A 230,686-nucleotide genomic window follows, 5' to 3' on the forward strand; every position below is an offset into this window, starting at 1 on the left:
CGATTATCCTTTATAATGTGCAGAAGGGGGATATTCATATTAGGAGGGATGTATATGATGAAAGTCTCATTCCATAAGCTACTCCAAAACGAAGACGGAGCAATCCAACTGTTTCGCAAAAAAGAGAAAAAGGATGCGAACACGGCTCCCATGCAAACATCTTCGCTTCACTTGCCCGATTCGGCCGTTGCCTATTATCGACAGCTTTCCGCATCCAATTATCATCAACAAGTCGTTCTTATTGGATTGACAGCGGAGGATTTTCAGCGTCTCGCCTCCCTGCGCCCGATTTTTGCCAAACATGTTCAAGCCATTGTTGATGCTTTTTATGAGCACCTTGGCCAAATAGCAGATTTGGTCCATATTATTGAAAGCCACTCGACGATTGAGCGCCTCAAGAAAACACTGCAATCGTATTTAATGGACATGGTATCTGGTGAAATAGGTGAACAGTATATTATTAGAAGAAAAGTAATCGGCAATGTTCATCATCGTATCGGCTTGTTTCCAGAGTGGTATTTAGGCGCTTATTCTCTTATCCAAAATGAGGTGCTGAAAATATTGATGGAAGAGCTTCCGCCGAGTGAAGCCGTTCTGGCCTATTCTTCTTTTTCCAAGCTTTGTTCGTTCGACATGCAAATTGCCATTGCGACGTATATTGAATCCTATACGTCATCCATGATGAAGCTAAACGAAATCGAAGAGCTGCAGCACCGTCTCACGGAATCAGCTGCTATTCTTGCTTCTAGCGCTGAGGAAACGAGCGCCTCCATCACAGAAAACGAAAAAAATGTACAGGACATCCTAAACGAAATCTATACGATTCAGCAGCAATCAGCCGAAATCGCAGAGCGGGTCGAAAACGGAAAGCACGATGTTATGGACACATTAACAAAGCTTGATACGATCGCCGAGTTAATTCATGGAACGAAAGCATTAACAGCGGAGCTGACTAACAGTTCTTCTCAAATTGGCGAAATTGTGAACACGATTCGCAACATTTCTAATCAGACGAACATTCTCTCTCTCAACGCCAATATCGAGGCCGCCCGTGCTGGTGAACATGGAAAAGGATTTGCCGTTGTAGCAAATGAAGTGCGAAAGCTCGCTTATCAAACGGCTCAATCACTCGATTACATTCAAAATCATATTGATATCGTGCAACAAACGATTCAGCAATTTGAATCCTCGTTTCAACGCATTGTCGATGAAACAGGAGCTTTTCGCGCAGTAAACGAGAGCGTGATTCATATTTTTGATCAATCCATTTCCGATGTTAGGTCGAACAGTGATAAAATTAGTGCATTCACAGAGTTTATGAAAGACTTCCAGCACACATTTAATGAAATCTCGAAGGCTGCTTATCAAATTGCCGAAATGGCAGAACAGCTGAACTATCTGAATCATGAACTAACAGATAAATTCAAAAAGTAGCTCCTTACAACTTTAGGGAGGAAATACGATGAACCAACCTCAATTTAAATATGAACAGCGCACATTTAAACATTTATTTGAAATGTCAGAAACGCTTCTCCACGAAGCTAACGAACAACTGATCCGCATTGACATTGGACAATTGCCAAACGACGTAGACGCACGAAATTATGTTAAATTTCGTCTGATGCATTTGCAGCGCTCGTTTGGCGAAAGCGTTCCGATCGAGTTTCGCTCCACCTATAATTCCTTATGGAGCCAATTGTATCGTCTCGAGCATCAAGCCGACTATCGTCATCCGTATATCCAACAACTTCTTACTCACATCATGAGCGATGATCAAGATCACAGGAAAAATTACCGAAAATAACTATAGCAAAAATATTGCGGCAATGCTCGAACGATTAAATCAATACATTGTACTGACAGAGATGGAACAATACGCGCTGCAGCTTGTCTTGTGGGAGCTCATTTCCAACGTCATTCGCCATTCTACAATAAAAAAAGCGGATGTTCTTATTCATTTATCGACAGAGGACATCACGATTGAGCTCATCGATCACGGAAATGGTTTTGACTGGCGCAGTCAAATCACAAAAGCTCCTCCTTCCCTGCTTGCGCCACATGAAGGATGCGGATTATTTCTCATTCAACAGCTTGCAACACACGTAACCTTTGACGATGCTGGCAAAAAAGCGCGTGTCATCATTCAGCGCGCAAAAATTGAGGAGGAATTTCGATGATTCAAATAACAACCAACAACGATGTGATGATTGCCGTATTTCAGCAAGATATTAACTTTGAAACAACGCGCATCATGGAAGAAATACTGCGTCATCATACATACAGCAACATTTCGCGGTTGCAAATCGACCTTTCTGCCGTCCGATTCATTGATAGCTCTGGAGTGCGCCTATTTATTAGCTGGCTATATCCTCTAAAAGACCGTATACACATTGAAATTATAGGAGCGTCTGCTCCGATTAAAAACGTATTGTCCATTTGTCAAATTGATCAGTTTGTCGATGTCAAATAAAAAATAGCGCCTAAAAGTTTTTATGACGAATCATCAGCTTAAGCTGCCTTTCCTTGACACTCGAGAAAAAGCGGACGATAAGCGGCTTTTGTATAGTAAGAGATCACAACATATTAGACAATGATGCTACATCGCGTCAACATCGCTTTATGCTCCATTCTTATTTATGAATCACTGCCTTGGCCATCGGCAGCCAAAAGCTAGCCGATGGCGCCAGAAAAACAAAAAGCCAGCTGGCGGATCAACATGCTGTGATCCGAAACACTGGCTTGTTCTGTAAACCGGTTATATACTTTTCACAAAAACCGCTGGCCAAATAAACGTTTCCTCGATTAAGAGCGGCTGTTTTTATCCTATCCCGCCAGAACGACTCCCACCTTCAGGAATATGAAGGGCGTTGCCCGATAAACAAGGGGGAGAGGAATGTCGGTTGGCACTAGCCAAAGTAGAATGGAATTACTAGGACATATGGGCTTTTTTATACTTGTAAGTGGTTCTTAGAAAAACGAAAAGATAGGTCGTTTGTCATGTACAATCTTCAACGTGCCCTTGTCTCTGCACGGCTCGAAGCAGCGAAAAACAAGCCCAGAACAAACTTACAAGATTCGTTGTCATTTCACCGTTGGAACGGCGGGGAGAGCCTGCTAAAAAACCGAAAGATGCTTCTATGCTTGCAGGAATCTTCCATTTCGAAGCGAATGCGGAAGTAGCCTAAAAAATATGCATGCCCACAAATGTCATATCATCATCGCCAAAGCGCTGATGATTCATTTTACCTTCAAGTTGCTGCACAAATTCTTGAAACGATCGACAGTTTGGCAAAATGCGCTCCACATAGCTCTCCCATTCCCCTCCGGTCGCTTCGATCATTCCATCTGTATAAATCGCCAAATAAACCGGCCCGCTGAACTGAAGCTTCTCTTTTTTATAAGAAAATTGGGGCACGATCCCGATCGGTATTCCTCCTTCTTTCAATCTCTTCATCTCTCTTCCTTCTAAAAGCAGCGCAGGCGGATGTCCGGCATTCACATACTCGAGCGTTTTTCGTTTCGTATTGACAACACCATAAAAGGCGGTCAAATAGGACCGATTCTCAAAAAGACGCAAGGTATGCCTGTTTAATTCGTAAACCACGCGCAGCGGATCAGTTACACGCATCATAAGCCCTGGCAGCAATGAACGAATCGACATCGCCACAAGCGCAGCGGCAACGCCATGCCCCATCACATCAATAACAATAAACGCATATTCGTGAGGACTCACTTGATTCCAATAATATAAATCTCCTGACAGCTGAGAAGAAGGAATATATTTTCCGTATACACAAATTTCTTCATTGTAGATCGAAGATGGGAGCATTCCTTCTTGGATACAACGGGCAAGCTGCAAATCCTTTTCCATTTTTCTTTTCAGTTCCAACAGCTGCCTGTCTTTCTCGATATGGACGATCCTCATTCTTTTTGACTCATCCGTCCTTTGTTTTTGACGATACGCCAAGCGAATGCGGGAGATTAGCTCCGTCGTTGTAAATGGTTTACGAATATAATCAAACGCTTCGGCCTCCAAAACGTATTCAATCTCGTCATCACATTCAATCATCGCCACAACTAGAATATCTTTTTGAAAAAAAATGGACGGCTTTCGCTCTGTTTGCGCCGCTAATAGCGCCTGAACGTTGGCTAACACAGCATCAACCTGCTTTTCTTGCAACATATACGCGTGGGCCTTATCCATTTGATCAAACACCTGTATCGATATTCCCTTGATCTTCTTTAACATTTCTTTCATTTTCATGACGGCTGCTTGATTCTCTTCAATTACGACGATGTTCATCGTTTAACACCCTTTTTTCATCCCCTGTCTCTTTTATCCGGGCATCATTATTTTCGATAAGCCTTCCATATCAATTGAGTACAATCTAACAAATGCATGGCGGATCGTCAATATGACTTTCTCCTAATGAACCAAAGAGGCGGCCGCACGGTGTCAATAATCGTGTTGCCTTATTGAATAAATAGCTTCATCATCAACGGTAGCCCATAAGATGATGGCTTGCAATCGATTCCGTATTTTTGAATCTGCGTGGCTACATATGAATCGAATTTGTTATCATCATATTTCAGTCAAAAGGCACCCCGAAGGATGCCTTTAATCAAATGACTATCACATTGTCGTCTCGATTTTTCCAAACACTCCATAAATATACCCGCATAGCACGCAGTATACGATATGAAACCTTGTATCCCCATCTTTGCTTTTTCTGACACTGTTACCTGACACAATATTTTCGATCCCACTTGTACCACAATTAGGACATTGCAGATTGACCATTCCTATCCTCTCCTCTCCCTTTATAATCATTCGATAAAAAAAGACAGATTCCTACATGATTTGATCATTTGTTGTCGACAAAAAATAGCGAGACTTAGGATGAATGGTCTTTGCCATTAGAAAATGATACGACGCTTTTAACTCCCTTTGACTCAGATGGTCCCCTCCATCAAAGGGCTTTTTATTGAATGAAGGATTATGAGAGGCCGCTTCTTCAGCAATTGGCAATCCCTGTCCGCAAAACCTCTTCACCGTATGGAAAGCAGAGAAATCGGTATCATTCCTCCTATTCCCGAAACATCAAGCGTCTTTTCTCTCGAACAAGAAATGTTACTGCTTTCTTCTGGATTGCTCATCTGTCTGTTTCACTGCTTATTCTTCCTTCTTGAGTTCCGGGTTCTATTTTACGATATTCAATACTGGATGGATTCAGCCCATTTCCTAAAGATCCGTAAACGTTCCCTTGGCGCGGTTCGACCAATTCGTTTTGCTGATAGTAAAGTCTCGGTGTCTTCCAGAGTGCCCATAATGCTTTGAGCATTGGCATTTCATGATATCGATCTGGCCACATCCTTTTAATATGTTCTTTTACTAACGGATAGTATTTGGAACTCATGCTTGGAAACAGATGATGCTCTGTATGATAGGAAAAATTAAAATGGAGGAAATCCACCCATTTTGGAACGGTAACGGAAAGACTGTTAGCAAGCGGGTCGTTGACAGGAACTAAAGGATTGAGGCGATGATTGGTTGAAATGTAGCTCATCACAATAAAATTAGCGATCAACAGCGGTAATAAAAAGCTAAAAAACCAATTCGCGAATCCAACAATAAACAGCAAACCAATCCATGATATCCAAGGCAACATAAACTGCAAAAAGACGATAGCGCGATTTTTGGGCTGAAACTGTTTGCGAAAATAACCAAGCATTCTGATCGAATGAAACGTAAACATAATCGTTAACGAACTAAAGGCGAAAAACGCCCGTATCGTAAATGGAATTTTATAGATCCAGCGCAACAGACGGCTTTGTGCCAATTTGCTCATGCTCGGCCATGCATCAGGATCTTTTTCTTCATTTTGTGTATGGACATGGTGTGTGGCATTATGCCATTTTCTCCATAGCTTCGGGCCGGTGCATAACGGCCAAAAGGCAACAGCTCCAAGAAAATCCCGTAGCCATGGTGTCCGCACAACCGTACCATGCAAAATTTCATGTCCTAAAAACCCAAGCGCCGCAAAACTAAAACCTAATACAACAGAAATCAAGGTATTCCATATCACATGAAGATCGAACAAAGAAATAACGAGGATACCACTAAGTACTGTCAATAGATACACCAATCCAAGGAAAAGACGGGATGGGGTAGGTTGAAATGCTTTTTTCGGCAAATACGGGGAGATTTGCGCCGCATACCAACCGAATGAATGAAACTTTTTCATATCATAACTCCTTTCAACTTTAACCTTTTGCCTGTAATCGAATGTAGCAAAAGGGGCCAACCTAACAAAAATTACAATTTTATAAAAAAAATCACATAACTGTTGATACGTTTGATTTATCTTAACATTCCCCTATTTGTCCTGTCAATGGATTTATGACCTAGTATTATTAACAGTTGCTATTCTTTCTATCAGCACGATCCCTAAAGCTGAATATACCAATCGATGGAATTGGGGATAATTTTCCAAATAAAAAAGACATCCTTAAAGATGTCGCTCCCAATCAACGAAATTCTCTATTCTCTTTATCAATGCTTTTCTGCTCACCTTCATTATTTTCAGGCGAGGAGGCTCCCGCTTTAATGAAGAACAGGCGGACACGGGGAAGAGTTGACATGATGGCGATGCAGCAATCCTCCCTTAAAAGAAATCAGCAAAAAACGTCGGTTTTGGCGAAATCATCGCCTCCAGCTGTTTGACTTCGGCTTCTGTTCCCTTCAGCTTGCCCATCTGATATAATGACCAAGGTCGCACATACCCCAGCAGCAGGGCAGCCGCCGTATTCATATCGAGCAAAAGCCCCCGTTTGGGTGGATGCAGACAAGCGGATTCTTCTTTTGTTGTCTTGCGAAATACCTTCACTCCCTTCTCATCCAGTTGGTAAATAGCTGAATTCCACGGCGCCACTTCATCATGCACATGCCAAAACAGCGGATTCTCTTGTTTCACAAAAGGATACGCTTGCAAAAAGCGTTCTAGATCAACGATTCGCGCCATAAAGTACGGATGAATTTCTTGGACGATTCTCGGCTCTTTCAACAAATAAGGAAGCGGATCGTCAACAGTGGTCACAATCGTCACCTGGTCTGCCATGGAATCATGCTGGCAAATAAAGTTCCATAGTCCTCTTTTTGCTTCTTCATGAAGAGCCACCATTTCTTTCACATGCATTTGCCGGTTTTGCATGTCATACAACAAATACCCTGCTGCTTGATGCTCCTTATCTATGTACAATACCGCATGCTCCGCTTTGGCGAACACAAAATGCTCCCACCAAAAATGATCGCGCTTTAATCCGCCGTTATATGAACGAATATAGCCTTCATACACGCTGTTTAACAGATCCACATTCTGAAGGGAGGCCCTCTCCATTCGTCCTGCTGCTTCTGGTAATGGGACGAGCTGCTTATTCTCAATGATTAATTTCTTATAAGAAGCAAAAAGCTCCCAGCCAAATCTTCTGTAAAAATTCACTTGAAACGGATGGAGGAATGATATACTTTTCCCGCTCTCCCTCATTCGTTCCAACGATTTTGTTAACAGCTTGGCCACCTTTCGCTTCCGGCGATGCTCAGGCCATGTCGCTACGCCGGCTACCCCTCCCATTTCCCATTCTTGTTCGTGAATAAAAACCGTAAATGGCAGCAAATGCACTTTTGCAGCAAGTTGGCCATTCTCAAAATCTCCCAAAATCTCTTGTTTATCCATCCATTGTTTGCGAACCATCTTTTGCTGCTCTGTAAGCTTATATTGAAAGGCATATTCTGATAGACGAAAAACCTCTTCATAATCAGCTTCCGTCAATAAACGGACAGATTCCATAATAGCTTCCTCCCTCTTCTCGATATCCTTTTCCCTTATTTCGCTTTTTTTCCTATAAAATCCTTTGTCCAGCAAAAATAAAAACCTTATAACGATAGATGCATTTTCTGGTTTGCTCGTTTTTTGGTCGACTTTCATCTCCTGTTGATGCCAGCTTTCTCATCAGAAGATTCAACTCACAGCAGATTTCCATTTTTTATAATCGAGGGCCAGTAATCGACTGTCGAAATCGGTTATCACCTGTTCATTTGGAGATCACTAGCAAGAAAGCCCTCTTAATCTCAATTGAATAGAGAGCCCAGCCAAACCTAGTTTTTTAATATCATTCACCGAGAAATCTCCCACCTCTAAGCGAAGTGGAGGTGGAGGAGGTTCATCGCGGAGAGCTTCTTAGGACGAAACTGCCCAGCATATAAAGGGAGTGTTACGAAAATCGTCTGATTTATGCTATTCTAATAGTGCGAAAAAATAAACAGAAAAGGTGTTTTTCATGAAATCATACATCGTTGTAGGAGCCGGCATTTTAGGAGCATCAACCGCCTACCATTTAGCAAGAGAGGGAGCAGCCGTCACCATCATCGATCGCGGCGACAAAGGCCAAGCCACCGCCGCAGCCGCCGGCATTGTCTGTCCATGGGTATCCCAGCGCCGCAACCAAGTTTGGTACCGCTTAGCCAGAGGCGGAGCCAAATTTTATCCTTCGTTAATTCAAGAACTTCAATCGCATGGAGAAACAGAAACAGGCTATGAACGAGTAGGGGCCCTTTGTTTGCATACAGATAAAGAAAAACTTGAAAAGATGATGGATCGTACACTGCAGCGCCGCCAAGAAGCGCCGGAAATCGGAGAAGTGACAAAGCTATCCTTTGCACAAGCAAAACAGCTAGTTCCAGCGCTGGCTGAAGGCTACGAGGCTGTTTACGTCAGCGGAGCAGCGCGCGTCAATGGCAAAGCATTGCGCGATGCGTTAGTGAGAGCCGCCCAAAAGCTGGGGGCCATCTATATAAAAGGAGACGCCAAGATTGTTCAGCAACATTCGCATGTGAACGGTGTGGAAGTCGCTGGCACTTATTATCAGGCTGACGCGGTCGTCATCGCAGCCGGCGCATGGGCAAAAGAATTGCTGCTGCCGCTCGGCATCGAATTTTTAGTCACGCCGCAACGGGCGCAAATCATTCATCTCGAAAAGCCAGAACAAGATACCGATCACTGGCCTGTCGTGATGCCGCCTAACAATCAATACTTGCTTACTTTTCCAATGGGGCGGGTCGTTGTCGGAGCGACCCATGAAGACGGTGTCGGTTTCGACTGCCGAGCAACCGCAGGAGGAGTGTATGAAATATTACATAAAGCGTTAGCAATCGCACCCGGATTATCAGATTGCACACATAGCGAAACAAAAGTTGGTTTTCGCCCTTATACCCCTGGGTTTCTTCCTGTCTTTGGAGCGCTTCCCGGCTTTACCGGCATTTATGTGGCCAACGGCTTAGGGGCATCCGGGCTAACAGCAGGGCCTTACTTGGGCGCTGAGCTTGCCAAGCTCATTGTCGGAAAGCCGACCGAGCTGAATCCACTCGACTACCATATCGCCGGCGCGGTAAAATGAGAGAATACACCTAACAAAAAAGAACCCTCGCCATAGCTGATATTCAGTTGAAAAAGCTCCCCAATTCATTTCGGCTACTGGATGCTTATTTCACACGCCAATCATAAGCCAAACCGCAATTATCCGTATGACGGTTTGGCTTAGATACCTGGGAATAAGCGAAAATGTTGTGCCCTTCCCGTTTTTTTTGGATAGAATAATAATATACTTACCGTTCGCAAGAAGGGAGCGAGAGGATGAAAATTACGCAAACGACAGACTACAAAACTATTGCCGCATTGAATAAACACGTTCACGATCTGCATGTTGCGTTATATCCCCGGCATTTCAAAAAATATGATGCGGAAGCCATGAAGCGGTTTTTTCAAAGTGTGATCCACCAGCCGCATTTCATTTTTCTATTATTGGAAGAAAACGAACAAGCATGTGGATATGCTTGGCTGGAGATACGAACACATCCGGAAAATATATTTTTTCAGTCCTATCAATCTATATACGTCCACCAAATTAGCATTAGCGAATCCGTCCGAAACAAAGGCTATGGCACGCAACTGATGGAGTACATTTACCAGCTGGCACAAGACAAAGGCATCTATTTAGTAGAGCTCGATTATTGGAGCAAAAATGAAGTCGCAAAAAATTTCTACGCAAAGCAAGGATTTCAAGTATACCGAGAGCTTGTTTATAAAGAGCTTGCGCCCCGTCATCTATCAGAGGATCATGCTTAAGATCAGATAACGGAATAGTCAAAAAAGCTAGTTTTTAAGTTACGGCGTGCTTTTTCTCCGGTTCGGAATAGAGCAGAGGGTGAGCAGACGAACGAGGCCCGTAACGCAAGATAAAGGCATTTGTCAACATTCTAAGCGGAAGATTTTTTACGCATCTTCCGCCGTTTCTTTTTATCTTGTGATCATTTCCTGTCCCTCTATATATTGTTCCACTTCACGAATGGAAGGAAGACCTTCCCAGTCTCCTTTAAATTGTGTAGCTAGGGCGCCTAATAAATTCGCTCGCTTTAATGCTTTAGGTAAACAAATGTTTAAAACATCCTCATCGAGCGGCTGATCTTCATCTAACAGCACAGACAGCAAGCCCGCGGCAAACGCATCTCCGGCCCCTACCGGATCAACAACCTTATCCATACGAAAAGCGGGGGATTGGACCGCTTCATTTTGATAAAAGCCAATAGATCCCTCTTGTCCAAGCTTCATAACAACCAGCTTGGGGCCCATTTGCAAAAACTGCTTTCCATACTCTGCGACCGGCTGCTCACCAATTAAAAATTTTGCTTCTTCTAATCCAGGTAAAAAAATATCGCACAACGGCATTAATGACAATAAAACGCGCCTGCTCCTCGCTCCATAGCTTTCGGCGTAAGTTCGGGTCAAATGAGACAGTTAATCCTCTTGCTTTCGCTTGCTCCATCACTTTTTTAATAAAATCTTCCGTCCGTTCGCCTAGTGCGGGCGTAATTCCGGTTACATGCAGATGACGGGCGTTGGCCAACCACTCAGGTTGGATATCTGCTTCGGAAAATTTACTTGCTGCTGAATATTTTCTATATTAATATATCATTGGGTCGCCGTAACCTTTAAATTCTTTAAAATAAATGGCGGTCGGCGCCTTCTTATCACGAATAACGCAGGAGACATCGACTCCCTCCCCGGCAAGCGTGCTCACAATCAAATCGCCGAATGGATCGCAGCCAAGCCGGCTGATCCATCTTACTTTTTTGCCGAGCCGCGTAAGCCCGATGGCCACATTGGATTCAGCGCCTGCTATCGATTTGGTAAATAAAGGAGAGTACCTTAAGGAGCCGTCTGTCATTGGTTGAAAGAGAATCATGCTTTCCCCGACTGTCACCACATCAACATCATTATTTTGCTGCATCGCTGCCAACCCCTTTAGCAAGCTCAACAAACATACGCGCCCGCTTTGTGAGTTCATCGTAGTTTTTTTGTTGCACAAGCTGTTTGTCGACTAAATTTCCTCCTAATCCAACGGCAATGGCCCCATTATTTAATATTGTCATCATATTTTTTGTATTGACTCCTCCTGTTGCAATCATTTCAATAAAAGGAAGAGGAGCTTTTACCTCTTTAATATAGTTCGCTCCTAAAGTTCCGACCGGAAACACTTTCACAGCGCTCGCCCCTAGCTGATAGGCCCTGTACATCTCGGAAGGTGTCATCGTACCAGGCCATACGTCGATCCCTTGTTCGACACAATAAGCAATCACTTGTTCATTTAGATGAGGAGAAATAATATATTGCGCTCCCGCCTGTATGGCTTCTTTAGCCATCTCTAGATTTAACACCGTCCCCGCACCAATATAAAGGCGGTTTTCATATGTTTCTCTTAGCTTCGCAATAGCGGCTAAAGCTCCATCGGTATTCATTGTGATTTCCAAAAATTTCATTCCCCCTGACTGTAAAGCCTCGGCAATTGGTTGTATGGAATCTTGTGAAACTCCTCTAATGATCGCGATGATTTTTTCCTCTTTCAATAATGGGAGCAAACGAGACGTCATCAGTATCATGCCTCCATTCTTATCGTTTTATAGTGTAACCCCTGTTTTCCAAATGGCCATTTCGCGAAAATGATGCTTCTCATGATTGACTGCTTTGCCACTTGCTATTTCGATAATATACGATATAAAATCACATAATACCTCTTTCCACGAATTTCCTTCTAGTAAACGTCCAACAATGAACCTCTCCCGCCTCTTAACGGAGTAGAGGTAGGAGAGGTTCATGAATTAGAAAATATTTGCTGCTCATTAAAGTATGCGCCATCCATTATTTTGCAAAAGCCTTCATAAAAGAGGTCCACCCTCCCCCATTACCCCCACCACATATTGGTCGGTTGGTCTTCGATTAAGACTTGTTTTAAGTTGCTGACAGCGCGTTTAAATCCCTCTTCAATCGACATGAGTGGATCTTCGTGTTCGATGCTGACGACGTAATCATATCCGTATGTGCGAAGGGCACTCATCATATCTGACCATTCTTGAAGGCTATGACCGCATCCAACAGACCGGAATGTCCAGGACCTTGTTTGAACATTACCGTATGGCTGCATGTCCGTTAAACCATACATATTGACATTGTCTGGATCAATATAGGTGTCTTTTGCATGAAAATAGTGAATAGCCTTTTCTTTTCCTAAAATTTTAATCGCAGCTACCGGGTCAATCCCTTGCCACCAAAGGTGACTTGGGTCAAGGTTTGCGCCTACAGCTTCACATGTTTCCTCACGAAGCTTTAACATCGTATATGGTGAATGAACTAAAAAGCCACCGTGCAATTCTAGACCAATTTTAACGTTATGATCTTGAGCAAATTTCCCCCACTCTTTCCAATATGGGATAAGCTTTTCTTCCCATTGCCACTTTAAAATATCATTGTATTCATTGGGCCAAGGGGCAACCGGCCAGTTTGGATATTTCGCCTTTTCATGGTCACCACTAACGCCAGAGAAACAGTTCACAACAGGAACCTCCATCATCTCCGCAAGCTGAATGGTTTTAACAAACGTTTCATGGGATTGCTTCGCAAATTTTTGGTCGGGAGAAAGGGGATTTCCATGACAGCTAAATGCACTGATCATGAGCCCACGAGATGCTACTTCCTTAAGGTAGCGCTCGCGCTTTTCTTTGCTTTCTAATAATTCATCAAGGTTGCAGTGAGCAGAACCTGGATAGTTTCCTGTTCCAATTTCGACTGCGTGTAATCCTGCTTCTTTCACGTAATCGAGCATGTCTGTAAACGATTTATTAGAAAAAAGCACTGTAAATACGCCTAGTTTCATGACAAACTTCCTCCCATCTCCATTTGTAATATGCTTTTACTTTTTTCACTGCTTTCATAAATCACATCGATTATATGTGAAACTTGTATCGCTTCTTCTGGTTTCACTAAAGGTTCTTTTAATCCAAGACACTCCTCCACAAATGCTTTTGCCTGTAAAAACCCTTCCTCTTTTTCCTCGGGAATATAGGCAGCCACACTATTAAACAGCATTCCATGTTTCGCATAGTTTAAGGTAAAAGGAAAAACGTCTAAGCCGCCTTTTTCGCCAGAAATGGAAAGAGTATCTTCATCTTTCGAAATGTTAGCAGACCATGATGTTTCAAAAAGGAGGCTTGTTCCATTTTGAAAACGAAGGTAGGCTGTCGCATGATCTTCAACATTGAATGTTTCATGATTAAAGCTGCCCCATTCATTTACTTGATTTAGTATTTTACTAAGTACGTTATAGGTGGCACCTGTGACTTCTTTCACTTTTGGATTTCCCATCAACCAAAGAGCAAGGTCTAATAGATGACATCCGTAATCGATGAGGCACCCTCCACCCTGCAAGTCCTTATTGGTAAAAACGCCCATCCCGGAACCTTTCTTCGCCGTAATGCTTTGACACGGACAACGAGCGGATGACCAATTTCACCTTCATCGATCACTTTTTTTGCTGCTTGTGCTTCTTTCATAAAGCGATAGTGGTAGGCGATCCATAATATTTTCCCGGACTTTTCTTTCGCTTTTATCATTTCCGCACATTCACTCGCATTCATCGCCATTGGCTTTTCACAAAGAACATGAACGCCGGCTTCCAGTGCCGCAATAGTCATTTCCTTATGAAATTTATTCGGGGTACAAATGACAACGGCATCGACATGTGGCAGCATATCTTTATAATTCTCGTAAACTTGTGGAATATGAAATTGGTTTTGTACTTGTTTTGCTTTATCGATGTTTACATCGCAAACAGCCGTGACGGCTGCTTCATTTAATTGCTGAAATGCTGGAATATGGCAAAATGTAGCGATTCCCCCTGCTCCAATCATGCCGACTCTTAATTTTTTCATGGTGACACCTCTTCGCCGTTGGTCTCGTTTCATGAATTTGTTCGGTTAAGCTCGACAACTAAGCAAACAAACCTGTTCTCAAATAAAAAGGACGGCACTCATGTTTTATATGTTGGCGCTTTATTTCTAGGTTCATATCTTTTACGGGCTAGTTTGTATGAGGTTGAAGCGCTGCTATTCGGCTTCGAATTGACATTTTTTGATAATGAAGCTCATTGACTACGGATCTGGACTTTCCTTTCAGCTTTGCGGCTTTGATCGCGGTTTAGTACTAGTTTTCGTGTTTTCAGCACCCTTTTTCACGATTTTCGAATAATGCCTATCCGCCACGTTGAATGCTTTATCACTTTTATTCGAAGGTGAGGTTCTTTTTTCCGCAGCTTCATGCCTTGATCCTGCTGCTCTGCGATTTCCCTCCTGAAATAAGCCCAACACATGGATTTTTCCCGCCCTGAGATTTGATCCCCACATCTTTTATTGTTTGACTCTTTCCAATGTTAGTGGTACGACTTTTTTTGCTTGGGCTGCTTCGAACGCAGCAAGAATGACTAGCAAAGATTTCATTCCTTCCTCTCCCGATATCGGCGGTTCTTGGTCGTTTAGAATGCTTTCAACAAATTGGTCAATGACGTGAGATGTTGTTTGCCCACCTTATTCATTGGATTGAATGGCACTAAGCTTGTAATTGACCACTTCTCCATTTTTGTATTGGACTACTAAAGAATAGTCTGGGTCGTCTTCTAAACGTAAAATTCCTTTTTCACCATAAATGATGGTTGAGTTGTCTTCTTTTCCGTTGTATGACCAGCTAGCAGCTAAGGTTCCGATAATGCCGCTCTCTGTTTTTAAGAGGCAAACGGCGTTGTCATCGACATCTGTTTGTTCCTTTGCTATTGTTTCGACAAATGCGGCTACTTCGATGATTTCTTCACCAAGTAAAAAGCGAATTAAGTCCGCTTTATGGACACCTAAATCGCCCATTGCTCCCATTGCCGCCTGATCCTTTTTAAAGAACCAACTGTCTCTTCCATCAGCGCTCCATCCTTCAGGTCCAGGGTGCCCGAAAGCTGTGCGGAAACTGTAGATTTTTCCGATTTTTCCTTTTTCAATTAACTCTTTGACTTTCACATGGGAGCTTACAAAGCGTTGATTATGGGCAATCATTAATTTCTTTCCAGTTTGTTTGGAAGCTTCAATCATTTCCTCAGCTTCTTCTTTTGTTGTCGCCATTGGCTTTTCACATAGGACGTGTTTCCCTGCTTTTAGGGCAGCAATAGAGATAGGGGCGTGTAAATAGTTGGGCGTACAGACACTAATGGCATCAATTTCTTCATTTGACAAAAGGTCCTCATAATTTGTATAAGGTGTTACATGATATTTTTTAGCTATTTCGACTGCGCGTTCTTTATTACTATCACATACAGCGACAATGTTTACGTGTTCATTTTTTTGAAAATTCTGTCAAATAGCGGTGTTTAGCAATACTTCCACACCCAATTACTCCGACTTTCAATTTTTTCATCACAAATATTCCTCCTTAAAACATCGGTGTTGTTTAGGACCTCTTCCGTTAAGATTGGATTGTGCTTTATAAGAGTATAATCCAGCTCCCCAAGCAGCTGATGAGAGCAAGTGCCGCCAATAGTAGTCATAATGGCATGAATACGCGGATTGGCAAACATATCATGTAAATCTTCTAGACGCTCTTCCACTGTACCTGCCATATATTCATTTTGTTTTTGAGCATGCTTGCCAACGGCAACGTTAAATCCTAGTCTCTCTAATTCGGCGATCCCTCTTTGCAACCGTCTTGGACATAAAGCCGCAACCCCCGATGAAGGGGGAATAATGCCAATGGTATCTCCAGGACGCAATCGGTTAGGACGCAACGCCATTTTTTTCTCCTCCCTATTTGTAAAAATACACATACAAACAGATAAACTCCAATCCATTTTATCCAGCCTCATCTTGAATGATATGGGCAAAACCACTGGCTCTATCGAGATATTCCCCGTCTATGTTAATAGCACATTACCAAATGGCTTTGATTCTTGTTCTATTTCTATCATTTGTAAAAAATAACTAAATTGATAATAACACATAAAGCAGCTGATCTTTGAAGCTATGCCTTTCACAAAGTAAGTTCGGCAAACAAAAACCGAGTGATGTCAGCAAAAAATGGTCACTGTCTTGGTGCCCATAACATGACAGCTACGCCAGCTAAACAAAGAAGCATGCCCATCCGGTCATAGGAATCAGGCACTTTTCGATCCATTCCCCATCCCCAGAGAACAGCAAGTACAACAAAAATGCCCCCATAAGCCGCATAAACTCTACCGAAATTCGGAAATTGCTGTAAAGTTGGAATAATCCCATAAAGAACAAGAAGTAGGCCTCCCAGCATTCCATATATCATTGGCTTGTCTTCACGAAGCCACAGCCAAACTAAATATCCTCCGCCAATTTCCGCTAATCCCGCCAGAACAAATAGAACGATCGCTACAAACATATGTATTCCTTCCTTTTCCATCCCTAAAATTCAAAAAGCACAGCGATATCTTCTCTCGCAAAGACAGCAAGATGTCCTGTTCTCTATTTTCTTTTTATAGACAATGTCTTCATTTCTCATTTATATCATTATAAACGATCAAACGTTTATTTTATATGATCGCTTGATAAAATACAGAGAATCGACGATCGTCGATTTCCTTAACACTTCCACTTTCTTTTGCCGATGATCAATATGGACAATAAAATAAAAAGATGCTAAATCTCAGCATCTTTTTTCAAACAGAGAGCCGGGCACATAGCTTCCATAAAAGCCGGCTTGTTTTATACGGTTTGCCTTCTCATAGCACTTTTTGCTCGTCTTCCCATTCTTCGATGACCACTTGATGATCGGGCTGAAGATGAGAAGCCGGACGCCAATAGGAAAATAGAATCATCGATACGATGCTGGCTACGATGCCATACATAATCGGTTTCGTCGAGCTGAGGCCTTCTAACGCTAAACCAGCAAATACGACAAGTGAGCTAATAACCATCGAATACAGCCCTGCTTTCGCTGTTGCCTTTTTCCAAAAGAAACCAAGAATAACAGGGACGAAAATGGCACCTGATAAAATCGCATAAGCCACGTCAAGAGCAACGAGCACATCTTGAATCCAAATGGCAAAGATTATGGCGATCACACCGACCACAAGGGTAATGATCCGCGATAATCGTACAACATGCTGGTCGCTCATATTTTTTAGCCAATATTGCTTCAAAATATCGTGTGAGATCAGTGTCGAGGAAGCGAGCAGCGTTCCTGAGGCGGTAGACATGAGCGCAGAACACACGCTTGCTAAAATGAGACCTAATAACCCATGTGGAAGAATAGCGAGCGACATGCTGGCAAATACATTTTGCGGATCACTAATGGTTGGAAAGACAATCACTGCACACATGCCAATGATACTTAAAGCTAACGCATACGCAATGCTGTACACCCCGGCATACACCGCTCCGCCTCGAGCGATTTTCGTGGTTCGTGCTGTAAATACTCGCTGCCAAATATCTTGAGAAACGATCATTCCTAATGTATATAATAGAAAGTATTGAAAAATGCTGGACCATCCGATGGAGGTAAAATCAAAATGAGAAGCCGAAAGCTGTTGAGAGAGCGCCTCCCATCCGCCGACGCGAGATAAGCTCATCGGCAGCATAATGAAAAAGATGCCGATGGTCATCACAAGAAACTGAATAATATCTGTCATCGTTACACTCCACATTCCGCCGAGGATCGTATAAAATAGGACGATGCCACCTCCCACAAGCATGGAGGTCGTCATAGGCCAACCGAGCACCGCGTGTATAATGCTACCCATTCCGATCACCTGCGTAACAGAAACCATTAAGGTATAAATCGCCGCCACAATCGCGCTGATTAAACGAGCTTCTTGATTGTAGCGCCTTCCTAGCAATTCACTTATCGTCGTAACGTTCGCTCCGTAAATCTGCCTAATAAAAAACAAGCCTAATAGTGTGATGCCCAGACCAATCATAAAGACAAACCACATGCCTGAAAGCCCAAATTGATACCCCAATTTGGCCGTGCCAATCGTTGAAGCGCCGCCAAGAATGACGGCGGATAAACAACCAAGGTAAATAAACAAACCAAGATTTCTGCCTGCAAGCGCGTAATCTTCCGCCGTTTTCGCTTTTTTCGCTCCTAAAATCCCCACGACGATTAAAAGAAGAAAATAAGCCAAAATAACACCTGTATCAAGGACGCTCATCCCGATTCCCCCATTCTTGTTTTCATCAAGAAACCCGCCGCTATCTGCCTGTCATTTTAGCTTCAAATGAGCGGAAGCCCATTTCGTTTTCATACTCCGTTAACGCCTCGGCCAGCAAGCGCAAGCCATCATCAATCTGCTCCTTCGTCACAGTCAGCGGTGGAATCATGCGAATAACTTCTCCTTGATTTCCGCATAAATAGAAAAGAACCCCTTTTTGCAGACAGCGATTTAAAATATTCATCACCCCCTCTCCATTTGGTTCCCCTGTCATTGGATCAACGATTTCAATGCCAATCATCAATCCGATCGAGCGCACCTCGCCAATCACAGCGTGTTTTTCTTTGAGCTCATCCAACCGTTCACGAGCATATTGTCCAACAATCCGGCAATTTTCCAGCACGTTTTCTTCCTTGAATACTTCTAATGTCGCCAGCGCTGCCTCGCAGGCAATCGGATTGCCGCCAAATGTTGTTCCGTGACTTCCTAGCGGCCATTGCTGCATCAGCTCTTTAGAAGCCACCGTTGCACTTAGCGGAAGACCTGAAGCGATTCCTTTCGCAATAGCCATAATATCTGGAACAACGTCAAATGTTTGTGCGGCAAACCATTCCCCCGTGCGTCCAAATCCTGTTTGCACTTCGTCAAAAATAAGCAAAATTCCATGTCGGTCACAAATTTCTCTTACTTTATGAAGCCATCCTTTTGGGGGAACAATATATCCTCCCTCTCCCAATACCGGTTCTAAAATCATGCACGCTACTTCTTCCGGGGTCACTTGATGAGCAAATAAAGCTGCAGCTTCTTTCTCTAGTTGACGAGCCAAATAAACATCCGGATCTTCACCGTCTGGACACGTTTTCGGATTCGCGTATGGCAGCTGATACGTCAATCCGTTTGGCTGCAAATATTGGCGATATTTGCTTTTGGAGGTGCTGACGCTAAGCGATCCTAAGGAACGCCCGTGGAAACAGCCTGTAAACGATATCACATACGGACGTCTCGTAACATGCTTGGCCAGCTTCATCGCTCCTTCAATCGCTTCCGTTCCGCTATTAGCAAAAAAGAAACAGTTTAATCCTTCAGGCATAATCGGTGTGAGCTCTTTGGCCAAACGAAGAATAGACTCATACATGATGACCCCGCTCGGTCCATGCAGCAGACGGTCTGCCGCATCTTTAATCGCCTGTACTACTTTCGGGTGACGGTGGCCAATGTTTGTTACGGCGATCCCGGAAGTAAAATCAAGATATTTTTTTCCATCCACCCCGTAATAATAGCAGCCTTCCTCCTTTACAACTGGCAAATTCGGATGATCTTTTGCCATCGTTGGCGCAAGCAAATCCGGCATTTGTTGAAATAGATGAATCCAATTGCTTTCTCTCATCTTTTTTCTCCCCTTGTGCGAATGAAATTTGTTTATTCATAACCCGCTATGATGATACCAGTACACAGCGCGGAAGGAATGTTCTCAACCACATTTGCAGGATGCTGATCCATCCTGTTGCTTTCAAGCGAAAGGGCCGATGATCCGCCATCCCTTCAACCGCTCGTTCATGATTGCATCAACTGGGCTTTAGATGCTGGCTGAATACACGCTTTTCCTAGGTTTCAAGTTCATTCTTGCCGACCACTCAAAATCAGGCGCCCCAGCTAAAGGGCCTTTTATCCTTCTGTTCCGCATCCCTTTCATTGTCTAGCAACGCCAGATCGTCTCTCTTGATGCGATCGCCTTTTCTTTAAAGCGATGAGTGTGATCATTTCATAAATAATGGCGGAGGCCAGCACAGCCGTAATTTCGCCCTGATCGTATGAAGGCAATACTTCAACTAGATCAAAACCAACGATGTTTAAACCATCAAGTCCTCTCACATATTCGAGCGCTTCATAACTTGTAGGCCCTCCTACTTCCGGTGTACCGGTTCCAGGAGCAAATGCCGGATCAACAAAATCAATGTCATAAGAAACAAAAACAGGCCGATCTCCCACTCGTTGATGAATGCGATCTATCACTTCAGAAAAGCCTGTTTTTCGAACTTCCTTCATCGGAATCACTTCAAAGCCGAGGCGGCGTGCATCCTCGATATCATCTGCGCTATAGAGCGGTCCGCGCATACCGACTTGAATGGAGTGATCCACATCGAGCAATCCCTCTTCTACAGCCCGGCGAAACGGCGTACCATGCATATACTTCTCTCCATAGTAATGGTCCCATGTATCTCCATGCGAATCAAAATGAACAAGCGCGATCGGCCCAAAACGTTCATAAAATGCCCGCAAATGTCCTAATGTGATGGAATGATCTCCGCCCATCATAATGGGAATAATATTTTTTTGCAAAAGAGGACGCAATTCCTTGACAATCCGACCATATGTCCGCAGCGCATTTCCAGGAACAACATCTATATCACCATAATCGATTCCAGAGCAGTATTGAAAAATATCAATCTCCATATCTGGATTATACGGACGAAGCAGTACTGAGAAATTTCGAATGTGTTGCGGACCGTATCGCTGTCCCGTTCGATTAGAAGCAGCCGTATCAAACGGAACACCAAGCACCGCAAAATCAACGTTATCCGTTGTGCGAACATGCTCTAGCCGCATAAATGTGCGAACGCCACAAAAGCGTGGCGATTGCGATGAATCTTTTGGTTGATACACACAAACCCCTCCCTTTATAAAAATATATAAATGCAGCTTGAAAATAGAACGAACGAGCTGTGGAAAATGGACGGTCGCGGCAAGGCTAATGGAAATATTTTGACTAGCTACCCTCATTTTGTTATCGTTATAGACAAACGTTACAAAATCAAGCGGGGGGATAATCGATGCCGCTTGATATGTAAGCATTTGCATCCATATGGAGCTTGGCCTTTTTCAACGTCCTTTGTCACACCCATGCCCAGTCTTTTTGTTGTAGACACGATTCGTTCCGTCTTGCCATGACGTTTAGATACCATGGGCATTCGATCTAGATTTGTGAATAATATAGCGAAAATCAGCCATACTGGATTTGCGCCGCTAAAATGGAAAGAGCGAAAGATGGCATGAAACGAGCAACAAACAGCAAAAGGCGGCTCGCAAGCAGAAGCTTACGAACCGCCTTTATTGTCTAGGATTCTTCCTCACCCTTCAGCTTTTTCACAACTTTCCTGCTCTTAATGCCCCAAAGCTGCCGACCGGCCTTTATCTTTCGGCAGCCAATAAGTCAACACTCCGAGCAGTGGTAAAAAGCTGCACATCCACATCAACGATTTAAGCGTGTATGTATCGGCAATTTTACCAAGTACGACCGCGCCTAACGCTCCCATTCCAAACGCAAGACCAACAATTAATCCAGAGGCCATTCCGACATTTCCCGGAAGCAGCTCTTGTGCATACACGACAAAAGTTGAGAAGCTAAGTGATAAAATAAAGCCAGCTAAAAAGAGCGCAGGCAGCGCCCATCCGAGCGGAAGATGCGGAAGCAGCAAGGCGAACGGAGCGGTACCGACTGTAGAAAACAGCATTAAATTCTTCTTTCCAAATCGATCGGCAAGCGGGCCGCCAACAAATGTGCCAATCGCTCCAGCGATCATAAAAATAAATAAGTACAGCTGCGCTTCTCGTATCGAAATATGGTAATATTGAGTCAAATAAAACTGATAATAGTTGGAAATACCGGCCGAATACCAAGAGCGAGTAAACACTAAAAAGATTAATAGAATTAAAGCAAAGAGAACGCGTCGCCGCTCTTGCCCTTCCAATTTTACCACTGTTTTTTGGGCACGGTCTTTCTCTCGCTGTTCTAGTTTATGAGAATACCACCGTGATACGCGAGATAATATCATAATGCCCAGCAGTGCCACCATTGTAAACCATCCGGCCCCTTTTTGGCCAAACGGTACAAAAATAAGAGCCGTAAACAATGGAGAAAGAGCATTTCCTGTATTTCCTCCTACCTGATAAATCGATTGGGCAAACCCTCGTCTCTCTCCTGCTGCAAAATAGACCACCCTTGCTCCCTCCGGATGGAACACGGCAGAACCAAGCCCTACTAATAATACCGATAATAAAACAAAGAGAAAGCTAGGCGACAGCGCCAAACCGACCATTCCCAACAGGCTCGCAGCCATTCCAAGCGGCAGAAAGTATGAGGAAGGACGCCGGTCCGTAAATAAGCCAACAACAGGCTGAAGAACCGAAGAGGTCATATTCAAGGTAAACGCAATCCAACCAATTTGCATATACGATAAATTCATCGATGATTCCAAAATCGGAAACAGCGCAGGGACAACGGCCTGCATGGCATCATTAAGCAAATGGCCCATGCTGATGGCAATCAAAATAGGATAGACTGTCATCCGAACAGGAGCAGCCTGCTGAGCACTTGTATACATCTTTTCTCTCCCTTTCTATTAATTTAAGCATTTCCCTAAGAAGTCTCCCTGACCAATGACAGAGAGGCATCAGCTACCATTATACTCCTTTTAACAAATGTTTCAATTATTTAGCATTTCCTTTCCAAATTAACATCTAGGCATGAAGCTTTAGAAACCTTCTATGATGTTCCTCTCGTCATTATCGTGATGATATACATATACAAAAATGCTTATGTATACGAAATGATAGCTGGCACTACTTCTTGAAGAAGCATACCATGCTTAAGTGCCGCCGCTGCACTTAGCTTGTTTGGTGAAGGGATCGCTTTTTTGTCATTCCCTGAGAAATGACAGGCGAAATGGTGTGAACAGCGATCGAACACATGCAACAGCCAGTGTGAGAAAAAGCAAGGATGCTCTAGCTGAGTCTCATGAAGCCCATGTTAACTAAATACATACACAAAAAACGGCTGCTGCACCATGCCTAGTCATGGCGCAGCAGCCGTTTTTTTTTGCGTTCTTTCTGTTCCGAAAAGCAACTATTCACGATTTATTTGCCAAAAAACCCTTTTAACGCAAACGCGACATTTTGTGGTCGTTCCGCTAGGCGGCGCATAAAGTAGCCGAACCAGTCGTTGCCAAACGGAATATATACACGCATTTTATATCCTTCAGCCACAAGCTGTTGCTGCATGTCGGTGCGGAATCCGTACAACATTTGAAATTCAAATTGGTCGCGCGGAATATTGTTCTCTTTAGCAAATTGCTTCACTTTCGCAATAATGTTATGGTCATGTGAAGCAATGGCCGTGTAGCTTCCGCTTAATAAATGCTGTTGAATAATGTTCATGTAATTGGCATCTACTTCCTGTTTATCCTGATAAGCCACCTCAGGTGGTTCTTTGTAAGCACCTTTTACTAAGCGAAGAGAGACTCCTTTTAAATCTTTGACATCTTGCTCCGCGCGATATAAATAGGCCTGAATGACTGTTCCTACATTGTCATACGTTTTGCGCAATTCATGCAAAATATCTAATGTCGCCTGACAATGAGCGGAATCTTCCATGTCAATGCGCACAAAGTTATTGCACCGCTTAGCGGTTTCCATAATTCTTTTCATATTGTCAAGGCAAAAATGCCAATCAATATCAAGCCCCAGTTGTGTCAGTTTAACAGAGAGATTGCTGTTGACCCCCGCTTTATGAATGGCCTCTAGCGTTCTCACATTATATTCTGTCGCCTCAATCGCCTCTTCTCGGCTCGAAACAAACTCGCCTAAATGGTCAAGCGTACAAACAAGCCCTTTTTCATTCAGCTCTTTCACTTTAGCAATAGCGCTTTCAATCGTCTCACCAGCGACAACTTGGGAAGCTCCAAACCGGAGCCCCCATTTTTTAGCTGCTTTATTTAATGCTTTGCTTTGCGAAGCATATAGAAAAATATTTTTTGAGATTTGTGCTAACATCGTCTTTCCTCCTAAAACGCCTCACTTACGGTTTTTGCTTGCATATGAAGAATTAAATAATCAGGGCCCCCTGCTTTTGAATCGGTTCCTGACATATTAAAGCCGCCAAACGGCTGATAACCGACAATCGCACCTGTACAGCCGCGATTAAAGTAAAGATTGCCAACATGGAACTCCTCACGAGCTTTTTCAAGATGGGCACGATTTTTCGAGATGACAGCTCCTGTTAATCCATATTCCGTATGATTTGCTATTTCAAGCGCATGGTCAAAGTCCTTTGCCTTCGTAAAAGCGACAACTGGACCAAAAATTTCTTCCTGCATAATCCGTGCGCTTGGGTGGACATCAGCAAAAATCGTTGGCTGGATAAAAAATCCTGTTGAATCGTCTCCTTCTCCTCCAGCCATCAGTCTGCCTTCTTGCTTGCCAATCTCGATATATCCCATAATTTTGTCAAATGACGCTTGATCGATAACCGGTCCCATAAATATGCTCTGCTCTTCTGGATTCCCCACCTTTAGCTGTTTTGTCAGCTCGACCACGCGGTTTAACACTTGTTCGTACACATCTTCAACGATAATCGCCCGTGAACAGGCTGAACATTTTTGTCCGGAAAAGCCAAAAGCCGATGCAACAATAGACTGTGCCGCTAATTCAAGATCGGCTTCTCGATCCACAATGATCGCATCTTTTCCACCCATCTCGGCAATCACTCGCTTAAGCCATTTCTGTCCAGGCTGAACGATCGCTGCTCGTTCGTAAATGCGGCAACCAACAGCTCGTGAACCAGTAAACGAAATAAAACGCATCTTTGGATGCTCGACTAAATATTCGCCAACCTCCGCTTCGCCGCCTGGCAAATAGTTTAGTACCCCAGCTGGCAGCCCTGCTTCCTCCATCATTTCGACAAATTTCGCAGCCACGACAGGCGCACGGTCCGACGGGCGCAAAATAACCGTATTTCCTGTTACGATAGCCGCTACAGTCGTGCCAGCCATAATCGCCAACGGGAAATTAAATGGAGAGATAATAAGCCCGACCCCTAGCGGAATATAATGAAACGTATTGTGCTCACCAGGACGACTCTCCACAGGGATGCCGCGCTGTAAATTCATCATTTGGCGCGCGTAATACTCCAGAAAATCAATCGCTTCTGCCGTATCAGCATCCGCCTCTTTCCAAGGCTTTCCGACTTCTTTTACTAAAAGCGCGGAAAACTCATGCTTTCTTCTGCGTAAAATAGCCGCTGCTCGAAATAAAATGTGCGCACGTGCTTCAACAGGTTCATTTCGCCATGTTTCAAACGCTTGGAGCGCTGCTTCCATCGCTTTATCCGCCCATTGCTTCGTCGCCTTTGAAACCATGCCGACAATCTCTGCCTTGTTCGCCGGATTGCGCGAAATTATTTTTTCTTCTGTAGTTACGCGTTGCGTCCCAATCACAAGCGGATATTCTTGTCCAAGCTTCGATTGAACATCGGTTAATGCTGCTTGAAATACTTGCCGATTTTGCTCAACAGAAAAATCGGTAAACGGCTCATGCTTATACGGTACAGCCATTCTCATCGTCCCCTTCTTGATCAGCTTATATGATTCATTATAATGGATACATTCAGAAGATTCTTTGTTTCTCCGGTATAATGATCAAGCCTTATATTTGTGTGTCGAACACAATATCATCCTTATATTGGAGAAGGAGGAGATCAATGTATAACATCATTCGTTGTTCAAAATCAGCAAAATCAATGCCAGTAATCGCTTGAATGCGCTTGATTCGATAATGCAATGTGTTAGGATGTATGTATAAGTCCTCTGCTGTTTCTTTAATTTTTCCATCATTTTTAAGATACTGCTTCAATGTTTGGATAAGCGTCGTTTGATTTTCCATATCATATCTTTTCAATTTCTGCAATTGTTCGTTTTGATAGCGCTGCCGCTTATGCTGCGCATATATGGCCGGAAGCAGCCGATAAATCCCTAACTCCTCATAAAAATGGCCAAGCGGTTCATGAAGTCGCGTTTTAATATGTATCACCTCAGTTGCTTCTGTATAGCTTTGTCTCAGATCCTTTAATCTGCGATACTCTTTGCCGATTCCCACAAGGACATCCCGCTGTAAATCACAGTGAAACTCCTTCTCTAATTTTTCAAGCAGCAGCCGAGCTTGGTCCAAAGCTGTATGAGAGGAAACAGAGGGATTTCCAATGATGCAAATCAACTGCTCATGATTTTCGATCAAAAAGGTGGAGCCACTTAACGCATTCATGCTAAAAATAATATAATGGCGAATGATTTCCTTCCTATCGGACCGCAAAACCCGAAACAGAACGACAACAAACTCCTTTGGCAGTTTGATTCCTCTCAGTTCTGCTTCAATCTTTACAGCTTGGTCACTTGGGGCTCCTTCTCGAATGAAGCTCATCAATATCCGTTCCATTTCCTTCTGCCGCTTACGAGTCACACTCATTTGTTGTTCAAACCATTCCGCCGCTTTCTTCGCCGCCTCCACCAAAAAAGACTGATGTTCCTCCGCAAATGCGTCACTGGCTTCCTGAACCCATAAATATCCATAAATTTTTTTCCCGCTTTTGATGCAGGCGACCGTGCGAGGGCCAAGTCCAATTTCTGTCAATGTTGGGATTTTAACGACTCCACTCGCCTCTTCAATGCGCTGAAGCCAACCACTTTCATGCAAATAATGGACAACATGGGCCGCGGCCCGTTTGCTTAAAATGGTATTCATGCGCACCGCATCCGGTTCGTTGTGGTTTCCGCTATAAGCCATCAGTTCCAAATCACGTGATTCAATGGTCACTGGACATTGAACATGGGCGGAGACAAAATCAGCTAATTCATGAAGAGAAGCAAACTCTTTTTCATTCCATTGTGACTCTTGTTTGGATCCATCCATACAGACGATTCTCCCTTCATTAAAACCCCTTTTGATAGTATGTACACTTTCATTGATTTACAATATACACTTGCATGCTTGCGACATTTGTGTTAGCAGTAAAAAACGCCTGTTCTAGTGAAACAGCAGGCGTTTTGGCATTCGTTGGCATCACGAAGACGGCAAAAATGTCTTTGGCATGACGACCGCAATCACTTCTCCTTGCGCGCAAAGAACATCATTTGCATAAACTTCTGTCTGCACTCTCCATTTTTTCGGATGTATTTCCTCCACCGTGCCGATCGCTTTGAGCGGTACCCCCTGTGGAGTGGGCTTCAGAAATTGCACATTTAAAGAAGCGGTTACAAACCGCGGCGGGGCTGTGCCATCTCCGGGCTCATAGCCATTTTTACGATGCAGGGCCAATGCTGCTGAACCGGTTCCGTGGCAATCAATTAAGGACGCGAGCAGCCCGCCATATACAAATCCCGGAATTGCTGTATGCTCTGGACGCGGTGTATAAATAGTCACTGTTTGTTCCCCTTGCCATCCCGTCCGAAAATGATGGCCTTTTTCATTAAGACGACCGCAGCCATAACACCAAGCAAAATCATCCGGATATTCATCTTGAATCGCGTTTACAACCTTTTCTTCCATCTTCTCTCCCCCTTTCCATTAAGTATAGCCGAGCGGCTATAGACAGAGCAATCTCCATTCATCTTTAGACGTACATTTTTCGTTTGTCAGCTGCTCCTATGGGAAGTCATCTTCTTTGTTTCCAAAAATGGGCCCCTTCTGCTCACGTTGAATGAAATCTGCTACACACATTTTTTATCAAAGTTCACAAAGTTGTAAGTCTTGCAGAGCAAACGGCTAATAAAAGGGCTGGCTTACGTTGATACACAACGTAAGCCAGCCCTTTAACCGATTGATATTTTTTACGAAAACCATTTAATCAAATAGCTCAATAAAATACCAACAATACCAAAGTCTGAATCACCAAATGTCGTGTTTTCAAACCCTAGCGACCCAAGAACTGGCAAAAGAAGCGCCGGCAAGAACGAAATGAGAAGTCCGTTGACAAAAGCCCCCAAAATAGCTCCGCGTCTGCCTCCTGTAGCATTTCCAAAGACACCTGCTGCTGCTCCTGTGAAAAAGTGGGGAATCAGTCCAGGCACGATTACCTTTAAACCGACAGCCGGCAAAATAAGCATGGAAATCATTCCAGCAACAAAGCTTGATAAAAAGCCAATAATGACGGCATTTGGTGCATAAGGAAATACAGTCGGACAATCGAGAGCAGGCTTGGCATTGTTTACGACTTTATCGGCAATCCCTTTAAAAGCGGGAACAATCTCGGCAATTAACATCCGCACTCCAGCAAGCACCACATATACGCCAGCAGCAAATGTAATTCCTTGCATTAACGAGAAAACAAGAAAATTGACGCCGCCGCTTAACTGTGTTTCAACGAACTCTTTGCCCGCCAATGGTACAACAATCAGAAATAAGATCGTCATCGTCAGCGACATCGCTACGGACGTATCACGCAAAAAGCTCAACGATCTTGGTACGCGCAAATCCTCAGTAGAGCGCGCTTTATTGCCAAAGCGCTTGCCGATCCATGCAGACGCAAAATATCCGACAGATCCAAAATGCCCTAAAGCAACTTGATCTGTCCCGGTCACTTGACGCATATATGGCTGAAGCAGGGCCGGCATGAATACCATCAAGGCGCCGAGAATAATCGAACCGATCACGACAAGAAGAGTTCCAGCAACACCGCTTGTTGCCAGCACTGCTGAAATTAAGCAAGCCATAAATAACGTATGATGTCCAGTTAAAAAAATGTATTTAAAACGGGTAAACCGAGCAAGAAGCAGGTTGACAATCATCCCAAACAGCATAATGAGCGCCGTTTCTTTGCCAAATGTTTGCTGGGCAATTGCGACAATCGCTTCATTATTCGGAATGACCCCTTGAATCGCAAAAGCTTTTTCAAATAATTTGCCAAACGCATCAAGTGATTGGATCAGAATCGCGGCACCGCCGTTGAGAAGAATAAATCCCATAATGGTTTTTAACGTTCCTGAAATAATGTCAGAAACACGCTTTTTTTGCAGCACAAGCCCCAAAAACGCGAACAACCCCACTAAAATGGCTGGTGATCCCAAAATATCCTTCATTAATAAATCTAACATCCGCCTCTCCCCCTTGTTGTTTATACATACTGCTGTAAGACGGATTTCAACTCTTGCATGTCGAAAATATTGGCTAGTTTAGCGACTGCCCTTGTTCCGTCGTCAAGGACATCCATTAAATCCTTCGCACCGACGTACAGATCCGCTTTTTCGGTTTTGCTTGCAGCTAAATCTGTATGGGACACATCGGCCTCAATTCCCAGATCCTGTAAAGAGTTTTTCGCATTTAACTCGATCATAAAGCTGCTGCCAAGCCTATTGCCGCAGACCACCAAAATTTTTTTTCATCCTTTTCACCTCCTTTCGTCTGCTAAAGACGCAACGGGACTTCGCCTTTTCACATTCGAAACTGAAACTCGATGGTTAGGGTTAAGCGTTTCATTGATCGATTGCTAGAAGCGGCGGTTGTTCAGACCTGGCCGCATAAACGGGCCATAAAGCAAGCTGCAAACTGCTGACCTTCCCAAAATTATTCTTGTATTTTATCTACCATACATTTCAAAAGTCACATACCTAGTGCGCGTGATCCACTGCAAATAAACGGATAAGATCGCCTTTATTTCCTAACAGCGCCGCCTATTATGAAAGCGCTTTTAAATAGAGACGGGAGGTTACTGCTGCTCAAATGATGACCTTACGTACGTGATGTTTTCACCTTGTTAGATCCCCCGGCCGATTGCTTTTTTTGATGATGGTTTGTCATGTAACCGTTATGCAATTACATGCAGCCATATCCATCGTCGCTTTTCAATATGCAACACAATCCATAAAATGAATGTGGGTTAAAGAAAGCGAGTCAGTCAGCAGAGAACGCTCTTCTCCTCTTGCCTAAGAAAACAGAAAGAGGGACATGCCATAAAAATCGGCTTGAGCTATTTTCTTATTTTCATATGTATGACATGATGGTGAAAATATTAATCTTAATAGAAATCCCCTTCGTATCCACAGCATTTTATACCCATACAGAAGTCGAAAACTCAAACAGAAAAAGGGCGTTCCCACAAAATTATGGGCCCCCCTTTTCCTTCAGCGGTTCTATTTTATTCAGTTTCTGGTTTTTCCGCTGTTACTCCTACTTCTTTCCATTTCCAGTTGAATGGATCGATATCAGCCGTAAAGTTTTTCACGCGATTATTCACAGCAAATATTTGTGAACGATATAAGGTTGGAATCACCGGCACTTCTTCATTCATTAATTCTTGCCATTGGTTATAAATACCTTTCCGGTATTGTTTATCGAAGGCTTGTTCAGAATGGCCTTTTTCAAGCAATTCATCATTTTTTTCGTTCACCCACCGAGAATAGTTGAACATAACATTGCGGCCGTATAGCCCGTACGGGTCGACATCGGTCCCTGTTCCCCATGCCGCTGCAAAGATATCCACTTTTGGATCGTCTTTTTCAACCATATCGTAAAATGAATTAAACTCTGCTAAACGGCCATCCACAAGCTGCACATTCAAACCGACTTCCTTCCAGCATTGGATATAAAACTTAGCAAGCGGTTCCGCAATATCTCCTCCACTCATTGAAAGGAAATTGATTGTAAATTTCTTTCCATCTGGATCTTCGCGAAGACCATCCCCATCTTTATCTTTATAGCCCGCTTCATCTAACAGTTTTTTCGCTTTCTCAGGATTATATGAATATCCTTTTGCATTTTCGTCATGATAGCCTGGAAATGATGGCGGAATGAGTGTAGTGGCCGGGAAGCGGAGCCCATGATATAGTTTGTCGGCAACCGCCTGATTGTCAATGGCGTACGCCATTGCTTGGCGCAGCTTTTTATTTTGGAATTTCGGATTATCCATGACATTTTCTTGTTTTTCTGCATCCCAATGCCCCAGCTTAAATCCAATATAATTATAGGCTAACTCAATGTTGCCAACGAATTGAATATTTTTTGTTCCTTTTGCGCTGACATATTGATCAGTTGGAAATTGTGCAACATCGATTTCTCCTTTTTTTAATGCCTGCAACACAACTTTTGGATTGACAACTTTAACGATAACGCCTTTTAAGTTCGGCTTTCCGCCGTAATAATCATCATTGCGTACAAGTTCAACCGACTCACCCGGAACGATCTTTTTCACTTTGAATGGCCCGAAACCGATCGGGTTTTTGCGGATTTTATCGGATTGCGCCATTTGTTTGATTGGAATATCTTTTAAATAATGCTTGGGCAATGGATATGCCCAAATGCCTGTTAAGATGGACGGGTTTGCATGCTTATATGTGATGGATAATGTTTTGTTATCGATCACTTTAATTCCAGAAATATTCGCTGCTTTTCCCGCATGATATTCATCCATGCCAACAATGTCCTGAATGAGTGCGTCTCCGTAGCGGACACCTGTATAATCCTTATGGCCAATGACTAAATAGGCATACTCTAAATCTTCTGCTTTAACAGGTTCTCCATCATGCCAGTTGACATTGTCTTTAATTTTAATCGTGATCGTTTTTTTATCATCAGAAAGCTCATACGTTGCGGCACCGTCATTCGTAATTTCATAATCCCCGTTTACATGGAACAGTGACTCATCAAAAAAATGTAAAATTTCCACATCTGGCTGGCCTTGATAAAATGCATAATTCAGCGTTCCTTCAAAAGGCGTATCGTAAACAAGCCCATACGTCAACACCCCGTCAACAATCTTGCCATCGTTTTTGACCGCCATGGGGAAGTTTCCGATCGTTTCTTTTTGCGTTGTCTGCGTGTTTTTGCTATTCTTTCCATCGCTGCTTGTTGTGCTGTTTGTGCAAGCCGCTAGCAAAATCGAAAAACCGACTAACAAGCTTAAAAGCTTCCCATACCTTTTTTTCAATGTCCATTTCCCCCTTTATCCTAGCCGCTGTCTCGCGTCAGCTGCTCTTTTTAATGCTTGACCAATAAAATTTATGCACAGCATGATCACTAAGATTAGCAATGATGCCGGAAGCCATACCCACCATTTATTTTGTAAAACATCCGGATTTGTCGCATAGCTTACTAGTGTGCCAAGGCTCGGTGTGCTTTCGGGCAGCCCAAATCCTAAGTAGCTCAATCCGGATTCGATGCCAATATTCCCAGCGAGATTTAGCGTTAAATTCACAATGATGATCGAACTTAAATTGGGCAAGATTTCGCGTATCATAATTTTCCAATCCGGAGTGCCGAGTGTTTTTGAAGCACTGACATAATCCAGCTCCCTTTCAGCCAATGTTTTAGCTCTAATCAACCGCGCTTTCCCAGTCCACAAAAAAGCGCTCATGATTAAAATAAATGTAAAGACATTATACTTTGGTACAATCGCTACAAAAACGATGACAAGCATTAAAAAAGGCAAAACCAAAATAAAATCAATGATACGCATAATCACATTGTCAATGATCCCGCCATAGTATCCAGCAATTAACCCTATGGCAAGGCCAATGAAGCCGGTCAAAAGTGTAATGAGCAAACCAATTGTAAAGGAATTTCGGGCGCCAATAATCAATTGACCCAAAATATCTCGTCCTCCATAATCGGTGCCTAACCAATGTTCCGCAGAAGGCGGCGCGTAGATAGACAGTAAATCCACTTTCACAATTTTGTCTTGATCTAAAAAAAGCGCAGATCCATAGACGATAAGAAGAATGCACGAAAGAACAACGAGAGAAATAAGCGCTAGCTTATCTTTTATCATTTCACGCCATAATATGAAGAGGCTTGACGGACTTTGACTAACATCCTTCGCTATTTGCTGAGAATCATTCAAATTTGCCCTCATAATCGTTCCTCCATTTGTACTATTCAATTCTAATGCGCGGATCTACAGCACTTAAAATGATGTCGGATAACAAAGTTCCTATTAATGTCGCCAAACCTGAAATCATGACAAGTGCTGTGACTACGCTATAATCGCGCTGCATAATGGATTGAAGGAACAGCTGTCCTAGCCCCGGATAGCTATAAATAGATTCTAAAAATATGGAACCGCCAATAAGCCCCGTAATTTCATACCCTAAAAAAGCGGCAATCGGTAAAAATGAATTGCGTAAAATATGATGAGAGTAAATTTTCGATTCCGGTATCCCCTTGGCTCGCGCTGTTTTCACAAAATCTTTAACCTTCGTATCGATAATCTCACTTCGCAAATATTGAATAATACCAACCGTGCCAATAAGAGCACCAGACAAAGCCGGCAGAAGGAGATGATAAAATTTATTGATATAATAGTCCAATGTCCCCTTCTCTACTTGAATATCGACACTTCCTCCCGTTGGAAACCACCCTAGCTTAAATCCAAATACAAACAGCATAACTAAGGCAAAAATAAATAATGGTGTAGCAAAACTAACATAGCTATAACCAACAATGAGTTTGTCCGCCCAAGAATCTTGCCAACGCCCGGAAACCAATCCTAATGGTATGGCAATAAGATAGGTAAGCAATAGAACGCACGCGGATAATAAAAGAGTATTGGCCAATCTGCCGGATAGAAGATCTGTTACGGGCTGTTGATGAATATACGAAAGACCAAGATCTCCATGCAAAAGATTTTTCACCCATCTTACGTATTGAATATGAACAGGATCATTTAATCCGAGCTTTTCCCGCATTTCCATTAACGTATTGGCGTCCATCTTTGGAGATTGGGCCAACTGTCCAGTAAGCGCGTCACCCGGCATTGCTTTAGCTAATGCAAAAACGAGAATACTCAAAATCAATAATTGAGGAATCATCATCATGATTCGTCGCAATATAAACTTCAGCATGTTTCGACTTCCTCTCTCACAAAATAGCAACAGAATGTGTGTCTGAGATGCGCTTTAACGGATAAGCCTTCCCTTCCGCATTAAAATAACGCTGCCAAGAAAGCTTATATTCTTTTTCAACGTGCTGGCGAAGCTTTATTTGTTCTTGTTTTTTTCGAGGATCGACATTAGGAATCGCCGAAATCAGCCGTTTGGTGTAAATATGCTGCGGATTGTTGAATATCTCCTGGCTTGCGCCTTCTTCAACAAATTGTCCTCTATACATAATCCCGATACGGTCACACATGTGACGGATAATCCCTAAATCATGACTAATAAACAAATATGTTAGCTGAAATTCTGTTTGAATGTCTTTCATAAAATTTAACACTTGAGCTTGTACAGATACATCTAAAGCTGACACAGGTTCATCTGCAATAATCAGTTTGGGATGAAGCGTTAAAGCGCGCGCAATGCCAATGCGTTGCCGCTGTCCTCCAGAAAACTCATGCGGATATTTATAGATAGAATCCGGATGAAGGCCTACTCTCTCGATTAGATACTGGACTTTTCGTTTTTCTTCTTGAGGAGATAGCTTTTCAAAATTGCGTATCGGTTCGGCAATAATATCAAGAACTCGTTTTTTAGGGTTAAGCGATGAATATGGATCCTGAAAAATCATTTGAATGTCTTTGCGATGATATGACCGTTCACGGCGATTCAGTTTTGCAAGATCCTTGCCCTCTAGTAAAATCTCCCCCGCTGTTGCTTTGATTAAGCCAATTAACGTTCGCCCTGTTGTCGTTTTGCCACATCCCGATTCGCCGACCAATCCGTATGTCTCTCCTCGGTTCAATTGAAAGCTTATATCATCGACCGCTTTTACATGGCCGACTACTCTGCGAAAAAAACCACTACGAATCGGATAATATACTTTTAAATGATTGACTTTAAGAAATTCCATATTTCATGTCCCCTATATGGTCATGTGGAAAGTGAAAGTTTTTATAGCAAATGCAACGTACAAAATGCCCCGGTTCCACTTCTCGCAAAATCGGCTGCTCTTCATGTTCTGATTCATCGATCCATCCAATTCTTGAGCGAAATCGGCATCCCGTTCTTGGCAATTTTTGAAGCGGCGGAACGATGCCTTGGATGACATGAAGCCTTTCTTTTGGATGTTGGGCAGATGGGATGGACTGGAGCAATGAACGTGTATACGGGTGCAAAGGGCGATCAAATAGCGTATAAACATCCGCCATTTCAACAATTTCACCTGCATACATCACCGCTACACGATCCGCCATTTCCGCTACCACTCCTAAATCATGCGTAATTAAAACAATGCCTGTATTCATCTGCTGCTGGAGTTCTCTTAATAGATCCATAATCTGTGACTGAATCGTGACATCTAATGCTGTTGTCGGCTCATCCGCAATGATTAATGAAGGGTGACAAGCAATCGCCATCGCAATGACAATTCTCTGTCTCATTCCCCCCGACAGCTCATGCGGGTACCGATGATATACTTGATTTGGATTAGGAATGCCAACACGTTCTAACAACTCTATCGTACGGCCTCTTTTTTCTAGCGAAGAAAGAGACAGATGAAAATCCATTCCTTCTTCAATTTGTCTTCCTACCGTCATGAGCGGATTGAGAGCGGTAAGCGGATCTTGAAAAATCATCCCTATATCCTTTCCGCGAATTTTATTTAGTTCATGGACAGATAATGATAACAAATCGGTTCCATGAAACAGAATCTTTCCTTCTAATTTCGTTTTTGCAGGCGGATGCAACCCCATAATGGATAGAGCCAAGGCACTTTTGCCGCAGCCTGACTCGCCCACAACAGCAAGCACCTCATTTTTGTGAACATTGAGCGATACCCCATCAACTGCAGCATAATAGGCATCATGAACCCGAAAGGAAACTCGTAAGTTTTCGATTTGTAAAACTGGCTGGTTAGACAAATCATCACCTCCATATCAGAGATTAAAAAGTCTTTTTTTTCTGAATATTTTTATTGATATATTATTACATTAATATAAAAAATCAAATATTTTTTAGTAAATATTCCTTAATTTCTCAATATATCTAAATATAATCTATTTCATTGCACCTAAATCCCTGTTTATTTCTCAACATGTTAAAAGATGACGTCCTCCATAAAAGCGAACTTCGATATAGATACAAGCGGCTCTCCAAGCATCTGTAAATGTTTTTCGTCGTTCTTTCCGTTCATAAGCCGGATGACTAAACCACACCTCTTCACAAAACAAAATCAGAAATAGAGCTGAAAGTGGCGTTGCTCCAACCTTGTTCACGCAGCTGCATCCCCAAAAAAGATCAGTCACTAAGATTCTTCTGAACGTGGAATTCGTTTCATTTTTAATGATGTAAATAAAGCAAAAATCCCCCTTTCGTGATCGAAAGGGGGAACAGGTTATAAATGAAACCGCTCAATGGTTTCAAATAAGTCTTGTGCTTTGCTATTCAGCGACTGGACCGATGAGGAGATTTCCTGCATGGAAGCGAGAAGCTGTTCGGCCGCGGCTGCCACCATTTGTGTTTGCTGTCCGGATTCTTTAGAAATATGCTCCGTCTCTTGAATCGTTTCTGAGAGCTGCTGCAGTGATGACTCCATCATGGAAAGCTTGGCAGACACCCCGTTAATTTGTTCAGTCACAGCATCGGTTGAGGATAAAATCTTTTCAAAAATGGTTCCTGTGCGATTGGCTACTTCTACTCCTTTTTCCGCTTCTCGCAGCACATGTTCCATAGCTTTCATCGATTGGGACGTATCATCCTGAATCTCACTCAGCAGTTCATGAATTTGCTTAGCCGATTGCGAGGACTGTTCAGCGAGCTTGCGAACTTCCTCGGCCACGACAGCAAAGCCTCTTCCCTGCTCTCCAGCACGCGCCGCTTCAATCGCTGCATTGAGGGCCAGCAAATTCGTTTGCTCAGCAATAGCTGTGATCATTTGTGTCATCTGTCCAATATTATTTGAACGCTCATAAAGTGTTTGAATGAACCGCGAAGATTGCGAGACTAGTTCGTTGACGCTGGACATTTGCTGCATCATTTGCCGAACGGATTCACTTCCGCTCTTTGCCTCGTTTGTCATTTCAAATGAAGAAGTTGCTACTTGCTTTGCCCGATCCGCGATAAAGTGCGTATCGCGTAAAAGCTCATGAATCGAGTGCGTATTTTGTTCCGCATATTTCAATTGCTGTTCAGCACCCACAGCAACATTTTCAATCGTTGTCGCCACTTGTCCTGCCGCTTGTGCCGTCTCCTCGGTAATGGCTGTCAATTCTTCTGATGCAGCAGATACCTCTTCCGTCATTTGCTGGTTGACAGAAATGATCGAACGAAATGAATCGACTAATTCATTAAACGAATGGGCGATATGAGAAAACTCATCATTTGTTCGAATATTCATTCGTCCTGTCAAATCTCCAGTAGCCGCCTGTTTAATCGCCATCTCTGTTGCTGAAATATGATAACGAACAGAAAAATAAAAAGCGATAAACAGATAAATCATAATAATCGATGCAGCTAACATGACGGAAATAGTCAGCCATTTATTCATATTTACCGATTGAGAGCGTTCATGAATTCGATCTTCCAAGAGTTTGACGCTGAATGTGGATAACTCATATAGCCGCTCGTTCGCCTTGCTTGTCTTTTCATATATTTCCTTCGGTTGAATAGACACTTGTCCAACCATTAAAAAATCCTTATCCATCATTCCTGACATGCTGATGACTTCGGTCATAGCCATGTCTTTATGTTGGTCAAACTGATTCTGCAACGCTTTATGATTAGCAAACATCAGCGAAGCAGATCGGTTCAGCGCATTTAACGAATTATCAATGGCATTTAAAAAATAAGTCATTTTCGATTGATCGATCTCATATATTTGCGTGCTGAGCGACATTTTCACCCCAAGTGCCTGCGCCGAGCTAATGAGCTCCGTTAAAGTAGGAATTTTTTCAACGATGACATCGGCAAGATAGTTATTATCAATATCATCATCCAACGCTAAATTAGAACGGTCTGTCACATTCATCATCATATCTATAAAATTATTAATCATAATGTTATGGCGTGAAACCGTTTCGTCCATTGTATAGGATGTCCACCCTTTTTTCATTTGTTCCCAGGATTCATAAATTTCCTTCCATTGCTTGTCTACTTTGAATACATCCTCATATGTTTTTTGCATAGCCTGTATTCTCTTAAAAACTTGATCCAGCTTGTTTTCATCGGCTTGAATGCTTTGTTCGCTTGATTGATCCCCAGATAGGTAAAGGGTGGTATGCTCGCGGTGGTCTTGGAGCGCTCTTAGCCCGGTTAAAAAGTCTTTGACATACAACAAGCCCATTTTTTCTTTTTCTATAAAATTCGATTTCGTTTCTAGTTCACGAATGTAAAATATTCCAATCGTTGCAAGCGAAAAAATAAAAACAATAAATAAGAGCATAAATTTTTTTCCAAATTTTAATTGGTTTAACAATTGCGCTCCTGGCTGAAATAGTTGCATCTTCGTCCGTCACTCCTTGCTTGAAAAAATATTATTTAGAAAATTATGATTAATTTTTATTTTATCAAAAAAGCAACAAAATGAAAAAGATTATTTGAACGGAATCTAGGGCTTTTTTCTCACTGACCGCATAGCTTTATCACATTTTTTATTTCCAAATTCATAGATGCCATTTCACCAGTCGAGCGACCGAACAACTCCCATACTAACAAATGAATTTGTCTGTAAGCGTCGATTGTCCCATGCTCTCTCTGCCATCTTTCCATATGTATAGAGGAAAATGATCAGGACGTGCTTAAGGGAGTCTATCGTTCCCTTCGCTCTGTTTTCAAACCGTTATATTTAAGAAATTTGCCAAAGAAGGAAAAGAGGAATCTCATACTTATAAGAATGTTAAGTGTGAGAGACTTCTCGGTAGGTAGGTTAAATAAAAATCACAGGGAACCCTCAAAGGGTTTCCCTGTTTTGTTAAATTAAAAACCGTTAATCATCATATGATTCTACGTTATGGTTGTATCGTTTATTTTGCAAAACCTCTTTGTTTTTGGATATTACTTCAATTTCATACGTTTCATCGTTTTTAAGAAGAGAAGGTAGATTTTGAGAAACAATAACGTTATTCGTTAACTCCATCCAATCTTTTATTTCTTTCTCAGCAAAATCGGACTCAGAATAAGAGGATTTTAGAATGTATGTAATGGATTGGGGATTAAAGCCAATGGCAATGCCTATATATTTGTTACTTTCTCTTTTTAATTTCTTATCAATTTTCGATACGACGGACATCCATTTTCTTTCCCTTTCTGCTTGTTCAACATCGATTATTTTCACTTGAATGGATACATTGTGATCTTCCAACTCATTTTGGATGTAATTTTTTATAGCTTCTTTTGTATGGGACAGATTAGGCTCTTTGTTTGATAATTGTACGATTATTTCTTTATTTTTGGGGCTATACGAAATCACTCCAATATGATAGCCTTTCCTATCTAATTCTTGTGAGAGCTTAGCTAGATCAATATCTTCCTGCTCATTTTGATGTAAGCGAGATAAAAGATAGATTATTCCGACAATAAATAATAGGGATAATGCAGTAAAGCCAAATAATTGCTTTTTATTCATCTTATGTCTCTCCGTTTCTCATCACAAGTGTTGATGATCCATTTTTTACTAAAAATACGGAATGATATCGCTAGGCATCAAGCAATATCCATTAGTTTTTATTGGATTATCAACACACCTGTTTTCTCCTAATAAAAATTCTCGTAGCGCTAGAAAAAATAGATTCACTGATGACCCTCGTAATGAATGGTATCTGTCAAAACTCACGGTTAGAAGCGGATCATTGCTCACATGAAGACCAATATTGGGGGATCGAATTTTCGATCATGATGGCAAGCGCCACCGGTTAAAAATTCCCTCGCCCCATTGCCAAAGCCAATCAATCGTTACCTGCACAACTAATGAGAAGAAGGAAAAGCTGCATGGCTTTATTTACATTTCATTTTCGTTTTTTCTTACAACAAAGATCGCTACAGCCTTGCCCCCATCCAAATCCAAGAAAGCACTGCACAGATTCGTACCGCTTCATATAGGTTTTATTTTAACGATATTTCCATGCATCAACATTGTACCCTAACAGAACTATTCTAACAAGAGAGATTTATAAATTTACACATATATGGAATAAAAATCCTTTTCCATTGTTGTATAGCCGAGCAAAACCACTTTACGAACCATGAAGGGGCTCAATTGCGTTTCGACCGTGAGTTTTTACAGACATCGTTCGTTCCATCTTTATAAACATACTATAATCCCCTCGGCTATTGGGCACGAGAACCGATTTGATCGCCGAGGGGAAGCTAAAAACGTGATATTTATCATTCCATTCTACCAAAAGGTTTGTTTTTCCCAAGTGTTGAAGATTGATGATCTGGCTCATTTTATGAACGAGCCTGTTTTTTTCGGCTAGCAATATCAATCCATACCGCGAGAACAAGAATGCTTCCTTTCACTATATACTGCCAAAATGTTTCCATTCCTAATAACGACATGCCATTATCAAGCGAGGTCATGACCATCGCCCCAATAATTGCTCCAATGATCGTACCTGATCCACCAACAAGCGAGGTTCCACCGATGACACACGCAGCAATGGCGTCAAGCTCATACATTTGCCCTGCTGAAATGGTGGCTGATGAAAGACGAGCAGTGAGTACGATAGCAGCAATGGCTGACAGTAAACCCGTAAAAACAAATAGAATCATCGTATGACGTTGAATATGAATTCCGGATAAACGCGCCGCCTCCGCATTGCCGCCAATCGCGTACACATGGCGGCCAAACGTTGTTTTATTCGCAATAAACGAAAAAATAAGCGCCAAGCCAATAACAAAGATAATCGGAAACGGAATACCTTTATAGCTGTTCATTGTGAATACAAATGCTACAATAAGGGCACTGATCGCCATTACTTTTGCCATTTCAAGAGAGAGGGGAGCTACAGAAAAACCGTAACGCTGCCGCGACCGCCGTTTTTGTATCGTTGAAATCACAAGAGCTGCAATCGCCACCACTGCTAAAACGACTCCAAAGCCATTGGTGAAATAAGCGCTCCCTAACGCAATAAAATTAGCGTCTGAAATAGGAACAGTCGTCGATTTCGTAATTCCCATGAGCACACCACGAAACACCATCATTCCACCCAGTGTTACAATAAAGGCTGGAATCGCTCGGTAGGCAACGAGCCATCCTTGCAGCATTCCAATCAACGCACCGGCTACGAGTGTACCTAAAATGACGACACTTGTGGGCATGCCCATCCAGTTGCTCAAAATAGCGGCAAGTCCTCCTGTTAAACCGACAATGGAACCAACGGAAAGATCAATATGTCCCGCCACAATGACAAATACCATACCAATCGCTAAAATGGCAGTAACAGACATTTGCGTAAATAAGTTAGAAAGATTTCGCGCACTTAAAAACGTATCATTTAAAAAGCCAAAAAAAATCCAAATCACCACTAACGCGCCAATCATCGTATAGGCGCGAATGTCTATTTTCCCCCATATCGGATCCCGTTTCTTTTCCACTGTATGTTCGTTATGGATGACCGTTTTTGCTTCCATACTATTTCCCTCCTGTCGCTGCCATCATAATATTTTCTTGCGTTGCTTCCTCGTGAGTAAACTGCTTAACGATCCGGCCTTCGCGCATAACGAGAATACGATCGCTCATTCCCAGGATTTCCGGGAGCTCTGATGAAATCATGATAATGGCTACACCTTCCTCAGCAAGCTTGTTCATTAAATGATAAATTTCATATTTAGCTCCAACATCAATCCCCCGCGTCGGTTCATCCAAAATCAAGATCTTCGGTTTAGCCATCAGCCATTTCGCCAAAACGACCTTTTGCTGGTTTCCTCCTGACAGCGTTCCGACTGGTGTTTCCAATGAAGCGGTTTTTGTTCTAAGCTCCTGGACATAATTTTGGCTCCACTTTAATTCTTCATTTTGATTAATGACGCCGAATTTACTCATATTTTTTAAGCTTGCAAGAGTTGTATTAGCTTTGACATCCATCCCGAGCACAAGTCCGAGACGTTTTCGATCCTCGGTAACAAGCGCGATCCCTTCACGAATCGCATCCTGCACAGTACGGATGCGCACTTTCTTTCCTTCAATCCATACTTCTCCTTCTACTTTTCCTTCATAAGCGCCAAATAAACTCATTGCCAGTTCTGTACGACCGGCTCCCATCAGCCCTGCAATACCGACAATTTCCCCTTTCCTTACGGATAAATCAATATCGTGATTGACTTTCATTGGCTTGTCTTTATGCCAAACTGAATAATGTTTAACTTCTAATACCACTTCTTGGGGATTCCGTTTCATATATGGATAACGCTCCGTCAATTCACGGCCAACCATTAATGAAACGATTTGATCCTCATTCGTTTTTGTTCTAGATAATGTGGCGATGGATTTGCCATCGCGCAAAACGGTAATCGAATCGGCTAAGCGAAACACTTCCGGCATTTTATGAGAAATATAAATGCAAGCGACCCCTTGACTCCGCAACTGTTCCAAAATGCCTAACAAAATTTCGACTTCGCTTTCTGTAAGCGCCGCTGTCGGCTCATCTAAAATCAAAATTTTCGCTTGCTTGGCCAGCGCTTTGGCAATTTCGACCAACTGTTGCTGGCCAATCCCTAATGACTGCATTTTGGTTTGCGGCGCAATGTCTAAACCTACCTTTTTCAGCCATTTTTCCGCTTCATAATACAGTTCATCCCATTGGACTATGCCAAATTTTTTAGGTTCACGTCCAAGAAACAGATTTTCACCGACGGTCATTTCTTTGACAAGGGCAAGCTCTTGATGGATAATAGCAATTCCTGCGTTCTCAGCATCAACAATATGGCGAAACATAACTTCCTGGCCATCAATGCGGATGGTTCCGGAATATGTTCCAACTGGATAAAGCCCGCTCAATACTTTCATTAAGGTGGATTTACCCGCACCATTTTCACCACAAAGAGCATGAATCTCTCCTTTTTTCACTTTAAAGCTGACACGATCAAGCGCTTTTACGCCGGGAAATTCTTTGGTAATGTCCATCATTTCTAACGCATACATATGCCTCACTCCCGTGCTATCAATCTCCTTTAAAAAGAAGGGGCTGGCCCTATAAGCCAATTCCCCTCCTCTGCGGCTTTATTGCTTCGGCCATTGATCCTTTGGAACATTTTTAAATACATCTTCAAGCTTTTGATATCCATCTTTAATGACCGTCTCCACAATATTATCTTTTGTGACTGCAATTGGATCTAACAGCACAGATGGAACATCAATTTTACCATTAGAAACGGTTTGGTTCGTGTCAATTTTTTCCCCTTTTGCAACCGCTACTGCCATTTCCGCCGCTTTTGTCGCAATTTCTTTAATTGGTTTGTATACCGTCATGGTTTGTGTTCCTTCTACGATACGCTGAAGCGCTGCCAGTTCTGCATCCTGACCGGAAACTGGTACTTTTCCTGCCAGCCCTTGAGCAGCGAGAGCTTGAATCGCACCACCGGCTGTTCCATCGTTCGCCGCAATAACGGCTTGAATATTATTGTTGTTTGCTGTCAACGCATTTTCCATATTTTTGAGAGCTTCTTCAGGCTTCCAATCTTTAGAGAACTGATCGTAGACAATCTTGATATCTCCTTTTTCCGCCAGTGGTTTTAATACATTCATCGCCCCTTCGCGGAATAAATGAGCATTGTTGTCTGTATCTGCACCGCCGATGTATACATAATTTCCTTTTGGCGCTTTTTCCACAATCGCTTTTGCTTGCATTTCGCCAACACGCACATTATCAAAAGAGATATAGTAGTCGACATCCGAATTTTTAATTAACCGGTCATACGAAATCACTTTAATTCCTTCTTTATGCGCTTTTTCTACAATCGCAGCGGATGCTTCTGCGTTATGCGGCACTACCACAAGAACATCGACGCCTTCGGAAATCAGCTGTTCAGCTTGGCTTAGCTGGGCTGCATCGTCGCTGTTGGCCGCAAGCGTTTTTACCTCTGCACCAAGCTCTTTCGCTTTTGCTTCAAACATTTCTTTATCGTGCTGCCACCGTTCTTCTTTCAGTGTATCGAGCGAAAAGCCGATCACAATCTTATCATCTTTTTTCTTTGCATTGTCAGCGGTTTCATTTCCCGATGAAACGACGCCGCATGCCGTGAGCGCGGATGCCAGCACAAACACCGCTGCCCCTTTTGCCGCCTGTTTCCACCATTTCACTCTGTATTCCCCCTTTAAAAGTTTCCCTAATTTTCAAATTAATCATAGCATGATCAAAGAAAGCGTTTTCTTCTAGCATTCTTCATTTCTTTGTCCGATCATCGCACAAATACCATACTTTACTTCCGTGATTTGCGAAATGGATAGCATTTTTTTGTCATGGGACAAAAAAATACAGACAATCTATGATGATCGTCTGTCAATGTGCTCCCGATATTGCTTTGGAGTCATATTCGTTATTTTTTTAAAGACGCGGCTAAAATAGTTTGGATCTTTATAGCCGACATCATAACATATTTCTTTTATATTCAAGCTTGCGTCACGCAAAAGCTGCTTCGCTTTTTCAATCCGCAATCCTGTCACATAGTCGCTAAAGGTTTGGCCGGTTTGTTTTTTAAACAGCTTGCTGAAATAATGCGGAGTCAAATGGACTGATTGTGCCACCTCTTCAAGCGAAAGGTCCCGATCGTAATTTTCCTGCAAAAATTCTTCTACCTGTTCGATTACCGATTGCTGTTTGTCTACTGCCAGCGGCTTCCATTCCTCTGAGCTTGCAGTCAACGGTACATCAGCAATATGCTGAACCCGTCCAAACACCGGCAAATAATAAAGAGCGGCGGCGGCTTCTTGATACGATTGCTTCAAACCTATGATCCCTTTTTGAATGGTGCCAATTCCTATTTTGATTCTTATTTGCAGTATTTTTTCAAGCTGTTTCATGAGTTTTTGCGCAAACGAAACGGTTTTTCCCTCCCAATGATCATCAGATTTGAAAAAAATAGAAAATTGACGGTCTATAAGCGGGCTGCATAAGCAATGCCCCACCCCTTGAACATGGTGTTTCATGGCTTCCAGCGCTTCAGGGCGTTCAGGCATCGATTCTAATTGAACAGCTAAAGCAAAACCAGACTCTATTTCCATTGGAATCATTTGTTTTTCATCAAAATCGGCAATATGCCCCATCAAAAAAAGAGTAAAGGTGGACTCGCTGAGAGCATATAGCTTTGCCAGCTTTTCTTTTGTATCAAGCTCCGCTTCGCGCGCTTTTCTTTCAGCGTCAATTTCCGCTGTCAATTTTTTGAGCACCGAAACAATTTGCTCTTTTTTGACCGGCTTCAGTAAATATTCGCTAACCCCCAGCGAAATTGCTTCTTTTGCGTATGCAAAATAATCATAGGCGGTGACGATCACGATTTTCATCATCGCGTGTGTTTTGCGAATTTCGGCAATGGCCTCCAGTCCATGAATTCCCGGCATTTTAATATCCATAAATACAATATCAGGCTTGTGCTGTTCCACTTGTTGAATGGCACTGCGCCCATGCTCAGCATGAAAAATAACAAATTGATGGGGCAGCAGCCGTTCAATCATTAATTGCAGTCCCTCCCTTTCAAGTGGCTCATCATCAGCGATTAGCAGCTTGTACATCCTTCTCTCCCCCTTCTCGTTTTGGCAACATCAAAATAATGGATGTGCCTTTATTGGGCGCGCTACAAATATCGACAATGTCTTCTGTGCCATAAAATAATCGAAGTCTGCGCAAAACGTTAGCCATTCCAAGCCCCGTCGAATGTCCCTTTTTAGAAAATGAATAAGATGACGATTGCAAAATCGCTTGGCGAACTTCTTCTTCCATCCCGGTTCCATTGTCACTTATGACAACATGGATGCGATCTCGCTTCTGACGAACAGATAAGCGAATCACTGCACCAGCCTCCATTCCTTCAATGCCATGAACAAAGGCATTTTCCAAAAGCGGCTGCAGCGTCAAGCAAGGGATGACTTGTCCAAGACATTCTTCAGCAATGTCGAGCTGAAACATAATTCGGTCGCGAAATCTCGCTTTTTGAATCGCAAAATATTCTTTAGCATGAGCCACCTCGTCTCGCAATGTAACAGGCTCATCAAGCTTGCGCAGATTGTAACGCAATAAATTCGAAGTGGAGATGGTTAGTTCGCTCGTTTGCTCTGCCCCTTCGATATAAGCGAGCTTGGAAATCACATTCAATGTATTGAATAAGAAATGCGGATTAATTTGGCTTTGCAGAGCCTTCAGTTCTAATTCTCGGACCAGCTTTTCTTTTTCTAATATTTCCATATTTTTCGAGATTAACGTACGCAAATTTTCCATCATTTGCTGGAAGGTTTGCCCTAGAAGTCCGATTTCGTCGTTCCCATCCATTTGCGGAATATGCGCATCCAGCTTTCCAGCCGAAATTTGCTTGGCGGCAAAGACGAGCCGATAAATTGGAATCACGATTGTTCGCGATAACCAGATGGCAAAAACGATGCTTAAAAGCGTTGTTAAAACAAATAATATTCTGCCAAGCTCATTCATTTTGCCAATATTGATTAACATCTGCTTATAAACAGGCTGATAGGCGCTTAATTCTAAATCAACAAGCGCCTGGCTATCCTCGCGAATAAACGTTGACACCTTTTCAATTTCATTATAGGGTTCTGCATAATCTGACAGCTGTTTGTTTACCATCATCTGCACAATGGATGCCTCTAACTCGATAAACACTCCTATCATGTGTTTATAGTTTTCTAGAGTTAAAGCATCATTTCCCTGCAGTTTGCGATGGCTAAGCTGCTGATGCAAATCTTCGAGCCGCTGCCGATGCTTCACAAGCAGGCGATAGTTTTTTTCGTCCTGATGAATCATATAACCACTTAAAAAACGCAAATTTTCTTGCATTTCAGACGAAACCTGTTTATATAAAAAAATGCGCTGCATCATAACATCATAGCTTTCCTGCACTTTTTTGCCGCTTTGAAAAATAAAGAAGGCGATCACATTTAAAAGCAGTACAAGCAGAGGGATAAAAATAAACAGTTTCATGCGTATTTTCATTCCGTTCCCTCCTGCTGAACATTTGTTTTGTCCACGATTTTTATCGCTGTAAAATGCTCTTTTTCAATGTGCTGGCCTGATAAATGCTTGACCATTAACTCAACAGCAGAATATCCCATATCATATGGCTGCTGGATAATCGTGGCCACAATTTGTCCTTGGCGGATCGCTTGCAGCGTTTCTGTGACATTATCAAATCCAAAAATCTGAACATCTTTGCGGTTTAAATTTTTCGTCGCCATTAGAATTCCAATAGCATCTAAGGCACTCGTTCCAACCATTACCGAGATATCAGGGTGCGCTCGCAGCATTTTTTCTGTTTGAATCGAGGCTTGGATTCGAGAAATATTGGAGGAAGCGATCGCTGCAATCGACAATAATGGATTTTGGGCAATGACTGAGCGAAAGCCTTCCAGACGAAGGTTCTGATTAGCTGACATATCACTTCCAATAATGACCCCAATTTTCTTTTTACCATTCACTCTAGAAATCACTGCTTGACCAAGCAACTTTCCCGCTTCAAGATTGTTTGTGCCGACATAAGAAAGGCGGCGACTGAGAGGGGCATCTGTATCAATTGTAATAACTGGGATTCCTTGTGCCATCGCTTTGTTAATTAACGGGGTAAACCGCACATCGTTTAAGCTTTGGACAATAATGCCGTCAACGCGGGACGCAATCGCTTTTTCTAACAGTTTCATTTGTTCATCCATGTTGGTCCTCAATGGACCAATATATTCCACATTGACATGATAATGTTTGGCTGCTTCTTTTGCCCCGCGTTCAATCTCTCGCCAATATAAATTATCAAGTTCTTGGGAAATCAAAACGAAATGAGGAAGGGCCGGTGAAGAATGAACCGTTTGCCGCAATTGCTCAACCGTTTTTTCGATTTTTTGCGTCGAAACCACAAATTGAATCAAAACATAGAGAAATAGAAAAAACAAAACGGCTAAGCTAATCGTCCATTTTTTATTTGTCATACTATTCACCCAATTTTACTATAATCCGTTTCGAAAGCGGTTACAAGCAAAAAAATAGGATTTGATTCACTTTTGTTGACATGGATGGAAGTTATAAATTGATTATTTAGAACATAGTTTGATTTGATATTGTTAGTTGTTATATGAGGTTTGTGTTCCTTTCTTTTTCGGAGCTAACTCGTTTCATCTTAAATTTTTATTCATATAACTGAATTTTTTGATTTTAAGCGTTTTCCTTCTTTATTTTTCGACAAAACCGAAAAAAAACATGGTAATATGTAATTAGATGCGATTTGAAATAGGCTAAACGGCATGATGTCTAGCCTTTTTTCCAATCTAGCAAATTGTTTTTTCGGCATTTACGACATGGAATTGGCTCAATTGCTATCGCTCAAAAGCAAAAGGCTCTCCATTCTTCTCGATGAAAACGGTCTGGTCCTCGCTTCTCTGTTCGCTGTTGAAGCATTGACACGTGCAGTATAGCAGAGTCCTTCCTTTCACTTCCGCATACTCATATGCATGGACATATCCTCAAGCCATCATTTGTTCTGCTTGGGGATTGAAGGGATGGAGGCTTATTCATTTTAGTTATCCATTTTCCGAATCGCTGAACGTTTTGCAGACAAAAGAATGAGTCTAAAAGCAGCTTATATGAAGGACTTAATATAAAGGGTATATTGTTTTCCGGCCATTATACAATCGGGGAACGAATCGATTCACAGCCTGTTAATAGGTCTTAAGGCGGTATTGTTCAGCTGCGACCTTTATCTCATTCGCGTACCGAAGGCAAGTCCACACCAACTTGCCCTCAGATCGTCGATTTTCCAGTGACTATTCCATCTTTCAGTTGCATTTCTATCATTTTGTCTTATGTCACGTCATCTCTAGGCTCGCTGAAAAATCGACCTCTCAGGTGTACATAAACTAACGGGGACTGGGGAAACTCTCGTTTTTATCATTCTCTAAATCAACGGCTGCTCAGCTAAGAATCGCTTGCTTTCATCTTTTCGTTATTTACGCAATGACACCATTTCGATTCATTGCTTGGCAGTCTATGAAAACGAAGTGCACAAATACACATACACTTACACAGATTGGGGTTGCTTTGTTTATGGAGATCCACTCATACGATTCGTCCTATATGCGATTCTATTTTTTTATGCCTGCCATGCAATTCATTTTAGATGAAAACGGGGATATCGTAGATGTCAACGAATTTGCTGCGCGCTACTTAGGGTATATGCGCACGGAGTTGATTGGAACATCGCCGTTTGCGCTCGTTCATCCGGAAGACCGGAAAAGGGTAAGGCACCGTTCTAAATGGCTGTTCCTTCATCAGCCAAATAACATTCATTCCCTTGAATTTAGAGCATTAAAAAAGAATGGCGAAATCATATTGATTCAACAAAATATGTCTCAGATGACCAGCGAAGACGGAAAAACGCTTTTTCTTATTTCGTGCCATCACATCCCGTCAGAAAAAAAAGCAAGGCAGCTGCTTACCGGACAAAAGAAGGTGCTGGAATGGATTGCGAAAGAGCTTCCTTTGTCCGATATATTAACTGAAATCTCCCGTACCGTCGAAGAAATCCGTCCCAACATTCTTTGTTCTATCCTATTAATGAATGATGAAACGAAAAAGCTTTATCATGCGGCTGCGCCAAGCCTGCCTGCTGACTATGTTGAAACGATCAATGGAATGGAGGTAAAAATGAACGCCGGTTCTTGCGGCACAGCAGCATACCAGCGCGATCTTGTGATCGTTTCTGATGTTCAAACAAGCCCGCTCTGGCAACGTTATCAAGCGTTAGCTCGATCGCATGGATTGCGAGCTTGCTGGTCCATTCCCATTTTTTCATCAACAAAAAAAGTTCTTGGAACTTTCGCTATGTACCATCGCGAGCCTTGTGAGCCCGATACTGAAGATATGGATCTCATCTATACGTTTTCATCCTTAGCTGGCCTAGCTATTGAACAAGCTCGAATGCGGGAGGAGCTTCAAGAAAGCCGACAGCATTATCAATCATTATTTGAATACAATCAAGATGCTGTATTTTCACTCCATTTAGACGGAACATTTTTTGCGGCTAATGGCGCGGCTGCGCAAATTACCGGATACTCTCGCCATGAATTGCTCAGCATGACATTGCATGATTTAGTCATAGGAGAGGATTGGCCGAAAACCATTGAAGCATTTGCCAACACAGCAGAAGGCTACTCCCGCCATGTCGATTTTCGTATTCAGCATAAAACAGGAACGATTTTATATTTAAACGCCACCTCGATTCCGATTTTTATCAATAAAAAAATTATCGGCGTTTCTGTGATTGCAAAAGATGTGACAGAGCGTGAGGAACGGGAAGAACGCATCCAGCAAATGGCTTATTACGATCCGTTAACTGGTTTGCCCAATCGGCGATTGTTCCCTGAACTCGTTCTCGCTGCCGTTAAGAAAGCCAGGGAAAACGGAAAAATGGCGGCCGTTTTATATATGGATATCGATCGCTTTAAATATGTCAACGACTCTCTTGGCCATAGCTTTGGCGATCAAGTATTGCAAAAAACAGCGGATTTAATTAAAAAATGTGTGGCTAATAGCGGCACAGTAGCAAGAATGGGCGGCGATGAATTTACCGTTATTTTGCCCAACCTCGATCATCAAGAGCAGGCAATCGACATAGCACAGCGTATTTTGCGAATGTTTCAAGATCCTGTCCAAATTGACGATTTAGAATTATTTTTGACGCTTAGCATCGGCATTTCCCTTTATCCGCAACATAGTGAAAACGTAGATGCATTAATTCAATATGCCGATATTGCGATGTATGAAGTAAAACAAAAGGGCAAAAACGATTACTATGTTTTCCAAGATGATCACTTAAAGAAAAAATTGCCGGACCTCATTTTGCTAGGAGATTTGCATAAATCCATTCGAAATCGCGAGTTATTTATTGTGTATCAGCCCATTATTGATGTAAAAACGACAAAAATTCGCGCAATGGAAACACTTGTCCGTTGGTATCATCCCGTTCACGGTACGGTTCCTCCAAGTGAATTTATCCCTTTAGCAGAAGAAACCGGCTTTATTGTCTCCATTGGCGAATGGGTCATTCGCCAGGCGTGTGAACAGCATGAAAAATGGAAAAAGATTGGATTGCCGCCCGTTCGAATTGCCGTCAATATTTCTGTGAAAGAACTGCAAGACCAGCATTTTGCCAAAAGAGTGGAAGCCATTCTCTCACAAAAGCAGATATCGCCAGAATATTTAGAGCTTGAGATTACCGAAAGCCTTATGATTTATAATGAACCGATCATCTTAAATAACTTAATGCGGATGAAAGAGATTGGCGTGCGGCTTTCCATTGATGATTTTGGGACAGGCTACTCATCGCTGGCATACTTAAAGCGGCTGGATGTGGATACGGTTAAAATCGACCAATCTTTTATCGCCGATTGTCCCCGCTCTTACTACGGAAGCGTGATTACAACGACCATTATTTCGCTGGCACACCACCTTGGAATGAACGTGATCGCTGAAGGGGTCGAGCATCTCGATCAATTTCGTTACTTAGAAGAAAAAGGTTGCCAAGAAGCGCAAGGGTACTTGTTCAGCAGACCGCTGCATCCAAAAGAAGCGACTAAGCTATTATTTCAAGGAATTCGCCATCTTTATTAGCAACCGATCAACGGATGATCGCCATTCCTGTATATATTAAACGTTTTCCTGTCTATCTGTCGTTGTTTTCGACGGCTATCTCCCTAAACACCAAACCGATTCTTGGGACTGATGTGTGGATCTTGGAAAAGACAAAGAGTCACCCATTTTATGACCAAGTCAGCCAGAGTCGTTTTGCTCATCATTTTTGACAATGGAGTGTGTGCTGGAGTCAAAAAGACGTTTGCGCACAATGCTGGCTAGATCGTGATTACAAAGGGATGAAGGATGGCAATCCATTTGCCCTATCTCTTACTCTATGCTTCTTTGCATAATTGATAAACCAAAAAACAAAAACCCACACATTCCTCGATCCATTCGAGATGTATGTGTGGGTTTCCGAATTGATATAAGGCAGCAAATCATGTAAGCGTTGTCAACACTTTTATTTTTTCACAATTTGAATGTAATCAAAATCTAATGTATCAATCGCGTCTTCGATGTGCAAACGTGTGATAAAGCGATATGAAACCCCCAGCTGCGAAGGAAGAATATCTTCAGGGATTTGATAGGAAAAAGGCAAAAATTTTTTTTGTTCCTCTTTAATGATAAACTCCCCAGCAATTGGAATGGTCGCAATGACCGTATCTTCTTCCTTTCCATCTCGCAGCATTTTGCAAACAAAATCGACATCAAGCTTCTTAATTTTCTGCTCCACTGTGCCGCCGCGAATATACAGCTGCCCTTCAATCACATCTCCGGGATGAAGTATATTTTTATTTAAAAGCAGATCCACATATGCTGAACCAACACCTAGTTTGGACATCATTTTCCGCAATAGCATCCTCTTGTCACCTCTTACATTATCTTTTATACTCTTTCTTTATTAATGTGAACGATATAACATACGTTTGTCACTCCGATCTTGTTTCATTTTCTTGTCTATATAGCAAAAAAAAGATAAAAGACCCATGCCATTTAAGCAAAGGTCTGAGCGCTTATCGAGAAAATGACAGCGCTTCCATCACTTTCTATTTTCTAATTTATTCCACAAAAACCATTTTGTCAATATAAAATTTATCCGCCAACATGCAATTGGCAGATAGTGAGAATCATCTTCAGAAAATCGACGATCAAAGACAAACCACGGCGTCCCTCTATGAGGTAAATGCATGACAAAACTCCAAACAAATCCCGCTCGTTTCATCCCGTCCATCGGTCTAAGAAACGAGCGGATGGTCGAGCCACGCCGCTTCACAGAACCATTGATGGGGACTGTTCTAGCCTTTATCAAGCCGATTCATAACGAAAAGGCAAGTGGTTGTACTTGCCTTCCGATCGTGTGTTTGATGGATATCGCCCGTTTCATCTTTCCATTACATGATTGATCTAGCGCAAAGGCAACATGGAGCGAGACAAAACCCCGCATCCCCACCCCGTTATGAGCTGAGAGACCTCTCGGTGGATGATGTTAAATAAACATGCTAAACGACAGCCAATATTCACCTTCGTTCACAGCTTTTTCTTCCATTGCTCCCACATATGATGTTCGCCATCCTTTGGCGCGTCCGATTAGAAAGATTGTATACACTTTGGAATTACTCGTAAACATTTTGGTTTTCAATAACATAATCCACCCGAATAACAGGAACATCATGCTGCTCCAGTTCAGCGACGATCATCCCTACATGATCATTGTAAATACAAAACGTCTGCTGTCCTTTTTGAAAAGCTGTTTCGCCATATGAAAGAACGGTATGATAAAGCTTACGCACATCAACATTCTGTGTCTTCACTCGTCTTCCTAAATGGATAATCACTTCTTTTCCAGCGATTTTTCCACGATACATACGCAATATCCCCCTTTGCACTTGTATTCTCAATATATGATAAGTGCTATATATTCATACGCGCTTCTTTTTATGTCTTAATCAAGTAATTCGCCAGTCACACGGCATTCCCCTTTTGGATTAGAATATTACCAAAAAATTTGCAAATTTTTTCTGAATTTCACTCTCTTTTCCTTGACGATGACGTTGCATTAGTGTATAGTAAAAACATCATTTAACAGAATATATTTCAACCCAAGCAGCACGCACGTTCACCTTAGACCGCTGTGGAGTATATTCCGTTATTTGATAAAATTTTTTAATTAGCCATAGGTGCTAAAGGTATTAGGAGGAATTAAGTATTATGCAAAACGGTAAAGTAAAATGGTTCAACAATGAAAAGGGTTATGGGTTCATTGAAGTGGAAGGTGGAGCTGATGTATTCGTTCACTTCACAGCAATCCAAGGTGACGGCTACAAAACATTAGAAGAAGGCCAAGAAGTTTCCTTTGAAATCGTACAAGGAAACCGCGGACCTCAAGCAGCTAACGTTGTAAAATTATAATCAAGCGCTCGTTGACATAGAAGTAAGACGAAAGCGAAAGCCAAGGGCTGACCTAACAGCGGTAGGTTAGCCCTTTTTTGCTGCTACCAACGCAGACAACAGGTGATTCGTTCATATGAACAGATCAAGCTGAAAAAGAATGTCCGATCCTGCGCTGCCCATGATTCAAACAAATGTTCGCTCTGTCATCATCAAGCTGCAGTGCATGATATCTTGTTATCTCGGCCATTTCCTTTTTCATTGCTTTCTTTCCAGCGAATGCACCCTTTAAATACAAGCATCGAACTAAGATAATCTCTAAAAGGGTAACGCCTATCTCTCCTGATAAGAGCTTGAGGAAACCATGAGCAGCATCTCCCCATATTGCTTAATTTGCTCTCCCACCGTACAACAGGTAATACAAAAAGACTGCGCTGATCTTTTTCCTTCTTCCTTACGCAGTGTGTTTTTTATAAAACAGCCATCACAATATGTAGAATGAAGATCGTTTAGTTTCGCCAGTATCTCTTTTCGTTTCGCTAATTTTTTCTCCCTATTCATCTGCATTAGTTCCTTTCTTTGTAAGTTCAATTGTGCTTTCAATTATTTTTCCTTCAAGCGCCTGACGCGCCAGCTGATCTGCTTCCTTATTTTGCTTTCGAGAAATTGGTTCATAAATCGGATGAATACCGAGCTCCTTCAGTTTGGCTTCAATTCGGTCAAGCCACGCACTATAGTCCTTTTCAAAGCAAGGCCATGCACCAGACAGCTGATTCAGCACAACATGAGAATCGCCGCGGAAGACAACCGGCAAATGATGGACTCCCATTTCTTCAAGAGTTTGTACAACCGACCAAAAAGCAGCGTATTCCGCCTCGTTATTTGATTTTAATTCATAAAGACGGCGATTCATGCGAAATCGATATGGCTGATGATTTTGATGGTAATAGATCACCGCCCCGATTCCCGCTTCTGATGTTTCGTTATCAAAGCCCCCATCAAAATAAGCAATAATATCATGAGGTTCGCTTTCCACTTCTTGCAATAGCTTAACGAGCTCTTTTTTCGTCCATGACGTATTTTGCCGATCAATAAACACTAAGTCCTTCACACGTCCCGTTTTCTCAAAATCCTCCGCCATCCATAACGCCTTCTCCGCTTCAAGAAGCTCCGAAGTTAATATAATTTCTTGTTTTTTAGGAGTTATATATGTCCATTGAATGATTACATCCATTTTTGTCATCCTTCCGCCATTGTTCTTCTTTTATTATATATCAAACAAACGTACGAAATAACTGCTTATGGTTAACAAAAAAATATAGAAATTTCCTAAAAATGATGATAAAGTAGCAATAGTTCTTCATATGCGCTTCACTCGTAACCGATATAAGTTCAGGTTAAGAAATCGATATTTTCGTGAATACAGAAGAAAAGGCTGCCTCTATTTAGCTAGATGGCTATTTTTCGGCTTCGGTAAGCTAAAAACCAGCTTGCGGCATATGCGACTTCTCATGGATGATGCTGCGCACCGACCTGTATTTAGCGAGGCTATTTCACACGACGGAGGGATGAACACTTGATTGAAGTATATATTGATGGAGCAAGCGCCGGCAATCCTGGGCCTTCAGGTGCCGGAATTTTCATTAAAGGAAATGGAACAGTAGAACAATATTCGATTCCTCTCGGTATCATGTCAAATCACGAGGCAGAGCTCTATTCTTTCATTAAAGCACTTGAAATTTGTGTGGAAAAAGGTTATCGCGTCGTTTCCTTTCGCACAGACTCTCAGCTCATTGATGATGCAGTCGAGAAGGAATATATAAAAAATCGGCAATACGCCCCCCTTTTACAGCAAGCCCTCTTATTAACGAAAAAATTGGATTTATTTTTTTTAAAATGGATTCCGAGCAAGGACAATCATGTCGCTGATGAACTGGCTCGACAAGCAATTCATAAAAATAAATCCTAGTTAAGGGGGAGAAACATTGAAAAAGCAATGGATCGCCGATGCTAGCCTACTGGCTGTTACGTTTATATGGGGAGCGACATTTGTTGTTGTTCAAAATGCGATCTCCTTTCTTGAACCGCTTTCTTTTAACGCTGTACGCTTTTGGATCGCAGGAATTTGTTTGCTCATTTGGCTGCTTCTATTTCAACGATCTTCGTTACAACATTTTAATCGCTCGCTTTTATATGCCGGATTTTGGATGGGGCTGTGGCTGTTTAGCGGTTATGCGTTGCAGACAATAGGGCTCTTATATACAACATCTTCAAAGGCCGGTTTTATTACCGGTCTTAGCGTTGTATTAGTGCCGCTATTCTCTTTCTTTTTTTTAAAACAAAAGCCAACCGCTAATGCCGTATTTGGCTCGATTATCGCTGCATTCGGCTTATATTTTTTAACGATGGAACGAGCCGAATTATCGATTAATCAGGGCGATGTGTTCGTTTTCTTTTGCGCTGTTTCATTCGCCATGCATATTATTATCACGGGAAAATACTCCGCACATTATCCAACGCTTTTGCTGACGATTATGCAAATTTTTACTGTCGCTGTCATGTGCTCCATTGGCGCCTTTTTGTTTGAAGATGCCCCCAATATGTGGAATGGCGCTATTTTAGCGAAGCGGCAAGTATGGACAGCTCTGCTGATTACATCGCTGTTCGCCACAGCTGCTGCTTTCCTTATTCAGACAAACTTTCAAAAATACACAACAGCTGCCCGTGTAGCGCTTATCTTTGCAATGGAGCCCGTATTCGCCGCTGTAACCGCCTATATTGGGGCAGGAGAACGGCTTTCCGTTTCTTCTATCATCGGATGCATTGGCATTTTGTGCGGTATGATCGTGTCAGAAATTCCGATTTTTTCATGGTTCTCCAAACGAACGCTTACACAAGGAAATCCTCGAACCTAACCTTCGAGGATTTTTTTAGTCAATCAATCCTTTTTCTTTCATGAATAACTGTACCTGCTGGCGCGTTTCCAGCCTCTGTTGGCAAAACTCTTCAAGCAGCGAAAGAAAAAAGCTGCCGTCAAACTGCTTTTGAATTTTTAGCGTCCACTCCAGAGCCATAATGGTTAGTTCATCACTTGCTTGCACATATTGCTTTCCGAACTGAACAAAACGAAAAACATCTTCATGGAAACGGAAGCCCTTGCTCTCTAAAAAAAGAAAATATTGTTCGATTGTTTGCTTTCTCATACGCGGATCTCCCTATGGTAGATTCGCTTTCATCTTAACTCATTTTGCTCATTATGGCTAGCTTATTTTTTATTTGTTCGTTGATATGAAAAACAGCCTGTGGCTATTCCAAGCAAAGCGCCAGCCATCACTTCGATTGGCTGATGCCCAAGACGCTCGCGGATCCATTCTTTTTTCTGCTCATACCATTTTTGCTTTGGGCTTTGTTCAAGTCGCATGACTTCCTCGGCCAAATCATTCAACCGAATCGCTAGCTCCCCCGCCTGCCGCCGCACGCCCTGAGCATCATACATGACAATAAGACCGAACAACGCAGCCAAAGCAAAATCAATGGTTCGCATTCCTTTTTTTAATCCAATAAATGTAGCAAGCGAAGTAACACCGGCAGAATGAGAGCTGGGCATTCCCCCTGTCTCAAAAAAATACTTCCAATCCCACTGTCCAGTCTCTCTTTTTTTTAACGGGATTTTTAGGAATTGTGCAAAAGCGATTGCTGACAAAGCTGTCTTTAATGCTTGATTCATCTTTTTTTCCCCTTTCATGTGTCCTAAACATATTTTTTTCATAACTAGGCAACACTATCCGCGGAGGTGAACGGAAAATGGCGAAAAACGGAGGAACAAACCGCGGGACAAAGGCCCCTGGCGTAAATCCCCAAGGATACGGGCAAGATGCAACATTTTCTCCAGATCCAAAGAGTGAACTTGAAAGCGCAGCAAAACGAAGCAATACGAAATAGCGCAATTAAAAGCTTGAGGTGGAAGGGATGCGTAAAATGGCTGTAGACAAAGTCCATTGGACTTTGTCTACAGCCATTCTCTTATTATTTATGCAATTTTTCACGCAAGACCATTTGCAAGATTCCGCCATGGCGATAGTAGTCGATTTCCACTTCGCTGTCAAAGCGCACAAGCACTTCGAATTCCTTCTTGTTTCCAGCTTCATCTGTCGCGGTTACTTTTACATAATCACGCGGTTTCACATTTTCATCAATGTGAATTTCAAATGTTTCTTTTCCGGTAAGTCCCAATGTTTCAGCATTTTCTCCCTCTTTAAATTGAAGCGGCAATACTCCCATGAGGACGAGGTTGGAGCGGTGAATGCGCTCAAAGCTTTCAGCAATCACCGTTTTAATTCCTAACAAGAATGTACCTTTCGCCGCCCAGTCACGAGAGCTTCCCATTCCGTAATCTTTACCAGCAATAACAACAAGACCCGTGCCGTCTTGTTTATATTTCATGCAGGCATCGTAAATCGACATGACTTCACCAGTTGGCCAATATGTTGTGTAGCCCCCTTCTGTACCAGGAGCAATCTGGTTGCGGATGCGAATATTCGCAAACGTACCGCGCATCATCACCTCATGGTTACCGCGCCGTGAACCGTAAGAGTTGAAATCTTTCGGCTCGACGCCTTTAGAAATCAGATACTGGCCTGCTGGAGTGTTTTTGCCGATCGATCCGGCCGGAGAAATATGGTCAGTTGTGACAGAATCGCCAAACTTGCCTACTACGCGCAAGCCTGCGAGCGGTTGTACTTGGCGAACGTCTGGAGACAACCCTTCAAAGAACGGAGGATTTTGAATATATGTGGAATCCTCGTCCCATTGATAGAGCGGTTCATCCGTTGTCTCGATTTCATTCCAGCGTTGATTATCATCGAACACACGCTCATACTCCTTGCGGAACAATTCTGGTGTTACGGTTTGCTTCACTACTTCTTTTATTTCTTCCGTTGTTGGCCAAATATCGCTAAAGTACACATCGTTTCCGTCTTTATCCTTGCCAATTGGATCGTTAAGAAGATCGATATCAACCGTACCTGCTAGCGCATAAGCTACTACAAGCGGAGGAGATGCTAGGTAATTCCCTTTAACAAGCGGATGAATCCGGCCTTCAAAGTTACGGTTTCCGGAAAGAACGCTTGTCACTAACAAATCATTTTCCGCAATTGCTTTCTCAAGCTCTGGAGCTAGCGGACCGGAGTTACCGATACACGTTGTACAACCGTATCCAACAATATTAAAGCCAATTTGCTCAAGGTATGGAAGCAAACCAGAATCTTTTAAGTATCCAGTAACAACCTTAGAACCAGGAGCTAACGATGTTTTGACATATTTTGGAACATTCATTCCTTTTTCAACTGCTTTTTTCGCTACTAATCCGGCACCTACTAACACATACGGGTTTGACGTATTCGTACAGCTTGTTATCGCAGCGATGGCGATCGCACCTGTTTTCATTTTAACTTCTTCGCCATTTAATGCGACCGTTATTTCTTTCTCAAGATCTGCCTCTGTTAATCCAAAGCCTTGGTTTCCTTGCGGAGCTTTTATTGCTTCACGGAACGAGCTTTGCATTTTAGAAAGCGGAATCAAATCTTGTGGACGCTTTGGTCCGGAAAGATTGGCTTCAATTTCAGATAGGTTGAGTTCAACCACATCTGTGAATGTCGGTTCTTCTGCATCTGGTGTATAGAAGAGACCGTTTGCTTTACAATACGCTTCCACCACTTGAATATGATGCTCATCTCGTCCTGTTAACCGCAAATAATCAAGCGCTTCAGCATCTACAGGGAAAAAGCCGCATGTCGCTCCATATTCTGGCGCCATATTCGCGATGGTCGCACGGTCAGCGAGAGGCAGAGTAGCCACACCAGGGCCGAAAAATTCCACAAATTTGCCGACTACGCCTTTTTTACGAAGCACTTGTGTTACTTTTAAAGCAAGATCCGTAGCTGTTGTCCCATTTGGTAATTTTCCCGTCAAACGAACGCCGATAACCTCAGGAACAGGGAAATAAGAAGGCTGTCCAAGCATTCCCGCTTCCGCTTCAATTCCGCCGACGCCCCATCCAAGGACACCGATACCGTTAATCATCGTTGTATGGGAGTCAGTTCCAACAAGCGTATCAGGAAATGCTTCATATTCGCCGTTTTCTCCTTCTACTGCATGAACGACGTTCGCCAAATATTCTAGGTTCACTTGGTGAACGATTCCTGTTGCTGGTGGCACCGCACGATAGTTATTAAACGCCTTTTGAGCCCATTTTAAAAATTTATAGCGCTCAGCGTTTCGTTCAAATTCTAGATTCATATTGTATTGAAGAGCATCATCACTGCCTGCTCTGTCCACTTGAACAGAGTGGTCGATCACAAGATCCACTGGAATTTCAGGATTGATTTCATATGGATCTCCGCCGATATCCGCCATCGCTTTGCGCATAGATGCCAAATCAACAACAGCAGGAACACCAGTAAAGTCTTGCAAAATAACACGAGACGGCTTAAACGGGACATCGATCTCCTTTAACTCGTCCGTTCCCCATTTTGCTAAATTTTCCACATGCTCTTTTGTAATGACACGCCCGTCTACTTGCCGAAGCACTGATTCTAATAAAACTTTGACGGAATAAGGTAAACGGGAGATGTTACCGATTCCCGCTTCTTCAAGCGCTTGTAAACGATAGTAGTTATATTTTTTACCGTTTACCTCAAATGAAGTGCGGGCTTGAAATACATCTTGTTTTGCCATATGTATTACCCCCTCAATCAATACTATACTATTTTTTCACATAAATGTCGAAAAAATAGTACGAATTCTCCCAAAACCCGTAAAATTGGTACGCTTTTATCTTATTATAAGCACTATGAATTGTAAATAATTATTCCCTCGTTTCTCCTTTTCAGAGAATAAATTTCCCTCTCCTTCGCAAACTATAGTAGGGAGGTGAAAGGAGAATGGGAAAGCGGAAGGCCCATCATGTCATTCCGGGCATGAACGCAGCAAAGGCGCAAGGAATGGGAGCTGGCTACGAAGAGGAATTTGCCAATGAACCATTAACGGAAGCAGAACGCCAAAACAATAAAAAGAGAAAAAAGAATCAATAACCCTTCTTCGCTGCTGCGAAGTGAGCAGCAGAATAAAAGGGAATGCTGCGGTGCACATTCCCTTTTATTGAATCTCGTTTACCTCGTCTACAATCGTTTGCAAATCCGTACGAAATTGTTCAAGACGCAGTCGCTGCGTTTCTGAAGCGACTTCCATTGCGTTATTGATTTGTTCAAAAGCTTCATTGACTTCCTGCTTTAAATGCTTTAACTGGCTTCCGTAATCGGCCTGATCGCGAACTAAATGGTCATACCATTCCTTCGCTTCCATCGTCCCTTGTTCAGCGGCTTGAAACGCTTGTTGCTTATCTTTATGATACGGCATGTTCTTCCTCCTTCCACTGCATTGCACATTTATATCGTGTCAAATATTCAAAAATTTATACGATGAATAAATAAAAAAAACCCTGCTATCCTAATCAATAAAAGGAGGTTATTTTTATGAGCAAAGACACAGCAAAAAACGGCCGCAATAACGAACAGTCGGGACAACCCAAACCGCTGGACGGCTCCAAAAAAGTCAAAAACCGCAATCATACGCGGCAAAAGCATAACGCTGGACATGATATGTAATGCAACAAAATAGACAGAAGAAAGGGGCAACTGCCCAAGGCTCCCCCTCCCAAAAATCTAAAAGCTATCGTTTTTAATAGCTTTTAGATTTTTTTATTTATTTGGTTTACAAATAATAATCGCCATTCACTTTGTTAAAATGTGTGTGAACATATAAAAGAAAATATGATTGTTAGTCAGTTCTACTTCTGGGAATCTATCTTTTTGGAACGCATTGCGGATAGATTTAAAAAAGCCCCTAACGTATCGCACAAGTTCATATGTCGAAAGTTGAAATGGGATTTATATAGGTTCATTTATTACTTTAGATCGATAAAGCTGAAAGCATGATTGCATCATGAACAAAAGCCTCTTTTCAGCCTGTTAACAAACTCAACCAGCGGAAAGAGGCCTTCTTCTATCAATATTTTTGGCTTATCTTGCAAATGCGTGATGACCGATCCGGATGGTAACAGGTCTTGAAAGCATCCAGCGGTCTTTTGTAATAGCCGGATTATAAAAATACAACGAATGGCGCCGATCGCTTGGGAATAATGCTACCGCGCGATCAACCGCATCGTAGTCTTGCTTTGTTGGACGGATTTTTGTCAGCTTTCCTGTTTTGACAGGAACAAACGCATAGCCTGTTTTCGTTTTTTGATAAATCACGCCCTTTATCGTGTTAGGAAACGCCGGATCTTTGACCCGGTTCAGAATCACAAGCGCAACCTCTACTTTTCCTGCGAACGGTTCACTAGATCCTGTTTCCGCTTGAACAAGTTGCGCTAAAAGCGTTCTTTCCTCTGCGGTAATTTTCCATTTCGCTGCTGACGAAGCGGTTGTCGTTTTTTTCGCTGTTGCTATGACAGGCACTTTCAATGTTTCTCCGACCAAAATGCGGTCTGTTGTTTTTTTATTTAGCGTTTTTAACGTTGAAACACTCGTTTTGTATTTTTGAGCGATTTTATAAAACGAATCTCCTTTTTGCACTTTATAGTATGTATATGTGGTTGCTGCACTACTTTTATGTGGCGTAAACGCTACAACCATACAGCCAACTACTGCGAGTATTGCTAAAATCCTTTTGATCATGATGGCCTCCTCATAGTCGCTTTTTGGTTTTCCCGTTCGCATTTACTAGATTAGCATGTTTCAAGTGTGCTGACACTGGGCGACGTTTCCATTCCAGCTCATGAAATGTTCTCCATCTGTTGATATATAAAGGACGAGCTTATTTTTTTACAGTTGTATTACAGTTTCGTAACAGCGCTTATAACAGCGTTCTTGCCAAATATTCTTCTTTTAGAGATAATGTTTGATAGATCATGAAGGCTGTATTGAGGTGAAAACATGCTAACAGGCTGGTTTCTTTGGTTTATTTTATTCTGGGTGGTCTTTTTGCTTACGATGATGTCGATTGGCGGCTTTTTTATGTTCCGTAAATTTTTAAAGCGCCTGCCAAAAGCAGACGGAAAATCAGAGCTCGATTGGCAGGAATACTACATTGAGCAGACCCGGCATTTGTGGGGAGAGGAAGAAAAAGCGCTGCTTGAGGACTTAGTGAAGCCCGTTCCCGAGTTATTTCGCGATGTCGCTCGCCAGAAAATCGCAGGTAAAATCGGCGAATTAGCACTTCAAGAGCAAGCTTCACGCATTACAAAAGATCTTGTTATCCGCGGTTACATTATCGCTACACCAAAACGTGATCATAAATTTTTAGTCAAAGCTTTAAACGAAAAGCAAATCGATTTGGCGCCATATGCTCATTTACTTGAGTAAATCCGATATAACAAAAAAGATGGGGAGTCCCCATCTTTTTTATTGTGTCGACCAAAGAGTCGGATTATTGTTTAATTGCTTCTCTAGACGTTTATAAGAAACATACATCGCCGCTCGCCACGGAACGATCATCGCAAATGCCAATAAATAAAACATGCCGCTCAGCTGATGATAATCAATCGTTCTGCCTAAATAGACCTTTAAACCAAGACGAATGATAATAAGACCAACTAAAATCCAAACAAATGACTTGGACCGCTTTAAGTAAATATGGTGATCGCGAATTTCGAACTTGGATGTTTTAATTAAAAAAACCGAGAAACAGGCACCTAAAACAATGGCTTCCATCAGTTCCCCTTTTGTCACGCGAAACAGTGGATCTAAAAACATGAGCGAGCCGGTGCTCATAAAAAGCGGCGGCAGAATAATTTTTTTGGCATTTGTCGGTTTTTTCGATGCCTTCATACGAACAAACAAAATGAGTAGCGCCATTATAATCGCGATAATTGTGCTTAAAATTGCCAAGCAAATCATCCTTTGCTATAAGATTTTACTGCTTTCCTTTATTTCATTATAGACTTCTATAAGCAAGAAGATTCAGCAGCAACAAAAACACGCAAATAGAGCATGCCCAGAAGCCGCTCTAAAATTAGTGTCACCGTCATCACTACTGAACACGCAGCAATATGCTTTAAATCAACACACAGCCTACGTTCCATTATTTAGGTGTCTATTTACACACTTTAAATTTCCAAAATCCACCTATTTTACATTAAAGCACGGGCAATCGCTTCCATCACACGGCTTTCATCAAACGGCTTCACAATAAAATCGATCGCTCCTGCCTCGATTGCTTCAACCACCATTTTTTGCTGTCCCATCGCCGAACACATAATAACTTTCGCTTTCGGGTCTATTTGTTTGATCGTTTTGATCGCTTCAATGCCATTCATTACAGGCATTGTAATATCTAACGTTACGATGTCTGGCTTTAATGCTTGATACAGCTCGATCGCTTCTTTTCCGTTTTCTCCTTCTCCTACTACTTCACAATTCGCTTTTTTTAAAATATTTGACAATGTCATTCTCATAAATTTCGCATCATCGACAATCAACACTTTTGCCATAATAATCCCCCTATTAGCCAGAAAAATAATATGCGCGATCATGGGTCGACAATAATCCTATGCAACAATGTAACGAATTTGCGGAAGAATTTCAACTTAAATATAGTGACAATCTATGATTCCTTTTGACAGAAAACATCCCATCACCTACGCTTTGTTTAGAAATGGGAGACTCCTTTTCGATAGCGCTAAAATCCCGTAAAACCTCCAAAAATACTGGTCGTGTAGATAATGATTTTCGTCATCCAGTCAAAAAACAGCAAAATCCCCATTATAATCATCACATATCCGCCTGCTTTCATAATTTTCATATGATAGCGGCGAATCCATTGCATTTTCCCAATAAAAAACGATAAAAGAAAAAACGGAACGGCAAAGCCTAGAGAATAAGCTGTCATATAAACCATTCCTGATCCTGGATTTGTCGCTGCTAAAGCAATCACTGACATTAAAATCGGGCCTGTGCACGGCGACCACCCTGCTGCGAAAGCCATGCCAATCAATATCGATCCCGCATACCCTGACGGACGATTGCGAAAGGAAATGCGATGATCTCTCATCAAAAAGCCTGGCTTAAATACACCGATGATCACAAATCCAAAGAAAATAATTAAAATGGCGCCGACTTGCCGAATAAAATCTTGATATTGTTTAAACAGTTCGCCAATTAGTGAAGTGCCAAATCCAATGGAAACAAAAATAAGAGAAAAACCAAGCAAAAAAAACAGCGTATGCAACAAGCTCCTCTTTTGCAACATCGCATTCTCCGCTTGCAGTTCCGCGACCGAAATGCCGGTAATATAAGATAAAAATGCCGGATATAACGGCAGACAGCATGGAGAAATGAACGATAAAAATCCTGCTCCAAATGCTAAAAAAAGATTTACGTCTGTCATCAATTTCAACCCCACAAGTTCTATTTTTTCTTTAATTTTACCAAAAAATAAATCTTAATGGTGATGTATGAATTTAAAAAAAACCGACTTTTTTCTTTTGAATTAATTGCCAGAATAGTATACAATACCTATATAACTTTGTACAACAGAAAGGACTTGTTCTCCCGTGTCAAAACAAGAGATGCTTCGGCTCATTGAAAAGAAAAGAAACGAACTGATTGAAATGGTTGCCAAAAGTGGATTAAACGCAGCGATTACCATTCAAATCAGCCAAGAATTGGACTTGCTTTTGAACCAATATAATGAATACGTATACAAGAAACAGAAACGCCTCTCTTCTCAGTAAAAAAAACGATGAGGCGTTTTCTCACTATGAAACATTCCGTTTGTTGCAGAGTAACGGACCACTTGTATAGACAAGCTTTCGTTCGCTGCGCTACTAACGACGTTCAGGCGTCCCCCCTCTTAAAAGCTCATTCGATCTAACTCCTGCTTTGTTAGCTTTTACACCGTTTAGCGCAAATAAAAAGACACTCCGCGGAGTGCCTGTCCCATGTTTATTTAAGCTGGTTGTTCATCGCTTTCATCATTTGGTTGATTTTCTTTTGCGACGGTGTCATTCCCATCTGCATCATCATCATTCGAATCATTTGCTCATTAATTGGCGGGTTTTTCTTTAAATAGTTCATCATCGTTTTACGGGCAATGAAAAATCCTAGCGCTGTTCCAGCGATAAGCGCTAGAATGCCAACGAGAATCGTTGTCCACATACTGCTTTTTCCTCCTTCATGTTGTCTATCTAACAGTGTACTAAACAATGAGCTATTATACAATATTTTCCCTTAAAAATCTTTTATTTACGCACAATTCCGTCGATCAGAAAGAACAATAAATACAGTTTGCTACAGAAGAGCAGATCAAGAAGACGATCTTGATTGAACTGAGTGAATCTTCCAATTTTTTCACGCTGGAGCGTGATCGATATAAGTCGCCAACTTATCTCCTACCGTCGAAAAAATGGGAATCTGCTTTTGACTATATATGTTCCATCTTTTCACTGAATCTCTATCATTGGTAAATGGATCGAAGGCTAAATGAATCACTGCTGGTGCATCAACATTGGTCCACAAGTGGACGACGGTCGATCACGCGAATACGAACGAAAAGCAAGTCCAAAGACTTGCCTTTCTATTGCCAGTCCATGTGATTTTTTCTCCCAAGATCCAACGCCCTTTTTTCACATAGACACGCTATCCCAAATCATTATTTTTATTTCCATCTTTTAGGCAAATTTTCTGTTTTCTAATTCTGCTTTGAGCCATTGATAGTGGCTAAACTCGCTGTCAATCGCTAGAAAAGCGGATGATATCATAGCTAATGACTGGAAAATACGATTGGTTAAATCATAGCAATCGCTAATGAGGAGTAAGCGGCGCTTTTGGACAATGACAAGTGCCTCTTCATTCGTTTGATCATGTTTAAACATTAGCATATTTCGTTCCAAGTTTCTCTCAACTTGTCCAGAAAAATGCTCTTTTATTCCTAACTCTACACGTGAAAACGAAATGCGTTCTGTAATAAATTCAACTTGTTTATGGCAAACACTTTTAAAAGGGGCCTTTTGATATTCCCGAAGCAGCTCGACGATTTTTTCTGGACGATGATAGTAATCTTTCACTACATCGTCTCGAAACAAATAAATCCAATAGCGCGTCACATTTCGTCCTCCATTCTTTTCTTCTTTTTACCTATTATAGAAAAACAGAAGAGAGAAACGTGTCTATTGGCGCAAAAATTCTTCACTATTTTTGTCGAAACAAAAGAAAAAGCTACCTTTCGCTAATAAAAGGCAGCTTTTTCACCTTATTTCATTATGGATGCAAAAGCTTCTTTACACGCTCGATTACATGCTCCACTGTGAACCCATACTCTTTCATAATCTGTTCGCCTGGAGCAGAAGCGCCGAAGCGATCGATTGCTAAAATGTCTCCTTCATCTCCCGTATAGCGCTCCCACCCGAATGAAGCCGCCATTTCAATCGCTAGACGCTTTTTCAAAGCAGACGGCAAAACTTGCTCTTTATATTCTTCCGGCTGCTGTTCAAAACGATCCCAAGATGGCATGCTAATAACCGAAACATAAATGCCCTCAGAAGCCAACGCTTTTTGCGCTTCAACAGCTAAACTCACTTCTGAACCGGAAGCAAGCAACAAGGCCTGCGGTTCTCCATTCGTTGCTTCTGATACGACATATGCACCTTTTTTCACACCTTCATATGCGCGCTCTGCCGTGGTTGCAAGCGTCGGGAGGTTTTGTCTTGTCAACACAAGCGCTGTTGGGCGATCCGTTGATTCCAGTGCTAAGCGCCATGCGGCCGCGGTTTCGTTCGCATCTGCTGGGCGAATTAACGATAAATTCGGCATTGCCCGCAATGAAGGAAGCTGCTCAATCGGCTCATGAGTCGGTCCGTCTTCACCGACCGCAATACTGTCGTGCGTAAACACATAGGTGACTGGTAAGCCCATTAATGCAGCAAGACGGATAGCTGGACGCAAATAATCAGAAAACACAAAGAATGTACCGCCAAATACTTTTACTCCCCCATGAAGCGCCATTCCATTCAATGCCGCTCCCATGGCAAATTCACGAACCCCGAACCAAATGTTTCGCCCTTCATAGCTTTCCGGCATAAAGTTGCCTGTTCCTTTAATCAGCGTTTTATTCGATCCCGCAAGATCCGCGGAACCGCCAATAAACTGTGGAACAGCTTTCGCAATCGCATTTAACACCTCTCCTGAGGATGCGCGTGTGGCTATGTTCTTGCCTTCTGGGTAAACAGGCAGCTGCTCTTCCCATCCTTCAGGGAGCTGCTCATCGATCGCCAGCTTCAATTGGTTCGCTAAATCTGGATAAGCTTTTTGGTAAGCGGCAAGCAATTCATTCCACTCCGCTTCTTTTTGTGCTCCCACTTCTTGAACAACTTGACGGAAATGGCCATATACTTCTTCCGGTACATAAAAATCTTCGGCAAACGTCCATTTATAAGCCTCTTTTGTTAGTTTTAGCTCATCTGCGCCAAGCGGAGCGCCGTGAACATCAGAAGTTCCTGCCTTATTTGGCGATCCATAGCCAATTGTTGTTTTCACTTCAATGAGCGTTGGGCGATTGACATCTGCTCTTGCTGTTTCAAGTGCTTTCGCAACTTCCTCGATATCGTTTCCATCCTCAACGCGCAAATATTGCCATCCATATGCCTCAAAGCGCTGTGCGACATTTTCCGAGAAGGAAAGCTGCAGCTCTCCATCGAGCGAAATGTCATTCGAATCATAAAGAACGATGAGACGGCCAAGTTTCAAATGACCAGCTAATGAAGCTGCTTCAGAGGCAACCCCTTCCATCAAGTCTCCATCGCCGCAAATGGCATATGTGTAATGGTTAATAATCTCAAAATGATCTCGATTGTATGTAGTCGCTAAATGACGTTCTGCCATTGCCATACCGACAGCCATCGCAATCCCTTGACCAAGCGGACCTGTTGTTGCTTCTACTCCAGGTGTATGACCGTACTCCGGATGTCCGGGTGTTTTGCTCCCCCATTGGCGAAACTGTTTGATATCTTCCATTGATACGTCATAGCCACTTAAATGAAGCAAGCTATATAAAAGCATAGAGCCATGACCCGCAGATAGCACAAAACGGTCGCGGTTAAACCATTTTGGATTGCTTGGATTATGATTCATGAATTTGGTCCAAAGCGTATAGGCCATCGGCGCAGCGCCCATCGGCATGCCTGGATGCCCGGAATTCGCTTTTTCAATTGCATCAATCGACAACGTTCGGATTGTCGTGATGGCCAATTGATCAATCGTTTGTGCCATTTTTTGCTCATCCTTTCGTTTCGTAGCGTTTTATCCATTTCTATCATATAGAAAGTAAGAAAAAATGTACAACGTTTCTTCAAAAAATCAAGAATCTTTGACTGATGAGAATGCTTGCTTCTCTTAATGCAACCGATTTTTTTGACTTTCCTTCAATTTTTTGGGCGTCACATCTTTTCCATTTGGATCAATAATTTTTACAGAATGCAGAGTATCCGTTACCGCTTGGCGAAATGCTTGAAGATACTCCTTGCGAAGCTGCTCTTGCTCTTTTTTCTCCGCTTCTGTCAACCCGCTTGTCTTTGCCTTTTTCGCTAATTCATTAATGCGAGCGATTTTTTGTTTTGAGATCATCGTTTCATTCCACCTATTTCGAAAAATATTATGCCCCCATCTTACTAGAGAAATGGATCCTTGACAACTATGTTGACTGACTTTTCCGCTCATATTCCTGATAGCGGCGATGGACAGTCGCTTTCGACACATCATATCCAAATCCGCGCAAAGTCGCCGCAATTTCAGCAAAGGTCAGTCCGTTCCTGCGCAGACGGATAATTTCTTCAATTGGTAGCTCAAGGCGATCTCTTCCGGCATGTTCACCTATATTTTTCAAATTTCGTTCTGGCCGATATCCACGTTCAACGGCTTTTTGCATCCCGCGCTTGATTTTTAAGTTATGTATTTTGCGCTGATACTCCTCTACGATGCTGAGGATACTTAGTACCATGGAATCAGCTTCTGATAGCTGTAGTTCTCCATGATGGCATACCGTATACAGCTTGGCTCCTTCTTTTTGAATACAATGCAATAAGGCAATTCTTGCATTTCCTCGTCCAAGCCTCGTTTCATCTTGGATGAGAACGGCTTCGATTTTATCCTCTTTCAGCGCTTCTAAAAGCTCCAGTATCCCGTCTCGCTCAATCTCATAACCGCTTGCCCGCTCTTCAATGACCTTAACGACTTGAAAACGATATGTTTCGGCGAGCTGCTCAAGCTCCTCCTTCTGCCGTTGCAGTGATGTTTCTTGTTCCTCTTTGTTTGTGCTCACCCGACAATAAATAATCGCTTTCATTCCATCATCTCCATTATTATTTACTGACGACTAGCTTCTTTTCTGCCTTTGATTTTAACACGGGAATCACTAGCTTTTCACCCGCAGCAATTTTTTCATTTGGCAAATGGTTTACATTCATTACCCATTCAATAAATTCTTTCGTTGAAAGCTGATGTGAAGATCTGTATTCATTGGCTATTCCCCAAAGCGTATCTCCGGATTCTACCGTAATTTTTAAATATTTCTCCTTTTGAATCGGATGGCTCGCATACACGAAACCCGATAGTAGCATAAACACCAAGCATGAAAACACGAGATAATGAGTAACTTTCATCTTCTCCCACCTCTTAGAATGTTTGTTCGCTTTTTTACCCATTATATTAAGAACATTCGTTTGCGTCAACCATTTTTTCGAACTTATGTTTGTTTTTTTGTTCTCCTCGTGTTATAATAAAAAAAACGATGGGTAAGAGGTGTGAAACATGACCAAACTGTCGAAACGCCAACAGCAAATTCTCGATTTCATCAAAAAAGAAGTAAAAACTAAAGGGTATCCTCCTTCCGTTCGTGAGATTGGCGAAGCGGTTGGACTTGCCTCTAGCTCAACGGTGCATGGACATTTAGCTCGGCTTGAAAGCAAAGGATACATCCGCCGTGATCCAACTAAACCTCGCGCGATTGAAATATTAGATCCGGATTTTGCCTCATTCATGCGGCCGAGCAATGTGATCAATGTTCCGGTCATCGGAAAGGTAACGGCAGGGCAACCAATAACCGCTATCGAAAATGTGGAGGACTATTTTCCGCTCCCAGAACGCTTCGTTTCTGCAGAGGACCATGTTTTTATGCTTGAAATAATGGGCGATAGTATGATTGAGGCAGGCATTTTAGACGGAGATTTTGTCATTGTTCGTCAGCAGCAGTCAGCTAATAACGGAGATATTGTCGTTGCTATGACGGAAGAAAACGAAGCAACCGTCAAGCGCTTTTTTAAAGAACAAGGCCACATTCGCCTACAGCCAGAAAACCCTCATATGGAGCCTATTATCGTCAACGATGTTACGATTCTCGGGAAAGTGATCGGCGTATATCGCATGATTCAATAACAAACAAGGGTAGATAAAGTGAAATTCACCTTATCTACCCTTGTTTTAAGTAGCGATGATTATTCGATCATTGTTAAAATCCGCTAGGTTCTCTTATTTGTCTATATGGATGGAAGCGGCATCATTTTGTGCAATTCATTTGAGCGGTACATTTTTGCCCATTTTAAGACGGATGCTGCATAAAGACAGGAACGAACAGCAAATCATTTCTCTACATCATAATCCGTATCGTTCTTGACAGATAAAATGATAGTGACTAACGTTGTAACTGTAGAGACTACAGCTGCTATGACCGAGGCAAGTCACGAACTTGTCTCGAACCGGCGAAAAACAAATTCTGCTTTTGAATGGGGCGTCTATTCCATCTTTTCGTTGGATTTCGATCATTCGCAAATGGACCCAATGCCGAAACCATTCAGCACTTATATACAGGATGAATCGTAATTCCTTTAAACCTCATCGAACTTCTTTCCTAGTCTTTCTCTTTAAATGAGACTATTCCCTTAGGGTATATGGCTAATAATCTAAATTCAAGGAAAGCATTTCTTTTTCTTGTTTTTTTGATTCCTCATCACCATAATCATGCGAATCCATATCTCTGCATATCATTTACATAACATCAAAAAAGGAGGGCATCAGGCCATGTTATCTATTGAATTTTTCGCATGGACACTATCTGCTATCTTAGGAATCGGATTTATTATTTCTCTTATAGCTGTATCCAGAAAACCGAAAAACATGACTGAGATGGAGCGACAAAGGCCTGAACCCAAGAACACAGAACCATAAAATAGAGTTTGTTCAGACCTTCATCGCGCGGATACATGACGAGAAGGCAAGCCTGTGGACTTGCCTTCCAACCGTGGTACAGATACTATTGGTTCAATCGTTAAGTTTTATTTATATCGTGCTTTGCCGACAGGATGAAAACTACAGACCAAAATCAAGTCTATGAATCATCATCGCTTTTTTTCGGTAGAATGTCCTATTATTATTCTATTGTTTTGTTTCATTTCTTATTTTACCATCATTGATTTTTAAGTAATTGATCAATGTAGTTTTTTATCTCTTCTATCTTCTGATCGGTAACTTTTTTAATTTCTTCTGTTTTTTGATTTAAAGACTGTTGATAATCTTGATTGAGCTTTTCATTTAAGTATTTTTTAGTTTCATCTTGCAATCGCTGGATTTCAGACTGTGTTACATTGGATAGATCATTTTTTATTTTCATGTCTTTTTCTGACAAGTATTGATTGATTTCTTGCTGGTACTCTTTTTTCGCTGCTTCCGCTGCATCGCTCATATGATAGACTACCGCACCACTAAGTCCACCACTAACAAAAAACAAAACGATTGTTATAAACAAAACTCTAAGAGGTATCTTTTTCATATAAATCAACCTCCTTTTTTTTATTATCTCATATTCCGCGCTCATTTTTTAGTGTTTTATCCGAATATTCATTATTTTTTATGATCGTACTATCTGTGTGATTTTCTTCCTATGATGTTTTGCTGTGCATTAAGAAAAGCACCTTCTTCTCCAAAGCTGAATCTCATGGAGTATCTTTGGAAATGGTGAAAAGCACCGTCAGCCGTTGCCAATCATTTTCACAATGACGTACACAAAGCTATTGATTAGCCAGTCGATAGCTTCATTCTTAAAGTATATTGAATGTCGCAATGACGATGTTTTACAGCTGTATCGCTTGAGAAATCGAATGATAAGTTCATTTGATTTCGTAAACAATCATCAAACTTCATAGTCATCACTCCAATGAATACAATAAAAAGCATCCAATTATTTGGATGCCTAACATCTAAAATTACAACGAAAAAATCTTATTCATTAATGTTAAGATGTATTTCCTCAGATTCCTCCTGGATTTGTCCAATAAGGGATAGAACAGAACCTGTGGCTTGTATCCAACTTCCTGCAACTCCAACTAGGTCTGACTCTGAGTTATTTTCATTCAATGACTGAATGCCACTTATGGCCTGCAAGGAATTCCCGATGCCTTGCAACAGACTTCCAGAGATATTCTCTAATCTCCCGTCTTCTGTACGATCAAAAAACTCATCAGAAAGACCTACGAAACTCCCTAATGCTTGCATCCACAGCCCAGTAATCATAAGCTTTTGTTCGATTTTTTCACCCCAAGCGTCACCCACCAGCATTCCTGTAATAACGGTTGAGTTCCCTGTGGCTTGGATTTCATCCCCTATTTTTTCAAACGAATCCATACCTTGTCCGTCAGCAGATAATGCACTTCCTAAAGCCTGTAACACATTACCTACTAGCCGCAATTGATAACCTAGATTTTTGTTCAAATGAAATTGAGGAGTATTGCCGATGGCTGCTTGTATAGTCCCGATTGCCGAAAGAGAATATCCGACTATTTCCTTCCACTGATTATTCATTTGTTATCCAATCCAACTCCTATTGATACAATTATTGTATTCTGATTCTGCTATTTGGTTCATTTAGTAAAAGAAAAAACGCCCCCCAAACGGGTGACGCAATTCAGACAACCTACTCACTGATTAGGTAGCATTTACACGACAAAAAACAACGAAAAAGCATTTATATGTATCATCAATTTTTGTGGGCACTCTTTATCAATGATTAAATTGATTGCTTTTATCCACAATATAAAAACCCCTCAACGCGTAGAGGATCGAGGGATTGGAGGGATTAATAAAGGATCATGTATTGATCGCGTTCCCACGGACGGACTTCTGTGCGGAATATAAGTTATAGCAGTAAAGCAAATTCAAATTAGAGTGATAATCGCATTATATCAACGATTTTAAAAAATAACACTTCAAAATGAATCGACATTTATTAACTAAAATCGGGCAATTATCAGGCGGATTGGGGCTATGCCCCTTTCTTCCCTCACACCCTCTGGTCCAACTATATACCCTATACACTTTTTGCCTATGCTTTTCTCCCTTCTTCCTCACAGCGTCATTGGACTCGAAAATTTTTTATTACGTAGTTATAATCCAAAAAACACACGGAGTATACACAAACAAAAATAAATTATAGACGATTTCTGAATCCCTCATATCCATTATTTTATCTACCCCAAACCTGATTCCCCAATATATGATTACGATAATAAAATAGACGATGGCATGGAGGACAAATGATATAGCAAGCTTGATTTGTTCTTTGTAATGCATAGTCTATAAATAAAGAGAGCGGTATACCGAATAAAACAACTAACGGAAGTATGTACACTATAGAATAGAGCAGGGAACTGACAAGAACTTTTAATAGTCCTTCTAAAATATTTAATTCCTTTGATACCGTTACACCTTTGGACTCAATTACATAATATAAAAAGCCTGAATTAATTGAAGTTAGTATACCTGATACCACTTTTATCTTTATATCCCTAAACAATGAAATCCTCCTTATCTTACAGTTTAGTAGTGATATTTTACCATTAAAATTTGACTAATTCGCATGAAGAAGGATATAAATTCAGGAAACTACTTTGGGCCGTTCTCCATAGCTTAAAGAATCAGCGGCCATGCCAGAAAAACAAAGTCTAAATCCTCTTTCTCTAAGGTGTCTGATTGCTGCAAGCGTTATGTGATGACTTTTAAAGTTGTTTTACCTCTCATTTGTTTGAACGCTTCCGAAATTCTGCTTTCAATTTCTTTGGGATCGATATTTACTTTTGAAATGACCTTCCTCATTACTAACCCCCTCTCATCTCTTTTTACCTACACATTACCTTATATAGAACACTTGATTAAAAAATAACCCCCACACCAAGCAGGGAAGGCAGATTCAACAAACTACTTAATTATAGGGGCGGTATTTTTTCCGAAGTTCTTTCAATTCCTTTTCAAGTTGTCCAATATCACTCCGAAAAATAACTTATCTTCTTCGGAACGATTCTTCCTGATTCTATAAGTTGGCTTAAACGTTGATAAGTCACACCCAATATTTCCAAAGTTTCAGCAACTCCGAGGACTTCACTTTTTATGAAGCCCTCGACTTCTTTTCGATTTTTGAACATTCTATCATTTATCTTCCTTGAAATTCAGCTTGTATTTGATTGGAATTAAGATAAGCCAGAGCGCTATAATCACCAATATGATCCATCTCAAAACGGTCATTTCTTCAAAAAAAAGATTATCTTTATCAACAATAGAGAACAAGAAGTGAACAAAATAACAGAGAAAGCCCCCTTCCAACGAGGACGAGAGGATTGATAGTAGCATTTCTGATGGATGACGGTGTTGATGATGTCGAGAAATACTTTTTCGTCAGGCTGAACCGGATTGGAACACAAGGGACAACGCAGTCGGCCGACACGAACATGGAATCACCTCCTCGATAGGTAAGATACAACCCCTGATTATTGAAAAAACAATAAAAAAGAAGGCGTTCATGCATGACGAAATGAACGCCTTTTCCAGTTTTTCTTGATTATAATCCGTAAGCTTTATATCCTAAACTTTGATTTATGTTTCGATTAATTCGTTGTACAACGGGTGATTTTTGATGCCCATTTGGATCTAGTATTCCTAATTCACCAGCTCTTTTTAATGCTTGAATAAGAAGTTCACTGTTTCCGTTACTGCGAAGTCGACGTTCTTCTTCTGCTGACATGTGTATCACATTATCTAGATTAATGGGTTCCGTTGCATTTTCCATCATATCTCTAAAACCTTTGCCATCTAAAATAATCAAATTATCTTTTCCTCTAATACATGTCCCTTATATCCATAAAGAGATCGAAGCATCCAAAGTTGACGATTAGAATTAAAATTTGCCATCTGTTCTTGGTTTAATCCACTCAACATTATTCTCACTCCTTTTCTATTTTATTGATGTGGAATGTTAATAAAAGCGGTCATAGTATTCCAAGGATAATTCATTGAAGTAGATTGACAACGATATTCAACAGAAGAACCACTAGGGATTTTCACATTAGAATCAAAATATACAACATGGTAAAAACCATCTACAATCGTATCACCTTCAAAATCAATAGTTGATGTTTCTATAAGATAAGTTGGATCGTTATAAGTTATTTGTTCTGCACCTAACCATTAGAAATAATGCCCATATCCTATTTCTACAACTCCAACTCCAGTGATTCCTCTAACAGGTGCAGAGGTTAATTCATTATTAATATATTGGATTTGTGGCGTTGTAGTTTCAAGATCCCATCCTACTTGATCAATATATAATGCTGTAACCGGTGGCGCAGATCCTGTTATTGAATTTGTTGTAGCCATCTCTTTACGAATTTCAGAGACTTCTTCTTGGGTTACAGGATTTATTACCCAATCAGGATGTTCTTTTTTGAGATTTTCAATAAAAATAGAAGAGTTTTCTCCAATTGGAGTTGCTGCTTCAGTAGTATTAACAACTACCAAGCTCAAACATAAAGTAAAGAATGCCAGTATAAATTTTTTCATCTTTTACTCTTCCTTCTTTTTTAAGAAATAAAGTGGAATAAACTCCTATACTATTTATCGACTTCATTATGAAAATTTTTATAATTTTAACCAAAAAATTCAACATATTTTAAAAATTCCCCGATTGCAGAATATAAAAACAAGAACAAATGTACGGTTTTATACAAAAAACTGTCAAACAGCAAGGAACGGCTTCAATCCCTCATAGGTAAGATAAAAACAATTGTCTAAAATGAAAACGGTAAAAGAAATGAGTTTACTTCAATCCCTCATAGGTAAGATAAAAACTGAAGCTGCGAAAATACTTCATTGAACCCATGAGTGCTTCAATCCCTCATAGGTAAGATAAAAACGGTACTCGTGGTCGGCTGCAGATGCGTATTTATAAGCTTCAATCCCTCATAGGTAAGATAAAAACACAGTGCTGGAAACATCGGACATAATAGTTCGATTTTGCTTCAATCCCTCATAGGTAAGATAAAAACCAAATCATGCCGGACAAGCACCTTCGGTTTGCCAAGGCTTCAATCCCTCATAGGTAAGATAAAAACATGAAGTCGCAATATGGAATTACGTTCTGAAAACCTTGCTTCAATCCCTCATAGGTAAGATAAAAACTGTGAGGTGATCGATAATGTCAGAACAAGAATTTTGCTTCAATCCCTCATAGGTAAGATAAAAACAGATAATGGTCAAACGTGGGCTAGACTTTGTTATTTGCTTCAATCCCTCATAGGTAAGATAAAAACGGGGGCTTCGGTTTTGCCGGAGCAGATATAGAAATGCTTCAATCCCTCATAGGTAAGATAAAAACAGAGGGCAGACATTCAATTGCTATTTATGACGGTTTAGCTTCAATCCCTCATAGGTAAGATAAAAACGAGACGGTTGAAGAAGTCATTCACCGTTCGAATTTGCTGCTTCAATCCCTCATAGGTAAGATAAAAACAGTGCTAAAGCTAAAATGTCTGATGCCTGTTTCTGGCGCTTCAATCCCTCATAGGTAAGATAAAAACCCCAACATCCATGATTCAATCAGCATTTGGAAAATGGATACAATGCTATTATAAACTTATCTAAAAACTCTAGCAACCTCTTCTTTCCTTTACCATTGCAGGATTGTTGACTAATAAGAAAATGTCGTCGATCCCCCGGGATTTTTGCACGATTGGAGGTCGACGACATTTTACACGTAACTTTTGGCCGATCAAAATCAGATCAGGATTTTTAACTTTATTTAATTGTACCAACTGTTGCACGGTTGTTCCGTACTTCTTTGCAATTTTAGTCAGGGTGTCGTCCTTCTTGACGACGTAATACTCAGCTTTTTCTGTTTTAACAGGCATTTTTAAAATTTGTCCGGCTAGAATTAAGTTAGTCGATTTATATTTATTCCGATCCTAAAAAACACTATATTGTATAGAGCTTCGCCAAGTCTTCTTCCAGAATGCTGCGTCTGTCTGATATGCTTTGCCTCCGTGATACTCCGCTGTTTTCATCGTGATCGATTGTCCATTATATGTGCCCTTTATCCCGAACAAATTCTTTCCCTTTTGAGCTAGTCCACTTTGGCCAAACTTGCTTTCTAAACAGGCTTGCGCGATCACGAGCGATGCAAGGATGTTGTATTTTTCTTGAATTCTTTGTGCATACGACGCGATTTCCTGAATGAACTCCATTCGATCATCTCCTTTTGCAAAAATAAAAAACGCATTTTAAAAATGCGTTTTTAAAGAAAGGTATTTACAGATCATTCATCGACAAAGTGCGTCGTGTTAAAATAGACGTCCAGATCATGTATCGTTTGATGAATTTCATTAAAAATCGGATCGCCTTTTTTCGCCTTACTTTGAATGGCTTGATCCACTAATTTAATTGCTCTATCTAATTCAGCTTTCTTTTCTCCATTGTTATCGTATTTAATTTCACTTAAATTCTTTTTCATTTCGTTTAAAATAGACTTATAATCCTCAGCACTAAGAGGCTTTCCGCCGTTGTTGACTTTGGATTTGTCTACAAAAATAGACGCATTCAGATGAGCAAAATAAAGATTGAAATTAGACTCATATTTAGGATAAGTATTGGGGTCCACTCCCCTTTGTAATACTTCTGGCTTTATAGCTTCCATTTGATTTTTAGGTTGAGATTCCGTATTTTTAGCAGGTGTCTTATTGAGTACGAAAAATCCGCTTCCTAAGACCACAATCAGCAGTAATCCAAAAACCACAAAAAGTTTTCTCAACGGCAGACCCCTCTTTATAATATGAATTTTATTAGTTTTACATACTATAGCAAATTTCATATTTTACCTCAATGAAAAATAAAGGACACCAAAAAACGGCGCACTCTATATCTTCCCGCTGTCTTTCCACTCAAGTAGAATTTTTTTACAGGTGTTTGATGTTTGAAATCCCCTGATATATGTTACTCATTTTCATCTAAGTTAAATCCAATGCGTCTTGGTGGACCACTTTCATCCATTTTTGGCAATGCCATTAACAAAAAGTTTATTTGTGATACATGCTGTATTAGCTCTACACGCGCGCCATTCTGTAATCTGCCTTGAAACGTGATTAGACTAGGATTACAATAACCTATACTTTCAATATGAAATTGCAATGTTTGCCCAAATGAAACCAGTCTTATCCCAACTTCATGTTCTTCGTCTAAATCTCCTTCAAAATCATTAATCATTTCGATTAATCTTTTATAGAACTCACTTGCTAAATTAGGGTTAGTAAGTGCAACGTCGGAAAAATTCAGCTTTGGTGGTTCAATAACGTTTTTCGAAAAACCAGCAGCCCGCGTTGAAAATCCGATTGATTTTGAGGATTCAAAAGCATCTTTTCTCATGCGTAATCCCCCCTTTGCCTACTTAATTCGACAAAGAGAGAGAGCTTCCTTCACACTCTAAATAAAAAGCACCCGATTATTCGGCTGCTTTAAATCAATTCCTTTTTTAAATTAACTTCTTTATTTTGGATACACTTTTTCAAACCGTTCACATACAACTAACATAGTTGGTGAAAATTCCATATCGTATTCTTTTAATGATTTGGTAAAAAACTTTTCGTGTGCATTCCACCAAGAACGATAATCACCTTCGCCTTCCGCTAAAGCAAATTCCTCTGTCACCTCATTCATCGGAACAACTTCAACGGATTGAATTTGAATGACTGCGACTGGCTCTTCCTGACCATTTAAAACAATATAATATTCACCAACTTTAGGTATAGCTTCTTTTTCTAACTCATAAAACACGAAACCGGAAGTTGTCGCAGTTTTCTTTCCTCTAACAACTAAATCGGCTAACCAATCAGCAGAAGCTCCAAATTGAAAGGCATCTTTATATTCAATCCCCTCCTGATGAGTTGCTATACAAAAATCATTCCAGAATTGTTGTACTCTATTATTCATCCATGATCCATCCTTTAACATAAAATTCTTTCTTTGATTTCACTCCTCCACGAAAGTTTAATTTGATGTTTTCGCAAAATAAAAAGCACCACAAGAGTTCTTTTTAAATTTATGATGACATGATATTCTCAATCTTCCCAAACACTCCATAAATATATCCGCATAGCAGGCAGTATACTTCATTCAGCCTTTTATCGCCTTTTTTATCTCTTCTCACACTATTGCTTGATACAATATTTTCAATCCCACCTGTACCACAACTAGGACATGCAGGTCGATCATTCCCATCCTCTCCATTTAGAATCATTCGATAACAAAAGATACATTCCTACATGATTGGATGATTAATTGTCGGCAAAAAACAACTTTTTATACCATTTATCTCAATTAGGTACCCATTTTTTATCAAATAAAAAAGCACCCCGAAGGATGCTTTATCGATTATGGATAAATACGTTTTAGTTCATCTAATCTCCATTTACTTGGAGTTTCATATTTGATATAACCATCCATTTTTGTAATCCAATGATCAGAGCCAACATTATATTGTCCACCATACAGATCATCATATCCATAAACTCGATAAACTTCTCCAGGATTTAAGACGCGAACAAAAGTCAGCTTATCATTAGCATCGCGTTTCCAAAGATTAATAGGTTTTAAGACTGTAATTCTACCAATCTGACCTTTTTTCATTAAGTCCCCATCCCAACATATAGGGGAAGTAGTTTCATCTGGTAATAAAGGAATTGGATCTGTTGAATTTGATTTTGAGCTATTCCATTCTGGATTGTGGATTTCAAAGTGCAAGTGTTGGCCATCTGCATCTCCTGTGTCACCCATATATCCAATTTGCTGTCCAGGGGAAACCGCATCTCCAGCTTTTACACTAAAACTTTTTAGATGAGCATAAACCGTTTCAGCTGTTCCACCACGATGTTTAATAAAGACAACATTTCCATAAGAACTAGAATAATAGGCCCTTGATACAATACCAGCATATGCGGCGTAAACAGGTACATCTCCTGATTTGGCAATATCTATGCCATGGTGGAAACTACCATTTCTCCAGCCGTAATATGATGATATTGTACCTTGGGTGGGCATTTTATAAGGTTGGCAAGTAAAATCATCAGCTTTTACAGGCCTTTCATAAGATGGGAAAAGAGTTAATCCCAAAATACTGACTAAAGATAATGCTAAAATTTTTTTAAAAAAAGCTTTTTTCATACTCTCCTCCTAATAAGTTTATTTATGTATACATTACTAAAACTACCAAATTTCTATAATTTGTGTCAACATATTACTATATTTTCTCTATTAAAATTTTATTTTGATCAACCACATAAACAGAAAATACTTTCTATAATGTTTAATATTTCAAATAAATCTGACTAAAAAACGCCACCAAGGGAGTATAAAATATTTTGTGTAAATAGATAAATAGAAAAGGAAGACCTTTTCTTGTAGAATTGAGTTACCACACAACCACTCACAGAAAAGAGGCCTCCCCTATGAATCATTTTACAACAGATTTAGTTCAAGCTCTAGATCACGAAGCAAGACACACAAGACACAACAGAAATTTTCCGTATCCATCTGGAAAAAGCAATGAATCAGTTGCTGGAACCGAGTTAACAGCCTTCCTCGATTACGAAAAGTATGATCGTGCAGGATTCCATTCAGGTAATTCTCGTAATGGGAACGATACATGTACACTCCATACGGAATACGGCGATTTACACCTCCACATTTCTCGCGATCGTAATGGAGATTTTAAGCAGCAGGCCGTATCTCCCAACAAACGATCTAACGACACGTTAGAATCTTTTGTTATTCACATATTCCAAAAAGGCGTAACCATGGCTGAAATCGCTGATCTGATCGAGAAAAACTCTACTAATCTTATTGAATCCTTTAACAAGCAGATCAAGAAATACACCAAGCGGAAAGAGCAATTTCCTCACGAAGAAGCACTAGAAAAGTTCTTAGTTTCACAGTTTGAAGACTACAACCAGCGCTTTGCCACACGCTGTCACATTGGCTTTGATCAAGCCCGCACAGAACTGCAAGCCATGTTTAAAAGCAACACGTAAGTTAATTTCTACAAGCAAAGGATATTCTTATTTACATAAAATTCTTAACGCTAGCAACGTTTTGTATAGGAGTGTTATTTTTTGTGAGTTGTGAAAAAATTGTTAGAAAGAGAGGAACACTTGGTAAAGTGTAAATGAGTAAAATGAAAAAATGTGTATTCTGCGAAATCGTTAATGGTACGTCTCCCTGCTATGAGGTTTATAAAGATGATTATGTAACAGCATTTCTTGACATCAATCCGGTAAGTATTGGTCATACCTTAATCGTCACCAATAAACATATCGAGAGGCTTGATGATATAAAAGACAATCAAATCGCTAATGCTTTAATGAATTCCTTGATAATAGTGTCAAAAAAATTAATTAAATCGAGTATTTGCGAAGACTTTACAGTACTTCAAGATAACGGATATTGGGCGCAGCAAGATATTAAACATATTCATTTTCATATTATACCTAGACACAAAGATGAGAAGATTGTCTTGAAATTAGAGACTGATTTTGTTGCAGCGGAGAATAAAAACCTACTCAAGACGTGGGAGAAAATCAAATTGCATGAGAGGTTATGAGATTAAAATTAGAGCGATAACCGCATTATATCAACGATTTTAAAAAACAACACTTCAAAGTGAATCGACATTTATTAACTAAAATCGGGCAGCTGATAAAACGCATATTCACAATCGAAAAATGCCCGATATAAAAACCCCCTCAACACCTAGAGGGTCAAGGGGTTTTACGATTAATAAAGGGCCATGTATTGATCTCGTTCCCACGGATGGACTTGTGTGCGGAACATATCCCATTCAATTTCCTTCGCTTCGACGAAATGTTCAAATAAATGCTTTCCTAGCGCATGAATCATCACTTCATCGGATTTTAAATTTTGCAGTGCTTCAGCTAATGTTGACGGCAAATCAACGATTCCTTCTTCAAGGCGCTCCTCTTTTGTCATGACGTAAATATTGCGATCAACTGGATCTGGAGGAGTTAATTTGTTTTTAATTCCGTCTAAGCCAGCCGCAAGCAGCACAGCCATTGCTAAATATGGGTTAGCTGCAGGGTCGACACTGCGAACCTCAATCCGTGTGCTCATGCCGCGGGAAGCAGGGATGCGGATCAGCGGGCTGCGATTGCGCGCAGACCAAGCCACATAGCATGGCGCTTCATATCCAGGCACAAGACGTTTATAAGAATTCACCGTCGGATTTGTCACAGCTGTAAAATTCGGTGCATGCTTTAATACACCAGCGATAAACTGACGGGCAACCTCACTCAATTGTAAATCGCCATTTGGGTCAAAAAACGCATTCTCATTGTGTTTGAACAATGACAAGTTGCAATGCATTCCTGATCCGTTCACGCCAAAGAGCGGTTTTGGCATAAATGTCGCATGCAAGCCATGCTTGCGAGCCACTGTTTTCACCACAAGTTTAAATGTTTGAATATCGTCGCACGCCTTTACCGCGTTAGCATATTTAAAATCAATTTCATGTTGACCAGGTGCTACTTCATGGTGGGAGGCTTCGATTTCAAATCCCATTTCTTCAAGCTCAAGCACAATATCGCGGCGACAATTCTCCCCTAAGTCTGTCGGCGCCAAGTCAAAGTAGCCACCATTATCGTTTAATTCAAGTGTCGGATTTCCTTTGTCATCAAGCTTAAATAGGAAGAATTCTGGCTCGGGACCAAGGTTAAAAGCCGTAAAGCCTAACGCTTCCATTTCCTTTAACATGCGTTTTAAATTATAACGAGGGCATCCTTCAAACGGAGTACCATCTGGATTGTAAATATCACAAATGAAACGAGCCACTTTCCCTTTTTCTGCTGTCCATGGGAAAATCACAAATGTATCCAAGTCCGGATACAAATACATATCAGATTCCTCAATGCGAACAAATCCTTCAATGGACGAACCATCAAACATAATCTTGTTATCTAGCGCTTTTTGTAGCTGGCTAATTGGAATTTCTACGTTTTTGATGGTTCCTAATATATCCGTAAATTGCAAACGGATATACTTGACATTTTCCTCTTGGACAATGCGGATGATATCTTCTTTTGTATATTTCGCCATGCCAAATCCTCCCTATTATTCTTTATATAAAGCATAAAATAAACTAACTTAATGAAAAAAGCGGGCAATGTCGCCTTGGCGAAGCGATGCGCGATTAAAGCGTCCAGCTTGCATAAGCTCTGCTCTCAACATTTTTCGCAGTTCTTCATCTGACAATTGTTGCTTAACAACCTTTTCCACTTTCTCTCCCGCCGGCTCACGGTTCGCTTCAGACTGACGCGCTGCAAAAATCTGCTTGATTCCAGCCAGATTTACCCCTTGGTCAATCAAATCTTTTATTTCAAGAAGTCGGTCGATGTCATTAAAAGAAAAAAGACGCCGATTTCCTTCCGTTCTTGCAGGAGAAACAAGTCCATGTTCCTCATAATAGCGGATTTGACGAGCAGACAACTCTGTTAATTGCATGACAATGCCGATTGGAAACAACGGCATAGAACGTCGAATGTTGCTACTCATGTCAAACGCCTCCTTTAATCATATATTTTTATTTTATTACAATGTCAGGTAATATGTCAATACAATGTTATATTTTCTCACAAAGAAATCAAACCTTTTTCTATCAGGTGATCAAGTGCTGTACAAATCGCAATTTTTACGTGGGAGTACGTTAATCCTCCTTGTACATAGGCTACATATGGAGGACGAAGCGGACCATCTGCTGTCAGTTCAATACTTGCTCCTTGAACAAATGTTCCAGCTGCCATAATCACATCATCCTCATACCCAGGCATATAATTTGGATATGGCATAAAATGAGAATTGATCGGTGAGGCAAATTGAATAGCTTGGCAAAATGCAACCATTTTCTTTGGGTCATCAAACTGCACCGATTGAATAAGATCTGTACGCTTTGCATCCCATGCTGGATATGTATTCATGCCGACACGCTCAAGCATCGCAGCCGTAAATATCGCTCCCTTCAGTGCTTGCCCGACAATATGCGGCGCCAAGAAAAAGCCCTGATACATTTCCTGCAGGCTATAAAGAGAAGCGCCCGCTTCTGCACCAATACCAGGAGAGGTCATTCGGTAAGAGCACATTTCTATATATTCTTTTTTGCCGACAAGATATCCTCCCGTTTTCGCCAGCCCCCCTCCTGGATTTTTTATAAGAGAACCAGCAATAAGATCGGCGCCCACGTGGCAAGGCTCCCTTTCTTCGACGAATTCTCCGTAGCAATTATCAACAAATACAACTACATCTCGTTTTATCGATCTGACAAGACGGATCATTTCTTCAATCTCAGCAATCGTAAAGGAAGGACGAGGATCATACCCTTTTGAGCGCTGTATCCCAATCATCTTCGTACGCTCATGAATAGCGTTTTTCACAGCCTCAACATCTATTTTCCCCTCTGCGGTCAAAGGAACGCTTCGATAACGGATATGGAATTCTTTTAGCGATCCGCTGCCGTCTCCACGAATGCCGACAATTTCCTCAAGCGTATCATATGGCTTTCCCGTAATGTAGAGCAGCTCATCTCCAGGGCGAAGGATCCCAAATAACGCAATCGAGATAGCATGTGTTCCAGAAATAATGTGCGGCCGAACAAGCCCCGCTTCTCCGCCAAACACATCTGCATACACCTTTTCAAGTGTGTCGCGCCCGATATCATCGTATCCATATCCCGTTGTAGGAATAAAATGAGCGTCGCTGACTTGATGGCGCCGAAAGCTTTCGAGAACACGATACTGGTTATAATCGATTCGCTGCTCGATTTCTTTATGCATTGGAGCTATGCGCTCCTCTACTTCTTGAACAAGTACTGCAATTTCTTTGCCGTATTTTAAATGCTGAAACATAAAACAAACCCTTTCTATGCTGAATTTCTCAATGGTCTATGATATTCTTATCGCTTTTCCTATTTTGCGCCAAGGTCTGCGGAAAGCCCTTTGACCCGTGCCATTCGCCCATTGAAAGCCCCATTTGAAGCCAGTCGGCAAAGAGCACGAAAGCCATGCTTTTCCACCTAATTTCCCAATAAGAACGTTCGGAGACATTGCGGAAAAAGCGCACTGGGGCCAACCTGTCCGAAACTAGCCCCATTGCTCAATTCCGTATACATGCTAGAGTTGCGCAGTTTTAAGCTGTGGATACAGCGGGTGTTCTGGCAAAATAAACCCTTGGCATTCGTACATTTCTTTCTCCTCATGGTAATGCAATGTTTGTAAAATGGTTTCTGTCTTTAATTGGGCAAGCAATTTTCCATCACACGCCGACACTGACACATCATAAGGCTCCATTGCTTCAATCATTGCTGTTTCAATAAATTGACGAAGCTGTTGCAGATCGGTTTCATTTAAAGCACTAATAAAAATCGAATCTGTTCTCGAGCTTGGGATAAAATTCTTATCAGCAAGATCTCTCTTATTGTAAATCGTGACAATTGGAATAGCTGACACCTCAAGATCTTGTAGCAAATCGTAAACCGTCTGTTCATGCTGAACATAATCCAAATTTGAAGAATCAACGACATGCAAAATCAAATCAGCCTCTTTCACTTCTTCCAATGTCGATCGAAAAGCAGCCACAAGAGTTGTCGGCAAGTCTTGAATAAAACCGACCGTATCGGTCAATAACGCTGTATAGCCGCTTGGTAAGATGAATTTTCGTGTCAGAGGATCTAACGTAGCAAACAGTAAATTTTCTTCAAATGAATCAGCGTTGGTCAAACGGTTAAATAGCGTTGATTTTCCAGCATTAGTGTAGCCAACAAGCGCGATTTGAAATGTCCTGTTTTTCTTACGGCGTTCACGATAACGCACGCGATGTTCCACTACCCATTTTAGCTGATTTTTAATCTCATCAACGCGGCGACGGATATGACGACGGTCGGTTTCTAGCTTCGTTTCTCCCGGTCCCCTTGTGCCAATTCCGCCGCCTAGACGAGAAAGCTGTACACCCTGCCCGCTTAAACGCGGCAATAAATATTGCAACTGGGCAAGTTCGACTTGCAGCTTTCCTTCCTTCGAGCGAGCTCGCTGCGCGAATATGTCTAAAATCAACTGGGTACGGTCAATTACTCTTGCTTCCAACAGCTTAGAAAGATTCCGGGCTTGGCTTGGCGATAGCTCATCATTGAAAATAATTACATCTGGCTCAAGCTGTTCCACAAGTCGAGCAAGCTCCTCAACTTTTCCTTTTCCGATATATGTCGCTGGATGGACCGCTTCCCGCTTTTGTGAAAGCTGCAAGATCACCTCTCCGTGCGCTGTATGAACAAGCGAAGCAAGCTCCTCCATCGAATATGAAAACCGATCATCATCTTCATCGGCAAGCTGGCAACCAACAATGATGACTCTTTCTCGATCGCTTTTTTGAATCTCCTGCAATATGCTCCCCTCTTTCTGAGCAACGGCTGGTCATTACTTTTTCTTAGATCTTTTATGACGAACCATGCCGTCGCTTTTTTTAACTTATAAACTTGATCATGTTGTCTTTGGCTTTGCTGATTTTTCATCCTTAAAACACTCTCATTATATTGTTTATATCCGTTCAAGCCAACTTTCACACAGCCCTTAGGCGATTTCGGCTGCTTATATTTCTACTATAATGATTTTGTCCCCCATCTACTCAAGAAATGACATGATGGCACCTTAAAGATGGAACGACGGATCCAGAAAAGAAAAGGCTCCATTGTTTTGGGCAACCAGAGGTACACTTTGACTTCCCCTTTGCTCCTCACGCGTGACAGAATCCTGATCATCCAAAAATGACGGAACTTCATATCCATACAAATATTAACACGTTAGGTTACATTTATATAGTCCTTTATCACTTGTTCATAAAAACGATGGAAACAGACTGGGAAAATCGGGACGTCAAATGGACATAGGGTGATTAGAAGCCGTTTATGGATATTGCTTCATTAGATATGACGAAGGATACAAATTCTCAGCGATAGAAATTTATCTTATGGTAGAATACCATATACAAGCTTTTTTCTTATGTTTTTGTCATGAAATCATATCTCATTCTCAAAATCCCCTTATAGGAAACGGCCAAAAAATGATGATTGATTTTCTTATCTATTCCGCCTAAAATGTTTACCGTAATACGATGAAGAAAGGGATTTGCCGTATGACCTGGGAAATATTGAGTATTATCGGTACGGTTGCTTTTGCCATTAGTGGCGCTATTGTCGCTATGGAAGAGGAGTATGACATTTTGGGCGTCTATATTCTCGGAATTGTGACTGCCTTTGGCGGTGGAGCGATTCGCAATTTGCTGATCGGTGTTCCTGTATCAGCACTATGGGATCAAGGCATGCTGTTTCATATAGCCCTCTTTGCTATGACCGTTATTTATCTGTTCCCGCAAAAAATGCTGCCCCACTGGCAAAGATGGGGGAATTTTTTTGATGCGCTCGGATTATCTGCATTTGCCATTCAAGGAGCTTTATATGCAGCCAAAATGGGGCATCCGCTGAGCGCTGTCATTGTAGCCGCTGTTTTAACAGGCAGTGGAGGCGGGATCATTAGGGATTTGCTAGCCGGGCGAAAACCGCTCGTGCTTCGTGCCGAAATTTATGCTGTTTGGGCTATTTTAGCGGGATTAGCCGTTGGAATTGGGGCAGCTCACTCTCCTATTCGATTATATATTCTCTTTATGATCGTTGCCGCCCTTCGTATTCTATCATATACATATAATTGGAAGCTGCCGAATAAATCATTAAAAGCAAAAGCATCATAAAAAGGGGATGGCCCAAAACACTAACGCGTTTTGGGCCATCCCCTTTATGCATTCCATCGCTCAATAATCGAAGCAGTGGCCATCCCATGTCCAATACAAATCGTCAACAAACCATATCTCTTCTGTCTGCGTTCAAGCTCATGAACAAGAGAGGTCATCAGTTTAACTCCAGTTGCGCCAAGCGGATGACCGAGGGCAATCGCTCCTCCATTGACATTTACCTTCGAAAGCGGGATGCCGATTTCCTTTTGCCATGCTAGCACAACAGGTGCAAACGCTTCATTAATCTCGACCAGATCCATATCATCAATGGTAAGACCCGCTTTTTGCAAGACTTTTTTCGTTGCTGGAATCACCCCATCCAGCATATATGTGGGATCAGAGCCAACAACGGTTTGCGCGATGATTCTTGCCTTCGGCACAATTCCGAGGCGGCAGGCGGTCCCTGCGTCCATTAATAGCGCAGCAGCTGCTCCATCACTCATTTGACTTGCATTTCCGGCTGTAATTTTTCCTTTTTGCTTGAATACCGGTTTCAATAAAGCCAGCGCCTCCAGCGATGTATCTTGCCGCGGCCCTTCATCTTTTATAACAACGATCTCGTTTCCTTCTTGGTCCCGCCCGTGCACAGGTACAATTTCTTGGGCAAATACCCCCTTTTCTTGTGCCTGAAGCGCCCGACGATGGCTCTCATATGCATAGGCATCAAGCTCCTCGCGTGTAAGCCCATATTTTTCAGCGATGAGCTCTGCAGAAATGCCTTGATGCACAAATTCATATTTTCCATGCAAGGATGGTGGAATGGTCTGGTCGTTTCCGTCGCTTAAAATCGGAACTTTTGTCATACTTTCCACTCCTGCAGCAATCGTAATCTCCATATCCCCTGAACGAATTTCTTGAGCAGCGAAATGAATGGCCTGCTGGCCCGATCCGCACATCCGGTTAATTTGTACAGCGGGCACTTCGACAGGAAAGCCTGCTTCCAGTGCCGCCAGCCGCCCGATATTATACCCCTGCTCACCAATAGGAGTCACACATCCCATAACAATATCCTCAACGAGAGGCTTGTCAATTCCCGCACGATCGACTACTTCAGCAAGCACCGCGGCGGCAAGATGAACAGGATGAACCTCACGAAATACTCCATTACGCTTGCCGACAGGCGTGCGCACTGCTTCGACAATTACCACTTCTCGCACAACATTTTCCCTTCTTTCATTCGTGATATGTGTAAAATCCCTTTCCTGTTTTTCTACCTAAATGACCTGCTTCAACAAGCTTTCGAAGTATTTGCGGCGGGCGAAAGCGATCTCCATATGCCTCTGTCATGTTTTCACTGACAAATAGCATGGTATCCAAGCCGACTAAGTCAGCAAGCTCGAGTGGTCCCATCGGATAATTTAGGCCGAGACAAATCGCTTTATCAATATGTTCTGCGGAAGCGACTCCCTCCTCATACATCCGGATGCATTCAATCATATGAGCAGCAATGGCTCGTGTAGTGACAAACCCCTGCCTGTCTTCCACTACTACCGTTTCTTTTCCAATCTCTTGAGACAATTGCTCAATGATTCGAATCGTTTTCTCAGATGTAGGGACTCCTTTCACGATTTCAATCAGCTTCATCACCGGCGCAGGATTGAACCAATGCATGCCGATTACCTGGCTCGGCCGTTGCGTGGCTGAAGCAATCGCCGTCACACTTAACTCAGAGGTATTCGTGGCCAACACGGCTTCCTGCTTCGCATAGCGATCCAGTTGTTTAAACACCTCTTTTTTTAGTGCTAGCTGCTCTGGAACCGCTTCGATCACCACATCCACATCCTTTACAGCCGTTTGTAGATTCGTGCCTGTCTGAATTCGATTCAGCACATCCTCCACCTGCTGCTCACTCCATTTACCAGACTTCACAAATCGCGCTAGACTTTTGCGAATCGAATCTCTTCCTTTCTCAAGAGCGGAGTCGGAAATATCGTATAAATATACAGTTTTCCCACCCATGGCCAGCGACTGAGCAATTCCGCTTCCCATTAAACCGGAGCCGATAACCGCAACGGATTGCAACATGCCCTTCCCTCCTAATTTGTATTGGTAAAATAACTACGCAGCTGCTCGCGCAATTTCGTTTTCAAAAATTTCCCGACACTTGTTTTGGGAATTTCATCGACAAACACGATTTCATCTGGAAGCCACCATTTAGCAAACTGCGGACGCAAAAAATCGTACAGTTCATCTTTTGTGACTGTTTTCCCTTCTTTGACAACCACGCAGGCAACCGGACGTTCCTGCCATTCTGGATGAGGCACGGCGACCACGGCTGCTTCAAATACGGCCTCATGGGCCATTAAGGCATTCTCTAAATCTACCGAAGAAATCCATTCCCCACCGCTTTTGATGACATCTTTCGTACGGTCGACAATCTTAATAAAGCCTTCTTCATCAACCGTTACGACATCTCCTGTATAAAGCCAGCCATCGCGAAACGATTCCTTGCTTCGTTCATCATGATAATACTCGCTAGCAATCCACGGTCCACGCAAACATAGCTCCCCCATTTCTGTTCCGTTCCATGATACATCACCGTCCTTGCCAATCACCTTCATTTCGACTCCAGGAACGAGAAAGCCTTGCTTAGCCCGAATATCCAGTTTCTCATTTTTAGATAAATGCTGCTGATAGCTTTTGAGACGAGAAAGCACGACAAGCGGGCTTGTTTCTGTCATACCATATGCATGGACAAACGGAATCCCTCTTTCTTCAAAAGCGCGAATCAGACCTTTTGGAGCTGCCGCCCCTCCACATAAAATACGCTTCACACTACTTAAATCATAGTCTTCTTTCTCCAACTCCTTTAGCAAGCCAAGCCACACCGTCGGCACTCCGGCAGCAAGAGTCACTTTTTCCACTCCCATCAGTTCCGCTAAAATTTTCGGAGTAAAGGCTGCACCAGGCATCACAAGCGTTGTTCCAAACCACACGGCAGCAAATGGAAGTCCCCACGCATTCACATGAAACATCGGCACCACCGGCATGGCTACATCGGTTTCGGATAAACCAGCGCTATCGGCAAGCCCCAGCGCCATACTATGCAGCACTGTCGCGCGATGCGAGTAAACAACCCCCTTCGGCCATCCCGTCGTTGCCGAGGTGTAACATATGCCCGAAGGACTATTTTCATCCATATTTTTAAGAAAGGCAAAATGAGCCTCTCCTTTTTGCAGCAGATTTTCATAATGATAGACAGGGGACAAAGACGTCTCTGGCACGCTGTCCTCTTCTGTCATCACAATAAAGGCTTGAACATTAGGAATCTCGTTTTTTATGTTTTCAATGACCGGAAGAAAATCTTCATCAATCAGCAGCACACGGTCATTTGCATGATTAATAATATAGGCAATATGCTCTGGAGACAGCCGAATGTTAATCGTATGCAGCACAGCTCCAATTCCCGGAATAGCGAAATACGCCTCCAAATGCCGATGATGATTCCAAGCAAGCGTACCGACGCGATCCCCTATTTCCACGCCTAGCTGTTTTAGAGCGCTTGCAAGCCTTCGCGTCCTTTCACCGATTTCTCTATAGGTATGGCGAACAATACCAGATTTCATCCGGGAAATAACCTGCTTTTTTGGGAAAAGTGCTTCCGCTCTCTCCAGCATCGTCGCGATATTTAATGGCACATTCATCATCGTTCATCACTCTCCTATTGAATAAATGAAATCCTGCTTGTGCTCATTGATTTTTGGTGCATGTGACCGCTTTTTGAGCAACTCGCGATCATAGCAAGTCGCCACTTCTATTCGATCCTCCTCTATATGAATCATTTTTCGATACCGTTCGCTCGAAAATAAGATTTTTGCTTCATCTGTTTCGAAAACAGGAGTAAGGCAACAATCAATCTGCATACTAAACTCCGCCCATTGCTCTAGTGTTTTCGATTGGAACAGCTGCTTGATCTCCCGAAAGATGACGTTATCATCATTCGCCGGAGAGATATGGTGCTCGCACCATTCAGGGTGACCTACAGCCGAACAGAAATTTTTCCAAAAGTTCGGTTCAAGGGCGGCTAACGACACGTATCTCCCATCTTTTGTTTCGTACAAATAATACGAAACAATGATACCTGCAAGCAGCTGAATGCCATTTTTGCTTTTCGTTTTGTGTTCCTGCACAAAATGGTTAGTCATCAATGAAAGTAGTCCGTCCACTAGCGAAAGATCGAGATATCTCCCTTTTCCTGTCCGCTCACGTGCATATAAAGCAGCTATCATTTGCTCAACAGCATGAAGGCTGCCAATGAAATCCGCCATCGTAATCGTCGGATGGACAGGGCGTCCTTGAGAATCCTTTAGCTGAGCTAATACACCGGTAAGCGCCATATAGTTCAAATCATGGCTTCCTAATAAAGAAGCAGGGCTATTCTGCCCATAGCCACTAATGGAGCAATAAATAATGGCAGGATTTATTTGGCTGATCTCATCGTAGCCCAAACCGAGTCTTTTCATAACGCCAGGGCGAAAGCTTTCAATGATCACGTCAGCCTCTTTTATTAACGATTTTGCAATCCGCACATCCTCCTCCAGCTTTAAATTGAGAGAAATGCTTTGCTTGCCGGCATTATTGGCTGCAAATATACATTCATCAGCCAGCTCGCGCATCTTATCGCCCGTTGGCGGTTCGATCTTCACTACTTCTGCTCCTAAATCGGCCAAGCGAAGGCTGGCAAATGGACCAGGAAGATAATGGGAAAAATCAATAACTTTTACTCCTTCTAGCAAATGATGTTCCTCCTTTTTCTATGAAAGGGTCAGATTTTTAGCAATGATCCTTTTCATCATTTCATTTGTTCCCGCGTAAATCGCACTGACTGGAATGTCACGATATCGCCGCGCAATCTCGTATTCTTCCATATAGCCATAGCCTCCATGCAGCTGCATTCCTTCTGCCGCTATTCGCTTGGCCATATCAGTAATCCACCATTTCGCCATCGAGACAGATGTGACCACATCCCTTCCGTCGATATGCTGTTCGATGACATGATCAAGAAAGGTCCGACCCAAAGCAATTTCGGTTGCCATCTCAGCCAGTCGAAACTGGATTGTTTGAAATTGACTGATCGCTCGTCCAAATGCCTTTCTGTTTTTAACATATTCTTTGGTCAGCTCAAACATTCTTTCCGCTGCCGTTTGCGCAGCAATCGCCACAATCAAGCGTTCCTGCTGCAGCTTTTCCATTAAGTAATAAAAACCGTGTCCTTCTTTGCCGAGCAAATTGGCTGCTGGAACTTTTGCATCGCTAAAAAAGAGCTCCGCTGTATCCTGTGCATGCAGTCCCACTTTCTCCAGTTTTCTGCCCCGGGTAAATCCAGGCGTACCTCGTTCCACAGCCAATAAGCTTATTCCTTTATAAGGCGGCACGGCTTGCGGATCGGTTTTGCAAACAACGATGACTAAGTCGGCATGAATGCCATTCGTGATAAACGTCTTCTGTCCATTGACAACATAGTAATCGCCATGTTTGATCGCCGTTGTTGAAATATCCGCTAAATCAGATCCTGCCCCCGGTTCGGTCATCGCAATGGCCGTAATCATTTCTCCTGTTAAGCACTTTGGCAACCATTTTTTCTTTTGTTCCTCTGTTCCATAAGATTCAATATATGGAATGACAATGTCATTATGCAGGCCAATCCCAATCAGACTTGATCCTATTTTTTCTAATTCTTCATTAATGACCACAGAATAACCGAAATCAGCGGATAAGCCGCCGTACTTCTCATCAATCCACGGACAAAGAAAACCGTTATCACCCATTTTCTCCCAAAAACCACGCGGAATGAGACCTTGTTTTTCCCAATCTAAGTAATAGGGCGCCGCTTCTTTTTCCAAAAATTTTCTAAAGGAGCTGCGAAAAATGCGATGCTCTTCACGCAAATAGCTTGCTGCCATCTTCTCATCTCCCTATGATTTTGCTGATTGGTTCATTTGTTCGCGAAGTAAAAATTTTTGGATTTTGCCGCTTGCATTTCTCGGCAGCGCATCAACAAAATAGTAGGCGCGCGGTCGTTTGTATGGAGCTAGCTGGTCGCTGTTTTTGCAAAATCGCTCAAGCTCCTCTGCTGTTAAATTGGGATCTTTTTTAACAATAAAAGCCACAACCTTTTCTCCCCACTTTTCATCCGGCTCCCCAAGCACAGCAACATCCAGCACCCCTTTATGCTCATAGAGCACATCCTCGACTTCGCGCGGGTAAACGTTTTCACCGCCGCTGATCACCATATCATCTACGCGATCTGCCACATATAAATATCCATCCTCATCCATATACCCTAAATCCCCCGAATGGTACCAGCCTTTATACATCGCTTTTTCTGTTGCTTCTTCGCGGTTGTAATAGCCCATCATCATGCACGGGCCTTTCACGATGATCTCGCCAACCTGCCCTGGAGACAGCACGTGATCGGGGTCGGACGGACCATCTTCTTTCGGCTGCACAATGCGAATTTCATGGTTTAAGCAAGCACGGCCAGCTGATCCAGCCCTCGTTAGTTGCTCATCCTCTAGCAAAAACGTTACGGCCGGTCCCATTTCTGTCATTCCATACGCTTGAATCAGATCAATTCCCAATCTTTCTTTGCACTCCTTCACAAGCACAGGAGCCATTGGGGCGGCACCATATAAGCCAATGCGAAAAGAGGATAAATGATAGGCGCTTATATTCTCCTGAAGAATCATGTTCCACATGGTCGGTGCAGCAAATAGAGAAGTAATCCGCTCTTTTTCAATGACCTCAAGCACTTGCTTTGGATCAAAATGATGAATAATGACATTCGTGGCTCCCGCATGCACGCGCGGCAAAAAGCAGCAATGTAATTCAGCGCAATGAAACATGGGAGCAGCAACAAGTCCCCGGTCGGTTTCACGAATGCGCATAATCGAGTTACAAATCAAGCTCTGCTCAACCATCTCGCGATGCCGGTGCATAACGCCTTTTGGTCTTCCCGTCGTTCCACTCGTATACATAATGGCGTAAAGATCATTTTCTGATACATCGCTGCGAGGAGGTTGTGATGAAGCAATATTCACTTGTTCCCAGTAATTCATCGCATAGGGTGGTGTATCGTTATCAATATAACAGAAGGAAATATGAGGAAATTCATGGTGAATATGTGATATTTGCGGTTCTACGGCCTTTTCAAACAAAACAATTTTCGGAGCTGCATCCGCTAAAATGTAAGCGATTTCTTTCGGGCTCAAACGAAAATTGACCGGATTGAAGACGGCCCCAATTTGGGCGCATGCAAAAAATGCCGTTGCTAATTCGCTAGTGTTTAACAATATGGTGGAAACACGATCACCTTTTTTTACTCCCATACCTATGAAGGCATTAGCAAGACGGCTGACTTCGTCTGCCCATTGTTTGTACGTATAGCGAATTCCTCTTCTTATATCGACAAGCGCTTCTTTTTTTGGAAATTTCCTTACCGTTTGTAAAAATACTTCGCCAATCGTAATAGACATTCTTCTCCTCCTCTTTTATTAAAATATTAAGACAATTAATAATCTTATGTATTCTTTTTGTGCAATAAAACTCCTGCCTCTCTGCAAAAAAATAAGGAAGCTGCTGCTTCCGCTTGATTAAGAACCGATGATTAAATCACGATCACGAATCAACGTTAATTCTTTTTTGTCATAACGCCCTTCATATAATAAACGAACAGCTTGTTTGCGAATCGCCTTCTCAATTAAATTACGAATGTAGCGGCCATTGCTGAATTTTCGTTCCTTCTTTGTGTGAAGAAGCTCTTCAATATGATGATACAGCTTTCGTTCTGCTTCGAACGTAAATTCGTATTCTCTCTCTCGCAGCATTTGTTTGGCAATATGGATTAATTCGTCTACCGTGTAATCAGGAAACTCAATCATAAGTGGAAAGCGGGAAGGGAGACCGGGGTTCAAGGATAGAAAATAATCCATCTCCGCCGGATAACCAGCCAAAATGACGACTAAATCTTCACAATAATCCTCCATGCCTTTTACAAGCGTATCAATCGCTTCTTTTCCAAAATCCTTTTCTCCCCCGCGTGCCAACGAATACGCCTCATCAATAAATAAAATACCGCCTCGCGCCTTTTTAATTAAATCACGTGTTTTATTGGCTGTGTGCCCAATATACTCGCCGACTAAATCCGCTCGTTCTGCTTCGATAAAATGCCCTTTTGACAACACGTTCATTTCAAAAAATAATTTTCCTAACAGGCGAGCGACTGTTGTTTTTCCCGTTCCCGGATTGCCTTTAAAAATCATGTGAAGTGCCTGCTTATTCGATTTCAGTCCCTGATCTTTGCGCCTTTTGTTAATATATAGCCACGCATAAATTTCTTTGACAATTTTTTTGACATTTTCCAAGCCGATCAGTTGGTCAAGCTCTGTTTGGATGCTTCTTAATATCGCATGTTGCTCGTAATCAATTCCTTCGATGCGTTCCTCTTTCACTAAATGATTCGTATTTTTAGAGTTTAATACAATGTTAATTTGTCCTTTCGCCTTATTCATCGTTACTTCTGACAACGGTTGTCACCTCGCTTTATCCCTTTCGCTTGATGAATAGTAGTATTGTTTTTTCCAGTATACGTTTAGCGACATTTATTTGTGACAAATGCCTATCATCCGATGCACTTCTCCCTTTACCCCTCTATTTGCTCCATGATGCGGTCCCATTTCATTCGAATTTAACGTTTGCTCTCTTCATCGTTTATGTGGAATTCGTCTCTTTAGACAGCCAGGATGTCTAAACAAACCGTTTTCAGATTTACTCATAAGTCTCGTAAAACCGATCGTTGTTTATCCCCTGTCAAACATTCGCGCAATAAAGGAAAAATTCTGTTTCTCTGGCCGTTCAAAAATGCGTCACCTACCTTTCCAGAAGCTAACTGGTTCAATCTTTCATTTGTATTTATATTGTTTTCGTAAAAAATCAAATAAATGCTCACCAGCAGGCAAGCTTTCACTGCTCTAAAGGTGCAGAAGCATCGCCTTTTATCATGTGTAAACGAGCACTGCATTCCCATAGCTATTATAGTATATTCATCTCCCCGCCTTTTTACGAAACAAAATCGCCCGCATGTGTCGTGCGGGCGATTTTTTGTTGCTTGTTTATTGGATATCAAGCTGAACATTTTTTTCAGGTGCAAATGTAGAAATCGCATGCTTGTAAATGAGTTGCTGCTTCCCCTGCACCTCTAAAAGCACAGTGAAGTTGTCAAAGCCTCTCACCAAGCCGCGAAGTTGAAATCCATTCAATAAAAATACGGTTACCTGTGTGCCATCTTTGCGCAATTGATTTAAAAATTGGTCTTGAATGTTAATCGATGTTTTCATGAACTGGCCTCCTCTTTTTCTCTCTACCTATTTTTATATATTCGTCTTTTGTTGAAGCTTTCCTTCTATGTATCGCAAAATTTCATCGCGTTTCTCGGTAAATCGAGATAAATCTGTCATATCAAACCAGCGTACAGGCATCTTATTACGAAACCATGTGAGCTGACGCTTAGCATAGCGACGTGAATTTTGTTTGAGCTGTTCAACGGCTTCAGCAAATGAAAGCTCGCCATCTAAATATGCATAAATTTCTTTATAGCCAATAGCCTGAATCGATTGGCAGTTGCGCAAGCCGCGCTCATACAAGGCTTTAACCTCATCGAGCAGCCCTTGGGCCACCATTTGATCGACGCGTTCGTTAATGCGACGATATAATTGCTCCCTTTCCATTGTTAAACCAATAATCGCCGCTTGATAAAGAAGCTCATGGGTTTGCGTTTGCTGCCATTCCGCCATTGTTTTTCCGGTGCATCGATAAATTTCAAGCGCACGAATGACACGGCGCAGATTATGAGGGTGAATGCGTTCAGCGCTTTCTGGATCAATCCTCTTTAATTCTTCATATAACGCCTCCGCTCCTTTTTCCTTCGCCATACGCCGCAGATCCTCTCGATATGCTGGATCGGAAGGAGCGTCAGAAAAACGATAATCATAGATAACCGATTGAATATAAAGCCCGGTCCCGCCAACAATCATCGGCAATTTGCCTCTGTCAGTAATTTCTTGAATCAACGGTCGAACGAGCTGTTGAAATTCGGCGACAGAAAATGGCTCGGCTGGGTCTTTAATGTCTATTAAATGGTGCGGGATTCCGTCCATTTCTTGCTTAGTAATTTTAGCTGTGCCAATATCCATTCCTTTATAAATTTGCATCGAGTCACCGCTAATAATTTCTGCATTGAGCCGTTTAGCCAGTTCAATGCTCATTTTTGTTTTCCCCACAGCGGTTGGCCCGATTAACACAACAAGCTTCTCTCCCACGGACATCACTACCTTCTGTGTCATTATGCCACATTGTTTTATTATATCCAAGCGAAGGAAATTTTATCACGTTTTGCAGGAAGAAAAAAGAGTTTCATTGCTTCTTTTCACAAGACAAACGAAAATGAAAGGATGTGAGCTTCCTCTCCCGCCTTCACTCCGTTTAGAGATGGGAGACTTCTCGGTGGATGTGTTAACAATAGGGTCCTTATATAAACACTAAGCGTCGTTATTTCAAGATGAACAAAGGGATCTCGCCGCCATGCAAGATCCCATGCTGTACGCTATGATATTCTAAACTTTCGAATCATTTCCTGTAAATCTTCGGCCATCGTTGATAATGCTGTAGCAGAAGCAGAGATTTCCTGCATAGAAGCAAGCTGCTCCTCAGCGGCTGCAGACACTTCCTGTGTTCCCGAAGCCGATGTTTCGGCTAGCTTATTCATTTGCTGTATCGATTGGACAATTTGCTCCGCACCAGCAGACATTTGCTGAACAGATGCAGACACCTCTTGAATATTGCCCGCTACCTCCTGCACGGCATCTTTGATTTGTTTGAACGATAGCCCAGCGGCCCGAATCACATCGATTCCATTGCCCGTTTCTGCTGTTGCTTTTTCCATTGACTGGACAGCAGCATTTGTTTCTTGTTGAATTCCCGCAATCAATGCTGAAATCTGCTGGGCAGATTGTGCCGATTGTTCTGCAAGCTTTCGAACCTCGTCAGCCACTACAGCAAAACCGCGCCCTTGTTCTCCTGCTCTTGCTGCTTCAATCGCTGCATTGAGCGCTAACAAATTCGTTTGTTCAGCAATTCCGGTAATCACTTCAATAATTTGGCCGATCTGCGTTGAACGTTCCCCTAATCCTTTAATGACATTAGCTAAACTCGTTACCGTTTCGTTTATCGAATTCATTTGCTCAACAGCCGTTCGAACTGTGTCACTGCCTTCCAATGCCCGCTGAGAGGCATCTCCGGCAATTTCGGCTACATTTTGCGCGCGCTGTGCTACATGATGAATGCCATTGGACATTTCTTGAACGGTTTCAAGTGTTTCTTCAACACCTTGCACTTGTTTTTCCGCACCTAATGCCACCTCTTGCATCGTTGCCGTAATTTGCTCAGTCGCTTTGCTCGTTTGCTCCGCGCTTGCTGTTAGTTGTTCCGATGATGCGGCTACCTGTTCAGCATTGCTCGCTACTTGCTGAATCACCTCTCGTAGATTTCCCGCCATTTCGTTAAAAGAGGCGGCTAATTCACCAATTTCATCTTTATTTTTCACGAGAATTTTATCCCCTGCAAGATCTCCCAAAGCGATTCGCTTTGCCGCCTGCGATAGCGCAGTAACAGGGCGTGAAATCATCTGGCTAATAGAAAAGGCTACCCCAACACTAACAAGCACAGCAATCGCTCCATAAATCATCATCCACATTTGCGCAGAATCCGATTTTGCAGAAGTGGAACGGCTAGCTTGATCTAATAAGCGCCGCTCGAATTGAACCAATTTTTCCGCCGCTTCATCAAACTGCTGGGAAAGCTCTCTGCCTTTTGTGGCAACTAACTCTGTATACTGCTCGACATCATTTTGTTGCTTGAGCTGTATTAGCTGTTTGCCGAATTGATAGTAGTCTTCCTCCAGTTGATTTAGCTGTGACAGCAGCTCCTTCGCTTCCGCTTGAGTGATTAGTTTAGCTACGTCGCTGCTTAGTTCGCCATACTCTTCATGCGCTTTTTCAAAATTTGTGGAAGATGTGCTATCTCCGGTAATTAAATAGCCGCGTGCGCTCGTTTGCTCTTTCTTTGCCGCGATCTCCATTTGCTGAACGAGCGATAAAGCTTGCACTTTTTCATTCAATAGATTCGTATACGTTTGATCAATGCCTCTCAATTCATAATAGGCAATTCCAACAATGATGGCTAAAATGGCCAACACGGCTGTAAAGCCAGCAAACAATTTTTTTCTAACGGTCATTTTCAATGATAAAAGCCCCCTTTTTCTCCATCCGCTTTACCACTATAACAAATGATGGAAAAACGATGGTTCCTCTGTCATACTCACTTTTTCTATCGGATTCTATGAGCAGAAGTTTTATATGAATCTACACCATTTTTCCTTCTTTTATTTCATTGAACGGCTCATGCTGCACTTCTTCCCGTATGAAAAAGGAGGTAAGAAGGGCAACAATACTACCGGCAAAACCGAATAAAAACAGATCATGAATCCCTGTCATAAAATGAGCGGCTTTCGTTAATAGCGCTCCCATCACCGTTACCCCAATAGCTGTTCCGATATTACGGCAAAACATAAAAAATGAAGTCGCAATTCCTTTTTCATGCGCATCCGCCAGCTGTTGGGAACCAATCACCCCGACTGTTGTCATAAGACCAAAGGACAGTCCTTGAATAAACATAGCGAAAAATACATAAAAAAAGCCATGCTGTTCATTCAACAGCGCAAGTAGTCCTCCGCTTGCCACAAGCAAAATATTGCCAATAATAAGCAGACGACGATAACCATATCGTAAAATCCATTTTCCTGCCGGAACAGCTGCCAGCATCCAGCCAATGGATGTCCCGAGCAATGCTACACCGCTCATAAAAACGGTTTGATGAGCTATTTGCTGCAAAAATAATGGAATATAGCTTGATGTTCCAAATAGAGCGACACAGCTGATAAAGCCATTAATATTCATCCATTTTAATGTTTGATGGCGAACTAATGTTAATGGAACGAGCGGTGAAGTTTGCTTCTTCTCATACCAATAAAAAACAATAAGCAATAATACCCCTCCAGCAGCATACAAAAACTGCCCGCTGTTCACAACTGTCACAAGTAAAAGGGAGCTGATCGCCAGCGCAAATAAAACCGCACCGATATAATCGACAGCCGCTTTCTTCGGTTCATATACTTCTTTATATGGGATCAACGTCAATAATGAAAGCAAAGAAACAGGAATATTGACATAAAAGATCCAACGCCATGACAAATACTCCACAAATAAGGAGCCAAGCAGCGGTGCAAGTACAGCGGAAATTCCCCACATGGCTGTAAAAAACGCTTGAATTTTCCCTCGTTTTTCGACTGGAAACAAATCTCCGGCAATAATGGCTGGAAACGGCATCATAAATCCTGCGCCAATTCCTTGAATAGCACGAAATAGAACAAGCTGAATCATATTCTGCGACATTCCGCACAAAAGTGATCCGGCAAGAAAAAGAACAATTCCAAAGCTAAACACTTTCTTTCTACCAAAAATATCTGACAGCCTTCCTGCTATAGGAGAAAGAACCGTCGTTGTAATCATATAAGAGGCAAATGACCACGCATAAAGTGAAAAGCTGCCAAGTTCTTTAGAAATAATCGGCATCGTTGTATTCATAATCGTCGTGTCCATAGATGCTACTAGCATAGCTAAAACGATGCTAATCATTACAGATGTCCTACTACTCATGTATATCCCCCTTTTTTAAATACTCATGCCATCTATCTATATACAAGAAGATTGAACGTATAGCTGATTAGCAAGAATCAGCGATCTTTTTCGACTGTCGAAATCAAACAGCCCCTTCATTGAAGACACGAAATTGTGGACACGCCAAGTTGCCTCTATATCCTGCCATTCCCTGAATCTAGCATGTCATCGCCCCTCCTCTTTTTGAATGAGAAGCGAATGCGCTCGTATACTGACGCTCCCCCCCTTTTTCTTCTTAAAAATTCATCATTCCTCTGTTCACTACGCACTTTTTCGCTGCAGCCGCTTCAGCATTTTGTGCACACATAATTTTTGAAGAATACTTTTTATTTTACATGATTCCATTGTTTTTCTAAAAAAAAATGCTTTATTCCTTTGTAAAAAGCAAATTGGTTGCTTTTTATGCAATCCCCTTGTTACGATAGATTTGTCTTTGCTTCCTCTAACAACCGAAAACACTAACACGATCCTCATCGGCATCAATTGATGAAGAAGGAGGAGTCTGATGAACAAAGCAACAAAGGTTTTCTATTGTTCTGTATTGATTTCGTTATTTTTTATCATTTGGGGAATGATTCCCAAAAGTATGCTTCCGCATTATAACTTAAATGCGGTTAGCGTGTCCGTTCATTCATTTCTCATTAATAAATTTGGGTGGTTTTATTTGTTAGCTGCCACCACTTTTCTTGGGTTTTGTTTGTTTTTAATTTTTTCAAAGTACGGAAGTATCCGGCTTGGGCAAGACCACGAAAAGCCCGAATACAGCTATCGCGCATGGTTCGCTATGCTATTTAGTGCTGGAATGGGAATCGGGTTAGTGTTTTGGGGAGTAGCGGAGCCAGTCTCTCATTATTACAATCCGCCTGTTGGAGAAGGCAAGACAACGGAAGCTGCGCGCGTAGCGATGCGCTATTCTTTTTTTCATTGGGGATTGCATCCATGGGCTATTTATGGAGTTGTAGCATTGGCGTTGGCGTATTTCCAATTCCGCAAAAAAGAGCCTGGAGTAATTAGCCGCGTACTGCGTCCTTTGTTTGGAAACAAAGTAGACGGAGCGGTGGGAATTGCAGTGGATACATTGTCTGTCTATGCGACCATATTTGGTGTTGCTACTTCTTTAGGCTTAGGGGCCATTCAAATTAGCGGCGGTTTATCCCATTTATTCCCATACGTAAAAAATAATATAGCCACCCAACTAATTATTATCGGCGCAGTCACGATTTTATTTATGCTATCAGCGCAATCCGGTTTAAACAAAGGAATTAAAATATTAAGTAACATTAATATTGTTTTGGCACTTCTATTGATGCTGTTTTTGCTGTTTGTTGGCCCAACTAATTTTATTATGGATGTATTTACTACAACAATTGGAACGTATGTGCAAAATTTGCCTTCTATGAGCCTGCGGTTGAGCCCTTTTGAACAAAGCGATTGGCCTCGAGCTTGGACGATCTTTTATTGGGCATGGTGGATCGCTTGGGCCCCATTTGTTGGAACATTCATTGCCCGAATTTCAAGAGGAAGAACCATTCGTGAATTTGTCATTGGCGTGCTTGTTGTCCCAACCGTATTTAGCGCTCTATGGTTTTCTGTGTTCGGCGGCTCATCACTATATTTAGAACAATTCAATCATGTTCGAATTATGGAAGTCATGGAGGCAGACGGCATGGAAGCAGGACTGTTTTTTGTACTGCAGCACTTCCCGTTCGGGATGATTTTGTCAGGGCTTGCTATTTTACTTATTTGCACTTTTTTTGTTACATCGGCAGATTCAGCAACATTTGTCCTTGGTATGCAAACAACAAATGGAAGCTTATTCCCTCCTAACTCCATTAAGTTTATTTGGGGAATCATTCAATCTGCTTCTGCTGCTATACTACTTTGGACTGGAGGATTACAAGCACTGCAAACCGCATCCATTATCGCAGCGTTTCCGTTCACCATCATTATAATTTTAATGGTAAGTTCATTGATTCGTTCTTTTAAGGAAGAAATGCCGTCACTAAAATAAACGCAAGCTCTCATATCTATCACTAGACTTGCCTACCTCTTTTTTCTTAGAATCTTTTGGGATGCATATAGCCGCGGAGCATGATATACGATCATGCTCCGCGGCTTTTTATTGTTGATATCATCGTTATGCTAAACCTTTTGTGTCGGCTGCGTTTTTTTCGGATAAGCGAGCAGCAACCGTTCCTTTGTCATCAAAAAAACAAACAATAAGGTAAGAGCCGCCGGAATCAAGCTCCACATAAACGTATGAGCAATGGAAGAAGCCAATATTGTTGTCATTTGATCAAGCAGATCTTCTGGAATATGTGCTCGCGCTTCCGGTGAAAGAATCGCACGCGGATCATGAATGTTCGCTGTTGCCGCTCCATATGCAGTGCCTTTAAACAGCGGCGTTAGCTGTTCTTTAAAAACATTTCGTTGAATAATCCCGAATATCGTGATCCCTATTGTCATTCCCAACGAACGTACAAAAGAGTTAGTAGAGCTTGCCGCACCTCGTTCGGCTTCCGAAAAATGGTGAATCGCGGCCATTCCTAGGACTGAAAAAGAAGCCCCAACCCCTAATCCTACAATAATCATATACCATGTCACTGTAAGCCGGGATGTATCAGAGGTAATGGTCGTTAATAAAAGCATGCCGATAACAAATACCGTAGTAAACAAAATCATCACATTGCGGTAGCTTGTTTTGCTTGCCAAAAATCCTCCTAATTGGGCTGACACTGTCGTCGCCAGCATCATCGGCAATAAGATCAACCCTGAATTAGTCGCTGATCCCCCTGTAACACCTTGTATAAAAATCGGAATATAAACGGTGGCAACAATAAAGGTAGCGCCTGAGAAAAGACCGACAAGATTCGCTGTCGCGAACAAACGGCGGCGAAACATGTGATAAGAAACAATCGGGTCCTTCGCTTTTGTTTCGACATATAGAAATAACAAAAATAACACAAAAAATCCGGCAAATAACCCAATAATTTCGACTGAATTCCAGTCATACTGATTGCCGCCTAGCTCTAACGCAAACATTAAGCAGACGATGGCCGGTACAAGCGTCATCACACCAAGCCAATCAATCGTTTGCTTTGCATGCTTCGGAGATTCATGATAAAACAAGACGATGAATAAAAACGCTAAAAGACCTAAAGGAATGTTGATATAGAACACCCAGCGCCAATTTAAATAATCCGTAATATACGCTCCAAAGAGCGGCCCGAATATGCTTGATAAACCGAATACAGCTCCAAAAAGCCCACCCATTTTCCCGCGTTTTTCCGGCGGAAAAATATCAAACATAATCGTAAAAGCAATCGGAACTAAAGCTCCTCCCCCAATTCCTTGAATCGCACGAAAAATACTAAGCTGGACAATATCTTGCGCCACTCCGCATAGCATAGAGCCAAGTAAAAAGACAACGATACCGAAAATAAAAAACCGCTTCCTTCCATACATATCCGAGAGCTTTCCGAAAATCGGCATACCTGCCATTTCTGTCACCATATAAGCAGATGTCACCCATACAAATTGTTCAATTCCGCCTAAATCAGCCACGATTGTTGCCATAGCGGTGGCAACAATCGTGTTATCCATGGATGCAACAAAAATCCCGAGCAGTAATCCTGCTACTACCCAACCGATTCTCGCATCGTTTCTTCCCATACCGATTCTCCTTTTTATATTTTTCTTTTCTCTTTTACAACGGCTCGTTCGCTTTGCTGCAAGCTTGTTTGATATTCGATCAGTTCAATATCGCAGCCCGGGCCGATGATAATACGGTCTCCTCTGACAATTTGGGCACTTGTATGCTCTAAATAAATCTCATCTCCCTCGACGATTTCGGTCATGAGCCTTGCTGACGTGTTCGCCATCCCTTTAAAAAGGTTCATCACGTTCCATTTGCTTCGTTTCACGCGGATCGTTTTTCCACCGATTTCCGAAATGCGGCTATCCGCAAAATAAAGGGAGAGGTCGACTCGCTCTGCATTTAATGTATTAGCAATTTGTACAACCCCTTTAACCGAAAACGATTCCGTTTCACAATCACCGGAAACATTCATCTCTCCATACCCGTGAATCGCTCCGCCTGTAATATTCCCTTGAATATGCGCAGCCCCGCGAAGACGCATGTCATCAACATTGGTATTTCCGCGAATGTCCGCCTGCCCAAATAGCTTGATCGTTTTCACATGGACGTTTCCTCTTATATTCGCCTGTCCAAAAATGTTTAGCCATTCGGCTGTCATATTTCCACTCACATCCGCGTTCCCAAATACTTTCCATTTCGCACATTGTACATCGCCGCTAATTGTCGCATCACCACGAATGGTCACATTACGAAAGGTTCCTCCTGATGTCAAAGCAGAACCATTGACTGTCAAGTTTCTCATGACTTTCCTCCTCATACTTTTTGATATGTTCCTACTTTCGCTCCTTTATCACATTCAAAGCTACTTTGATATTCCACCCGTTCAATCTCACACCCAGGGCCGACGGTTACTTTGTTTCCTCTCACAACTTTGGCATTGGTATGTTCTAAATAAATTTCATCGCCTTCAATCATTTCAGCTGTTAAGCCGACATGAAAAAATAGTTTTTTCAAAAATGGAACTCCTGGTTGCCGAACCTCAATCGTTTCCCCGCCAATTTCCTTCACTTGACAATGACCATACAGCTTCACTTGAATGTTTCCCGCGTTCAATAATCCACCAATGGTAAAGCTGCCCCGTGCATCAAATGTTTCGGCAGCGCAATCCCCTGCGACATCTGTTTCTCCATGGATATACACCTCTTCGGCATTCAACGTTCCTTTTACGCTCCCGTTTCCATGAAAGCGAATCACTTTACACTCTATGTTCCCGCCAACACTAGCATTTCCGCTAATTTTTACCTGTTCAGCATGCAGCGCCCCCGTCATATGAACCCTTCCGGATACATGAGCCATTTCCGCTTTCACATTTCCTTCGATGGTGGCATTTCCTTGAATGCTCAAATCGTTGCAATCCACATCACCAAAAAGCTTTCCACTTCCTGAAACCTTGACCATATTGTATATTCCACCCGAAGCATGGCCGACGCCAGCAATCACTAAATCTTTTCGCTCCATTTATCCATCCCCTCCGTCACCTTTATTTTTAACTCCTCTATACAGCTAGGCACATGTAAACGGGCCACCACCTTGGCTCCGTCCTCAAAATATAGCTCGTTTCCATTTGTAGAGAGCAGGCATGTTGAAATGCCCATTTTTCGCACGATGAGCAGTTCACAGCTTTTTCCTTGAATTTTTTTGTAATGGCGCTCAAATACATCAAATACGCTTTTTCCTTCTCCCAAACTCATTTCGCCTGTCTGCAACAGCCGATCAAATACGTACAATTGAAGGAGTTGGTCAAACAAAAATACATGCTGCTCGCCCTTTTGTTCAATATAAAAATGAAGCGCTAATTCCGAAACAATGTTACGTTCTATAATATCATTTTTATGAAGGGCAATTGTAGTCGGATTCGGTGAAAACATACTTGCCAATTCATCAAGTGATAAATCATCTTTCATTTGTTTAATTTTTTCAATTCTCGCCAATATCTTTTCTTTTGGGAAAAATGTTTCCTGTCCCGTAAATGTTGACTTTCGAATAAACCATTCTTCAGGAATTAATTTTTTGCGCTTCCATCTATATAACTGTCCGTATGAAATATTTGTGAGTTCCAGCAATTCCTTTTTCGAAATTAACTCTTGCTCCACACTCAAGCACCTCCTTCGTTATCATATCATTAATGTAACATAACAATGTTACGTTGTAAATAAAAATCATTTTTATGATCATGATTGGAGCAATAGACAGTCCATTAAACCGATGAAACGTCATCTTCCCCCTTCATCTCGGGATATTTTTAACGGTTGAGTGAGCGAACGGCCATTTGCTTCAAAGACTGACAAGTGAAGCCGAAAGCGATGTTTCCCTTTGCCTCACATGAAGACGTAGCCTCTCCCTCAGAAATCCATTTATTTCTCTTGGACTGCCTTGTACACAAAAGAAGCATTCATTTCTTTGATCTCGGCATATACATGAAATGAGCTTGTATTAATAAGTGCGAACTGATAAAATGTCCAAGAACAAGCCATTTGACTAATTAAATAAAAGAGGATGACAATCAATGGTCAAAAAACGGATGATTACATATGGAATCATTTGTCTCATCTCAATATGCCTTTTATTAGCTGGTCTATATAAGCTAATGAATTCAAGAACATATCAGCTGTTTGGAGATCTCATCAGCCATGTCGATACGACAAAAAAGGTAGTGGCACTTACCTTCGATGATGGACCTACGGAAAATGTGGAAAAGATATTGCCCCTTTTAGAGCAATATCACGCAAAAGCCACTTTTTTCGTCATCGGAAACGAATTAAAGAAACACTTAGAGCTTGGCAAAAAAATGGTGGCGGCGGGACATCAGCTTGGAAATCATACTTATTCTCATCAACGTATGGTTTTTAAGTCTTCTTCTTTTATTCAAAAAGAAATTGAACAAACAAACGATTGGATTCGCAAAACCGGATACAAAGGAGAAATCGATTTTCGTCCTCCAAACGGGAAAAAACTCATCGGGCTGCCCTATTATTTAAAAGAGCAGCATATCCAAACGGTGATGTGGAATCTTGAGCCTGACACATACTACTCTTCGGTTTCCGATAAAGTAAATTATGTCAACCAGCACGTAAAGCCGGGATCCATTATTTTACTGCATCCAATGTACGATGATACAGATCATGAGCTGCAAACCATTAAAGGTATATTAGCCTCTTTATCCAAGCAAGGCTATCAGTTTGTCACGGTAAATGAGCTGCAAAACTTGGAAAATCAATAATGCGCGTTAGTCTCCATTAACGCCTCAGGTATGAAATACGATTGGCAAAGCATTGATTGCGCACGAAAAAAGAGCCGACCATTCCTGATCGGCTCTTTTTAATTAAAATGTTTGAGCTAAATCTTTTGCCCGCGCAATGGCATTTTCTTTAATCTCTTGTGCTTTATCAGGCATCGCAGCGTGTCCTTCGACAAACAACCCTTCAAAGGATGGAATGCCAAAAAATTGCATGATGACGCTTAAATAACGATGCCCCATTTCCAATTGAGCAGCTGGGCCTTCTGAATAAATACCACCGCTCGCCTGAATATGTAGCGCTTTTTTATCTGTTAATAACCCAACCGGGCCTTGCTCTGTGTATTTAAAGGTTTTGCCTGCCATCGCAACAGCATCAATATATGCTTTCATCACCGGAGGGAATGAGAAATTCCAGAACGGTGTGACAAACACATATTTATCAGCGGAAATAAATTGCTCGCATAGCTCTGAAAGACGCCCTACTTTCGTTTTTTCTTCAGCAGAAAGCTCGCTAAAATCTGTTCCTGTTCTTAATTTATCCCAACCGTTCAATACATCTCCATCAATTTGCGGAATGTATTCTTTATAAAGGTCAATATGAACGACTTCATGATCAGGATTAGCTTCCTTGTAAGCCTCAACAAACGCCTTTCCAGCTGCCATGCTGTAAGATTGTGTGTGGTCATAAGGATGGGCTGTAATGTACAAGACTTTTGCCATATTCATTCTTTCCTTTCTTGTTGTAAATTTTGTTTGGTTATAAATTTCGAATCAATACATTTTTGATTCGAAGTAATCTTATTAAATTTTAAATAGGATTTCAAATGATTTGCTCACAATATTTTAGTATAACGAAAAATTCATTTTTCACTCGATGAACGATCATTTTTTTCAGGAGCTCGAGAAAAACATTGTTGATGACCCTTTCTCGCTTCCCTTCCACACCAACAAAATAACACCCTATCAATCGCGATAAAAAAGCACCTTGGTAAAGGTGCTTTTTGACTGGATGTTATCCTATTTTCTCTTTTTCAAAAACGCAGCAACGGAAAGAATGAGAGCAAGAATTGAGACAATCAGGGTAGCTGTTTGCACACCGTTTGCTTCCGTTTTTTTGTTCTCTGTCTCTTCTTTGTCACTTTCTTTTTTTGTCTCTGTAACAGCTTGCTGGCCATGATGAGAGCTGTGGCTGTCTGAAGCTGCGGCTGATTGACTGATTTCAGTTACAGAATGAGGGGTTTGTGAGCTTTCATCGCCCGTCCATTCGACAACAGAGCCATCTTTATAGTATTGATAAGCATCCCAAGCTAATGTTCCTTCCTGTTCTGGGTTTTTAGCCATAAAATAAAATTGCTGAAACTCTCCTGGCAAAAGGCCCTCTCCTGTTGCTTCCCACGTAACTGTTCTCACTTTTCCAGATGCGTCTTTCTCCGTGATTACCTTCCATCCACTAGCAGGCTGATAGGATACAAACTCTGCTCCTTCTGGAACTTTTAACGTGACTTTTGTTGTCGGTATCTCTTTTTCGACAGGAATTTTTATGGTATACGTTTCCCAAGAGCCCGGTGCAGAAATATTGGGCTTCACTGTCACATGTGCACTTGCTATTCCTGAAAATAATAAAAATGCGGTCATAGCAAAAATAGTCAGTCTTGATACTCTGAGAACGGCTTTTTTCATAAATCCATTTCCTCCTTTTATTGACTACCCACAAAACATTCGAAATCTGCATCAATGCTTTGTAAAGATGTGGTTAATGCATGAATATGAATGTTCCAGCGGCCAGCCATACTGATCATTCCTTGGATTTGATAAGTGCCGGATTGATTTCCGCGAACTTGTAAAACATTTTCTCCCATATCCATTTCCTTAGATGCAAGTGTGACTGTCACTTGCTCAATATCCTGGACCGGCTGCCCTTTTTGATTTTTAATATGGATCGTAAAATGATTGGTTCCTAATATATTGGGAGTCACTTTTAAGCCAATCGTATACCCGTGAACCTCTTTTGTTTGCTGAAAAGGGCCCGGAGCCGCTGTCGCGGGAGGGAGATTCGTCAAAACGGCAGCAAGAAGCAGCACGATGATTCCGATCCCCCATTCTCCCCATATTGAAAGCCCTAATTTTCTTCCTTTCTTTCTCGCCCATATATGGATGGAAGCTAGCAGCAGCATCATCATCAATAACATGACTTTACCCATCAAGAACTTCCCGTACATGGTCGAAAGAAGAGCAGAAAAGGTCGGAACTTGTTGAAGGCTCATGTATGCACCCGTCATCATGACCCCACAAGCAAAAATCGCCCCCCAGTAAGAAAATCTTTTAATCGCGGCCCAATACCGATGCCAATCTTTTTCCTTCTTCGCCAATAGCTCTAGCGGCAAAATAATGGCTATCATGCATAAGCTCCCCAGCCAAAGGCTCGCAGCAAGAAGATGCAGAAAATCTATCAATACAGAAATCATGCGATGAGGAGACGCTGTTGTATGTCCAAGTAACGATTTCGTAAACAAAAGCCCCATTCCGATAATGAATGACAAAGACACCCAACGTTTAAGCCGCTTCTCTTGGCGCTGATGGAAATATGTAATGGCAGAGCCCGTTATCAGCAATAATCCAAGGCATGCGATCTGAATGAGCCAGACAGAGCCAAATGAACTATCCGTAATCATTTTTTTTATGAAGGATACGCTCCATGCTTTAGACCATGGTACATCTGCTTCGACTGTAATTTGTAAAGGCAGACTCAGTAAAATTGAAAGACTCATTCCAATGTAAGCGAGCCAATACAAAGCATTATATCTGAATGAAAAAGAAAAAGTCTCCTGCTTCGGCTCTACTATTTGTTTAAAAAAAAGCATTCCGACAAACAAAGATGAGCTTACGTAAAACAGCCAGCGAATCCATACCATATCCAGCTGTGGCAAATAGTTTTTGGTTTTAGGCAAAATCGATGTTTCCGTTTTGCCTCCTTGTCCAATTTGAAACGGAATCGTTCCCTTGACCGGATGGCCATCGCTGGAAACGACCCTCCATTGGATCATATACGTTCCCTGCGACAGAGCGTTTGGCAAATTCGCTTCAAGTATTTTTGGATGATTCTTATCAATCCGTACCTGGTTTAATGTAATCGATTGCCCTGCTTCATTGATTAGCTTCAAAGAGTAAAAATGGTCTTGAATTTCTTCATTAAACTCGATGCGAATCATACTCGGAGCGCGAGCCAATGTTTCATTTTCTGACGGCGTGGAGCGAACAATATAAGCATGGGCAAATGAGCGGCCAGGGAATAGGTTGAGCAGGAATATACCCACCAATCCCCATAGCAGTACTTTGTGCAAACGAAGCAACGATTTCCCTCCTTGTGACTGTACTTTCCGTTTTTCTGATCGATCACGTTTGGCTATGTCTAGCTGTATCCGCTTTAATCAAAGCCCCCATGTCGGACAAACTCTCCTTTTTCGCCCGGAAAAGTTCGATATGTATTTATATTAGATAAACACTGTGAAAAAAGTGTGAAGGATGTATGACACTTTTTTCACATGATATCCGCTATGAGAGCAAAAAAATAAACCCGTGTATACGGGTTAAACTAGCCCTTGATTCGCCTTTCATCCTCTCGCCTAAACGTTGAATAACAAGCATATCCGCTTCAGCAGCCGTCTTTATCAACGGCTGCTGAACTAGCTACAAACAAGTATGGATTAATGAATGTCCCGTTTCTTAAAACGTCCGCCGCGCACTTCAGCAATATCGGCAATCGCCAAGAAAGCATTGGGATCATTTTCTTCTACAATTTCTTTCAGCTTTGCCTCCTCAAGGCGTGTAATCACACAAAACACTACTTTTTTATCATCTCCGGAAAATGCGCCTTCCCCGCTCAAATAGGTAACGCCGCGCCCAAGTCGATTCATGATGGCGCTGCCGATCATTTCCGAATTATCACTAATAATCCAGGCTGATTTCGACTCATCTAATCCTTTAATCACGACATCAATGGTTTTAAAGGCAATAACATAGGCTAAAATCGAGTACATCGCGCGATCCCAAGTATATACGAATCCAGCCGTACCAAGGATAAAAATATTAAAAAACATAATAATTTCGCCAACGGAAAAAGGAATCTTTTTATTGATCAGTATCGCCAATATTTCCGTGCCATCTAACGCACCGCCACAGCGAATAACAAGTCCTACTCCCATGCCTAAAATCATGCCGCCGAAAATCGTGGCCAACAAAATATCTTCTGTAAAAGCAGGAACAGGGTGAAACAAAGAGGTAAAAACAGATAAAACAGCAATTCCAAATAATGTGGAAATAGCAAAGGTTTTACCGATTTGCTTATATCCCATAAAAAAGAATGGAAGGTTTAAAAAGAAAATGAAAATACCGAGGCGATAACCTGTAATGTGGGAAAGCATAATGGAAATGCCTGTTATGCCTCCATCGATGACTTTATTGGGAACTAAAAAGATCTCAAGTCCCACAGCCATTGCAACAGCGCCAATAAAAATGCCGATTGCCCTTTTAAGAATTTTTGTTTTAGATAATTGCTGATGTTGAACTGATACTTTAGCTGATTGTGATAAGATTTCTGACAAAATTACTCCCCCTTATTCTTGATAAACAGCGCTCATGATCCAATGCCTCCTAAATAAAATTGTTTGGTTTTGCTAAATGATAGCATACATATAGATAAAATGGGATTGCTTCATTATATAAGTGAAAATATAGCCTACGCTAAGAGAAGGGGCAAATCGGCAAGTTGGCCATCTCTTTCTCACATTAGATCACTCGCACGTTAGTTCTTCTTCGTTTTTATTATATCAAAAAACGATGAATATGACGCATATCATGCACTGTGATATTCTCTCCCTATGCTGACGTCAAGAGTTGGGGGCTCGGGTTATCCCTTCTGTTAGATACAACTTGATTCATCCACATTTATTCCTTGTATGGCAGGTGACGCCCCTCTTTCAGTGATTAGGTGGTGAAAAACTTTCTCCACAGAACCATAAACGCGCTATGCAGGTATTTGTCCCACGAATACGTGACGAAAGACTTTTTTGAGCATAGAAATTTTTCTACATACTTCTTTCGTTCCATTTTTCAGTTGGATTTATGATAGTTTTTATTCATCAAATTTCAATAAAATCCATGTTTGTCCAAAACATGATACAAACTTTTTCATACACTAATAGTATCCTTCGGATGAAAGGGGGAAATTCCATGTCTCAATACGGCGGATCTTATAATAATGGCTTTGTGTTAATCGTAGTATTGTTTATCTTATTAATTATCGTTGGTGCATCGTTAATTAACTATTAACAGCCCGTTTTCACCCTCTTCTTCATTGCCGCTGGGAGTTCCGTCCAAACGGAACTCCCTTTCTTTTCATATCCCCCTCTTCTCTCCATTAGAATAATGGGAAGAAAATTTTCTTTCACATCATCTTAACAATAAAAGTCCAAAAAATGGATAGCTAATTTTAACATGTTTTTACAGGTGTGTTGATTATCCAATAAAAACTAATGGTCATTGCTTGGTTCCTAGCTAGATCACTCCATGTTTTTAGTAAAATAATGGATCATCAACACTTGTGATGTTTTGATCCTGTCATTTTGCCTGAGCCTCTCCAAAAAAGAAGACAAACCACATAAAATAAAACAATCCGAAACATCTCTGTGTTTTTTGCTTTATCAGCGTTATATAGCAAAGCAGGCTTCTCACTTATGAATATGGACAGGTGTTCCGATTGGCACAAGTGCAGCTAACTCCACCACATCTTGATTATGCATACGAATGCAGCCATGGGATACATTTTTTCCTATAGAGGAAGGGTTATTCGTTCCGTGTATTCCATAGTGTGGCTTAGAGAGTCCCATCCACATAGCCCCGAAAGCGCCTCCAGGATGACGCTGTTTATTAATGATCGTATACGTTCCTGAAGGGGTTGGTGTCAACATTTTACCAACAGCAATGGGATACACCTTAATGAGCCGCTGTCCATCGTAAAGCTTTAATTGATGTTTACTTGTCGAGACATCGATCCAACGCGCCATCCAACCATCTCCAGATAAAAATTTGAATTTTGTATCAGTGTATGAGTTTTTTTATTTTTTGACATTCATGAACCTCGCCCATCTCCCCTCCGTTAAGAGAGAGGAGTTTTTTACCACTCAATCCAAGAAGCTTCAGCGCAAAAGAAAGTGGCTTCTCCTGCTTGATAGGAGGATCGGAAAAGCCTTCTGGGCCGATTCGGTAAGCGAAAAGGGGAACGTTTTTTGGTGATCAAGCAATCGAACAATCCGAAATCACTTTTTGAAGACCTAAAAGTTTGTTATGAAGAATAACCTGTGGCGCTTGTCCAATCCATTCACTTATGTATGATCCTCGCGCCGTATACAGACAATGAAAGAAATGGTATCTATCAAAACTCACGGTCAAAAGTGGATTATTACCTAGTCAAAGGCAACGAATATTGAGGAGGCGAGCCATATTCGTCATCCTTGCATACCATGTCCAATGAGCGCTTCGGGTAACGAATCATAAAAAATTTCCTTGTCGTGAAAGCGATCGCAATAGACAAACAGGCTCTTCAACACGTTCATTCATTGCTTTTGAATCTCTCTATCGTTCCATAGTTTTTCTCCTACATCAACACAGAAGTATGCTGACTGAATACTGCACTTGATCCATGAATCCATACTTGTCAGAACCGTCTCATTCGAATAGAATAAAGACAAAGTGATTTTGGAAAGGAGTGAAAAAATGGAACAAAAGCTTGACCTCATTTTAGAAAAAATGACGTCGATTGACAATGAGCTAAAAAATGTCCATGATCGATTAGATGATATCGGAACACAATTAAAACAGATAGATGACCGATTGAACCGAGTTGAAAAGCGGCTGGATCAAGTGGAAACACGGTTAGATCAAGTTGAAGCAAGATTAAGTCATGTTGAAGAGCGATTAGATCGGGTTGAACAGGAACAAAAATTAATGAAGCAAGCTGTAATGGAAACAAACGAAGAAGTGAAAAACCTCCAAGAAAGCTTTAAATCTGTCTACGAAATCATCGGCGAACATGACGTTTCCATCCGTACGTTAAGAAAAAAAATCATGTAATTTACATCTCCTTCAAAAGTAAGGACCTCACCTCTTTTTTCATACTTCAACATGATGTTATATTTTCTGGTATCCCTACATAGTATTTAATTTATTACATGCAATTGGATATGGTAACATTTGTATGATGGAACTTTTGCCGTTTGTCCATGGTCAGTTAGTTGAAAGCAGCAGCTTCCTAAAGAAAGCAGCGTTGTTCCAATGTTCACCACGCGGATGCATGGCGAAAAGGCAAGCCTGTAGACTTGCCTTCCGACCATATTTTTATTTCACCTTTCAGTTATGTTTCACATACATTTCGATAAATTATAAACCTCCCTCCACCTCCACTTCGCTTAGAGGTGAGGAACTTCTCGGTGGATGGTGTGAAATTAGTAAATAACATGCTCTTTAGTGAATAAAGGCCATTATTTCATCATAGCTGCTGTTCTTTTCTATAGCCATGTAACAAGCCCTAATCTTTTTTATGGAAAGAGATCCTCGACAGTCGATCCAGAGATGTTATCTACACGCTGAAAATCGCGCTCGGAGCAACGAAAACCAGTGGAAAAAGTGTAAGGTTTATCCTGGTTTATAAATTCCATATTTTATAATTTCGAGATATTCATTCAGTTCTTTGATGGAGGAATCCATGATATGAGCGATGTCGATTGGTTTATTTTTATATAGAGTTAAGTATTTCGTAGCTAGCTGTTCACTAATAAGCATCGTTATTTTTACTACGGTATCGACGGAAATATCCTCTCGCAGTTTTTCCGTTTGGATCAAGTCTTTCATATAAACACGCTCCAACATAAAGCCTTCCTGATACGTTTCGTAGTGTTCCTTTATGATCTCTTCCATTTCCTTTTTTACAGCAACAGGCGGATGAGTGAGCGCGTTCATAGCAAAATACGCTTCTTGAAGATACTTCTCTATCACTTTACGTTTCAATAGGACTATTTCTTTCACTCGTTCAAAAAAATCATCAGCCTGAACTTGTTTGAAGGCTTCTGTTACTTCTTTCGTAAGCAGATCCTTTACATAATGGACTAAATAAAGGTATAAGTTTTTCTTGCTTTTAAAATAATGAAACAGAAGTCCTTTGGAAATTCCCGCCCGTCTCGTAATAACATCTGTGGAAGCTTTTTCATAGCCATTCTTCACAAATTCCTCAATAGCCACCTTGATAATCAAAGCTCTTTTTTCCTGTGGCTGCTTTTCAAATGCTGAATACAATTTAAACACCTCAATGTTTTATCAAACTGCCATATCCTTCTTTCTATATACCATAAAGGAAACGAATAAACTAATGAAAATAACAGCGGCCATGATAAACATATAAAGAGGCTCCAGTTGATGATCACGAATAATTTGGGCAGCGTCTACATATTTAAACGGACTGAAATATTTTAAAATCTCTAAGTCCTCCGAAATCCCTGCCATCACATTCATAAAATAAGCCGCTAGGACAATTCCTAGTGAAATGGAAAGAATGCTCCTTGTTTTTTTCAACATGGATGACAACATAAACGCGACAGCAGCAAATGTCAAATGAAGCAAAATGGTGGCAACGATTAGTAGGCTAAAGATGCCTGCCGGAACTTCCGGATCATCTGCAAATTGAAACCCGATCATACTTATGATTGTTATGACTCCGTTAAAGATCAAAATATTGACGAAAACAGCCAAAAGTTTTTCGGTCACAATTCGGTTTCTTGTAACCGGCTTTGACAGCAAAAATTCGATCGTCTTTTCATTTTCTTCCTTCGCTAGGATATTAGAGGCAAGAATAGCCACATATATGCTTCCTAAAAGAGTCGTCATCATATAAATTTCGATCCCGTAAAACCCCATCAGATCTCCTAGGCTTAATTCATTCATTCCCAACGCTTTTTTCATAGGCTCCGGATAAGCCTCTAGCAGCTTGTTCATTTCATTTTGCTGTTCAGCAAATTGCGGATAAATGCTTAACGTCAATAAAATGAGGCCACTAAGGACGACGCTCCAAATCATCAACGACTTGAAATTTCGTTTCAGTTCCCTTTTAAAAATCATATCGATCCCTCCCTTACTTCTCATAGTAATGGATAAATACTTCTTCAAGAGACGGCTCTTCAATCAGCAAGTTTTGAATCGGCATCGTATTCAGCTGATGGAGAAGCGCCTTTATATCCCCGCTGTAAAGCAGCTTCATTTCACTGCCGTTGATTTCTTTTTTCGCGATTCCTTCGAGATTGAAGTCCATCGCATTCGCTTGTTCAAATGTAATGGTAATCTTTTTTAAATTGTTTTTCGTAAGATGTTCAATCGTTTCGACTTTCACAAGCTGCCCTTCCTTAATAATAGCGACCCGGTCACACATCTTTTGCACTTCAGAAAGAATATGAGAGGAAAAAATAATGGTTGCTTCCTTTTCTCTTTCCTCTTTAAGAAGTTCAAAAAAGGTGTTTTGCATAAGCGGATCGAGTCCGCCTGTCGGTTCATCCAAGATCAAAAGTTTTGGCTCATGCAAAAGTGCTTGGACAATCCCTACTTTTTTTCGATTACCAAAGGAAAGATCCTCCATTTTTTTATGGAGATCAAGATCGAGTCTTTCTGCCAGTTCTTTCATTCTTTTTGGGTTGAATGTTTTGTAAAAGCCTGCGGAGTATTTTAATAAATCAACCACTTTCATATCATCGTAAAAATGAACTTCAGATGGCAGGTAACCCACCTTTTGTCTAATTTCTTTTGATTGTTTCACAATATCTTTCCCGAAAATTGTCGCACTCCCGCTGGTCGGATAGAGGAAATTTAAAAGCGTTCGAATAGTTGTGCTCTTACCTGCTCCATTCGGTCCAATAAATCCAAAAATTTCCCCTTTTTCAATGGAAAAGGTTAAGTTGGTAATTCCCCTGTTCTTCTTATACATTTTAGTCAAATGTTTGACATCTACAATGTTCATTCTTCCGCCTCCTTTAGGTGGCTTTGCACAGATTGACTGGTTAGTCAATACCATTATATAGAAAATTGACTGGTGAGTCCATTTGTTTTTTAAATTTTAAAAACGAATGGGTTGAAAACCGTTCGATATCAAAAACTGCACATCATTCATCTTTATTAAAAATATCATTGTTTTTATCTCACTCTAATCCAAGTAAATTCCATAAAATTGTCTTCTTCCACATAGAAGATAAACGCCTAATGTTCGTTGTTTCCTATCCAATTTCTCTCAGTAAAAAATACATAATCTACCCTGTTGTCCCTCATTCAGCTCACTACCACTTTTCTTAGTTTAGAAAATTGCACACACAAAAATACCCAGTGCCTCGAATAGGCACTGGGTGCAATGAATATATGACTTGCCGGCTACGTACGGCAAAGAAATGAAGAATCATACTGCTCTTTATTAAGGACGTATCCACACACCTTATTTTTTGATAAATTGCTGTGTCCAGATATATCCATTTTCTTCAAAGCCGACACCGATATGAGTGTAATTTTTATTTAAAATATTGGCACGATGCCCTTCACTGTTCATCCAAGCTGTTACAACTTCCTGAGGGGTACGCTGACCTTTCGCAATATTTTCCCCAGCTGCTGTATAAGAGATACCGAATTTTTTCATCATATCAAATGGAGAACCATATGTTGGGCTAGTATGTGAAAAATAATTATTGACTGCCATATCTCTTGATTTTTCACGTGCCACTTTGCTTAGTGCTAAATCCACTTGTAAAGGCGGTAGCCCATATTTTGCTCGCTCTTTATTGGTTAAATCGACTACTTGTTGTTCATATGCCTTTAATCCCGTTTCCGTCGTTTTAGTATTTTGATTTTGTGTCGACTTGGTATTTTGATTTTGTGTCGACGGAGTTGCAGAAGTATTTTGCCCAGAAGCGGCTGGTTTTTTAACAGTTGTCTGCTGTGGTGCATTCACTTTTGTCTTCTCTGTTTTATATAAGGTGAATGGAATTTTCCCTTGAAGCCATTTTTCAATTTCTTGAAAGTTGGATACTTGAACAGTATATTTAACTTCTTTCCCGTTAGCTGCTGGACATGGAGTCATCCCAGCCGCCTCCGTCTTCGCCGTAAACGTTACTCCTGCAATCGCTAAAGATGCAGCAAGTGAAAGTACGATTTTTTTATTCATCGTTTCTCCTCCTTCAATCTCATCTCTTGCGTGCATCTTCATGATAACATGGACTTTTTGTAATATTTATGGATAAATAAGGTAACTAAAAATCTCCAGCTTTATTTTCCAAAAAAAACCTATGTTTTCATTAAAAAAATCTTGGATCGTTCATGAAACAACAGGAGTTTCAAAAAAATATCTTTCATTCCTATGAAAACCTTCTATACCTAATTCATAATCACTTTTTATTATTTTCCGTAAAAATAAGTCTTGACAATATTTTTGAAGAAGATGTTCGTTAACATTTTTTACACGCTTATTACAACGATCCCTTTTATTTTACAATTTTCTTACTGGTAAAATATAGGGGTTCATTGAGCATGATAGGCAGCGGCGACCGATATCACTCGATCCTCACATTCGTATGTAATCAGATAAAGCTTCACTTCTACCCGTGAATTTTTACAGATACCATTCATCTGTATATAGCATGGACAATCAGTTAACGGATTGGATCTCGCACACGAGTATCTTACTTGAGATATTCCTTTTCATTTTTCATGATCTAAGAGCGAGCTTCTTGTGTTTATTCCACCAACTTTTCAAAAACGAGCAGCCATCAAAGCACACCAAACAAGCTACGGCTGCATAACATGCCTATACAGTCTGAACACCAAATCAAAGAGGGGAATCACTATTATGACTTCATCAGTTGATTATACGTCTCCATCTGCTCAATACGCCTTTGATGTCAACCAAAGTCCATTGTTTAAATTGGACCAAAACAATTATATTAATGTGCTAGGCATCAAGCAATTAAATACATTAGAAAATATTTCGCTTCTTGATATTTTTCTCAGCACCGATCATGTAGTAGAACCGCACTATCATCAAAACGCAGCCGAATTAGTTTATTGCATTTCTGGCGCTGTCACCATTTCCATGCTGAATCCATTTACAAAAAAAGTTCTTAGCTACTCGATTACTCCCGGACAGGTGGTCAACATTCCTCAAGGATGGTGGCATTATGAAATCGCTACAGTAGACCGCACTCATCTTCTCGCTATTTTTAATGCATCCACTCCAGAAGTGATTCTCGGTTCCGACATTCTAAAACTTACTCCTTCCTATATGATGGCCCATACCTATTGTATGGACGAAAATCAATGGAAACAGACCATTGCACCTGTTCAACCATCCACCTATATCGGCCCATATAAAAATTGCCATCGTGGGACAGCAAACCAATCTCATCCCTATCCTTACCAGCAGCCGTACCAGCATCAGCCAATCTCTTATATTCCCCAATATCCGTCGTACTTAAGAGAAAATGGCTCTTCTCGACAATAGGAGGAATCGTTTATGAGAAAATCCGGATTTGTTCCCAACAACACAAATATCAAAAAAACAAGTGGCACTCCCAATCTTTTTTTCGACTCAAGAGATAACATCTTTTTTCAACGAGATGATGAAAATATTGCCTATGAGGTCACCTCGACACAAATACCAGCAATGGTAGGAGGAGCTTTTGTCGATCTCTATCTCACAAAGGGACATATTCGCGAACCGCATTGGCATCCGAATGCGTGGGAACTGGATGTAGTTGTTTCCGGCGAAGCACTGATTTCGATTGTCGATCCTGATACAAATAAGCTCCATCATTATAAAGCGAAGGCGGGTCAAATTGTCTTTATTCCAATGGCTTGGTGGCATTGGATCAGGCCAGCATCAGAAAAAGTACATCTTCATCTCTTTTTTAACAATGATCAATTCGAAACAGCAGAAGGCTCCGATACGCTACGTCTCACGCCACCTGAAGTTTTCAAGCTGGCTTACGGGCTTGATGTCAATCAAATCGCCGATGCTCTTTCACCAATTAAAGAATCCGTCGTTATCGGTCCTCCTTCGGAAAGCCATTCGTTAAACAAAGATAGTCTTTCTTCCAGTCGAGACCGCTTCGTTCCAAGGAAGGCGAAACAAAAACAATGGAGCGAGCAAGAAATATCCATCCAGATCAATGACAAGGAAATTCGCTTCTAAAATAACAACGTATCAGAAGTCTTTTCATCCTATTGAATAAATCATCATTTTAAATGGATCATACAGAAACGTATCTTTTTCATATTTGCGTTTTTGATATAGCAAGCGGTCCGAATTCTTGCCGTCCACTCCTAAAAAGCAAGCCGACTCCTGCTCCAATGAGTGAAACATCCTTGACGTTTCTTTCAAAGCCTCATTCGTTTCATTTTTAATAAAAAACTCCCGCCTTTCTATCGGCAGGAGAGAGTAATGATACGATCAGCGTTTTCATTTCAGCTGCGATTGAATCGCGCTGCGCAAATGACCGTTATGACGGCGAAGCACATGAAATACTTCTTCACCCGTCAAACCGGTCATCAGCGCTAAAATCGCCGCTTTGGCAGATTGATACGTTTTGAGTGCTTGCTCTGCCTCTTCTTCGCTTACATCGGCGATTTCGATAATCATATTCTTAGCCCGCATCAACAGTTTTTCATTCGTTGGAACGACATCGACCATGAGGTTGCTGTATACTTTACCGCTGCGAATCATGGCAGCGGTCGTAATCATATTTAAAACAAGCTTTTGTGCGGTACCCGCTTTCAGTCTTGTCGATCCTGCTACTACCTCTGGACCTGTTAAAACGACAATTGGATAATCCGCTATCTTCTCCATTTCCGAATTTTTCGTGCAAGTGATAGCCGCCACCGTAGCTTCGACAGATTTGGCATATTTCATCGCTGCCAATGTATAAGGAGTTCTTCCGCTGGCGGCAATTCCAATGACGACATCCTTTTGATTGACATGAATTTGCTTCATATCTTCTATAGCCTGCTCAATGTTATCTTCTGCTCCTTCCAAAGCAGACTGCAAAGCTTTTTCGCCTCCAGCAATCACACCGATTACCTGCTCCTTTGGAACACCATAAGTCGGTGGACATTCTGATGCATCCAGCACTCCTAAACGCCCGCTTGTACCGGCCCCGACATAGATAAGGCGTCCGCCGCTACCGAATGCTGCGACGACCCGATCGATCACTTCCGCAATGACAGGCAAAACCCGCTCCACAGCTTTTGGAACAGATTGGTCTTCTTTATTCATTTGTCTTATAATCTCTAGACTAGATAACGTATCGATATCCAGCGTATGGACGTTTCTTTTTTCTGTGTCAATTTGCCGAAGGTTCATGATGCCATCTTCCTTTCTGATCCAACCCTTTCATCATGTTAAATAAACACATCCATATTCATGAAACTGATGACTGTACGATTATGCGAAACTTTTGACCTGGACCAATGCATTCTAGAAGCGGAATATCTTCATCTACCACCTTTGCTACTACATTGACTCTCGCATCCTTCGGCAAGCTTCGTTTCGTAATTTGCAGCTCGCCTGCATATCTGTTGTATAAATCATTGTCAATCGTAACAGAGCCTTTTGTGCGACTGATCACAGATGACGGCATAATCTTCATGCCATTCTTTTGTGCATAAAGTCTAGACTCTTGCGATCGAATCACATCCCTGGCCAGATCTAACCGATTCGTATGAGTGCCTTCAACAAGCAAACGCAGGTTTTCATCGTCTTGATTCTTCATCACACATCTAAGTGGAACGATTTTTTCGGCTAACGATGCCAGTAACGATAATGTGCAGTCTTTAGCCGAAATATCACCAATCAATACGTGATCGACATGATATTGAAATAACAGTTCGGCACACGCAAGATGTGGTGCTTGCTTCCGGTGCTTCTCCAATGTCGGCAGTCCTGCATATAGGGGGCCTCTCAGCTTATGATCGCCAGGAATAAATGCTGTTGTCGCAATACCGTATTGCTGAAACATTTGATTGCGCGCAACGAAAAAACGAACATCAAGGCCCGTTTCCGGCCTTGGATAAAAATTGTGCCAAGCCTCAACATTTTGAATGTTTAACCCTAAGCCGATCCATCTCTTCAGCATGTCTTCATTGACCGTGCTAGCATTTAAGCCAATTTTCATTTGCTTTGACCATTCTACGATTTCTTGATCATTGTAACCATCATCTAAGCGAAGCCCTGTCACGCCCCATGCAACAAGCTCTGTTGGCTGATCCATGTTCAAATATGCCAACGATTGAGAAGATACATCAACAAATAATAACATATTATATTGTTTGGCGAGCATCCCTAGTCGCTTTAACCGCTCTCTATACACAGCTGGATCATCTTCAGGAATATGAAGCGAAGTAAAAATGGATTGGAGTTGATAGGATTGGGCCTTCGCCACAAGCGGTTCCATATGACGTGGATCATTGCCTAAATATACAGAAATCCCAAGCATGCTTCCACCTCTTCTAAACGATACAAGCGGTCTCAAAATGGGCGAATTTCCTGATCGCACTGCTTCAGCATTGGAGACCGCTTTGAATCTGCTTCGTTAAAATTTCTATTGGCTAAACGGAATAAAGGAGAGGTTCCTTCATCAGCGGAACTTATGATTAGTTAAGTGTTGCATTCGTCTGTCCGCTTTTTCCAAGATCCCTTGTCATGGCCTCATTAAATCCAAATAAATAAGTAAAAATAAAGCCGAATAAATAAGCAATCAACAAACCGATGAGATAATAGACGATTTGCTGGGCATGAACTAAAAAGGCCAATGGCAAACCAGATACGCCGATAGCAATCGTTGCTACATGAAAATAAGCTTGAAAAGCGCCTCCTACCGCTGCACCTAAACAAGCGGTAACAAACGGTCTTCCTAAAGGTAATGTAACGCCAAAAATAAGCGGTTCGCCAATTCCTAAAATGCCGACAGGAAGTCCCCCTTTAATAATTTTGCGAAGCTGAGCATTCTTTGTTTTAAAATAAATCGCAAATGCAGCTCCTACCTGACCGGCACCCCCCATGGCCAATATCGGCAACAAAGGATCGTCGCCGATGGATTGAATCAGCTCCATATGCACAGGCGTCAGCCCTTGATGAAGACCGGTAACGACTAAAGGAAGGAATGTTCCAGCCAGAATGATTCCTGATAAAATGCCACCAGCGTCAATTAAACTGACTAATCCTTTCGTAATCAAATCGGAAATCCAACCTCCAACAGGCTGAAGAACGATGAGAGTAGCGATCCCCGTGATGAGGACAGAAATAGTCGGTGTTACAATCATATCGATAGAGGTAGGGACAAAGCGACGAATTTTCTTTTCTATCCAAGCCATGAAAACAGCTGCAAGCATCACCCCGATTAATCCTCCGCGTCCAGGCACCAGCTTTTCGCCAAAAAGCGTGAGATCCGCAAGCGCCGGATTAATAATTAAAATGCCGGCAATACCGCCAAGAGCAGGAGTTCCGCCAAACTCTCTCGCCGTATTTATACCGACAAAAATGCCAAGATAGCTAAAGAGCCCCCAGCCGATAAAATTTAAAATCGAGATGATGGCTGAATCTGGATCGGCTCCTGCGCGAATAAAGACATTCGTGATTCCAGCGATTAAACCTGAAGCAACAATTGCTGGAATCAGCGGAATGAAAATGCTTGAGATTTTTCGCAAAAACAGCTTAAATGGCGTTGCGTTTTTTAGCTTTAAGTCGGCTTTTGTCTGTTCGGCAAGATGAGCCCATTCATTGGCATTCAATGATTGAATATCTGTTCCACTTTGTTTGGCGATTTCCTCGGCCACCTTTGTCACAATTCCTGGTCCTAAAATAATTTGCAGTGTTTCTTGCTCAACTACACCAAGTACACCATCAATGTTTTTCAATCCATCGATATCCACTTTACTGTGATCCACAAGCGTGATTCTTAATCGTGTCATGCAATGAGACAGACGATCAATGTTTTGATAGCCGCTAAGCTTTTCGACAATTTCCTTTGCCAGCCGTTCATATTTCTCCATTATTTTTCCTCCTTGTTCTTCATGCCTAAACCAAGAACAACCCGTCAAAAAGAGAAATTGGCGTTTGTGAATGCGCAGTTATTGATCGCTTCGCTTCAATCGTTTGACCGCTTCCCGCGTTCGGTCTAGCGCGGCAATGCTTTCTTCATAAGCTCGGCTGACAATGCCGACATAGAGAATATCAACCACGTTAAGCTGAGAAATTCTTGAACTCATAGCTCCGCTGCGGATGCTTTTTTCTAATGAGCTTATATATAGCGAAATATCAGCCAGCTCAGACACTGGATTCACTCCAAATTTTGTTAAAGAAATAACAGTGGCTCCGTTTGCTTTCGCTAATGCTAATGCTTCAATAATCCCTTCCGTTTGTCCAGAATAAGAAATGCCAAAGGCAACGTCCGCTTCGGTCAAATTAGCGCTCATCATTCCTTGTGTATCATAGTCAAATGCAGCTTCACACCAGCGATTGATCCTTGTTAGCTTTTGCTTTAAATCTTGAACGATCACCGCTGAAGCCCCTATGCCATATACAGCAATTTTACGCGCTCTGCTTAAAGCATGAACGGCTTTTTCTACAGCATCTATCGATAAAACTGACAATGTATCTTGAATGGATTGAATATTGTTGTTCGACACAGAAGCGATGATAGAGGCCATTGAACCATCAATCGGGATTTCTTGGTAAGATGATCCGCTTGGCTCATTTTGTTTGGCCAAATCGACAGCAATTTTTAGCTTTAGTTCACGAAAGCCCTTACAATTCAACGTTCGTGCCAAACGAATAATCGTAGCTTCACTCACATTCGCTTGCTCTGACAGCTTTTGGATTGAAAGATGAACCACCTCCTCAGCATGCGTTAAAATATACTCAGCTGCCTTTCGTTCTGCTGGCTTTAACGAATCAAGCGCCTCCTGAATACTAATGAAGCCTCCTTTCAATTTGTTTTCCTCCCTTCACACTATGTATACTCCGCATCTGAAACTTTATTGCAACATTCCATGGTTTCTCTGAATTTTTATTTCATTCCACCTATCTTCCACAAGATCGCATGTTCCATGTGATCAAACGCCAAACAAAAAGCGCAGCTCCCATGATAAGGAAGCTGCGCGGATGGGGTTACATAACGCGCTTAAACATTTTTTCAAGTTCATAGGTAGAAAAATGAATCATGATGGGCCTTCCGTGCGGACAAGTGAATGGATCCGTTGTTTTGCGCAACGCTTCCAGCAGCGCGAACATTTCTTCATCGCGCAAATGCTGATTCGCTTTAATCGACTGTTTGCAGCTCATAAGGATGGCCGCTTCCTCGCGCAATTGTTTAAGATCCACTTTTTTCATGGCGAGCACTTGCTGAATCATCTCTTCAATAATTTCTGTTTCTTTTCCTTTCGGAAACCAAGCGGGATGCTCACGCACTATAAAGGTATGGTGGCCAAACGGCTCAAGAAAGATCCCGCAGCTTGCTAATTCTTCTCGATGTGCCTCGATTAATACATATTCATTAGCGGCATATTGTAACGTGAGCGGCACAAGCAATGTTTGCACCTCATTTGTTACATGCGCCACCTTTTCACGAAAATATTCGTACTTAATTCGTTCTTGAGCAGCGTGCTGATCAATTAAATATAAACCATTCTCGTTTTGCGCTAAAATATAAGTTCCATGCAGCTGGCCGATCGGATAAAGAGGCGGAATTCTTTCGACAGACTGCTCTTTTACACTACCTTCCACCGGCATGTCCGCTGCTGATTCCATAGGCTTCTCTATATCCCTTTGGTTCTCTTCTATCCATGCAGCCTTTGAACGTTCGATGGACGGCGCTTCCTCGCGAACGGTTGACCATTCACGGCGCGTCTCTTCTTGACCACTCGTTTCGGCAGGTGCTTCCGCCGTTTTGTCAACCGTATGCTGAAATACAAAAGAAGCTTGCTCATTTCTTGGTTTTTCCGGCCGCTTCACGATCACTTCTGGAATCAGCGTTCGCGATTGGAAGGCTTGGCGAATCGCGGATTCCACCAATTGATTTAATTCAGCCTCTTTACTAAAGCGCACCTCCAGTTTGGCAGGATGCACATTCACATCCACTAACATGGGATCCATCTCAATCGCAAGCAAAACAATGGGATAGCGGCCGATCGGCAGCAATGTATGGTATCCTGACTCAATGGCTTTCATTAATGGAATATTGCGCACATATCGCCCATTCACAATCAAGGAGATATAGTTCCGCGAAGCGCGCGTCACTTCCGGTAACGAAATGTAGCCTTTCACAGTAAAATCTAATGATTCCGCCTGAATGGAAATCATTTTTTTCGCTATATCCATTCCATAAATGGCGGCGAGCACGTGACGGACATCGCCATTTCCGCTCGTATAAAGCAATTGCTTATCATGATGGCGCAAGCGAAACGAAACATCAGGATGAGCCAGCGCCAGACGATTCACAATATCCGTGATATGTCCAAGCTCTGTATGAATGGTTTTCATATATTTTAATCGTGCCGGTGTATTGAAAAACAAATGCGATACAGTAATTTCCGTTCCTTTGCGGCTATTTGTGCGCTCATGTTTGACAAGCTGGCCCCCTTTAAGCATAATGAGCGTCCCTGGTCCACTACCTGTGCTTGTTTTCATCTCCACCTCCGATACGGAAGCGATACTTGGAAGCGCCTCGCCGCGAAAACCGAGTGTGCGAATGCGAAATAAATCATGCTCATCTTTAATTTTGCTTGTCGCATGGCGTTCAAAAGCAAGCAAACAATCTTCCTCTTCCATGCCATCTCCGTTGTCAATGAGACGGATTTTCGCAAGCCCAGCTTCCTCTAAATCAATTTCAATTACTGTGCTGTTGGCATCCAACGCATTTTCAACAAGCTCCTTGACGACAGAAGCGGGGCGTTCTACCACTTCGCCGGCAGCAATTTTATTGGAAAGATGATCATCGAGCTTGCGAATTTTTCCCATGACTTATCCCTCGCTATCTAAGCATTTTTTGTATCTCATATAATTGATTAAGCGCTTGAAGCGGCGTCATATCTAGTAAATTCAACGATTCAAGCAAACGAATTACTTCTTTTTCTTTTTTAGACAACGATACATCCTTTGATTTCGCTGGCGCTTCTTCAGCAAATAAACTTAATTGCTCAAATGGTTTTGTTTTTTCTTGTCCCGGCTGCTCTAGCTCCGCTAAAATTTCTTTTGCACGCTGAATTAATTCGGCTGGAAGTTCTGCTAATTCCGCGACGTGAATGCCATAGCTTTGATCAGCTGGGCCGTCTTCGATTTTGTGAAGAAATACGACTTTTCCATCCTCTTCAATGGCTCTAACATGGACATTTTTTAATCGTGGAAGCGCTTGTTCTAATACCGTCAATTCGTGATAATGTGTACTAAACAGGGTTTTCGCCCCAATTTTATGATGAACATACTCGATAATCGCCTGTGCCAATGCCATGCCATCATAAGTGGAAGTGCCCCGCCCGATTTCGTCAAATAAAATTAAGCTGTTTTGCGTTGCATGGACAATCGCGTTACGTGCTTCTAACATTTCAACCATAAACGTACTTTGCCCAGATACAAGGTCATCAGCCGCTCCGATTCGGGTAAATACTTGATCAAAAATCGGCAACACCGCTTGATCCGCGGGTACAAAACAACCGATTTGCGCCATAATCGCTGTGAGCGCCACTTGACGCATGTAGGTGCTTTTCCCCGACATATTAGGCCCTGTAATAAGCAAAAGCTCACGCTCACGATTCATCATACAATCGTTTGGAACGTACGTTTGTGATCCTAGCACCTTTTCGACGACAGGATGGCGTCCAGCCTGAATCCATAGCTCACGCTCATGAGAAAAGCGCGGCCTTACATAATGACGCTCTTCACTTACTGTAGCAAACGACTGCAGCACATCAAGCTGGCTGATCATTTTGGCCAGCATTTGCAAGCGAGGAATAAACTGTTTAACCTGTTCCCGAATTTGTACAAATAGCTCATATTCTAACTCCATGCTTTTTTCTTCCGCTTCTAAAATGAGCGCTTCTTTCTCCTTTAATTCCTGAGTGACAAACCGCTCTGCATTGGCTAGCGTTTGCTTTCGTTCATAACGTCCTTCCGGCAGTAAATGAAGGTTGGCCTTCGTCACTTCGATATAGTATCCGAACACGCGATTATAGCCGATTTTCAGCGACTTAATGCCCGTGATCTCGCGCTCTTTGCTTTCCAGCTGGGCAATCCATGTCTTGCCATTGCGGCTGGCATCTCGAAAGCGATCCAATGTTTCGTTATAACCGTCTTTAATGATATTCCCTTCCTTAACCGATAGCGGCGGCTGCTCCTGAATCGCTCGCTCCAACAGCTCCACAAGCTCAAAGCAAGGGTCAAGACGTTCAGCCAGCTGCTCCGCCTCTTGATGGTTTAAACGTTGAACCACTTCCTTTAAAGCAGGAATTTGCTGCAATGATTTTTTGAGCTGAACAAAGTCACGAGCGTTGACATTGCCATAGGCGACACGTCCAGCAAGCCGCTCTAAGTCATAAACCTCGCGCAGCAGCGTGCGCAGTTCTTGGCGTTCAAAATATTGCTGAAGCAATGTTTCCACAATGCTAAATCGCCATTCAATCACTTCGCGATCCAACAAAGGACGATCAAGCCACTGCTTTAATAAACGGCCGCCCATGGCTGTCACTGTTTCGTCCAAAAGCCAGAGCAGTGAGCCTTTGCGCCCTTTTGACCGAATCGTTTCCGTCAGCTCTAGATTGCGCTTCGAATACACATCCATTTTCATGTATTGATCGACTTGATAGACTTGAGCCGGCTGCAAATGATCCAAACTCCGTTTTTGTGTCCGCACAATATAATGGACGAGCCGGGCAAACGTCATTTTTAGCTTGTCCTGCTCCAAAACTGCCGCAACGGTAAAAAATGTTTCTGGGAGTACCGTGTTTTCTTCCTCAGACACGGTCATATCGTAACGCTCTTTCAATAACTGGCGCAACGTTTCTGGAAAATCTGGTGAAATAACGATTTCCTTCGCACCAATCGCATAGAGCTCATTCATCACCTCTTCCCACGAGTAAAGCAGTGTCACTCTGTTTTCTCCTGTCGATAAATCCATATAAGCCAATCCGTATGTTCCATCTTGAAAAGCCGATACAGTTGCCAAATAATTGTTCTCTTTCTCAAGCAGCCGCTTTCCTTCCATCACCGTTCCCGGCGTAATTAACTGAACGACCTCGCGGCGAACGACTCCTTTAGCTGTCTTCGGATCTTCCACTTGTTCGCAAATGGCAACTTTATAACCTTTTTCAATGAGTTGCTCGATATATCCTTGCGCCGAATGATAGGGGACACCGCACATTGGAATCCGTTCTTCTGCTCCACCGTCGCGGCTTGTCAGCGTGATCTCTAATTCTTGAGCCGCCTTCACCGCATCCTCAAAAAACATTTCATAAAAATCCCCTAAACGAAAAAATAAAAAGGCATCTGGATATTGTGCCTTGATCTGTAAGTATTGCTGTATCATCGGTGTGTATGTAGCCATTGCTCTCCTCCAACCGTTACGATTTCACGCTTTTTATTATAACAAGGGATAAAAGAAAAAACTAGGAAAATCGCTTTCCTAGCTTACTCGTCATCCCCAATTAGAACATCTGGGGTTAAGTCTTCTAATTCATCATCTACATCATAATCAAAATCTTCTTCACTGCCATAGCCATCTGGATGAATCGCCACCCATACTTTTGTTTCTCCGATCACCTCTGCCACAAATTCTCTTTCCGCCTGCACTACAATCTTGTTGCCATTGGCAGAAATCGTGCATTCTAAGCAATTCGGCTGCTGGACCACACGAACAATGATGTCGCTATCATCACTGATCACTTCATCGTCATTGCGATATTTTAATTTTACAATATCTGTATAAGAAACTGTTTCATTCACTACCTCTGTTTTTGTGTTGTTATGATACGAATACCACACATTAATGTCATAGCGTCCATGAATTTCAATGGTTCGGCCGTTTTTCTTTGCTTCATAGCGATGGTTAATAATCCAGCATCCTAAAATACTTGACGGATGATTTGGCGCAGCAAGCGTATGTGTCGACTGTGAAAATTTGCGCCCTTTTCCGACGACTGATTTTGTAATAATTTCTCTGTATTCAGACATACGAGCAAACCCTCCTCAAATAAATCTTCAATTCATCCTATGCATCTTTGCGCCTAATGTGCACATAAAGTTATCAATAAATCCGTATAGTTCATTGTATGCGGGGTTGCTCGAATATGTGCCTATTTTTTCAAATTACAATAACTTACTTATTTAATTACAAATATTCCAATATTTATATAAAAATGAACAGAGCGAGGAGCCGATTTCGACACATAGAGTACGATAAGCATGGTGTCTTTCTCTCACTATATAGAAAAAAGAGACTCTTTTTGAACTGAACCCCCCAAAGTTAGACAAAACGATTGGAGTTCGGTTCATTTTAGAGTCTCCTTTTTGCTTAATGGCAGCCGTAGCTACGATTTCTCATTTGCGCTCCTGTCTCTCCGCTGAGCAAATCGCCACCAGTGGAAGTAATAATTTCATCAGCCACTGTTTTAGAAATGGTAGAAGCGACTAGCTGAAGGAGATCATTCACTTCCAGTTGGGATTGCTGAAACTCATCAACAATCGGAATTTGAGAAAGCTGTTCGTAAATGTCATCAATCTCTGCCTCTACTTTTTTTAACGCTTCATGCTTGCCATAATGACGAAGGTTGACAGCCTGCTTTTGCAACGATTTCATTTGCTGAATCATCGTGCGCACTTTTTCGTTTTGGTTAATTTTTTCTTCCGCGCGCTTGAAAAAATCAACTTCTTCTGTCTCGGCGATCATTTTCGCTAACTCTTTCGCCTGAGCTAAAATGTCGTCTCTTGTATATTTCGCCATCCTATTTCACCTCAATCGCTTCTTCTACCATTTCACCATCTAATGTCCATGTTTTGGCCTTGGTAATCCGCACTTTGACAAGCTGGCCAATTGCTGATTTTGGACCTTTAAAGTTGACAAGCTTATTTTTGCGGGTATAACCTGCAAGGACATCAGGGTTATTTTTGCTTTCACCTTCTACTAATACTTCGACAACCTGCCCTTCATATTCCTTCAATTTCTTCGCAGAAATTTCATTGACGAGAGTATTCAAACGCTGCAAGCGCTCTTTTTTCACTTCCATCGGCACATTGTCCTGCATTTTAGCGGCCGGTGTACCTTCGCGAGGTGAATAAATAAACGTATAGGCGGAGTCAAATTCAACTTCACGATATAGAGATAACGTTTCCTCAAACTGTTCATCGGTTTCATTCGGGAAGCCAACGATAATATCTGTTGTCAACGCTACATCCGGAATGGCTGCTTTAATTTTGCGCACAAGCTCTAAATATTGCTCTCTTGTATATTTGCGGGCCATCATTTTTAGCACAGCCGAACTTCCAGATTGCACAGGCAAATGAATATGTTCCACTAAATTGCCGCCTTTCGCGAGCACCTCGATTAGATGGTCATCAAAATCGCGCGGATGGCTCGTCGTAAAGCGAATACGAGCGATATCGATTTTGCGAAGCTCATCCATTAAATCGCCAAGGCCGTACTTCATGTCCGTAAAGTCTTTCCCGTAAGCATTGACGTTTTGGCCAAGCAGTGTGATCTCTTTATACCCTTGCGCTGCCAGATGGCGCACTTCCTGAATAATATCGGCTGGACGGCGGCTGCGCTCTTTTCCGCGCGTATATGGGACGATGCAGTACGTACAAAACTTATCGCAGCCATACATAATATTGACCCATGCCTTAATATTTCCTTTGCGTACTTTCGGCAGGTTTTCAATTACGTCCCCTTCTTTGGACCATACTTCTACAACCATTTCTTTTGACATATACGCTTCATGCAAAATATGAGGCAAACGATGAATATTATGTGTGCCGAAAATCATATCAACATATTGGTATTGCTTTAAAATTTTATTAACGACCGACTCTTCCTGTGACATACAGCCACATACACCGAGAAGCAAATCAGGATTGTTTTGCTTTAACGGCTTTAAATGGCCGATTTCTCCAAACACCTTATTTTCAGCATTTTCGCGAATCGCACATGTATTTAATAAAATGACATTAGCATCTTCTGGACGGTCTGTCGCTTCGTATCCAAGCGCCATAAAAATACCGGCCATCACTTCTGTATCATGCTCATTCATTTGACAGCCGTATGTGCGAATGTAAAACTTACGACCATTCCCCATGCCGCGAAACTCTTCCGGAATCGCAAAATCTTCATGATACTTCACTTCTTCTTTTCCGCGTCTTTTGGCCTCTTTTAAGCTTGGCGGAATAAAAACAGTAGAAAAATATTTTTCATAATCCTTGCTTGTTTTTTTCTTCAATTCATCCAAAGCGGATTTTTTGTCCGTTGGATGATCTGCCGTTTGAATATGATTGGTTTGCTCAAGACGTTGTTTTTCGTTCATAACGATCTCCTTTCTACTCTATCTGTGCCATATTACACACTATCATAGTATATAATTTGTCGCAAAGTTAAACAATAGCGTGATGCAACCTTTCCTATTTTCTTGTCTGGCCACATGCCAGACTATTTATAGTAACAAAAAACTCCTAAACAGGCAACCGCCCGTCTAGGAGCTTATGATTCGTTACATAAACTCAGCCACTAATTCATCGAATTTTTCTCTGCTCAATTGAAGGTTTGCATGGACAAGCGGTGTTTCGCTATAACCATGAATTAAATCTTGATACGATTTTTGTTCTTTATTTTGATAAATAAGACCTGTTACCAAGCCTTTATGTTTCATTAATGTTTGCATAGCCATTGTACGGTCAGATGGGTCATATTCGTCAATTGTGCTTAAATTCGTTAAATGCTCTTTAAACCAGTCATATGTGTTGACTTTATTGTAGGTCACGCACGGGCTGAATACGTTAATTAAGGAGAAGCCTTTATGTTTAATCGCTTCCTCGATTAAGTGAGTCAATTCCTTCAAATCGCTGGAAAAGCTCTGGGCAACAAATGTAGCTCCTGCACTTAGCGCCATTTCCATGATGGATAAAGCAGGCTCAACTGAACCTTGCGGCGTGCTTTTTGTTTTAAAGCCTACATCGCTCCGCGGCGATGTTTGACCTTTCGTTAACCCATAAATTTGGTTATCCATCACAATGTACGTAATATCGATATTGCGCCGGATGGCATGAATCGTATGTCCCATACCGATCGCAAAGCCGTCACCATCTCCTCCAGCTGCAATTACGGTTAAATCGCGATTGGCCATTTTGACGCCTTGAGCGATTGGCAGCGCCCGTCCATGAATGCCATGGAAGCCATAGGAATGAATATAGCCAGAAATCCGTCCCGAACAGCCAATTCCGGAAATAACAGCCAATTGGTGCGGCTCTAGGCCAACGTTGGCTGCAGCACGCTGAATCGCCGCTTGCACAGAGAAATCGCCACATCCTGGACACCAGTTCGGTTTCACATCATTACGAAAGTCCTTAAATGTCGCCATGATTATAACAACTCCTTGCTTTTTGTGTAAACTTCATTTGGCAAGAACGGATTGCCATCATATTTTAAGATGCTTGAGATTTTTTCAGCATGTCCGACATTCATTTTTAACAGATTGGCAAGCTGGCCTGTTGCATTATGCTCAACGACAATCACTTTTTTCGCTTTTTGTACAAGCGGAAGCATTTCATCTGTCGGAAACGGATGAATGAGACGAACATGGGCATGGTTAACCTTCAAACCATCCCGCTCAAGCCGCTCCATCGCTTCTTCAATCGCTCCGCGCGTCGAGTTAAAGCCAACCAGCAAGACATCTGCTTCCTCATGTTTCGCATTTTTGTGAACTGGTGTTTGAAATTTGAGCTGCTTTAATTTCCGTAAGCGCTTGTCCATTTGTGCGTTACGGTTAGAAGCCACTTCAGACGGTTTTCCTGTTTCGGCGTGCTCCACCCCAGTTACGTGATGAATGCCGTTTATCATTCCAGGAAGTACGCGTGGGGAAATGCCATCGTCTGTGATTTCATAGCGTTTAAAATTCTCTTTATTTGCCAAAGGCGGGAGCTCGTCCGCTACAAGTTTACCGCGGCGAATTTGGATTTTTTCATACTCTAGCGGTTCCACCGTCTGTTTTCCTAAAGAAAGCTGCAAATCAGATAAGACAATGACAGGGCATTGATACTCTTCCGCTAAATTAAAGGCCTCAACCATATCATAAAAAGCTTCTTGAACAGTGCTTGGCGCCATAACGATTTTCGGAATTTCTCCGTGCGTTCCATAAATCATCGCCATTAAATCTGACTGCTCTTGTTTTGTCGGCAACCCCGTACTTGGACCTCCGCGCTGCGTATCGACAATGACTAATGGTGTTTCGGTAATGCCGGAAAGCCCAATGGCTTCCATCATTAATGAAAGACCAGGACCAGCTGAAGCTGTTAATGTTCTCACACCAGCATAGTTCGCACCAATGGCCATCGTACATGCTGCGATTTCGTCCTCTGTTTGAATGACTGTGCCGCCTAATGCTGGAAGCTTCTTAATTAAGTATTCCATAATTTCCGATGCCGGAGTAATTGGGTAAGCGGCCATAAAGCGAGCACCACCAGCAAGCGCACCGAGCGCAATAGCATCATTGCCAATCATATACATCCGCTTTTTGCCGTCTGCTTGGTCCAGCTTCATCAATTGGAGGTTTTCTCCAAGCTGTTCTTTCATAAATTGAGCTCCTGCCCGGATTGCCTCCATATTTTTTTCAACTACTTGCTGTCCTTTGCGACCAAAAATTCCCTCTACTACTTCTTGGAATACATTTATATCAAGACCGAGAACCGCGCTGGAAGCGCCGACGGCCACCATGTTTTTCATGAGAGAGGTCCCTAGGTTAGTCGCTATGTCTGTAAATGGCACAGCATACAGCGTGACATGAGATCCTTCTGGAATGACTGGATTAAACTTCGCATCTGCAATCACAACGCCGCCATCGCGAAGTTCGTGGAAATTAAAATCAATACTCTCCTGATCAAAAGCTACCAATATATCAAGATCGTCAGCAACGGAACGAACTTGGGTCGTGCTTACTCTAATCTTATTATTAGTATGTCCCCCTTTAATCCGCGAAGAAAAATGGCGATAACCGTATAAGTAATAACCTAAACGGTTCAATGCAATAGAAAATATTTCGCCTGTACTCTCGATCCCTTCCCCTTGTTGTCCTCCAACTTTCCACGAAAGCTGACTAACCATTTCTTACACCCCTTTAGCTTCCATCGATTATAGCATATACATTGCTATCCATAAGTGTAGCACTTTTCAAATGAAATCACTACCATTTCAGCTTGTGATTTTTTCAAAAAATTTAGCATACATCTTATACTAAACGATTACATTCTAGACCCATCGAAAAAAAAATGCAACCCTTTCTCTGAAAATTTGTCCCCTTCTTCCCATGATGCAATCGATTCACAAAAAAGCTTGATGAGGCAGTCTATTCGGCTTATCAACGAGAACAAGCCTCTTATGTAGAATCTAAGTGTTTTAAGCGATCCAACAGATAGGAATGAATCGACCGCTCCTCTTTATAAACCTCATCCGATATAGAGGTAACTTGATATGTTAACATTTGCGACAACATGGAACATCGTTGCATCTTTCTTTTAACGGTGTAATCTAGCGTAAGGATATCAATCCAATTTAGTGTGTTAGCATTTCACGTTTTATTTTATAGGGCTCTCGGTCATAGAGAGATGCCATCCAATCATTCACGAACGAAGGGCAAGGCGCCGAGGCGAAACGTTTGATTCCCCGCGCCCGCTAAGTGTGAAACAACCGTTTTTTCATTTATTATGACAGCTATTGCGGCAAATGCTCATAAAAATTGCGGAAAAGAAATTGTTCCACATCTGTTTCAGAATAGCGCTTTTGCAGCTCGTTAATTAAATTTTCATAACCTCTTGCATTCTCCAATCCCGCCGCTGTTGTTTCGATGCCGTCGAAATCAGAACCAAAGCCGACATGGCGCGAACCGCCAAGCGAGCAAACGTGCTCAAGATGGCGGAGAACATCCAAAACAGCAGCCTGCTCTGCGTTTTCAGATAAAAAATATGGAACAAAGCTGAGACCGATCATACCATTTTTGCGAATGAGCGCTTGAATTTGTTCATCACGCAAGTTTCGCGGATGTGGGCACAAAAGGTAAGCATTCGAATGAGAAGCAATTGGAAATTGGGCGATCTCCATCACATCCCAAAACGCTTTTTCCGATAAATGAGAAACATCTGTCCATCGTTTCATTTCATTTAATTGTTGAATGACTTCTTTTCCAAACTGAGTTAAACCAGCTCCCCGTTTTTCCCATGCCCCATCGGCAACAGCATTAGCCCAGTTCCATGTTAATCCAACTGACATCACACCAAGTCGCAAAAGGGTTTTCAGTTTGATAAGGTTTGTTCCAATCGCCTCGCAGCCTTCAAGCGTAAGCATCGCTCCGATCTCATCATCTGCCAACGCCGAGATGTCCGCCTTGGACTGAACAAATTTCACATTTGGAAAACGGGCAACAATCTTTTCAAAAAACAAGTCCACCATTTCCAGCGCAGCAGTAAAACGAATTTCTTCTGGCACACGCTCAGGAACATAGATCGCAAAGCATTGCACCTTGCTGTTTATATTCATTAACGATTGCAGTGTTACATGGAGTTCTTTGCTATCATAAAATGATAAAGTCCGGTTGAGCCACAGCTTCATCAGAACATCACAATGTGCATCAAAAATCATCTGTAACCCTCCCAGAAGCAAAATAAAAATAACCTGTTTGAGAGCAAACAGGTTATGATATGATTGGACCCATCAGCGAGGTTCGACGATCAATTTAATCGCTGTGCGCTCTTCGCCATCAATGATTATGTCTGTGAATGCAGGAATACAAATAAGGTCTACTCCACTCGGTGCCACAAATCCTCGTGCGATCGCTACGGCCTTAACGGCTTGGTTTAATGCACCTGCGCCAATCGCTTGGATTTCGGCAGCTCCGCGTTCACGCAATACTCCAGCAAGTGCACCAGCTACAGAGTTAGGGTTCGATTTTGCTGAAACTTTTAATATTTCCATTCCTGGTTCCTCCTTAATTTCCACATAAGTTCATTCGTTATAAATTTCGTTCCATTTTTACTATATTCACTGTTTTCTCAAGTATTCCTGCTAGAATCAAAAATATTTTTTTAAAATTCTCAAAACAACCATTATTCAAAATAAGGGTGATCGTCGTTGATCATAACCCGTTCAATCGCTTTGGCTTTTCCCGTTTTCGGTTCGATATGAATCAATACAGCATTCAGCTGACTTCTTCCTTCAGGCACTTCAAATCGGACAGGAAGAGAGGTCAAAAACTTCCGCAACACAGCTTCACGATCTACTCCTAAAATACCGTCGTATAAGCCCGTCATGCCAACATCTGTCATATATGCTGTTCCTCGCGGAAGAATACGGGCATCAGCTGTTTGAACATGTGTGTGCGTACCTACTACTGCTGAAACACGGCCATCTAAATACCAGCCCATCGCTTGTTTTTCGCTTGTAGCCTCAGCATGAAAGTCTACGAAAATCATTGGCGTTCGCTGCAACGCTTCTGCAATTAATTCATCCGCCTTTTTAAAAGGACAATCAATGGCCGGTAAAAACGTTCGTCCTTGCAAGTTAATGATAGCCACCTCTCCATGCTCTGTCTGTACGTATACAAGTCCCTTTCCTGGGGTCCCTTCCGGAAAATTAGCAGGACGAACAAGCGATTTCGCCTCATCTATAAACTCAAAAATATCGCGGTTATCCCATGCATGATTTCCAAGTGTAATCACATGAGCCCCCTGATCAAGAAAACTGCGATATATTTTTCCGGTAATTCCTTTTCCTCCTGCTGCATTTTCTCCGTTGACAATAATGGCACTCGGCTTATGCTTTGCTTTTAATTTCGGAAGATATTGTTCGACCATTTTTCTTCCTGGCGATCCCACGACGTCTCCAATAAACAACAGTTTCATCTTATAACCCTTTCTAATATTAGAAGTCTCACTAGTTCAAGTTTGTCATAAAACCAAAAAAAAATAAAGTGGCAATACCGCCACTTTATTTTGCATATTCCACCGCTCTTGTCTCACGAATAACGGTAATTTTTATATGTCCTGGATAATCAAGCTCTTCTTCAATCTGTTTGCGAATGTCGCGAGCTAAACGATGCGCCTCAAGATCATCAATGGCATCTGGTTTCACCATAATCCGCACTTCGCGTCCTGCCTGAATCGCATAGGATTTTTCAACTCCTTCATGCGATTCAGCAATTTCCTCAAGCTTTTCGAGACGGCGTATATAATTTTCCAACGTCTCACTTCTCGCTCCAGGCCTTGCTGCAGACAATGCATCTGCTGCCGCCACTAAAACGGCGATAATGGAAGTTGGTTCCGTATCGCCATGGTGGGAAGCGATACTATTAATTACCACCGGATGTTCTTTATATTTCGTTGCCAGTTCAACACCAATTTCAACATGGCTTCCTTCCACTTCATGATCGATAGCTTTTCCAATATCATGGAGCAAACCGGCTCTTCTTGCAAGCATCTCATCCTCGCCCAGTTCAGCAGCCATCAGCCCAGCTAAAAAAGCCACCTCCATCGAGTGTTTCAACACGTTTTGTCCGTAGCTTGTCCGGAACTTAAGACGACCTAAAATTTTGATTAAGTCTGGATGCAGCCCATGAACACCCACTTCGAAAGTCGTTTGTTCCCCGACTTCACGAATGTGTTCATCCACTTCACGTCTCGCCTTTTCCACCATTTCTTCAATTCGCGCCGGATGAATGCGGCCATCTTGAACAAGCTTATCCAAAGCAAGTCTGGCCGTTTCTCGGCGAATCGGATCAAACCCTGATAAAATGACCGCTTCTGGCGTATCATCAATAATTAAATCAATTCCTGTCAATGTTTCGAGCGTGCGAATATTGCGCCCTTCACGGCCAATAATCCGACCTTTCATCTCGTCGTTTGGCAGGTTTACAACAGATACAGTCGTTTCTGCCACATGGTCAGCTGCACAGCGCTGAATTGCAAGCGATAAAATTTCTTTAGCCTTCTTATCTGCTTCTTCTTTCGCGCGCATCTCGGCCTCTTTAATCATGACAGCAATTTCATGGGATAGCTCTTTCTCAACACGCTCTAAAATAATCTGGCGTGCTTCTTCGCGCGTTAGGCTAGAAATACGCTCCAATTCGGCCTGTTCCTTGTTCACGAGTTCTTCCACTTTGCTTTCCATCTCTTCAATATGCTGTTGTCTTTGGTTAAGAGTGTCTTCTTTTTTCTCTAAAAGCGTCTCGCGTTTGTTCAGCATTTCATCCTTGCGGTCGAGATTCTCTTCCTTTTGCAGCAAGCGGTTTTCCTGTCTTTGTAATTCACTGCGACGATCACGAATCTCGCGCTCAGCCTCTGTTCGAAGTTTATGAATCTCATCCTTCGCCTCAAGAAGCGCTTCTTTTTTCAACGCATCCGCTTCACGTTTTGCTTCTTCAAGAATTTGGTTCGCAGCTACTTGTGCGCCGCCAATTTTCGCCTCAGCAATCGATTTACGAACAAAAAAGCCAACAACTGCACCAACGATTAGACCAAGCAAAGCGGAGATGATTGTACTGACCCCCATCCTTTTCACCTCCTCTTGCTATAAACTGGTTTGCTGTTTCATGAATGTCGGCGTGTACATTGTTACAAATTCAACATACAGCGCAAAGGCTTTTTCAGCTTGTCTGATCAAATGCATTTCCGACAAAAGGCCTTCAGCTATAAATTTTCATGATCCACTCATGCTTTGTCCGCCCTATTCAGCATGTCCCCCTCTTGGAGAGAAAGTGCGGACTTCTACATTTTTCTTGTAAAATATACATGTTAATTTTAAAGGTGGTAACATTTGTTGTCAAGATAATAAGCATCGCAATATGACAGAATGTTTCAAAAACTAATTGGAATACGATAAAATGGAAGTAAATTTCCTGTCATCTAGATATTCCATCCGCACAAATTTTTCGTTTGAATATAATGTGTGACATTCGTGCAATAGGGTAACTTGCTCTTACTTCAAACATTTTGCGCATGGACTGTGGGGAAATGTGTAATAATCATCATGTTATGTTGACATGTCAACATTTGTATCGATATCAAGTCTGAACGGTTGTTCAACAATTGAGTGAAGTGATTGAGCAACACGGCTTCACAGAATCATGGACGGACTATAAAGGCGGCACGGTTCGGCTCTTCGTCATGCAAATGGCGCCATCAATAGGCAAGTTACAGAACTCTTCCGATCGCAGGTGTTTATAAACCCTCATTGGTTCCATCTTTATAAAGATTCGACTGTTATCAGAGAATAATGCTTAATAGAGACTGCTTGAATAAGACATTTTGGCTTTCGTATCGTACGTTATGTGCTTGGCATCATTGTACTAAAAAATGAAAAAGCCGTGGCTATCAAACCACGGCCCTTTTTGGCTATTCGTCCAAAAAGCCTAGTTCTTCTTGCTGATCCACCGAAGCGCTACCGTTGCCGCCAAGCTCGTCCACACCGTAATGCTGGCGAATTTCTTGAGCGATCTCCTCCATGATTTGCGGATTTTCTTTCAAAAATTGTTTCGCATTTTCTCGACCTTGGCCAAGACGCTCGTCCTTGTAAGAATACCAAGAACCGCTTTTTTGGATAATATCAAGTTCTGAGGCCATGTCGATAATTTCTCCCTCACGCGAAATCCCTTCTCCATACATAATATCCACATCTGCTGTCTTGAATGGAGGAGCCACTTTGTTTTTTACCACTTTAATTTTTGTCTTATTACCGACCATATCATTTCCTTGTTTAATCTGCTCAGCACGGCGCACTTCTAGACGCACAGACGCATAGAATTTCAACGCGCGACCACCAGGGGTGGTTTCTGGCAATACCTATAGATTTACCATTTCTATAGCTTGGACTATCTCTTCATCTCCGCATAGGAGAGCCTTGCGCTTCCAGCAGTAGCCTATCCTCTGCTGTACCCTACTTCGAACCGTTGTTCTTTTCGGTAGTCTCTACACCTTCCTTACGAATGGTAAGGCTTGGCACGGTATTACCCCATTAAAAATTGGAGGGCTCCACCGTTAGCACGAGAAGCTTTCTCGCACACCCCTAGGCAATCGGGTTCACAAGGTTTTTTTCTTGCTATCGCTAGCAAGGGAAACCCAGAATAGCAGCAGCTTAATCTCTAGATGATGCATAAAAAGGCAAAGATTAAGCAGCGATCGTTTGTTGATTTCCGAACATAACCCCTACTTTTTCACGGATTTGGTTAATAAAAATGGCGATCGTTTTAGATTTATTGATCGCTCCCGATAGCTTACGAAGCGCTTGAGACATAAGGCGCGCCTGCAATCCGACATGGGCGTCCCCCATATCTCCTTCAATCTCTGCTTTTGGCACAAGCGCCGCAACCGAGTCAATGACAACAATATCTACTGCACCACTTCTGACAAGAGCTTCCGCAATTTCAAGCGCTTGCTCCCCTGTATCTGGCTGAGAAAGTAACAGTTCATCAATATTGACTCCTAGCTTCTGTGCATAAACAGGGTCAAGAGCGTGCTCCGCGTCGATGAAGGCTGCCTGACCGCCCAGTTTTTGCACTTCCGCGATGGCATGAAGGGCTACTGTTGTTTTACCTGAAGATTCCGGCCCATAAATTTCAATGATCCGGCCGCGCGGATACCCTCCAACACCTAACGCGATGTCCAATGCTAAAGACCCGCTTGAGACGGTGGAAATTTGCCGATCCGTCTGTTCTCCTAGCTTCATAATCGATCCTTTACCAAACTGCTTTTCAATTTGCTTTAGCGCCTGTTCTAAGGCTGCTTGACGATCTTGGTTCACTCGCCATTCCTCCTTATGCATTACCTATCTAATAATATAACGTTTTTTTGCTGCTTTGCCAAGAAAAAAATCGAACGTTCATTCGTTTTCTTTTTATTTTTGCTGGTAAACAGGGAAAGTAAAGGAGAAGAATAAATGAATTTCCGCTGTAAGAAATAAGTGGGGACATTATCAAAAAATTTAAAGGAAAACGGAAGCCACAAAAACTGACAGCTGTGTCATAAGGAAGCTGTCAGTTTTTTTAAAATAGCGAAACAACCATATTTGATGGTACGCGTGCGAATCGTTTCACGGTCTCCGCTTAACAATAATGCATGCACTTCCGTTTCTTGTCCGCTGATCGATATTCCTACGTACACCGTTCCGACCGGCTTTCCTTCTAGAGGATCAGGCCCTGCCACTCCTGTAAAACTAATGCCAATATCCGCTTTGCAAAAGGAACGGACATGCTCCGCTAGCAACTTCGCGCATGGTTCACTCACCGCTCCGTCTGTTGCCAGCACAGAAGCAGGGACAGAAAGAACTTGCTCCTTTATTTCGTTTGTATAGCAAACAACCCCGCCTTTTACTATTTGAGAAGCTCCAGAAATAGCCGTCAGCTCGGCAGTAAACCGACCGCCTGTTAAGCTCTCAGCAGCCGCCACTGTTTTATTTTGCTCCTTTAGCCGCTCGACTAGCTTTGAAAACAACGTATCGTTGTCATATCCATACACATATTGACCGACGCGGCGGGCAATGGCGGCTTCCGTCTCATCAAGCAGTTTTTTTGCTTCCAAAGATGATTCATGTTTGGCTGTCAAACGTAATGTGACCTCTCCATCACCTGCAAGTGGCGCAATCGTCGGATTGGATTGCTGGTCAATTAAATCGGCAATTTCTGTTTCCAACTGAGATTCGCCAATGCCAAAAAAACGCAATACTCTTGATTCAATGCGCTCATGACGCTCCAGCTTGCTCATAAGAAAGGGGCGGCCATATTGAATAAACATAGGCCTCATTTCTTTTGGAGGGCCAGGCAAAAGCATGTAGGTAATCGACGCAATCGTCAGAGCCATGCCTGGAGCCATTCCGTAGTCATTTTTCAACACTTCTGCTCCTTGTAATACAAGCGCCTGCTTTTTATTATTTTCCGTCATCGTTCGCTTGGTTCGTTTGAAATACTCCTCAATTGATCGAAGCGCTTCCTGATCCATCACAAGCTCCCGCTGCAAGAGATGAGCGATCGTTTCCTTCGTCAGATCATCTTTTGTCGGTCCAAGCCCACCTGTAAAAATAATCAGATTGGCCCTTTTTTGGGCTGCTTTGACCGCCGCTTCGAGCCTCGTTGCATTGTCGCCGACAACGGTATGAAAATAAACATTAATCCCTAATTCAGCAAGCTGCTGCGATAAAAACTGAGCGTTTGTATTCGCAATTTGCCCCAATAGCAGCTCTGAGCCGACCGCAATAATTTCAGCATTCAATGGCCGCTTCCCCTTTCTTCTTGGTTATTTGGAATGTAAAAAAGCATGCTTGTTTTTCAAAAAATAGTCCCAGCCAGACCAAATCGTAAAGATGACCGCTACCCAAAGAGCTAAATCGGCAAACGGAAAAGAAATAAACGCAAATGGCCAATTATGGAGGAGAAGTGCGGCGATCGCGACAATTTGTGTCCATGTTTTAATTTTTCCAAGCATGTTGGCCGCCACCACTTCTCCTTCTCCTGCCAACACAAGACGAAGTCCTGTAACCGCGAACTCTCGACTAATAATGACGATCACCATCCAAGATGGCGCATAATTCAAATCCACTAACACAATCAAAGCTGCGGAAACAAGTAGTTTATCCGCAAGAGGGTCTAAAAATTTTCCCAAATTCGTTACAAGCTGATATTTACGGGCATAGTAGCCATCAATCCAGTCCGTAGCTGATGCGATAATGAAAATGACCGCACCGACCAAATGGGTTACAGGCAGCGAATAGGCTCCTGCTTCAATGTTCCCCCATCGAAAAGGAACGAGCATCACAATCAAAAAGAGAGGAATGAGCATAATGCGTGCTATCGTAATTTTATTCGGTAAATTCACAATCCATACCTCCGCTGCTGAACATGCAAAAGCCATCTACGACATAGATGACTCAGGCTTTTTCAATATCAGTTTAATTTTTTGGTATACCTCTTCTTTCGGATCAATCGGATAAGTCACCGGTTGTCCGTTCACCTTCATGTCTACATCTAATGTCCGACCGATTTTTACTAAAACCTCCGATTCCGACGTTAGATCAAACGTTTGGGTTTGTCCATTTGTCAAGTTCCCTTGGAAAAAGCTGTGGCCCTTTCCGTTGAATACTCCGATCCAAGAAGCTCCCTTCGATGTGAGCTCAAGCTTTAGCTCGTTGGCGGTCACCTCGATGGTAGACGTATTCCCCGTCTTTTCTATCACATGGAAAATAGGAGCAGAAGTGGATTCGTTCGAATCATCCTTATCTGCTTCTTTCTGTGTCTTTTCTTTTGCAGCTTTGCTGCTTTTCTTTTCTTTTTCCACTGCTTTTTCCAGCGGTGAATTTTTAGGACGTTCGACTTCTGTCGCTTCGCTGGTCATTGGTTGCTGCTGTTCTGCTTTTTGACCGCCGCGCTGCAAGAAAATCCACAGCACGACTGCCAATGCCACAATAACAGCCGCGATAAGCAGTTTTGGAAGCATGGACAGCCACTTGTCATGCTTCATCGAAACCTGCTGCCTGCTTTTTACGCGAGAAAGCTGCTCTGAAAATTCTTCCTGCTGCGACGAAGGGATTTCATGCTCGTATTCATGAAAAAGCTCCTCGGGATCCAGCCCTACTGCCTCAGCATATTGCTTAATAAATGCCCGAACATAAAAATTGCCTGGCATAATCGCATAGTTTCCTTCTTCAATGCCAAGTAAGTAACGTTTTTGGATTTTCGTGATGTCCTGTAATTCGTCTAAACTAATTTTTTTCGCTTCTCTCGCCTCTTTTAATCGTTTACCTAATTCCGTCAACGATAACACCTTCCACCTTTTTCTTAAAAATCAAATTCAGAAAAACCGTCGTGGGAAAACAGCGTCTGCTGATCCACAACATCGTATGTAATCTCCTCGGATGGATCATTCCGCAATTCAATAATATAGTCAAAATCATCCAGCGAATACTCCGTATGGCGAACAAAAATATCTGGATGCTCAACAACCTTTGTCGCTTCCAGCCGCATCAGCTCGCGTATAAGCTGCCAATGCCGCTCATTAGCTCGGCGGGTCGATACGATGCCATCCATGATAAAAATGTTGTTTTCACTGTATTCATCTTCAATAAGCTGGCTGCGAACCGTTTGCTTAATCAATGTTGATGACACGAACAGCCACCGCTTATTGGCGCACACGCTCGCCGCAACAATCGACTCGGTTTTTCCAACGCGCGGCATGCCGCGAATACCAATCAGCTTATGGCCTTTTTCCTTAAAAATTTCAGCCATAAAATCAACAAGCAAGCCAAGCTCATTACGCACAAACCGAAACGTCTTTTTGTCATCTACATCGCGTTGGATATAGCGCCCATGCCTTACCGCTAGACGATCAAGCAGCCTTGGCTGCCGCAGCTTGATAATCGTGATATTGTCCATCGTCCGCAAAATAGAGGAAAGCCGCTCAATTTGCTCGTTATTCCGACAGCGAAGAAGCATGCCGCGCCGTGAATCATCAACACCATTAATTGTAACGATATTAATGGACAGCATTCCTAAAAGAGATGCGATGTCTCCTAGCAGCCCCGGACGATTAATATGAATTTCATATTCTAAATACCATTCTTGTTTTTCCATCGCATTTCCTCCCCTCGCGCTTAAGGAGACACATGTATGAGGTGATAAATTCATACTACTATAATATCAATATGAAACGCAATAGAAAAGGAAAGCAAACACAACCATTTCATTTATTCATGAAAAAAGAGAGGAAAGCCCTCTCTTAGTGTCTCTGTACTAATTTCACCATCATATTAGCAATCGCATGCTGTTCTTGCTCATCAGCTACGCTCCATAAATCGGAAAGAAGGCGCTCTTCAGGATTTTTCGGATCGATTTGCTTCGCTAAATAATCGCCAATCTGATAAGCAACATCCGAAATCACTTCTTGACCAAGTCCTTGATGCTTTGCTTGCTCAAGGCGTTCGCCTAAGAAATCTTTCCATTGTTCGAAGTTATCGAGTACAGACATGTTTGTTTCCTCCTCCTATTCAGTTTCACCAATAGTTTATCTATTTGACGTAAAAATATACTTACGTGTTAGCAATACCATCCTCCATTTACACTAATCACTTGCCCTGTAATATAGGAGGCGTCTTCCGAGAGTAAAAAAGAAACGGTTTTCGCTACTTCACTTGGCATTCCAATTCTTCCAAGCGGAATTTCCTCTTCTAATTCCTTTATCTCTGTTTCGCTAAATGGCTCAAGCATGTCTGTACGAATCGCCCCTGGAGCAACAGCATTTACGCGAATGCCGCTTGGCGCCAATTCTTTTGCCAGCGCTTTAACAAACGCGTTCTGTCCCCCTTTAACCATTGAATAAACCACTTCACACGAAGCACCTGTCAATCCCCATATGGATGAAATGATAATAATATTTCCATGTTTTTTCTTAATCATCGGCGAAAGCAATTTTTTCGTTAATAGAACAGGGCTTGTCACATGAAGCTGTACCATTCTTTGTACAAGCTCATCACTCATATCCGTTATTAGCCCGTAGTAGCTGATACCGCAATTATGAATCATAACATCGAGCGGGCGGTCAATTTGAGCAAGTAGCGTCTGCACGCCATCCTGCCGAGAAAGATCTGCTTGCACCGCAGCAGTATAAACGTTAGACAACTGCTGTTGCAGGGCTTGAACGTTTTCATAATGTCGGTGATAATGCAAAAAAAGCCCGTACCCTTTAGCAGCTAATTCTTGAGCAATACTCGCGCCAATGCCACCGCTCGCTCCCGTAATAAGTGCATATTTCATCAAGATCCCCCTAAAAAAGCATCCTTTTGTGCAAAAGGATGCTTTTTTGCTTTATTCTTTCGGAACAACCTGGCAAACCGCCAACTGCTTCTGATGAAAGCATTCGTTAGCGACTTTCATTATATCATGAATCGTCAATGACTCCAGTACCGGCACGACTTCAAATAGACTCATCTCATGAAAGGCATATCGCGTAAATTGGTTGGCGATATATTCTGGAGAGTTCAAAGAGCGTAGAAACGCGCCGATCTTTTTCTTTTTCACCCGTTCTAAATCCTCTTGCGCTAACGGCGAGTCCTGAAATGTTAAAATCACCTGCTTAATTTCCGTAGCTAATTTCTCAGGATCATTTGTATCACCGCCAATAACGGCAAAACCGAACTGTTCTTCCTCCGTATAGTCGTAAGCAAACGTTTCATCAATTAACCCTTGCTGGTATAATCGCTCATAATGCTGTGAGCTTTTTCCGAATAAATAATCAAGCAGGACATTCATCGCTAGCTCATGTTTTAATTTTTCCTTCCCTTTTTGCTTGACGGCTTTTGCCTTAATGCCGACCAAACATTTACTCGTTTGAACATGCATTGGAAGCACATGCTTTTCCTTGGCCACTTCCTCTGGTTCTTGATAGTGAAATCGTTGAATTTCAGATGCTTTTGGAAATGATTTTTTTGCTTGATTGCGACGAATTTGCTCCATCATCGCTTTCTCATCGACTGGTCCGGCAATAAACAGCAGCATGTTGCTTGGATGGTAAAATGTTCCATAGCACTCATATAACAAGTCTTTTGTGATATCAGCAATTGATTCCACTGTTCCAGCAATATCGATTTTGACCGGATGCTGCTGATACATGCTTTCAATCAATCCAAAATAGACACGCCAATCCGGATTATCGTCATACATGCGAATTTCTTGGCCGATAATTCCTTTTTCTTTTTCGACCGTTTGCTCAGAAAAATAAGGAGTTTGAACGAAATCCATCAGCGTTTCTAAATTTTTCTCAACATTTGCCGTGCTTGAAAATAAATAAGCGGTTCTGGTAAACGATGTAAACGCATTGGCTGAAGCCCCTTGTTTACTGAATTGCTGAAACACATCGCCGTCTTCCTTCTCAAACAGCTTATGCTCAAGAAAGTGGGCGATCCCGTCCGGCACGCGCTTCATCTCTGTTGTGCCAAGCGGGACGAATTGATTATCCACTGATCCATATTTAGTCGTAAATGTTGCGTATGTTTTATTGAAGGATTTTTTTGGTAAAATGTATACATCTAAGCCATTGGGCATTTTTTCATAATAAAGCTGCTCCTGTAGCTGTTCATACACAATCTTTTCCATTACTTTTCCCCCTCCATTCCGGTAAGGAAGTAAATCGTATCAAGCTCAATCTGATTAGCAACACGAACGATATCTTCGCGCTGTACCTTTTCGGTTCCAGAAAGCCACTCGTCAATAGGCCGTTTTCGTTCTGAAACCACGTTATGGTAGAGCACTTCTACCATCCCTCTTGGCGTATCAAGCGTCTCAAGCAGCTGGTTGCGAATGACCGCCTTTGTTTGCTCGATTTCGTTGTCGCTAAATTCCCCTTGCTTCATCGCGTTCATTTGCTCATGAATGATTTGCATCGCTTTTTCGTAATTGGCTGGCTCAATTCCTGACATCACCATCAAAAGCCCTTTATGACTCTCCAACCGAGAAGCAGCATAATAAGCAAGGCTCGCTTTTTCGCGAACATTAATAAAGAGCTTGGAGTGCGAAAATCCCCCGAATATGCCGTTGAATACCTGTAAGGCATAGTAGTCATCATCGTCATACGTAATCTGGGTCCGATAGCCGATGTTCAGTTTTCCTTGCTTGATATCCTGCTTTTCTACAACTTCATGGACATTTGCCACTTTTTTCGGCTCGACATGCGGTTTCTCAGCTGTTCTCGGAAGCTGTCCAGGAAGCTGAAGATGCTGTTGAACCGCTTCAAGCGCACTGGTTTCCTCAATGTCCCCGATAATGTATAGATCCACCTCATCTTCTTGTAACGCCTTTTTGTAATAAGTAAATAATGTGTCTGGCGTAATGGCCTCCACATCTTCGAGTTGGCCATGAGACGGCAACGCATACGGTTCATTTTTGCACATTTCCTCCACTAGCCGCAAATTGGCATAGCGCATTTTATCATCATATGCAGATTGAATCCGCTGCTTTAACGCCCGTTTCTCTTGTTCAACAATCTGCGAAACAAAGCGCCCGTTTTCTAACGCTGGGTGCAGGATGATTTCACTTAAAAGTTGAATCGCCTTATTCAAGAGAGGAGAGGCGTCTTTTAAAAATTTTTCATTCGCCACATCGAGCCGGATCGTGATAATATGAAATTCTCCTTTTTTTGTCAAATCGACATTGAGCATGGCTCCATATAGCTCATCTAAATAAGTTCTAAGCGTTTTCATGCTTGGATGCGTCTTTGTGCCGCTTTGCAGCACATATGGCAAAAGAGCGCGCAATGTTACCGTTTCTTTAGATAAAGGGGCTTTCATCTTCCAAACGAGCGTGCTTGTTTTATATTTATCCGTTTGAACGAAATGCGTGCGGAAGCCTTGAGTAGTGATCGTATTTTCACGGATCAAAAAAACTCCTCCTCTTCATTTGTATTTTTTGCGAATCATTCTAGCTTATTTTTCCTTATCACCAATATACATTTTTGCCAAAATAAAATGCAAATAACAAACAAAAAAAGAACTCGATCGAATCAATCGAGTTCTTCTAAATAGGATTATCGCTTCCCTTTTACATACGGTGTGCCGAGCGCTTTTGGAGCATCGGCGCGGCCGATAAATCCCGTTAAAGCTAAAATAGTTAATACATATGGGGCAATGAGCAAATAAACCGTTGGCACGTTCTTTAAGAACGGGATGGTTTGTCCCACAATACTTAAGCTTTGGGCCAAGCCGAAAAACAACGCAGCCCCCATCGCACCAAGCGGATGCCACTTACCAAAAATCATCGCGGCAAGCGCCATAAAACCGTGTCCAGAAATGGTGGCATGGCTAAAATCACGGGAAATAATTGTCGCATAGACGGCACCGCCAAGTCCGCCGAGCGCACCGCTGATCATGACGGCAATATAACGCATTTTCGCGACGTTGATTCCCATTGTATCTGCTGCCATTGGGTGTTCGCCGACAGAGCGAAGGCGAAGGCCAAACGGTGTTTTAAATAAAATATACCAGACAACAAAAGCGAGGACGATTGCGATATAGGACGGAATATATCCGTTTGAGAAAAATAACGGGCCAATAATCGGAATATGGCTTAACACGGGAATATCAATTTTATCAAATCCCACTTGAATTTGGTCGGTTTGACCTTTCCCGTATATTTTTTTTACTAAAAACAAAGATAAGCCCACTGCCAAAAAGTTAATCGCCACACCGCTCACGACTTGGTCAGCACGAAACGTAATGGATGCGACAGCGTGAAGCAACGAAAAGATGGCACCCACAATCATCGCTACAATAAGCGCCAGCCAAGGAGTAAGCTCGCCGAACGAATCGGCAAAGGTCAAGTTGAAGACAATCCCCGTAAATGCTCCAATTACCATCAAGCCTTCCAATCCGATATTAACAACACCGGAACGTTCGCTGAATACACCGCCAAGCGCAGTGAAAATAAGTGGAGCGGCAAAGAAAAGCGCCGAAGGAATAATAATTTGTAACATTTCGTAAACGCCCACTTATTTTCCCTCCTTTTTAAAACGAGATAATAATAGACGAATAAGATAGCTAGATGCTACGAAGAAAATAATTAACGCGATGACAATATCGACAAGCTCTGTAGGTACATCCGCACTTGACGGCATTTCGAGCGCTCCTACCTTCAGTGCCCCAAATAAAAGCGCAGATAAAATAATTCCGAACGCGTTATTGCTTCCAATTAACGCAACCGCGATCCCATCGAAACCGATGCCGGTAAAGCCTGCTTTTACAGAGATATTTCCGAACGTGCCGAGCCCTTCCATCGCTCCAGCAACTCCGGCAAACGCACCGGAAATGACCATTGATAAAATAATGTTGCGCGGAACATTCATTCCTGCGTATTGAGAAGCATGCTGGTTAAAGCCGACAGCACGCAATTCATATCCTTTTGCTGTTTTTTCAAGCAAAAACCACATGATAATTGCACCGATTAAGGAAATAATAATTCCATAGTGCAACGTTGAATAATCAGTAATGGATTGAAGAAATTCTGATTGCAATGATGCCGATGGATGAACGGTCTCTGATTTAAATCCTTTATCAGAAAGCACAGAACGAATAATGGCATTCGTTACATGCAAAGCGATATAGTTCATCATAATCGTGATAATGACTTCATGCACTTTAAAACGTGCCTTTAAAAACCCGGGGATGAACGCCCATAGCGCTCCCGCCGCTGCCGCTGCCAAAATTGCCAGCGGTAAATGAATCACTTTTGGCAAATCGAGCGAAACCCCTACCCATACTGAAGCAAGCCAGCCAACAATCAGTTGTCCCTCTACTCCAATATTAAAAAGTCCTGTGCGGAAAGCAAAGGCTACCGCTAAACCTGCAAGGATATAAGGGGTGGTTTGACGAATCGTTTCCCCAATATAATAGCTGTCGCCAAACGATCCATATAAAAGGGCTGAATATCCCGCAATAGGATTATACCCGCTTACAAGCATGACAATGGATCCGGCGATCACTCCAAGCAATACAGCAAATACTGGAATAAGAAATTTCGTTAGACGACTTGAATTCATGAAGAAACACCTGCTTCCTTCTGTTTACTGCCTGCCATTAGCAAACCGAGCTCTTGCTCTGTCGTTTCCTTCGGATCGACAATGGCAACGATTTTTCCTTCGTAAATCACAGCAATGCGATCACTGACATTCATGACTTCATCTAATTCAAAAGAAACAAGCAGCACCGCTTTCCCTTGATCCCGTTGCTCAATCAAGCGTTTATGAATAAACTCAATCGCTCCGACATCCAGTCCGCGTGTTGGTTGTGCAGCAATCAACAGCTCCGGATTGCGATCCACTTCGCGGCCGATGATAGCCTTTTGCTGGTTACCGCCAGATAAAGCGCGAGCTGGCGTATATTCGTCTGGTGTACGCACATCGAACTCGGCAATCAATTGGCGTGCTTTGTCATAAATCGCCTTAAAGTTTAAGACACCATTCTTGGAATACGGTTTTTTGTAATAGGTTTGCAATACCATATTTTCGCCAATCGGAAAATCAAGAACGAGCCCATGCTTATGCCGGTCTTGTGGAATATGTCCTACCCCAGCTTCTGTAATTTTACGCGGGGAAAGATTGAAAATATCTTGTCCATTTAAAAGAATGGATCCGGATTCCGCTTTCAGAAGACCTGTAATGGCTTCGATGAGCTCGGTTTGTCCATTGCCATCCACTCCGGCAATGCCGACAATTTCCCCCGCACGAACAGTTAAATTCAAATGGTCAACGACGGTGACTCCCCGAGCATCTTTTACGACTAGATCCTTGATTTCTAGCACTTCTTTGCTAGGCTGTGCCGGTTTTTTATCGGTTTTAAACTGCACTTCACGGCCTACCATCAGCGCGGCGAGTTCATTTGGATTCGTATCGGCAACATTGAGTGTATCAATGCCTTTTCCGCGGCGAATGACCGTCACGCGATCGCATACTTCCATAATTTCTTTTAATTTGTGCGTGATTAAAATAATCGATTTCCCTTCGCGGACGAGTGCTTTCATAATTTGAATGAGCTCTTGAATTTCCTGCGGTGTTAAAACAGCAGTCGGTTCGTCAAAAATAAGAATTTCCGCACCGCGATATAACGTTTTTAAAATTTCTACGCGCTGCTGCATTCCGACAGAAATATCAGCGATTTTCGCCGTTGGATCAACCGCTAATCCATAGCGTTCCGACAGCTCGCGCACTTGCTGCTCCGCATGCTTGATATCAATTTTTCCACCCTTTGTCGGTTCGCTTCCTAGAATAATATTTTCTGTTACCGTAAATGTATCGACAAGCATAAAATGCTGATGCACCATTCCGATGCCAAGATCGTTAGCGACATTTGGATTCGCGATTTTAACAGATTGCCCCTTTACTCGGATTTCTCCGCCGTCTGGCTGATACAGCCCAAACAGCACGTTCATCAGCGTCGATTTTCCAGCGCCGTTTTCTCCAAGCAAAGCATGGATTTCGCCTTTTTTTAATTGGAGAGTAATATTGTCGTTAGCGACGAAGTTTCCAAATACCTTTCGGATATTTAACATTTCAATTACGTATTCCAAACAAATTCACTCCTCTTAAATGAGCATGTTAAAATCATTAAATAAAAAGCTACAAATTTGTGTTTGTAACTTTTTATTTAATGATTTTGGGCGAATAAAAAGGCTAGTAAGCACTAGCCTTTTTATTCAATTTAACCCCTTATTTTAAGCTTGCTTCAAATTTTTTGTATTCGTCGCGAGTAGACGGCACTTTAACTTCGCCATTAATGATTTTTTGCTTCCATTCATCAACGGCCTTTAACACTTCCGGCTTGATGTTATCTTGAGTTGGCGCGATTCCTACCCCATTTTCAGGCAAACCATACTCAAGCGTTTTGCCGCCTGGGAATTGGCCTTCTTTCGCTTTTTTCGCTACATCGTATACCGCAACATCAACGCGCTTAACCATCGATGTCAATGTCACATTGTACGTTTTTCCGCCTACTGTGACTTCACCTTCTGGAGCCTGGTCTTTGTCAACGCCGATGACCCAAAGCTCACGGTTTGGATCTTTTGTTTTTAAGTCTTTTGCTTCAGAGAAGACACCATTACCTGTTGCGCCTGCTGCGTGGTAAATGACGTCAATGCCAGAAGCATACATGCTAGATGCGATCGCTTTTCCTTTATCCGCTTGGTCAAATGCTCCAGCGTATTGCACTTCTACCTTCGCATTTGGGTTTACAGACTTGACGCCTGCAAGGAATCCGCTTTCAAACTTCTCAATTAATGGGATTTCCATACCACCAACAAAACCGATTTTATTGGTTTTTGTTGTCAATCCAGCGACAACTCCTACAAGGAACGATCCTTCATGCTCTTTGAAGGTAATGCTCGCTACATTTGGCTTGTCCACTGTGCTGTCTACGATCGCAAAATGATTTTTTGGCTTTTGCTCAGCGATTTTCGTAATCGCATCTGTCATTAAATAACCAATTCCATAGATTAAATCGTAGTCGCTTCTAACAAGCTTGTTTAAATTTGTGGCATAGTCGGTATCGCTTTGCGATTGCAAATAATCGTAACCATCCTTGCCTTTTTTCATGCCATTTTCTTCACCAAATTTTTGCAATCCTTCCCAAGCAGATTGGTTAAACGATTTGTCGTCAATTCCGCCGACATCCGTTACCATTGCTACTGTAAAGCTGTCTTTCTTTTCTCCTGCGTTCTCATCGTTTCCACAGCCGCTAAGCAGCGTGCCGGCCGCAAGGACAAGAGAAAGAGCAAGACCCATGCGTTTTTTCTTCATCACTTTTACCCCCTAGTAAAAATAGTAACTAAAACCCCTTTATATTATCCAATAGATGTCGATGTTCTATGTATGAAATGTCACCCCCTTAAAAATGAACCCGTTTTCGCAGCACATGAAAGCTGAATTTATCAGATTTGAAATAGTTAATGGAATACAAAATGGGTTCATCGTTTTTATCAAAATGCATTTGCTTTAAAACAAGCAAAGCTGTTTCCGGATCGCATTGCAACGTTGGCGACACCTTTTCATGATAACCGACCGGTTCAATATGCGCTACCGCATAGGCAATATCATGATTCGTTTGACTTTGTAAATTTTCAAACAATGATTCGTGTTCGTAAGAAATTCCCTTCGGCAAGTATTTACAAGGAATTTTGTCAACACAGTACACGACTGGCTCACCGTCAGCTGTCCGTACCCGTTCCACAAGCAAAATTTCTTCAGAAGGCGAACATTGAAACCGACGTACATCTTCCTCTGTCGGACTTTGAACAGAAGAGGAAAGAAAAATCGTGCCCGGTTTTCGGCCGGCTTGTTTAATCATATCCGTTACACTGCTTAGCTGTTCAATGCCGGAGGTGAACATCGGCTTTGCATTCACAAATGTGCCGACTCCGTGTCTGCGGATAATGACGTTTTCTTCCTCTAAAATTCGAAGCGCTTCACGCAATGTAGCTCGGCTAACTCCGAGCTGCTTCGACAGCTCAAACTCTGATGGGAGCTTTTGCTTTTCCTTGTAAACGCCTGTTTCAATATCTTGTTTGATACGATCAATGACTTGCAAATATAGATGGCGATTATCAGATTTAATCGACATTCGAAAAGCCTCCACTCAATAGTTTGCAGATATCAGACCTCTGACGTAAGACAAATTAACCTAATCGACATTACTATAACACTTTTTCGCTCATAAATAAATAGGGAATAAAAATTTTGTCGAAAAAAGCAAATATCATTAACGTAAGCGTTTTCAATATGACATGATAATTCAAGCAAATCATTTAAGATTTGCTTGAATTATCCATTATGCTACGATGTTTTCGCGTTTTCTTTTGCCACGAGAACAGCGCGCGGCTTACTTCCTTCGTAAGGGCCGACAACTCCTCTTGCTTCCATCGCATCAATCAATCTGGCAGCACGGTTGTATCCGATGCGGAAGCGGCGCTGCAGCATGGAAACAGAAGCGCTTTGCATTTCCACAACAAGCTGGACCGCTTCCTCGTAAAGCTCGTCGTCAAAATCGGCTTCTTCCTCTACCGTGTCATCTGGAATCATTTCCTCTTGATATTGCGCTTTTTGCTGTGAAACGACAAACTGCACAATCGCCTCGACTTCTTCATCTGATACAAAAGCGCCTTGTACGCGAATCGGCTTAGCGGCTCCCATTGGCAAAAACAGCATGTCACCTCGGCCTAGCAGCTTCTCCGCTCCTCCCATATCTAAAATCGTGCGCGAATCCGTTTGCGAAGAAACACTAAAGGCAATTCGCGATGGGATGTTCGCCTTAATGACTCCTGTAATGACATCTACAGAAGGACGCTGGGTAGCGATAATTAAATGGATGCCAGCCGCTCGGGCCATTTGCGCAAGCCGTGTAATCGAGTCTTCCACATCGGATGAAGCGACCATCATTAAATCGGCGAGCTCATCAACAATCACCACGATATATGGAAGCAGCGGTTGCTTGGCACTCGATTGTTGATTATACCGCTGAATATACTCGTTATATCCCTCAATATTTCTCATTCCCGTATGCGAAAACAGCTCGTATCGTCGCTCCATTTCGCTCACCACTTTTTTTAATGCTTGTGACGCTTTTTTCGGATCTGTCACAACGGGAGCTAATAAATGCGGGATGCCGTTATATACACTAAGCTCCACCATTTTCGGATCAATCATCATCATTTTGACTTCATGCGGCTTAGCACGCATCAACAGACTGGTAATCATTCCGTTAATACAGACGCTTTTTCCGCTTCCTGTTGCCCCAGCGACTAACAGATGAGGCATTTTGTTAAGCTCTGCCACGATGGCTTCCCCTGAGATATCTCTTCCCAAGCCAATGACAAGCTTAGCATCGGGCTTGTAATTCTCGGTGGCTTCCAATACTTCCCGCAATGAAACAGTGGCTATTTCTTCATTGGGCACCTCGATGCCGATCGCTGATTTTCCGGGAATCGGCGCTTCAATGCGAATGTCCTTTGCAGCGAGGGCAAGAGCCAAGTCGTCGCTTAAGTTGACAATTTTGCTCACTTTCACACCGACATCAGGATATACTTCATACTTTGTAACAGCGGGACCAAGATGAACCTGCGTGACTTTCGCTTTGACTCCAAAGCTCTGAAAAGTCTTTTCAAGCTTCCGAGCATTTGCATAAATATTGTCATGATCTTTTGCTTGATTTGCCGGCTTCGGAAGCCGAAGAAGCTCAAGCGGCGGCAATTGATAATCGACATTTTCCATTTCCGTAAACGACATAGGAGGATTCTGTCCTTCCTCGTCATCCTCTTCTTGCTCAATCGGATCTGCAGTCTGTTCATTTGCTCTTACTGCACTAAAATCAGAAATAATGGGGGGCAATGATATTTCCTCTTCCTCATCAGCCGCTTGTTCACTCTCTTCTTCTTTTGTTTGATATGTATCTGAACTGGCCGTATCCGATCTCCGTCTCGTTTTTGTTCTTTTTTTCCAGCTGCCTTTGATATCGATGATAAACTCGTTCCATTGCTCGCGCACAAAGGAAACGATCCAAGCAATGACTTTTCCGACCGTTTCATTCAGCGATTTTCCGCTAACTAAAAGCGCACCAGCCACGAAAAGAATCAGGCATATCCATTTTGTGCCGAGCTCATCAAACAATTGGTAGCTTGCAGCGAACAAAAGCGCACCTACCATCCCGCCCCCTAAATCTGGATAGGAGGATGCCCCCTTCATTTCCTGCCAAAAAAGCTCCCATGTCGTGCGGATAATGCTAGGATCTTGAAACTTTCCTTGCCGAGACAATAAATGAAACAACGTTTGATGGCTTAGCAATAAAAGAGCAGCAGCCATCGTATAAACGCCGAGCAGCCAGCGGTTAACAAGCGGAGGCCACATACGTTTCCAAATGACATAGATAGAAGCTAAAAGCAAGCCGAGCAATAGGAGGATATGCCACTCACCAAGAAAAAAGCGGGCAAACGATACAAGCGTCTGACCTACTAATCCAAGCCGCGCCATTCCAATAACGGATAGAGCAAGCATAAGCAATCCTGTCAGTTCAAAACGAAAAGTTGTTTTCCATGTTTGGTTTTTTGCTTGTTTTTTTGTTTGTTTTTTTTGCTGACGCTTACGTTTTGCCATATTTACTCACTCCGATACAAAACTGGAAATGTCGAAAAAAGCAGCCAAGACTGGCTGCTTTTTTCGCTTGTATTTATTATATCATGCTTAGATCTAGAATTCATTAAGTTTCGAACGACGAAGGAAATCTCTCACCAGGTGCATATTTTTGCTGCAAAAAATCAGCAGGATTTGTGCTTAAATTGCGGACAATCTGCCATTCCTTTGTTTCTGTTTCCTCCACAAGAAATGGAATGCCGTCATAATAAATCACTTTTTGCTTCGTGTACTCGCTGCTGTCTGTTTGAAAAATGAGATGCTCCGGCATCATCGTATATAAGATCATTGCAGCATCGTCCCCTCTGATTTTTTCGCATCAATCATTTCGCGCAGCTTTTTCATTGCTTGAGCTACGCCGCCTACCTCATCAATTAATCCATATTGTACGGCGTCCGGTCCCACCACATTTGTACCGATGTCACGTGTTAAGTTTCCTTTGGAAAACATAAGCTCTTTAAATTTTTCTTCGGTAATTTTTGAATGCTTTGTCACAAAACGAACCACTCGTTCCTGCATTTTATCTAAGTATTCAAATGTTTGTGGTACACCAATGACAAGCCCTGTTAAGCGAATCGGATGAATCGTCATTGTTGCCGTCTCGGTGATGAATGAATAATGACACGAAACAGCGATCGGCACCCCGATGGAGTGTCCTCCTCCTAAAACAATCGAAACAGTCGGCTTAGACAGTGATGCAAGCATTTCAGCAATGGCTAACCCCGCTTCTACATCGCCACCAACCGTATTCAACACCACAAGCAGGCCTTCGATATTTGGATTTTGCTCAATGGCTACAATTTGTGGTATGACATGCTCATATTTTGTTGCTTTATTTTGCGGAGGAAGCTGGATATGCCCCTCAATCTGCCCAACAATCGTTAAACAATGTATATTGGTATCCTGAGTCATTTGCGGTACATTCGTTTGGCCAAGCTGTTGAATATTTTCCGCAACCTGTTCATTTTTTTCACGATTTGGATCGGATTCTGACTCAAATGCTATGTATCGCTCCTTCTCCATCAGCATGCTCCTTTCTTATCATCATACCATTAGTATGTTCTATCTATTAAATAAAAATGCCGATGGAAGGATTCTCCTCCCATCGGCAGCAACATTCGACTTTGAGCATGATTGCATTAAATTTCCATAATAATGGGTAAAATCATTGGCTTGCGTTTTGTTTTTTCGAATAAATATTGGCTGAGCGCCTCGCGCATGCCCATTTTTAATGAAGACCACTCAATCACATAATCTTGCAGGCATTTATTTACAATATTTGTTACCATTTTCGTCGCTTCATCCAGCAGCGTTTCTGATTCCCTCACATATACGAAGCCGCGAGAGATAATTTCAGGTCCAGCCACAATTTTTTTCGCTTCTTTGCTTAATGTTACGACGACAATTAAAATGCCGTCTTGGGAAAGAAGACGGCGATCGCGCAAGACAATGTTGCCAACATCCCCAATTCCTAAGCCGTCGATTAAGATGTTTCCGCACGGAACTTTGCCGCCAAAGCGCGCTTGACCATTACGGAATTCAACGACCTCACCTTTATCAATTAAGAATGTTCGTTCTTCGGAAATACCGACAGCTTTAGCTAGATTAGCGTGAGCTTTCTGCATGCGATATTCTCCGTGAACAGGAATAAAATAGCTTGGTTTCATTAAATTGAGCATCAGTTTGAGCTCTTCCTGGCACCCATGGCCGGATACATGTACATTTTTATAGACCACATGCGCTCCTGCACGATATAAGGCATCCATTGTCTTTAAGTGCAGCAGCTCATGCCCCGGCATTGGCGAAGCAGCAACAATAACCGTATCTCCTTCCTTGATGCTTACATGCTTATGTGTTTGCTTCGCCATTCGTACAAGAGCTCCCATGTGCTCTCCTCGCCCGCCTGTCGTCAAAATGACAAGCTCACGATCTTCGTATTGTTGGAGATCATGAATAGAAATGATCGTTTTTTCTGGAAGCTGCAGGTAGCCTAAGCGGACTGCCACATCCATCACTTTATGTATGTTCTTTCCAACAATCGCTACCTTTCTTCCGTGTTTTTTAGCCGCGTTCAGCACCTGCTGTATTCTTGTAATGTTGGACACATAGCAGGCAGCAATCACTCTTCCCGTTGCATTATAAACAACATCTGATATCGCTTCAGCAACACTCATATCAGATCCGGTATATCCCGGCTTTTCCGCATTCGTGCTGTCCGATAAAAGACACAAAACTCCTTTCTCGCCTATTTGCGCCATTTTCCCTAAATCAGCGTAGTTGGCCCCATACGGAGTTTGATCAAATTTGAAATCTCCGGTATATACGATCGCTCCTTGCGACGTATGGAAGCTAATTCCAACAGAATCTGGAATGCTATGAATCGTCCGAAAGAATGTGACGATCGTTTTGTCAAAAGCAATTTCGGAATCAGAACGAATTTCGATTAATGGAGCGCTAGCGCTTATTCCTTGCTCTTTTAGCTTCTCCTCAACTAATCCAAGCGTCAATTTCGTTCCATATACAGGAGCTGTAATTTTTTTCAACACGTAGGCAATAGCGCCAATGTGCTCTTCATGACCATGTGTTAAAAAGATCCCCTTAATCTGTTCTTTTCGCTCAACAAGATAGGAAATATCGGGAATGACCTTGTCAATCCCAAGCATTTCATCCTCTGGAAACATTAAGCCTGCATCAACCATAAAAATATCTTCATCCAATTCGATAATATACATATTTTTCCCGATTTCTCCTACTCCTCCAAGGGAAAATATGCGTATCTTTTCTACTTTTGTCCTCAATGGCACGTCCTCCTAATGTCAAACTAACCCGCTCAAAGTCACTTGACATTATTATAACTGATGGCAGATTTTAAATACAAGCTAATTTGTTCGTCACCATTCATGGGAATAAAAACGGCCAATCCGCCCATACAGCGAATTGGCCACTTTGCTCTGAATACATCTTCCCCACCTACACTCTGTTTAAAGACGGGAAGTTTCTTAAGCAGATATAGTGAACTACCCGCCACCTGCGCTTCGCTTAGAGGAGGGGGCTTTAAGCGACTTGTGCGTGTTCGCTGAACGGTAAGCCACACACAAGAACCCTTTACGCTTCCCTTCGTTCCGAAGGGGTCCGTTCGAACAATAGAGTATCCTATCCAGTGGCGATTGCCAACTGAAATTCATCTCCCCCCTACTCACTGGGCTGTCGCCTTCACGTTCCTTGAGGATGGGAGACTTCTTTTGGAAAGCTGTTAAATATTCTGGAGCAAGCCCATCAGTTCGTTCCGCTCTTGCTCTGTTAATGGAACAAGCGGCAGGCGGACAGAACCGACATCCAGACCTTTCAGCTGCAGCGCCGTTTTAACTGGAACAGGGCTTGGCGCCGCGAATAGCCCTTTCATAATTGGAAGCAACGTTTGATGCAGCTTGGCTGCCTTGCTATGGTCACCAGCTTCGAATGCCGAAATCATTTGCTGCATCTCATGACCAATAACATGAGAGGCAACAGACACGACACCAGCACCTCCAATGGCCATCACCGGAAGCGTCAGTCCATCATCACCGCTATACAGCAAAAACTCTTCCTTTGTACGTGCCATAACCTCAGCCATCGCATCAAGGTTGCCACTTGCATCCTTAAGAGCCACAACATTTGGAATCTCTGCTAACCGAACAAGCGTATCAACCGAAATATTAACAACGGAACGACCTGGAATGTTATATACCATGATAGGTAGGCTCGTGCTTTCCGCGATCGCTTTAAAATGCTGGTAAAGTCCCTCTTGATTCGGCTTATTATAATATGGAGCCACAATCATAATGGCGTCGACACCAACCGCTTCAGCTTTTCTTGTCAGCTCAATGGATGCGCGCGTATTATTGCTTCCCGTTCCTGCAATGACGGGAACACGGCCATTAACCACAGAAACAACATGGCGGAACAGGGCGACTTTCTCCTCAGTTGTCAGCGTCGGAGATTCTCCCGTCGTCCCTGCCACAACAAGAGAATCGGTGCCATTTTCAAGCAAGTATTGAATCAACTGAGTCGTTTTATCAAAGTCAATGTTTCCTTTGCGATCAAATGGTGTCACCATCGCTGTGACAACTTTTCCAAATGAAACCAATATTTTCACTCCTCATCATCATATTTCATCGGTTCGGCTTCCGAAAGATGAAAAGCGTCATGAAGCGCATTAACGGCTTTCTTTAAATCTTCTTCCTTAACCAACACCCAAATCGTTGTATGGCTGTCAGCCGATTGCAAAATTTGAATTCCTTTTTCAGAAAGGGCGGTCACAATCTTCGCTGTAACCCCTGGCACCCCAGCGATTCCTGCACCAACGGTCGACACCTTTGCGCACCCTCTTGTTACAGAAGGTTCATAGCCAATCTTCCGCAATGCTGAAATCGCGCGATCGGTCATGTCACCAGCTACTGTGTATACCACGCCATTCGGTGATATATTAATAAAATCGACGCTAATTCCTTCGTTTGCCATTGCACTAAACACATCAGACTGGAGCTCGTAATGCCCTTCTTTTGCTTGCACCTTGATTTGTGTCACGTTCGCAACATGAGCGATTCCCGTTACAAGACGCTCTCTAACATCGCTTCCTTTATTCGGCTTTACGCTGGATGTAACAAGCGTTCCTAAAGAATCTGAATAGGTTGAGCGCACCCGCAGCGGAACTTTCGCCTGCATGGCAATCTCCACGGCGCGAGGGTGAATGACTTTCGCCCCTTGATAGGCCATATTGCAAATTTCTGTATATGTGACAATATCAAGCGGACGAGCGTTTTCCACGATGCGTGGATCAGCTGTCATCACTCCTTCGACATCGGTAAAAATATCAACCCATTCAGCATTAAGGGCCGCTCCTAAGGCCGCAGCTGATGTATCGCTGCCGCCGCGGCCAAGCGTTGTTATGTCGCCGTCTTTGGTAGCTCCTTGAAAGCCGGCAACAACGGCGACATCATATTCTTCTAAAGCCTTCAACAGGCGGTCGCAACGCATTTCAATAATTTTGGCATTTGTATAATCATGATTTGTACAAAACCCTGCCTGAGCCCCTGTAAAAGCAGTGGCTTTGATGTCGTGCTTGTTAAGCAGGTTGGTAAAGACGACGCTAGAAATGATCTCTCCGCAAGCCATCAGCAAATCCTGCTCTCGCTTATTGACATGTGTATGGCTGCCATCGATTAAGCTTAGCAGCGTATCGGTTGCATATGGCTCTCCTTTTCGCCCCATCGCCGACACGACAACCACTACCTTGTATCCTTCGTCAAGGGCTCTTGCAATATGCTTGCGCGCCCAGTCACGCCCATGTTCATCGCGAACCGATGTGCCACCAAACTTTTGTACAATAATTTTCATGCTAACACCTCGATGCTTCTCCGCTCTTTATTTAACAAGTCCTAGCTTTAAGAGGCTTTCTGCAATTTGGACGGAATTCCACGCCGCCCCCTTTAATAAATTATCAGATACGATCCATAAATGGAAGCCATGATCGCGGTCTAAGTCTTTGCGAATGCGTCCGACAAATACTTCGCTTTTGCCTTCGCAATCCGCCGGCATCGGATACAACTGCTCGCTTGGATCATCCTGCAAAACGATACCCGGAGCCTCTTTAAGCACATGCTTGATCTCTTCAGCGCTGACGGCGTCTTTTTCCACTTCGATATAAACAGACTCAGAGTGTCCTGTTATCACTGGAATACGCACGCATGTTGCAGCTACCTCCAGTTCAGGCATATGCATGATTTTTTTCGTTTCATTTATCATTTTTATTTCCTCAAACGTAAAGCCGTTGTCTTGAAATTTATCAATCTGCGGAATCGCGTTAAATGCCATTTGATAATGCTTGCGATCTGATTTTACAGGCAGAATTTCCGGTGTAAATGAGGCCCCCTCAAGAATCGCTTTCGCCTGTGACTTTAATTCCGTGATCGCTTGTGCTCCTGCACCAGAAACAGCTTGATAGGTAGAGACGATGACTTTTTTAAGCCCAAACGCTTGACGGATTGGCTCAAGCGCCACCACCATTTGAATCGTCGAGCAATTTGGATTGGCGATAATGCCATTATGCCATTTTAGATCTTCTTCATTTACTTCCGGCACAACAAGCGGCACATTCTCATCCATGCGGAATGCGCTTGTATTATCGACGACAATAGCACCGCGCTTCACAGCTTCTGGAGCGAGGGCCTTTGACACCGCACCACCAGCGCTGAACAGTGCGATATCAACTGTTTCAAAGCTTTCCGGTTTTGCCGCTTGCACTTCAATTTCCTGACCTTTAAACATGACTTTTTTTCCTGCCGAACGTTCCGATGATAACAGCGTTAATGTACCAATCGGGAAATTTCGTTTTTCTAATGTTTGAATCATTTGTTGGCCCACTGCGCCAGTAGCTCCGACCACTGCTACATGCAAATTTTTTTGTTCCATTCATTCATTCTCCTTCCAACTAGTCAATAAGCTGCATCCATTTCGATAGTTTTTATTTTAACATATTCATCTTTAAAGGAGAGAAACTTTTTATTTATATGCATAAATTTTCTTTTTATTGATTATTTATTAATCTGCATCACGATATTTTTCAATGATCACTGGCTGTAGCTGTTTTCCTTCAAGTGCAGCAACCACTGTATCACGCAACAGCGACATTTTAGCCACCATCGAATTCGGCTTCGTATATGGTGCATCTTGGCCAAATGGAATAAAATAGATGTTTTTGGCTGCCATAAGTCGCATTAAATTGACTCCATTTAATCCTAGGGCATCATTCGTTGAAATCCCCACTACAACCGGACGATGATTCCTCATTGTTGCCTTGGCGGCCATCAACACGGGAGAATCCGTCAATGCATTAGCGAGCTTGCTCATAGAGTTGCCTGTTAACGGGGCAATGACCATACAATCAAGAGGAATTTTGGGGCCGAGTGGCTCCGCTTTAACAATGGTATCAATCACTTTGTTCCCTGTTATCTCTTCTAGCTTTTTTACCCACTCCTCCCCTTCTCCGAATCTTGTATCTGTTGTTTTCACCGTGTAAGTAATAATTGGCAACACTTCTGCCCCTTCTTTTACAAGTTTTTCAATTTCCGGTATGACAGCATCATATGTGCAATGAGAGCCCGTTAAACCAAAGCCGATGCGCTTTCCTTTTACACTCATTTATTTTTTCTCCTTTCGTTTCGTTAAATCATTTAATAATAGCTGTGATAAAACATTTGCCAGAATTTGTCCTGCCGTTTTCGGGGCGACTACACCTGGCAATCCCGGTGCCAATAACGCCTTAATTCCTCGTTTTTCAGCATAACGAAAATCCGTTCCCCCAGGCTTTGAGGCTAAATCGACAATGAGTGTATGGGCGGGCATTTTCGATATGACACTGGCGGTCACAATCATCGTCGGAATCGTGTTAATGCATATATCGATATCCTGCACTGCCTTTTCAATATCTTGCAACTGGAACGGTTCAAACCCCATTTCACTTATTCGTGCAAGATGCTCGCTTCGTCGTGCGCCTACTTTCACTTTCGCTCCTAATGCAGCGAATGTGCGGGCAACGGTCATGCCAACTCTCCCCAATCCTAAAACGGCGACGCGTGAACCGTGAATCGTAAAATCTGTATGCTGAATCACAATCATAATCGTCCCTTCAGCGGTGGGAATGGAATTGTAAATCGCCACATCATCCCGCTCAAACAACTGCACATACTTTCGCTGAGTTGCTTCCATAAGTTCATCTAAGTAGCTATTACTGATCCCGGTATAAACGGTACAATGTTTCGGGGTTTGTAAGAGAAGCTCCTCTGTAATAAAAATCGGTTCATTGGAAAAAATGGTATTGACTTTTCCATCTAAACCTGTGCCATGAACAGGCAAAATGATTGCATCTAAATCAGAAACATCGATTTCATCAATCGACGTTTTCGTAGCACCAGTAAAGCTATGGGCAAGCTGATCAAAGCCAATAAGGGATAATTTTGCATCCAATTCTGTTAATTTGCGAATCACTTCTAGCTGCCTCGCATCTCCGCCAATGACAGCTACGTGCATCCCTGTCAGCATCATGCATTTTCACCTTCTTTATAAAAACTCATATTGATTGACAATGCCTCTTTCACATCTTATGTAAAAGATAAAAATAGGTGAATAGAGCAAATAATAAAGGAGCATGGCGAGAATTCGCCCTGCTCCTTTTCGTCATTTTCCATTTAACAGCGTAATCCAGTGTAGCTTATAATCAATTCCATTGGTTGTGTCAACAATTCCTCGCAAATGAGCAGGTAAAGAGTCCGCGATGACGGCCAGTGCACGATCATGATGTAACATGACTAATACAAGTTACGGACTTGTTTTCAGCCGTCAAAAAGGGCCCTTGCTCTTGAGGCTAGTGGATTTCTATCATTGGCAAATAAATCTTATGCCTAAATCATGAATCATTTATATATAGTGGTGTTTCTTCTCATTGATTGAACTATTTTCGTTTTTTATTGATGCCGATTTTTTATCCGAACCTCTATAAATCGTCATGCACATCATGATTCATCGGGAAAATCAATGATAATCATGTCTGTGCCAATTTTTCTAATATAGTTCCAAGGAACCCGAATCTCATTGCCTTCTTTTCGAAATCCAAACCACTTTCCTGTTGGAATTAATAACGCTTGAATGTGCCCTGTTTGCTCATTAATTTCAAGATCTGTCTGCCCAAGCACCCCTAATCGTTCCGCCCTTCTGACATCAACAATTTCCTTTCCGCTTAGCTCGCTTAGCCTCATTGCCTATGCACTCCTTTTTCATGCCTTTTTATCATTGTAAGTTGTCATTCATAAAAAAATGCCTGCAATTGATTTTTGCAGGCATTTTTATTAGCTTTGCAGCGCCGCTGGCAGTTGTCCACTTGGGCTGATTAACGCCACTGCATAATCTTCGCTGAAAATTTTCTGTGCCATCTCATTAACATCATCTGCGCTGACTTGATTAATCTCCTCAATAATTTCATCAAGCGAGCGATGGCGGCCAAGGAGAAGTTCGTTTTTACCATTGCGGCTCATTCGGCTGTTTGTGCTTTCCAAGCTAAGCATTAAGCTTCCTTTCATTTGCTCTTTGCTATTTTGCAACTCCTTTGCCGTAATTCCATCTTCTTTCAGCTTCCGAACCGTCTCTTGAATCGTTTCAAAAAGAACATCTAATTGGCTGCTTCCCGTTCCGCCATAAATCGCTAAAAGCCCGCCGTCTTCGTAGGAAGAGTGGTAGGAGAAAACAGAATAGGCCAAGCCGCGCTGTTCACGCACTTCTTGGAAGAGGCGGCTGCTCATGCTCCCCCCTAAAATATTATTAAGAATAATTAAGCTATAAATATCAGAATGGCCAATTGGCAAGCCATTAAACCCGATGCATAAGTGAGCCTGCTCCGTCTCCTTTTGGCGAGCTAATTTCTGCGGATGGAACGTCGGCACAAGTGGACGTTCAGTGCGCTGCTTCGCTGTAAACGTACCGAAATATGCTTCGATTTCTTGGATAAAGCTCTCTTTCACATTTCCTGCTACAGAAATAACGATTCTGTCAGGAGTATAGTAATCGGCCATGTACTTGCGCAAGGAATCGCCTGTAAATGTGCGCAAGGCTTGTTCCGTTCCTAAAATCGGATAGCCAAGCGGATGAGAAGCATAGCATGCTTTGCTTAATAAATCATGTACTATATCATCTGGCGTGTCTTCATACATTTTAATTTCCTCAAGCACGACATTCCGCTCTTTTTGCAGCTCTTCGTCGACAAAAGTGGAATGGAAAAACATATCAGCAAGCATATCAAGGGCAAACTGAGCATGCTCATCTAAGACCTTTGCGTAATAGCACGTATACTCTTTTGAAGTAAATGCGTTGACCTGTCCCCCAATGCTGTCAAACGCTTCAGCAATTTCCCGCGCTGTGTGCGTTTTGGTCCCTTTAAAAAACATATGTTCTAAAAAATGGGAAATCCCATTGCTTTGTTCACATTCATTGCGAGAGCCCGTTCCAATCCATATGCCAATCGCAACTGAACGCACTGTTGGAATTTGTTCTAGTACAATACGTACCCCATTTTGGCATGTGTACTTGTTAATCAAATCAGCGTTCCTCCTATTTTTGTACAATTCTTTTTTCATCTAGCAGCATTGATACGTTACCAATTTCATATTTTTGTTTAATGGCTTTAATGAGCGGTTCTAAGGCCTCTGCTGTTGATAATGTTGGATGCATTAAAATGATGGCGCCAGGATGAAGTTTAGATGTTACCCGTTCCACTATAACAGATGGCGATGGTTTTTGCCAATCAATTGTATCAACACTCCACATAATGGTTCCCATCTTTAAATCGTGGGCAATTTTTACGACATCATCTCGATAACTTCCGCTTGGAGGAGCAAACCATTTGCATTTTACCCCTGTCGTTGCTTCTATAACCTCGTTTGTTTTTTTCAGCTCTCGGCGAATCGCCTCATTGCTCATAGTTTTTAAATCAGGATGGCTATACGAATGATTGCCGATCTCCTGACCCGCATCTGCAATCATTTTTGCCATATCCGGATAATTTTTTACCCAACGCCCTTCAAGAAAAAAGGTCGCCTGAACGTTATATTTTTTCAAAACCTCTAGCATTTTAGGGATATATTCATTTCCCCATGCGACATTCACCAAGAAGGTAACCATCGGTTTTTCTGGATGGCCGCGATAAATAGCTTCAGGCGGTAAATCCTTTAAGTGTACCTTCGGAGAAATTTGTTCGTATACAAGCTTGCGTTTGTCGAAAGTACCATCCTTTTTCATGTTCTGATAAGAAGCTTCCACATTCACTTTTAACCCATTATACCCAGGAATCGCCTTCCAGACTCGATCAATTACAGCATCTTGCGGAGGGATTTCATACCGCTTTGCCTTCGTTTGAATTTCCATATAAAGCTTATCCCGCATTTTTGCTACTTCTGTGCTACCTGCTTTTAACGAATTCATATATTGATTGACAGACGGCTGGCTGGCAATGCCCCACGCAAATAAAAAAGCAGCTATCAGCCAAACTACGTAGCGCTTATAAATCGCTCATCCCCCCCCTCTTTTTTTATTACAAATATGTCGAGAGAGGACAAGATAGAACTGATTATAAACAACAAAGAAGCCTGAGGCTGGTCCTGAGGCTCCCTTATTGATTCTGCTTCTCCTTTTGTTCACGTAATACCGCTTTTCTCGACAAGTTGACCCTGCCTTGCTTATCGATTTCTGTAACCTTCACTAAAACTTCATCGCCGATGGAGACGACATCTTCTACTTTGCCAACGCGTTCCTCAGCCAGCTCAGAAATATGGACAAGACCGTCTTTGCCGCTAAATAATTCGACGAATGCACCAAATTTTTCAATGCGTTTCACTTTTCCTAAATAAATTTGTCCCACTTCTACTTCGCGCACGATATCCTCAATAATTTTCTTCGCTTTCTGATTCATTTCTTCGTTCACTGAAGAAATAAAGATGGTTCCGTCTTGTTCAATATCGATCTTAACTCCTGTTTCTTCGATAATTTTATTAATTTGCTTGCCGCTTGGTCCAATGACATCGCGGATTTTATCAGGATTGATCTGCATGGTTAAAATTTTTGGTGCATATTTAGAAAGCTCTTTTCTTGGCTCGCTGATGGTTTGCATCATATGTTTTAAAATGTCCATGCGGCCTTTTTTCGCCTGTTGTAAGGCTTCTTCTAAAATTTCACGCGATAATCCTTTAATTTTAATATCCATTTGCAGAGCGGTTACACCTTTTTCCGTTCCCGCCACTTTGAAGTCCATATCGCCAAGATGGTCTTCCATACCTTGGATATCTGTTAAAATGGTATAATGATCGCCGCTTTTGACAAGTCCCATCGCAATACCTGCCACTGGCGCTTTAATCGGTACCCCTGCATCCATCATTGCCAATGTGCTAGCACAAATACTGGCTTGAGAGGTAGAACCGTTCGATTCCAAGACCTCTGAAACAAGGCGAATCGTATATGGAAACTCTTTTTCAGACGGGATCACTGGCTCTAACGCCCGTTCTCCTAAAGCTCCATGTCCGATTTCACGGCGCCCCGGACTGCGTATCGCTCCCGTTTCCCCGACAGAAAATGGCGGAAAATTATAGTGATGCATAAATCGTTTGGTCTCTTCAATGCCGAGCCCGTCTAAAATTTGCACATCGCCAAGCGCGCCTAAAGTGCAAACACTTAACGCCTGTGTTTGTCCACGCGTAAACAGTCCCGAACCATGCGTGCGAGGCAAGAGCCCTACTGCTGAAGAAAGCGGGCGAATTTCATCAATTTTCCGGCCATCCGGACGAATTTTTTCTTCTGTAATGAGACGGCGTACTTCTTCTTTAACAAGCTTATGTAAAATTTCATTGGCTTGTTTTAATGTTTCTTCATCGGCCTCTTGCTCTTCATATTTGGCAATTACTCCCGCCTTTACTTCATCAATTGCTGCTTCGCGGGCAAGTTTTTCCGGAACCTGAACAGCCCGTTTAATTTCCGCCTCGGCAAGCGCGCGGATATCGGCCTCCAGCTGGGAATCTAGCTCATATAATGCAACTTCCATTTTTTCTTTGCCGATTTGTGCCGTAATCTCTTCTTGAAAAGCAATCAGCCGTTTAATTTCTTCATGGCCGAACATGATCGCTTCCAGCATCACTTCTTCCGGAACCTCGTCAGCTCCCGCTTCAACCATGTTAATCGCATCTTTTGTTCCAGCCACAACAAGGTGAATGTCACTTTTTTCTGTTTGTTCAACAGACGGATTAATTACAAAGTTTCCATCGACACGACCAACCGTGACGCCGGCAATCGGTCCTTCAAACGGAATATCCGAAACCATCAACGCCAGCGAAGATCCAAACATGGCAGCCATTTCTGGAGAGCAGTCTTGATCAACGCTCATCACCATTGAGACAATTTGCACTTCGTTACGAAACCCTTCCGCAAATAACGGACGAATCGGACGATCGATCAGCCTGCTTGCCAAAATCGCTTTTTCGCTTGGGCGACCTTCACGCTTAATAAATCCTCCCGGAATTTTTCCGACTGCGTAGAGGCGTTCTTCATAATTCACGGTTAACGGAAAGAAGTCTACACTTTTTGCTTCTTTCGATGCGGTCGCTGTGCTTAATACGACGGTATCACCGTAACGAACAAGCACAGCACCGTTTGCTTGTTTTGCTAATTGACCTATTTCCACGACAAGCGGCCGCCCCGCCCAATCTATGGAAAATACTTGTTTTTCTTGCTCCATACAGATGAGTACTCCTCTCTATGTACAAATCAAAATAAATGATTCCTCTTTAATAGTATGAACGAATAACTATCCCGTTATCAACAACCTTTATATAACTAGCAAAAAAGCGGGAATGCTCCCGCTTTTTCCTTATCGACGTAATCCAAGTTTGTTAATTAGTTCACGATAACGCGTAACATCTTTATTACGTAAATACGTAAGCAGGTTACGGCGCTTACCGACCATTTTCAACAGTCCGCGACGTGAATGATGGTCTTTTTTATGAACGCGTAAATGTTCATTCAAGTTGTTGATTTGCTCAGTAAGGATAGCAATTTGTACCTCTGGAGAACCAGTGTCTGTTTCATGAATTTTGTACTGGGTAATAATTTCATTTTTGCGCTCTTGCGTTAATGCCATCCTTGTTCACCTCCTCATTATGAAACCCCAATTACCTAGCAAGCGCCGGTGATACGCTCTGCCAAGCAATGGTTATTTTACATACCTTTATTAGAATACATCTTTTCGCGGTAAAATGCAAGTATTTTCCTTGATTTTTCGAAAATAATCTTCCGCTCTTTCCTTATCTCGTTCGATTTGTTCTACTAATTGTTCCACACTTGCAAATTTTTGCTCACTCCGCAACCGCTTATGCCACTCAATTGTGACTGTTTCTCCATAAATCTCTCTGGAAAAATGAAAAATGTGGACTTCGATGCTAGGCCTTCCTTGGCGGTCACGATGGAATGTTGGTTTGTATCCTACATTGCAAACCCCTGCAAATGTTTCGTTTCCTATCCTCACTTTCACCGCATAAACCCCTAGCGCCGGCAAAAGATAATCATCTTCCGGTTCAATGTTTGCGGTTGGAAAACCAATCGTTCTTCCCCGCTTTTCGCCATCAATCACCGTTCCTTCGATCGTATAAAAACGGCCAAGCAGTTCAGGAAGCTGCTGAACTTCTCCGTCTTTTAAAAGGCGGCGAATATAGGTGGAGCTAATCTTTTCCCCGTTTCGGGTTAGCTTTGGAATCACTGTATGGGCAAATTGCTCCCGAGAATGAAAAGGGATCGTCTCCATCGTCCCTTTTCCCAGCCGTCCATACGTAAAATCGAAGCCTGCTACGACATGTTTCACGTGAAAATCAATAATGTACTCGTCAACAAATTGCTGTGGAAGCAGTTCAGCAAATGAAGGTGTAAATTCTACGATGTATAAATAATCTACACCTAGACGAGCCATTTGCCGTTCTTTTTCCTTCAAGGGAGTAATCAGCTGTACGTGCTGCTCTTTTTTTCCTAGCACGATGGAGGGATGCGGATGGAACGTCATCACAGCACTTTTATATCCGTTTTCCGCCGCTAAATGAACAGCTGTTCGAATGACCTCTTGATGCCCAAGATGAACACCATCAAAATAACCTAAAGCCATCACCGTTGGCGGAAAATCTTCTCTTTTTTGATAATGGGGATATGTGATGAATCGTGTTTCCATGCTTGTTCTTCACCTTCTGCCTTTCGCTCTCTTGCTCAGTGAAACACTTTGAGCGGTTTAATCATTTGCGGTTTAGCCGGATGCTTGCAGTAAAGGGCGAGCGCTTGATTTTGCTCGTCTACCATAAGCACTGGCTCATCTACCGATTGCAGCCTGTCGGGAAGCGGTAAAACCGCACCGTTTTTTACTTTCTCTGCTACTTTATCATTAATTTGATATTTCGGCAAATGAAAAAGCGCTTTTTCGATAGGCAACAGCAGTTTATCGATACGTCCAGCGGCTAGTTGCTTTTCAATTTCCGCAAATGTCACACATTGTTCTAATAAAAATGGTCCGGAAGCAACCCGCACTAAATGGGACATGTGAGCCGGATATCCGAGCCGTTCCCCGATCATTACGGCCAGCGTACGGACATACGTTCCTTTGCTGCATGTGACACGGAAACGAAACGAAACCGCATCTCCGGAAAATGTATCTTTTTCGTCCAATAAGACAAGTTCTTGAATGGTGATAATGCGCGTCGGCCGCTCCACTTCCATTCCCGCCCGCGCATATTCGTACAATTTTTTTCCGTTTACCTTCACAGCGGAATACATGGGCGGCGTTTGCTTAATCGTTCCTGTCAGCTGTTGAAAAACATCTTCAATTTCCGGACGACGAATCAGACGATCCACTTTTTTGACAGCTATGATTTCACCAGAAGCATCCTCTGTTGTCGTCGCTGTCCCTAACGTAACTTCTCCCTCATATGTTTTTTGATCCGCAGTCAAAAATTCGGCAATTCTTGTTGCTTTGCCGATGCAAATAGGCAGCACGCCAGACACATCCGGATCTAGCGTACCTGTATGTCCTACCTTTTTGACCTGCAAAAGTCGGCGAATCCGAAAAACACAATCGTGTGATGTCATTCCCGCTGGTTTATGTAATAAAAGCACCCCGTCCATTTTTGCCACCTCTTTTTTGCACATAATGAAAATGGATAGACCGCGCGTCTATCCATTATTTCTCATCGTTATTTTCTTGAGAAATTTCCCGAATTAACGATTCAATGCGGTTGCCATAATCGATTGATTCGTCAATTTCAAAATAAATTTCCGGTGTTTTCCGCAAACGAATGCGCTGGCCGATTTCCGAGCGAATAAAGCCCTTTGCTTTCGCTAGCCCTTTTAGCGTATTTTGGCGCTGCTCTTCATCGCCAAGCACGCTAATATATACCTTGGCCTGCTGTAAATCGCCCGTCACGCGCACATCTGTTACGGTTACAAAACCGATGCGCGGATCTTTAAGTTTGCGACCGATAATATCGCTCAACTCTTTTTTCATTTGTTCACCAATACGCGTAGCCCGCAAACTCATTTTTATCACCTCGACTAAAGCCAATCAAATGTTGTAACCGTCCGTTCAATTTCTGGAAATGAATCGATCAATTGCAGCGCGAAACGAAGCTCTCTTTCAGTTGCGGATCGGTCAGCTGTAATCGCTACAATCCCAAGCTTCGTTCGCTGCCATAAATCTTGGTAATCGATTTCGGCTACTGATATATTATATTTTTGCTTGAGCCGTGTGATTATTCGTTGCAACACGGCTCTTTTTTCTTTTAGTGATTGGGCATCGTAAATGACGCACTCGCATTGGAGGTAACCAATCATTTCCGTTCGACTTCCTGCATCACATAGGCTTCGATAACATCGCCTTCTTTTATGTCGTTGAAGTTTTTAATCGTAACCCCGCACTCATATCCTTGTGCAACTTCTTTCACATCATCTTTGAAGCGCTTAAGCGTATCAATTTGCCCTTCGTATACGACAACGCCTTGACGAATGAGACGAACGCTGCTATCGCGCGTGATTTTGCCGTCCGTGACATAACATCCTGCAATCGTCCCCACTTTTGATACTTTGAACGTTTGACGAACTTCCGCTTGACCGATGACTTTTTCTTCATATTCCGGATCAAGCATTCCTTTCATCGCTGCTTCAATCTCTTCAATTACTTTGTAAATAATGCGGTGCAAGCGAATATCCACTTTTTCCGATTCCGCTACCCGTTTTGCATTTGCATCAGGACGAACGTTAAAGCCAATCACGATAGCATTGGACGCCGAAGCAAGCATAATATCATATTCCGTAACGGCCCCAACGCCTGAATGAATGATTTTCACGCGAACGCCTTCGATATCAATTTTTTGCAACGCAGCCACTAACGCTTCAACAGATCCTTGAACATCTGCTTTTACAATGATATTGAGCTCTTTCATTTCCCCTTGCTTGATTTTCTCAAACAAATCATCTAAGCTGACGCGGGTTTTAGAGCTTCGCTGTTCAAGTAATTGTTTTTGCGCCCTTGCTTCTCCCACTTGTCGCGCTTTTTTCTCATCTTCAAATACCATAAAGCGATCGCCCGCTTGCGGCACTTCATTTAAGCCTGTAATCTCCACTGGAGTGGAAGGACCTGCCTCCTTTACACGGCGGCCGACATCATTGGTCATCGCCCGTACACGTCCATATGTGTTTCCGACCACAATCGGATCGCCGATATGCAGCGTACCTGTTTGCACGAGCAACGTGGCAACAGGACCTCTTCCTTTATCAAGCTTAGCCTCAACCACTGTTCCGATCGCCCGGCGTTTTGGATTTGCTTTTAGCTCCTCCATTTCGCTAACAAGCAAAATCATTTCCAATAAATTATCGATTCCTTCGCCAGTTAAAGCAGACAGCTTACAATAAATTGTATCGCCGCCCCATTCTTCCGGCACAAGATTGTATTCCACCAGCTCCTGCATGACGCGATCTGGATTAGCCGTCGGCTTGTCGACTTTATTAACCGCTACGATGATTGGCACGTTTGCCGCTTTCGCGTGGTTAATCGCTTCGACCGTTTGCGGCATCACGCCATCGTCTGCAGCCACGACAAGAATAACGATGTCTGTCACTTGCGCTCCCCGTGCGCGCATCGTGGTAAAGGCTTCGTGGCCAGGAGTATCTAGAAACGTAATCTTTTTATTATTGACGAGCACTTGGTATGCTCCGATATGCTGCGTAATGCCGCCCGCTTCCTGCTCTGTTACTTTTGAGTTGCGAATCGAATCAAGAAGCGTCGTTTTTCCGTGGTCAACGTGCCCCATAATCGTCACGACCGGCGGACGCTCTACTAGATCAGCTGGATCGTCGACAATTTCCAATGATTCAAAATCCGTTTCGTCAATCACAATTTTCTCTTCAACTTCTACACCGTAATCGGAACAAATTAATTCGATCGCATCTTTATCTAGGTCTTGGTTAATAGTTGCCATAATTCCAAGCATAAACAGCTTTTTAATGATTTCTGACGGCTCTCTTCCTAACTTTTTCGCTAATTCAGCAACGGTTAAAGAACCTTCAAATGTAATTTTTTGCGGAAGCTCTTTTTCTTTTTTCTTTTGCACCTCTTGTTGAGGAGCTTCATAGCTTTTTTGTTTTTTATTTTTTTTATGTGTAAACACCTTTTTCTCCTGTTGCTGGCTTTGTAAATCATGCTTTTTGCTTTCTTTGTTTTTCACGACTGCCTTTTTAATTGGCACTTTCTTTGCCACGGCTTCTTCGTCATCAAAATCGCGAATGGTCCCTTTTGGCTTCACCGCTACATTTTGCGTTTCTTTTGCCGCGTTTTTTTGTTTTTCTTCATTTTTCTTATACGTATGGTTCAATTTTTCAACCACTTCTGGCTCCAGTGTAGCCATATGATTTGAAACTTCAATATTCATTTCTTTCAATTTATGAATGATGTCTTTGCTAGAAACGTTATTTTGTTTTGCGTACTCATATACACGCATTTTAGACATAGATTCACCCCCACAATGATACGTCGAACATCGTCATTAACTTTTTTGCAAACCCTTCGTCGATGACGGCGACGACTACACGAGCGTCCTTGCCAATCGCCCTTCCAAGCTCATAGCGATCAGTCGCTTGGCATAAAGGAACCTCATATGATGTGCATTTGTCTTGAATTTTTTTTCTTGTATTAGCGGCAGCATCTTCTGATAAAATGACAAGTTTCGCTCTTCCGCTACGAATCTCTTTGACAACCAGCTCTTCGCCAGAAACAATTTTACGAGCTCGGTTTGCTAATCCAAGCAATGATGTCCATTGTTTATTGCCCATTCTTTGCTTCATTCTCCCTTTCTGCTAGTTCAAGCAGCTCATCATACAAAGACTCCGCAATTTCTGCTTTCAAATGATGGGCTAAAACATTTTTCTTTTTCGCAAGTAAAATGCATTCCTTTTCCAACGTGATATAGGCTCCCCGTCCCGCTTTTTTGCCGGTCGGGTCAATGGAAACGTCCCCTTCCTTTGAGCGGACAATGCGGATCATTTGTTTTTTTGGCTTCATTTCTCCAGTCACAATACATTTGCGCATCGGAATTTTTTTTTGAACCGCCATATTTGCTCACCTCTCACTCGATTTCTTCTTTTGGTAAATCGAATGTTTGGTCATGCTCATCTTCATTATTTAATGGTGTGTCAAAAGAATCAAGCGAACGGTTCGGAACGTATGCGATCCCTAACTGCTCTGCTTCTGATTCGCTTTTAATGTCGATTTTCCAATTCGTCAATTTAGCGGCTAAACGAGCGTTTTGCCCACGCTTGCCGATTGCCAAAGACAGCTGATAATCAGGGACAATAACAGTTGTTGCCCGTTCTTCTTCATTGACGATGACACTAAGCACTTTCGCTGGGCTTAACGCATTAGCCACAAATTCTACTGGATCTTCAGACCAGCGGACAATATCAATTTTTTCACCTTTAAGCTCGTCGACCACCGCTTGGACACGCTGTCCTTTTGGTCCCACGCATGCTCCAACAGGATCGACTTCTGGCTGATCAGAATGCACGGAAATTTTAGAACGGTCCCCCGCTTCTCTAGCGATTGATTTGATCTCAACCGTTCCGTCATAAATTTCTGGCACTTCAAGCTCAAACAAGCGCTTAAGAAGGCCTGGATGTGTGCGAGATACAAAAATTTGCGGCCCTTTTGTTGTTTTTTCAACTTTTGTAATATATACCTTTAAACGGTCGTGAGGACGGTAAGTTTCATTTGGCATTTGCTCGCTTGCCGGAAGCAATGCTTCAACCTTCCCTAAGCTCACATAAGCAAAGCGAGGATCCACACGCTGAACAATTCCAGTCATAATATCTTCTTCACGATCCATAAACTCGGAATAGATCACTCCGCGCTCTGCTTCGCGTACCCGCTGGGTTACGACTTGCTTCGCTGTTTGGGCAGCGATGCGGCCAAAATCCTTTGGCGTCACTTCTATTTCGACAATATCCCCGACTTGGTAGTTCGGGTTGATGCTTCGCGCTTCATCGATGGAAATTTCTAAACGAGAATCATATACTTCCTCTACGACCTCTTTGCGTGCAAACACTCGAATAGATCCTGTATCCATATTAAAATCGACGCGCACATTTTGCGCCTGTCCGAAGTTGCGCTTATATGCGGAAATAATCGCCGCTTCAATCGCTTCGACTAACACTTCTTGGCTAATGCCTTTTTCTTTTACAAGAGCCGCCAAAGCATCCAATAGTTGCGTATTCATGAAACGAAAATCCCCCTTTACATTTAGCTGCACATTAGAAAAAGATGACGGCAAGCCTTGCGTTGGCAATTTTTTCATACGGGATATCGATCGTTTTTGTCCGCGTCTTTTGTTTCACCGTTATGGTGGCTGTCTCGCCATCAAAAGCAGTAAGTTCGCCTTCGAATTCCTTTTCTCCTTCAATCGGTTCATATGTTTTTATATAGACATTTTTTCCGACAGCCTTCGCAAAATCAGCGGCTTTTTTTAACGGACGTTCCGCTCCCGGAGATGACACTTCCAGGAAATAATTGTATGGAATCGGGTCAACCTCGTCTAGTTTTTCGCTCAGTTTCTCACTAACGATCCCGCATTGTTCAATATCAATTCCCTGTTCTGAATCAATAAACACACGCAAAAACCAATTTTTCCCCTCTTTTACGTACTCAATATCCACTAATTCGAGGTTCATGTCGTTAAGAATTGGTGTTACTAATTCTCCCACCACTTCTGTAACTTTTTTGCTCATTTTGTCCCTCCTAAACCGAAAAATCCTTCACTCGCCGTCCTAAGAACGCCATTCACTTTATCGACAGGAAGCTATAATCAATACGAAAGAGTGGGTTTCCCCACTCTTTTCTTACCTCTTATCTTTGCCATTTCCCCTAAAACTATAACATATTGGAAAATGTTTTGCAACCGATGACTAGAATAAGGAAAGTTGGTTATGGTCAGGCAAAGAGTCGAGACAACCGCGGCTCTCTAAATATTCAAGAATCGTTTTCGATACTTTTCCGCGTTGCTGTAAATCTTCTTTTGAGAGAAATTCGCCCTCTTCTCGAGCTCGCACAATACTCAAGGCCACGTTAGTCCCAAGACCTGGGATCGTATTAAATGGCGGGACTAGCGAGTTTCCATCAATGACAAATTCAGCTGCTTGCGAACGATACAGATCAATGTTTTGAAATGAAAAACCGCGCTCACACATTTCCAAAGCAATTTCTAGTACAGTCAGCAAGCTTTTTTCTTTAGCAGATGCATCGAGACCTTTCGCATTAATTTCCTCAATACGCTTGCGAATGGCAGCAGAACCTTTGACCATGACATCAAGATCGAAATCCTCTGCGCGGACTGTAAAATACGATGCATAATAGAGCAGCGGATGATGGACTTTAAAATAGGCAATCCTTACCGCCATTAGCACGTATGCAGCAGCATGCGCCTTCGGAAACATGTATTTGATTTTTTTGCACGATTCGATATACCATTCTGGCACATCGTGTTTACGCATTTCTTCTTCAAATTCTGGCGTTAATCCTTTTCCTTTGCGGACGGATTCCATAATTTTGAACGCTAGCGACGGCTCCAGCCCTCGATAAATCAAATAAACCATAATGTCATCACGGCAGCCAATCACTTCTGATAACGTACAGATGCCATTATGAATCAATTCTTGCGCATTACCAAGCCAAACATCTGTCCCATGAGACAGCCCCGATATTTGAACGAGCTCAGAGAATGTTTTTGGTTTCGTCTCCTCAAGCATTTGCCGCACAAAACGGGTGCCGAATTCCGGAATGCCTAATGTTCCGACATTGCACATAATTTGCTCCGGTGTCACTCCAAGCGATTCTGTTCCGCTAAAAATTTTCATGACTTCCGGATCGTCCGTTGGAATCGTTTTGGGATCAATGCCGCTTAAATCTTGAAGCATCCGAATCACGGTCGGATCATCGTGCCCGAGAATATCGAGTTTTAATAAGTTATCATGGATAGAGTGAAAGTCAAAATGTGTAGTCCGCCACTCCGAGCTTGTATCATCAGCTGGATACTGTATCGGAGTAAAGTCATAAATATCCATATAGTCAGGAACAACGATAATTCCGCCCGGATGCTGTCCTGTTGTACGCTTCACCCCTGTGCATCCCGCAGCAAGCCGATCCACCTCAGCGCCCCTTAGCGTTAAATTACGATCGCTTGCATATCCTTTGACAAATCCGTAGGCTGTTTTATCTGCCACCGTACCAATCGTTCCCGCGCGATATACATTATCCTCTCCAAACAGCACTTTTGTATAGTTGTGGGCGCGCGGCTGATACTCACCGGAAAAATTCAAATCGATGTCCGGAACTTTATCCCCTTTAAATCCAAGGAATGTTTCAAACGGGATGTCATGTCCGTCCTTTTTGTACTTCGCTCCACATTTTGGACAGTCTTTATCCGGCAAATCAAATCCGGATCCAACGGAACCGTCATTAAAAAACTCTGAGTGCTTGCAGCTTGGACAAACATAATGAGGCGGGAGCGGATTCACTTCCGTAATTTCCGTCATCGTCGCTACAAACGATGAGCCGACTGACCCGCGTGAGCCAACAAGGTAGCCGTCATCTAGAGATTTTTTTACAAGCTTATGAGAAATTAAATAAATAACCGCAAAGCCATGGCCAATAATACTTTTTAATTCTTTTTCCAGCCGCTGCTCAACAATCTCCGGCAGTGGATCTCCATATATGTCTTTCGCCCGGCGATAGCTCATTTCACGAATTTCTTCCTCTGCTCCCTCAATCCGCGGCGTATAAAGCTGGTCCTTAATCGGCTTTACTTCTTCAACAGAGTCGGCGATTTTTTGTGTATTGGTTACGACGATTTCTTTGGCTTTCTCTTCTCCTAAAAACGAAAAGCACTCGAGCATTTCGTTCGTCGTTCGAAAATATACGTCCGGCAATTCGTGACGATTAAGCGGATTCGCCCCAGCTTGCGAGTGAATTAATATTTTGCGGTAAATTTTATCTTCCGGATTCAAGTAATGGACATTTCCTGTAGCCACAACCGGTATGTTCAGCTTCTCCCCTAACGCGACCACTTTGCTAATGACCTCTCGAAGCATCGCTTCATCTTTGACATAATCCATTTCGATCAAAGGTTTATAGACCTCTGGCGGGTGAACCTCAAGAAAATCATAGAATTTTGCGATTTCCTCGACTTCCTCTGGAGCTTTTTGGATCATATTGTCAAACACTTCTCCTTTGTCGCAGCCAGATCCTACTAAAATACCTTCGCGATACTTCTGCAAAACCGAACGCGGAATGCGAGGAACACGATAAAAATACTGGATATGCGCCAGCGAAACAAGCTTAAATAAGTTTTTTAACCCCACATCATTTTGCGCCAAGAGCGTAACATGAAATGGGCGCGGCCGCTGATAAGAAGTTTCCTGTTTTGAATGCAAGTTCAGCTCATCATGATAAACAATGCCTTTGTTATGGGCATCCTTCAGCATTTTCATCAGCAAATGACCCGTCGCTTCAGCGTCGTAAATGGCACGGTGATGCTGTGTCAATTCGATATCGAATTTTTTACAAAGTGTGTTTAAACGGTGATTTTTTAGCTCCGGATATAAAAAGCGGGCCAGCTCCAGTGTGTCAATAACCGGATTGGTTACCTTTTGCAATCCAATTTTGTTCAATCCAACATTTAAAAAACCAATATCAAAACTCGCGTTGTGCGCAACAAGGACGCTGTCTCCCATCCATTCATGAAACTGGCGCAGCACCTCTCCCGCATCAGGAGCGTCCTTTACCATATCATCTGTAATGCCGGTCAGTTCAATCGTTGTTACAGATAGTGGATGGTGAGGGTTCGCAAATGAAGTAAAACGGTCAATAATTTCTCCATCTCTCACCTTTACAGCTGCCAGCTCAATAATGGTATTATAAACGGCCGACAGTCCTGTCGTTTCGACGTCAAATACAACAAACGTATCCTCCAATAGCGGCCGATGCGCTTCATTATAGGCAATCGGCACTCCATCATCGACAATGTTGGCCTCCACCCCGTACAGCACTTTCATTCCGTGCTTTTTCGCAGCGCTATAAGCTTCTGGAAACGACTGAACAACCGCATGATCAGTGACGGCAATCGCAGGATGTCCCCACTTTTTCGCTTGCTCAATCAGTTTCGATACAGATGTGACGGCATCCATTTGGCTCATCGGTGTATGAAGATGGAGTTCAACCCGCTTTTCTCCCTCGTTGGCTGTGTCTTTCCGTTCATTTGGCTTTATCTCATTGACATCATTGGCCAATAATACGAGATCGCGTACAAACGTATCGTTTTGTACACTGCCCCTTACTTTGACCCACATTCCTTTTTTCACTTTTCCCATTACACTAGCATCTTCTTTATCTCGCGAAAACATTTTCACAAGAATAGAGTTGGTATAGTCCGTCATTTTAAATGTCAGCAAGGAACGGCCGCTTTTTAGCTCCTTTACTTCAGCATCAAATATATATCCCTGCACCACAACACGACGTTCTTCTTCCGTAATGCTGTCAAGGGTGCGTACCTCTTCCTCCTTGATGGAGTAGCCGAGCACAAGCGGTCCAGAGCTTTCAGGAGCCGTCTCAGCCGGTGCTTCTTTCTTAGCTGTCATTTCTGTTAATGCCGCTAAGGCTCTTGCCTCATCTTCCTGCTGCTTTTGCGCCAAAAATTGCTCATACTCGCTTTCCGATTGCTTGATGTCCGTCTCGAGCTGCAAAAACGGAAAACCAAACGATTGATATACTTCTGCGATTTTAGCAGCAAACCGGCGCTTCAATGCAATCGCTTCTGCATCATTGCGAGCTGTAACATATAATTTGTTTCCAGTCACAGACGGAAGCTGCTCGTGCAGTAAAGCAAGAAGCGGCGAAGAGATTCCTTGCAGCTGCTCTAAGCAAGTGGACCAATATCCTTGAACATCTTCAGGAGCAAACTGAGAGTCTAGCGTTTGAATCGTATGTTTAACATGGGCAATATGTTGAAATGTCTGAACGAGCTTTGTGCTGAACAGCTGATAAACTTGGTGGGGCAAAATTTTCGGCAGCAAGAAATAAAAATGCCAGCACTTGTTTCCTTTTTCTACAACAAGCTTTTGAATCTCTGCCCCCGAAAAATAGGGAACCATCTCGTCAGCCGTCAAGTCAAGTTGCTGCAATAATACTTGAAACCGTTCTTTTTGTTCGTTCGTTAACATGACGCCGATCGTTTCTCCTCTCTTGTTCAATGAAAGTGAATAGCAGAAGGGCTGCCCTACCGACAGGAATCAGCCCCAACATTCTACAATCCTTATTGTAAAAGACGTTTCATTGTTTCAATTAATTCCGTAACAGGCACTTCCATTGATTCTCCTGTTTGGCGGACCTTCACTTCCACGACTCCTTCACCTGCACGCTTACCGACAGTCACACGAACAGGAATGCCGATCAAATCACTATCGGCAAATTTCACGCCTGGTCGCTCTTGGCGATCATCATAAAGCACCTCAAAACCGGCCTGTCCCAATTTTTCGTACCACTCATCTGCAAGCTGACGCTGCTCCTCGTTTTTCAAGTTGATCGGGATTAAATGAATGTGGAACGGAGCAACAGAGGCTGGCCAAACAAGACCGTTTTCATCGCCAAATTGCTCAGCAATAGCTGAAAGCAAGCGGGAAACACCAATGCCATAGCAGCCCATGATCATCGTTTGCGTACGTCCATTCTCATCAAGATAAGTAGCGTTCATTGCTTCACTATAACGAGTCCCTAATTTAAAAACATGGCCAACTTCAATTCCCCGGGCAAATCGGATCGTTCCTTTTCCATCTGGGGAAGGATCTCCTTCTTGAATAAAGCGCAAGTCGGCGTATTGTGAAACAGTAAAATCGCGGCCAGGATTCACTCCTGTATAATGATAGCCGTCTTCATTTGCGCCGCATATACCGTTGACAATCGCCTCAACCGCATAATCGGCAATGACTGTGACTGATGCATCTACAGCAATCGGTCCGAGAGATCCGATTGGACAATTCATTACCGCCTTTGTTTCCTCAGGAGAGGCGAGCTCTACTACAGAGGCTTCCAGCAGATTTTTCACTTTGACATCATTGGCCTCATGGTCGCCTCGAACAAGCACAAGCACATATTTTTCATCGACTTTGAAAAGCAAGGATTTAATGCATTTTTCCGGAGCTACCTGCAAAAATGCTGCTACTTCTTCAATTGTTTTCTGCTCTGGAGTATGCGCTTTTTTCAATTCTTTCAGCGGTTCTGTGCTTTTTTCGTACGTAGCAACAACTGGTGCCATTTCAATATTGGCAGCAAAATCCGAAGCATCTGAATAAGCTATTGTGTCTTCCCCAATATCAGACAACACCATAAACTCATGCGTATCTTTTCCGCCAATCGCTCCTGAATCAGCAATTACCGCGCGGAAATTTAAGCCGCAGCGCCGGAAAATATTCGAATAAGCTTCATACATTTTGTTGTATACTTCATCCAGGCTTTCTTTAGAAGTGTGGAAAGAATAAGCATCCTTCATAATGAACTCGCGACCGCGCAGCAAACCAAATCGCGGGCGCTTCTCATCGCGGAATTTTGTTTGAATTTGATAGAGTGTTAAAGGAAGTTTCTTATATGTTTTTACTTCATCGCGCACCAGCGCTGTAATCACTTCCTCATGAGTTGGTCCAAGCGCAAAATCCCGTTCATGTCGATCTTTTAGCCGCATCAGCTCCGGTCCATAAGAATACCAGCGGCCTGACTCCTGCCAAAGCTCAGCCTGTTGAAGAGCAGGCATCAATAATTCAATTGCCCCCGCCCGGTTCATTTCCTCGCGAATAATCGCTTCTACCTTTTGCAGCACGCGCCGTCCAAGCGGCAAAAAGGTATATACTCCGCTTGAGCTTTGGCGTATAAACCCCGCCCGCAGTAAAAGCTGGTGGCTTTTCACTTCTGCATCTGCTGGAACTTCGCGTAGCGTTGGAATAAACGATTGACTTTGTTTCATCTCATTGCACCTCTTCATTTGATATTACAGGAAAAATTTTTGAATATCATTCCATGTGACAACTAGCATTAAAAGCATTAAAAGCGCAAAACCGATAAAGTGTACCATTCCTTCTTTTTGTCGATCAATCGGTTTGCCGCGCAATCCTTCAATTGCAAAAAATAGAAGTCGGCCGCCATCAAGGGCCGGAAGCGGCAATAAATTAACAATCCCAAGGTTAATACTTAAAATGGCGCCCCATTTCATCAAGTAATAAATCCCTGATTGTGCCACTTTATTGGTCGATACAGCAATGCCAACCGGTCCAGATAGCATATCAAGAGAAAATTCTCCTGTTATAAGATGTCCTAAACCAACCACAATTTGCTTTGTCCAATAATAGGTTTCTAATGCTCCTTGCTTGAAAGAGCCGATCATCGATTTTTCCATTGGACTGTAAACACCTATCAACCCAATGGTCTGTCCTTCGACCGTCTGTGCCTTCGGTGTGACAGGCACATCAAGCACTTGATCGCCGCGTTTAATTTTAAATACAAGCTTCTCCTGTGGATGAGCGCGAATCGTTTCCACTACTTGCGTCCAAGTTGTCACAGGCGTGTCGTCGATCGAAAGCACGACATCTCCTTGCTTCAGCCCTGCTTGACGGGCTGCCCCATCTTTTGTCAATTCCCCCAGAATCGGTTTATCAATGGGGTATCCTTGCAAAAGACCGATCAGTACAAACACAATAAACGCCAATACAAAGTTCGCCAAAGGTCCCGCCACAATCGCTAAGGCTCGCTGTCCTAGTGTTTTGGAAGCAAATTGGCGATGATATGGGGCAATTTGAATTTCTTGATGGTCCATAACAAAAAAGGCTGGTTCAGCTACGGGAAAACGAACGAGCCGTTCCCCGGTCTCATCCTCATAGCCGGCAATATACATCTCGCGTTCCAGATCCGCTTGCTCGACCTCAATGATTTTAGCGTTTGGATATTCATCTTTATGGTTGACAATAATTTTCTGCACATGTCCTTCATGATTGAATTCAAGACCGACAAGCTGTCCCGGCTTGACCTCTACCATTTCCGGATCTTCCCCGGCCATGCGCACGAATCCTCCAAGCGGAAGTAAACGAATGGTGTATACGGTTTCCTTTCGTTTAAACGAAAATACTTTAGGACCAAATCCAATGGCAAATTCACGGCACAAGATTCCTGCACGCTTCGCAAAAATCAAATGTCCAAGCTCATGGAAAAAAACAAGCGCACCAAAGATGACAACAAATGCAACCACTGTTTGTAATGTATTCAAATTTTCAACCACCCTTTAAGTTAATAGTGACTGGATATAGCGCCGCGTTTCGCGGTCTACCTCGCGGATCTCGTCAAGTGACGGATTCTTAATCACCTCATGTTTCTCAAGCGCCTTTTCCACCATATCTTCTATCATTAAAAAGCGGATGCGCCCGCTCAAAAAAGCAGCAACTGCTTCTTCGTTGGCGGCGTTTAATACGGTCGGCAAGGAGCCTCCTGCTCGTCCTGCCTCGTAAGCAAATTGTAAACAACGATAGCGCTCGAAATCGATCTGTTGAAAATGCAGTGTTCCGATGTCCGCCAAATTTAGCTTCCTAGCGTCTGGCAGCCTGAAGCGATCTGGATACGTAAGCGCATATTGAATCGGTACGCGCATATCCGGTGTGCCAAGCTGCGCGATGACGCTGCTATCATGGAACTGGACGAGGGAATGGACGATGCTTTCTCTATGTAACAAAACATCAATTTGTTCATACGGCAATCCGAATAACCAATGGGCTTCAATCACTTCAAGTCCTTTATTCATCATCGTTGCCGAATCAATCGTAATTTTGGCCCCCATCGACCAATTTGGATGGCGTAGCGCATCCTCCACTGTCACATGGTGGAGCTGTTCGCGCGTACAGTCCCGGAAGCTTCCTCCTGAAGCTGTTAAAATAAGTTTTTCGACATTGTTGTGCTTTTCTCCTTGCAAGCATTGAAAAATCGCAGAATGCTCGCTATCAACCGGAAGCAATGCAACATTGTGGTTTTGCGCAGCTTTGGTTACAATGTGCCCCGCCGTGACCAATGTCTCTTTATTCGCCAAAGCAATGGTTTTACGCGCTTCAATTGCTTTTAATGTCGGAATCAGCCCGATGCTTCCCATCAATGCATTGACGACGATCGTAGCTTTCGAGTAGGTTGCTGCCTCAACGAGTCCTTCATCTCCAAAAATGATTTTAACGGATCCATGAAATTCACGATAAAGGGCATCGTAGACAGCAGAGTCGGCAACCGCCACAAGCTCAGGATGAAACTCTTCAATAATGGCCCGGGCTGCTTCGTGATTTTTCCCTATGGACATCGCCACAAGGCAAAACTGATCCGGATGGGAACGAATCACATCAAGCGTTTGCATACCGATGGATCCGCTTGCTCCTAATAAGCTAATATACTTCAACATCTTCACTCCTAACCTTTTACAACACCATACTCATAAACAAATGCAAAATTGGCAACATAAACAATAAACTATCAAATCGGTCTAAAATACCGCCATGTCCCGGCAAAATATTACCGGAATCCTTCACGTTATAATGCCGCTTAAATGCTGACTCTACTAAATCGCCCAGTTGTCCAACAATCGACAGAACCACCGTCACCACAAGGAGCCATGGGATACTTGCAAAAAAATGAGTGCACAGCTGGTAGACGATGGCCACAACAAGCGCACAAATCGTGCCGCCAATGGAGCCTTCTATCGTTTTATTCGGGCTGATTTCCGGCCAAAGCTTCCGTTTTCCAAACGCCCGGCCAGTAAAATAGGCGCCGGTATCCGTTGCCCAAATGATGAATAAGGCATAAAACATATAATGCAATCCGGCTAAGCGAGTCTCCATAAAATAATAAAAACCAAAGCCGACGTATAATGTAGCAAGCAGCGAAAAAGCTGCATCATCAAACGTGAAACGATTTTTTGTCGTGACTGTGTAGATGAGCACGAAAAGAACCGCAAGCAGCAACAGCTCCATTTTTTCGAGATGAACATTGTCAAGCCATGAGCTGCGCAAAAGCAGTCCCCATAATAAAAGAAAGCTCACAACAGACTCAGGCGAAAGCAGCTGCACACGCTTCATGCGCAAAAGCTCAAACAGCCCAATCGTTGCTAATACATATGTTACTATTATAAACGGAATTCCGCCAAAAATAACGATTGGCAAAAAAAGAGCGGCGGCTATAACTCCTGTAATCACTCTCTGCTTCATCTTGTTTAAATTCCTCCAAACCGGCGACCACGCTTTTGAAATTCCGCAATCGCTTCTAATAAATGCTGTTCTGTAAAATCTGGCCAAAGTACATCAGTAAACCAAAACTCGGTATAAGCAAGCTGCCAAAGCATAAAGTTGCTTAACCGAATTTCTCCGCTTGTACGAATCAGCAAATCAGGATCTTTTAAATTTCTAGTCATTAAATAAGAAGCCACTACTTCTTCATCGATTTGCTCCGCAGATAAATACCCTTGCTGCACCTGCTTTGCGATTTCTTTTACTGCGTGCGTAATTTCAGCGCGGCTGCCGTAATTTAATGCAAAATTTAAAATAAGACCTGTATTATGCTTCGTGTCTTCCACCGCTTTTTTAACAGCGGTCTGCGTATGCTCCGGAAGCTGATTGCAGTCCCCGATAACACGAACGGTTACGTTCTCTTCAATTAATTCCGGCAAAAAGGTGGTTAGAAACTGCTCGGGAAGCTTCATTAAATAGTCAACCTCGCTTTTGGGTCGCTTCCAGTTTTCAGTGGAGAACGCATAAAGTGTTAATACTTTAATTCCCAGTTCATTGGCAAAGCGAGTAATTTTGCGAACAACCTGCATCCCTTCATAATGTCCCGCAGCCCGCGGTAATGCCCGTTTTTTCGCCCAGCGGCCATTGCCATCCATAATGATAGCAACATGCTCAGGAACAGGCTGCTGCAAAATATTTTCTTTTGTATACTCAATCGAAAAATTCGATTGCTCTTTATGTTTCCAAATCTTATTAAACATCCTAGTCCTCCGCTTTTTCGATATTTTCAACATACTATGAGGCTAGTGTAATCAAGAAACAAAACATTCGTCAAACATGTACCTCATTTCGCTTTTTCATTATAGCAAAAAAACCCTCTTTGCACATAGAGGGTTTTTTGCATCAGCCAGCAAGAAGATTATACTTCCATTACTTCTTTTTCTTTTTCCTTTGTCAGAGCTTCGATTTTAGCGATATGCTCGTCGGTTATTTTTTGAATATCGTCTGTATAGCCACGCAATTCGTCTTCCGTAATGTCGCCGTTTTTCTCTAGCTTTTTCAAGTCATCGTTTGCATCGCGGCGAATATTACGAACGGCTACTTTCGCATCTTCTGAATATTTCTTGACAACCTTGACAAGCTCGCGGCGGCGCTCTTCTGTTAACGGCGGAATCGTAATGCGGATGACCGAGCCGTCATTGGATGGAGTTAATCCTAAATCAGAAGCCAAAATAGATTTTTCAATATCTTTTAAGATCGATTTGTCGTATGGTTGAATAACAAGCAAACGCGCTTCTGGGACCGTGATGCCCGCCAATTGATTGATCGGCGTCGATACCCCGTAGTAATCGACTGTAATTTTTTCAAGCAGCCCTGGATTCGCTCTTCCTGCGCGAATTCCGGCTAATTCGCGGCTAAAAGCCTGGACGGCTTTATCCATTTTTTCTTTTGTTGTTGTTAATACTTGCTTTGCCATGTTTATTTCCCCCTTACAATTGTTCCTATATTTTCGCCAAGAACAACGCGTTTTATATTGCCTTCCTCCATAATCGAAAATACAATTAACGGAATATCGTTATCCATACATAAAGAGGAAGCTGTTGAATCCATGACGCCTAGCCCTTGTTTAATGACATCAAGATATGAAAGCTGGTCATATTTCACTGCATTTTGATCGATTTTGGGATCAGCGTTGTAAACGCCGTCTACATTATTTTTCGCCATTAAAATAACGTCTGCTTCAATTTCTGCGGCACGAAGCGCAGCCGTTGTATCAGTGGAAAAATAAGGATTACCGGTGCCAGCAGCAAAAATGACGACACGTTTTTTCTCAAGGTGGCGAATCGCTCTTCTTCTTATGTATGGTTCTGCGACTTGACGCATTTCGATGGATGTCTGTACGCGCGTTTCCACCCCGAGATGCTCAAGGCTATCCTGAAGCGCCAGCGAATTCATGACGGTTGCAAGCATGCCCATATAATCAGCAGTAGCCCGGTCCATCCCCATTTCGCTGCCAATTTTTCCGCGCCAAATATTTCCTCCCCCAACTACAACAGCCACTTCCACACCCAGCTCTGCGATTTCTTTCACTTGCTTGGCAATGGATTTAATAATCGCGGGATTGATTCCAAATCCTTGATCCCCCGCTAAAGCTTCGCCGCTTAACTTCAGCACAACACGTTTATACTTTGGATTGCTCATGTTACTCCTCCGTGTAAGCTAATCTTTAAAAATAGGGAACACCTGTTGTGTTCCCTATTCCGCTTCGCTCATTACTTTCTAACTTGGTTCATTACTTCTTCAGCGAAGTTATCCTGGCGTTTTTCGATTCCTTCGCCCACTTCATAACGAACGAAGCTTTTTACTGTCGCACCATTTGTTTCAACAAATTGACGAACTTTCATATCTGGATTTTTTACAAACGATTGCTCTAGCAAGCAAATGTCTTCATAAAATTTATTTAAACGGCCCTCTACCATTTTTTCTACAATATTTTCTGGTTTTCCTTCGTTAAGAGCTTGTTGCTTTAATACTTCGCGCTCACGGTTAATTTCTTCCTGAGACACTTGATCGCGAGATACATATTTTGGATTAAGCGCTGCAATATGCATAGCTACATCCTTTGCAATCGCCTCATCTGTTGTTCCTTCTAGCACCGTCAATACGCCGATGCGTCCACCCATGTGAAGGTAAGCTCCAAACGCTGCATTGTCTCCTTTTTCAACAATTTCAAAGCGGCGAAGCGTTAGTTTTTCACCGATTTTGGCAATAGCGGCATTAATATGCTCTTCTACAGTTGTACCGTTATCCATTGTTTGCTGAAGCGCTGCTTCTACTGTTGCTGGCTTGTGCGTTAATAGATGAGCAGCAAGCTCTTTTACAAGCACTTTGAACCCTTCGTTTTTCGCTACGAAGTCAGTTTCAGAGTTTACTTCCAAAATAACAGCTGTATTGCCTTGCACTTCAATAAGTGTTGTTCCTTCCGCAGCAATTCGGTCCGCTTTTTTAGCTGCTTTCGCAATTCCTTTTTCGCGAAGCCAGTCAATTGCTTTCTCCATATCTCCGTTTGTTTCTGTGAGCGCTTTTTTACAATCCATCATGCCTGCGCCCGTTTTTTCACGTAACTCTTTTACCATTTGAGCTGTAATTGCCATAAGAATCATGTCCTCCTTCTAGTGTATACGCATATATGTAAACAAAATTCGCAGCGCAAATTTTGTTTGCTCCCGCCCTTTTTAGTATAGCCAAACAAGGGAGAATTTCTGTCTCAAAAAAAGGTGATAAAAGGCACTTCCCCTCTTATCACCTTTCCAAACTTTTTTGAAGCCTGTTTATTCAGCGGCTACAACAGCTTCTTCGCCTTGTTTTGCTTCTAAAATAGCATCTGCAATTTTTGCTGTGAGAAGTTTTACGGCACGGATCGCATCGTCGTTTGCCGGAATGACATAGTCAATTTCATCTGGATCGCAGTTTGTATCAACAATACCAACGATCGGGATATTTAATTTGCGCGCTTCTGCAACCGCGATGCGCTCTTTGCGAGGATCGATAACAAATAACGCATCTGGAAGCTGCTTCATTTCTTTAATACCGCCTAAAAATTTCTCTAAACGCTCTAGCTCTTTTTTCAAGCCAATCACTTCTTTTTTAGGCAATACATCAAATGTTCCGTCTTCTGCCATTTTTTCAATCTCTTTCAAGCGTTTAATCCGTTTTTGAATGGTTTCAAAGTTCGTTAATGTACCGCCTAACCAGCGCTGATTTACATAGAACATACCAGAACGTTCTGCTTCTTCTTTAACAGAGTCCTGTGCTTGCTTCTTTGTACCTACAAAAAGAACTTTTCCGCCATTTGCTGCTAATTCTCTAACAAAGTTGTAAGCTTCCTCAACTTTTTTTACTGTTTTTTGCAAATCGATAATATAAATGCCGTTGCGCTCAGTGAAGATATATTTTTTCATTTTAGGGTTCCAACGGCGCGTTTGATGTCCAAAATGAACACCTGCTTCAAGCAATTGTTTCATTGAAATCACTGACATTGATCTTTTCCTCCTGTAAATGGTTTCTTTCCTCCGCCTATTTCATCCTTAAGCAAGACTGAGACATCAGCACCATTGCTTAAATCCATAAGCGTGTGTATTCACACCATGTAAAAATATATCACAATTAAAAACGACAATCAAGCTGTATTTCGCTACATTTGCCGAAATTTGAGCAGCAGTTCAATTTCTGTTTTTCCTTTATTTAACAATTTAGCGATTTCTTCAATCGTTTTTCCTTCTTTTTGCAGCTGTTCTGCCTGTTCTGCAATAGAGGAAGGAGGGGATGGAACTTCCTTTTGCTGCTGGTTCGTTTCGCTGATTTCTATTCTGTCTTTGATAGTGTCAACCTGCTCCATCGGCGGCAGCCACTCATCATCCTTTACTGGAGCAGAATGCTGTTTAGGAACAGGCGATGGCTTCGTTTGCACACTGTCGCGGCTTCTCATCCTTTGCGACAACGCTTGCAAAAAGCGTTCATTTTCCTCTTTCCATTCCAACAAATAAGCTGAAATCGTCTCTTCCATCTCTTGAATAAGCTGTGATTGCTTTTTTTCAACCTCTTTTACCTTTGACAGCTGCAAATACAATAAAATGATGATAAAAAGAGAGAGAGCATGCAAGGCAAAGCTTACAGTCAATAAAAATGCGATCATTGAATTCTTCTACCCCATTAAATCGATATTTTTTCCTTTATATGGATGAACTTGTTTATGCTGTATCCCATGCTTTTCCTTTTCCCAACAGGCGCTTTGGGTGGTCTGTTTGCTTGTCACCTGCCGTTTCGCGCGTTCTTGCCGCTTCTGCATAGCTGCTGCTAATTGCGCTTGAGCAAGCCCAGATTGCTGCTGAAGCTGTTCTTGGATCTTTCCGATTTCGTTCATTCTCGGAAGTGCTACTTGCAATTCTACTAATTTCAAACTCATGCTTTCACTTCCTTTGCACAGACCGATTTTCTGGCATCATTAGCAATGAACCTTGTCTGTTTTTGAAGACGTTTGTCAGTCTGGGGAAACTCAGACGAAAGAAAGAGCGATCATATAAAGAGGAAACCGCTATCGAAAGGCTCGTCTCTGCTATGATCTAACCAAATCGTCCTGTATTCCCTCCACACATCCTTATGGCAAACTGCTTTCATTCCTTATTTTTGTCACCGCCGACAAACAGACAGCTTGTCGGTTTGACCTTATCTATATTGGTTCAAGCACGCTAAATTGCCCGAAAACCCATCTGCATGTTTTAGATGATGAAAACAGCTTTCACCAACGGCGCTCAACTGGCTGATGAGTTCATTATAACACTTGTGTTAATATTTTTCGCAGTTTAAAAATCGCTTTTGAATGTATTTGTGAAATCCGCGATGTCGATAATCCCATAATTTGTCCAATTTCGGTCAAGGTTAACTCCTCTTTATAAAACAAGCTGATCACAAGCTGTTCTTTTTCGTTTAGCTGCTTAATAACAGCAGCAAGCTGCTCATACATTTCTTGTCTTAGAACCGCCTCTTCGGGCGACGACGTTTTTTCATCACGCAGCGTTAGCGGGCTGTTTTCTTCTTCTTCGTTTTCCTTCGACCAATCATCAAGAGATAAAATATTAGCAAAAAACCCCTCATTCATGACTGAACATACTTCTTCTTCAGTCATGCCTAGTTCATCTGCGACTTCTTTGGCAGTCACTGTCCGCATATGCCGCTGCTCCATTTTCGCAATGGCGGCTTCAATTTTTTTCGCCTTTTCTCTTGTGCTGCGAGGGAGCCAGTCTTCCTTCCGCAATCCGTCTAAAATGGCGCCGCGAATTCGAAACGAAGCATACGTATCAAATTTTAAGTCGCGAGAAGGATCAAATCTTTCAAGCGCGTCGTAAAGCCCCATTAATCCAAAGCTGATTAAATCTTGTTTGTTTACAGTTTTGGGCAATGATACAGCAATTCGTTGTACTTGATAATACACAAGCGGCATGTATCTTTGTACAAGCTCATCTCCCGCTTGTGGATCACGCTTATCAATCCAATTGTCCCAATAATTTTGCTCCTTGCGCGCTGAGGCGTTTGTCATGATACTCCTCCCCGTTCATCCTGAAACTGCTTGATGGCATATGTTCATTAACCGTCTTTTTCGTCATGGAGCATATGCCGAATGTAAGCGGCAACCTGCTGTGCTTCTTCTTTTGTAAGTCCTTCCGTTAATGGTTGCAGCTCGTTGGCATCCAGCGAATGTGAAGGCTTTTTCTTTGCTTGGACCGATTCTCTACTAATATAGGCAAACATCCATTGAAACACATAGCCGCTCACAAAGAAGGCGATAAAAGAGACCGCGCTGCGTAAAAGCGTCGTAGCTATTGTATGGGCAGGAAACGATAAGAAAAACACCAACATAAATCCAGCTGTTCCGAATAATACCCGACCCGTCAATGCACGAACCATCTATATTTCTTTTACTCCTTGGTTAACTGTGCGAATAAATAAAAGACCTGTTTGCGGATTAAATTCAATCGTTCTTCCGCTGTTTCCTCCCACATCTTCGGCCACGATCGGAATATGGAAGCGTTGCAGCTGCTGCTTGACCGCTTCAACATTTCTTGGTCCAATCCTCATCATGTCCGTATTGGCTGAATGAAACTGAAACATTTGTGCTCCGCCAGCCATTTTCGCTTTAAGGGCGCTTTTTCTGCCGCCCGCTTTTACAACAAGCGATATAAGCGCTTCTATTGCCGTATCTGCGTATTTGGCTACATTTAGGCTTTCCGACCTTGCCAGCGATGAACTAGGCAGCATCACATGCGCCAATCCAGCAACTCCTTTCATCAAATCAAAAACGACAACACCAACGCAAGACCCTAATCCAGATGTACGAATAAGATAAGGCACCTGAACGACATTCATATCAGCAATCCCTACTTTTATGACGTTCACAATTTCATTCATGACAGTTCGACACCTAGTGAACGAAAAATAGGGGTAAATGAATCAGGATCAGGAAGAAGAAAGAAATGGCCATTCACGCTATCTTGCGGCTGGTGTTCTTCATGAACGGCTGTATCAATCACGATTGCATAATCGCCAACCCGTGACAGCTCCAGCAGCCCGTATTGCAAAATCGCTCCGATCATATCAATGGTCAGTGCCGGCACTGACGGATACAGCTTTAAATGGGTGAAATCAGCTAAAGCAGAAAGATACGACCCTGCTAATATATTTCCTAATTCTTGCAAAGCAGATAGGCCAAGATCGGACTGTGGCGAGGCAAACGAAAATTGGTGATCACCCGTCATTTGCTTTATAAATTGTTCCGCTTGCGGCAACGATAAAACAAAAAACATATTTCCCGGCGCTTCGCCTTCAATTCTTAGAAAAACAGCAGCTACAACCTGTTCCGCTCCCCCGACTAAGTCCATCATTTCATCAAATGAGACAACCTGAACATTCGGCACCTTCATTTCAATTTTTTTATTTAACAGCTTGGAGAGTGCCGTAGCTGCATTTCCAGCGCCAATATTGCCTATTTCTCGCAAAATATCCATATGATCCGCATTTAAGCGATTGACATTTGACATGGTTAAACGTCCCCTCTATCTATTTACGCTAAAACTGATTTTTCGGCATCCAGTACTTTTTCTAAGTTTAATAAAATTAATAATCTCTTGCCAACCTTCGCCACTCCGTTAATATAATCAGCCTCTATGGCTTCAATTACTTCTGGAGGGGGCTCGATGCTCTTGACTGGTATATCCAACACATCGTTTGCAGCATCCACGATCAGACCGACCTCAATTTCGCCAAGCGCAACGATAATCACTCGGGTCTGCTCATTAAACGATTGTGATTCAATACCAAACCGCTCTCGCAAATCAATAATCGGAGTCACAACCCCACGTAAATTAATCACTCCTTTTACAAACTTAGGAGTTCTTGGAACGCGAGTAATATGCTGAACTTTTTCAATCGAACGAACCTGCTGTACAGGAATTGCGTATTCTTCATCCTTCAATTGAAAAACAATCACTTTTAATTCCGTTTCCCGAACTTCCACCATTTTCTCCATTCCTCCTTAGGACCATGCGGCATCTCTATAACAGGTCTATTTGATCAATGCATTGCAATCAATAATTAATGCAACCTGTCCATCTCCCAAGATGGTAGCGCCTGAAATGGCAAACACGGATGTTAAATAATTGCCAAGCGACTTTAAAACGACCTCTTGCTGACCGATAAATGAATCCACCACAAGACCTGCCATTTTTTCTCCTTTGCGCACAATAACGACGGAAAGAAAATCCTCTTCTTCTTTCACAGCAGGCACTTCAAACACATCTTTTAAGAATAAGAGCGGGACAACTTTTCCGCGGAAATCAATCACCTTTTGATGATGCGCATGCAAAACATCTTCTTTTTTAATAATCGCTGTTTCAATAATCGAAGAAAGCGGAATCGCATATTTTTCATGCTGAATTTCTACCAGCATGACAGAAATAATCGATAATGTTAAAGGCAGTTGAATGGAGAAAATCGAGCCGCTGCCTTCTTCGGAATCAATGGTTACAGATCCGCCAAGCGATTCGATTGTGTTTTTAACAACATCAAGACCGACGCCGCGTCCTGAAATATCGGAAATTTTATCCGCCGTGGAAAAGCCAGATGCAAAGATAAGCTCACATATTTGTTTATCTGTTAAATTGGCGACATTTTGCTTAGAAATAACTCCCTTATTGATCGCCTTTTGCAATACTTTTTCGCGATTGATGCCAGCTCCATCATCCTCAATTTCAATAAACACATGATTTCCGCTATGATACGCTTTCAGCTTCACGGTGCCTTCCTCCGGCTTGCCTTTGGCACGGCGCACCTCTGGCATTTCGATGCCATGATCAATCGCATTGCGCAGCAAATGGACAAGCGGATCGCCAATTTCATCAATAACGGTGCGGTCTAATTCTGTTTCCGCTCCGATAATCTCCAAGTTGATTTTTTTACCTAAATCGCGCGCCAATTGCCGAACCATGCGCGGGAAACGATTGAAGACCGTTTCGACCGGAACCATGCGCATATTCAAAATAATATTTTGTAAATCGCTTGAAATGCGCGACATTCTTTCTACTGTTTCGTGGAGCTCTGGGTGATTCAGTTCACGAGAAATTTGCTCCAATCTCCCTCTGTCAATGACTAGCTCTTCGAATAAATTCATGAGAATATCCAAGCGCTCAATGTTGACTCGGATCGTTTTATTGGCCGCCGCCTGCTTATGCGCTGTTTCCTTTTCTTTTTGCTCCGTTTTTTCAACAGTCACAGCCACCTCTTCTGATTCCTGTGCGGCTACCACTTCTGTCTCTTTAGGAACCGCCTCCTGAGCCGACTTGAATTGATCGACATCAATCGCATGAACAACTACTTCTTCTATCTCAGACACTTTCATAATCCGCTCATAGATTTGCTCTGTCGGTTCCTTCGTAACAACCGTAACGATAAATTCTTGGTCAAACTGCTCTTCCTCTAGCTGCTCGACAGGAGGATTCGATTTGATAACTTCTCCCGCTTGATTGAGCACTTCAAATACCATGAACACGCGCGCCGCCTTTAGCAAACAATCCGCGCGCAACTTGACACGAATTTCATATGCATAAAATCCTTGTTCTTTCGATTGCTGAAGAATGTTGTATTCAAATTCTCCATAGGTTTGAACGAGAGCTGGAGCGGTATTCACAGCTTCCTGTTTTGTTTCAGAAGCAAAGGATGGCACTTCCCCTTTTTCAATTTGTTTGAGCTGCTGTACAACTTCATGGACATCCCGCTTTCCATCCCCTCCTTCCGCAATGGAATTCACCATTGCCTCTAAATCATCGACAGCTGAAAAAACAACATCAAGCAAATCCGCTGTCACGACAATCTTATGGTTGCGAATTCCATCAAGCACATTTTCCATTTGGTGGGTTAAATTCGCTAAATCTTCAAACCCCATTGTTGCCGACATTCCCTTAAGAGTATGGGCAGAACGGAAAATTTCATTGACAATTGAAAGATCTTCCGGATTTTTTTCCAGCTCTAATAGCTGTTCATTAATCGTTTGCAAATGCTCTTTGCTTTCATCGATAAAAATCTCTAAATATTGACTCATATCCATGGCTCTACACCCCTTGCCTGCCTACATATTTCATAATGGTTTCGGCAATTTCTTCTAACGGAACAACATCGTCGACTAAACGGGTGGAAATAGCAGATTTAGGCATCCCAAACACCACTGCTGTATCCTCTGATTCAGCAATCGCTTTTGTATGTCCAACGGCTTTCAATTGCTTTAATCCTGCCGTTCCGTCAGACCCCATTCCTGTCATGATCACAGCAATTTTTTCATACTCACTTAACATGCTAACGGATTCAAATAACACATCAACCGAAGGACGGTGCCCATTTCTCGGTGGAGAATCATCAATATGAGCGACAAGTCCTTTGCCTGATGACACGACTGAAAAATGCGCGCCACCTGGAGCAATATAGGCCACTCCTTGCTTGAGCACTTCCTGATGCTCCGCTTCTTTGACAGAGATGGCGCAAAGCGAGTTAAGCCGCTGAGCAAGCGATTTTGTAAATCCTTTTGGCATATGCTGAACAATGACAATCGGTGCCTCAATATGAGCTGGAAGTTGTGTCAGCACCTGCTGTAAGGCTCGCGGTCCCCCTGTCGATGTACCGATACAGATGATTTTTTTCCTATGATTTTGCGATGATGTCTTTATATCCATTTTACTATACGAACTTTGTTGGAAACTAGCGATTATTGGAATAATCTCTTGATTTTTCATTCCGTGCAAATTAGCACGGCTGGCGAGGATCACTTTTTCAATTATTTGCTCTTTTACTTTATAAAGATCGAGAGAGATATGGCCAGACGGCTTTGTAACAAAATCAACAGCACCGTAGTGCATAGCAGCAATCGTGCTTTCAGCTCCTTCTTTTGTCGTACTTGACAGCATAACAACAGGAAGCGGGTGATGTTTCATGATTTGCTGTAACGCCTCAAGTCCATTCATGATTGGCATTTCAACATCTAAAGTCACAACATCTGGTTTTAATGATTGAATTTTTTGAAGCGCATCTTGACCATTTCTCGCCACACCAACGACCTCTATTTGTGAATGTTCCGACAAAAAGTCCGCAATGACCTTTCTCATAAAGGCGGAGTCATCGACAACTAGTACCTTGATTTTCTCCATAAACTCTCTACCTTTCTAAAAAAAGTTGTCTAAGCTTGGTAAAAAAGCTTGCTGGGCGAGAAACGCTCGATTCGTCAGCCGTCTGGTCAGATAAATAACGATCTGTAAGCTCCACCATTGCACGGCTTATTTTGGTGGAAGGATCCAATAACAAAAAAGGGGTTTGTCTTGCTACCGCTTTAGAAACGATACGGTCTTCCGGCAACACTCCCAAGCCCGTCACCTCTCTCCTGAGAAAACGCTTCATCGCATTTTTTAGGCGTTGCAGTGTTTCTCGGCCTTCCTGGTCTGTCTGGGCACGATTAACAACTAAGTAAAACGGAATTTCTTTTTCTTGTAAATGAATATATTTCATGGCTGCATAAGCGTCAGTAATGGAAGTCGGCTCAGGTGTTGTAATGACAAAAATCTCATGAACCGCCATCAGCAGCTGTAAGCGATCCTCCGAAATCCCCGCCCCCATGTCAAAAATGAAATAATCGTACTGCTCGGAAACCAGCTGGAGCTGTTCTATAAAATAAGCCGTTTTCTCTTGATCCATTGTAAAAATTTTGGTTAAACCCGTTCCTCCAGCAATAAATGATAGATTGCCTGTTCCTTTTTTAATAAGCTCTTCAATCGAAACATGGCGTTCAAATAAATCAATAATCGTTGTGGAAGTGGATTGTCCAAGTAAAATATCAATATTCCCCATACCGATGTCCATATCGAACAACAGCACATGAAATCCACGCTTCGATAGAGTAAGAGCAAAATTTAATGAAAAGTTTGATTTTCCAACGCCGCCTTTTCCGCTCACTACAGCAATTGCTTTCATCGCTTTTTTTTGATTCATATGATTCAACAATCGGCGTAAGCTTTCTGCCTGATCTCTCATGATGACTCGACCCCAAGCAACATATTGACAATTTTTTCAGGCGATGCTTCAATAATGTCGTCTGGGACGTTTTGACCATTTGTCAAGTAGGCAGCCCCAATTTGATAATCTGTCATTAAATTATACATCGCCCCGTAGTGACTTGTTTCGTCCAGTTTTGTAAAAATAAAACGATGGATTTTAATAAGCGAAAATTGCTCGCAAATTTCTTTCATGTCCGTCCATTTTCCTGTTAGCGAGAGGACAAGATATGTTTCCATTTCTTCATCAAAATCCATCACCTCTTGCAAATCCTGGACGTATTGGCGATTTCTAAAATTACGCCCCGCTGTATCGATCAATACGAGATCATATGAAGCAAATTTATTTTTCGCCTTCCGAAAATCTTCCATGTTATAACAAACCTCAAGCGGCACGTTTAAAATTTTGGCATATGTTTTTAATTGATCGATCGCCGCAATACGATAGGTATCAGTCGTAATAAAGGCTACTTTCTTATGGTGCTTCAACACGCCATTGGCAGCGATCTTCGCTAATGTCGTTGTTTTCCCGACACCAGTCGGCCCCACTACATTTACATATTTCCGCTGAAAAGAGAGACCCCCGAATGATAGATGCTCAAGTTTGTTCTGTAGAATTTCCTTCACCCATATCATCGCTTGCTTTTTTGTAGCTGTTTCACGATGCAAATACCATTTTTCAACGGCTTCAGCCATGATCTCTTGCCGAAGCGCACTGGATAACTCCTGCTGAGCTAGCCTTTCATTTACTTCATTTAACGGCTGCGGATACACCGCGAAATGAGTGGTGACATTTGTTGATAACTGCCTCAGCATTTCCTTCATTTCATTTAGCTCATGCAGCAACGCGCCATCCTGAGTTTTTGTTTCCATCGATTTAAACGCTCCAGAGTTCAGTTGAACGTGCTTGTGCTTTTTTTCATTTCCAGCCAATCGGACTGGTTTCGGATCAACGGCTGCGATCACCTCGATGTTTTTTTTGGTAAACAGCCCGAAAAATCCTCCCTTATGAACTACCTTCGAATTTAAAATGACGGCATCCTTCCCTAACTCTGCCCGAATCATTTTCATCGCTTCCGGCATTGATGGAGCAATAAATTTTTTGACCTTCATTCAATATCCACCACCCCAACACTTTGGACTTCTACATTTGCCTCTAATTCATTATAGGACAACACTGGAATATGGGGAAAATATCGCTCAGTCAATTGACGTACATACATTCGGACAGCAGGGGAACAAAGTAAGATTGGCGTCTGACTCGTAAAAGCATGCTGTTCGAATTGAACCCCTATCGCTTCTATAATGGCTTGTGACAAAGATGGATCAAGCGATAAGTAATTTCCGTGCTCCGTTTGATGCACTCCTTCAGCAATGGCCTTTTCTACTTTTCCTGACACCGTAATGACTTTTAAAGGTTCTCCTTGTACGACATACTGGCTCGTAATTTGTCGTGCCAGCGCTTGACGCACATATTCCGTTAATAAATCGGCATCGCTTGTCATTCTCCCAAAATCAGCCAATGTTTCAAAAATCACAGGCAAATTGCGAATCGACACCTTTTCCCGCAGCAGCTTTGCTAATACTTTTTGTACATCTCCAACGGAAAGAGGAGTCGGTGTTACTTCCTCGACTAAAATAGGATACGATTCCTTTAGATGATCGATAAGCTGTTTCGTTTCCTGTCTTCCAAGCAGCTCATGCGCATGTGCTTTCAACACCTCTGTTATATGAGTGGAAACAACAGACGGCGGATCAACAACCGTATAGCCAAACATCTCCGCTTGTTCTTTCATTTCCTCGGAAATCCATTTTGCTGGCAAACCAAATGCAGGTTCAATTGTATCAATCCCCTGCACAGAATCATCCTCGACCCCAGGGCTCATAGCCAAATAATGATCGAGCAACAGTTCGCCTTTAGCGACTTCATCGCCTTTTATTTTTAGACGATATTCATTCGGCTGCAGCTGGATATTATCACGAATCCGCACAACAGGGATGACAAGGCCTAGCTCTAATGCCAGTTGTCGCCGAATCATGACAATGCGGTCAAGCAAATCCCCGCCCTGGCTCGCATCGGCTAACGGAATGAGCGCATAGCCAAATTCGAATTCAATGGGATCAACACTTAATAAATTGACCACGCTTTCCGGACTCTTCATTTGATCGATTTCCACTTCTTCCGCTTGCTCTCCCATCGCCGCTTCTTGCTCCTTTTCCGCTTTTGTGGAGAAGCGATAGCCGCCAAGAGCGAGCAGGCCAGCAATAGGAATGGTTAACACATCGTTAATCGGAGTAAACAAGCCGAGTAAAAAAATCGTTCCAGCAGTCACATACAGCATTTTTGGAAAGGCAAATAGCTGCTTCATAACATCCGCGCCAAGATTGCTATCTGATGCTGCTCTTGTTACAACAATGCCGGTCGCAGTAGAAATAAGAAGGGCGGGAATCTGACTGACAATACCGTCTCCAACTGTTAGTAATGTATAGCGATGCGCTGCTTCTGATACATCTAACCCTTGCTGTACAACACCAACAACCATACCAAATAACATATTAATAATAACAATGATAATACCAGCGATCGCATCGCCCTTGACAAACTTACTCGCTCCATCCATTGCTCCATAAAAATCGGCTTCTTGTGCTACCTTTTCGCGACGTTGACGCGCTTCCTGTTCAGAAATCATTCCGGCATTAAGATCGGCATCAATGCTCATTTGCTTTCCGGGCATGGCATCCAGAGTAAAGCGGGCTGCTACCTCTGAAACACGCTCTGCCCCCTTCGTAATCACGATGAACTGAATAATAATTAAAATTAAAAATACAACAAAGCCAACAACAACGTTTCCGCCAACGACAAACGTTCCGAATGTTTCAACAACACCGCCGGCCTCGCCTTTACTTAGAATCGAACGGGTCGTCGATACGTTTAATCCTAAACGAAATAGCGTAAGCAGCAAGAGCAACGACGGAAAAATAGAAAACTGCAGCGGCTCGCGCATATTCATTGAAGTAAGGAGGACGAGCAAAGCAAGAGAAATATTAATCATAATTAACAGGCTCAGAAGCCACGTTGGCAGCGGAATAATGAGCATAGCTACAATCAGGACAACCATTAATAATACAGACAAGTCTCTTGCTGGCATAATCTTTCGCTCCTTGGATACTTAAATAACAATCTCTTAAATCTTCCGTTTTAAACGATATACATATGCTAATATTTCGGCAACAGCCTTAAAAAATGGTTCAGGAATCACATCGCCAATCTCCGTCTGACTATACAGCGCTCGAGCTAACGGCCGATTCTCTATGGTTACGACATCATGCTCTTTCGCTAGTTGTTTGATTTTCAGCGCAAGATGATCGACGCCCTTGGCAACGACAACGGGAGCATCCATTTTCCCATCCTCATATTTTAAGGCAACAGCATAATGGGTAGGATTGGTAATGACTACGTCCGCTTTTGGCACTTCTTGCATCATTCGCTTCATCGCCATTTCCCGTTGTTTTTGCTTTATTTTAGATTTAATAAGGGGGTCCCCTTCGGTCTTCTTAAACTCATCTTTCACTTCTTGCTTTGACATCCGGATGTTTTTTTCAAAATCAAACCGCTGGTACAAATAATCCAAAAAGGCAAGAAACAAAAGAGCAGCCGATGCGTAAAGCCCCATGCGCACAGCCAAACTAGCTAACGAGCTTAATGTCGTTTCCAGCGATTTAGTAGTCAGCAGCAAAATTTGGTCAAGCTTCAACCATAAAACAAAAAAGGTCACAAAACCGACAATGGCGATTTTTAAAATGGATTTTAACAGCTCTACAATTGAGCGCAATGACAGCATTCGCTTAAAGCCTTGAATGGGGTCTAGCTTGCTCAGCTTCATTTGCAGCGGCTCTGCGGTAAATAAAAAGCCCACCTGCAAAAAATTCCCTAAAAATGCTCCAGCCAACGCTACTAAAAAAATCGGCGCCATAATCCCGGCCAAATTTTTTAATATGGAAAAAAACAGCGCTTGAATGGAGCTTACCGTCACATCTTCCAACATATAGTGCTGAAGCGAATTACGAAAAAGACGCAAAAACGCTTCTTTGTACAGTTCCCCTGAGAATAGCAGAATAACGAACACAAGCAACAGCACAATGGCCGTATTCACATCTGCACTTTTGGCTACTTGGCCTTTTTGCCGAACTTCTTGACGCTTGCGAGGCGTCGCTTTCTCTGTTTTTTCCTCAGCAAAAAACTGCAAATCTAAGCGCAAGCTGCTCATTTACCTGCCCCCTACTAGCTTCATTAAGTCACGCATGGCAACAAACATGGCGTCAAACAAATGCTGGGCAGCGACAAACAAAGCGGTCATCGTGACCATTAACAGAAGAAAGCTCACAATGATCTTCACAGGCAATCCAACGACAAAAATATTAAGCTGAGGTACAGCTCTTGCCACAATTCCTAACGCAATATCCACTAAAAACAAGCAGCCAACGATAGGAGCCGACATTTGAAAAGCAATAATAAACATTTCACTGAATATTTTCAAAATGTACTCCGCGACGTTTCCTTGATCGAATGCAAATGTGTATTGAATCGGAATCCACTGGTAGCTATAAAACACACCATCTAGCAAAACATGATGGCCATTTAATGCTAGCAGCAACAACAGCGCAAAGGTGTACAAATATTGCCCGGTTAATGGGCTTTGCGCTCCTGTTTGCGGGTCAATAACGTTGGCAATGGCAAATCCCATTTGAAAATCGATCAAGCCACCTACAATTTGAATCGCCGACATCATCATATAAGCGGCCAAACCGATAAAAAGGCCAACGGCTACTTCCTTTAAAACAAGCAGTACATACATTTCATCTAGCGCAATCGGCTCTTTTTTCATTCCTAAGAACATTAGCCAGCTGATAAAGAAGGATAAGCCGATTTTATGCACATTAGGAATCGTTCGGTACGAAAATAGCGGCAATGTCGTAAAAAAAGCAGCCACACGGGCAAATATCAGTAAAAATAATGGAAAATAAGACAATACCTGATCCATATTTATCAGCCTATAAATCTTGTTAAATTATTAAAGATGTCATACGCATAGGAAACTAAACGTGACAGCATCCATGGTCCGAAAAAAACAAGACCGAGCAGCACCGCGACAATTTTGGGGACAAATGCAAGAGTCTGCTCTTGAATTTGCGTTGTTGCTTGGAAAATGCTGATGAAAAGTCCAACGGCAAGCGCAAGCAGCAAAAGCGGGCCGCAAACCACTAAAATCATGTATACTCCTCGTTCAGCAAGTTGAATGACGACATTTGCATTCATATTCGCTCACCTACTTTATTTTTAGAAGCTTTCCAATAATGACTTCACCACTAAATACCAGCCATCAACAAGAACAAACAATAAAATTTTAAACGGCAGTGAAATCATCACCGGTGGAAGCATCATCATCCCCATCGACATCAGCACGCTTGCCACGACCATATCAATCACTAAAAATGGAATAAAAATCATAAATCCCATCTGGAAGGCCGTTTTTATTTCACTGATCGCAAACGCAGGCACAAGAGTTGTTAATGGAATATCTTGAACATTTTTCGGTTTGGATGCACCGCTATATGATAAAAATAATGCCAAATCCTTTTGCCGCGTATGCTCGCTCATAAACTCTTTAATCGGCACAGAAGCCCGTTCATATGCTTGCTCTAAATTGATTTTTTGCGCAAACAGCGGCTGAAGCGCTTGATCGTTTACTTGCTTAAACGTCGGCGCCATAATAAAAAAGGTCAAAAAGAGCGCCAATCCAAGCAACACCTGATTGGGCGGCATCTGTTGCGTCCCCAGCGAAGTGCGGACAAACGATAAAACAATGATAATGCGGGTAAAGCATGTCATCATGATTAAAATGCCCGGGGCAATCGACAGCACCGTCAGCAATAACAAAAGTTTGACAGACATTGAGACGTTTTCAGGAGCAACTTGATTAAAAAACTGCATAAATTCATTCATCGGACGTTGTTCCCTTCTGTTCAATCTGCTTTAACAGCTTTTGGCGTTCACGAGCCACTTCTTGCATTTGTTTAGCAAATAACTCACGAAACGATGATTCCCCGGAAGGAGAAGATTCTTTTTTTCTTATCAGACGATTCCACAGCTGAAAAATCTTCGCGTTTGGCTCCAGCAATTGCTGCAATGATTGATTGTGTAGAGATAATAGCTCCTTGATTTCTTTTTCATCCTCAATCTCCTGCAATAGCTGAACAGATTCTCCAACCCCGACCACTAAAATGCGTTTGCCAATTTTTATCACTTGCACTGAACGATTGGTGCCAACGCTTGTTCCGCCAAGATTCTCAATTAAACCGCCACGGCTGGATAGTAAACGCCCGCGCTGATTCATAAATCGCAATAGCCCATAAATAAGCAAAAGAACAAATAGTGTAGCAAAAATGAGCTTAAACACATCCCATACCGTAATAGGGGATGCTGCCGCTGCTTGCGATGATGGTTTGCCTGCGCCGCTCGATTCGGCAGGCTGCTTGTCCTCTTGACATTTTTCCGGATGCTCCAAGCATTGCTTCACAGTCGGAGATTGCTCCGCAAATACAGGCGCTCCTGTTTGCGAAGCAATCATAGCAGTAAACCATACAAACAATAACATGACTCGAACTCGAAACAAATTCGTTCCACCTCTTGCGCTTAGCCCAGCGTTTTATTAATGGCTTCAATGACGCGATCCGCTTGGAACGGCTTGACGATAAAGTCTTTAGCACCAGCTTGAATGGCATCAATGACCATCGCTTGTTGTCCCATAGCCGAGCACATAATCACTTTCGCATTGCCGTCAATTTTTTTAATTTCCTTCAATGCTGTAATTCCGTCCATTTCTGGCATCGTGATATCCATTGTCACAAGATCTGGGCGCGTTTCTTTGTACTTTTCTACCGCTTGAAGTCCGTCTGCCGCTTCCGCTACCACCTCGTGTCCATTTTTCGTTAAAATATCTTTAATCATCATTCTCATAAATGCTGCATCATCTACAATTAATATTTTGGCCATTTCCAACTACCTCCTACATTATCTTAAATTTTTTAAGCGGTCACTTTGACTAATGATATCTGTCACGCGTACGCCAAAATTCTCATCAATAACAACGACCTCACCCTTGGCGATGAGTTTGTTATTGACTAGTATATCTACCGGCTCGCCTGCCAGCTTATCCAGCTCAATAATGGATCCGGAGGAAAGATTTAAAATATCTTGTACCGACCGCTTCGTCCGGCCTAGCTCGACGGTGACTTGCAGCGGGATATCAAGAAGCATGTTTAAATTCCGCGCTTCGGCTTCTGCCAACGGCGCTGGCTCAAAGCTTGCGAAATCAGCAGGCTGAACCTGACGCTGTCCAGCCGATACATATGTGCCAAAATGGTTGGGCGCATACGCTGCCGGCTGTGCCGCATGCGGATAAGGCTGAGCGATCTCTGGTTGAGCCGATGCAGCCGGCTGATCATATGCAGATCCTGGCAGTTGAGAAGATCCCGCAGCTGATGGTGACACAACGCTGCTGGCCGGAGCTGTTTTCGTCTCGATTTTATCGGATACCGACTCACTGGAGCTAGACATTTGCAATAAATTTTGCACTAACTCCTTAGCAAAATCAATCGGTAATAGCTGCATAATATTTGAATCAATTAACGTTCCTATTTTCAAACGGAACGATACCTTCACTAGAACGCTTTCTGGCGGTAAATACTCAAGCCCCTCTCCCTCTTTAATATCTAGCAAATGAAGGCTTGGTGGAGAAATATCTACTTTTTTCCCAAAAATCGTGGACATAGAGGTGGCCGCTGACCCCATCATTTGATTCATCGCTTCCTGCACAGCACTTAATTGGATTTCTCCTAATAAATCCATCGGGTTTTGCCCGTTTCCGCCTAGCATAAGATCCGCAATAATCGCCGCATCTGATTGCTTAATGACAAGCAAATTCGTTCCTAAAAAACCCTCTGTATAATTGACTTGAATCGCCACGTACGGATGCGGAAATTCATTTTCGACATCCTCGCGATGAATGATGGACACGTTGGGTGTCGTAATTTCCACCTTTTGATTTAATAAAACGGAAAGAGCCGTTGCAGAGCTGCCAAACGAGATATTCCCAATTTCCCCCAAAGCGTCTTGTTCCATTGTTGAGAGTACCTCATCAATCGTTGGAGAGTCATTGGCTCCATCCGCTCCGCGCAACAAGGCATCAATTTCATCTTGGGATAACATATCATCACTCATCATTGTTGTCTTCTCCCCCTTTCAATGTATCTAACACTTGCACTGCCAATCGCTTGTTGACTTTTCCTGGCTGACCGATAAATTTCGGAACATCCCCGATTTTAATGATTAAAGGCTGCTGGATCATTTGATCTAATTGAATCACATCCCCAACATCAAGCTGCAAAAATTCCTGGATTGTAATCATCGCCTTCCCTAGCTCAGCAATGACCGGGATTTGGGCGATTTTAATTCCTTGCTCAAGCGATGTTACCTCTTCAGGCACTCTGTCTTTTTTTTGCGTCTGCATCCAATAATGCACAGACAGGCGAGGAATAATGGGCTCAAGCACAACATGTGGAATACAAATATTGATCATTCCGCTCGTTTCAGCAATTTGCGTATTAAGTGAAATCACCACCACTGTTTCATTCGGCGAAACCATTTGCAAAAATTGAGGATTCACCTCAAACTCCGCTAAAATCGGATCGATCTCGATAATGGATTCCCATGCATCCCGCAAATGACTGAACGCTTTTTCGAACAAATTAGACATAATCCGCATTTCAATCTCTGTCAAATTGTCCACTTTATTAATACTTGTCCCGCGTCCCCCCATGACACGATCAAGCATGGCGTAAGCAACATTTGGATTGACTTCCATGACGATATGCCCGTCTAGCGGCGGCACCTCAAAAACGTTTAAAATCGTCATTTTAGGAATGGAACGAATAAATTCTTCATATGGAATTTGATCGGCTGATGCCACCGAAATTTGTACATATGTCCGCAGCTGAGCGGAAAAAAAGGTGGTTAATAATCTTGCAAAATTTTCATGAATGCGCGTAAGGCTACGTATTTGATCTTTGGAGAAGCGAAGGGCGCGTTTAAAGTCGTATACTTTTACCCGTTTGTCCTCTTCTTCTTTTTTTAGCTCCTCTGCATCCATTTCTCCCGTTGATAGCGCCGCCAAAAGGGCATCGATTTCACTTTGTGATAGTACTTCGCCAGACACTGTTTTCACCTCCTAGCCCAAGTTATTGGAGGATGAAGGAAGTAATATAAACTTGCTCCACTTTTCCATCTTGCATAATTTGATTGATTTTCTCTTTTAATCGAGCCTTCAAATGGGTTTTTCCTTGCTCTCCGTTAAAATCCGCCGGTTTCATTTGCGATAGCTGTTCAATAATGATATCTTTCATTTGGAAATCTCGCTTCTCCGCCTCTGCTTTTGCGTCTTCATTGTTCATTTGAATTTTAAAGGAGATTTTAATAAAGCTTCCATCTGCTAGATTGGTTGTAATTTCCGGTACGTCGACAGAGCTTTCTAAAATTTCATCTGCTGTCGGCGCCGTTTGTTGTTTATCGCCTGTAAATTTAAAGATGATGACTAAAGCCACAGCGGCGACTAACGTAATCGTCACCAATATCATCAATGTCACTTTCCATAGCTTACTCATGGTCCTGCCCCTCCACATTTTTAGAAACCCCTAAAATCGAAATTTGCTGATAAAATTCTTTTACCAGCTCTACTACCTCTTTTTCCGACTCACGGACAACAAATTTTTTACCATTCGTCAGCGTAATCGTTGTATCCGGAAAAGCTTCGATTTGTTCTATGTATATCGCATTTAAGGTAAACGATTTTCCATTCAGCCGCGTTAATGTGATCATATGTATTAGGGCACTAGACAGAGCCTAGTGCCCTCCCCCCTTAATTATTTCTTTAGATTGACAAGCTCTTGCAAAATCTCATCCGATGTTGTAATAATGCGTGTATTCGCTTGAAATCCGCGCTGCGCGACAATCATTTCCGTAAACTCTTCCGATAGATCGACATTGGACATTTCAAGCGCACCAGGAACAATTTTGCCTGCTCCGCCTACTCCCGGAGAAGTTAACGTCTCCGCACCAGAGTTCGTTGTTGAGCGGAAAAGATTGTCTCCAACCTTCTCTAATCCATCGTTATTTGCAAATTTCGCTAATTCAATTCGACCAGCAACCTGCAAAGTTCCTGTGTTATCGACGTAGTTTACTGTGCCATCTGAACCAATACTAAGACTTTGCGCTGTTGTTGGGATTTGAATGCGAGTGTTACCATTGCCGAGCAAGTAACGTCCATCAGCGCTAACAATATAGCCTTGAGAATCAAGATAAAAATTTCCTGCTCTTGTGTATAGTCTGTTATTTCCAGAGTTATCACCTAAAACAAAGAATCCATCTCCTGAAATGGCCAAATCAAGCACACGAGCAGTAGTTTGCAAACTTCCTTGCGTCTGAACAGTATCAATTGCCGCAAGCTGCGCCCCTAATCCGACTTGTTTTGGATTCACCCCGCCGCTGTTCGCTGTTGGAGCACTTGCACCCGCGATTTGTTGACTAACTAAATCTTTAAAAATGGTACGGCCCTTCTTAAACCCATACGTATTCACATTCGCAATATTGTTTCCGATCACATCTAATTTCACTTGGAAGTTTTTCATTCCGCTAATTCCAGAATACATTGAACGAAGCATATAATCCCTCTCCCTTGTTCAGATTTATCCATTATGGAGTTTCTACTTTGATAATTTGCTTGTTGGAAATCTCCTGACCATTATCAAGCTCTAAAAAGATTTCATTGTTTCTTTGGGAAACTGATTTCACCATACCGCTCGCTGGATTTTCCGACGTATCGGCCTCATCGCTGGTATCCATCCAATACACTTTTTTGCCTATCATTTCACTATAAAGCAAAATCGCGTTATCGCTTTGCATTTGCATAAATCCTTGCATGGCAGCTGCCAGATTCGTGATTTGCTCCAGCGTGGAGAAATTGGCCATTTGCGCAATAAACTCTTTATCCTCCATTGGATTTAATGGATCTTGATTTTGCAGCTGAACCAGCAAAATTTTTAAAAAATCGTCTTTGCCAAGAACACTGTCTCCCGTCTGCCGCTCCGGAGGCGTATAATTGCTTAACAATAAGTTGGGATCAATGGTATTTGCCATCTTTGACCGCTCCTATGCTTCAATATTTAACAATTCATGAAGAAAAGACTCCTGAAATGGAAGCTCCTTGTCTTGCTCAAACGGCTGGCGCTGTTCTTGATCAGGTTGTCCCTCTCTGTTTCGCTCGTGCTGACTGAATGATTGTTCATAAGAAGGCAACGGTGAGTGTGCGCGCACATCAAATTGCTCGATTGTAACGTGCTGAGCTGGTATCACATGAGCCATTTGCTGGATGTTTGCTTCTATTAGTTCTTTTGCCGAACGGCTTGAGGCGATGATTTTCGCCATCATCTGTCCGTTTTCCTGAACAAGCTTTACTGTCAACGTTCCTAAATGTTCTGGATGAAGGCGAATCACAAGCTGTGATTGTCCATTTCCTAAATTGGTGAATTTACTCGATTTTATAATACTTGTAAATTGCCGGATTAGTTGCTCGCTGCTACCATTAGCCGAGGTGTTCTCAGGCAGTGAAATGACCGGCTCTGTATTTTGCGAAAACAGCGTTGGTTGAGCCTGATTGAAAAACGGCTGAGCCATTGTTTGAACATCCCCCTGCTTGTGATTCGCGGCCTTCGTTAACTGAGCCAGCGAATCCGGATGATATCCGGCAGTCGAGCTGAAGGCTGAAGAAAAGCTGCTAGGTGGAAAGGTCAGCTGATGTGGATAGCTCCCGTTTCGATAGGTGTTGACAGCTGCGGCTGCTCCTCCATTGAAAAGCGCCGAAAAACGGCCATTCCGAGGATCACTGCTCGCTTGCTGAGCCTTTTTGTTTTGCAAGAAATTTACCAATGTTTCTACATTGATCATTGGTCCCAACTCATCGCGATTTGGCTGCAATGACAGCCATTCCTCCAATAACGATATTGGCTCTGCGCCCTGCGCGCTATTGTTCTGCATCCATGTCATTTGTTCTGAGAGCATTTGTTTTATCCATGCAGCCGTTTGCGGAACGCTGGATGGCTGAAGAGAAGCTGGGTTTGTTTCAAACTGCTCATGCAACGTCTGCTGCATATCAGCCGGCAGCAGCAGCAAGAGCAAATCCACCCATTTGGTCAACAGATCGTCTTGGTGTTCATTTCGTTCTATATGGTCTTTTGTTGCCATCTCATTTGCTTTCATGCTGGAATCTGCAGAATCAAACGTCGCCGATTGAAGCAGCTGCTGAAATAAACTTCCTTCTTGTGTTTGTCCTTTTGCGTTCAACGTTTGTGCCTTATCCCCAGAAACCGAAGAAGACGGAAAAAGCGATTGAGTATAAGTGCCAATTCTCATGATCTCCCCTCCTTTCCTAATTATTAGCCGCTTGGGCTGCTTTCGTTAGTAGCGCCGTATATTTAGCTGCTTCTTCCGGAGACATTTTTTCCAGAATAGCGGCGGCCTTCTCGCTGCCTAATATCGCAAGAATGTTAAGCGCCTCCTGATCCGACATTTTCGGAATGATGGCGGCGGCATTTTTCGGTGACATTTCTCCATACATTTGAGCAACATCTTGAACAGTGAGTTTTTTTGCTTCGGTTGTTGGTGATGTGTCGGTCTGCTGCTGGGATTCCAGTTGGGCATTTAACCGTTCAATTTCTTTCTTTAGTGCTTCAATTTCACTCTGTTTATTTTTGACTTCGGTTTCAAGCTTTTTCACTTGTGCCGTTTTTTCTTCGAGCGTAGCTTGCTTCTCCAACATATTCTCCTTTAAAGCCTGCTCAGATGATGGCTGCTTGCTACCGACTAACTGTGAAATCCCTGGAAGATCAGCACCGTACTTTTTGGCGATGTCAAACACATTCACTCCTGCAATCGTGGTAATAATCAGTGCCAATGTGATTGTAAACAATAATGGGATGATGATGACAAACAAGAACCATTGCAGCTTGCTTACTTTTTCTTCTTTTTCCATTTCTTGCTCCTTCATCGTCTCACCTAATTTCTGCGATTCACAAATTGTTGAATTGAGATTTCATCCATCCAGTGATTTTCCATAGTTTGAATAGCTTGAAGCACAGCTGCTATATGCTTGTCTTTCATTTTTTCATATTTTTTTACTTCAATATTCGCTTCAGCTACCTTTGTTTGCTTGAGAAACATTTGCTCACGCGTTTCGATCACAAGCTGCTGATAATGAGAAATGGTGCGCTCCAAATTCATGACAAATTGCCGAAAATGACGAATGTCTTGAATGGGCAATCCATTTTTTAATTTTTGCTTGTACATTTCCTCGTAATCTTCTTTTTGCTTCAGAAAATGGTACAGCTTTTCCGCTGCTTCTTCAAAGCGCTTCACCGCTTCGTTATATTCTCCTAGCGCTCTCTCTTTTTCTTTTTCTCTAATGGTCAATATTTTTTCAAATTTAAACACATGCTCCATGTTTTATTCACCCCGAATGTACAAGCTGAAGCAGTTCTTGAATGCTCTCTTCTTTTGTCAATTTTTCGTGAGTATCTTGTTTTAAAAATGCAAGCAGCTTTGGATAGTAGCGAATGGCTTCGTCAATGTCTTTAGAAGAACCTCTTTTATACGCACCGATATTAATTAAATCTTCCGCGTTTATATAGGTTGAAAGAAGATGACGGAATCGTTCAGCTGCCGCTTTATGCTCTGGCCCAATAATATAATTCATGACACGGCTGATGCTTTTCAAAACATTAATAGCTGGATACTGACCTTTATTCGCCAAGCTTCTCTCAAGAACAAAATGCCCATCTAAAATTCCTCGGACCGTATCAGCAATCGGTTCATTCATATCGTCACCATCTACTAAAACCGTATAAAAAGCCGTAATGGTTCCGTGTTCATTTGTTCCTGTCCGTTCCAGCAATTTGGGCAAAATGGCAAAAACAGAAGGAGTATAGCCCTTGGTTGTCGGCGGCTCACCGATCGCTAGTCCCACTTCCCGCTGCGCCATGGCCACACGTGTCACGGAATCCATCATCAGCATGACATTCATTCCCCTATTGCGAAAATATTCGGCAATAGCCGTTGCGGTATAGGCGCCTTTAATTCTCATAAGCGCAGGCTGATCTGATGTCGCAACCACCACAACGGAACGAGCCAAGCCTTCAGGGCCGAGATCTCGTTCGATAAACTCCCGCACTTCACGTCCCCGTTCGCCAATAAGCGCAATCACATTTAGGTCTGCGTTTGTGTTGCGGGCAATCATCCCAAGAAGTGTACTCTTGCCTACTCCTGAACCAGCAAATATGCCCACACGCTGTCCTTTTCCTACTGTCAGCAAGCTATCGATCAATCTGACTCCTACTTCCACCGGTTCATCAATCGGCGGTCTTGACAGCGGATTAGGCGGCTCTTGCTCAATCGAAATGGAGCGCAGCCCTTTAGGGAGAAGGCTACCATCAAGAGGCTGGCCAAGCGAATCAAGAACCTTGCCGATTAGATCCATTCCCGCTTTTATTTGCAGCGGCTGGCCTGTCGCTTCCACTATGCATCCCGGCGAAATATCTTGAACGGTTGAAAAAGGCATTAAAAGCACATGCTGTTCGCGAAATCCTACCACCTCAGCAGCAATCTTCTGCTTCTTTCTTCCTCCGCCCACATGAATAAAGCAAACATCGCCAATGGAGCTTTCAGGACCTTTTGATTCAATCATTAATCCAATCACGCGCGTTACTTTACCAAATCGCTTATACGAATCAATGGTTTCGATCTCTTGAAAAAGAGCTGGCCAATTCAAAAAATTACTCCTCCTCAAGCCACTTAAGCAGCTTTTGTTTGATTTGTTGCAATTGAGTGTCAACACTTGCATCAATGCGGCCAAAAGGCGTTTCAATCATGCAGCCGCCCTCTGCTAACCGTTCGTCAGGATAAATAAAAATGTCTACTGGCTGACTAAAAATCGCCCTTAATTCATCCTTTTGCTGAACAAGTGTTTGATAATGCAATGGATGAACATATAGCTTCACTTCTGATTGTTCCCTAACCTCCTTGATCGCTCTTTGCACAAGATGAAGGAAGGAATCGTGATTTTCCGCCAGCTTTTCCCCCAATATTCGCTCCGCTACCTTTAAGCCGATCAACAGGATGGTTTCTTTTGATGATTCAATTTGTTCATAAAACTGTTGGTTGGTTGTTTGCACGATGTTTCTTGCTTCATTCATTAATTCTTGAAAAGCATGAAGCGCTTCATTTTTTCCTTGACTATATCCGGCTTCATATCCTTCTTGTTGCGCTGCCGCCATAAGCCGCTGTTTTTCGGCCAACCAATTTTCCTTCTCTTGCCATATGTTTTCTTTCAAAGACTGGCAATATTGTTCTGCTTCTTGCTTCATCAGCTTCGCTTCTTCCTTTGCTTGCTCAATGATGAACTGAGCGTGAGCATGTCCATCTATTTCTTGCGAAACGGCTGAGGCTGCTGGCTGCGGAAAATAATGCTTCACTTCAATTACTTTTTTGCTGCCATGGGACGTTGTTGTAAAAGGAGCTTTGATCACATTAGACAATAATATCATCTCCTCCGCCGCGCGCTACAACGATTTCTCCAGCTTCTTCAAGACGGCGAATGACCGCAACAATACGCGATTGTGCTTCCTCCACATCGCGGAGGCGAACCGGTCCCATAAACTCCATCTCCTCTTTGAAGGTTTCCGCCATACGCGTCGACATATTGCGAAAGACGATTTCTTTCACTTCATCACTTGAAACTTTCAGTGCCAGCATTAAATCATTGTTATCAACTTCACGAATGACACGCTGAATCGCACGGTTATCAAGGGTAACAATATCTTCGAAGACAAACATTCGTTTCTTGATTTCTTCTGCAAGCTCTGGATCTTGAATTTCAAGCGCATCTAAAATCGTTCTTTCCGTGCTTCGGTCTACACCGTTTAAAACTTCCACCACCGCTTCGATGCCACCTGTTTGCGTGTAATCTTGGACAACGGTCGTTGAAAGCTTCCGTTCTAAAATTTGCTCAACTTCGTTGATCACCTCAGGCGACGTACTGTCCATCAGCGCAATTCGGCGCGCGATATCCGCCTGCATTTCCTGCGGCAGCGACGACAGAATCTGGCCAGCTTGCGCCGGATCTAAATAGGAAAGCACAAGAGCGATCGTCTGTGGATGTTCATTTTGAATAAAGTTCAACAGCTGAGCCGGATCGGCTTTGCGAGCAAAGTCAAACGGCCGCACCATTAAAGCGGATGTTAAACGGTTAATAATGTTCAGCGCTTTTTCCGAGCCAAGCGCTTTTTCAAGTACTTCTTTCGCGTAAGCAATGCCGCCTTGAGCAATATAATCCTGCGCTAAAGCAATTTGATGAAACTCCTCCAGCACTTCCTCTTTTTCTTGCGTCGCTACTTGGCGAACATTAGAAATCTCAAGTGTGAGCTTTTCAATTTCTTCCTCCGATAAATGCTTATAGACAGATGCTGATACATCTGGTCCAAGAGAAATGAGGAGTATGGCAGCTTTCTGTTTGCCTGTTAATTCTCCTTTTCTCTCTTTTTTGGCCATCTTCATTCCTCCTAGTCCTCAGCCAACCACGTTCTTAGCAATTGAGCAAATTCATCCGGCTTCTCTCGTGCCAATTTTTCAAGCTGCTTGCGTCGAATTGTCACTTCTGTTTCCCGTTCCTCCGTCACATCAGGAAGATCGGATAAAGGAGGCTGTTCAATAAAGTCTTCCTCTTCTTCCTCCACCCTTTTCCGTCTGCGCAGCAAGAAGTAAATCAGTAAGCCGATAATAGCAGCAGCACCAATTCCCCCTGCAATATACGCCCATGTCGGAATGGTTGGCTGCGGCTGTGCAAAATCGGTTTTCCCATTAAATTTTTGCACAGATACGACGATGCGGTTTTGGATATCTTGATCGCTTAACGTTTGACCATCCTGCTTATCAATCGAAGTTCGAACGATCGTACCTAAAATCTTCTGAATATCATCAATGGTTTGCTGCGATAAAGAGTTAGGATTTTGGGGATTTGGTGGTTCAACCATCACTTGGATCCCTAAATCTCTTACTTTGTATGGACTTTCAACAATATTCTTTTTAATTCTGTTTACTTCATTATTGATCGTTTCTTCTGTTTTTTCATAATCGCCATTTGAGCCGTCAGTTGCTGCTTGATAGCCTGGAATGTCATTTTCACCGGTCCCGGCCACTCCTCCTGGTTGGGCACCTTGTCCAGAATAAGTTTCTCTAATCCGCTGCACACTGACAGCAATTCCTTCATTGTTTTGCTCATCAACCGGGGTCACTAAATTTTCCTCACGGTTCTCCTGCGTAAAATCAACATCCGCTGTAACCGATACAACCACTTTGTCTTGTCCCATCATCGTGCCTAACATTTGTTGGACTTGTCGCTGGATATCGCGTTCAATTTGCTTTTTGATTTCGTTTTGCTGCGTAAACGCCGTAGCTGTCGAATTTTCTTCATTATTTTTTAGATCAAAATACTGAAAATATTGATTCATCATGACGATATTATCAGTAGGAAGATTCGGAACACTTTTTGACACGAGATGATAGAGCGCTCTAACTTGCTCATCTGTAAATTTGTATCCTGGCTTTGTTTTAAGAACGACTGAAGCGGACGCCTCTCCTTGATCCTCTGACGCAAATACGGACTGCTGGGGAAGATTAATCATGACTTTGGCATCCTCGACCCCATCAATATTTTTAATCAGATTGGCCAATTCTGTTTGCATCGCTTTGAGTTTTACTACATTAAATTCGTTATCTGTCATCCCAAAGCTTGCATTTTTTCCAAAAAAGGAGTAGTCGATGCTTCCGCTGTTCGGAATCCCTTCGGCCGCTAATTCCACCTTCAGTGTATTCGCCATTTTCTCCGGCACTTCAATCGTGGTTCCGTTATCGGTCACTTGGGAATCGATTCCCTTTTGATCGAGCGTCGCTTTAATTTGTCCAGCTTCCTGCGGCGAAAGGTTGCTATATAATGGTACAAAGCTCGTTCTTGTGGCAAAAAATGACGCAACCCCAACAATGACAAGAAAAAGAAGAAGAGCACCTAGCGCCATGGCTTTTTGAGCCTTCGTTCTCCCCCTCCAAAACGATGTGGATCGGTTGAGCCATTCTTTCACTCTTTCATTCATACATAATATTCCCCCGATTATTGCGATAATAGATTGCCAGTTTGTTAGCGCGTTGATTATACTTGCATTCTCATCATTTCTTGGTATGCCTCAACAGCTTTATTTCGGACTTCCACTGCTAACTGCAAAGAAATGCCGGCTTTTTGAGCAGCGATCATGACTTGATGCAGATCAACGTTTTCTCCTTTAACTAGCTTATCGGTTAGTTGGTCGGCTGCAACCTGCTGGTCGTTTACCTGCTGAATCGCATCTTTCAAAAAGTTAGCAAACGATTTTTGCACATCCGCTGCCTTTATAGACGAAGAGGGCGCTGCAGTCGAAAAAAAGCTGTTCTGTATCCCGTTAATCATTTTTTACTCTCCTTTATTTTCCGATTTCTAAAGCCTTGACTAACATGCCTTTTGTTGCATTGAACACTGTCACATTGGCTTCATAAGAACGGGTTGCGCTCATTAAATCTACCATTTCTTTTAGAGGATCGACATTTGGGAGCTGTACATATCCATCTTGGTTAGCATCCGGATTGGTCGGGTCGTAAACAAGCTTAAAAGGCGTTTCATCTTCGACGATTTTGGCGACCCTTACTCCCCCTCCAACCGACGCCTGTCCATCTATTGCCTTTTGAAGATAAGAAGAAAAACCGCCTTCATTCGGCTCCAATACGACCATCTTGCGTCGATATGGCTGCCATTGTCCGTCGACAAATTGGGCACGCGTTGTATCCACATTCGCCATATTGGAGGAAATGACATCCATCCGCAAACGCTGCGCCGTTAATGCAGAAGCCGTGGTATTTAGGCTTTGAAAAATGGACATACATTACTTCCCTCCTTTAATAACCGTTTTTAAAGAATTGAACTTCCCATTTAATCTCTCGATCAATGCGTTGTAATAAATTTGATTTTCCGCTAATTCCGACATTTCTCTATCTACATCGACACTGTTTCCATTATGATTGTATACCATATCACTTCTTGTCGTCACTAAAAAATTGCCAGTATTTTTACTAGCAAATGCAAAATGCTTCGGATTCGTTCGATAAGCTTCAAACGAAGACATAGCCTGATCTAGTTCGGTTTTAAAACGAACCTCCTTTGCTTTGTAATTTGGCGTATCGGCATTCGCAATGTTATTGGCAATCACCTTTTGCTTTAGCGACGCATAGTCCAATCCTTGCTCTAAGCGCGCAAATGTTGGTGAAAAGATTTCCAAGCGTAATCCCCTCTTTTTTTCTTTTTTCGACAATATTTGATATTCTATATTTTAAAATAACGCCTAAATGATGTATAGCCGGAATATTGTACTATTTTTTCATAGGAATTGATATTAGCTTGTATCGTTATTAAACATACGCACAATAGCGTAAATGCCTCTTTCCTTTCTTTTCATCTCTATAGATTCGGATTGAAAAATCGACATAAGCTAAACATGAATGTTGACTAAAAAACATGGAAGCGATGTTGTTCAATCGTCCGTCTGATCCTTACCTGCTTATTTGAAGAAGAAATATAGTTGCATTGGATTGCACTTCCGAAGCAAAATGGTTAGCTTCGTTCGAGATAGATAAAAAAGAGCTGCCAAAAAAGCAGCTCTTGCATTAGTTTGTTTTTAATTTTTCAAGCTCTGTTAAAAACTTATCGTTTAATACTTTAATATACGTTCCTTTCATACCAAGAGAACGAGATTCAATGACGCCTGCACTCTCAAGCTTGCGAAGCGCGTTGACAATGACCGAACGCGTAATGCCCACTCGGTCAGCGATTTTGCTGGCAACAAGCAGCCCCTCTGTTCCTTCTAACTCTTCAAAAATGTGCTCGATTGCCTCAAGCTCGCTGTAGGATAACGAGCTGATCGCCATTTGTACAACCGCTTTGCTTCTTGCTTCTTCTTCAATTTCTTCTGCTTTTTCACGCAAGATTTCCATACCAACGACAGTAGCTCCATATTCAGCCAAGATGAGATCATCATCCTCAAATTGGCGGTCAAGTCTGGACAAAATCAGCGTGCCCAGGCGTTCTCCCCCCCCATTAATCGGCACAATCGTCGTTAACCCGGTTTTAAATAAATCTCGGTTTTCTACTGGAAACGCCGTATATTCGCTGTTAATATCCAAATTAGGAGAGGTCTCCGTAATATTGAACAGACTATTGGTATATTCTTCTGGGAATTGGCGATCCTCAAGCATTTTTTTCATCCGCTCATTTTCAATCGATTGCTTAATCGCAAAGCCTAATAGCTTCCCACGGCGGCTGACGACAAAAATATTAGCTTCAATCACTTCGCAAAGAGTTTCTGCCATCTCTTTAAAGTTTACAGGCTTTCCGGCTGCTTTCTGTAACATCGCATTAATCGTTCGTGTTTTCTGTAACAAATTCATGATCTATATCCTCCTATTCAAATTCATTTACAAAATAAATTCGCTTAAGTCTTTATTTTTTACAATATTACCTAATTTTTGTTCAACATATTGCGGTGTAATTACCACTTTTTCTAGTGCAATATCAGGCGCTTCAAATGATAGATCCTCAAGCAGCTTCTCCAGAATTGTATGAAGCCGTCTTGCCCCGATATTGTCTGTTGTTTGATTGACTTCAAACGCCACTTCAGCAATCTTACGAATAGCATCGTCAGAAAATTCAAGTTGTATACCTTCTGTAGCAAGAAGAGCCATATATTGTTTAATCAGAGCATTGTCAGGCTCAATAAGAATCTTCACAAAATCATCTACCGTCAACTTGGATAGTTCTACCCGAATCGGGAAGCGCCCTTGCAACTCAGGAATCAAATCGGACGGCTTCGACATATGAAACGCTCCAGCAGCAATGAACAAAACATAGTCTGTTTTGACAGGACCATATTTTGTCATCACCGTTGAGCCTTCTACGATCGGTAAAATGTCGCGCTGCACCCCTTCACGTGATACATCGGCTGAAGAAGCGCTCTGGCCCTTTCTGGCAATTTTGTCGATTTCATCAATAAAAATAATACCAGACTGTTCTGCCAGCTGCACCGCCTCTTGTGTCACTTCATCCATATCGATCAGCTTTTGCGCTTCTTCATTGGTTAACACTTTTCGTGCTTCACTTACCTTCAATTTTCGTTTTTTGAGCCGTTTTGGCATCAAACTGCTTAAAGCATCCTGCATATTCATGCCCATCTGCTCAATGCCGGCCCCTTGCAAAAAATCAAAAACAGTCGTTTGCTGCTCTTCGATTTCCACCGTCACCAATTCGTCCTCAAGCTCACCATTGGCAAGCTGGGCAGCTACCTGTTTCCGTTTTTGCTCGATATGTTGGTCATCTTGGCCGTAAGTCGTCGAATCCTGCTGTGATGTTTGGCCGCCAAATAGCATCTCAAGCGGATTTTTGATCGTCTGCTTCGGTTTTCCAGGAACTAAAAGCTCGATGAGACGTTTATTGGCTTGCTGCTCAGCGCGATCTTTCACTTCATACATTTTCCGCTCTTTCACTAAACGAACAGATGTTTCAACAAGATCTCTCACCATAGACTCAACATCGCGTCCAACATAGCCAACCTCTGTAAACTTCGTTGCTTCCACTTTGACAAACGGCGCCCCGACAAGCTTAGCGATTCTTCTCGCAATCTCGGTTTTCCCTACTCCTGTGGGACCGATCATCAATATATTTTTAGGTACGATCTCGTCGCGCAGCTTTTCATCAAGCAAACTGCGCCGATAGCGATTTCTTAGCGCAACCGCGACTGCTTTTTTGGCTTCTTTTTGACCGACAATAAATTGATCCAGCTTTTCTACAATTTGTCGAGGTGTTAGGTTCATCATTTCTCCCCCTCGCTACAGTTCTTCCACAATAATGTGGCTATTGGTATACACGCAAATATCAGAAGCAATTTCTAAAGCGGCTTTGGCAATTTCCTTAGCCGTCATTTGTCCGCCCGCGTATTGCTTTAAGGCCCGACCAGCAGCAAGCGCGTAGTTTCCTCCTGAACCAATCGCTAAAACGCCATCATCCGGTTCGATCACTTCACCTGTTCCTGATACTAGAAGCAAATGGCGTTCGTCCATCACAATCAGCATCGCTTCCAGTCTTCTCAATATTTTATCGCTGCGCCATTCCTTCGCCAGTTCAACCGCCGCACGTTGCAAGTTCCCATTAAACTCTTCTAATTTCCCTTCGAACATTTCAAACAATGTGAACGCATCCGCAACGGAACCAGCAAATCCCGCTAATACTTTTCCGTTAAAAAGCTTCCGAACTTTTTTAGCTGTATGTTTCATGACCACCGCATTCCCAAAAGTCACTTGGCCATCTCCAGCCATGGCGCAGGCGCCGTTATGTTGAATCGCAAAAATTGTTGTAGCATGGAATTGCTCCATATAAACCCTCCTTTATGGAAGTCTAAGCACGCGGATGCGTGTGCAAATAAACGTGGCGGAGACGATCTTTCGTCACGTGCGTGTATACCTGCGTCGATGAAAGATGCGCATGTCCCAATAGCTCTTGAACGGTGCGCATATCCGCCCCTTCGTTAAGCAAATGGGTGGCAAATGTATGTCTGAATACGTGCGGGCTTACCTTTTGCGTTAATGCAGCCTTCTCCACAACTTCGTTCAAAATATAACGCACCCCTCGAGGTGTTAAAGGACTTCCCCGAAAGTTTAAAAACAAAGAATGATTCGCTGTTTTGCTTTTGGCTAAAAGCTCATTCCGCCCTTTTTGTACATACCGTTCCAGCGCTTGCTTCGCAAAACTACCGAATGGCACATAGCGCTGTTTGTTCCCTTTCCCGTAAATCAAAATGGTTGCAAGGGAAAAATCAATATCAGACAAGTGAATGTGACAACATTCACTAATACGGATGCCCGTCGCATAAAGCAGTTCAATTAACGCTTGATTTCGCTGACCAATCGCTGTATTTAAATCATTGACATGAAATAAGGCTTCTAATTCCTGTTCATATAAAAAACGGGGGATTTTTTGCTCTTTTTTCGGCAATGATGCGAGAGCAAACGGATTTTCCGTTACTTTCTTTTCCCTCATTAAAAATTTATAAAAACTTCGTAAGCTCGAAATCTTTCGGGAAATTGAACGGCTCAGCAGTTGTTCGGCATGCAGCTTCGTCAAATATAATCGAACATCGCTGTACGTTACCTCATCTAAACGTTCCAGCGCCTGTTCATGCATAAACTCGAAAAACTGCTCAATATCGCGTGTATAGCACGCAATAGTATATTGTGAATAGTTTTTTTCGATTTGTAAATATTCTACGAATAATTGTAACGAAATTTTCAAATTTTCCATTCTTAACACCTCACAAGGGCTACTAAATATTAACATAGATTTAGCAGCCCTTGCAATTATTTTTTTATAAAATTCTGAATAGTGTCCAATGCTCGCTTAGCATACTCTTCATTACGGCGCTTTTTATCTTTAATCATTTCTTCAAGAGGGGCAAACAGGCCGAAATTCGCGTTCATTGGCTGAAAATGCTTCGGATTTGTCGACGTAATATAGTGAGCCATGCTGCCAATCGCTGTTTCGGGCGGGAAAACGATCAGCTCCTGGCCGAGCACAAGGCGCGCCGCGTTGATGCCTGCTACCAATCCGGAGGCGGCCGACTCTACATATCCTTCGACTCCCGTCATTTGTCCAGCAAAAAATAAATCCTCTCTCTCCTTCAATTGATAAGTCGGACGGAGAAGTTTTGGCGAGTTAATAAACGTATTGCGATGCATCACTCCATAGCGAACAATTTCCGCATTTTCAAGCCCTGGAATTAAACGGAATACTTCCTTTTGTGCTCCCCATTTCAAATGAGTTTGAAAACCAACGATATTGTATAACGTTCCTGCTGCATCGTCTTGGCGAAGCTGAACTACCGCAAACGGTCTTTTTCCTGTGCGCGGATCTTCGAGGCCGACCGGTTTCATCGGACCAAATAGCAACGTTTTCTTTCCGCGTTTCGCCATGACTTCAATCGGCATGCATCCTTCAAAATAAATTTCTTTTTCAAATTCCTTTAACGGCGCTGTTTCTGCTGAAATAAGCGCTTCATAAAAGCGGTCAAATTCTTCCTCCGTCATCGGGCAATTCAAATAGGCGGCTTCCCCTTTATCATAGCGAGATTTTCTATACACCTTTTCCATATCGATGCTTTCTTTTTCAACAATAGGGGCGGCTGCATCATAAAAATACAAATACTCTTCTCCCGTCAGCTCTTTTAATTTTTCAGATAATGTAGGAGACGTAAGAGGTCCTGTGGCAATAATCGTTGGCCCAGTCGGGATGTCTGTCACTTCCTCACGGATGACCGTTACATTTGGATGGTTTTGAACGAAATCGGTGACACGGGCCGCAAATTCATGCCGATCCACCGCCAGTGCTCCTCCAGCAGGCACAGAGCACTCATCTGCCGCTTTGATGATGACCGAATTGAGCATTCTCATCTCTTCTTTGAGCACGCCAACGGCATTCGTTAACGAATTGGCGCGCAGTGAATTGCTGCAAACCAGCTCAGCGAATTTATCCGTATGATGGGCTGGCGTTTGTTTCACAGGACGCATTTCGTATAAACGGACATGAATGTTGCGGGTAGCAAGCTGCCACGCGGCTTCGCTTCCTGCTAATCCTGCACCAATAACATTGACAATCATGCTTCATTTCCTCCTTCGTTACGCATAAAAACGGTGAGGACTGACGGTCGCCCACCGATCATGCTTGCGGTTTCTCTTGGTAGTCACATTGATTACATTGAACTTGTATGCCTTTTTTTAATTTTTTCTCTACTAGTAATCCTTCACATTTTGGACAAGGGCGCGCAAGCGGTTTATCCCACGACATAAAATCACAGGCTGGAAACTGATCGCATCCATAAAATATTCGCCTTTTCTTGCTGTTTCGTTCAACAAGATTTCCTTCGCCGCATTGCGGACATTTTACACCGATTTCTTTCACGATCGGCTTTGTATGACGACAATCCGGAAAATTGGAGCAGGCAATAAACTTGCCGAATCTTCCCATCTTATAAACCATCGGGCTTCCGCATTCTTCACAATCAATCCCAGCCGGTTCATCCTTGATTTCGACTTCCTTCATCTCTTTTTCCGCAATTTGCAAGCTTTTTTCGAATCCGCTGTAAAATTCATCAATCACTTGAATCCATTGAATTTTCCCCTCTTCAATCTCATCTAAGCTTTTTTCCATTTTCGCTGTAAATTCGACGTCTAAAATCTCTGGGAAAAACTCTAAAATTAATTCCAAGACAATTTCCCCAAGCTCCGTTGGCACAAATCGTTTATTTTCCAGCACAACATAATTGCGCTTTTGAATCGTGTCCAAGGTTGGAGCATAAGTCGACGGGCGACCGATTCCAAGCTCCTCCAGCGTTTTGACTAATCTAGCTTCCGTATAGCGCGGAGGCGGCTGTGTAAAATGTTGCTTCGGTTCTATGTCCTTTCCAATCACTTTTTCTCCTTCTTGAAGGTCAGGAAGTAAACGATCTTGCTCATCCGTCTGGTCATCTGTCCCCTCCACGTATACTTTCATAAATCCAGCAAATTTTACTTTGGAGCCGCTAGCGCGGAAAATCACTCCCCCGTTTTCTAAATCGACACTCATCGTGTCCAAAAGCGCAGGAGCCATTTGACTGGCGACAAATCGTTCCCAAATCAGTTTATAAAGCCGAAATTGATCGCGGCTCAAATATGGCTTTACCGAGCTAGGATCGCGAAATACAGATGTAGGGCGAATCGCTTCGTGAGCATCTTGAGCTGCTGTATTTTTCTTTTCTTTTCGCTTTTCTTGTGCTACGTACTCTGCTCCAAATGCTTTTTCAATATACGAAAGCGCTTCATTTTGCGCTGACTCAGAGACACGTGTTGAGTCCGTGCGCATGTATGTAATTAAACCGACCGTTCCTTCGCTTCCAAGATCAATCCCTTCATAGAGCTGCTGAGCGAGCATCATCGTCTTTTTGGTGCGGAAATTCAGCTTACGCGCCGCTTCTTGTTGCAGAGATGAGGTCGTAAATGGCGGCACCGGGTTTCGCTTTCGCTCCTTTTTCGTTACCGATTTCACCGTAAAATATTGGCCTTTGAGGCGTTCTAAAACGAGCTTGACATCCTTTTCCTGTTTTAAATCGAGTTTTTGTCCATCCAATCCATAAAAAAACGCCGTAAACACTTCATTTTGCTTCACAAATTCCGCTTGAATGGACCAATATTCCTCAGGCTGAAATTCTTTAATTTCTTTTTCGCGATCAATGATCAACCGCAAAGCAACGGATTGCACTCTTCCCGCGCTTAGCCCCTTTTTTACTTTTTTCCAAAGCAACGGGCTAATATTATAGCCTACAAGTCTGTCAAGAACACGTCGAGCTTGCTGGGCATCCACCAAATGCATATTGATCGCCCGAGGATGCTGGAAGGATTCACGGATCGCA

General features: G+C 42.4%; 216 protein-coding genes, 4 pseudogenes and 1 CRISPR repeat array (1 of these 221 cut by a window edge). Of the genes and pseudogenes, 25 read left to right on the forward strand and 195 right to left on the reverse strand.

The annotated features are described in order from the left end of the window. Window positions 1-54 precede the first annotated feature (54 nt). The 4 genes from GGQ95_RS18540 to GGQ95_RS01060 are packed head-to-tail and all read left to right on the forward strand — an operon-like array spanning window position 55 to window position 2,470. On the forward strand, window positions 55-1,434 hold the full coding sequence (locus GGQ95_RS18540) for a protoglobin domain-containing protein (RefSeq protein WP_183186245.1): 1,380 nt from the start codon (window positions 55-57) through the stop codon (window positions 1,432-1,434). Window positions 1,435-1,462: 28 nt separating this feature from the next. Next, the gene (locus GGQ95_RS01050; RefSeq protein ID WP_044745467.1) at window positions 1,463-1,804 is read left to right on the forward strand and encodes a hypothetical protein; all 342 of its coding nucleotides are present in this window, start codon (window positions 1,463-1,465) and stop codon (window positions 1,802-1,804) included. Further along, window positions 1,770-2,177 (forward strand): ATP-binding protein, encoded by a 408-nt coding sequence (locus GGQ95_RS01055; protein WP_066147504.1) that lies wholly within the window; start codon window positions 1,770-1,772, stop codon window positions 2,175-2,177. The genes GGQ95_RS01050 and GGQ95_RS01055 overlap by 35 nt, the downstream gene beginning before the upstream one ends. Continuing rightward, window positions 2,174-2,470 (forward strand): STAS domain-containing protein, encoded by a 297-nt coding sequence (locus GGQ95_RS01060; RefSeq protein ID WP_066147502.1) that lies wholly within the window; start codon window positions 2,174-2,176, stop codon window positions 2,468-2,470. Before GGQ95_RS01055 ends, GGQ95_RS01060 begins: the two co-directional genes overlap by 4 nt. Window positions 2,471-3,181: 711 nt before the next feature. On the opposite strand, the gene GGQ95_RS01065 is transcribed toward GGQ95_RS01060, so the two are convergent. From GGQ95_RS01065 to GGQ95_RS01075, 3 genes are all read right to left on the reverse strand, one after another. Then, window positions 3,182-4,303 (reverse strand): PP2C family protein-serine/threonine phosphatase, encoded by a 1,122-nt coding sequence (locus GGQ95_RS01065; RefSeq protein ID WP_066147501.1) that lies wholly within the window; start codon window positions 4,301-4,303, stop codon window positions 3,182-3,184. 850 nt (window positions 4,304-5,153) lie between these two features. Next, window positions 5,154-6,245, reverse strand: a complete 1,092-nt coding sequence (gene desB, locus GGQ95_RS01070; protein WP_066147497.1) for a Delta(10) desaturase DesB — start codon at window positions 6,243-6,245, stop codon at window positions 5,154-5,156. A 420-nt stretch (window positions 6,246-6,665) separates the two neighbouring features. After that, window positions 6,666-7,847, reverse strand: a complete 1,182-nt coding sequence (locus GGQ95_RS01075; RefSeq protein ID WP_066147495.1) for a GNAT family N-acetyltransferase — start codon at window positions 7,845-7,847, stop codon at window positions 6,666-6,668. A gap of 490 nt (window positions 7,848-8,337) precedes the next feature. Between GGQ95_RS01075 and GGQ95_RS01080 the strand changes: the two genes are divergently transcribed. Together GGQ95_RS01080 and GGQ95_RS01085 are read left to right on the forward strand one after the other, a co-directional pair. Beyond that, window positions 8,338-9,453 (forward strand): NAD(P)/FAD-dependent oxidoreductase, encoded by a 1,116-nt coding sequence (locus GGQ95_RS01080; RefSeq protein ID WP_066147493.1) that lies wholly within the window; start codon window positions 8,338-8,340, stop codon window positions 9,451-9,453. A 236-nt stretch (window positions 9,454-9,689) separates the two neighbouring features. Continuing rightward, entirely contained in the window at window positions 9,690-10,181 is a 492-nt protein-coding gene (locus tag GGQ95_RS01085; RefSeq protein ID WP_066147491.1) for a GNAT family N-acetyltransferase, read from the forward strand. 171 nt (window positions 10,182-10,352) lie between these two features. Here GGQ95_RS01085 and GGQ95_RS18680 read toward each other — a convergent pair whose 3' ends face one another. The 31 genes and pseudogenes from GGQ95_RS18680 to GGQ95_RS01240 form a co-directional block, all read right to left on the reverse strand. Continuing rightward, on the reverse strand, window positions 10,353-10,781 hold the full coding sequence (locus GGQ95_RS18680; RefSeq protein ID WP_275192202.1) for a carbohydrate kinase family protein: 429 nt from the start codon (window positions 10,779-10,781) through the stop codon (window positions 10,353-10,355). A gap of 235 nt (window positions 10,782-11,016) precedes the next feature. Next, window positions 11,017-11,343, reverse strand: a complete 327-nt coding sequence (locus GGQ95_RS18685; protein ID WP_275192196.1) for a PfkB family carbohydrate kinase — start codon at window positions 11,341-11,343, stop codon at window positions 11,017-11,019. Then, a complete protein-coding gene (locus GGQ95_RS01095) occupies window positions 11,330-11,983 on the reverse strand; it encodes a bifunctional 4-hydroxy-2-oxoglutarate aldolase/2-dehydro-3-deoxy-phosphogluconate aldolase (protein ID WP_066147489.1) in 654 nt (217 codons plus the stop codon). The genes GGQ95_RS18685 and GGQ95_RS01095 overlap by 14 nt, the downstream gene beginning before the upstream one ends. A gap of 311 nt (window positions 11,984-12,294) precedes the next feature. After that, window positions 12,295-13,263 carry a sugar phosphate isomerase/epimerase family protein gene (locus GGQ95_RS01105; protein ID WP_066147487.1) on the reverse strand — a complete coding sequence of 323 codons (969 nt, stop codon included), beginning with the start codon at window positions 13,261-13,263 and terminating at the stop codon, window positions 12,295-12,297. Then, a pseudogene (locus tag GGQ95_RS01110) lies at window positions 13,260-14,317 on the reverse strand (Gfo/Idh/MocA family protein). The gene GGQ95_RS01105 and the pseudogene GGQ95_RS01110 overlap by 4 nt, the downstream one beginning before the upstream one ends. A gap of 474 nt (window positions 14,318-14,791) precedes the next feature. After that, window positions 14,792-15,839: pseudogene (locus GGQ95_RS01115) on the reverse strand (Gfo/Idh/MocA family protein). Beyond that, window positions 15,793-16,212, reverse strand: coding sequence for an LD-carboxypeptidase (locus GGQ95_RS01120; protein ID WP_183186247.1), 420 nt, complete (start codon window positions 16,210-16,212; stop codon window positions 15,793-15,795). Before GGQ95_RS01120 ends, GGQ95_RS01115 begins: the two are co-directional and overlap by 47 nt. A 287-nt stretch (window positions 16,213-16,499) precedes the next feature. Next, window positions 16,500-16,826, reverse strand: a complete 327-nt coding sequence (locus GGQ95_RS01125) for a YnfA family protein (RefSeq protein WP_066147479.1) — start codon at window positions 16,824-16,826, stop codon at window positions 16,500-16,502. Between the two features lie 340 nt (window positions 16,827-17,166). Continuing rightward, entirely contained in the window at window positions 17,167-18,597 is a 1,431-nt protein-coding gene (locus GGQ95_RS01130; protein ID WP_066147477.1) for a sodium:solute symporter family protein, read from the reverse strand. Between the two features lie 40 nt (window positions 18,598-18,637). Beyond that, a complete protein-coding gene (locus GGQ95_RS01135; RefSeq protein ID WP_183186248.1) occupies window positions 18,638-19,984 on the reverse strand; it encodes an aspartate aminotransferase family protein in 1,347 nt (448 codons plus the stop codon). Between the two features lie 302 nt (window positions 19,985-20,286). Then, window positions 20,287-21,261: an agmatinase gene (gene speB / locus GGQ95_RS01140; RefSeq protein WP_183186344.1), complete on the reverse strand. Its 975-nt coding sequence runs from the start codon at window positions 21,259-21,261 to the stop codon at window positions 20,287-20,289. 497 nt (window positions 21,262-21,758) lie between these two features. Further along, window positions 21,759-22,979 carry an MFS transporter gene (locus tag GGQ95_RS01145; RefSeq protein ID WP_183186249.1) on the reverse strand — a complete coding sequence of 407 codons (1,221 nt, stop codon included), beginning with the start codon at window positions 22,977-22,979 and terminating at the stop codon, window positions 21,759-21,761. Window positions 22,980-23,511: 532 nt separating this feature from the next. Next, complete coding sequence (locus GGQ95_RS01150) at window positions 23,512-24,426, reverse strand: proline dehydrogenase family protein (RefSeq protein ID WP_066147471.1); 915 nt, start codon at window positions 24,424-24,426, stop codon at window positions 23,512-23,514. A gap of 11 nt (window positions 24,427-24,437) precedes the next feature. Beyond that, window positions 24,438-25,985: an L-glutamate gamma-semialdehyde dehydrogenase gene (pruA, locus tag GGQ95_RS01155; RefSeq protein ID WP_066147468.1), complete on the reverse strand. Its 1,548-nt coding sequence runs from the start codon at window positions 25,983-25,985 to the stop codon at window positions 24,438-24,440. Between the two features lie 91 nt (window positions 25,986-26,076). After that, window positions 26,077-27,336 carry a PucR family transcriptional regulator gene (locus GGQ95_RS01160; protein WP_066147466.1) on the reverse strand — a complete coding sequence of 420 codons (1,260 nt, stop codon included), beginning with the start codon at window positions 27,334-27,336 and terminating at the stop codon, window positions 26,077-26,079. Window positions 27,337-27,486: 150 nt separating this feature from the next. After that, a complete protein-coding gene (locus GGQ95_RS01165) occupies window positions 27,487-27,972 on the reverse strand; it encodes a PaaI family thioesterase (RefSeq protein ID WP_044745237.1) in 486 nt (161 codons plus the stop codon). A gap of 281 nt (window positions 27,973-28,253) precedes the next feature. Continuing rightward, entirely contained in the window at window positions 28,254-29,516 is a 1,263-nt protein-coding gene (ulaA, locus tag GGQ95_RS01170) for a PTS ascorbate transporter subunit IIC (protein ID WP_183186250.1), read from the reverse strand. 20 nt (window positions 29,517-29,536) lie between these two features. After that, entirely contained in the window at window positions 29,537-29,794 is a 258-nt protein-coding gene (locus GGQ95_RS01175) for a PTS sugar transporter subunit IIB (protein ID WP_255357498.1), read from the reverse strand. Between the two features lie 762 nt (window positions 29,795-30,556). After that, the gene (gene opp4A / locus GGQ95_RS01180) at window positions 30,557-32,344 is read right to left on the reverse strand and encodes an oligopeptide ABC transporter substrate-binding protein (protein ID WP_066147460.1); all 1,788 of its coding nucleotides are present in this window, start codon (window positions 32,342-32,344) and stop codon (window positions 30,557-30,559) included. A 15-nt stretch (window positions 32,345-32,359) separates the two neighbouring features. Next, entirely contained in the window at window positions 32,360-33,268 is a 909-nt protein-coding gene (locus GGQ95_RS01185; protein WP_066147458.1) for an ABC transporter permease, read from the reverse strand. A gap of 19 nt (window positions 33,269-33,287) precedes the next feature. Then, the gene (opp4B, locus tag GGQ95_RS01190) at window positions 33,288-34,256 is read right to left on the reverse strand and encodes an oligopeptide ABC transporter permease (RefSeq protein WP_044745241.1); all 969 of its coding nucleotides are present in this window, start codon (window positions 34,254-34,256) and stop codon (window positions 33,288-33,290) included. Between the two features lie 16 nt (window positions 34,257-34,272). Continuing rightward, a complete protein-coding gene (locus GGQ95_RS01195) occupies window positions 34,273-35,199 on the reverse strand; it encodes an ABC transporter ATP-binding protein (RefSeq protein WP_066147457.1) in 927 nt (308 codons plus the stop codon). Next, on the reverse strand, window positions 35,186-36,208 hold the full coding sequence (locus tag GGQ95_RS01200) for an ABC transporter ATP-binding protein (RefSeq protein ID WP_066147455.1): 1,023 nt from the start codon (window positions 36,206-36,208) through the stop codon (window positions 35,186-35,188). Before GGQ95_RS01200 ends, GGQ95_RS01195 begins: the two co-directional genes overlap by 14 nt. Window positions 36,209-36,681: 473 nt before the next feature. Beyond that, window positions 36,682-38,787 carry a methyl-accepting chemotaxis protein gene (locus GGQ95_RS01205; protein WP_183186251.1) on the reverse strand — a complete coding sequence of 702 codons (2,106 nt, stop codon included), beginning with the start codon at window positions 38,785-38,787 and terminating at the stop codon, window positions 36,682-36,684. Between the two features lie 483 nt (window positions 38,788-39,270). Continuing rightward, on the reverse strand, window positions 39,271-39,909 hold the full coding sequence (locus GGQ95_RS01210; RefSeq protein ID WP_066147450.1) for a hypothetical protein: 639 nt from the start codon (window positions 39,907-39,909) through the stop codon (window positions 39,271-39,273). 821 nt (window positions 39,910-40,730) lie between these two features. Beyond that, window positions 40,731-41,915 carry a sugar ABC transporter permease gene (locus GGQ95_RS01215; RefSeq protein ID WP_044745246.1) on the reverse strand — a complete coding sequence of 395 codons (1,185 nt, stop codon included), beginning with the start codon at window positions 41,913-41,915 and terminating at the stop codon, window positions 40,731-40,733. 1 nt (window position 41,916) lies between these two features. Next, window positions 41,917-43,425 (reverse strand): xylose ABC transporter ATP-binding protein, encoded by a 1,509-nt coding sequence (locus GGQ95_RS01220; RefSeq protein ID WP_066147448.1) that lies wholly within the window; start codon window positions 43,423-43,425, stop codon window positions 41,917-41,919. 78 nt (window positions 43,426-43,503) lie between these two features. Next, window positions 43,504-44,583, reverse strand: a complete 1,080-nt coding sequence (xylF, locus tag GGQ95_RS01225) for a D-xylose ABC transporter substrate-binding protein (protein ID WP_066147446.1) — start codon at window positions 44,581-44,583, stop codon at window positions 43,504-43,506. 183 nt (window positions 44,584-44,766) lie between these two features. Next, window positions 44,767-46,011: a response regulator gene (locus GGQ95_RS01230; RefSeq protein ID WP_066147444.1), complete on the reverse strand. Its 1,245-nt coding sequence runs from the start codon at window positions 46,009-46,011 to the stop codon at window positions 44,767-44,769. Continuing rightward, window positions 45,989-47,440 carry a sensor histidine kinase gene (locus tag GGQ95_RS01235; RefSeq protein WP_066147442.1) on the reverse strand — a complete coding sequence of 484 codons (1,452 nt, stop codon included), beginning with the start codon at window positions 47,438-47,440 and terminating at the stop codon, window positions 45,989-45,991. The genes GGQ95_RS01230 and GGQ95_RS01235 overlap by 23 nt, the downstream gene beginning before the upstream one ends. After that, entirely contained in the window at window positions 47,437-48,423 is a 987-nt protein-coding gene (locus GGQ95_RS01240; protein WP_066147441.1) for a sugar-binding protein, read from the reverse strand. The genes GGQ95_RS01235 and GGQ95_RS01240 overlap by 4 nt, the downstream gene beginning before the upstream one ends. 1,111 nt (window positions 48,424-49,534) lie before the next feature. On the opposite strand from GGQ95_RS01240, the gene GGQ95_RS01245 reads away from it, so the two are divergent. Next, on the forward strand, window positions 49,535-52,099 hold the full coding sequence (locus GGQ95_RS01245) for a bifunctional diguanylate cyclase/phosphodiesterase (RefSeq protein ID WP_066147440.1): 2,565 nt from the start codon (window positions 49,535-49,537) through the stop codon (window positions 52,097-52,099). Window positions 52,100-52,523: 424 nt separating this feature from the next. On the opposite strand, the gene GGQ95_RS01250 is transcribed toward GGQ95_RS01245, so the two are convergent. Both GGQ95_RS01250 and GGQ95_RS01255 read right to left on the reverse strand, forming a co-directional pair. Further along, window positions 52,524-52,922, reverse strand: coding sequence for a sporulation protein (locus GGQ95_RS01250; RefSeq protein ID WP_066147437.1), 399 nt, complete (start codon window positions 52,920-52,922; stop codon window positions 52,524-52,526). 754 nt (window positions 52,923-53,676) lie between these two features. Continuing rightward, entirely contained in the window at window positions 53,677-53,928 is a 252-nt protein-coding gene (locus GGQ95_RS01255) for a hypothetical protein (protein WP_044745255.1), read from the reverse strand. A 343-nt stretch (window positions 53,929-54,271) separates the two neighbouring features. Between GGQ95_RS01255 and cspD the strand changes: the two genes are divergently transcribed. Further along, window positions 54,272-54,472 carry a cold-shock protein CspD gene (gene cspD, locus GGQ95_RS01260; protein WP_044745256.1) on the forward strand — a complete coding sequence of 67 codons (201 nt, stop codon included), beginning with the start codon at window positions 54,272-54,274 and terminating at the stop codon, window positions 54,470-54,472. 312 nt (window positions 54,473-54,784) lie between these two features. On the opposite strand, the gene GGQ95_RS01265 is transcribed toward cspD, so the two are convergent. Both GGQ95_RS01265 and GGQ95_RS01270 read right to left on the reverse strand, forming a co-directional pair. Next, complete coding sequence (locus tag GGQ95_RS01265) at window positions 54,785-55,012, reverse strand: zinc-finger domain-containing protein (protein ID WP_183186252.1); 228 nt, start codon at window positions 55,010-55,012, stop codon at window positions 54,785-54,787. Then, entirely contained in the window at window positions 55,005-55,685 is a 681-nt protein-coding gene (locus tag GGQ95_RS01270) for a ribonuclease H family protein (RefSeq protein ID WP_044745258.1), read from the reverse strand. Before GGQ95_RS01270 ends, GGQ95_RS01265 begins: the two co-directional genes overlap by 8 nt. Before the next feature lie 342 nt (window positions 55,686-56,027). On the opposite strand from GGQ95_RS01270, the gene GGQ95_RS01275 reads away from it, so the two are divergent. After that, complete coding sequence (locus tag GGQ95_RS01275) at window positions 56,028-56,420, forward strand: RNase H family protein (RefSeq protein WP_044745259.1); 393 nt, start codon at window positions 56,028-56,030, stop codon at window positions 56,418-56,420. Window positions 56,421-56,436: 16 nt separating this feature from the next. Beyond that, complete coding sequence (locus GGQ95_RS01280) at window positions 56,437-57,366, forward strand: DMT family transporter (protein ID WP_044745260.1); 930 nt, start codon at window positions 56,437-56,439, stop codon at window positions 57,364-57,366. 15 nt (window positions 57,367-57,381) lie between these two features. On the opposite strand, the gene GGQ95_RS01285 is transcribed toward GGQ95_RS01280, so the two are convergent. Next, window positions 57,382-57,654: a DUF6123 family protein gene (locus GGQ95_RS01285; protein ID WP_044745261.1), complete on the reverse strand. Its 273-nt coding sequence runs from the start codon at window positions 57,652-57,654 to the stop codon at window positions 57,382-57,384. A gap of 62 nt (window positions 57,655-57,716) precedes the next feature. Further along, window positions 57,717-58,178 (reverse strand): divergent PAP2 family protein, encoded by a 462-nt coding sequence (locus GGQ95_RS01290; protein ID WP_066147431.1) that lies wholly within the window; start codon window positions 58,176-58,178, stop codon window positions 57,717-57,719. A 77-nt stretch (window positions 58,179-58,255) separates the two neighbouring features. Between GGQ95_RS01290 and sspL the strand changes: the two genes are divergently transcribed. Next, window positions 58,256-58,393, forward strand: a complete 138-nt coding sequence (gene sspL / locus GGQ95_RS01295) for a small, acid-soluble spore protein L (protein WP_066147428.1) — start codon at window positions 58,256-58,258, stop codon at window positions 58,391-58,393. Window positions 58,394-58,477: 84 nt separating this feature from the next. Here the strand turns inward: sspL and acnA are convergent, their stop codons facing one another. After that, window positions 58,478-61,186: an aconitate hydratase AcnA gene (gene acnA, locus GGQ95_RS01300; protein WP_066147426.1), complete on the reverse strand. Its 2,709-nt coding sequence runs from the start codon at window positions 61,184-61,186 to the stop codon at window positions 58,478-58,480. A gap of 206 nt (window positions 61,187-61,392) precedes the next feature. Here acnA and sspO point away from each other — a divergent pair, with 206 nt between their 5' ends. Further along, window positions 61,393-61,542 (forward strand): small acid-soluble spore protein SspO, encoded by a 150-nt coding sequence (sspO, locus tag GGQ95_RS01305; protein ID WP_066147424.1) that lies wholly within the window; start codon window positions 61,393-61,395, stop codon window positions 61,540-61,542. A 64-nt stretch (window positions 61,543-61,606) separates the two neighbouring features. Here sspO and GGQ95_RS01310 read toward each other — a convergent pair whose 3' ends face one another. Then, on the reverse strand, window positions 61,607-61,867 hold the full coding sequence (locus GGQ95_RS01310) for a hypothetical protein (protein ID WP_066147422.1): 261 nt from the start codon (window positions 61,865-61,867) through the stop codon (window positions 61,607-61,609). Window positions 61,868-61,983: 116 nt separating this feature from the next. Here GGQ95_RS01310 and GGQ95_RS01315 point away from each other — a divergent pair, with 116 nt between their 5' ends. Further along, complete coding sequence (locus tag GGQ95_RS01315) at window positions 61,984-62,115, forward strand: small acid-soluble spore protein P (RefSeq protein WP_063504932.1); 132 nt, start codon at window positions 61,984-61,986, stop codon at window positions 62,113-62,115. Window positions 62,116-62,529: 414 nt separating this feature from the next. On the opposite strand, the gene GGQ95_RS01320 is transcribed toward GGQ95_RS01315, so the two are convergent. Next, the gene (locus GGQ95_RS01320; RefSeq protein ID WP_066147419.1) at window positions 62,530-63,186 is read right to left on the reverse strand and encodes a cell wall hydrolase; all 657 of its coding nucleotides are present in this window, start codon (window positions 63,184-63,186) and stop codon (window positions 62,530-62,532) included. Between the two features lie 258 nt (window positions 63,187-63,444). Here GGQ95_RS01320 and GGQ95_RS01325 point away from each other — a divergent pair, with 258 nt between their 5' ends. Beyond that, entirely contained in the window at window positions 63,445-63,873 is a 429-nt protein-coding gene (locus tag GGQ95_RS01325; protein WP_044745268.1) for a DUF2621 domain-containing protein, read from the forward strand. Window positions 63,874-63,912: 39 nt separating this feature from the next. Here the strand turns inward: GGQ95_RS01325 and GGQ95_RS01330 are convergent, their stop codons facing one another. From GGQ95_RS01330 to GGQ95_RS01340, 3 genes are all read right to left on the reverse strand, one after another. Beyond that, on the reverse strand, window positions 63,913-64,407 hold the full coding sequence (locus GGQ95_RS01330) for a CcdC family protein (RefSeq protein ID WP_369815497.1): 495 nt from the start codon (window positions 64,405-64,407) through the stop codon (window positions 63,913-63,915). Between the two features lie 233 nt (window positions 64,408-64,640). After that, window positions 64,641-65,000: a response regulator gene (locus GGQ95_RS01335; RefSeq protein WP_044745270.1), complete on the reverse strand. Its 360-nt coding sequence runs from the start codon at window positions 64,998-65,000 to the stop codon at window positions 64,641-64,643. Window positions 65,001-65,188: 188 nt separating this feature from the next. Continuing rightward, window positions 65,189-65,896: a cytochrome c biogenesis CcdA family protein gene (locus GGQ95_RS01340; RefSeq protein WP_066147414.1), complete on the reverse strand. Its 708-nt coding sequence runs from the start codon at window positions 65,894-65,896 to the stop codon at window positions 65,189-65,191. A 166-nt stretch (window positions 65,897-66,062) separates the two neighbouring features. Here GGQ95_RS01340 and GGQ95_RS01345 point away from each other — a divergent pair, with 166 nt between their 5' ends. Then, on the forward strand, window positions 66,063-66,242 hold the full coding sequence (locus GGQ95_RS01345; protein ID WP_044745272.1) for an aspartyl-phosphate phosphatase Spo0E family protein: 180 nt from the start codon (window positions 66,063-66,065) through the stop codon (window positions 66,240-66,242). A gap of 211 nt (window positions 66,243-66,453) precedes the next feature. Here the strand turns inward: GGQ95_RS01345 and GGQ95_RS01350 are convergent, their stop codons facing one another. The 6 genes from GGQ95_RS01350 to yneA form a co-directional block, all read right to left on the reverse strand. Beyond that, complete coding sequence (locus tag GGQ95_RS01350; RefSeq protein WP_044745273.1) at window positions 66,454-66,666, reverse strand: YneF family protein; 213 nt, start codon at window positions 66,664-66,666, stop codon at window positions 66,454-66,456. 512 nt (window positions 66,667-67,178) lie between these two features. After that, on the reverse strand, window positions 67,179-67,613 hold the full coding sequence (gene sirA / locus GGQ95_RS01355; RefSeq protein ID WP_044745274.1) for a sporulation inhibitor of replication protein SirA: 435 nt from the start codon (window positions 67,611-67,613) through the stop codon (window positions 67,179-67,181). A gap of 154 nt (window positions 67,614-67,767) precedes the next feature. Continuing rightward, window positions 67,768-69,774 carry a transketolase gene (tkt, locus tag GGQ95_RS01360; RefSeq protein WP_080862635.1) on the reverse strand — a complete coding sequence of 669 codons (2,007 nt, stop codon included), beginning with the start codon at window positions 69,772-69,774 and terminating at the stop codon, window positions 67,768-67,770. 123 nt (window positions 69,775-69,897) lie between these two features. Continuing rightward, complete coding sequence (locus GGQ95_RS01365) at window positions 69,898-70,128, reverse strand: DUF896 domain-containing protein (protein ID WP_044745276.1); 231 nt, start codon at window positions 70,126-70,128, stop codon at window positions 69,898-69,900. A gap of 67 nt (window positions 70,129-70,195) precedes the next feature. Further along, the gene (locus GGQ95_RS01370) at window positions 70,196-70,846 is read right to left on the reverse strand and encodes a YneB family resolvase-like protein (RefSeq protein ID WP_044745277.1); all 651 of its coding nucleotides are present in this window, start codon (window positions 70,844-70,846) and stop codon (window positions 70,196-70,198) included. Between the two features lie 16 nt (window positions 70,847-70,862). Beyond that, window positions 70,863-71,162, reverse strand: a complete 300-nt coding sequence (yneA, locus tag GGQ95_RS01375; protein ID WP_044745278.1) for a cell division suppressor protein YneA — start codon at window positions 71,160-71,162, stop codon at window positions 70,863-70,865. 148 nt (window positions 71,163-71,310) lie between these two features. Between yneA and lexA the strand changes: the two genes are divergently transcribed. Continuing rightward, the gene (lexA, locus tag GGQ95_RS01380) at window positions 71,311-71,934 is read left to right on the forward strand and encodes a transcriptional repressor LexA (RefSeq protein ID WP_044745279.1); all 624 of its coding nucleotides are present in this window, start codon (window positions 71,311-71,313) and stop codon (window positions 71,932-71,934) included. 1,027 nt (window positions 71,935-72,961) lie between these two features. Here lexA and GGQ95_RS01385 read toward each other — a convergent pair. The 10 genes from GGQ95_RS01385 to GGQ95_RS18770 form a co-directional block, all read right to left on the reverse strand. Further along, window positions 72,962-73,324, reverse strand: coding sequence for an NAD(P)/FAD-dependent oxidoreductase (locus GGQ95_RS01385; RefSeq protein ID WP_044745280.1), 363 nt, complete (start codon window positions 73,322-73,324; stop codon window positions 72,962-72,964). Window positions 73,325-73,773: 449 nt separating this feature from the next. After that, window positions 73,774-74,352, reverse strand: coding sequence for a DUF6944 family repetitive protein (locus GGQ95_RS01390; RefSeq protein WP_183186253.1), 579 nt, complete (start codon window positions 74,350-74,352; stop codon window positions 73,774-73,776). A gap of 2,029 nt (window positions 74,353-76,381) precedes the next feature. After that, a complete protein-coding gene (locus GGQ95_RS01395) occupies window positions 76,382-76,645 on the reverse strand; it encodes a hypothetical protein (protein WP_183186254.1) in 264 nt (87 codons plus the stop codon). Between the two features lie 134 nt (window positions 76,646-76,779). Continuing rightward, window positions 76,780-76,989, reverse strand: a complete 210-nt coding sequence (locus tag GGQ95_RS18980) for a DUF4879 domain-containing protein (protein WP_506678257.1) — start codon at window positions 76,987-76,989, stop codon at window positions 76,780-76,782. 18 nt (window positions 76,990-77,007) lie between these two features. Continuing rightward, window positions 77,008-77,379: a hypothetical protein gene (locus tag GGQ95_RS01400; RefSeq protein WP_183186255.1), complete on the reverse strand. Its 372-nt coding sequence runs from the start codon at window positions 77,377-77,379 to the stop codon at window positions 77,008-77,010. A gap of 191 nt (window positions 77,380-77,570) precedes the next feature. Then, window positions 77,571-78,395: direct repeats of the CRISPR family, unit length 30 nt; unit sequence GCTTCAATCCCTCATAGGTAAGATAAAAAC. A gap of 384 nt (window positions 78,396-78,779) precedes the next feature. Beyond that, window positions 78,780-79,058, reverse strand: coding sequence for a glucosaminidase domain-containing protein (locus tag GGQ95_RS01410; protein ID WP_183186256.1), 279 nt, complete (start codon window positions 79,056-79,058; stop codon window positions 78,780-78,782). A gap of 71 nt (window positions 79,059-79,129) precedes the next feature. Further along, window positions 79,130-79,621 (reverse strand): hypothetical protein, encoded by a 492-nt coding sequence (locus GGQ95_RS01415; RefSeq protein WP_139788153.1) that lies wholly within the window; start codon window positions 79,619-79,621, stop codon window positions 79,130-79,132. Between the two features lie 182 nt (window positions 79,622-79,803). Further along, window positions 79,804-80,232 carry a DUF6173 family protein gene (locus GGQ95_RS01420; RefSeq protein WP_221211951.1) on the reverse strand — a complete coding sequence of 143 codons (429 nt, stop codon included), beginning with the start codon at window positions 80,230-80,232 and terminating at the stop codon, window positions 79,804-79,806. Between the two features lie 120 nt (window positions 80,233-80,352). Beyond that, on the reverse strand, window positions 80,353-80,796 hold the full coding sequence (locus GGQ95_RS01425) for an ASCH domain-containing protein (protein ID WP_044745287.1): 444 nt from the start codon (window positions 80,794-80,796) through the stop codon (window positions 80,353-80,355). 441 nt (window positions 80,797-81,237) lie between these two features. Further along, window positions 81,238-82,026 carry a M23 family metallopeptidase gene (locus GGQ95_RS18770; RefSeq protein ID WP_080862645.1) on the reverse strand — a complete coding sequence of 263 codons (789 nt, stop codon included), beginning with the start codon at window positions 82,024-82,026 and terminating at the stop codon, window positions 81,238-81,240. A gap of 284 nt (window positions 82,027-82,310) precedes the next feature. Between GGQ95_RS18770 and GGQ95_RS01435 the strand changes: the two are divergent. Both GGQ95_RS01435 and GGQ95_RS01440 read left to right on the forward strand, forming a co-directional pair. Continuing rightward, window positions 82,311-82,892, forward strand: a pseudogene (locus GGQ95_RS01435) (transposase). A gap of 134 nt (window positions 82,893-83,026) precedes the next feature. Beyond that, the gene (locus GGQ95_RS01440) at window positions 83,027-83,461 is read left to right on the forward strand and encodes an HIT family protein (RefSeq protein WP_044745289.1); all 435 of its coding nucleotides are present in this window, start codon (window positions 83,027-83,029) and stop codon (window positions 83,459-83,461) included. A 173-nt stretch (window positions 83,462-83,634) separates the two neighbouring features. On the opposite strand, the gene glnA is transcribed toward GGQ95_RS01440, so the two are convergent. The 5 genes from glnA to hflX all read right to left on the reverse strand — a co-directional run bounded on the left by glnA (window position 83,635) and on the right by hflX (window position 88,301). Further along, entirely contained in the window at window positions 83,635-84,969 is a 1,335-nt protein-coding gene (gene glnA / locus GGQ95_RS01445; RefSeq protein ID WP_066147395.1) for a type I glutamate--ammonia ligase, read from the reverse strand. Window positions 84,970-85,017: 48 nt separating this feature from the next. Next, window positions 85,018-85,425: a MerR family transcriptional regulator gene (locus GGQ95_RS01450; protein WP_044745291.1), complete on the reverse strand. Its 408-nt coding sequence runs from the start codon at window positions 85,423-85,425 to the stop codon at window positions 85,018-85,020. 77 nt (window positions 85,426-85,502) lie between these two features. After that, the gene (locus GGQ95_RS01455) at window positions 85,503-86,771 is read right to left on the reverse strand and encodes a methionine gamma-lyase family protein (protein ID WP_044745292.1); all 1,269 of its coding nucleotides are present in this window, start codon (window positions 86,769-86,771) and stop codon (window positions 85,503-85,505) included. Between the two features lie 28 nt (window positions 86,772-86,799). After that, window positions 86,800-86,928, reverse strand: a complete 129-nt coding sequence (locus GGQ95_RS18545) for a hypothetical protein (protein ID WP_255357495.1) — start codon at window positions 86,926-86,928, stop codon at window positions 86,800-86,802. A gap of 107 nt (window positions 86,929-87,035) precedes the next feature. Beyond that, window positions 87,036-88,301: a GTPase HflX gene (gene hflX, locus GGQ95_RS01460; RefSeq protein ID WP_221211952.1), complete on the reverse strand. Its 1,266-nt coding sequence runs from the start codon at window positions 88,299-88,301 to the stop codon at window positions 87,036-87,038. Window positions 88,302-89,049: 748 nt separating this feature from the next. On the opposite strand from hflX, the gene GGQ95_RS01465 reads away from it, so the two are divergent. Next, complete coding sequence (locus tag GGQ95_RS01465; RefSeq protein ID WP_044745293.1) at window positions 89,050-89,661, forward strand: trimeric intracellular cation channel family protein; 612 nt, start codon at window positions 89,050-89,052, stop codon at window positions 89,659-89,661. 44 nt (window positions 89,662-89,705) lie between these two features. Here the strand turns inward: GGQ95_RS01465 and GGQ95_RS01470 are convergent, their stop codons facing one another. From GGQ95_RS01470 to GGQ95_RS01520, 11 genes are all read right to left on the reverse strand, one after another. After that, window positions 89,706-90,860, reverse strand: a complete 1,155-nt coding sequence (locus GGQ95_RS01470; RefSeq protein WP_044745294.1) for a thiolase family protein — start codon at window positions 90,858-90,860, stop codon at window positions 89,706-89,708. A 16-nt stretch (window positions 90,861-90,876) separates the two neighbouring features. Then, a complete protein-coding gene (locus GGQ95_RS01475) occupies window positions 90,877-91,728 on the reverse strand; it encodes a 3-hydroxyacyl-CoA dehydrogenase family protein (RefSeq protein WP_080862648.1) in 852 nt (283 codons plus the stop codon). An 11-nt stretch (window positions 91,729-91,739) separates the two neighbouring features. Beyond that, entirely contained in the window at window positions 91,740-93,350 is a 1,611-nt protein-coding gene (locus tag GGQ95_RS01480; RefSeq protein ID WP_183186257.1) for a long-chain fatty acid--CoA ligase, read from the reverse strand. A gap of 6 nt (window positions 93,351-93,356) precedes the next feature. After that, on the reverse strand, window positions 93,357-94,439 hold the full coding sequence (locus tag GGQ95_RS01485) for a CaiB/BaiF CoA transferase family protein (protein ID WP_044745297.1): 1,083 nt from the start codon (window positions 94,437-94,439) through the stop codon (window positions 93,357-93,359). Between the two features lie 18 nt (window positions 94,440-94,457). After that, window positions 94,458-95,606: an acyl-CoA dehydrogenase family protein gene (locus tag GGQ95_RS01490; RefSeq protein WP_066147390.1), complete on the reverse strand. Its 1,149-nt coding sequence runs from the start codon at window positions 95,604-95,606 to the stop codon at window positions 94,458-94,460. Window positions 95,607-95,618: 12 nt separating this feature from the next. Continuing rightward, window positions 95,619-97,178, reverse strand: coding sequence for a fatty acid--CoA ligase (locus GGQ95_RS01495; RefSeq protein ID WP_159719629.1), 1,560 nt, complete (start codon window positions 97,176-97,178; stop codon window positions 95,619-95,621). A 117-nt stretch (window positions 97,179-97,295) separates the two neighbouring features. Beyond that, a complete protein-coding gene (spoVK, locus tag GGQ95_RS01500) occupies window positions 97,296-98,228 on the reverse strand; it encodes a stage V sporulation protein K (protein WP_066147386.1) in 933 nt (310 codons plus the stop codon). Window positions 98,229-98,813: 585 nt separating this feature from the next. Next, window positions 98,814-99,038: an RNA chaperone Hfq gene (gene hfq / locus GGQ95_RS01505; RefSeq protein ID WP_044745301.1), complete on the reverse strand. Its 225-nt coding sequence runs from the start codon at window positions 99,036-99,038 to the stop codon at window positions 98,814-98,816. Window positions 99,039-99,071: 33 nt separating this feature from the next. Next, window positions 99,072-100,019 (reverse strand): tRNA (adenosine(37)-N6)-dimethylallyltransferase MiaA, encoded by a 948-nt coding sequence (miaA, locus tag GGQ95_RS01510; RefSeq protein ID WP_066147724.1) that lies wholly within the window; start codon window positions 100,017-100,019, stop codon window positions 99,072-99,074. Window positions 100,020-100,303: 284 nt separating this feature from the next. Then, window positions 100,304-101,992 carry a methyl-accepting chemotaxis protein gene (locus tag GGQ95_RS01515; protein ID WP_183186345.1) on the reverse strand — a complete coding sequence of 563 codons (1,689 nt, stop codon included), beginning with the start codon at window positions 101,990-101,992 and terminating at the stop codon, window positions 100,304-100,306. Window positions 101,993-102,119: 127 nt separating this feature from the next. Further along, complete coding sequence (locus tag GGQ95_RS01520; RefSeq protein ID WP_183186258.1) at window positions 102,120-103,472, reverse strand: MDR family MFS transporter; 1,353 nt, start codon at window positions 103,470-103,472, stop codon at window positions 102,120-102,122. Between the two features lie 526 nt (window positions 103,473-103,998). Here GGQ95_RS01520 and GGQ95_RS01525 point away from each other — a divergent pair. Beyond that, a complete protein-coding gene (locus GGQ95_RS01525; RefSeq protein ID WP_183186259.1) occupies window positions 103,999-105,504 on the forward strand; it encodes a glycine betaine uptake BCCT transporter in 1,506 nt (501 codons plus the stop codon). 131 nt (window positions 105,505-105,635) lie between these two features. Here GGQ95_RS01525 and GGQ95_RS01530 read toward each other — a convergent pair whose 3' ends face one another. From GGQ95_RS01530 to GGQ95_RS01545, 4 genes are read right to left on the reverse strand one after another with little or no spacing between them, the layout of a single operon-like run. Beyond that, a complete protein-coding gene (locus tag GGQ95_RS01530) occupies window positions 105,636-107,165 on the reverse strand; it encodes an MDR family MFS transporter (protein WP_066147375.1) in 1,530 nt (509 codons plus the stop codon). Between the two features lie 14 nt (window positions 107,166-107,179). Then, the gene (locus tag GGQ95_RS01535; RefSeq protein ID WP_236546412.1) at window positions 107,180-107,893 is read right to left on the reverse strand and encodes a polymer-forming cytoskeletal protein; all 714 of its coding nucleotides are present in this window, start codon (window positions 107,891-107,893) and stop codon (window positions 107,180-107,182) included. Window positions 107,894-107,904: 11 nt separating this feature from the next. Beyond that, window positions 107,905-108,609, reverse strand: coding sequence for a polymer-forming cytoskeletal protein (locus GGQ95_RS01540; protein ID WP_066147371.1), 705 nt, complete (start codon window positions 108,607-108,609; stop codon window positions 107,905-107,907). After that, the gene (locus tag GGQ95_RS01545) at window positions 108,591-109,244 is read right to left on the reverse strand and encodes a YhbD family protein (RefSeq protein WP_066147369.1); all 654 of its coding nucleotides are present in this window, start codon (window positions 109,242-109,244) and stop codon (window positions 108,591-108,593) included. Before GGQ95_RS01545 ends, GGQ95_RS01540 begins: the two co-directional genes overlap by 19 nt. 413 nt (window positions 109,245-109,657) lie before the next feature. Between GGQ95_RS01545 and GGQ95_RS01550 the strand changes: the two genes are divergently transcribed. Beyond that, window positions 109,658-110,371 (forward strand): polysaccharide deacetylase family protein, encoded by a 714-nt coding sequence (locus tag GGQ95_RS01550; protein WP_044745308.1) that lies wholly within the window; start codon window positions 109,658-109,660, stop codon window positions 110,369-110,371. Window positions 110,372-110,473: 102 nt separating this feature from the next. On the opposite strand, the gene GGQ95_RS01555 is transcribed toward GGQ95_RS01550, so the two are convergent. The 4 genes from GGQ95_RS01555 to GGQ95_RS01570 all read right to left on the reverse strand — a co-directional run bounded on the left by GGQ95_RS01555 (window position 110,474) and on the right by GGQ95_RS01570 (window position 114,990). Beyond that, complete coding sequence (locus GGQ95_RS01555; protein ID WP_066147366.1) at window positions 110,474-111,109, reverse strand: FMN-dependent NADH-azoreductase; 636 nt, start codon at window positions 111,107-111,109, stop codon at window positions 110,474-110,476. 297 nt (window positions 111,110-111,406) lie between these two features. Next, window positions 111,407-112,069, reverse strand: coding sequence for a YcnI family copper-binding membrane protein (locus GGQ95_RS01560; protein WP_066147365.1), 663 nt, complete (start codon window positions 112,067-112,069; stop codon window positions 111,407-111,409). Between the two features lie 17 nt (window positions 112,070-112,086). Continuing rightward, complete coding sequence (locus GGQ95_RS01565; RefSeq protein ID WP_183186260.1) at window positions 112,087-113,739, reverse strand: copper resistance protein CopC; 1,653 nt, start codon at window positions 113,737-113,739, stop codon at window positions 112,087-112,089. Between the two features lie 354 nt (window positions 113,740-114,093). Further along, window positions 114,094-114,990, reverse strand: coding sequence for a YitT family protein (locus GGQ95_RS01570; protein ID WP_221211955.1), 897 nt, complete (start codon window positions 114,988-114,990; stop codon window positions 114,094-114,096). A 628-nt stretch (window positions 114,991-115,618) separates the two neighbouring features. Here GGQ95_RS01570 and GGQ95_RS01575 point away from each other — a divergent pair. Beyond that, window positions 115,619-115,717: a YjcZ family sporulation protein gene (locus tag GGQ95_RS01575; protein WP_231734597.1), complete on the forward strand. Its 99-nt coding sequence runs from the start codon at window positions 115,619-115,621 to the stop codon at window positions 115,715-115,717. Between the two features lie 398 nt (window positions 115,718-116,115). On the opposite strand, the gene GGQ95_RS01580 is transcribed toward GGQ95_RS01575, so the two are convergent. Next, window positions 116,116-116,451, reverse strand: a complete 336-nt coding sequence (locus GGQ95_RS01580) for a L,D-transpeptidase (RefSeq protein ID WP_044745311.1) — start codon at window positions 116,449-116,451, stop codon at window positions 116,116-116,118. Window positions 116,452-117,160: 709 nt separating this feature from the next. Between GGQ95_RS01580 and GGQ95_RS01585 the strand changes: the two genes are divergently transcribed. After that, window positions 117,161-117,517, forward strand: coding sequence for a hypothetical protein (locus GGQ95_RS01585; protein ID WP_183186261.1), 357 nt, complete (start codon window positions 117,161-117,163; stop codon window positions 117,515-117,517). Between the two features lie 561 nt (window positions 117,518-118,078). On the opposite strand, the gene GGQ95_RS01590 is transcribed toward GGQ95_RS01585, so the two are convergent. From GGQ95_RS01590 to GGQ95_RS01605, 4 genes are all read right to left on the reverse strand, one after another. Beyond that, window positions 118,079-118,735 (reverse strand): TetR/AcrR family transcriptional regulator, encoded by a 657-nt coding sequence (locus tag GGQ95_RS01590; protein ID WP_066147358.1) that lies wholly within the window; start codon window positions 118,733-118,735, stop codon window positions 118,079-118,081. A gap of 21 nt (window positions 118,736-118,756) precedes the next feature. After that, entirely contained in the window at window positions 118,757-119,554 is a 798-nt protein-coding gene (locus GGQ95_RS01595) for a DUF2705 family protein (protein WP_066147356.1), read from the reverse strand. 13 nt (window positions 119,555-119,567) lie between these two features. Next, on the reverse strand, window positions 119,568-120,443 hold the full coding sequence (locus tag GGQ95_RS01600) for an ABC transporter ATP-binding protein (RefSeq protein ID WP_066147354.1): 876 nt from the start codon (window positions 120,441-120,443) through the stop codon (window positions 119,568-119,570). Window positions 120,444-120,908: 465 nt separating this feature from the next. Further along, entirely contained in the window at window positions 120,909-121,631 is a 723-nt protein-coding gene (locus GGQ95_RS01605) for a CAP domain-containing protein (protein ID WP_066147352.1), read from the reverse strand. 681 nt (window positions 121,632-122,312) lie between these two features. Here GGQ95_RS01605 and GGQ95_RS01610 point away from each other — a divergent pair. Together GGQ95_RS01610 and GGQ95_RS01615 are read left to right on the forward strand one after the other, a co-directional pair. Continuing rightward, window positions 122,313-122,963 carry a cupin domain-containing protein gene (locus GGQ95_RS01610; protein ID WP_066147350.1) on the forward strand — a complete coding sequence of 217 codons (651 nt, stop codon included), beginning with the start codon at window positions 122,313-122,315 and terminating at the stop codon, window positions 122,961-122,963. Between the two features lie 12 nt (window positions 122,964-122,975). Then, a complete protein-coding gene (locus GGQ95_RS01615; RefSeq protein WP_066147347.1) occupies window positions 122,976-123,653 on the forward strand; it encodes a cupin domain-containing protein in 678 nt (225 codons plus the stop codon). A gap of 24 nt (window positions 123,654-123,677) precedes the next feature. Here GGQ95_RS01615 and GGQ95_RS18550 read toward each other — a convergent pair whose 3' ends face one another. The 104 genes and pseudogenes from GGQ95_RS18550 to topA all read right to left on the reverse strand — a co-directional run. After that, window positions 123,678-123,812 (reverse strand): hypothetical protein, encoded by a 135-nt coding sequence (locus tag GGQ95_RS18550; RefSeq protein ID WP_255357494.1) that lies wholly within the window; start codon window positions 123,810-123,812, stop codon window positions 123,678-123,680. Window positions 123,813-123,920: 108 nt separating this feature from the next. Beyond that, complete coding sequence (gene murQ / locus GGQ95_RS01620; protein ID WP_066147345.1) at window positions 123,921-124,820, reverse strand: N-acetylmuramic acid 6-phosphate etherase; 900 nt, start codon at window positions 124,818-124,820, stop codon at window positions 123,921-123,923. A gap of 58 nt (window positions 124,821-124,878) precedes the next feature. Further along, the gene (locus GGQ95_RS01625; protein ID WP_066147343.1) at window positions 124,879-125,952 is read right to left on the reverse strand and encodes a DUF871 domain-containing protein; all 1,074 of its coding nucleotides are present in this window, start codon (window positions 125,950-125,952) and stop codon (window positions 124,879-124,881) included. Window positions 125,953-126,109: 157 nt separating this feature from the next. Beyond that, complete coding sequence (locus GGQ95_RS01630; protein WP_183186262.1) at window positions 126,110-127,507, reverse strand: PTS transporter subunit EIIC; 1,398 nt, start codon at window positions 127,505-127,507, stop codon at window positions 126,110-126,112. Window positions 127,508-127,585: 78 nt separating this feature from the next. Beyond that, complete coding sequence (locus GGQ95_RS01635) at window positions 127,586-128,446, reverse strand: MurR/RpiR family transcriptional regulator (RefSeq protein ID WP_221211956.1); 861 nt, start codon at window positions 128,444-128,446, stop codon at window positions 127,586-127,588. A 178-nt stretch (window positions 128,447-128,624) separates the two neighbouring features. Further along, window positions 128,625-130,472, reverse strand: coding sequence for a DNA mismatch repair endonuclease MutL (mutL, locus tag GGQ95_RS01640; RefSeq protein ID WP_183186263.1), 1,848 nt, complete (start codon window positions 130,470-130,472; stop codon window positions 128,625-128,627). A 13-nt stretch (window positions 130,473-130,485) separates the two neighbouring features. Further along, window positions 130,486-133,050, reverse strand: coding sequence for a DNA mismatch repair protein MutS (gene mutS / locus GGQ95_RS01645; protein WP_183186264.1), 2,565 nt, complete (start codon window positions 133,048-133,050; stop codon window positions 130,486-130,488). Window positions 133,051-133,133: 83 nt separating this feature from the next. Then, on the reverse strand, window positions 133,134-133,676 hold the full coding sequence (locus GGQ95_RS01650) for an outer spore coat protein CotE (protein ID WP_044746063.1): 543 nt from the start codon (window positions 133,674-133,676) through the stop codon (window positions 133,134-133,136). 340 nt (window positions 133,677-134,016) lie between these two features. Beyond that, entirely contained in the window at window positions 134,017-134,445 is a 429-nt protein-coding gene (locus GGQ95_RS01655; RefSeq protein ID WP_066147332.1) for a YlbF/YmcA family competence regulator, read from the reverse strand. Between the two features lies 1 nt (window position 134,446). Further along, the gene (gene miaB / locus GGQ95_RS01660; protein WP_066147330.1) at window positions 134,447-136,018 is read right to left on the reverse strand and encodes a tRNA (N6-isopentenyl adenosine(37)-C2)-methylthiotransferase MiaB; all 1,572 of its coding nucleotides are present in this window, start codon (window positions 136,016-136,018) and stop codon (window positions 134,447-134,449) included. Between the two features lie 183 nt (window positions 136,019-136,201). Then, window positions 136,202-137,068: a 2-oxoacid:ferredoxin oxidoreductase subunit beta gene (locus GGQ95_RS01665; protein ID WP_066147329.1), complete on the reverse strand. Its 867-nt coding sequence runs from the start codon at window positions 137,066-137,068 to the stop codon at window positions 136,202-136,204. A gap of 2 nt (window positions 137,069-137,070) precedes the next feature. Beyond that, window positions 137,071-138,807, reverse strand: a complete 1,737-nt coding sequence (locus GGQ95_RS01670; RefSeq protein ID WP_044746067.1) for a 2-oxoacid:acceptor oxidoreductase subunit alpha — start codon at window positions 138,805-138,807, stop codon at window positions 137,071-137,073. Window positions 138,808-139,413: 606 nt separating this feature from the next. Beyond that, window positions 139,414-140,337, reverse strand: a complete 924-nt coding sequence (locus GGQ95_RS01675; protein ID WP_159719621.1) for a dipeptidase — start codon at window positions 140,335-140,337, stop codon at window positions 139,414-139,416. 72 nt (window positions 140,338-140,409) lie between these two features. Then, window positions 140,410-140,670 (reverse strand): stage V sporulation protein SpoVS, encoded by a 261-nt coding sequence (gene spoVS, locus GGQ95_RS01680; RefSeq protein WP_027408762.1) that lies wholly within the window; start codon window positions 140,668-140,670, stop codon window positions 140,410-140,412. A gap of 131 nt (window positions 140,671-140,801) precedes the next feature. Beyond that, entirely contained in the window at window positions 140,802-141,596 is a 795-nt protein-coding gene (locus tag GGQ95_RS01685; RefSeq protein WP_044746069.1) for a TIGR00282 family metallophosphoesterase, read from the reverse strand. 85 nt (window positions 141,597-141,681) lie between these two features. Next, entirely contained in the window at window positions 141,682-143,241 is a 1,560-nt protein-coding gene (gene rny, locus GGQ95_RS01690) for a ribonuclease Y (protein ID WP_066147324.1), read from the reverse strand. Between the two features lie 842 nt (window positions 143,242-144,083). Then, a complete protein-coding gene (locus GGQ95_RS01695) occupies window positions 144,084-144,527 on the reverse strand; it encodes a recombinase RecA family protein (RefSeq protein ID WP_370514187.1) in 444 nt (147 codons plus the stop codon). Window positions 144,528-144,867: 340 nt separating this feature from the next. After that, window positions 144,868-145,509, reverse strand: a pseudogene (recA, locus tag GGQ95_RS01700) (recombinase RecA); the annotation flags it as partial. Window positions 145,510-145,706: 197 nt separating this feature from the next. Further along, window positions 145,707-146,951 (reverse strand): competence/damage-inducible protein A, encoded by a 1,245-nt coding sequence (locus tag GGQ95_RS01705; protein WP_159719620.1) that lies wholly within the window; start codon window positions 146,949-146,951, stop codon window positions 145,707-145,709. A 24-nt stretch (window positions 146,952-146,975) separates the two neighbouring features. After that, window positions 146,976-147,554, reverse strand: a complete 579-nt coding sequence (pgsA, locus tag GGQ95_RS01710; RefSeq protein WP_044746072.1) for a CDP-diacylglycerol--glycerol-3-phosphate 3-phosphatidyltransferase — start codon at window positions 147,552-147,554, stop codon at window positions 146,976-146,978. A 36-nt stretch (window positions 147,555-147,590) separates the two neighbouring features. After that, window positions 147,591-148,490, reverse strand: a complete 900-nt coding sequence (locus tag GGQ95_RS01715) for a helix-turn-helix domain-containing protein (protein WP_066147320.1) — start codon at window positions 148,488-148,490, stop codon at window positions 147,591-147,593. A 23-nt stretch (window positions 148,491-148,513) separates the two neighbouring features. Next, the gene (locus tag GGQ95_RS01720) at window positions 148,514-149,305 is read right to left on the reverse strand and encodes a DUF3388 domain-containing protein (protein WP_044746073.1); all 792 of its coding nucleotides are present in this window, start codon (window positions 149,303-149,305) and stop codon (window positions 148,514-148,516) included. Between the two features lie 145 nt (window positions 149,306-149,450). Then, window positions 149,451-149,699 carry a DUF3243 domain-containing protein gene (locus tag GGQ95_RS01725; RefSeq protein ID WP_044746074.1) on the reverse strand — a complete coding sequence of 83 codons (249 nt, stop codon included), beginning with the start codon at window positions 149,697-149,699 and terminating at the stop codon, window positions 149,451-149,453. 68 nt (window positions 149,700-149,767) lie between these two features. Then, the gene (gene ymfI / locus GGQ95_RS01730) at window positions 149,768-150,484 is read right to left on the reverse strand and encodes an elongation factor P 5-aminopentanone reductase (protein ID WP_066147318.1); all 717 of its coding nucleotides are present in this window, start codon (window positions 150,482-150,484) and stop codon (window positions 149,768-149,770) included. A gap of 51 nt (window positions 150,485-150,535) precedes the next feature. Continuing rightward, window positions 150,536-151,822 (reverse strand): EF-P 5-aminopentanol modification-associated protein YfmH, encoded by a 1,287-nt coding sequence (gene yfmH / locus GGQ95_RS01735; protein WP_159719619.1) that lies wholly within the window; start codon window positions 151,820-151,822, stop codon window positions 150,536-150,538. Continuing rightward, a complete protein-coding gene (gene yfmF / locus GGQ95_RS01740) occupies window positions 151,822-153,102 on the reverse strand; it encodes an EF-P 5-aminopentanol modification-associated protein YfmF (RefSeq protein ID WP_044746077.1) in 1,281 nt (426 codons plus the stop codon). Before yfmF ends, yfmH begins: the two co-directional genes overlap by 1 nt. Before the next feature lie 146 nt (window positions 153,103-153,248). Next, entirely contained in the window at window positions 153,249-154,208 is a 960-nt protein-coding gene (locus GGQ95_RS01745) for an ABC transporter permease (RefSeq protein ID WP_044746078.1), read from the reverse strand. After that, window positions 154,209-155,255 (reverse strand): ABC transporter permease, encoded by a 1,047-nt coding sequence (locus tag GGQ95_RS01750; RefSeq protein ID WP_044746079.1) that lies wholly within the window; start codon window positions 155,253-155,255, stop codon window positions 154,209-154,211. After that, window positions 155,252-156,781: an ABC transporter ATP-binding protein gene (gene nupO / locus GGQ95_RS01755; RefSeq protein ID WP_044746080.1), complete on the reverse strand. Its 1,530-nt coding sequence runs from the start codon at window positions 156,779-156,781 to the stop codon at window positions 155,252-155,254. The genes GGQ95_RS01750 and nupO overlap by 4 nt, the downstream gene beginning before the upstream one ends. A 139-nt stretch (window positions 156,782-156,920) precedes the next feature. Beyond that, complete coding sequence (locus tag GGQ95_RS01760) at window positions 156,921-158,006, reverse strand: BMP family lipoprotein (RefSeq protein ID WP_183186266.1); 1,086 nt, start codon at window positions 158,004-158,006, stop codon at window positions 156,921-156,923. Window positions 158,007-158,094: 88 nt separating this feature from the next. After that, on the reverse strand, window positions 158,095-158,826 hold the full coding sequence (locus GGQ95_RS01765) for a GntR family transcriptional regulator (RefSeq protein ID WP_044746082.1): 732 nt from the start codon (window positions 158,824-158,826) through the stop codon (window positions 158,095-158,097). A gap of 212 nt (window positions 158,827-159,038) precedes the next feature. Further along, window positions 159,039-161,351 (reverse strand): DNA translocase FtsK, encoded by a 2,313-nt coding sequence (locus GGQ95_RS01770; protein WP_183186267.1) that lies wholly within the window; start codon window positions 161,349-161,351, stop codon window positions 159,039-159,041. A gap of 103 nt (window positions 161,352-161,454) precedes the next feature. Next, window positions 161,455-161,676, reverse strand: a complete 222-nt coding sequence (locus GGQ95_RS01775; protein WP_066147308.1) for a YlzJ-like family protein — start codon at window positions 161,674-161,676, stop codon at window positions 161,455-161,457. Next, window positions 161,673-162,410, reverse strand: coding sequence for a ClpP family protease (locus tag GGQ95_RS01780; RefSeq protein WP_066147306.1), 738 nt, complete (start codon window positions 162,408-162,410; stop codon window positions 161,673-161,675). The genes GGQ95_RS01775 and GGQ95_RS01780 overlap by 4 nt, the downstream gene beginning before the upstream one ends. 116 nt (window positions 162,411-162,526) lie before the next feature. Further along, on the reverse strand, window positions 162,527-164,185 hold the full coding sequence (locus tag GGQ95_RS01785; protein WP_183186268.1) for a ribonuclease J: 1,659 nt from the start codon (window positions 164,183-164,185) through the stop codon (window positions 162,527-162,529). Between the two features lie 455 nt (window positions 164,186-164,640). Next, entirely contained in the window at window positions 164,641-165,513 is an 873-nt protein-coding gene (gene dapA, locus GGQ95_RS01790) for a 4-hydroxy-tetrahydrodipicolinate synthase (RefSeq protein WP_080860391.1), read from the reverse strand. A gap of 5 nt (window positions 165,514-165,518) precedes the next feature. Continuing rightward, window positions 165,519-166,763, reverse strand: a complete 1,245-nt coding sequence (gene dapG, locus GGQ95_RS01795) for an aspartate kinase (RefSeq protein ID WP_080860393.1) — start codon at window positions 166,761-166,763, stop codon at window positions 165,519-165,521. A 27-nt stretch (window positions 166,764-166,790) separates the two neighbouring features. After that, a complete protein-coding gene (gene asd / locus GGQ95_RS01800; protein ID WP_044746089.1) occupies window positions 166,791-167,837 on the reverse strand; it encodes an aspartate-semialdehyde dehydrogenase in 1,047 nt (348 codons plus the stop codon). Between the two features lie 129 nt (window positions 167,838-167,966). Next, entirely contained in the window at window positions 167,967-168,566 is a 600-nt protein-coding gene (locus GGQ95_RS01805) for a dipicolinate synthase subunit B (protein WP_044746090.1), read from the reverse strand. Further along, window positions 168,567-169,469 carry a dipicolinic acid synthetase subunit A gene (gene dpaA / locus GGQ95_RS01810; protein ID WP_044746091.1) on the reverse strand — a complete coding sequence of 301 codons (903 nt, stop codon included), beginning with the start codon at window positions 169,467-169,469 and terminating at the stop codon, window positions 168,567-168,569. Window positions 169,470-169,936: 467 nt separating this feature from the next. Beyond that, window positions 169,937-170,179, reverse strand: a complete 243-nt coding sequence (locus GGQ95_RS01815) for a YlmC/YmxH family sporulation protein (protein WP_044746092.1) — start codon at window positions 170,177-170,179, stop codon at window positions 169,937-169,939. Between the two features lie 90 nt (window positions 170,180-170,269). Next, window positions 170,270-171,511 carry a M16 family metallopeptidase gene (locus GGQ95_RS01820; protein ID WP_066147294.1) on the reverse strand — a complete coding sequence of 414 codons (1,242 nt, stop codon included), beginning with the start codon at window positions 171,509-171,511 and terminating at the stop codon, window positions 170,270-170,272. A gap of 13 nt (window positions 171,512-171,524) precedes the next feature. Further along, window positions 171,525-172,394 (reverse strand): polysaccharide deacetylase family protein, encoded by an 870-nt coding sequence (locus tag GGQ95_RS01825; RefSeq protein WP_139788064.1) that lies wholly within the window; start codon window positions 172,392-172,394, stop codon window positions 171,525-171,527. Window positions 172,395-172,581: 187 nt separating this feature from the next. Further along, window positions 172,582-174,693 carry a polyribonucleotide nucleotidyltransferase gene (pnp, locus tag GGQ95_RS01830; RefSeq protein WP_066147290.1) on the reverse strand — a complete coding sequence of 704 codons (2,112 nt, stop codon included), beginning with the start codon at window positions 174,691-174,693 and terminating at the stop codon, window positions 172,582-172,584. A 132-nt stretch (window positions 174,694-174,825) separates the two neighbouring features. Beyond that, window positions 174,826-175,095, reverse strand: a complete 270-nt coding sequence (rpsO, locus tag GGQ95_RS01835; RefSeq protein ID WP_044746096.1) for a 30S ribosomal protein S15 — start codon at window positions 175,093-175,095, stop codon at window positions 174,826-174,828. Between the two features lie 90 nt (window positions 175,096-175,185). Next, window positions 175,186-176,169, reverse strand: coding sequence for a bifunctional riboflavin kinase/FAD synthetase (gene ribF, locus GGQ95_RS01840; RefSeq protein ID WP_044746097.1), 984 nt, complete (start codon window positions 176,167-176,169; stop codon window positions 175,186-175,188). A gap of 35 nt (window positions 176,170-176,204) precedes the next feature. Then, on the reverse strand, window positions 176,205-177,113 hold the full coding sequence (gene truB / locus GGQ95_RS01845; protein ID WP_183186269.1) for a tRNA pseudouridine(55) synthase TruB: 909 nt from the start codon (window positions 177,111-177,113) through the stop codon (window positions 176,205-176,207). 55 nt (window positions 177,114-177,168) lie between these two features. Next, a complete protein-coding gene (rbfA, locus tag GGQ95_RS01850) occupies window positions 177,169-177,525 on the reverse strand; it encodes a 30S ribosome-binding factor RbfA (protein ID WP_044746099.1) in 357 nt (118 codons plus the stop codon). Between the two features lie 14 nt (window positions 177,526-177,539). Beyond that, on the reverse strand, window positions 177,540-177,818 hold the full coding sequence (locus tag GGQ95_RS01855; RefSeq protein ID WP_044746100.1) for a DUF503 domain-containing protein: 279 nt from the start codon (window positions 177,816-177,818) through the stop codon (window positions 177,540-177,542). Then, a complete protein-coding gene (gene infB, locus GGQ95_RS01860; RefSeq protein WP_066147286.1) occupies window positions 177,815-179,989 on the reverse strand; it encodes a translation initiation factor IF-2 in 2,175 nt (724 codons plus the stop codon). Before infB ends, GGQ95_RS01855 begins: the two co-directional genes overlap by 4 nt. Before the next feature lie 4 nt (window positions 179,990-179,993). Further along, the gene (locus tag GGQ95_RS01865; protein ID WP_044746102.1) at window positions 179,994-180,311 is read right to left on the reverse strand and encodes a YlxQ family RNA-binding protein; all 318 of its coding nucleotides are present in this window, start codon (window positions 180,309-180,311) and stop codon (window positions 179,994-179,996) included. Beyond that, window positions 180,301-180,591 (reverse strand): RNase P modulator RnpM, encoded by a 291-nt coding sequence (gene rnpM, locus GGQ95_RS01870; protein ID WP_044746103.1) that lies wholly within the window; start codon window positions 180,589-180,591, stop codon window positions 180,301-180,303. The genes GGQ95_RS01865 and rnpM overlap by 11 nt, the downstream gene beginning before the upstream one ends. A gap of 13 nt (window positions 180,592-180,604) precedes the next feature. Continuing rightward, window positions 180,605-181,750 (reverse strand): transcription termination factor NusA, encoded by a 1,146-nt coding sequence (nusA, locus tag GGQ95_RS01875; protein WP_044746104.1) that lies wholly within the window; start codon window positions 181,748-181,750, stop codon window positions 180,605-180,607. 34 nt (window positions 181,751-181,784) lie between these two features. Beyond that, window positions 181,785-182,258: a ribosome maturation factor RimP gene (rimP, locus tag GGQ95_RS01880; RefSeq protein WP_066147283.1), complete on the reverse strand. Its 474-nt coding sequence runs from the start codon at window positions 182,256-182,258 to the stop codon at window positions 181,785-181,787. A 177-nt stretch (window positions 182,259-182,435) separates the two neighbouring features. Further along, window positions 182,436-186,743: a PolC-type DNA polymerase III gene (locus GGQ95_RS01885; protein ID WP_183186270.1), complete on the reverse strand. Its 4,308-nt coding sequence runs from the start codon at window positions 186,741-186,743 to the stop codon at window positions 182,436-182,438. Between the two features lie 92 nt (window positions 186,744-186,835). Further along, a complete protein-coding gene (locus tag GGQ95_RS01890) occupies window positions 186,836-188,536 on the reverse strand; it encodes a proline--tRNA ligase (protein WP_183186271.1) in 1,701 nt (566 codons plus the stop codon). A gap of 24 nt (window positions 188,537-188,560) precedes the next feature. Beyond that, a complete protein-coding gene (rseP, locus tag GGQ95_RS01895; RefSeq protein WP_159719611.1) occupies window positions 188,561-189,829 on the reverse strand; it encodes an RIP metalloprotease RseP in 1,269 nt (422 codons plus the stop codon). Between the two features lie 15 nt (window positions 189,830-189,844). Further along, window positions 189,845-190,993, reverse strand: coding sequence for a 1-deoxy-D-xylulose-5-phosphate reductoisomerase (gene dxr, locus GGQ95_RS01900; RefSeq protein ID WP_183186272.1), 1,149 nt, complete (start codon window positions 190,991-190,993; stop codon window positions 189,845-189,847). A gap of 19 nt (window positions 190,994-191,012) precedes the next feature. Next, entirely contained in the window at window positions 191,013-191,798 is a 786-nt protein-coding gene (locus GGQ95_RS01905; RefSeq protein ID WP_159719609.1) for a phosphatidate cytidylyltransferase, read from the reverse strand. Between the two features lie 5 nt (window positions 191,799-191,803). Further along, window positions 191,804-192,577, reverse strand: coding sequence for an undecaprenyl pyrophosphate synthase (uppS, locus tag GGQ95_RS01910; RefSeq protein ID WP_183186273.1), 774 nt, complete (start codon window positions 192,575-192,577; stop codon window positions 191,804-191,806). A 158-nt stretch (window positions 192,578-192,735) separates the two neighbouring features. After that, window positions 192,736-193,293: a ribosome recycling factor gene (gene frr, locus GGQ95_RS01915; protein ID WP_044746111.1), complete on the reverse strand. Its 558-nt coding sequence runs from the start codon at window positions 193,291-193,293 to the stop codon at window positions 192,736-192,738. 2 nt (window positions 193,294-193,295) lie between these two features. Next, window positions 193,296-194,018: a UMP kinase gene (gene pyrH, locus GGQ95_RS01920; RefSeq protein WP_044746112.1), complete on the reverse strand. Its 723-nt coding sequence runs from the start codon at window positions 194,016-194,018 to the stop codon at window positions 193,296-193,298. A 71-nt stretch (window positions 194,019-194,089) separates the two neighbouring features. Continuing rightward, window positions 194,090-194,971, reverse strand: a complete 882-nt coding sequence (gene tsf / locus GGQ95_RS01925; protein WP_066147271.1) for a translation elongation factor Ts — start codon at window positions 194,969-194,971, stop codon at window positions 194,090-194,092. Window positions 194,972-195,148: 177 nt separating this feature from the next. After that, complete coding sequence (gene rpsB, locus GGQ95_RS01930; RefSeq protein WP_044746114.1) at window positions 195,149-195,856, reverse strand: 30S ribosomal protein S2; 708 nt, start codon at window positions 195,854-195,856, stop codon at window positions 195,149-195,151. A 155-nt stretch (window positions 195,857-196,011) separates the two neighbouring features. Continuing rightward, window positions 196,012-196,512, reverse strand: coding sequence for a hypothetical protein (locus tag GGQ95_RS01935; RefSeq protein WP_066147269.1), 501 nt, complete (start codon window positions 196,510-196,512; stop codon window positions 196,012-196,014). Window positions 196,513-196,521: 9 nt separating this feature from the next. After that, on the reverse strand, window positions 196,522-196,782 hold the full coding sequence (locus GGQ95_RS01940) for a hypothetical protein (RefSeq protein ID WP_066147267.1): 261 nt from the start codon (window positions 196,780-196,782) through the stop codon (window positions 196,522-196,524). 366 nt (window positions 196,783-197,148) lie between these two features. Next, entirely contained in the window at window positions 197,149-197,913 is a 765-nt protein-coding gene (locus GGQ95_RS01945; protein WP_044746117.1) for a FliA/WhiG family RNA polymerase sigma factor, read from the reverse strand. Window positions 197,914-197,960: 47 nt separating this feature from the next. Beyond that, window positions 197,961-198,281, reverse strand: coding sequence for a hypothetical protein (locus GGQ95_RS01950; protein WP_044746118.1), 321 nt, complete (start codon window positions 198,279-198,281; stop codon window positions 197,961-197,963). After that, window positions 198,282-198,782 carry a chemotaxis protein CheD gene (locus GGQ95_RS01955; protein WP_044746119.1) on the reverse strand — a complete coding sequence of 167 codons (501 nt, stop codon included), beginning with the start codon at window positions 198,780-198,782 and terminating at the stop codon, window positions 198,282-198,284. Further along, a complete protein-coding gene (locus tag GGQ95_RS01960) occupies window positions 198,779-199,411 on the reverse strand; it encodes a chemotaxis protein CheC (protein ID WP_044746120.1) in 633 nt (210 codons plus the stop codon). The genes GGQ95_RS01955 and GGQ95_RS01960 overlap by 4 nt, the downstream gene beginning before the upstream one ends. A 23-nt stretch (window positions 199,412-199,434) precedes the next feature. Further along, the gene (locus GGQ95_RS01965) at window positions 199,435-199,890 is read right to left on the reverse strand and encodes a chemotaxis protein CheW (protein WP_044746121.1); all 456 of its coding nucleotides are present in this window, start codon (window positions 199,888-199,890) and stop codon (window positions 199,435-199,437) included. Between the two features lie 45 nt (window positions 199,891-199,935). After that, the gene (locus tag GGQ95_RS01970; RefSeq protein ID WP_066147265.1) at window positions 199,936-201,972 is read right to left on the reverse strand and encodes a chemotaxis protein CheA; all 2,037 of its coding nucleotides are present in this window, start codon (window positions 201,970-201,972) and stop codon (window positions 199,936-199,938) included. Window positions 201,973-201,976: 4 nt separating this feature from the next. Beyond that, window positions 201,977-203,062 (reverse strand): protein-glutamate methylesterase/protein-glutamine glutaminase, encoded by a 1,086-nt coding sequence (locus GGQ95_RS01975; RefSeq protein WP_044746123.1) that lies wholly within the window; start codon window positions 203,060-203,062, stop codon window positions 201,977-201,979. A 7-nt stretch (window positions 203,063-203,069) separates the two neighbouring features. Further along, window positions 203,070-203,939: a MinD/ParA family protein gene (locus GGQ95_RS01980; protein ID WP_183186274.1), complete on the reverse strand. Its 870-nt coding sequence runs from the start codon at window positions 203,937-203,939 to the stop codon at window positions 203,070-203,072. Continuing rightward, the gene (gene flhF, locus GGQ95_RS01985) at window positions 203,936-205,072 is read right to left on the reverse strand and encodes a flagellar biosynthesis GTPase FlhF (protein ID WP_044746125.1); all 1,137 of its coding nucleotides are present in this window, start codon (window positions 205,070-205,072) and stop codon (window positions 203,936-203,938) included. The genes GGQ95_RS01980 and flhF overlap by 4 nt, the downstream gene beginning before the upstream one ends. After that, window positions 205,069-207,108 (reverse strand): flagellar biosynthesis protein FlhA, encoded by a 2,040-nt coding sequence (gene flhA, locus GGQ95_RS01990; protein WP_183186275.1) that lies wholly within the window; start codon window positions 207,106-207,108, stop codon window positions 205,069-205,071. Before flhA ends, flhF begins: the two co-directional genes overlap by 4 nt. A gap of 36 nt (window positions 207,109-207,144) precedes the next feature. Next, on the reverse strand, window positions 207,145-208,227 hold the full coding sequence (flhB, locus tag GGQ95_RS01995) for a flagellar biosynthesis protein FlhB (RefSeq protein ID WP_066147262.1): 1,083 nt from the start codon (window positions 208,225-208,227) through the stop codon (window positions 207,145-207,147). After that, on the reverse strand, window positions 208,228-209,001 hold the full coding sequence (gene fliR / locus GGQ95_RS02000) for a flagellar biosynthetic protein FliR (RefSeq protein WP_044746128.1): 774 nt from the start codon (window positions 208,999-209,001) through the stop codon (window positions 208,228-208,230). 5 nt (window positions 209,002-209,006) lie between these two features. Beyond that, the gene (fliQ, locus tag GGQ95_RS02005) at window positions 209,007-209,276 is read right to left on the reverse strand and encodes a flagellar biosynthesis protein FliQ (protein ID WP_044746129.1); all 270 of its coding nucleotides are present in this window, start codon (window positions 209,274-209,276) and stop codon (window positions 209,007-209,009) included. Between the two features lie 21 nt (window positions 209,277-209,297). Next, window positions 209,298-209,963, reverse strand: a complete 666-nt coding sequence (gene fliP / locus GGQ95_RS02010) for a flagellar type III secretion system pore protein FliP (protein ID WP_044746130.1) — start codon at window positions 209,961-209,963, stop codon at window positions 209,298-209,300. Beyond that, complete coding sequence (gene fliZ / locus GGQ95_RS02015; RefSeq protein ID WP_044746131.1) at window positions 209,956-210,633, reverse strand: flagella biosynthesis regulatory protein FliZ; 678 nt, start codon at window positions 210,631-210,633, stop codon at window positions 209,956-209,958. The genes fliP and fliZ overlap by 8 nt, the downstream gene beginning before the upstream one ends. Before the next feature lie 20 nt (window positions 210,634-210,653). Beyond that, on the reverse strand, window positions 210,654-211,013 hold the full coding sequence (gene cheY, locus GGQ95_RS02020; protein ID WP_044746132.1) for a chemotaxis protein CheY: 360 nt from the start codon (window positions 211,011-211,013) through the stop codon (window positions 210,654-210,656). 18 nt (window positions 211,014-211,031) lie between these two features. After that, the gene (gene fliY / locus GGQ95_RS02025) at window positions 211,032-212,243 is read right to left on the reverse strand and encodes a flagellar motor switch phosphatase FliY (protein WP_183186276.1); all 1,212 of its coding nucleotides are present in this window, start codon (window positions 212,241-212,243) and stop codon (window positions 211,032-211,034) included. After that, complete coding sequence (gene fliM, locus GGQ95_RS02030; protein ID WP_183186277.1) at window positions 212,233-213,234, reverse strand: flagellar motor switch protein FliM; 1,002 nt, start codon at window positions 213,232-213,234, stop codon at window positions 212,233-212,235. The genes fliY and fliM overlap by 11 nt, the downstream gene beginning before the upstream one ends. A 22-nt stretch (window positions 213,235-213,256) precedes the next feature. Continuing rightward, window positions 213,257-213,679, reverse strand: coding sequence for a flagellar basal body-associated protein FliL (gene fliL / locus GGQ95_RS02035; RefSeq protein WP_044746135.1), 423 nt, complete (start codon window positions 213,677-213,679; stop codon window positions 213,257-213,259). Then, window positions 213,672-213,893, reverse strand: coding sequence for a flagellar FlbD family protein (locus GGQ95_RS02040; RefSeq protein WP_044746136.1), 222 nt, complete (start codon window positions 213,891-213,893; stop codon window positions 213,672-213,674). The genes fliL and GGQ95_RS02040 overlap by 8 nt, the downstream gene beginning before the upstream one ends. Window positions 213,894-213,937: 44 nt before the next feature. After that, window positions 213,938-214,735, reverse strand: coding sequence for a flagellar basal body rod protein FlgG (gene flgG / locus GGQ95_RS02045; protein ID WP_080860825.1), 798 nt, complete (start codon window positions 214,733-214,735; stop codon window positions 213,938-213,940). A gap of 31 nt (window positions 214,736-214,766) precedes the next feature. Then, window positions 214,767-215,210, reverse strand: a complete 444-nt coding sequence (gene flgD, locus GGQ95_RS02050) for a flagellar hook assembly protein FlgD (RefSeq protein ID WP_066147258.1) — start codon at window positions 215,208-215,210, stop codon at window positions 214,767-214,769. A gap of 12 nt (window positions 215,211-215,222) precedes the next feature. Continuing rightward, complete coding sequence (locus tag GGQ95_RS02055) at window positions 215,223-216,482, reverse strand: flagellar hook-length control protein FliK (protein WP_159719599.1); 1,260 nt, start codon at window positions 216,480-216,482, stop codon at window positions 215,223-215,225. Window positions 216,483-216,498: 16 nt separating this feature from the next. Then, window positions 216,499-217,116, reverse strand: a complete 618-nt coding sequence (locus GGQ95_RS02060) for a MotE family protein (protein ID WP_066147254.1) — start codon at window positions 217,114-217,116, stop codon at window positions 216,499-216,501. Between the two features lie 8 nt (window positions 217,117-217,124). Then, on the reverse strand, window positions 217,125-217,568 hold the full coding sequence (gene fliJ / locus GGQ95_RS02065) for a flagellar export protein FliJ (RefSeq protein WP_066147252.1): 444 nt from the start codon (window positions 217,566-217,568) through the stop codon (window positions 217,125-217,127). A 7-nt stretch (window positions 217,569-217,575) separates the two neighbouring features. Next, window positions 217,576-218,892: a flagellar protein export ATPase FliI gene (gene fliI / locus GGQ95_RS02070; protein ID WP_044746142.1), complete on the reverse strand. Its 1,317-nt coding sequence runs from the start codon at window positions 218,890-218,892 to the stop codon at window positions 217,576-217,578. Between the two features lie 4 nt (window positions 218,893-218,896). Continuing rightward, window positions 218,897-219,667 (reverse strand): flagellar assembly protein FliH, encoded by a 771-nt coding sequence (gene fliH, locus GGQ95_RS02075; protein WP_080860830.1) that lies wholly within the window; start codon window positions 219,665-219,667, stop codon window positions 218,897-218,899. Beyond that, a complete protein-coding gene (gene fliG / locus GGQ95_RS02080) occupies window positions 219,651-220,670 on the reverse strand; it encodes a flagellar motor switch protein FliG (protein WP_044746144.1) in 1,020 nt (339 codons plus the stop codon). The genes fliH and fliG overlap by 17 nt, the downstream gene beginning before the upstream one ends. 11 nt (window positions 220,671-220,681) lie before the next feature. Then, window positions 220,682-222,268 carry a flagellar basal-body MS-ring/collar protein FliF gene (gene fliF, locus GGQ95_RS02085; RefSeq protein WP_066147249.1) on the reverse strand — a complete coding sequence of 529 codons (1,587 nt, stop codon included), beginning with the start codon at window positions 222,266-222,268 and terminating at the stop codon, window positions 220,682-220,684. A 56-nt stretch (window positions 222,269-222,324) separates the two neighbouring features. Then, window positions 222,325-222,618 (reverse strand): flagellar hook-basal body complex protein FliE, encoded by a 294-nt coding sequence (gene fliE, locus GGQ95_RS02090; protein WP_044746146.1) that lies wholly within the window; start codon window positions 222,616-222,618, stop codon window positions 222,325-222,327. 13 nt (window positions 222,619-222,631) lie between these two features. Beyond that, complete coding sequence (gene flgC / locus GGQ95_RS02095) at window positions 222,632-223,084, reverse strand: flagellar basal body rod protein FlgC (protein ID WP_044746147.1); 453 nt, start codon at window positions 223,082-223,084, stop codon at window positions 222,632-222,634. Between the two features lie 3 nt (window positions 223,085-223,087). Beyond that, a complete protein-coding gene (gene flgB, locus GGQ95_RS02100; RefSeq protein WP_066147247.1) occupies window positions 223,088-223,480 on the reverse strand; it encodes a flagellar basal body rod protein FlgB in 393 nt (130 codons plus the stop codon). A gap of 385 nt (window positions 223,481-223,865) precedes the next feature. Continuing rightward, window positions 223,866-224,645, reverse strand: coding sequence for a GTP-sensing pleiotropic transcriptional regulator CodY (gene codY, locus GGQ95_RS02105; RefSeq protein ID WP_044746149.1), 780 nt, complete (start codon window positions 224,643-224,645; stop codon window positions 223,866-223,868). Between the two features lie 27 nt (window positions 224,646-224,672). Further along, entirely contained in the window at window positions 224,673-226,064 is a 1,392-nt protein-coding gene (gene hslU / locus GGQ95_RS02110; RefSeq protein ID WP_369815491.1) for an ATP-dependent protease ATPase subunit HslU, read from the reverse strand. A 15-nt stretch (window positions 226,065-226,079) separates the two neighbouring features. After that, entirely contained in the window at window positions 226,080-226,622 is a 543-nt protein-coding gene (gene hslV / locus GGQ95_RS02115) for an ATP-dependent protease subunit HslV (protein ID WP_066147245.1), read from the reverse strand. 22 nt (window positions 226,623-226,644) lie between these two features. Continuing rightward, complete coding sequence (gene xerC / locus GGQ95_RS02120; protein ID WP_066147243.1) at window positions 226,645-227,547, reverse strand: tyrosine recombinase XerC; 903 nt, start codon at window positions 227,545-227,547, stop codon at window positions 226,645-226,647. A gap of 56 nt (window positions 227,548-227,603) precedes the next feature. After that, on the reverse strand, window positions 227,604-228,899 hold the full coding sequence (gene trmFO / locus GGQ95_RS02125; RefSeq protein ID WP_044746153.1) for an FADH(2)-oxidizing methylenetetrahydrofolate--tRNA-(uracil(54)-C(5))-methyltransferase TrmFO: 1,296 nt from the start codon (window positions 228,897-228,899) through the stop codon (window positions 227,604-227,606). A 58-nt stretch (window positions 228,900-228,957) separates the two neighbouring features. After that, window positions 228,958-230,686, reverse strand: partial view of a type I DNA topoisomerase gene (gene topA, locus GGQ95_RS02130; protein ID WP_044746154.1) — the 3' portion only. Its footprint extends 347 nt past the window's final position; 1,729 of the gene's 2,076 nt are visible here — the last part of the coding sequence; its start codon lies off the right edge, out of view — the gene reads right to left on this strand; it ends in the stop codon at window positions 228,958-228,960.

It is taken from the genome of Anoxybacteroides rupiense, assembly GCF_014196195.1.
In the GTDB taxonomy this organism is placed as follows: Bacteria; Bacillota; Bacilli; order Bacillales; family Anoxybacillaceae; genus Anoxybacteroides; species Anoxybacteroides rupiense.

Bases quoted from the DNA above. Each gene is read 5' to 3' on its own strand.
- uppS (WP_183186273.1), bottom strand. From the start codon at position 192,577: ATGTTTAATAAGATTTGGAAACATAAAGAGCAATCGAATTTTTCGATT.
- GGQ95_RS01935 (WP_066147269.1), bottom strand. From the start codon at position 196,512: ATGATCGCATTTTTATTGACTGTAAGCTTTGCCTTGCATGCTCTCTCT.
- GGQ95_RS01265 (WP_183186252.1), bottom strand. From the start codon at position 55,012: ATGAATAGGGAGAAAAAATTAGCGAAACGAAAAGAGATACTGGCGAAA.
- GGQ95_RS01220 (WP_066147448.1), bottom strand. From the start codon at position 43,425: ATGTATGCGTTAGAAATGATGGACATTACCAAAGAATTTCCCGGCGTA.
- GGQ95_RS01060 (WP_066147502.1), top strand. From the start codon at position 2,174: ATGATTCAAATAACAACCAACAACGATGTGATGATTGCCGTATTTCAG.
- flgD (WP_066147258.1), bottom strand. From the start codon at position 215,210: ATGGCAAATACCATTGATCCCAACTTATTGTTAAGCAATTATACGCCT.
- frr (WP_044746111.1), bottom strand. From the start codon at position 193,293: ATGGCAAAGCAAGTATTAACAACAACAAAAGAAAAAATGGATAAAGCC.
- hfq (WP_044745301.1), bottom strand. From the start codon at position 99,038: ATGAAAACATCGATTAACATTCAAGACCAATTTTTAAATCAATTGCGC.
- mutS (WP_183186264.1), bottom strand. From the start codon at position 133,050: ATGGCTACATACACACCGATGATACAGCAATACTTACAGATCAAGGCA.
- fliJ (WP_066147252.1), bottom strand. From the start codon at position 217,568: ATGGAGCATGTGTTTAAATTTGAAAAAATATTGACCATTAGAGAAAAA.
- fliG (WP_044746144.1), bottom strand. From the start codon at position 220,670: ATGGCCAAAAAAGAGAGAAAAGGAGAATTAACAGGCAAACAGAAAGCT.
- GGQ95_RS01195 (WP_066147457.1), bottom strand. From the start codon at position 35,199: ATGGAATTTCTTAAAGTCAATCATTTAAAAGTATATTATCCGATTCGT.
- pnp (WP_066147290.1), bottom strand. From the start codon at position 174,693: ATGGAGCAAGAAAAACAAGTATTTTCCATAGATTGGGCGGGGCGGCCG.
- GGQ95_RS01425 (WP_044745287.1), bottom strand. From the start codon at position 80,796: ATGAATAATAGAGTACAACAATTCTGGAATGATTTTTGTATAGCAACT.
- GGQ95_RS01750 (WP_044746079.1), bottom strand. From the start codon at position 155,255: ATGAATTCAAGTCGTCTAACGAAATTTCTTATTCCAGTATTTGCTGTA.
- GGQ95_RS01650 (WP_044746063.1), bottom strand. From the start codon at position 133,676: ATGTCTGAATACAGAGAAATTATTACAAAATCAGTCGTCGGAAAAGGG.
- GGQ95_RS01205 (WP_183186251.1), bottom strand. From the start codon at position 38,787: ATGCAACTATTTCAGCCAGGAGCGCAATTGTTAAACCAATTAAAATTT.
- GGQ95_RS01615 (WP_066147347.1), top strand. From the start codon at position 122,976: ATGAGAAAATCCGGATTTGTTCCCAACAACACAAATATCAAAAAAACA.
- GGQ95_RS01580 (WP_044745311.1), bottom strand. From the start codon at position 116,451: ATGGCGCGTTGGATCGATGTCTCGACAAGTAAACATCAATTAAAGCTT.
- trmFO (WP_044746153.1), bottom strand. From the start codon at position 228,899: ATGATTGTCAATGTTATTGGTGCAGGATTAGCAGGAAGCGAAGCCGCG.
- GGQ95_RS01960 (WP_044746120.1), bottom strand. From the start codon at position 199,411: ATGTCAAATGTCAATCGCTTAAATGCGGATCATATGGATATTTTGCGA.
- lexA (WP_044745279.1), top strand. From the start codon at position 71,311: ATGACCAAACTGTCGAAACGCCAACAGCAAATTCTCGATTTCATCAAA.
- GGQ95_RS01270 (WP_044745258.1), bottom strand. From the start codon at position 55,685: ATGGATGTAATCATTCAATGGACATATATAACTCCTAAAAAACAAGAA.
- GGQ95_RS01550 (WP_044745308.1), top strand. From the start codon at position 109,658: ATGGTCAAAAAACGGATGATTACATATGGAATCATTTGTCTCATCTCA.
- GGQ95_RS01965 (WP_044746121.1), bottom strand. From the start codon at position 199,890: ATGGTGGAAGTTCGGGAAACGGAATTAAAAGTGATTGTTTTTCAATTG.
- GGQ95_RS01125 (WP_066147479.1), bottom strand. From the start codon at position 16,826: ATGTTTGTAGCGATCGTTCTATTTGTTCTGGCGGGATTAGCGGAAATT.
- GGQ95_RS01160 (WP_066147466.1), bottom strand. From the start codon at position 27,336: ATGGATGGATCCAAACAAGAGTCACAATGGAATGAAAAAGAGTTTGCT.
- GGQ95_RS01630 (WP_183186262.1), bottom strand. From the start codon at position 127,507: ATGGAGAAATATGAACGGCTGGCAAAGGAAATTGTCGAAAAGCTTAGC.
- flhB (WP_066147262.1), bottom strand. From the start codon at position 208,227: ATGAGCAGCTTGCGCTTAGATTTGCAGTTTTTTGCTGAGGAAAAAACA.
- yneA (WP_044745278.1), bottom strand. From the start codon at position 71,162: ATGAAAGTTACTCATTATCTCGTGTTTTCATGCTTGGTGTTTATGCTA.
- GGQ95_RS01340 (WP_066147414.1), bottom strand. From the start codon at position 65,896: ATGACAGACGTAAATCTTTTTTTAGCATTTGGAGCAGGATTTTTATCG.
- asd (WP_044746089.1), bottom strand. From the start codon at position 167,837: ATGGAACAAAAAAATTTGCATGTAGCAGTGGTCGGAGCTACTGGCGCA.
- GGQ95_RS01520 (WP_183186258.1), bottom strand. From the start codon at position 103,472: ATGAGTAGTAGGACATCTGTAATGATTAGCATCGTTTTAGCTATGCTA.
- fliE (WP_044746146.1), bottom strand. From the start codon at position 222,618: ATGATTAACGGGATACAGAACAGCTTTTTTTCGACTGCAGCGCCCTCT.
- GGQ95_RS01495 (WP_159719629.1), bottom strand. From the start codon at position 97,178: ATGTCTATTACGATTGGCGAAGTATTTTTACAAACGGTAAGGAAATTT.
- flhF (WP_044746125.1), bottom strand. From the start codon at position 205,072: ATGAAGGTCAAAAAATTTATTGCTCCATCAATGCCGGAAGCGATGAAA.
- GGQ95_RS02040 (WP_044746136.1), bottom strand. From the start codon at position 213,893: ATGATCACATTAACGCGGCTGAATGGAAAATCGTTTACCTTAAATGCG.
- GGQ95_RS01865 (WP_044746102.1), bottom strand. From the start codon at position 180,311: ATGGGCAATAAACAATGGACATCATTGCTTGGATTAGCAAACCGAGCT.
- GGQ95_RS01165 (WP_044745237.1), bottom strand. From the start codon at position 27,972: ATGGAAGAAAAGGTTGTAAACGCGATTCAAGATGAATATCCGGATGAT.
- GGQ95_RS01450 (WP_044745291.1), bottom strand. From the start codon at position 85,425: ATGAGTAGCAACATTCGACGTTCTATGCCGTTGTTTCCAATCGGCATT.
- murQ (WP_066147345.1), bottom strand. From the start codon at position 124,820: ATGAACCTTCGGCAAATTGACACAGAAAAAAGAAACGTCCATACGCTG.
- GGQ95_RS01775 (WP_066147308.1), bottom strand. From the start codon at position 161,676: ATGATCTTATATACGATGATGCCGGAGCATCTCATTTTTCAAACAGAC.
- flgC (WP_044746147.1), bottom strand. From the start codon at position 223,084: ATGTCCATTTTTCAAAGCCTAAATACCACGGCTTCTGCATTAACGGCG.
- GGQ95_RS01605 (WP_066147352.1), bottom strand. From the start codon at position 121,631: ATGAATAAAAAAATCGTACTTTCACTTGCTGCATCTTTAGCGATTGCA.
- pyrH (WP_044746112.1), bottom strand. From the start codon at position 194,018: ATGAGCAATCCAAAGTATAAACGTGTTGTGCTGAAGTTAAGCGGCGAA.
- GGQ95_RS01535 (WP_236546412.1), bottom strand. From the start codon at position 107,893: ATGAGAAACTTGACAGTCAATGGTTCTGCTTTGACATCAGGAGGAACC.
- rimP (WP_066147283.1), bottom strand. From the start codon at position 182,258: ATGAGCAAAAAAGTTACAGAAGTGGTGGGAGAATTAGTAACACCAATT.
- GGQ95_RS01310 (WP_066147422.1), bottom strand. From the start codon at position 61,867: ATGCCGTATCATAAAGATAAGCAACAAGCGTTTCAAGCCGCTGAACAA.
- rnpM (WP_044746103.1), bottom strand. From the start codon at position 180,591: ATGGCGGTTCAAAAAAAAATTCCGATGCGCAAATGTATTGTGACTGGA.
- GGQ95_RS01610 (WP_066147350.1), top strand. From the start codon at position 122,313: ATGACTTCATCAGTTGATTATACGTCTCCATCTGCTCAATACGCCTTT.
- codY (WP_044746149.1), bottom strand. From the start codon at position 224,645: ATGAATTTGTTACAGAAAACACGAACGATTAATGCGATGTTACAGAAA.
- opp4B (WP_044745241.1), bottom strand. From the start codon at position 34,256: ATGCTGAAGTTTATATTGCGACGAATCATGATGATGATTCCTCAATTA.
- GGQ95_RS01980 (WP_183186274.1), bottom strand. From the start codon at position 203,939: ATGAGAGATCAGGCAGAAAGCTTACGCCGATTGTTGAATCATATGAAT.
- GGQ95_RS01560 (WP_066147365.1), bottom strand. From the start codon at position 112,069: ATGAAAAAAGCCGTTCTCAGAGTATCAAGACTGACTATTTTTGCTATG.
- ribF (WP_044746097.1), bottom strand. From the start codon at position 176,169: ATGGAAACACGATTCATCACATATCCCCATTATCAAAAAAGAGAAGAT.
- GGQ95_RS01595 (WP_066147356.1), bottom strand. From the start codon at position 119,554: ATGATTTTTAAAAGGGAACTGAAACGAAATTTCAAGTCGTTGATGATT.
- pruA (WP_066147468.1), bottom strand. From the start codon at position 25,985: ATGGCTGTACCGTATAAGCATGAGCCGTTTACCGATTTTTCTGTTGAG.
- GGQ95_RS01455 (WP_044745292.1), bottom strand. From the start codon at position 86,771: ATGTTTCAGCATTTAAAATACGGCAAAGAAATTGCAGTACTTGTTCAA.
- GGQ95_RS01665 (WP_066147329.1), bottom strand. From the start codon at position 137,068: ATGGCGACATTTAAGGACTTTCGTAATGATGTGAAACCGAACTGGTGT.
- GGQ95_RS01330 (WP_369815497.1), bottom strand. From the start codon at position 64,407: ATGATTTGCTTGGCAATTTTAAGCACAATTATCGCGATTATAATGGCG.
- GGQ95_RS01465 (WP_044745293.1), top strand. From the start codon at position 89,050: ATGACCTGGGAAATATTGAGTATTATCGGTACGGTTGCTTTTGCCATT.
- glnA (WP_066147395.1), bottom strand. From the start codon at position 84,969: ATGGCGAAATATACAAAAGAAGATATCATCCGCATTGTCCAAGAGGAA.
- GGQ95_RS01950 (WP_044746118.1), bottom strand. From the start codon at position 198,281: ATGGTTCGTGCATTGACGGGTCGGGTATTATTCGGAACAGCTGGATTT.
- GGQ95_RS01080 (WP_066147493.1), top strand. From the start codon at position 8,338: ATGAAATCATACATCGTTGTAGGAGCCGGCATTTTAGGAGCATCAACC.
- GGQ95_RS01575 (WP_231734597.1), top strand. From the start codon at position 115,619: ATGTCTCAATACGGCGGATCTTATAATAATGGCTTTGTGTTAATCGTA.
- GGQ95_RS01955 (WP_044746119.1), bottom strand. From the start codon at position 198,782: ATGAATGAAATTGTGAACGTCATAAAAGTAGGGATTGCTGATATGAAT.
- GGQ95_RS01825 (WP_139788064.1), bottom strand. From the start codon at position 172,394: ATGAATTCGTTAAAAGCAGGTAGCACAGAAGTAGCAAAAATGCGGGAT.
- GGQ95_RS01335 (WP_044745270.1), bottom strand. From the start codon at position 65,000: ATGGCAAAAGTGTTGATTGTCGATGATGCGAAATTTATGAGAATGACA.
- GGQ95_RS01215 (WP_044745246.1), bottom strand. From the start codon at position 41,915: ATGGAAGCAAAAACGGTCATCCATAACGAACATACAGTGGAAAAGAAA.
- fliY (WP_183186276.1), bottom strand. From the start codon at position 212,243: ATGATGAGTGATGATATGTTATCCCAAGATGAAATTGATGCCTTGTTG.
- GGQ95_RS01540 (WP_066147371.1), bottom strand. From the start codon at position 108,609: ATGGAGCGAAAAGATTTAGTGATTGCTGGCGTCGGCCATGCTTCGGGT.
- GGQ95_RS01245 (WP_066147440.1), top strand. From the start codon at position 49,535: ATGGAGATCCACTCATACGATTCGTCCTATATGCGATTCTATTTTTTT.
- GGQ95_RS01480 (WP_183186257.1), bottom strand. From the start codon at position 93,350: ATGATGAATGTGCCATTAAATATCGCGACGATGCTGGAGAGAGCGGAA.
- GGQ95_RS01410 (WP_183186256.1), bottom strand. From the start codon at position 79,058: ATGGAGTTCATTCAGGAAATCGCGTCGTATGCACAAAGAATTCAAGAA.
- GGQ95_RS01675 (WP_159719621.1), bottom strand. From the start codon at position 140,337: ATGATTTTTGATGCACATTGTGATGTTCTGATGAAGCTGTGGCTCAAC.
- cspD (WP_044745256.1), top strand. From the start codon at position 54,272: ATGCAAAACGGTAAAGTAAAATGGTTCAACAATGAAAAGGGTTATGGG.
- GGQ95_RS01235 (WP_066147442.1), bottom strand. From the start codon at position 47,440: ATGAAAATACGCATGAAACTGTTTATTTTTATCCCTCTGCTTGTACTG.
- GGQ95_RS01240 (WP_066147441.1), bottom strand. From the start codon at position 48,423: ATGACAAATAAAAAATGGACGATTAGCTTAGCCGTTTTGTTTTTTCTA.
- GGQ95_RS18540 (WP_183186245.1), top strand. From the start codon at position 55: ATGATGAAAGTCTCATTCCATAAGCTACTCCAAAACGAAGACGGAGCA.
- tsf (WP_066147271.1), bottom strand. From the start codon at position 194,971: ATGGCAATTACAGCTCAAATGGTAAAAGAGTTACGTGAAAAAACGGGC.
- ymfI (WP_066147318.1), bottom strand. From the start codon at position 150,484: ATGAAATATGCACTTATTACGGGAGCGAGCGGTGGCATTGGCGCGAGT.
- GGQ95_RS01130 (WP_066147477.1), bottom strand. From the start codon at position 18,597: ATGAGCGTCCTTGATACAGGTGTTATTTTGGCTTATTTTCTTCTTTTA.
- GGQ95_RS01655 (WP_066147332.1), bottom strand. From the start codon at position 134,445: ATGGCGAAATATACAAGAGACGACATTTTAGCTCAGGCGAAAGAGTTA.
- GGQ95_RS01440 (WP_044745289.1), top strand. From the start codon at position 83,027: ATGAGTAAAATGAAAAAATGTGTATTCTGCGAAATCGTTAATGGTACG.
- yfmH (WP_159719619.1), bottom strand. From the start codon at position 151,822: ATGGAAAAGATTGTGTATGAACAGCTACAGGAGCAGCTTTATTATGAA.
- GGQ95_RS01975 (WP_044746123.1), bottom strand. From the start codon at position 203,062: ATGGAGAAAATCAAGGTACTAGTTGTCGATGACTCCGCCTTTATGAGA.
- fliF (WP_066147249.1), bottom strand. From the start codon at position 222,268: ATGAATGAAAGAGTGAAAGAATGGCTCAACCGATCCACATCGTTTTGG.
- GGQ95_RS01945 (WP_044746117.1), bottom strand. From the start codon at position 197,913: ATGACAAACGCCTCAGCGCGCAAGGAGCAAAATTATTGGGACAATTGG.
- GGQ95_RS01320 (WP_066147419.1), bottom strand. From the start codon at position 63,186: ATGATCAAAAGGATTTTAGCAATACTCGCAGTAGTTGGCTGTATGGTT.
- GGQ95_RS01185 (WP_066147458.1), bottom strand. From the start codon at position 33,268: ATGAGGGCAAATTTGAATGATTCTCAGCAAATAGCGAAGGATGTTAGT.
- rbfA (WP_044746099.1), bottom strand. From the start codon at position 177,525: ATGAGTTTGCGGGCTACGCGTATTGGTGAACAAATGAAAAAAGAGTTG.
- fliL (WP_044746135.1), bottom strand. From the start codon at position 213,679: ATGAGTAAGCTATGGAAAGTGACATTGATGATATTGGTGACGATTACG.
- GGQ95_RS01600 (WP_066147354.1), bottom strand. From the start codon at position 120,443: ATGAACATTGTAGATGTCAAACATTTGACTAAAATGTATAAGAAGAAC.
- GGQ95_RS01315 (WP_063504932.1), top strand. From the start codon at position 61,984: ATGAGCAAAGACACAGCAAAAAACGGCCGCAATAACGAACAGTCGGGA.
- GGQ95_RS01095 (WP_066147489.1), bottom strand. From the start codon at position 11,983: ATGACGTCTCGTTTGCTCCCATTATTGAAAGAGGAAAAAATCATCGCG.
- GGQ95_RS01685 (WP_044746069.1), bottom strand. From the start codon at position 141,596: ATGAAACTGTTGTTTATTGGAGACGTCGTGGGATCGCCAGGAAGAAAA.
- GGQ95_RS01770 (WP_183186267.1), bottom strand. From the start codon at position 161,351: ATGGCAAAACGTAAGCGTCAGCAAAAAAAACAAACAAAAAAACAAGCA.
- truB (WP_183186269.1), bottom strand. From the start codon at position 177,113: ATGGACGGGGTGCTTTTATTACATAAACCAGCGGGAATGACATCACAC.
- GGQ95_RS01670 (WP_044746067.1), bottom strand. From the start codon at position 138,807: ATGGTTAGTCAGCTTTCGTGGAAAGTTGGAGGACAACAAGGGGAAGGG.
- GGQ95_RS01050 (WP_044745467.1), top strand. From the start codon at position 1,463: ATGAACCAACCTCAATTTAAATATGAACAGCGCACATTTAAACATTTA.
- GGQ95_RS18545 (WP_255357495.1), bottom strand. From the start codon at position 86,928: ATGGCTTTCGTGCTCTTTGCCGACTGGCTTCAAATGGGGCTTTCAATG.
- tkt (WP_080862635.1), bottom strand. From the start codon at position 69,774: ATGGCACAAACGATTGATCAATTGGCCATCACGACAATCCGAACGTTG.
- GGQ95_RS01490 (WP_066147390.1), bottom strand. From the start codon at position 95,606: ATGGCAGCAAGCTATTTGCGTGAAGAGCATCGCATTTTTCGCAGCTCC.
- flhA (WP_183186275.1), bottom strand. From the start codon at position 207,108: ATGCCAGCAAGAGACTTGTCTGTATTATTAATGGTTGTCCTGATTGTA.
- GGQ95_RS01530 (WP_066147375.1), bottom strand. From the start codon at position 107,165: ATGGGAAGAAACGATGCGAGAATCGGTTGGGTAGTAGCAGGATTACTG.
- GGQ95_RS01475 (WP_080862648.1), bottom strand. From the start codon at position 91,728: ATGTTGCAATCCGTTGCGGTTATCGGCTCCGGTTTAATGGGAAGCGGA.
- xerC (WP_066147243.1), bottom strand. From the start codon at position 227,547: ATGGAAAATTTGAAAATTTCGTTACAATTATTCGTAGAATATTTACAA.
- GGQ95_RS01555 (WP_066147366.1), bottom strand. From the start codon at position 111,109: ATGGCAAAAGTCTTGTACATTACAGCCCATCCTTATGACCACACACAA.
- GGQ95_RS01890 (WP_183186271.1), bottom strand. From the start codon at position 188,536: ATGAAACAAAGTCAATCGTTTATTCCAACGCTACGCGAAGTTCCAGCA.
- GGQ95_RS01230 (WP_066147444.1), bottom strand. From the start codon at position 46,011: ATGTACAAGCTGCTAATCGCTGATGATGAGCCACTTGAAAGGGAGGGA.
- cheY (WP_044746132.1), bottom strand. From the start codon at position 211,013: ATGGCCAAAATATTAATTGTAGATGATGCAGCATTTATGAGAATGATG.
- GGQ95_RS18770 (WP_080862645.1), bottom strand. From the start codon at position 82,026: ATGAAAAAAGCTTTTTTTAAAAAAATTTTAGCATTATCTTTAGTCAGT.
- GGQ95_RS01105 (WP_066147487.1), bottom strand. From the start codon at position 13,263: ATGAAACTAGGCGTATTTACAGTGCTTTTTTCTAATAAATCGTTTACA.
- miaB (WP_066147330.1), bottom strand. From the start codon at position 136,018: ATGAACGAAAAACAACGTCTTGAGCAAACCAATCATATTCAAACGGCA.
- hslU (WP_369815491.1), bottom strand. From the start codon at position 226,064: ATGAACCTAACACCTCGACAAATTGTAGAAAAGCTGGATCAATTTATT.
- fliP (WP_044746130.1), bottom strand. From the start codon at position 209,963: ATGAATGAATTTATGCAGTTTTTTAATCAAGTTGCTCCTGAAAACGTC.
- GGQ95_RS01210 (WP_066147450.1), bottom strand. From the start codon at position 39,909: ATGAATAAAAAGCAATTATTTGGCTTTACTGCATTATCCCTATTATTT.
- dapG (WP_080860393.1), bottom strand. From the start codon at position 166,763: ATGAAAATTATTGTACAAAAGTTTGGTGGCACATCGGTTCGCGATGAA.
- GGQ95_RS01120 (WP_183186247.1), bottom strand. From the start codon at position 16,212: ATGGCGTTGCGTCCTAACCGATTGCGTCCTGGAGATACCATTGGCATT.
- GGQ95_RS01135 (WP_183186248.1), bottom strand. From the start codon at position 19,984: ATGAGAGAAAGCAATTGGATTCATCTATTTCAACAAATGCCGGATTTG.
- fliH (WP_080860830.1), bottom strand. From the start codon at position 219,667: ATGATATTATTGTCTAATGTGATCAAAGCTCCTTTTACAACAACGTCC.
- GGQ95_RS01145 (WP_183186249.1), bottom strand. From the start codon at position 22,979: ATGTATACAAGTGCTCAGCAGGCTGCTCCTGTTCGGATGACAGTCTAT.
- rny (WP_066147324.1), bottom strand. From the start codon at position 143,241: ATGGGGGTCAGTACAATCATCTCCGCTTTGCTTGGTCTAATCGTTGGT.
- GGQ95_RS01350 (WP_044745273.1), bottom strand. From the start codon at position 66,666: ATGTGGACAACGATTCTCGTTGGCATTCTAGCGCTTATCGCTGGAACA.
- GGQ95_RS01515 (WP_183186345.1), bottom strand. From the start codon at position 101,992: ATGACCGTTAGAAAAAAATTGTTTGCTGGCTTTACAGCCGTGTTGGCC.
- GGQ95_RS01325 (WP_044745268.1), top strand. From the start codon at position 63,445: ATGCTAACAGGCTGGTTTCTTTGGTTTATTTTATTCTGGGTGGTCTTT.
- GGQ95_RS01055 (WP_066147504.1), top strand. From the start codon at position 1,770: ATGATCAAGATCACAGGAAAAATTACCGAAAATAACTATAGCAAAAAT.
- infB (WP_066147286.1), bottom strand. From the start codon at position 179,989: ATGTCTAAAATGCGTGTATATGAGTACGCAAAACAAAATAACGTTTCT.
- spoVS (WP_027408762.1), bottom strand. From the start codon at position 140,670: ATGGAAATATTAAAAGTTTCAGCAAAATCGAACCCTAACTCTGTAGCT.
- GGQ95_RS01255 (WP_044745255.1), bottom strand. From the start codon at position 53,928: ATGTATCGTGGAAAAATCGCTGGAAAAGAAGTGATTATCCATTTAGGA.
- GGQ95_RS01385 (WP_044745280.1), bottom strand. From the start codon at position 73,324: ATGAAAAAGATACCTCTTAGAGTTTTGTTTATAACAATCGTTTTGTTT.
- GGQ95_RS01065 (WP_066147501.1), bottom strand. From the start codon at position 4,303: ATGAACATCGTCGTAATTGAAGAGAATCAAGCAGCCGTCATGAAAATG.
- fliR (WP_044746128.1), bottom strand. From the start codon at position 209,001: ATGGATCAGGTATTGTCTTATTTTCCATTATTTTTACTGATATTTGCC.
- GGQ95_RS01970 (WP_066147265.1), bottom strand. From the start codon at position 201,972: ATGGATATGAGTCAATATTTAGAGATTTTTATCGATGAAAGCAAAGAG.
- GGQ95_RS01765 (WP_044746082.1), bottom strand. From the start codon at position 158,826: ATGTCGATTAAATCTGATAATCGCCATCTATATTTGCAAGTCATTGAT.
- hslV (WP_066147245.1), bottom strand. From the start codon at position 226,622: ATGGAGCAATTCCATGCTACAACAATTTTTGCGATTCAACATAACGGC.
- GGQ95_RS01150 (WP_066147471.1), bottom strand. From the start codon at position 24,426: ATGTTAGCACAAATCTCAAAAAATATTTTTCTATATGCTTCGCAAAGC.
- GGQ95_RS01805 (WP_044746090.1), bottom strand. From the start codon at position 168,566: ATGAGTGTAAAAGGAAAGCGCATCGGCTTTGGTTTAACGGGCTCTCAT.
- GGQ95_RS01370 (WP_044745277.1), bottom strand. From the start codon at position 70,846: ATGAAAGCGATTATTTATTGTCGGGTGAGCACAAACAAAGAGGAACAA.
- GGQ95_RS01285 (WP_044745261.1), bottom strand. From the start codon at position 57,654: ATGAGAAAGCAAACAATCGAACAATATTTTCTTTTTTTAGAGAGCAAG.
- rpsB (WP_044746114.1), bottom strand. From the start codon at position 195,856: ATGTCAGTGATTTCAATGAAACAATTGCTTGAAGCAGGTGTTCATTTT.
- acnA (WP_066147426.1), bottom strand. From the start codon at position 61,186: ATGGCAAAACAAGATGTATTTCAAGCCCGCACTTCATTTGAGGTAAAC.
- GGQ95_RS01905 (WP_159719609.1), bottom strand. From the start codon at position 191,798: ATGAAGCAGAGAGTGATTACAGGAGTTATAGCCGCCGCTCTTTTTTTG.
- mutL (WP_183186263.1), bottom strand. From the start codon at position 130,472: ATGGGAAAAATTCGCAAGCTCGATGATCATCTTTCCAATAAAATTGCT.
- GGQ95_RS01885 (WP_183186270.1), bottom strand. From the start codon at position 186,743: ATGTTAACGAACGAACAAAAAGAACGGTTTCAAGTATTATTGCAGCAA.
- GGQ95_RS01855 (WP_044746100.1), bottom strand. From the start codon at position 177,818: ATGATTGGTTACCTCCAATGCGAGTGCGTCATTTACGATGCCCAATCA.
- nusA (WP_044746104.1), bottom strand. From the start codon at position 181,750: ATGAATACGCAACTATTGGATGCTTTGGCGGCTCTTGTAAAAGAAAAA.
- GGQ95_RS01290 (WP_066147431.1), bottom strand. From the start codon at position 58,178: ATGAATCAAGCATTAAAGACAGCTTTGTCAGCAATCGCTTTTGCACAA.
- GGQ95_RS01725 (WP_044746074.1), bottom strand. From the start codon at position 149,699: ATGTCTGTACTCGATAACTTCGAACAATGGAAAGATTTCTTAGGCGAA.
- GGQ95_RS01625 (WP_066147343.1), bottom strand. From the start codon at position 125,952: ATGCTTGGGATTTCTGTATATTTAGGCAATGATCCACGTCATATGGAA.
- GGQ95_RS01760 (WP_183186266.1), bottom strand. From the start codon at position 158,006: ATGAAGAAAAAACGCATGGGTCTTGCTCTTTCTCTTGTCCTTGCGGCC.
- GGQ95_RS01940 (WP_066147267.1), bottom strand. From the start codon at position 196,782: ATGAGTTTGAAATTAGTAGAATTGCAAGTAGCACTTCCGAGAATGAAC.
- rpsO (WP_044746096.1), bottom strand. From the start codon at position 175,095: ATGGCATTAACGCAAGAGCGCAAAAATGAAATTATTACCCAGTACAAA.
- GGQ95_RS02060 (WP_066147254.1), bottom strand. From the start codon at position 217,116: ATGAAGGAGCAAGAAATGGAAAAAGAAGAAAAAGTAAGCAAGCTGCAA.
- GGQ95_RS01365 (WP_044745276.1), bottom strand. From the start codon at position 70,128: ATGATCTCAAAACAAAAAATCGCTCGCATTAATGAATTAGCGAAAAAG.
- sspO (WP_066147424.1), top strand. From the start codon at position 61,393: ATGGGAAAGCGGAAGGCCCATCATGTCATTCCGGGCATGAACGCAGCA.
- fliQ (WP_044746129.1), bottom strand. From the start codon at position 209,276: ATGAATGCAAATGTCGTCATTCAACTTGCTGAACGAGGAGTATACATG.
- GGQ95_RS01390 (WP_183186253.1), bottom strand. From the start codon at position 74,352: ATGAATAATCAGTGGAAGGAAATAGTCGGATATTCTCTTTCGGCAATC.
- GGQ95_RS01250 (WP_066147437.1), bottom strand. From the start codon at position 52,922: ATGCTATTGCGGAAAATGATGTCCAAACTAGGTGTTGGTTCAGCATAT.
- GGQ95_RS01780 (WP_066147306.1), bottom strand. From the start codon at position 162,410: ATGGAGAAGGAGCGATACATAGCATTTGAGTCAGAATCCGATCCAAAT.
- dpaA (WP_044746091.1), bottom strand. From the start codon at position 169,469: ATGATGCTGACAGGGATGCACGTAGCTGTCATTGGCGGAGATGCGAGG.
- GGQ95_RS18685 (WP_275192196.1), bottom strand. From the start codon at position 11,343: ATGCAGCAAAATAATGATGTTGATGTGGTGACAGTCGGGGAAAGCATG.
- GGQ95_RS01525 (WP_183186259.1), top strand. From the start codon at position 103,999: ATGAACAAAGCAACAAAGGTTTTCTATTGTTCTGTATTGATTTCGTTA.
- GGQ95_RS01420 (WP_221211951.1), bottom strand. From the start codon at position 80,232: ATGAGAAAAGATGCTTTTGAATCCTCAAAATCAATCGGATTTTCAACG.
- desB (WP_066147497.1), bottom strand. From the start codon at position 6,245: ATGAAAAAGTTTCATTCATTCGGTTGGTATGCGGCGCAAATCTCCCCG.
- GGQ95_RS01075 (WP_066147495.1), bottom strand. From the start codon at position 7,847: ATGGAATCTGTCCGTTTATTGACGGAAGCTGATTATGAAGAGGTTTTT.
- GGQ95_RS01085 (WP_066147491.1), top strand. From the start codon at position 9,690: ATGAAAATTACGCAAACGACAGACTACAAAACTATTGCCGCATTGAAT.
- GGQ95_RS01815 (WP_044746092.1), bottom strand. From the start codon at position 170,179: ATGAGGCTAAGCGAGCTAAGCGGAAAGGAAATTGTTGATGTCAGAAGG.
- GGQ95_RS01720 (WP_044746073.1), bottom strand. From the start codon at position 149,305: ATGGAAAAACAAGAATGGTATTTAGAATATGAAATTCATATTAATCGT.
- ulaA (WP_183186250.1), bottom strand. From the start codon at position 29,516: ATGTTAGATTTATTAATGAAGGATATTTTGGGATCACCAGCCATTTTA.
- GGQ95_RS02055 (WP_159719599.1), bottom strand. From the start codon at position 216,482: ATGAGAATTGGCACTTATACTCAATCGCTTTTTCCGTCTTCTTCGGTT.
- GGQ95_RS01400 (WP_183186255.1), bottom strand. From the start codon at position 77,379: ATGAAAAAATTTATACTGGCATTCTTTACTTTATGTTTGAGCTTGGTA.
- GGQ95_RS01585 (WP_183186261.1), top strand. From the start codon at position 117,161: ATGGAACAAAAGCTTGACCTCATTTTAGAAAAAATGACGTCGATTGAC.
- flgG (WP_080860825.1), bottom strand. From the start codon at position 214,735: ATGCTTCGTTCAATGTATTCTGGAATTAGCGGAATGAAAAACTTCCAA.
- GGQ95_RS18680 (WP_275192202.1), bottom strand. From the start codon at position 10,781: ATGCCGTTGTGCGATATTTTTTTACCTGGATTAGAAGAAGCAAAATTT.
- sspL (WP_066147428.1), top strand. From the start codon at position 58,256: ATGGCGAAAAACGGAGGAACAAACCGCGGGACAAAGGCCCCTGGCGTA.